We start from the raw sequence: 227,642 nt of genomic DNA, 5'->3' as shown, positions 1-227,642 counted from the left end.
GGCTGTCGCCCACCGGCCGACGACCGGCCGATGGCCACCGGCCGATCAGCCGGCTGCCGTGCCGGCGGCGACCTGCCGGGCCGCGACCGGGTCCGGGGCCGCGGCCTCCGGGCTGCTCAGCCGAGTGACGAGGTCAGTTCGTTGCAGGCGGCCTCGCACCGCCGGCAGGCTTCGGCGCAGACCTGGCAGTGCTCGTGCCGGTCGGCGTGCCGCTCGCACTCGTCGGCGCAGGTGGAGCAGGCGACGGCGCAGGCGTTCAGCACGGCGCGGGTGAGGTTCGCGTCGTAGCCGGTGTGCCGCGACAGCACCGCGCCGGTGGCCGTGCAGACGTCGGCGCAGTCCATGTTGGTGCGTATGCACTTGGCGAGCTGTTCGAGGTCCTGCGTCTCGGACAGGCACGCGTCGGCGCAGGCGCTACAAGCCTGGGCGCAGGCGGCGCACTCCTCGATGCACCGGATCAGCTTCTGGCGGTCGACCTGCCCGATGTCGGCGGGGTAGGTGCGCAGCATGTCTTCGACGACGAGGGAAGCAGCCATGGCGTCTCGCCTCCAGGAGTTCGTTGTGGCGGTTTCATCCCTTCACGACCAGTCTCCGCCGGTTGAGGCCGGTCCGCATGGCCCGGGTGGTGCGGGCGCGGCTTAGGCTGGTGGGCCATGAGAGGCACGGACTGGCCGGTGGTGGGCGCGGTGGCGCTCGGCGGCGGCGCGGGGGCTCTGGCCCGCCACGGCGCCTCCGTCGCGTGGCCCACCGCGCAGGGCGGCTTCCCCTGGGCGACACTGTGGACGAACGTGCTGGGCTGCGCGGTGATCGGCGTGTTCATGGTGCTGCTGGACGCGGCGGGGCGCCCGCACCGGCTGGTGCGCCCGTTCTTCGGGACGGGGGTGCTGGGCGGGTTCACGACGTTCTCGACGTTCGCGGTGGACGTGCGGGTGCTGGTGGGCGAGGGCCAGGCGCTGCGGGCGGCGGTCTATCTGGCGGCCACGCCGGTGGCGGCGCTGCTCGCGGTGGCGCTGGCGGCGTGGGCGGCGGGCCGGCTTCTGGAGCGGAGGGCACCGGGGCGATGACGGAACGGACGGGCAGGGCGCTGCGGCTGACGGTGTTCGTCGGCGAGTCGGACCAGTGGCACCACCGCCCCCTGTACGCGGAGATCGTGCACCGCGCGCACCAGGCGGGCCTGGCGGGCGCGAGCGTCTTCCGGGGCATCGAGGGCTTCGGCGCCTCGTCCATGGTCCACACCTCCCGCCTGCTGTCGCTGAGCGAGGACCTGCCGGTGGCGGTGGTGGTCGTGGACGACGAACCGCGGGTGCGGGCGTTCCTGCCGGAACTGGACGGGCTGATGACCGGGGGCCTGGTCACGCTCGACCCGTGCGAGGCGGTCCGCTACGGCGGCGGGGAGGCCGCGGGGTGATCTGGCTGCTGGTGTTCCTGGGCGGCGCGGTGGGCGCCCCCTTGCGGTACCTGACGGACCGCGCCGTGCAGGCCCGCCACGACACGGTCTTCCCGTGGGGCACGCTCACCGTCAACGTGGCGGGCTCCCTGCTGCTGGGCGTCCTGACGGGCGCGGCCCTGTCCGCGGAGCCGTACGCGCTGCTCGGCACGGGCCTGTGCGGCGCGCTGACGACGTACTCGACGTTCTCGTACGAGACGCTCCGCCTGGCCGGGACGGGCTCCCGCGGCCTCGCCGCGGCGAACGCGGCGGCCACCACAGCCCTGACCCTGGCCGCGGCCTGGGCCGGTGTGGCGTTGGGCACGGCGGCGGGCTGAGCTTCTGGGCGGTGCCCCTCCCGGGCGGCCTGCTCCCGGGGAACGTACGCGGGCCAGTGCCGGGCGCCTAGGGTGGGGGCGCCACGGCTGCGCGGCGAGGGCCCGCGGGCGACACGGGAGGCGTCATGAGCGGTGGGGGCAACTGGGTCAGCACGTCGATGCCGTACCTGACTCGGCGGGACGCCGGGCAGCCCGACGCGTGGGCGGAGGAGGCGGCGGCCCAGGGGCGCACGGGCACGCAGCGCATCCTCTCCGCGGGGGAGGCGCCCGCCAGTGTGGAGGTGGGAGCGCTGCTGGGGGTGGCCGCGGGGCAGCCGGTGGTCTTCCGGCGCCGCGTCATCGAACTCGACGGTGCGCCGAACGAGTTGACCGACACGTACTACCCCGTGGAGATCGCGCGCGGTACGGCCCTGGCCGGGACGGCGAAGATCCGGGGCGGCGCGGTGACCCTGCTCGCCCGCCTCGGGCACGTCGGCGTACGGGTACGCGAAGACGTGACCGCCCGCCTGCCGACAACCGAGGAGCGGACGCTCCTCGCGATGGATGAGGCCGAACCTGTCCTGCGCTTGGCGCGCCTGACGCTCGATGCCGAAGGCCGTCCCATCCAGGCCGACTTGATGACCATGCCGGCTGACCGCCGGCGGCTTCGCTACGAGATCGCGATCGGATGAACGTGTCCACCACCGAAGCCGGGAGTCGCGATTCCCGTCCCCTGCACGAAAGGATCGCTGCCGATCTGCGGGACGGGATCACGGGTGGAAGCGCCCACAGCACCCTCTTGGAGGTGGCGGAAGCGGTGCCACCAGCCGACGTGCGCGGTCTGCTGGAGACGGCGGCCGGTGACACCGCGGTACTGCGCCGACGGCTCCTCTTCATCGGTGACGCGTCGCCCTACGGCGCAGGACAGCGCGCCGTCCGCGTACTCGGCTGAGGGCTCTGGCCCCGCGTCAGCGCACCCACACCGTGCCGCGTGCCTCGTACTCCAGCATCGTCTCCAGCCGCAGTGCCGTGTCGGCGCCGAGCTCGCGGCGGACCAGCCACAGGGCCAGGTCGAGGCCGGAGGTGATGCCGCCGGCCGTCACCAGGTCGCCGTCGTCCACCACCCGGGCCTTCTTGAGGACACCGCCCTGCGCCTCCAGGTCGGCCAGCGACAGGTGGTGGGTCGTGCAGGGCCGGCTGCGGGTGAGGCCGGCGGCCGACAGCAGCATGGCGCCCGTGCAGACCGAGGCCAGGGTGAGGCGCGGGAAGCGGCGGGCCGCGTCGGCCAGGGCGCGGGGAGCGCGCCCCGCTCGATCTCGGCGCGCACGCCCGGCCCGCCGTCCCGGCGCTGGTAGCCGCCGCCCGGCACGACCAGCAGGTCCGCCTCCCCGGGAGCCCAGCGGTCGGTGACCCGCACGTCGGAGCCGTGCGCGCAGCGCAGTACCCCCGGCCCGTCGAGACTGACGAGCCGCACGGCCATGGGGCGTCCGCTGTGCCGGGCGGCCAGCGCGAACACCTCGTACGGCGCGGCGTAGTCGAGCTCCTCGACGCCTTCGAACATTACGATGTCCACGTTCACGGGACGCTTCCCCCTGCTTTCTGCGGTGGTGGTGCTGCTGTCGGTGGGGCGGGCCGCGGTGGCGGCCGCCGGGGCGGTGCCGAGGGCGCCGGCGGCGAGTGCCGCGGCGGTGGCGGCCCGCAGGACGTCACGGCGTGCGGGCCCCATCAGGAGGCCGCCGCCTCGTCGCGGAAGCGCGCCACGAGGTCGGCGGGCGCGGTGTCGGGCGAACCGGCGTCGTACGGCGGCTCGGGGGCGTACTGGAGCATCAGCTGCACCGCCTGCGCGTGCCGGTCGCCGCCGATCCGGCCGGCCAGCGACAGGCCCATGTCGATACCGGCGGAGACGCCCGCCCCCGTCACGTACTTGCCGTCGAAGACGACGCGCTCGTCCACCGGTTCCGCGCCGAAGTCGCGCAGCCGGTCGAGGGCCGTCCAGTGGGAGGTGGCGCGGCGTCCCTTCAGGAGACCCGCGGCCCCCAGGAGGAGCGAGCCGGTGCACACGGAGGCCGTCCACGTGGTGTGGGCGTCGGCGGCCCGGAGCCAGGCGAGCGCCGTCTCGTCGCCGAGGTCGGGCGTACCGCTGCCGACGACCACGAGCACGTCCGGGCGGGGCACCTCGGCGAAGGAGCGGTGCGCGGTGAGCGACAGCGTCCGGTGGTCGTCGAGCACCGGGCCCGCCTCGCGTGCCACGAACACGACGTCGGCGCCCGGCAGGTGGCTGAGCGTCTGGTACGGGCCGATGGCGTCGAGCGCGGTGAACTTGTCGTAGAGGTGGATGGCGATCTGCATGGGGCGGTCCTTCCGTGTGGGCGGGCAAGGGCGAAGGGGGAGGCCATGGCGAAGGGCGTGCGCGGGCTGCCCCGGGGCCCGGGCGGGCGGGCGGGGCGGCTGGTCGGTGGCCGTCCGTGCGGGTCCGGCCGCCGGCGCGTACGGCCCCGGTGCGTTCCGTGTGCGGCCGGGGCGCGGTGGCTTGGTCAGGTCGGGGCCCGGTGGCCTGGTCAGGTCGGGCGCTGCGGGCCGGTGCGGCACTGCGGCGGCGCGCGGGGCGGGATGGGGGGTACAGGGTGTGCGGGCGGGCAGGCGGAGGTACGGGTCGTGGGTGCGTGGGGGTGTGGGTGCGGAGGGACGGGCGCGCGGGTGCCCGGGGCCTTCCGCGGGCGGTGGCACGGCGGGCGCCGGAGCCCCGTACCGGACGGGCCGGAGTGGGCGGCGGCGTGGCCCGGGGGCTCCGGTCCGGTCGTCAGGTCACGGCGCCGCGGCGGAGCCCGCGCCCGCCCGGGTGGGGAAGCGGCGCCGGTACTCCGCAGGTGTCGCGCCGAGGGCCTTGAGGAAGGCGCGGCGCATCGCCTCGGGCGTGCCGTAGCCGCAGGCGCGGGCGACGGCCTCCACGCTGTCGGAGGTGTCGCCCAGCAGCCGCCGCGCGTGCTCCAGGCGCACCCGGTCCACGTAGCGCCCCGGCGGCAGACCGGTCTCCGCGTGGAAGGCACGGGCGAAGTGGCGGGGCGAGAGGCGGGCACGTTCGGCGAGCGCCGGCACGGACAGGTCCTCCGCGGGGTGCTCGCTGATCCACTGCTGCACCTCCCGCAGCGGCTCCCGCCGCGCGGTCTGCGCCGCCAACTGGACGCTGAACTGCGCCTGGTTGCCGGGCCGCCGCAGGAACACCACCAGATGGCGGGCCACCGTGAGCGCGATCTCCCGGCCGAGGTCCTCCTCGACCAGCGCCAGGGCGAGGTCGATGCCCGCCGTCACCCCGGCCGAGGTGGCGATGCGGCCGTCCCGCACGTAGATGGGGTCCGGGTCCACGTCGATGTCCGGGTGGGTCCGCGCGAGCCGGTCGCAGTACGCCCAGTGGGTCGTGGCCCGCCGCCCGCTGAGCAGTCCCGCGTCGGCGAGCAGCAGGGCGCCCGTGCACACCGACACCAGCCGCTCGGCGCGCGGCGCGTGCTCCCGCAGCCACGGCAGGAGCCCCGGTTGCGGGCGCCGCGTGCCGAACCCGCCGGGCACCAGCAGGGTGTGCGGGGCCGGGGTGTCCGCGTCCAGCGCCGCGTCCGGGACGAGGGTGAGCCCGCTGCTCGTCCGCACCGGCTGCCCGCCGACGGACGCCGTGCGCAGCCGGTACGGGGAGACCCCGCCTTCCGCGCAGTGCGCCGCCCCGGCGAACACCTCGACCGGCCCGGTCACGTCGAGGCTCTGCACGCCGTCGAACAGCACGACCAGGACGTCCCTGACCTGTTGGGAAGTCATGCGTCCATCCTTCAAGCGCGGTCGGATGTCCGCAATGACGAATGACCCACCTTTTCTGCCATCGCCCCGGCGTCCGTGCGCGGCGGCGCCCGCGCTGCATGCGGCGGCGGCGGGCATGACGCAGGGCCCAGGACGCCGGGCGCAGGGAGGGCGCCGGGCGGGACGCCGGGTGCCGGGCGGGGTGCCGGGCGCCGGACGCAAGCGACCCCGGGCGCAGGGAGGGCGCCGGGCGGGACGCGTGGGACGCCGGGCGTCGAGAGGGGTGCCGGGGGCCGGCCGGGGTGCCGGGCGGGACGACCGCTCCGCCCGGCACCCCGGCCGCCGCGCTTACAGGTAGGGGCGGGTCAGCAGTTCGATCGCGTGGCCGGCGGGGTCCTTGAAGTAGACGCCCCGGCCGCCGTGCCCGTGGTTGATCTCGCCCGGGCGCCGCATCTGCGGATCGGCCCAGTGCTCGACGCCGCGGTCGCGGAGCCGCTGGTACGCCCGGTCGAACAGCTCGTCGTCGACGAGGAACGCGTAGTGCTGCATCTGGATGTCCACCGGCGGCTCCGCGAACTGCAGCAGGGTGCCGTCGCTGAGCTGGACGTTGGTGAAGAAGCCCCAGGACGGCGCCTCGGGGAGCTCCAGCAGCTCCCGGAAGAAGCGCGCGGACACTTCGCGGTCCCGGGCGGCGATGATGGTGTGGTCGAAGGTGACCGGCATGGGATGACCTCGCTGGGTTTCGGCAGACGGGAAGGGCTCGCGGTGCGCGTGCGCCGGGAGGTCCCCGTGCCGGTGTGAGGGGGTGGGTGTGCCGCCCCCGCCCTGCGGTCAGTCGTCCACCGGACAGCCGATCCGTGCGTGGTGTTGCGCCGTTCCGGTGTTCACGTCGGCCAGCCTAGGCGGGCTCGGACGGACCGCCAAGTGTGTTGTGCAGTCCGGGGGTTGGCGTGCGTCCCGGGTGCCGCCGCCGACCGGGCGGCCCGGATCGGCGGGAGGCGGGCGGTCGCCCCGGCGGCCGTGTCCAGGGCCCTGATGACAACCGTCACAGAGAAAGTCGCCGCACCGAGGGCAACTGTCCCTCCATGTCCCTTTTGCCGGTGGTCGAGTGGTTCGCTGGACAGGCCGCCGTGGTCCCGTCCGCCGAAAGCCGGTTCCCTCGATTGAACCCGTTCAATACGATTGGGATCACTGGTCCTGGTGGTGATGACCCGCATCGCCGGTCGCCGGCGTGCGAACAGCAGGCGCTGTTCCGCTGCGACCGATGCCGACGCTGACGGCCGACGCCGAACCGCGATCAGTCCGCAACCGTTCTCTCGTCCACTCCAGAAACGGGACCTTGTGAAGATTCGCCGCACGCTGGCGACGGCTGTCGCGCTCGCCGTCACCGCGCCCGTCACCGTACTCGCCGCTTCCCCGGCCTTCGCCACCACCGGCGCGGCCGCCGAGACCACCGCCGTCACCGCGTCCGAGACGGCGGGCAAGCCGTCCCTCGCGGACCTGGAGAAGGCCGTCGCCGCCGCGCAGGCCGCCCTGACCGCCGCCGAGGCCGCCGAGGCCGAGGCCGTGAAGGCGGTCGAGGCCGCCGTCGCCGACGACGCGCCGCTGAAGCTGGCCCTGAACCAGGCGGCCGCCGCCGCGGAGAAGGCCGCCGCGCAGAAGGACGCCGCCGACAAGGCGGTCGCCGGCGCCCAGGCCGCGGTCGACGCCCTGCCCGAGGACGCCTCCGACGACGACAGGGTGGCCGCCCTCAGGGCCCTCGCCGACGCCCAGGCCGCCGCGAAGACCGCCGCCGAGGCGAAGACCGCCGCGGACACCGCCCGGGCCGCCGCGCAGAAGGCGCTCGACGACGACCGGGTCGCCGCCGTCCGGAAGCTCGACCAGGCCCAGAAGGCCGTCAAGAAGGCCAAGGAGGACCTGGCCGCGGCCAAGAAGGCCCTGGAGGACGCCAAGAAGGACACCGGCAAGCCCAAGCCGGACCCGAAGCCCGACCCCAAGCCGGGCGACGACGATGACGACGACATGTGCGACACCGTGTCGAAGGTCAAGGTCTCGCTGCACGGCGTGCCGGGGAAGATCGCCGCGGGCTCGACCGTGCAGTTTTCGATGAAGGTCACGAACGCCAGCAAGCGCACGCTGGACGAGGTCGCCCCGTTCGCCGCGGCCATCGCCCAGGACAAGACCGCGTCCGCCAAGGACATCAGCCACCTGCTGAGGCTCCAGTGGTCGAACGGCTCCAGCTGGAAGAACGTCGGCCCGGAGCTCACGGCAGGGACGATCAACGGGCTGAAGGCCGGCGTCTCCAAGGACGTCAAGCTGCGCCTCACCGTCGACGCCAAGGCGCCGGCCGGCATGGGCGTCGCCGTCGCCGCGGGCGGCTACTACAACGAGGACGGCACCTGCGGCGTCACGCCCCAGGGCGTGACGAAGGACTTCGAGATCGTCGCGGCCGGCACCAAGGTCGGCAACGAGCCCGCGAAGACGGGCAAGCCGATGCCGCTGCCGCTGGGCGGGACGTCCACCACGCCGGTGAGCGCCACGACCTCCACCGCCACGGTGACGGGCGAGCTCGCGAGGACCGGCTCGAACGACGCCGTGCCGCAGCTCGCCCTCGCGGGCGGTGCCGCGGTGGCCCTCGGCGCCGGCGCCGTGTTCGTCGTCCGCCGCCGCAAGGCGGGCGCGGGCGCCTGAACCCACTGACGTCCGGCGCCCCGCGGGCGGCGGTACGCACCTGAACGCCCCGGCCGGGCTCACCGGCCGGGGCGTTCCCCGTACGGCCGGGCCTTGCCGTGCGGACGGGGGCCTTCCGCCGTGCCGTGCCCGCCCGCTTCGGCCCCGCCCCTGCCCCTTCCTGGCCGCGCCGCCGCACCCCGGGCCTTCCCCGGCGTACCGGGACGTGACCCCGGCAGGCCGGGCGGGGCCGCCGGGTCACCCCACCGCGTAGGCCAGGGCTGTCGCCGCGCCGAGGCTCGCGCCTGCCAGGGTTTGGGCGGGGGTGTGGTAGGTCAGAGCCACCCGCGACCAGCACACCGCGGCCGTCACGGCGTACGCGCCGAGCCACCACGGGCTGTGGACGCACGCCAGCAGGGTCACCACCGACGACGCCACCGCCGAGTCCACGGAGATCTTCCACACCGTGTTGACGGCCAGCAGGCCCACCGTCATCACCCACAGGGCCAGCATCGCCACGAGAATGCCGCGCGGCGCCCCGCCGAGGAGCATCACGGCCGAGCCCGTGCCGATCGAGCCGAGGATCACGAAGAAGATCGGCGCCCGCTTGGTGCGGTCCACGACGTGCCGGTCGCCCCAGGTGCCGCGGCCCCGCTCCCACTCGATGTAGCCGGCCGGCACCAGGCCCGCGCACAGCGCGCCGAGCAGCCCCCACAGCAGGCCGGACCAGTGGCCGCCCGCGGCGGCGAGGCCGATGCCGGACATGCCGGCCACCAGGACGTTCCGGGGCTGGAGCACGTCCGTGACCCGGCGGGCCGCCACCCGGACGGGCGTGTCGTCGGCGACCGCCGTCACGCCGCCGCCTCCGCCGCCGTCCCCGCCTGCGCCGACGGCTCCCCGGCTCACGCCGGCCCCCTCCGCGCCTCGGTCGGCGGCTCCCGCGCCTCGGTCGGCGGCTCCCGCGCCTCGGTCGGCGGCTCCTGCGCCTCGGCCGCCCCCTCCGCGCCTCGGTCGGCGGCTCCCGCACCTCCGCCGGGAGCCCGCGTGCCGCCCGTCCCCGGACCCGCCGTCACGCCGCCGCCTCCGCCCGTGCCTGTGCCAGCAGCTTCCGCGCCGCCTCCTCCGGGACCGCCCGGTACGCCGCCGCGACGCGGACCAGCCAGGCCACCTCGCCGTCCTGGTCGGATGTCGCGTGCGGGGTCGCGAAGGCGGCCGCCGGTCCCGGGGGCCCCTCGTCCGCCTTCGCCGCGAGGGCGGCGCGGATCCAGTACGCGTCCGCCTGCGGCCCCGCGGAGCCCGCCGCGTCCCGGGCCGCAGCCTCCAGCGCGTCCGGCACGTAGTGGCGCAGCTTCTCCACCGCGTCGGCGATGTCCGCCGCCCACCGGTCCACCCGCAGGTCCGCGGGCGTGTCGAAGCGGGTGAGCTCGCGGGCGAGCGGTGCGGGCGGCGCGAACGGCTGGTCCGGGAACGCCGCCATCAGATCCCGCCACAGCGGGTGCAGCGCCACCTGCGCCCGCCACAGCCGGGCCCGCCGCCAGCCCTTCGCGAACGCGGGGATCGCCGCGCCGATCGCGAAGAACGCGAACAGCACCACCTGCGCGGCCTCCGTCGCCTTGTCGAAGGTCTGCGCGAACGCCGTCGTCGGCTGCTCGGCGACGCTGATCCACAGGAACAGGGTCCGGCTGACGGTGTAGCCGACGCCGATGAACATGGCGAACGTCATCATGCCGAGCCCCACCCGCAGATGGCGCAGCGAGGCGTTCGCCGTGGCCAGCGCCCACTGGTAGGCGCACACCGCGGACGCGGCGCCCAAGTACACGTAGAACACCGTCATGTACAGCGACGCGCCCCACTCGCCGGCGTGGTCCGACACGAAGCGGTCGGAGGGCACGGTGTGGTCCACGACCGTGAAGAACAGCACCGTCAGCAGGACCACCGTCGCGCCCGCCGCCTTCGCCGCGACGCGCTGGATGACGCGCGCGAACCGCACGTGCCGGGGCACGGCCGCCCCCTCCTCCGGGTAGGCGCCGTAGATCGCGACGATGTAGCTGAGGATGGCCAGGATCGCGACGGTGGCGGTGTAGTGCTTGATCAGCACGGCCAGGTCGACGATCGGGCTGTTGTTGAGGGTCGTGCGGACGATCTGCGTCTTCGTCCACAGCGCGGCGGCGAACCCCGCGTAGCAGCCCCACAGGGCCCGGCGGCGCTTGTCCTCCTCGTCACCCCACAGGGCGGCGGGCATCCGCCACAGGGCGACGGCGGTCATCAGGCCGGCGATGAGGTAGCCGGCCAGGTCCAGGGCGGTCACGGCGAAGAGGGCCTCTCGGTGGGTGGGGCGGCGGTCGGGGCGGTACGGGGCCGTACGGGCGGGGGCGTGGCGGGGCGCGGGGCGGCGGGTGTCAGCCGCGGCGGAAGAGGGATCTGCGCTTCTGCGCCCGGTGCGCCACCGGGCGTGACAGCGAGTCGGCCAGCCGCCCCACCACGTCGTCGCCCGACACGTCCCGGGCCATGCGGGGGATCAGGGACGCGCCGAACTCGGCGACCCGCTCGTCGTGGGTGTCGTACTGGGCACGGGCCTGCACCGTCGTGCCCGACGCGAGCACCCGCTCGATGAGGGAGGTGTCGAAGACGGGCAGCAGCCGGCGCAGCTGCTCCGCGTCCAGGCTGGTGCCGTGGTCGAACCACTCGTGGCACAGCTCGTGCAGGATGACGTGCTGCGTCTGGTACGAGGTCGGGCGGCGCCGGTACAGGACGAAGCTGGTGTTGCCGGCCTTCAGCCGCAGCCCGCACGCCGCGTCGGCCCTGGCCAGCCGCTCGGGCATCTCCTGGAGGACGATCCTGCGGCCGCGGGCGGCCTCCATGTTGGCCACCAGCGCCGGGACGGCGAACGGCGCGGGGATGGGGAGGTCGGCCAGCCCGGCCTCGCACTCCCTCCGCAGCGCGCGCATGGACGGCTTGGACATGGAGACCTCTTGATCGGAGTCACGCGGGCGGCGACGTGCGACCGGCGAGTCTAGCCAACCGGGGCCGTACGCGTGTGCGTCATCCGCTCTCCGGTCCGCTTCCGCGGCCGACCGGACGCTGCTCGGCTCTCCTGGGCCGACCGGACGCTGCTCGGCTCCCCGCAGGCCGACCGCGCGCTGCTCGGCTCCCCGCGGGCCGACCGCGGGCGGCGGGCTCCTCCGGGCGATGCCGCGGGCGGGTGGGCTTCCTCGGCCGGCCCGCGCGCCGGTGCGCTGCCTGGGCGAGGTCCGCCGCGCCGGTGCGCTCCCGCTCGGGCGGGCGGTACGCCGGTGCGCTCCCCGCGCGGGGGCCGCACGCCGGTGCGGTGCGTCAGCGGCTCCTCCCGCGCGCTCGGTCAGGAGGGGCCGGTGTCCCGGGCGGTTCCGCAGGAGGGCCCGGGCGGCGCGGCCCCGGGCTGGTCCTGCTGGAGCAGCGACAGGGCGAACTCCAGGAGTTCCGCGGGCAGGCCCTCGTCCCCGGCGCCCCGGGCGGCGACGCCGGTGATCTCGCCCGTGCGCCGCTGCGCGAGGAACCGCAGCCCGGCCACGACGTCGTCGACGACCTCCGACTCCTCCTTGAAGAACCGCCAGTCCACGCCGAAGCCCAGGCCCAGGGCCTTGAGGATGTCCTCGGAGGGCTGCGTGACCTTGCCGGCGAGGATGTTCGAGAAGTAGCTGTGCGACAGCGAGCCGCCGCGCTCCTTCACGAGGTCGGCGAAGGCCCGGCCCGAGACCTTCTGGCCGGGGAAGGTCTTCTCGACCATGTACGCGACCTTCTGCTGCAGGGTGCGCAGCTCCGGTGCCGTCTGCTCTGCGCCGTTGTCCATCACGTTCCCCACGGTAAGCGGGCTTGCGCAAACAATCTACGGCACTGTTAACTCGAAAAAACACGGACAGGGGGCCACGAGGGGAGTCCCTTGTCCGTGGCTGCCGTGTGTCCGTGGCTGCCGTGAACAGGTGTAGCCCTTCGCGACGGGGGATACGCGAAGGGCTACACCCGCAGTATGGCACTTCGGCGGTGCGATGGGGCAGCGGGGGAGGCAAACGGGTCCCGCGAAAGGGCACAATCGACAGCAGAGGCGGGGGGCAGCCCAGGGGGGCAGGCGAGAGGCGAGCCATGTCAGCTTCGCGGTCCCACTCCCACTCCCGGTACGTGGCCGACCGGGGGCTCACCACCCGCATGGTCACGACGATGTTCCTGATCGGCCTGCTGTACGTGGTCCTCGTCGGGGTGCTGCTGGCGTTCGTCCGCGGTGCCTGGCCGGTGGTGCTGCTGGTGGCGGGCGGCCTGTTCGTCGCCCAGTTCTGGTTCAGCGACCGCATCGCGGCGCACAGCATGGGCGCCCGCGAGGTCACCCGCGAGCAGGCGCCCGAACTGCACGGCGCCGTGGACCGGGTGTGCGCCCTCGCCGACATGCCGAAGCCGCGCGTCGCCATCTCCGACATGGACCTGCCGAACGCGTTCGCCACCGGCCGCAGCCGGGACACCGCGCTGGTGTGCGTCACCACGGGCCTGCTGCGCCGGCTGGAGCCGGAGGAACTGGAAGGGGTGCTGGCGCACGAGCTGTCGCACGTCGCACACCGCGACGTCATGGTGATGACCGTCGCCGCCTTCCTCGGGGTGCTCGCCGGGATCATGGCGCGGGTCGGCCTCTGGGGCGGCCTCGGCCGCAGCGGCGGCGGCCGGGACAGCGGCGCCGCCATCGCCGTCCTGCTGATCCCGCTCATCAGCGCCGCCGTGTACGCGGTGAGCTTCCTGCTGACCCGGCTGCTGTCCCGCTACCGCGAGCTGTCCGCCGACCGGGCCGCCGCCCTGCTCACCGGCCGGCCCTCCGCCCTGGCGTCGGCGCTGACCAAGGTGACCGGGCAGATGGGCGCCATCCCGACCCGGGACCTGCGGAAGGCGGAGCCGTACAACGCCTTCTGGTTCGCGCCGGCCTTCTCCTCCAAGGACAGCCTCGGGCGGCTGCTCTCCTCGCACCCGACGCTGGAGCAGCGCCTGGAGCAGCTGGCCCGCATCTCCGCCCGGCTGGGCCGCTAGGCGCCGGGGGGCGGCGATGGGCTTCCTCGACGTGCTGCTGGGCCGCAGCAAGCCGGTGCGGCCCGACCTGGACCGGCTGTTCGCCGTGCCGGGCGCGGCGATCACGCTGGAAGCGGGCGCCGGCTTCGTGCCGACCGGTGCGGGCTCGGTGTGCTTCGCCGGCGTCGAGGGAGGCGCCTTCGGGCGGCTGCGGCAGGAGGTGCGGGACCTCCTGGACGCCGACGTGGCGGCGGACCCCGCCGGCGGCGGCGAGCCCGTCGCGTACTCCCGCGACGCCTACGGCTACACCTGGCTGCTGGCGCGCCACCCGGCGGACGCGGTGGTGTCCCTGGTCAACGACCTGCACGCCGTGAACACGCTGCTCCAGGACGCCGGCTTCGGCCCGCACCTGCTCTGCTCGCTGATCGGCTTCCGCCACCCGGGCGACGAGCGGCCCCTCGCGCTGGTCTACCTCTACAAGCGGGGCACGTTCTACCCCTTCGCGCCCGTCCCCGGCCCCGCGGAGCGCCGCGACAACGCCCTGGAGCTCCAGGTCCGGGCGCTGCTCGCGGACGACCTGCGCATCGAGCCCGACCTCTCGCGCTGGTTCCCGGTGTGGGGTGCGCCGGGCCTCACCCCGGAGCCGTAACGCGGCAGGTCCGTATGGATGGCCTCAGGGATCTGTCAAGAAGGCGTTATGAGGCAGGGCCGGTAGGGTGACGACCCGACCTGGCCTTGACATGCTGCTCCTTCCGTCGTGTGGGCGACCGTCGCCCGGCGCAGGACGCTGGACGGGCGGAGCGCGGCAGAAGCGGAAAGGGCCGGGATCAACAGGTGTCAGTCGTGGGGAAAGCCCTGTTCACCCGGCACCCGGCCCGTACGGTCGTCACGGGGTTCGCGCTGGCCGTGCTGGGCGGCGCCGCCCTGCTCAACCTCCCGCTCGCCGTCCAGGACGGCGCGGACAACCGGTTCGTCACCGCGCTGTTCACCGCCACCTCCGCGGTGTGCGTCACCGGCCTCACCGTGGTGGACACCGGCACCCACTGGAGTGGTTTCGGCCAGGGCGTGATCCTGGCGCTGATCCAGGTGGGCGGCTTCGGGATCATGACCATGGCGTCGCTGCTCGCGCTGCTGGTGTCCGGGAAGCTGCGGCTGCGCATGCAGCTGACGGCGGCGGCGGAGACCAAGAGCCTCGCCATCGGCGACGTGCGGCGGGTGCTGCTCGGGGTCGCCGGGACGACGGCCGCCGTGGAGCTCGCCGTGGCGGCGGTGCTGGCGCTGCGCTTCCGGTACGGGTACGGGCAGCCCTTCCAGGACGCCGCCTACTCGGGGCTGTTCCACGCGGTGTCGGCGTTCAACAACGCCGGCTTCGGGCTGCGCCCCGACAACCTCATCCCCTACGCCACCGACCCGTGGGTGACACTGCCGGTGGCCGCCGCGGTCATCCTGGGCGGTATCGGCTTCCCCGTCCTGCTGGAGGTGCTGCGCCACCACCGCAGGCGGCAGACGACCGGGCGGCGCGGCTGGTCCCTGCACACCAAGCTGACCGTGCTGACGACGGCCGTCCTGCTGGCGACCGGCACGGTGCTGACCTGCCTCCTGGAGTGGGGCAACCCGGGGACGCTGGGGCCGATGCACTGGAGCGGCAAGCTCCTGAACGGCTTCTTCCACTCCGCGATGAGCCGCACCGCCGGGTTCAACGCCGTCGACATCGGCGCCATGGAGGCGTCGACGCTGCTGATGACCTGCACGCTCATGTTCATCGGCGGCGGCAGCGCGGGCACGGCCGGCGGCATCAAGGTCACCACCTTCGCGGTGCTGGCCGCCGCGATGCTCGCCGAGGTGCGCGGCGAGCCCAACTCGATGGTGATGGGCCGCCGCATCGCCCCGCACGCCCTGCGGCAGGCGCTGACCGTCGCCCTGCTGGGCGTGGCCTTCGTGGTGGCCGCCACCCTGGCGCTGGAGACCGTCGTGGACGCCCCGCTCGAAGCGGTGCTGTTCGAGGCGGTGTCCGCGTTCGCCACGGTGGGCCTCTCCACCGGCATCACCGCCGACCTGCCGGTCAGCGGCGAGCTGATCGTGATCCTGCTGATGTTTGTGGGCCGGCTCGGGCCGGTCACACTGGTGTCGGCGCTGGCTCTGCGCGAGCGGACCCGCCGGTACGAGCTTCCCGAGGAGCGACCTGTCATTGGGTAACTATCTGCACTCCCTGCGCCGCCGCCGCCGCAAGCGGCTGGCGGAAGTCGAGCTGGGCGACCAGCGGGTCGCCGTCATAGGGCTGGGCCGCTTCGGCAGCTCGCTGGCCCATGAGCTGACCCGGCGCGGCTGGGACGTCCTCGGCATCGACACGAGCGCCCCGCTCGTCCAGAAGCACAGCGACGTGCTCACCCATACGGCCGTCGCGGACTGCACGGATCCCGAGGTGCTCCGGCAGCTCGGCGTGCACGAGTTCACCAGCGCCGTCGTGGGCATCGGCTCGGACATCGAGGCGAGCATCCTGATCGCCTCGAACCTGCTGGAAGCCGGGCTGCCCAACATCTGGGCGAAGGCCATCAGCCGCCAGCACGGCCAGATCCTGGAGCGCCTCGGGGTGCACCACGTGGTGCTGCCCGAGCACGAGATGGGCGAGCGGGTCGCCCACCTGGTGACGGGGCGGATGCTGGACTTCATCGAGTTCGACGACGACTACGCGCTGGTCAAGACCGTGGCCCCGCAGGTCGCGACCGGTGTCCCGCTCGGCCAGAGCGCGGTGCGCAGCACGTACGGGGTGACCGTGGTCGGCATCAAGCGGCCGGGGCAGGACTTCACGTACGCGACCGCCGAGACGGTCATCGAGAAGGGCGACGTCATCGTCGTCACCGGCAAGACCCGCGCGGTGGAGTCCTTCGCCGAGCTCAGCTGAGCCGGGTCCCCGGCCGGCCGGGGAGCCGCCCCGGGCGGCGGCGCGGCCGCACCGCGCGCCGCCGCCCGGAGCGGACGCCGCCAAGGAATCGATTTTTTGTTCGGTTTCTTTGCGTGTTCCGCGCGCGGCGCGGGTCCGCCGTGACTAACGTGGCGAGCGAGCCCGTGACGGGGCGACGCCAACCACGCACGTGTGAAGGGGATCGTCATGGCCGGAATGCCCGAGGGCACGCCCTGCTGGGTGGACGCGATGTTCACCGACCTGGAGGGGGCCAAGAGCTTCTACGGAGACGTACTCGGCTGGACCTTCGGGGAGGCGTCCTCCGAGTACGGCAACTACACGCAGGCCTACGCCGACGGCAAGGCGGTCGCCGCGGTCGTGCCGCCCATGCCGGGGCAGGAGGGCGAGGCGACCCGGTCCGCGTGGTGCCTGTACTTCGCGTCCCCGGACGTCGAGGACACCGCCCGCCGCGTGCGGGACAACGGCGGCGAGGTCGTGATGGGCCCCATGCAGGTCGGCGACTTCGGGTCGATGCTCCTCGTCAAGGAGCCCAGCGGGGCGATGTTCGGCGTCTGGCAGGCCGGGCAGCACAAGGGCTTCGAGGCGTCCCCGCCCGCGCCCGGCACGTACTGCTGGGCCGAGCTGTACACCCGCGACGCGGAGGCCGCCGACGGCTTCCTGCGGGCCCTCTTCCCGTACACCGTGAAGCAGATGGCCGACGACCACATGGACTTCCGGACCTTCGCGCTGGGCGGCGACGACATCGTCCTCGGCCGCATGAAGATGGACGACAACTTCCCGCCGGAGATCCCCCCGTACATCAACGTGTACTTCACCGTCGAGGACGTCGACGCGGCGGTCGACCGCGCCACCGCGCGCGGCGCCAAGGTGCTCTACGGGCCGGTCGACAGCCCCTTCGGCCGGTTCGCGGCGCTCATGGACCCGCAGGGCGCGGCGTTCTCGCTGATCGACGTGGAGCGGACCGAGGGCGAGATGCCCGCCATGACCGACGTCGCCTGAGCCTCCCCGCCCGACCCGCCGAGCCCCGGTGGCCCCCGGCCGCCGGGGCCGGCCCGCAGCCCAGGACATCCGGCCCGAACAGGCATACGGTGAAGACGTCGGGACGGAGAAACACGGGATGCAGGAGGCGGGTCTTATGGCGTTCGTCCAGCTCATCGACTGCCGCACCCGACAGGTCGACGAGCTCAACCAGGTGCTGGACAACTGGGCCGAAGCGAGCCGCGGCAAGCGGACGGCCACCCACTCCATCGTCGGGAAGGACCGCGCCGACTCCACGCACGTCGTGGAGATCGTCGAGTTCCCCTCGTACGAGGAGGCGATGCGCAACTCCAACCTGCCGGAGACGAACCGCTTCTACCAGGAGATGGTGTCGCTCTGCGAGGAGGAGCCACAGTTCACGGACCTCGACGTCCTGCGTGACGAGCAGCTGAACAAGGCGCTCGTGCGGGACTTCTTCGAGCGGGTGGTGAACAACCAGGACTTCGAGGCGGCCCGGCAGCTGTGCGCGGACGGATACCGCGAGCACGACCCGAACCTGTCCTCCGACGACCTGGGCCTCGACCAGTCCATCGCGGAGAACAGGGAGGTCGTGGAGGCGTTCGGCGGCCGGATCACCCTGGACCGGGTGGTGGCCGAGGGCGACCTGGTGTGCGCGGGCTTCACCTTCCGGGGCAGCCACGTCGGTGAGTTCCAGGGCATCGAGGCCACCGGCCGGGACGTCAGCGGCACGGGGCACGTGACCTTCCGCTGCGAGAACGGCAAGCTCGCCGAGGGCTGGTGGAACTGGGACGCGCTCGGGCTCATGGAGCAGATCGGCGCACTGGAGTCCTGAAAGGAGACCCGGCCGCCGACCGTACGGGACCGGGGCCGGACACCGGGCAGGGGCGCCGCACCACCGGCGCCCCTGCCGCGTGGTCACCCCGACCGCCGTCCGCCGCGCGGAGGCCGGGGCCCGCGCCGGGGCCGCCTGACGCCGGCCCGCCCCCTGCCCCGCACGCTGCTCCCGCACCGCCCCCGCCTCCCCCGCTTCCCTTCCGCGGGACGTGCGCGGCTCGCGGGCCCCGGCTTCCGGCGTCCGCGCCCTCATGGCTCCGCGCCCTCACGGCTCCGAGCCCCGGCGGCGCCCTCCCACTGCCGGTCCGCGGACCGGTAGGGCCGAACGGGTGCCTGCGGCCGGTGCCTGACCCGCACGGCGCCGCGCCGCACTCCGCGCATCGGTACATTCCGGCCGAAAGCCGGAAACCGAGCAGGAGGGACGGGACATGCTGCGTCCGGAACGAGGAGTACGCGGACGAGTGAGGCGGATGCTCGCGGGCGCCGCCGCGGTGTGCGCCCTTGCGGGGGCCGTCGGCGCGGCGGCCCCGGCCGCGCCCGCCGAGGCCGCCGCCGCGTACGGCGTGCGGGTGCAGGGCGCCGTCGCGGGCGAGGCGGGTCGTACGGCCCGGGTGACGTACACCTACGTGTGCCCGGCGGCGCGGGCACGGCGGCCTTCGCCCTCCGGCTGGCCGACCGCACGAGCGGGGTCACCTCCCCGGTCGCGCGGGTGCGTGCGCCCGGGCTGTGCGACGGCGCGCCCCACACCCGTACGGACACCGTCACCACCGACGTGCCGGACGGCTTCCGTCCCGGGGACGGGGTCGTCGCGCGGGTCGTGATGACCGTCTCCCGGGCCTACGGCACCGCGGAGACGGTGAGTTCGGCCCGTGCCATGACCCTCGGCTGACCCCGCGCCACCGCGTCCCGCGGCGGTCGTCGGCCGTCGCCGCGGCGGGCGTCCCGTGCGACGCCCTGACGGCGGAGGACGACGACGCCGGGCCGGGGCTCACCCGCACCCTGGACGGCGTCTCCGACCGGGAGGAGCCGTCCCCGCGGGGGCTCAGCGGGCCACGAACTGCGTGAGGATCGCCTGCACCTCGTAGATGTCGACGCCCTTCGTGAAGGTCTTCTGCACCGGCGTCTGGCTGCCGGAGATCCAGATCTTCAGCTCGGCGTCCAGGTCGAACGTGCCGGCGGTCTCCACCGCGAAGTGCGTGATGCTGCGGTAGGGGATGGAGTGGTACTCCACCTTCTTGCCGGTGATGCCCTGCTTGTCGACCAGGATCAACCGCCGGTCGGTGAACAGGATCGTGTCCCGGATCAGCAGGTACGCGGCCTGTACGCGCTCGCCCTGGCCGAGGAGCCGGGCGTACTCCTGCTGTGCGCTCGCCGGGTCGACGGTGTGCGCGTTGCCGAACAGTGCCATGAGAAGCCCCCCGCCCATCGATACGTACGATCGTCGCACTGTACCTTCGCGTGGGCGTGACGGGACGGACGGCGGCACGCGGCGGATCGGTCGCGGAAGGACGGGGGCGTACGGGTGAACCACCCACCACACGGAGAAGACCCGCAGTTCTGGGACCCGGACGCCACCACGCTGCTGCCGCCCGCGGCGGGGGACCCGGAGGCCACCAGCGTCCTGCCTCCCGTGGCGGCCGCCGGGCCGCCGGACGCGACGCGGACGCTGCCGCCCGTCGTGGACGACCCGTACGGCGGCGGCCCCGCTGACGGCTCCTACGGCGGCGGGCCGTACGGCGGCGCGGTCCACGGCGAGGGCTCCTACGGCAACGGGCCCCGGGGCGGCGGCGCTTACGGCACCAGCCCCCACGGCACCGGACCGCACCCCCTGTCCCGCACGCCCCTGCCCCGTACGGCGGCGACCCGCAGGCCCATGTCCCCCACTCCGGCAGTCCGTACCCCGAAAGCCCGTACCGGGGGACGCGTACGCCGCCGGACCCGCGCCCCACGGCGGCGCACGGCACGGCAGCGGGGACGGGGCGCCCGCGGCGCCGCCGCCGGTGCGTCCGGACGGCCGCCGGGAGCGCGCCGGGCCGCACGGGCGCAGCAGCGGCGCTCGCGCGGCTCCCTGCCGTGGGCGGCGCTCGCGGCCTGCGCCGCGGCCGGCCTGGCCATCGGCGGCATCCTGAGCGTCATGGGCGGCGACACGGAAGAGCCCGCCCGGGGCGCGGCGGTCGCCGCCGCGACGACACCGACCGCCTCCACAGCCCCCGCGGCCGCCTCTCCCAGCCCCTCGGAGAGCCCGGCCGAAAGCCCCGGCCCCAGCCCCACCCCGACCACCGCGCCACCCGTCCCCAGCGGCCGCTTCCTGCTCGTGCACCCCACCGCCGGCCGGGCCCTCGACGTGCAGGAGGCCTCCGTGGCCGACGGGGCGCCCGTCATCCTCTGGGACCGGCACGGCGGACCCAACCAGCAGTGGCTGGTCAGCGACCTGGGGGACGGCCATGTGCAGATCCACGCCGCCCACTCCGGGCTGTGCCTCGCGGGCGCCGACCCGCGCACCCCCGGCAGCGCGGTCGTGCAGCGGCCCTGCGCGCCCGACAACATCGCCCAGCGCTGGCAGCCGACCGCCCCGGCCGGCGGCAGCCTGCACACCCTCGCCCTCCAGGGCACGGGCCTGGTCCTCGGCGCGTCGGGCCCCGACAACGGCGCGCCCCTGCAGCTTCAGCAGCCCGACCCGGCCGCCCCGCAGGCGTGGTCCCTGGAGGCGGTCGCCTGAGGGCCGGCCGCCGAGTGGGCGGGGCCTCGGCCCCGAGGCGGGGCGTGACGGGGCGGCAGCGCCGAGGGGCCCGTACGGACGACTCCCCGGTTTGTCCGGGCTGTTGCTCGGAGTTGAGTGGTTCGCCTATAAACAGATCACCTTCGATCGCGCGACCGCCTCGACCGCCAGGAGCCGCCGTGAGTCATGTCGAGCAGGAGATCGCGGATCAGCCGGCGTGCTGGCGGCGGGCGCGGGAGACGCGCGCGGACGGGCTGCCCGAGCGCGGCGAGCGGGTCGCCGTGGTCGGCTGCGGCACGTCGCTGTACGTCGCACAGTCCTACGCGGCGCTGCGGGAGGCGGCCGGGCTGGGCGAGACCGACGCGTTCGCCGCGTCCGAGTTCCCGGCTGCCCGCCCCTACGACCGGGTCGTCGCCCTCACCCGGTCCGGCACCACGACCGAGGTCCTCGGTGCACTGCGGCGCGTGGCACCCGGCACGCCGACCGCGGCCGTGACGGGCGACCCGGGCGCGCCGGTCGGGGAGGCCGCCGACGCGGTGGTGGACCTGTCCTTCGCCGACGAGCGGTCCGTCGTGCAGACGCGGTTCGCCACGAGCGCCCTCGTCCTGCTGCGGGCCTCCGTCGGCCTGCTCCCCGCGGACCTCGTGGAGCAGGCCGAGCACGCCGTGCGGGCCCCGCTGCCCGAAGGGGCCCTGGAAGCACACCAGTTCACGTTCCTGGGGACCGGCTGGACCGTCGGGCTCGCACACGAGGCGGCCCTCAAGCTGCGGGAGGCGGCGGGCGTCTGGACGGAGTCGTACCCGGCGATGGAGTACCGCCACGGGCCGGTCAGCGTCACCGGCCCGGACAGCGCGGTGTGGTTCTTCGGGCCGCCGCCCGCCGGACTGGCCGAACAGGTGGCCGGGACGGGTGCGTTGCTGGTGGCCGGTTCGGGGGCCGACGGGGGCCGGGGTCCGGGCGCGGGGGCCGTCGGCGAGGCGGGGAGCGCCCCGGCGGACGCGGGGCCGCCACCTGCGGGTTCCGGTGGTGGCGCCGGTGCGGACGGGGGCGTCGAGCCGGGGGCCGTCGCCGGCCGGGGTGCGCGGGGCCGCCGGCGGCCGGGAGGCGGCGCCGGGGAGGGCATGGACCCGCTCGCGGACCTGGTGCGGGCGCAACGCCTCGCCGTCGCGCTCGCCCAGCAGCGGGGACTCGACCCGGACCGCCCGCGGGGCCTGACCCGTTCGGTCGTGCTGGCCGGCGCCGCCGAGCGCGGCCCGTCCCGGCTGCGGTCGGCACCGCCCCGCGGCTGAAGGGACTCACGCCGACGCGGTGCGGTGCCCTGGACGGCCCACGCGGCCCGGCCGGCACGCGGTCCCTGCGGGCGCGGGCCGCGCCGCCGTCGGTGGCGCGCCCCGAGGGCGGTCTTCCCGCCGCCGCGGAGCCGCGCGGCGGGCCGCGCGGGGACGGCCCGCTCAGCCGGACCCGGGCGACGCGGCCGCGCGGACCGTGCGACCGGCGCGGGGTACGGCGACCGCCGGAGGCAGCGGACGGGGCGGCAGGCGGGGGCGGAGGCCGGCGGAGGCACCGGACGCGTCGGGGCGGCCGGGCGGCCGGGGGCGTTGGATGGGCCGGCTGCCGGGCGGCCAGGGGTGGCGGATGCGGCGGGGTTGTAGGGCTGTCGGGTGCGCTGGGCGGCCGGGGCGGCCCCGGCGGCCGGAGGTGCCGGATGGGCCGGGGTGCCGGGCGGCCAGGGGTGGCGGGTGCGGCGGGGTTGTAGGGCTGCCGGGTGCGCTGGGCGGCCGGGGCGGCCCCGGCGGCCGGAGGTGCCGGGTCGGCGGCGGGGCGGCGGCTCCGGAACGGCGGCTCCGGAACGGCGGCGACCGCGGGCTACTGCATGCCGACGGGGCCGGCCAGGCTCGCGAGCCCGCCGGCGTACGTGGTGGCACCCGCGAGGCCCGTGGCGCCGATACCGCTGCCCAGTTCACCGGCGCCGCCGAGCGCCCCGCTCACCTCGGACAGCGGTGCCGCCCCGGCGGGCGCGGCCGCCTGGGCGGCGGGCGCGGCGGCCGCGGCGAGGGCGGCGGCGGAAACGGCGACGAGGGCGGCGGTGCGGTGCATGGGACCTCCAGGCGGCGTGCGGGACAGGCGGTTCGTGTCCCGTCCTTGTCAACCGCGGCGGTGCCCGGCAGGACACGGCCGCCGGAGCACGCGCGGCGTCCCGGCGCACGCGAAAAAGCCCCCGGTGGCGGGGGCGTGAGGCGACCTACGGGGCGGGCTCCCTGCGCCGGCATTGCCCGGATCAGGTGCTGGGGGTCGCCTTCTGGTCTTCCGACCTTCCGGCCTCTCAGCCCGACCGTCGACGTCGGCCCCAGCCGAAGCCGCTGCGCTTCGACGAGAGTCGGCTACGCCGGTCAAGCTCCCTCGCTCGTCCCGTAGGCCTACTCATAGGATAACCCTCCCAACCGGTGGCAAACACCCTGAAAGGAACAAATTTTCTGTCCGGCGCGGCAGGGGGTGCGGTCGGCACCGAGAGGCACTACCGCGGGGGCGCGACGGCGGGGAGACTCCGGCCGCACCGGACCCCCGCGCGGGCGCCGGCGGGGAGGCATGGCGCCGGGTGGCAGGGGTACCCCGGGCGACATGGCCGGTATCGAACTCATGAGCGCCGCGTTCGACGACCACGCGCCGATCGCGCGGCGGTACGCACTGGAGGGGGACGACGTGTCGCCCCCGCTGTCCTGGTCCGGTGTCCCGGACGACGCGTCGGAGCTCGTGCTGCTCTGCGAGGACCCGGACGCCCCGTCGGGCGTCTTCGTGCACTGGGTGGTCGTCGGCATCGACCCGCACAGCAGCGGGGCGGAGACGGGGAGCGTGCCGCCGGGCGGCACGGCACTCGTCAACGGCTTCGGCCAGCGCCGCTGGGACGGCCCGCACCCGCCGCCCGGCGACGAGGCGCACCGCTACTTCTTCCGCCTCTACGCTCTCGGGGAGCCGTGCGTGCTGCCCGACGCCCCGACGGCGGAGCAGGTGCACGAGGCCGTGGAGCCCCGGCAGCTCGCCAGCGGGACGCTGGTCGGCGTCTACCGGCGCTGACATGGCCGCCGAACCGCCCGAGCCCGGCCGGTTCCGGGACGAGGCAGCCGGGCACAGGACGCTTCCGCACCCCGGGGACGTGCGGATCGAGGCGTGGGGCGAGACCAGGGAGCAGTGCCTGGGGGAGGCCGTGCTGGGCTGGGTCGACTGCTTCGCCGACGTGTCCGCGGCGCACGCGCGCGCGGTGCGGCGGGTGCGGGTGCCGGAGGAGAGCGACGAGGACCTCCTGGCGACGCTCCTGGAGGAGGTCGTGTCCCGCTTCGACGCGGACGGCGAGGTGCCGGTGGACGTGGAAGTGGAGGCCACGAACGGCGACGTGGACGTCCGGCTGGCGGTGGCGGACGCCGCCGCGGTCCCGTTGACCGGTACCGCGCCGACCTCGGTGTCGTGGAGCGACCTGCACATGGGGCGCGGCCCGTACGGCTGGACCTGCGGGGTGACGATGGCGACCTGACCGTGCCCGGCGCGGTGCGGCGCGGCGCCCGCCGTCGGGGAGCCGGCCGTGCGGTGGCTCATCGCCGGGCGCGGAGCCGGAGGCCCGGCGCCGCTGCGGGCGCCGGAAGCTCGGTACGGGTGTGGGAGGCCGTGTCGGCGTGGGCACGGGCACGGGGTGCGGATGCCCTGCTGGCGTGGGCACGGGTGCGGGGTGCCGGACTCGGTGTACGGGTGCGGGGTGCCGGACTCGCGTGTGCGGGTGCGGGCGGTACGGGTACGGGTGCGGCGGCGGGCGGTTCGGGGCCTGGTGCGGGAGGCCCAGGTGCGGCCATGCGGGAGGCCCGTGGGGCCAGGCGTGGAAGGCCCTGGGGCGTCGGGCCGGGTGCGGGGGCGCGGGGGCGCTCGGGCCGGTGCCGTGCGCCGGGGACTGTCCGGTCCTTGCTCCCGCACTCTGGGCGGACGACTCGGTTTGGGGCAGGCTGGCCCCCATGAACCTGGCCATGGACGCGAGGGACCGCCTGGCCTGCTGGTCGGCGCTGTCCTGCGGTCCCGCCCCGTGCGGAGCGGCGCACTGCCTGTGCGCAGGGGAGACGGAGATCGTCCACTTCCACGGTGACAACGAAGCGGACGTCCACCTGACCCGCCCGCTCCTTGCCCGCCTCGGCCCCGCCCTGCGCAGGTCCACCGCCCTGCGGCTGTGCCCGGCTACCGGCTGGGTCACCGTCCGGCTGGAGACCGGGTCCGACATCGACCTGCTGGCCACCCTGGTCAGCGCGGCCCTCGCGGCCTGCCGCACGCACGCCCGCGACGACTGCCCGGCGGCGACGCCCCCCTGCTCCCGCCACCGGAGGCCGTGACCCGCGGTCCGGGCGCTGACCGAGTGGGGCACGGCGGTTACGCGCCGTTCTGCCCCCGCCCTTCGGTCTTCGCCCCCGCCCTCCGCCGCCCCCGGCCCTCCGCCTGCCGCCGTACAGCTCCCTCGGCGCGGTGACCGGCGCGGTGACCGGCGTGGTGCCCGGGCGGAGCCGTCCGGCCCCCGTCCGGGCCACCGCGGTTGCGGGGGCGGTGCGGACCGCCGACCGTGGGGAGCCATGGCGGACCACGCGCTGCGGCGCCGCAGGGGGCGCTGCCCCCGGCTGCGCAAGCGGCTGCGGGAGTCGTTCCTGATCGTCCCGCTGCTCGGCATCGCCGTCGGCTGGGTCAGCGCGTCCCTCGCCGTGTGGACCGACGAGCTGATCTACGAGCTGAACGCCCGCTGGGGCTCCGTCGACCTCCAGGACCTGTGGTACTTCCGGGTGGCCGAGGACTTCGGCGCCGCCGCGAAGATCGCCATGGGGACCATGAGCTCGGCCATGCTGACCTTCATCGGCGTGGTCTTCTCCATCACCCTGGTGGCCCTCCAGATGGCGGCCGGGCAGCTCTCGCCGCGCGTGCTGCGCCTGTACGTGGAGAGCTGGGTCGCCAAGGTGACGCTGGCGGTGTTCCTCTGCACGTTCCTCTACACGCTGCGCCTGCAGAAGGAGTACACCGCGACCGACGACCCCGAACTGGCGGTCGTCCCGTACGTCGGCTCGTCGCTCGCCATGACCCTGGTCGTCATCAGCCTGGTGCTGTTCGTCGTGTACGTCCACGCCACCATCCGCATGATGCGGGTGACGCACGTGATGGACCGGGTGGCGAAGGAGGCGCTGTGGATGCTCGCGGCCCCGCCGGGCGGCCCCGCGCCGCGCGAGCCCGCCGCCGCCGTCGGCACACCCGTCTGCCTTGTCAGGCTCGCGGGCCCGCCGGGCGTGCTCCAGGTCGCCGACATCGAGGCGCTCGTGGAGACGGCGAGGGAGGACGGCGTGACGCTGCGCCTGCTCCCGCGCATCGGCGAGTACCTCGCCTCCGGTGCGCCGCTGTTCGAGGTGCACGGCACCGGTACGCCCCGCCCGGACCTGGCCCGGCGGCTGCGCCGGGCGGTGGAGGTGGGCGGTGAGCGGACCATGGAGCAGGACGTCGGCTACGGGCTGCGGCAGCTCGTCGACATCGCGGTCCGCGCCCTGTCGCCCGCGGTGAACGACCCGACCACCGCGGTGCAGGCCCTGGACCGCATCGAGGTACTCCTCGCCCGGTTGGCCCGGCACCCCCTGGGCCGCCACGCCCACACCGACGCGGCCGGTGCCGTACGGCTCGTCGAGGACGGTCCCACCTGGGCGGAGCTGGTGGACCTGGCGCTGACCGAGGTCCTCCTCTACGGCGCGGGGGCCCCGCAGGTGACGCGGCGCGTCGCGGCGCTCCTCGACGCCCTGGAACCCGCCGTGGGACCGGACCCGTCCCGCCGCGAGCCCCTGGACCGGCAGCGGGCCCGCCTGGAGCGCGCCGTGCACGCCGCCACCCCGGCCGCCGCCGCCCGCCACCACTCGCTCACCCCGGACCGCCGCGGGGTCGGCTGACCCGCCCGCCGCACCTCGGGCGCGGGGTTCGCTGACCCGCCCGCCGCGCCTCGGGTGCCCCCTCCGTGTCGGGAGGCGGCGGCTCCCACCCATCCGCCGGGGAGGGGCGGCTGCCACCCGGCGTGGAGAAGCGGCTTCCGCCCGCAGCGAGGGAGTGGCTGCCGCCCGCCCGCAGTGAGGGAGTGGCTGCCGCCCGCCCGCAGTGAGGGAGTGGCTGCCGCCCGCCCGCAGTGAGGGAGTGGCTGCCGACCGGCCCGAAGGAGTCGCTCCGCCCGACCGGAAGGGGTGGCTTCGCCCTCCGGAAGGAGTCGCCCGCCCGCCCGGAAGGGGTGGCTCCGTCATCCTGGGGGAGTGGCTGCCGCCCGCCGGAAAAACGCGCCCCGCTGCCCCGGCCGTGCCGCCGCGCCTGTCCACACCCTGTGGAGGAGATCTACGCTGGACGGCATCAGGCCAGGATCGGGCCCGTGCCGAGGAGGCGGCCATGGAACTGCGCGTACTCGCCGTGCCGGACTGCCCGAACCTGCCGCTGCTCCTGTACCGGCTCGGCCGGGCCCTGCCCGAGGCGCCGGCCCGGGACGTCGTGGTCGACACGGTCAGGAACGAGGCGGAGGCCGCCCGGCTCGGCATGCACGGCTCGCCGACCCTGCTCGTCGACGGCCGCGATCCCTTCGCCCCGCCCGGTGACGCGCCCAGCCCACCGGCCTCGCGAGCCGCACCTACCGCGGCGCCGACGGCCACGCGGAGGGCGCGCCCAGCGTGGCGCAGCTGGTCGCCGCGCTGCACGCCGCGCCGGGCGGCCGGACCACCGCGCCGCCCTCCCCGTAGCCGCGCGGCCGCGGCCTCCGGAGGCGGCGGCCCCGCATGGGCGAGGGGAAGGCGGGGAACCCGAACAGCCTGGAAGCAGGACGGCGGGGTCCGGAGCCTGCTCCACCGTCCCGGAGAGGACGAAGGGCCGGGCCCGCCCGTGTCCTGCGTGCCGGTCGATCACGGGAAGGAGAACCGGCATGTGCGCGCTGCGCAGCAGGGCGAGGGAACAGGAGGACGAAACCCCCGTCGGCGTCCGCCTCCGGACAGAGGTCCGGTCGGTGTACGAGGCCGCGGCCGGGTCCGCCGGCCGAACCGTCGGAGGGCGCCGCGCCCACCTCGCCGCAGGCATGCGGGATGCCTTGGACTGGGCCCTGGCATACGGCGAGAGAGGCCCCGTCACGGGGGCCCGCGGGGGCGCGGTGCCCGACCTGTACACGTTGACCGCCGAGGTGGACGCGGCGACCGTGCGGCTCGACGACCCGGCCAGCCCGGCCGACCTCCGCGACTACGTCCTCGGGGCCCACGACGCGCTGGCGTGGCTCTGCGGCCACACCGACCAGCGCCCCCTGGCCCGCAAGGTGGCCCTGCACCGCGTGTAGGCGGCAGGCGCCCCGCACGTCGGCCGGAGGATGCCTGGTGGGCGAGCCCGGCAGGTGTGGCGCCCGGGGCCGTCAGGACGTGCCGCGTGCCGGGCCCGGTTCGCGGGATTCGTACAGCACCGTGTGGAAGCAGCCGGCCGCCTCCCGGCCCGCGGGGTCCGCTCCGAGGGCCCGCACCGCCGCCACCGCGAACTCCTGCTCGGCGGCGTCCGTGAAGGCGCGCTGCGGGTAGGTGCGCGTGTCGTCGGAGGCGGTGCGCAGCCCGTGGGCGGCGAGGGTCTCGGCGACCGCCGCGTACGGCACGGTGCGCAGCACGAAAGCGCTCACCCACACCGGGTGGCGCAGGGTGCGGGACAGCAGCGCGCCGAACGTCCGCCGGGTGACGTAGCTGCCGCCACCGGTGAGGGTGATCAGCCCGACGCCGGCCAGTGCGGCGCTCAACGCGGTGCCGGGCGGACCCGCTTCCAGGTTGTCGGTGAAGCCCGCGTCGAGCAGGCCGACCGCCCGGGCGTAGCCGACGGCTCTCCCGGCGATGTCAAGCCCGATGACGGGGTGGGCGTCCGGGCGGCGGCGCCGGGCGTAGAACTCCCTGTCGCGGGCGGCCAGTTCCTCGGTGGTGAGCTCGGCGGCAGCGGGCGCGGTGTAGTGGGCGTACAGCTCGGCCAGGGTGACGTCGTGGTTCAGCAGCGCCGCGTTGATGCCGTACGAGCAGCACAGGTCCAGCACGGCGGGGCGCCCGGGGGCGCCGTCGGGCAGGGCGGCCCGCTCCGCGGCGGTGCGGCGGAAGACGGCCTGGGCGTGCTGGGGGATCTCGTAGCCGAGCGGTGCCAGCCGGGCGAAGTAGGCGCGGGGGTCGGGCCGGTCGTAGATGTCGTCGAAGCGGGCCTTGCCCGCGGGGCGATCCCCTGGCCCCCGTACGTCGGATCCGTCCACTCGGAGCCTCCTCGTCGTCTGCGCGGCGGTAAGGGCCGGTGCCCGGTCCGCGGACCGGGGCGGCCCGGCGTCCCCCGGTGCCTCCCGATGGTCCCGGGTCCCGAGGCGGGGGCGGCGTGCGCGGCGGGTGCGGCCCCGCGGCCGGTGGGCGGCGGCGCCCGCCGCTTCCATCGTCCCTCGCGCGGCGGCGCGGGGCGCCGGATGCCCGCGGCGTGGCTGGACGCCGCCTGCCCGGTGGCCGGGGCCGTACGTGCTGCCGCAGCGCCGTGCACGCCCCCTCGGGGCCGTACGCGCCCCCGCCGGGCCGTGCGTGTCACCAGGACTCCGAGGACTCCCGGCCCGGCGGCGGGCGCCGGTCGGGGAGGCGTCGCCCCGCGCGGCGGGGCGGAGTCCGAGCGCGGCCAGGGGGAAGGCGAGCACGGACACCATGGCGGCGCCGACGAGGGCCGCGGCCTCCCCGGTGGTGATGGCCCGGTCGTCCAGTCCGATGGTGGTGAGGGCGACCACGAGGGGCAGGCACGTCGAGCCGTACAGCATGAGCGCCGCGCGGTCGCGGCGGCCGAACCCGGGCGGGGCGAGCACGTACAGCGGCAGCCCCCGCACCACGAGGAACAGGGCGAGGAAGGCGGGCACCAGCAGCAGGGGGCGGCCGTCGTCCAGCAGGGCGTCGAGGTCGAACTCGATGCCGGTGACGACGAAGAAGACCGGTACGAGGAAGCCGAAGCCGATCGCCTCGACGCGGGCCAGCACCTCGCCGCGGCTCGCCGGGTCGGCGCCGCGCAGCACCAGGCGGGTGAGCACGCCCGCGGCGAAGGCGCCGAGCAGGATGTCCAGCCCGAAGACGCGGGAGAGCCCCAGCATGGCGGCGAGCACCAGCATCACGAACCGGACGGCGAACTGCCCGCTGGTGTGCAGGGTCCGCTCGACCATCTCGGGGAACCACGGGCGGCGGGGCCGCGCCGCCCACCACACGGCGGCGGCCGTGACCGCGGCGAACGCCAGCAGGAGCAGCGCCGCCTGCCCCGGGCGGCGTCCGCTGAGCAGCACCGCCATGGCGATCACCGGCCCGAACTCGCCCACCGCGCCGAAGGCCAGCACCGCCGTGCCGAACGGGCCGCGCAGGTCCCCGGAGTCGCGCAGGATGGGCAGGACCGTGCCCAGGGCGGTGCTGGTGAGCGCCGTTCCGATCACGAAGCACGCCGTCGCCCGGCCGCCCGCCAGGGCGTACGCGATGCCGAGCCCGACCGCGAGCGAGACCGCCCAGGCGCCGAGCGAGCGGCGCAGGGTGCCGCCGCGCACGGCGGCGAAGTCGATCTCGTACCCGGCCAGGAAGATCAGCATGGCGAGCCCGAGGTCGGACAGCACGTCGATCGCCTCGCCGTGCGCGGACGCCCAGCCGAGGACGTCGGGTCCGACGAAGACACCGAGCAGGATCTCGAAGATGACCAGGGGGACCGGGAGCCGCCGGTTCGCCGTACGGGCCAGCAGGGGCGCGAGCACCGCGATGGCCATGATCAGCAGAAGCGTCCCCGACTGTGACATACCGGCATCTAAGTGAGCTGCGCCAATGGGGGCAAATCAGACACTCGGAGGGGCTCGGCGCAGGGCGCCGGGGTGGGGCGGGCGCCCTCGGCGGCCCGCGCCCGGCGGCCGACCGCGCTGCTCGTCCTCGGCTGCCGCGGCACGGTGGCGGGCCCGCCCGGCGCCCGGACCGCGCACGGCTGTCCCGGGCCGTCTCCGCGCGGTGGCGGAGTCGGCGGTCCGCCGCCGCGGGTCGTCCGTCCGCGGCCGCGGGGCCCGGCGGGAGGCCCGCCGATCTCCGGCCCGGCGGCCGGCCCGGCGGTGCAGCGGCCGCCGGCCTCGGGGGCGGGCTCCGGCTCGTCGAAGCGCCCTGCGCCTCACCAGGGACCTCCTTGTGCCCTGCCCTGCTGGTTCGACTCATGTCAATATGGGGTCATGTCCCGTACGAAGCTGCTGCCGCTGTCGGAGCCCGCGGCCGGCGCCGCGCCCTGCTGCCCGCCCCTCACGGAGCGGCCGCTGACCGCGGACGAGGCCGAGCGCACGGCCAGGATGTTCAAGGCGCTCGGCGACCCGGTGCGCCTGCGGCTCTTCTCCCTGGTCGCCTCGCACGAGAGCGGCGAGGCGTGCGTCTGCGACATCTCCGACGTGGGCGTCTCCCAGCCGACCGTCTCCCACCACCTGAAGAAGCTCAGGGAGGCCGGGCTGCTGGCCTCCGAGCGGCGTGGGACCTGGGTGTACTACCGGGTCGAGCCCCCTGTGCTCGCCGCCATGGGCCGCCTGCTGACCTCCGCCGCGGCGGGCTCGTGACCGCGCGCATCGTCCCGCTGACCGCCGAGCACGCCGCTCAGGTCCTGACGATCTACCAGGCGGGCATCGACGAGGGCGACGCCACCTTCGAGACCACCGCCCCGACATGGGAGGCGTTCGACCGCGCGAAGCCGCCCGCGTACCGCTTCGCCGCCGTCGACGAGCGCGGCACCGTCCTCGGCTGGATCGCGGCCGGCAGGGTCTCCGACCGCTCCGCCTACGCCGGGGTGCTGGAGCACTCCGTGTACGTCCGGCCCGACGCCCGGGGCCGCGGCGTCGCCTCGGCCCTGCTGGCGGCGCTCCTGGCGGCCGCGGACGCGGCGGGCGCCTGGACCGTGCAGGCCGGCATCTTCCCCGAGAACGCGGCCAGTCTCGCCGTCCACGCACGCGCGGGCTTCCGGGTCGTCGGCACCCGCGAGCGCATCGGCCGCCACCACGGCGTGTGGCGGGACGTGGTACTCCTGGAACGCCGCAGCGCCGCCGTGACCTGACCGCCGCACCGGGGCCCGGCCGGCGGGAGTCCGGCCCGCGCCCGGCGTCCGCCCCGCCTCGCCCCGGCCCGCGGTACGCGGCGGGCACCGCCGCCACCTGGCGGCCGGTCCGCCGCCGCCCGGGCCGCCGGTTCGCCGCCCGGGCCGTGCGGCGGCGGGGCGCAGGCCGCCCCCGACGGGACGTGCCGACGGGGTGGCGGCTCGTTCCGCGGCTGGTCAGGGCGTGATCGGTACGGCTCGGCGGGAACGACCGCCTTCCGGCAGGCCGGGGGCGGTCGTTCCGTGCGCGGTGCGGGTCAGTGGCTGGTGAGCTGTCCCGCGAGCTTGCCGTGCATGTCGGCGCTGGGCTTGTTCAGGCCGATGATGGTGACCTTCTTGCCGCGCTGGGCGTACTTCGTCTCTATCGCGTCGAGGGCGGCGACGGAGGAGGCGTCCCAGATGTGGGCGTCGGACAGGTCGATGACGACGTCGTCCGGGTCGTCCTTGTAGTCGAACTGGTAGACGAGGTCGTTGGAGGAGGCGAAGAACAGCTCCCCGGTGACCGCGTAGACGACCTGGTTGCCGTCGGGGTCGACGACACCGGTGACCTCGGCCATGTGCGCCACGCGCTTGGCGAAGACGATCATGGCGGTGATCGAGCCGACGATGACGCCGATGGCGAGGTTGTGGGTGGCGACGACGACGGCGACGGTGGCGACCATGACGGTCGTCTCGCCCAGCGGCATCCGCTTGAGGGTCTTCGGCTGGATGGAGTGCCAGTCGAAGGTGGCCACCGACACCATGATCATGACGGCGACGAGCGCGGCCATGGGGATGTCGGAGACGACCGGCCCGAAGACCACGCACAGCACCATCAGGAAGGCGCCGGCGAGGAACGTCGACAGGCGGGTGCGGGCGCCCGAGACCTTCACGTTGATCATGGTCTGGCCGATCATCGCGCAGCCGCCCATGCCGCCGAAGAAGCCGGTGACCACGTTGGCGATGCCCTGGCCGAGGGACTCGCGGGTCTTGTTGGAGTGGGTGTCGGTGATGTCGTCGACCAGCTTCGCCGTCATCAGCGACTCCATCAGGCCGACCAGCGCGAACGCGAAGGCGTACGGGGCGATGGTGGTCAGGGTGTCCATCGTGAACGGCACGTCCGGCAGGCCCGGCACCGGCAGGGACGAGGGCAGTTCGCCCTTGTCGCCGACGGTCGGCACGGCGAGGCCGGCGCCGACGGTGATGACGGTGAGGATGACGATGGACACCAGCGGCGCCGGGATGGCGGTGGTGAGCTTCGGGAAGAAGACCATCATCAGCAGGCCGCCGAGGATCAGCGGGTAGACGACCCACGGCACGTCCTGCATCTCCGGCACCTGGGCCATGAAGATCAGGATCGCGAGGGCGTTGACGAAGCCGACCATCACGGAGCGCGGGATGAACCGCATGAGCTTGGCGACGCCGAGCGCGCCGAGGGCGATCTGCATCAGGCCGCCGAGGATGACGGCCGCGATCAGGTAGCCGAGGCCGTACTCGTGGTTCAGCGGGGCGATGACCAGCGCTATCGCGCCGGTGGCGGCGGAGATCATCGCCTTGCGGCCGCCCACGACGGAGATGACCACGGCCATGGTGAAGGAGGCGAAGAGGCCCACGGCCGGGTCGACACCGGCGATGATCGAGAACGAGATCGCCTCGGGGATCAGCGCCAGGGCGACGACGAGGCCGGCGAGGACCTCGGTGCGGAAGACCTTGGGGGAGGCGAGCCAGTCGGGTTTGGACAGCTTGGACGGCTTGGAGGGCGTGGGCGCAGCAGCGAGCGGTGAGGACATGCAACCGTTTCTTGTTCCGGGCGCAGACGTCCGTCGTACCGCTGGACGCAGGCGCGCTTCGTACGCGACTCCTCTGCCGAGGGGAGTCTCCGGCGGCCCGGCCGCGACGGGGGCCATGCCGGTGGGGTGGCGGTCGGAGACCGCCGGTCGGGCATCATTGCCCGGAAGCCTTGGGTCGCCGCCCGGGTACGGACCGATCGGGGCCACACGGGTGGCGGACACGGATGACTCTACCCTGACGTGAGGGCAGAGTGCGACTTGCGGCTTGTGAAGTACAGGTAAACAGCACGTCGGGGCTGTGATCCCAGGCACGTGTCTGGGGTGGCGCCGCCCGTCGCGGCGTGCACGGTGGGACGGAGAAGGCAGGCGATGGCGGACCAGGCGCGGCAGATGCAGATCGGTGAGGTGGCCGAGAGGACCGGTCTGTCGCTCCGCACGATCCGCCACTACGAGGACGTGGGTGTCGTCACACCCTCCGCGCGCAGCAAGGGCGGCTTCCGGCTCTACACGGAGTCCGACGTGGAGCGGCTCATGGTCGTCCGGCGGATGAAGCCGCTGGGCTTCTCGCTGGAGGAGATGCGGGAGCTGCTGGGCATCGTCGACCGGATCTCCGCGACCGACGACCCGCCGGCCGAGGACGAGCGCCGGCGGCTGCGGGAGCGCCTGGACGCATACCAGAAGGTCGCGGAGGCGCGGTGCGAGAAGCTGCGCGCCCAGCTGATGGCCGCGGAGGACTTCGCCGCCACCCTGCACCGCAAGCTCAGCGAAGCCCGCTGACCGGCCGCGCGGCCGGTTGTGCGCGGTGCGGCCTCGCGCCGGTGGCGGAGGCCTTCTGGGCCGGGCCCGCGCTGCGCCTCCTTGGGGCGGCGGGTGCGTCCCTGCGGTGGCGGGTGCCGGCGGCGGGGTGCGTCCGGTGCGGTTTCGGTCCGGGGCGGTGCGATGCGATGCGGTATGGCTCGTACTCGTGCGGTGCCGGGTGTGCTCCGGGACGGCTTCGCCTCCTCGGTGTGGCGGGTGCGTCCCTGCGGTGGGGGGTGCTGTCGGCGGCGGTGCGTCCCGGTGTGTGTGGCGGCTGGTGCTGCCGTACGCAGGCGGGCCGGTGGCGGTGTGCCGGGGTCTGCCGCCCGTGGTGCCGTGGGCGCGGCCTCACGGGTGGAAGACGTGCAGGCGCCCCGGTAGGGCCTCGAACTTCAGCGGGGTGCGCACCTCGTGCGTCGGTGTGCCGTCGATGTCCAGGCGGTGCGGCCCCCACGGGCGGGCGTAGCGCACGCGGCTCACGCGGCGCGCGGCGAAGGCGCCGTCCACGTGCAGGAGGCCGTCCGGTGTCAGGCGGATGCACAGCTCGCGGTGGGCCGGCGAGGTCACCTTCTCGTTGTCCAGGAGGAGGTGCGCAGGACCGGAGTGCGGCCGCAGGCAGGCGACGGCGGCCTGCCGCACGGCCAGGTCGACGCCCCCGCCCGGCAGCCGGATGCCGATCACGGGACGCCGGTGGCCGTACGGCCCTGCGGGCGCGGTGGGCGCGCCGCCGCCGGGGCCGGGGCGCGCGGTGAGGATCGGCAGCCCCCACAGGGCGGCGGTCCGCAGCGCGGGCTCGGCGGGGGAGCCGCCCGCGTGCAGGAGAAGGTGCACGGCGGGCGCGGGCGCGTCCCCGGGACTCCGGTGGCGCCTGCCGGCCGCCGGTACGGGACCGCACTGCAGGGTCCTGATGCCTCGGTTGTCGAGCGCGTCGGCCACGGCCGCGGGGCGGTCCTGTTCGAGGTGCTGCGGCCCGCCCAGCACACCGACGACGGGGCGCCGTGCGGGGAGCTCCGCCACCAGCCGTACGGCGGCCGAGACCAGGGTGTCGAGGTCGGCTTCCGCCCGGGGAGCGGGCGGCCGGGCGGGAGCGGAGGGGTCGGGGGAAGGCATGGGCGTCTCCTTGCGGCGGGCGGCCGCTCCTGTCGAGTCGTCCACCTGTCCGGACCGTGGCGCCGGCGGCGGACCCGCGAGGCCGGGGTGTGTCAGGGCGGACACCGACCCCGCGGGGGCGGCACGCGCGGCCGCCTCGGTGCGTCGGCGGCGGCGGGCCCGCCCGAGTGGCCCGGGGCGGGACGGCCGCGGGACGCGTCCGACGGTCCCAAACTAACCCAGCGCGAGGGTTCCGTGGCGTGAATTGGCGTGTGGCGTAAGCCGATTGGGCCCCGGTGGGTGTTCCGGTGGCGCAGAGTTCCGGAGATGGGGGGATGCTGTTCAGCGGGGCTTCCCCGCAGTGTCGCCGGCAGCCGTGCGCCTGCCTCGGCGGCCGGGCCCCCGCTACGGCCGCCGCGACCCCTGCGGCCGCCGCGGCTCCTGCGGCCGCTCCCCGCGACAGCCCCGAACCCTCCGGCGGCGACCGGAGCCCACGCCCTGCCCCGCGACGGCAAGCGCCTCGCTTCCCCGGTACGGCCCGCGTCTCCGCCCCTCGTGCCTGTCGGTGCCTTCGGTACGGCCCGCGCCCCCGCCCCGGTACGGCTCGCGTCCCCCGCCCTGGTACGTCCGCCGCCCCGGTACGGCTCGCGTCCCCCGCCCTGGTACGTCCGCCGCCCCGGTACGGCTCGCGTCCCCCGCCCTGGTACGTCCCCCGCCCCGGCATGGCCCGCGGTCCCGGCCCCGCGGCGGTCGGCGGGAGGAGGGCCCGGACGCCGGCCGGGGGGTGGTGTCAGGTGGTTGCTGCTGCGGGGAGTTGTGGGGGTGTGGGTGGGTGGCCGGGGGCTTTGGGGAGGGCGAGGACCATGGTGAGGCCGCCGCCGGGGGTGTCTTCGGCGGTGAGGGTGCCGCCCATGGCTTCGGCGAAGCCGCGGGCGACGGCGAGGCCGAGGCCGACGCCGGCGCCGCGCGGGGCGTCGCCGTAGCGCTGGAAGGGGGCGAAGACGTGTTCCTTGGCCTCGTCGGGGATGCCGCGGCCGCGGTCGACGACCCGTAGTTCCACGCGGTCGCCGAGGGTGCTGGCCGCGACGATGACGGGGATGCCGGGCGGGCTGTACTTGACGGCGTTCTCCACGATGTTGGCGACGGCGCGTTCCAGCAGGCCCCGGTCGACTTCGATCATGGGCAGGCTTTCGGGGATGTCCAGTTCGACGCTGCCCTCGGGCACGCCGCCGAGGGCCATCGGGACGACTTCGTCCAGGTCGGTCTCCCGCAGCAGGGGTGTGACGGTGCCGGTCTGGAGGCGGGACATGTCGAGCAGGTTGCCCACGAGGTGGTCGAGCCGGTCGGCGCCTTCCTCGATCGCGGCGAGCAGTTCCGCCTTGTCCTCCTGCGACCATTCGACGTCGTCGGAGCGCAGTGAGGTGACGGCTGCCTTGATGGCGGCGAGGGGGGTGCGCAGGTCGTGGCTCACCGCTGCGAGCAGGGCTGTGCGGATCTTGTTGCCCTCGGCGAGCTTGCGGGCCACTTCCGCCTCGCCGACCAGCCGCTGCCGGTCCAGGACGACGGCCGCCTGCGCGGCGAACGCGCCGAGCACCCGCCGGTCCTCGGCCGGCAGCACGCGGCCGGTGAGGGCCAGGGCCAGGTGGTCGCCGACGGGCATGTCGACGTCGGCGTCCTCCGGCCGCTGCGGGTGGGCGCTGTCGGAGCCCACCCGGCCCGCGCACGTCCACGGCCCGCCGTCGCCCGCCCGCTCCAGCAGCGCCACCGAGTCCATCTGGAACGTCTCGCGGACCCGTTCCAGCAGCGCGTCCAGCGTGGTCTCCCCCCGCAGCACGCTGCCCGCCAGGAGTGACAGCGTCTGCGACTCGGCCCGCAGCCGGGCCGCCTGCTGCGTCCGGCGCGCGGCGAGGCCCACCACGGAGGCGACGGACACGGCGACCGCGAAGAACACCACGATCGTGACGATGTTCTCGGGATGGGCGATGGCCCAGGTGTGGAAGGGCGGCGTGAAGAACCAGTGCAGCAGCAGCGAGCCCGCCGTCGCCGAGACCAGCGCCGGCCACAGCCCGCCGATCAGCGCCGCGGCGACGGTCAAGCCCAGGAACAGCAGCATCTCGTTGGCGATGCCCGGCCCGTCGCCCGCCAGCGTCAGCAGCCAGGTCAGCAGGAACGGGCCGATCCCGGCGACCAGCCATCCGGCGACGACGCGGTGGCGGGTGAGCCGCGCGCCCCGGGCCGCGGGCAGTCCCCGGCCCTTGCCCACCGCGTCATGGGTGACGATGTGGACGTCCAGGTCGGTGTCGGAGTTGCGGGTGACGGTCGCGCTGACGCCGGGCCCGAAGACGTACTGCCAGGGCTTGCGGCGGCTGGCGCCCAGCACGATCTGCGTGGCGTTGACGCCCCGCGCGAACTCCAGCAGCGACGACGGCACGTCGTCGCCGATCACATGGTGGAACGTCCCGCCCAGGTCCTCCACCAGGGTCCGCTGCACGGCCAGCTCCTTCGGGGACGCCGAGCACAGGCCGTCGCTGCGGGCGACATAGACGGCCAGGACCTCCCCGCCCGCCCCCTTCTCCGCCAGCCGCGCGGCCCGCCGGATCAGCGTGCGCCCCTCGGGGCCGCCGGTCAGCCCGACGACGATCCGCTCCCGGGAGCCCCAGATCTTGGAGACCTGATGGTCCTTGCGGTACTGCTGGAGGTACGCGTCGACCCGGTCCGCCACCCACAGCAGCGCCAGCTCCCGCAGCGCGGTGAGGTTGCCGGGGCGGAAGTAGTTCGACAGGGCGGCGTCGATCTTCTCCGGCCGGTAGATGTTGCCGTGCGCCATACGCCGGCGCAGCGCCTGCGGGGACATGTCGACCAGCTCGATCTGGTCGGCGCGCCGGACCAGTTCGTCCGGGACGGTCTCCTGCGGCCGGACGCCGGTGATCGACGCGACCAGGTCCCCCAGCGACTCCAGGTGCTGGATGTTCACCGTGGAGATGACATCGATACCGGCGGCGAGGAGTTCCTCCACGTCCTGCCACCGCTTGGCATTGCGGGAGCCGGGGACGTTCGTGTGCGCGAGCTCGTCCACGAGCGCGACCGCAGGACACCGCGCCAGCACCGCATCCACGTCCATCTCGGAAGCCGTGCCGGCGCCGGCGCCGTCGGCGACCTCCTGGTGCGGCACCTGCTCCAGCCCGTGCAGCAGCGCCTCGGTGCGGGGCCGGCCGTGGTGCTCGACGAAGGCGACGACGCAGTCCGTGCCGCGCTCCACCCGGCGGTGCGCCTCGGACAGCATCGCGTACGTCTTGCCGACGCCCGGAGCCGCGCCCAGGTAGATGCGTAGCGTGCCGCGTCCCATGGTCGTCCGCCCGTCCGTTCCGGTCCTGCTCGTCCTGCTCGTCCGGCTCGTCCGGCCGGGGTGTCGCCCTCCAGTGTGCGCTGAGTCCCCCCGGACCCGCCGCCGAGTGAGCTGCCCCACACGCTGTCACGGCGGGCCGCGCCGGGGGAGCAGGCTGCGGCGGGGTCAGGCGCGGCCCGCCGTGCCGTCCTCCACCGGGTCGAGCATCTCCTCGGGCGGCGGCACGGACACCATCTCCATGGGGGCGTTCCGGCTGCCGCGGGTGAACCGGCCGGTGAGCCGGGTGGCGACCGGCTCGGTGTAGCGGGCGGTGAGCGGGCCGAGGACGACGAGGATGAGGACGTACGCCGTGGCCAGCGGGCCGAGCGCCGGTTCGATGCCGGCGGTGACGGCGAGCCCGGCGATGACGATGGAGAACTCGCCGCGCGCCACGAGGGTGCCGCCCGCGCGCCAGCGGCCCTTGCGGGAGATCCCGGCCCGCTTGGCGGCCCAGTAGCCGGTGGCGATCTTCGTGGCGGCGGTGACCAGGGCCAGGGCGAGAGCGGGCAGGAGGACGGGCGGGATGCTGGCGGGGTCGGTGTGGAGGCCGAAGAAGACGAAGAAGACGGCGGCGAAGAGGTCCCGCAGCGGGCTGAGCAGGTTGTGGGCGCCTTCGGCGACCTCGCCGGACAGGGCGATGCCGACGAGGAACGCGCCGACCGCGGCGGACACCTGGAGCTGCTGCGCGATGCCCGCGACCAGCAGGGTCAGGCCCAGCACGACCAGCAGGAGCTTCTCGGGGTCGTCGCTGGAGACGAAGCGGGAGATGACCCTGCCGTAGCGGACGGCGAGGAACAGCACCAGCCCGGCGACACCGAGCGCGATGGCCAGCGTGACGCTGCCTGCGGCCAGACTCACCCCGGCCACCAGGGCGGTGAGGATCGGCAGGTAGACCGCCATGGCGAGGTCTTCGAGGACCAGGATGCTCAGCACGATGGGCGTCTCGCGGTTGCCGAGGCGGCCGAGGTCGCCGAGGACCTTGGCGATGACGCCGGAGGAGGAGATCCAGGTGACCCCCGCGAGGACGACGGCGGCGACCGGGCCCCACCCGAGCAGCAGGGCCATGGCGGCGCCGGGCAGGGCGTTGAGGGCGGCGTCGACGAGGCCGGCGGGGTACTGCGTCTTGAGGTTGGTGACGAGGTCGGTGGCGGTGTACTCCAGGCCCAGCATCAGCAGCAGGAGGATGACGCCGATCTCCGCGCCGATCGCCACGAACTCCTCGCTCGCGCCGAGCGGCAGCAGGCCGCCCGTGCCGAAGGCGAGGCCGGCCAGGAGGTAGAGGGGTATCGGGGAGAACTTCAGCCGTCCGGCGATCCGGCCCAGCAGGCCGAGGCCGAGGATGATGGCACCGAACTCAATGAGGAAGACGGCGGACGAGTGCACTCATCACTCCCTTCCGAGGATCGCGGCGGCGGCGTCGGCGCCTTCGCGGGTGCCGATGACGATGAGGGTGTCGCCGCCTGCCAGACGGAAGTCCGGCCCCGGCGCGGGGATGGCGTCGGCTCTGCGCAGGACGGCGACGATCGACACGCCGGTCTCGGTGCGCATGCGGGTCTCCCCGAGCAGCCGCCCGTTCCAGTGCGAGGCCGCGGTGAGCTCGATGCGCTCGGCGACCAGCCCCAGGTCGGTGGTGGACAGCAGGGTGGGGCTGTGGTGCGCGGGCATCAGGGCGTCGATCAGCGCCTCCGTCTCCCCCGCCGTCAGCCGCACGGACAGGGCGCAGGCGTCGGGGTCGTCCCGGTGGTAGGCGTTGAGCACCCGCGTACCGTCGCGCTGCGCGACCACCGACAGCCGGCGGTCCTCGCGGGTGGTGAGGTCGTAGCGGACCCCGATCCCGGGCAACGGCGTACTGCTCATACGCGGAACGGGCACAGCGACTCTCCTCGATGGCGCGACACACGAGCGAGGCGTCCCGCGTACGGGTGACGCCTTGGCGATTACTTTACTTGGCGGACAAACCAGGGTATTAGCCGCAGAACCCCGGCCGTGTGCCGGGAACCGCCTCCACCGCCCCCGGCCGTATGTCGGGAACCGCCTCCACCGCCCCCGGCCGTGTGCCGGGAACCGCCTCCACCGCCCCCGCCCGCCGTCCCGCCCGCCCGCCACGCGCGCGCCGCCAGGTGAAGGCTTCGGCGGCGGCGGGAGACGCGGACGGTAGGGTGACGACCCGCCGGACCCCGGGCCGAGGACGTGCTGTCGACACGGCCGGCGGGCGACCACCGGCACGACGAGGAACCGGGCCAGCCCCGGACCAGCGGGGAAGGCCGGGAGCGAGCAGTGGCAGGAAGCGCGGCGAGGCTGTGGCAGACGCTGTTCACCACGCACCCGGCCCGGACGACCGTCGTGTCCTTCGCCGCCGTCATCCTCGGCGGCACGCTCCTGCTGACCCTGCCCGTGTCGTCCGCCGACTCCGGCGCGACCGGCCTGGTGCCGGCGCTGTTCACCGCCACCTCCGCGGTGTGCGTCACCGGCCTCACCGTGGTGGACACGGGCACGTACTGGAGTGGTTTCGGCCAGGGCGTGATCCTGGCGCTGATCCAGGTGGGCGGCTTCGGGATCATGACCATGGCGTCGCTGCTCGCGCTGCTGGTGTCCGGGAAGCTGCGGCTGCGCATGCAGCTGACGGCGGCGGCGGAGACCAAGAGCCTGGCCATCGGCGACGTGCGGCGGGTGCTGCTCGGGGTCGCCGGGACGACGGCCGCCGTCGAGCTGGCCGTCTGGGCGGTGCTGGCGCTGCGCTTCCGGTTCGGCTACGCCATGCCGATCGGTGACGCCGTCTACCACGGCTTCTTCCACTCCGTGTCGGCGTTCAACAACGCCGGCTTCGCCCTCCAGCCGGACAGCCTCACCCGCTACGCCACGGACCCGCTGGTGACGCTGCCCATAGCGGTGGCCGTGGTGCTGGGCGGCATCGGCTTCCCCGTCCTGCTCGAACTGCTGCGGCACCGCACCCGGCGGCGCACGGCCGGACGGCGCGGCTGGTCGCTGCACACCAAGCTCACCGTCGTCACGGCGGCGGGCCTGCTGGCGACCGGTACCGTGCTGACCTGCCTCCTGGAATGGGGGAACCCCGGTACGCTCGGCCGGTTCAGCTGGGAGGACAAGCTGCTCAACGGCTTCGTGCACTCCGTCATGACCCGCAGCGGCGGCTTCAACGCCATCGACATCGGCGCGCTGGAGAACGCGACGCTGCTGATGACCTGCGCGCTGATGTTCATCGGCGGCGGCAGCGCGGGCACGGCGGGCGGCATCAAGGTCACCACCTTCGCGGTGCTGGCCGCCGCGATGCTCGCCGAGGTGCGCGGCGAGCCCAACTCCACGATCATGGGCCGCCGCCTCGCCCCGCACGCCCTGCGCCAGGCCCTCACCGTGGCCCTGCTCGGCGTCGGTTTCGTCATCGCCGCGGCCCTGGCCCTCATGACGGTGGTGAAGGCGCCGTTCGAGGTGGTGCTGTTCGAAGCGGTGTCGGCGTTCGGCGTGAACGGGCTGTCCGCGGGCGTCAGCGCGCAGCTGCCGGTGCCGGGCCAGCTGATCGCCATCCTCCTGATGTTCGTGGGCCGCCTCGGCCCCGTCACGCTGGTCTCCGCCCTCGCCCTGCGCGAGCGCACCCGCCGCTACGAGCTGCCGGAGGAGCGCCCCATCATCGGCTGACGCCCCACCAGGCCCCGGCACGGCGCCGACGCCTTCACCGCCGGGGCCCTGGCCCTTCCGTGTGGACCCGCCGCCGGTCCCCCGGGCGGGCCGACCGCCGCCGGGGCCCGCCGCCGGTTCCCCGGGGTGGGCCGACCGCCGGCGGGGCCCGCCTGCCGCCACGGGCCCACCTGCCGCTACAGCCCCACCTGCCACGCGAACGGCGGCAGTTCGGCGGCGCGGCAGTAGACGTCCACCGCCCAGGGCAGCAGTGCCGCCATCGGGTGCAGCCGAGCCCCCTGGAGGCTGGCCAACTGCCGCGCGCTGTGCCGCACGCAGCCCGTGATCTCCGTACCGTCCGCCGTCACGACCGTCACCGCCGTGAGGGGGCCCTCGCACGCCGTCGGGTCCTTGTCGTCCGCCGCCGCGCACCGGCACCCCGCCCCGTGGCCGCGGTTCACGTTCCGGTCACCCATGTCACTCCCTCGGCCGCAACCGACTCCACACCCGGGGTACCCCCAACGGGGCGGCCGCGGCCCGGGCTTGACCGCATCGGGGGCAGCTGTTTCCCGTCCGCTTACCCTCGCCCGCCCGCGCCGCCCGCCGCCCGCCGCGCGCGTCCCGCGATCCGAGTCACCGGTGCCCGGCGGGCCGGTCGGGCCGCCGCGCCCGCCTGTGGCGGCATGGGCCGACTCGGGGGGAGTGCTTTGGGAAGGTGGGGGCATGAGCGGCTACGGAACCGGCCCGGCAGGCGGGGCGTCGACGTGGTCTCCCGCGGTCCCGGAGCCGACCTCGGGAGACGCCGGAGGCTCGTGTGACTGAGTTCCTGACCGGGCAGTGGCCGCTGGGCTGGAGCCTCGCGGTCTTCGCCGTGGCCACGGCTGTGACGGTCGTGTGCAGTGTGCGCCTCGCCGCGCTCGGAGACGCCCTCGCCGATCGGACGGGCTGGGGCGAGGCGCTGTTCGGAGCCGTGCTGTTCGGCCTGGTCACCTCGCTCTCCGGGATCGTGATGACCGCGGTGAGCGCGGGGCTGGACCAGCCCCGGCTCGCGTACGGGAACGCCGTGGGCGGGATCGCCGCGCAGACCGTCGCCATCGCCGTCGCGGACGCCTTCCTGCGCGGGGTGAACCTGGAGCACGCCGCCGCCTCCGTCAAGAACATGCTGTTCGGCTGCCTGCTCATCGGACTGCTGGGCATCTCCGTCATGGCGTCCCTCGGGCCCGACGCCAGCGTGGCGGGAGTGCATCCCGCGTCGCTGGCGATGGTGGCGTTCTACCTCGGCGGCCTGCGCCTGATCCGGGGGCAGGAGCAGCCGCTGTGGCGGGCGGTCGCCACCCGCGACACGGTGCCCGACGTCCCCGCCGAGGACTCGCCGGAGGCAGACGTACGAACCTCCGGCCTCTGGTGGAGGTTCGCGCTGCTGGCCGGTCTGGTCGTCGTCGGCGGCTGGGCGGTGGCGCGGGCGGCGGACGGCATCCTGGATCACACCGACCTCAGCGCGGGGTTCGTCGGGGCGGTGCTCATGGGCCTGGTGAACGCGCTGCCGGAGACCGTGACCTCGATCGCCGCCGTGCGGCGGGGCGCCGTGACGCTGGCGATCGCCGCCGTCGTCGGAGGCAACTGCCTGGACGCCCTGAACCTCGTGGTCGGCGACGTCTTCTACCGGGGCGGCTCGCTCTACCACGAAGCCGCGCCCCAGGAGCTGTTCCTGACGACCAGTGCGATCGTGATGACGGCGGTCCTGCTGGGCGGGCTGCTGCTGCGGCAGAAGACCGGGTGGCTCCGTGTCGGCTTCGACGGGATCCTGCTGGTCGTGCTGTACCTCGGCACGGTCGCCGTCCTCACGTTCTGAGCCGGCCCGGCCCTGCGGCGGCCCTTGCCGCGACGGCCCCGCCGGCAGCAGCGCCCGGGGCCGTACGGCGTCGGCGGCGCGAACCCGGGGCCGGCCGGTCACCGGCTCCCGCGCGGACCGCCGAACCCGTGCGGACCGGCCCACGCGCCACCGGCTCCCGTGCGGACCGGCCCACGTGCGGACCGGGCGCCAGGACGACCGGCGCCAGGACGACCGGCGCCAGGACGGTCGGGCCCCGGGACGGCCGGGGCCCGGGACGGCCGGGCCCCGCTGTGCGAGGGGGCCGGAGCCGCCCTCAGCCCGTACGGGCGGGCGGCCCGGCCCGGCGGGTTCCCGCGGCGGCGCGGGAACCCGCCGGAATCAGCCCTCGTCGCCCTCGTCGTCGCCTTCGAAGAAGTCGCCGACCTCGTCGACGACCTCGGCCGCGACGAGGCCGCCCGCGACACCGACGGCGAGGCCGGCGGCGCCGGCGGCGATGGCCGTGCCCATGCCGGGCCCGGACCGGTGGCCGTGGTGGTCATCGTGCCCGTGGTGCCCGTGGTGGTCGCTCTTGTGGGCGTACGGGTCGCCGTGGCCGTACGCGCCCTGCGAGCCGTACACCGCGTGGCCGCCGTGGCCGCCGTGACCGCCCCGGTCGACGAGGCTGCGCACCCAGCTCTCGACCGTGCTGTTCCAGTCGGTGTGGGCCACGTCGTCGTGGTGGACGGTGAAGCGGTTGAGGGCGTCGTGGCCGCCGGAGAAGAAGCCGCCGCGCTTGTCGGCTTCCACGACGACCTCCATCCCGGCGGGGTTGGCGAGGAACGTGACCTCGATCTCGTTGACCTGGTGCGCGTACTGCGGCGCGGGGGTCATCTCGATCTCCTGGTAGAACGGCAGCTGCTGGCCGGTGCCGCGGATGTGCCCGTATTCGAGGTCGGCGGACCGGAAGCCGAAGCCGAGCTGCCCGAACGCCTCCAGGACGGCTTCCTGCACCGGCAGGGGACCCACGGCGAGCGGGTCCAGGTCGCCCTTGTCCTTGGCGCCGGCCACGCCCAGCTCGGTGCGCACGCCCAGGACGATGCCGAGGGGCTGCCCGTGCAGTTCGTTGACGGGCGTCTCCCACGGCAGCGTGACGCTGAAGGGGATGCTGCGCTGCTCGCCCTCGGCGAGGCGGAAGCCGCCGGCGACGGTGTAGCGCTCGAAGGCCACGGTGCCTTCGGTCTCGCCTTCGTCGTGTTCGGCTTCCACTCGGGCGACGAGTTCCAGGGTGATGTGCTCGACGTCGAAGTCGGCGCTGCCGCCCTTGAGGTGGACCTCGCCGGTGAGGGCGCCGCCCGGCCGGACCGCTCCGGGCGTGAGGACCGTGTCCACCGAGGGGCCGCCGATGCCGATCGACCCGAGCAGTCGCTTGAACACCATCGTGGCGTCCACTCCTTCATGTTGCGCGTTGCCGTACGGAGAGGGGGCCGCCGCCGGTACCGGCGGCGGCCCCTGAGGGGTGTGCTACTTGGCCGCGTCGAGGGCGGCGAGCGCCTGGGCCCAGCGGACGTACTTGAGCTTGGCGAAGTCGGCCACCGTCTTCACGCCGAAGGCCTGGTCCAGGAGCTCGCCGTCCTTCTCGGAGACGCCCTTCAGCGCGTCCACGGGTGCGGCGAGGATCTCCGGCAGGCTCTTGTCCGCCCACGCCTTGTCCAGCACCTTGTCGAGATCTATCGAAGCCACGAAGCCCCTCCCACAGGTCATGGAGCGGTCCGGAGCGACGCCAACGGGCCTGTGAGAAAAGCCGTCTGACGCTCCGTGCCGCCTTTCGTCTACACGTATGTAGAAGCATAGGCCCGGACGCACTCCCATGGGGGCAGCCCGGGGTGAACGGACGGTGTATGGCACGGATCCGGCCACCGGCCGCAGGGCCACCCCCTTGCGCGGGCGGGGTGCGGCGACGCGCCGAGCGCACGCCGTGCGGCGCCTCCGCGGCCGCGCCCCACGTGCCGGAAGGCGCGTGCGGGACGCCGTGTCGGGGGCGCCGCGCCCGGGGCGCAGGATCCGAGGCGGTACGGCGGGGCCGGGCCGCACGGGAGCCGCACCCCGCCGCGGGCCTCGGATGGGCGGCGGCCCCCGCCGGCACCCGGCAGCGCCCGGCGGACCTCCGGCAGTACCCGGCAGCGCTCAGTGGCCCCCGCCGCCCCCGGCAGCGCGCGCCCGGCAGTACCCAGCGGCGCCCGGCACCGGTCCCCGGCGGGCGCGGGCCCGAGGTCCCGGGCGCGGGGCCCCGTCGCCGTCCCGGCTGCCCCGACGCGGCGGTCGCCGCCGTACGGACGGGCGGCCGCGGGTCCCTGCCCGGAGTACCGGGTGCGCCCGTGCCGGGTGTGTGGGGGAGGGCTGCCGGGGAACACAAGGGAGGGTCGACGCGTTCTCTACACAGGCGTAGATCAACGAGTCGACGGCTCTTCCCGGATGCTTTGCCACCCCTTTACCATGGGTGGGCCGGGACGCCCGTCCCGCCGCCAACCGCACACGAGGACCGCCCGCCGGCGGTCCTCCGCACTGAGAAGGAGCAGCAGACCCGCAATGGGTGAACCTCCCAGTACCGGCCGTGCCGCATCCCGATCGCTCGTGAGGGGACGGGGGGTGGCACGGTGACCGAAGTACTCCTGCTGCTTCTCGCTCTCGCGCTCACCCTGGCCTGCGCCGTCTTCGTCGCGGCTGAGTTCTCGCTGACCACGGTGGAGCGCGGTGATCTCGAACGCGCCGCCGAGGCGGGCGAGCGCGGAGCCGGAAGCGCGCTCAAGGCCGTACGGCGCCTCACCTTCCAGCTGTCCGGCGCCCAGCTCGGCATCACCGTGACGTCGCTGGTCATCGGCATGCTCGCCGAGCCGTCCGTGTCCGTGCTGCTGCGGGGGCCGCTGGAGGCCGCGGGCCTGCCCGGCGCCGCCGTGTCGTCCGTGGCGACCTTCCTGGGCGTCGCCGCCTCCACGGTCGTGCTGATGGTCATCGGCGAGCTGGTGCCGAAGAACTGGGCGATCTCCCGGCCGCTGGCCGTGGCCAAGGTCGTCGCGACGCCGCAGCGCGGCTTCACGGCGGCGTTCGGGCCGCTGATCCACCACCTGAACAACACGGCGAACCGTATCGTCCGCCGCTTCGGCCTGGAACCGGCCGAGGAGCTCGCCTCCGCCCGCACACCGGAGGAGCTGGTCGCGCTCGCGAAGCACTCCGCCCGGGAGGGCGCCATCGAGGCGGACTCCGCGGAGCTGTTCGTGCGGACCCTGCACCTGGGCGAGCTGACCGCCGAGAACGTCATGACGCCCCGCGTCGACGTCAAGGCGCTGGAGGTCCACGCGACGGCGGCCGACGCCGCGAACCTCACCCTGGCCACCGGCCTGTCCCGGTTCCCCGTCTACCGCGACTCCCTCGACGAGGTCGTGGGCACCGTCCACATCCGCGACGTCCTGGCCCTCGACGAGGACAAGCGGCGCCTGACGCCGATCGCCGACCTCGCCACGACACCGCTGCTCGTCCCGCATTCCCTCCCGGTCGACAAGCTGCTGGGCCGGCTGCGCGAGGCGCGCACCATGGCCGTGGTCATCGACGAGTACGGCGGCACCGCCGGCGTCGCCACGGTCGAGGACATCGTGGAGGAGGTCGTCGGCGAGGTCCGCGACGAGCACGACCCGCACGAGACCCCCGACCTCGCCGAGAGCGAGCCCGCCGCCGACGGCCGCCGCGTCTGGCACGCCGACGGCAGCATCCGCCTCGACCAGCTGAGGGAGATCGGCTTCACCGCCCCCGACGGCCCGTACGAGACGCTGGCCGGCCTGGTCGCCACCCGCCTGGAGCGCATCCCCACCGTGACCGACCGCCTGGACATCGACGGCTGGCAGCTCGCCGTGCTGCACGTCGAGCACCACCGCGCCGACCGCGTGCGCGTCACCGGCCCGGCCCCCGAGGCCGCCGAGCCGGTCGCGGCGCTGAGCCAGGAGGCCGTCCGATGACCACCCTCCAGCTGCTGATCGGCGCGCTCACCCTCCTCACGAACGCGTTCTTCGTCGGCGCCGAGTTCGCCCTGATCTCCGTGCGCCGCAGCCAGATCGAGCCGGCCGCCCTCAAGGGCAACCGCCGGGCCCGGACCACCCTGTGGGGTCTGGAGCACCTGTCGGCGATGATGGCGACCGCCCAGCTCGGCATCACCGTCTCCTCCCTGATCCTGGGCGCCGTGGCCGAGCCGGCCATCGCGCACCTGCTGGAACCGCCGTTCCAGGCCGCCGGGGTGCCGGAGGGGCTCATCCACCCCATCGCGTTCGTCATCGCCCTGACCCTGGCGACCTACCTGCACATGCTGGTCGGCGAGATGGTCCCGAAGAACATCGCCCTGGCCGCACCCGCGCCCACGGCCCTGCTCCTCGGCCCGCCGCTCGTCGCCCTGACCCGCGCCCTGCGCCCGGCCATCTTCGGCATCAACGCCTTCGCCAACGCGATCCTGCGCCTGATGAAGGTCGAGCCGAAGGACGAGGTGGCCTCGGTCTACACCGACGACGAGCTGGTCCGCCTGGTGAAGGACTCCAGCGAGGCGGGCCTGCTCGACCCGGAGGACGGCGACCGGCTGCGCGACGCGCTCGAACTGGGCACCCGCCCGGTCGGCGAGGTCATGGTGCCGCTGAACCGCATGGTGACCGTGGGCCACGGGACCACGCCGCAGGAGCTGGAGCGCGCCGCTGCGGTCCACGGCTTCTCCCGCCTGCCGGTCACCGGACCGGGCGGGACGATCCTCGGCTACCTCCACATCAAGGACGCCCTGGGCGCCGCCGACCGCACGAAGCCGTTCCCGCGCAGCACGCTGCACCCGGTCACCAAGGTCGCCCTGGACACCCCGCTGGACGACACCATGACCGCGATGCGCGCGGCCGGCACCCACCTCGCGGCGGTCACCGGCAACAAGGGCACGGTCATCGGTTTCGTCACCATGGAGGACGTCCTGGAGGAGCTGGTGGGGCCCACCCCCGGCACCGTCTCCGCGACCTGACCCGCGTCCCCCGGCGCCCCGTCGCCGGGGGACGCCCCGGTCAGCCCCGCCGCTCCGGGGCCGCTCCGGGGCCGCTCCCGGGCACCCCGAGGCCGCGCCGCCCCGCAGCGGCCCCTCCCGCAAGCCTGCGCCGCACGCTCACTGAGGCCCGCCGCGCAGGCGGCGCCGCATGTTCGCTGGGGCCCGCCGCGCAGGCCCGCGCCGCCCCGCAGCGGCCCCCACCCTCACACTCGTGCCGCACGCCCACTTGGGCCCGCCGCGCTTGACCGGTCCGCAGGACGCGTCAGGCGGCCCCGTCCGCAGGCACGTGCCGACGGCCCGGGTGGGGCCGCCTCCACGCCGTGGTCCCGCAGGCAGTGCCTCCAGACCGCCGGGGCAGCCCCCGGGTACGACCGTGTCGTGCAGACGGGCGAAGGCCGAACGGGTGGTCTGTGTCTGCGGGATGGGCGGGGCACCGGAAGCAGCCGTGACCTCGCGGCACCCGCGACCGCCGTGCCGGCCCGGCGGAGCGGGCGGGCAGGGCGCCCGCCCGCTGCCCGCGCCGGACGGGTGTCAGAGGTCGATGCGGTGCCCCGCGGCGGCGTCGTCGGGCCCGCCGTAGCGCAGCACCACGTGGGCCGGGCGGAACGGGAGCGCGCGCAGTTCCGGCTCCATCACCCGGTACAGCGCGTCCGCGTCGGGCCCGTAGGCGTAGATCGCGACTTCGCCGCCGCCGAACTCGTCGCCGTCGACCTCGCCGACACCGGCGGCCGCGACCGCGTCGCCCATCGACCGCTCGGCCTCGAAGACCGACTGCCACTGGCCGGAGTCACCGAAACCGTCCCCGCCCAGGTGGAACCGGGCTATCACGGCGTGCTCCTGCGGTGCCTCCGGCACGTCGCACAGTACGTCCTGCATGACGGCACCCTCTCACCCGCCACCGACAGCCGGGGCGCCGCAGCTCCCCGACGGCGAGCGTCCCGGTGCGCCGCGCCCGCCGTCAGCCGCAGCAGGAGCAGCCGGTGCGGCAGCCGCAGGCGTCCGTACGGGGACCCGGGTCGGCGACCGGGACGACGGGCGCGACGGGTACGGCCGGGGTGTCGGCCGCGGCGGGTCCGACCGGCGCGGCGGGTACGGCCGGCGCGGCCGGGGCGGCCCGCGGGTGCGGGACGGCGGGTGCGCAGCAGCCCTTGCCCCGCCAGGCGTCGCGGCCCTCCTTGGCGGCGACGGCGGCGATGGCGAGAGCGGCGAGGGGGTCGGCCCAGGACCAGCCGAGGGTGGCGTTGAGGACCAGCCCGACGAGGAGCACGGCGGACAGGTAGGTGCACAGCAGGGTCTGCCGGGAGTCGGCCACGGCGCTGGCGGAGCCCAGTGCGCGCCCGGCCCTGCGCTGGGCGAGGGAGAGGAACGGCATGACCGCCAGCGACAGCGCGGCGAGGACGATGCCCGGGACGGAGCGGTCGGCTTCCGCGGTGCCGGCGAGCGCGCGGACGGCGTCCACGGCGACGTACGCGGCGAGTGCGAAGAAGGAGACCGCGATCACCCGCAGGGCGCGCTGCTCGCGTGCCTGGCGCGCGGCGTGGTCGGGGGCCGAGAACTGCCAGGCGACCGCGGCGGCGGAGGACACCTCGATGACGGAGTCGAGCCCGAAGCCGATCAGGGCGGTGGAGGAGGCGATCGTGCCGGCGGTGAGGGCGACGACGGCCTCGACGGCGTTGTAGGCGATCGTGGCGGCGACCAGCAGGCGTATGCGCCGGGTCAGGGCGTCGCGCCGCGCCGTGGCCGCGTCGAGGGGAGCGGGCGTCTGCGCGGCCATGGTCAGCAGCAGCCCTTCTCGTCCGCGTCCGGGCAGGTCAGGTCGGTGGCGACGGCGACCACGGCGGTGCGCAGATCGTCCAGGGCGTGGCCGAGGCGCGCGTCGGCGAGTTCGTAGCGGGTGCGGCGGCCCTCCGGGACGGCGACGACGAGGCCGCAGTCCCGCAGGCACGCCAGCTGGTTGGACAGCCGGGTACGGGAGATCCCGAGCCGGTCGGCCAGGTCGGAGGGGTAGGCGGGGGCCTCGCGCAGCGCCAGCAGGACGCGGCAGCGGATCGGGTCGGCCAGGGCCCGCCCGAAGCGGGTGAGGGCGTCGAGATCGGTGGCGAGGGTCAGCATGGGCGCCACAGTACACGGAGTGGTGAATTCATGGAACCATGAACCAAGTGGGTCGCCCCGCGGCGGGGCGCGACGACGGCCGCTCCCACCGCGCGCCCGCCCGCGGCGGGCGCGACGGCCCCGCCGCCGGACCGTCCGGGCGGGTCGGCCGCCGCCACGGGGTCGGCAGGGCAGGGCGGCTGCCGCCGCCACCGGGCCTCGGACAGGAGGCGGGGCGGCCTCCTGCGGGACCGAGTGCCCACCTGCGCAAGGGAGTTGCCGGGCCTACACTGCCGGGCATGGCATGCCGCATCAGTGAGCTGGTCATCGACTGCGCCGATCCCGAGCGGCTCGCCGCCTTCTGGGGCGAGGTGCTCGGCTACGTCGAACTCGGCCGGGAGGACGACGGCAGCATCGAGATCGGACCACCCGACACGGGCTTCGGCGGCGCCCTGCCCGTCCTGGTCCTCAGCCCGAGCGACGCCCCGCGGGCCGGGAAACTGCCCCTGCATCTCGACGTCAGCCCCACCGACCGCAGCCAGCAGGCCGAGTTGGAGCGACTGCTCGCGGCCGGCGCCCGGCCCGTCGACGTCGGGCAGACCGGAGAAGAGTCCTGGCACGTCCTGGCCGACCCGGAGGGCAACGAATTCTGCCTCCTCCGCGCCCGGATCCTGCCCCTCTGACCGCTCGCCGCGGTTCGCCGCAGGGGCCGTTCACCGCAGGGGCCGTTCGCCGGCCGGCTGCCCGGTGGCAGCCGGGCGCGGGACGCGGCCGCCGGTGGCCGGCTGCCGGGGCGTACCCGCCGGTGGCCGGCTGCCGGGGCGCGTCCCGGCGGTGACCGGCGGGGCGCTCAGCGCTTGGCGTGCCGGCCGCGCCGCGCCGGGGCCGGCTCGACCGGGGCCGGCCCGTGGAGGACCTCGTCCCCGCCCGCCTTGGCCTTGCGGGAGCCGGACCGCGCCCGGAGGACCTCGACGACCACGGGGACGATGGAGAGCAGGACGATGCCGATGAGGATCGCCTCGATGTGCTCCCGCACGAAGGCGATCTTCCCGAGGGAGGCGCCGAGGCAGGTGACGCCGACGCCCCACAGGACACCGCCGACGATGTTGTACGTGACGAATGTGCGGTAGTTCATACCGCTCACGCCCGCGATGATCGGCGTGAACGTCCGGACGATCGGTACGAACCGGCACAGGACCAGGGATTTCGGCCCGTGCTTCTCGAAGAACTCGTGGGCCTTCTGGACGTTCTCCTGCTTGAAGAAGCGGGAGTCCGGCCGGTTGAAGATGCTCGGCCCCACCTTGCGGCCGAACATGTAGCCGGCCTGGTCGCCGAGGACGGCCGCGATCACGATGAGCGTGCAGGTGAGCCAGAGAGGGGTGTCGAGGACGCCGGTGGTGACCAGCAGCCCCGTGGTGAACAGCAGCGAGTCACCGGGCAGGAAGAAGCCGATGAGCAGGCCCGATTCGGCGAAGACGATCGCCAGGACTCCGTAGAGGCCGAACTCGTTGATCAGGAAGTCAGGGTCCAGCCAGCTCGGGCCGAGCGCGAGCGTCGAGAAAGAGGTGTTCACGGACTGAAGGCTCCTGCGGGGCGGTGGACGCGGTCGGTCCACAGACGGTGTGAACAAGCTACCAACGGGGTGAAAGACCCGCCGGGCCCGCCGGAAGTTCCCCGCACACCTCCTCGTACCCGTCACCGACAGGCGGCGGGTACGATCCGGACTGGTGGGCCGCAGGCTTCCTGCAGGGGCGGCCCCGGTCCGAAGAAGGTGATCTTCATGGGTGCTTTCAGTGTGTCCCACCTCCTGATCGTGCTGGCCGTCGCCGTCCTGCTGTTCGGCAGTGCGAAGCTGCCGGAGATGGCGCGAGCCCTCGGCAAGTCCGCGCGCATCCTCAAGAGCGAGGCCGCGGCCATGAAGAACGACGGTGCCGCCGGCACGGAGCCGGCGCTTCCCCCGTCCCAGAAGACCGCCTGATTCCGCAGCCGGCCGACGCCGCGCCCGGTCACCGAGCCTCCCGCACACCTCCGGCACCGCACGGTCCCGAACCGGCTGACCCTTGGCTCCCGGCCGCGGCGCAGGCGTCCGCGGGGCGGCCCGTCCGGATCCCACCGCAGGACCCGGGCACCGCGCCCTACCCGGGAAGCCTCACTTCCACGGGTCGCTGAACGACCGGCCGGGCACCGGCTTGGCGATCAGCGCCACGGGGATGAAGAAGCCGACCCGGCCGATCGCGAGCATCAGTGCGGCGAGCGCCTTGGCCTCGTCGTGCTCGGCCGCCTGCGCACACGGCTCGTCGGTGACCCTTCCCCCGGCTGCGGACGGCTGCGGCACGGCTTCCACCAGTGCCGGCGCGGCAGCAGCGGAGCCCCCCGACTCGGTCAGGGGGCTCTGTCAGGGCGCTCGGCCAGGGCAGGGCATGCGCCGATGCGCGGACCTGGGGACGGCGTCGGCACGTCCGCGGACCCGGGGACGCCGCCGACGGCGTCGGCACGTACGGCTGTCTCCGCCCCGGCCCCGCGTCGGCCCGGCCGCCGCCGTGGCGACGGCCCCGGCTCACCGCCTCAGGGGCCCGGGCGCCGCGTCATGGACGACGGCCAGGGCGCCCCTGCCGCAAGGCAGGGCACCCGGCCGCCGCGGCAAGCGGCGGCAGCCCCGGCTCGCCGTGCCGAGGCGACCCGCCGCCGCGGCGGCGACGGCCCGGCCGCCCCCGCACGTGCCGTCAGCTGCGGTCGCCGGCCGGGGCGGTGCCGCCCACCGCCGTCTCCTCGGCGGACGGGTCGGCGTCGGCACCCGCGTGCTCCGGGGTCTCCGCGACCGGGAGGCGGTTCGGCAGCTTCGCGGCGATGGCGACCGCCCCCAGGGCGAGGACCGCTGCGACCGCGAAGGCCAGCTTCATCCCGCTCATCTGCGCGGGCACGGCCGCGGTGCCCTCGGCGACCAGCGCACTGGTCCGCAGGGACATCACCGTCACCACGAGCGCGGTGCCGAACGCCGCCGCGACCTGCTGCAGCGTGCCCAGCATGGAGCTGCCGTGCGAGTAGAGGTGCGGCGGAAGGCCGCCCATGCCGAGGGTGAAGCACGGCGTGAACGTCGCCGCGAGGCTGACCATCAGCAGCACGTGCATGCCGAGGACCATCCAGTACGGCATCGTCAGCGAGACCTGCGTCAGCCCGAAGAGGGCGAGCGCCATGCCGATCGAACCGGGCAGCACCAGCAGCCGGCTGCCGAACCGGTCGAACGCCTTCCCGATCGTCGGACCCAGCAGGCCCATGATCAGGCCGCCCGGCATCACCAGCAGCCCGGTCTCCAACGGGCTGAGCCCGCGCAGGTTCTGCAGGTACAGCGGCAGCAGGATCATCGCGCCGAGCATCGAGAGGAACCCGACGGACATGAGGACCAGCGACAGGGTGAAGGTGCGGTGCCTGAGGGCGCGCAGGTCCATCAGCGGCACGCCGCCGCGCTGGAGCCTGAGCTGGCGGACCGCGAACAGCGCGATGGCCGCGAGCCCGGCGGCGGTGAGGGCGGCTCCGGTGCCGACCCCGCCGCCGCCCTCGCCGAACAGGCTCAGGCCGTACACGAGCCCGCCGAAGCCGAGTGCGGCCACCCCGACGCTGAGCCAGTCGATGGAGCTGACCTGCGGGTCGCTGATGTTCTCCATCCTGCGCAGCCCGAGGAGGGTCACCAGCGCGGCGATCGGCAGGACGACCAGGAACAGCAGCCGCCAGGAGCCGAACTGCAGGATGAGCCCGGACACGGCGGGCCCGAGCGCGGGCGCCACCGAGATGGCGAGGGTGACGTTGCCCATCACGCGGCCGCGGTCCTGCTCGGGCACCACGATCATCAGCGTGGTCATCAGCAGCGGCATCATCACGGCGGTGCCCGCGGCCTGCACGGTCCGGCCCAGCAGCAGCACCTCGAAGGACGGTGCGACGGCGCACAGGGCGGTCCCCGCGAGGAACACGCCCATCGCTATCGCGTAGGCCTGACGGGTGGTGACCCGCTGCAGGAACCAGCCGGTCACCGGGATCACCGCGGCCATGGTGAGCATGAAGGCGGTGGACACCCACTGCGCCGACTGCTCGGTGATGTCCAGCGAGTCCATCAGCCGCGGAATGGCGTTGAGCATGATGGTCTCGTTGAGGATGACCACGAACGTGGCCAGCACCAGCAGCCGCACCACGGGCGGTGTGCGGCCCGCCTTCCCGGCCGGTTGTTCGTGGATCGCCGTCGTCATGGGGGTACCTCGCTGGGGTTGCTGGTCGCGGTCGCCTCGCAGCCAAGGGCGGTCGGCGCGGACGGTGGGGTGATGACGCCGTGGCAGACCGGCGCGCTTGGCAGAAGTCATCGGTCGTCAGGAGTCTTCCGTATCCGCGCCCGGATTCGTACGGATTTACGTCCGCTCACCGAGGGCGACCACCGGCCCCGCCCGCAGCGTCGGCCCCGCCCACCCCGGCCCGCCGCCGCGCGTCCGCGGCGGAACGCACCCGACGCCGTGGCACGAAGAGACGCACACGCACCCGCAAGCACCGGCAAGTGACCCGGAACACACCACCGGCGGCGATGACTCCGGCCGCCGCGCCCGGTCATACGACCGGCACCGGACACCCGGCCGCGCGGGCCGCCTTCCCGGCCACCCGCCGACCGCCCACCGCCGCCCAGGCGGCCGCCACCGACGACGGCACCCGACCGCACCAGACGGAAGAGAGACATCATGACCGACGCAGTGAAGGGCCCGGCCCGCTACTTCCCCTCCATCGAGAAGAAGTACGGCCGCCCGGTCTCCGTATGGAAGGACCTCATCCGCTCCTCTCCGCTGACCAGGCACATGGAGCTGGTCTCCTGGCTGAAGTCCGCGCACGGCCTCGGCCACGGCCACGCCAACGCCCTCGTCGCCCACACCCTCGCGGAGCGCGAGGACACCTGAGCGGCCGCGGACCCGGGGGCACCAGGGCCGACGGCCCCCGCACACCGCGAGGACATCCAACGGCCCCGCACGACTGCGGCGCCGCCGGGCGAGGTCACCGGTGCCGGCGCGCGGCGGAGTACCGTGGGAGGTGCAAAGCCCCTGGTCTCAGGGGCGCCGGCACCCGCAGACGGGCGAACCACAACATGGCCGACTCCGACCCGCCCCCGCCCTCCGACCACGGCGGGCTGCCGAACGCCGTCCACCACGAGGTGAAGCCCGGGACCGCGCTGCTCCGGCTGGAGACCACGGAGGCCCGCGACCGCATCCTGGACGGGGCGTGGTGGCCGCGTTCCCGCGACATCGCGCGGGAACTGCCCGCCCTCGTGAGCGCCCTGTCCGCACACCTCGGACCGGTCACCCGCGTCGGGCTGGACGCCGCGGCCTGGGACGAGCTGCCGGTGCGCCTGGTCATCGACGACCGGGTGGTGCACATCGAGTCGTTCCCCGTGGGCGACGACACGGTCCTGATCACACGAGGCGACCGGGACCACTTCTCGCTGCTGGTCGTGCCGCCCCACGCGGAACCGGCAGCGGCACGGGCGGCGATCGCCCAGGCCCTCCGCGCCGACAACGTCACGGGGGCCGGGCAGATCCTCATCGACACCGGTGGCGCACACGGCGCCTGACGCCGTGCCGGGCCGCGGCGTCCTCCGCGCCACTCGACCACGGGGGGAGCGGCGTCATCCGTGGTGCGGCCACCGCCCGCCCGCTTGCGGGGGTGCGACAGGGCCCGTGTGACCGCACGGACGCCCATGCGGGCGCGGTCCGGCCGGCACGGCCGCAGCTCACCGGTCCCGCGGGCCGCCCGCGCCGTCGTCCTCCGGCGGCACGCCCGTATCCCGCTGGTACACGTCGGGGATGCCGTCGGCGTCCGCGTCGACGTGCTCCGCCTCCCACAGCCTGCGGTAGACGACGTTCCGGCGTTTGATCAGCCCTCCCGCGACGGCCGCCGCCAGCAGGGACCCGACCAGGACGGCCGCCTTCACCCTCCCGGTGTCGGCCGGGTCGGTGAAGGACGCCTCCCCGATGAGCAGGGCGACGGTGAACCCGATGCCGGCCAGCACCGCGAGAGCGCCCACGTCGGCCCAGGCCAGGGCCGGGTCCAGTCGGGCCCGGGTGAACCGGGCGGCCAGAAAGGTACCGCCCAGGACGCCCACCGTCTTGCCGGCGACCAGTCCCAGCACCACCCCCAGCGGTTCGGGCCGCGTGAACACCTCGCCGAGTACGTCCGGCGCGACACTGACGCCCGCGGCGAACAGCGCGAACAGCGGCACGGCCACCCCGGCGGAGAACGGCCGCAGCAGGTGCTCGGCGCGCTCGCCGGGCGACCGCACCTCGCCCCTCGCCGGGTCCGGACGGGCCCGCAGCAGCAGCCCCATCGCCACGCCCGCCACCGTCGCGTGCACTCCGCCCACGTACGTCAGTGCCCACACGACCAGCCCCAGCGGCGCGTACCACCACCAGCCCCGCACCCGCAGGCGCTGCAGCAGCCAGAACAGGAGGAGACCCGCGCAGGCGCCGCCGAGAGCGGCCGGCTTCAGGTCGCCGGTGAAGAACACGGCGATCACCAGGATCGCGCCCAGGTCGTCGACCACGGCCAGGGTCAGCAGGAACGCCCGCAGGGCCGTGGGCAGGTGGGTGTTCAGTACGGCGAGGACCGCGAGCGCGAAGGCGATGTCGGTGGCCATCGGCACGGCCCAGCCGTCCAGGCTGCCCCCGCCGACAGCGACCGTGGCGACGTAGACCGCCGCCGGTACGGCCATGCCGCACACGGCGGCCACCACCGGCAGCACCGCGGTGGGCACGGAACTCAGCTGCCCCGCCACGAGCTCCCGCTTCAGCTCGATGCCCGCGACGAGGAAGAACACGGTCAGAAGCCCGTCGGCCGTCCAGTGCGCCACCGACAGCTCCAGCCCCAGCGCGGGGATGCCGAAGCCGGTGTCGCGCACCGCGGCGTAGGCGTCGCGTGCCGGGCTGTTCGCCCAGACCAGCGCGGCCCCCGCCGCCACCAGCAGGATCAGCCCCCCGACGGTCTCCGTCCGCAGTGCCCGCGCGAGGCGCGTCTGCTCCGGCCAGGGCGGCAGACCGGGGAAGACGAACGGTTCGCGGGTGCTGCCGGCCATGGGGCAAGCTTTCCGCACCGGACGCGCCACGGGCGCGCCGCCGCGCCCGGCGGCCGGGGTATCCGTGGCGGTCGGCGTGCCGGCCTCGCCGTACGCGCCGGGCGCCCGGACCGCGGCCTCCGCGGTACCGCCCGCCCCGGCCCCCGCGAGGAGCCGCACGCGGGGACCGCGGGCCCCCGGGACCGGTCGGCGGCCGGCAGTCGGCAGTCGGCGGTCGGCGGTCGGTGGTCGGCTTCGAGAGCGCCGGGGCCGGCACCGGTGCGGGTCAGGCGCCGTCCTCGCCGTCCTCGCCGCCCTCCCCGTCCTCCTCGTCGAAGGGCGCGCGGCTGCTGTCGAGCCAGGACCGGGCCGGTTCCGCCGCGTGCCCGGTGTCGATGGTGAGGTGCAGCCGCGTGCCCCCTTCGGTCCCGGCCGGGAAACTGCGCTGCTCCGTCGCGGCGAAGCAGCGGCGCAGCACCGTCGCCACCCGGCGGGCGACCTCCGGCGTCGCGGCCACGATCCGCACCTCCGCGTGCTCCGCCGGGGGCAGAGGTTCGTGATCGGTCATGTGATACCTCCTGAAGAAGGACGCTGCGGAGGCCGTCAGCCGCCCCCGCCCGCCGCGTTCCGCGGCGCAGCGGATGCCGGACGCCCGCCTGACGCCATATCGCAGGGTAGGACCGGGCGGCGTTCCCTGCCGGTCGGCGCGTGGACCGATCCGGGGACTTCGGCAGGTGGGCCCGCGGCACGTGCGGCCGGCCGGTCCCCCGAAGGAGGCACACCGGTCGGGCGGCGCGAAGCGCCGTGACCGCCCTCGGCTCCGGCAGCGAAGCCGCCCTTGCCCGCCTCCTGCGCGGCCCGGGACCTGCCGACCGCCGCAGACCGACGGGACCGACCCGCCCCTACGGGCACCGCCGAGCCCGGACCCGGCATCACCTGCGCCGAGCCCGGCACCGGCATCTCCCGCGTCGAGCCCGGCACCGCCGAGCCCCGGCCCGGCATCTCCCGCGCCGAGCCGGCACCGGCATCTCCCGCGTCGAGCCCGGCACCGGCCGAGCGCGGGTCCGGCACCCCGCGGGCACGGGGGCCGGGACATGCGGTCGCTCCCGGCTGGCGGGGCGGGCCGGGCTGGGGAACGGTGGTGTACAAGGAGGCGTTTCCCGCGGCTGCCGGTCCGGTGCCGCGGCGACGTGTCAGCGCGCCCCGCCGGCAGGGTGCCGAACGCGGCGCGGGTCGGAGGGCGGTCGACATGGGCGCGGCGCGGGTCCGCCGGGTACTGGCGGCCACGGACCTGTCCCGGTACGGGAACCGGGCCGTGGGGCGGGCCGTGCGGCTCGCCCGCCAGCACGGTGCCCGGGTCACCGTCCTGTGCGTGGCGTACCCGCAGGCGGACGCCGACCTGCTGGAGCAGGTGCGCACGCGGCTCGCCGGCCTCTTACGCCAGTACGCGGACGGACCGGAGGTGGACATCGGCGTGCGGGTCGGCAGGGTGAGTCCGACGATCACGGAGGAGAGGCGGCGCACCGGGGCGGATCTGCTCGCCGTCGGAGCCCACGGTGCGCACCGGCCGGCGGACGCGCTGCTCGGGACGACCCCGGAGAACCTCGTACGGTCCAGCCGGGTCCCCGTCCTCGTGGTGCGGCTCCCGCCCCATGACGACTACCGCACGGTCATGCTCGCGGTCGATGTGACCGAGTCGTCCCGTGCGGCCGCCGCGTACGGCCTCGCGCTGACCCCGGGGGCGGAGCACTACGCGGTCCACGTGTGCGCGGTGCCGGGTGAGCACCTGCTGCGGATCCGCGGGGTGGGCGAGGAGCGGTTGGCGGAGCTGCGGCGCGCGTACCTGGCCGAGGTCAGGCCCGACGCCGAGCGGCTCGTGCGGTCGCTGGCTCCCCTGCCGCCCCGCCTGCTGGTCTCGACAGGCGCCCCCGCGACCGCCGTCCCGGAACTGGCGGGGCTCCACGGCGCCGACCTGGTCGTCCTCGGGACGGGGGCGCGGTCGAAGCTGGAGCACGCGTTCCTCGGCAGTGTGGCGCAGCACGTGATGCGGCGTGCGCCGTGCGACGTCCTCGTGGTGAGGGAGGGGACCGGATGAACGGATCGCGTCCCGCCCTCGCGGGCGGCAGCCGCAGCCGACGCCCGGCCGGCACGGGACGGGGGTGAGCGAAGGTGCACGGCTTCTCCCTGACCGCGGTCATCCTGGCGATCTCGGCGGTCGTCGGGCTGCTGGCCGTACGGCTGCGGCAGCCGCTGATCGTCGCCTTCATCGGCGTGGGCATCGTGGTCGGCCCGGCCGGCTTCGGCTGGGTGGAGGCGGACGGCACGATCGAGCTGCTGGCCAGGCTGGGCATCGCGATCCTGCTGTTCCTCGTCGGCCTCCGGCTGGACCTGCACCTGATCCGCACCACCGGGCCGATCGCCCTGGCGACGGGCCTCGGCCAGGTCCTGTTCACCTCGGTGATCGGCTATCTGATCGCCGTCGGCCTCGGCATGGACACGGTCACCGCGCTGTACGTGGCGGTGGCGCTGACGTTCTCGTCCACGATCATCATCGTGAAGCTGCTCTCGGACAAACGGGAACTGGAGCAGCTCCACGGGCGGATCGCCGTCGGTTTCCTGATCGTCCAGGACATCGTGGTCGTCCTGGTGATGATCGCCCTGACCGCCTTCGGGCAGCGGGCCGGCGGCAACCTGGCCGCCGAAGTCGCCCTGGTCCTCGCCAAGGGCGTCGGGCTGCTGGCCGGGGTGGCCGTCCTCATGCGGTACGTGCTGCCGAAGGTGCTGCACCAGGTGGCCCGCTCGCAGGAGCTGCTGGTCCTCTTCGGCGTCGCGTACGCCGTGTCGGTGGCGACCCTCAGCGACTGGATGGGCTTCAGCAGCGAGGTTGGGGCCTTCCTCGCGGGCGTCTCGCTCGCCACGACGCCGTACCGGGACGCGCTCGGCGCCCGCCTCGTCAGCCTGCGGGACTTCCTGCTGCTGTTCTTCTTCCTGGAGCTCGGCGCGCGGCTGGAGTTCACCGACGCGTCTCGGCAGCTCGTCGAGGCGGCGATCTTCTCCGTGTTCGTGCTCGTCGGCAATCCGCTGATCGTCGTGCTGATCATGACGGCCATGCGCTACCCAGTGCGGGTGGGGTTCCTGGCCGGGCTCACCGTGGCGCAGATCTCCGAGTTCTCCCTCATCCTCGCCGCCCTCGGCCTCAGCCTCGGCCACATCACCGGCGCCACGGTCAGCCTCATCACCGTGGTGGGGCTGATCACCATCGGCGGCTCCACCTACCTCATCCTGTACTCCCACCAGATCTACGACCGGCTGGAGCGCCGGCTGTCGGTGCTCGACCGGACCGACGGCAGGAAGCGGGGGCTCCAGCGGAACGAGCAGGAAGCCGACGTCATCCTCTACGGCCTGGGCCGCTTCGGCGGGGCCATCGCCGACCGGCTCTCCGCAGCCGGCCACCAGGTCCTGGCCGTCGACTTCGACCCGCACCGAGTGGCGCGCGGTGACCGCGAGGGCGTGACCACCATGTTCGGCAGCGCCGACGACATGCACCTGCTGGAGAACCTCCCCCTCTCCCGCGCCCGCTGCGTCATCAGCACCATCCCGCTGCCGGAGACCGGCAAGGCGCTCCTGCAGGGCCTGCGGCACCACGACTACCAGGGCACGGTGGCCCTGACCGCCCACTCGGAGCGCGACGCCGGGCAACTGGACGCCGCGGGAGCCGACCTCGTCCTACAGCCGTACTCGCTCGCCGCCACGGCCGCGGCCGAAGCCCTCGACCGACTGCTGCAACGCGGCGGCCAGGACGGGGGCCACAGTCGGGAGCCGCCTGACCGCGGCGGCCAGGACGGGGGCCACGGTCGGGAGCCGCCTGAACGCGGTGGCGGGAGTGGGGGCCACGGCCCGGAGCCGCCTGAACGCGGTGGCCAGGGCGGGGGCCACGGTCGGCAGCCGCCTGAACGTGGTGGCCAGGGCAAGGGCCACGGCCCGGAGCCGCCTGAACGTGGTGGCGGAAGTGGGGATCACGGTGGGGAGCCGCCTTGAATCCGGCGGCGGGGGCGGGGCCCACGGCCCGGAGCCGCCTCGAACCGCCCTGGAAGCGCCGGATGCCGGCCGCTCCGCGTCGGGCGGGACTGAGCGACGCACGAACCCGGGCCCCGTGGGCGGGCCGCGGAAGACCGACCGAGGACGTACGAGGCCCGGCCCTGCTGCCGGGCGTGGAAGACCGGAGGAAGCCGATGCGGGCGAGTGACCTGGCCGAGCCCTACCCGGTGGTGGGAACGGACGACGACGCGGAGGAGGCGGCCCGCCTGTTCGCCGAGCAGCAGCTCCCGGCGCTGCTGGTGGTGGACCGGGACGGAGGACCGTACGCGATCGTGCCGGGCTCGCAGCTGCTGCGCGTGATCGTGCCCGAGCACGCCCTGCGGGAGCCCGCGTTGGCGCGTGCGCTGCGGGACGACGACGGCGAACGGCTGCAGGACGTGCTGGAGGGGCTGACGGTCGCCGAGTGGCTGAGCGTTCGGGGGCCGCGTGAACTGCCCGCGGTGGTCGGTGTGTCCGCCGGTGCCATCGAGGTCGCCGCGCTGATGGTCCGGACGCACACCCCGCTGGTGGCCGTGGTGGAGTCGGACGGAGACCGCACCCGGACGGTCGGCGCGATCAGGGCGGCCCACCTGATGGCGTACTTCCTGAACCGTCCCTGAACCCGTCCCGGACCCGCACGTCCCCGCGCGCCCGGCCCCCTGCCCGTACGGCGGTGCGCCTCGCGCTGCGGGTCCCGGAGGCCGCGGGCACCGGCGGCTGCCGCCCCGGTACGCGGTGGCTCCCCGCGTACCGGGGCGGCTCCCGCTGTCAGTTGCGGGCCCGCGCTTCGGGGCGTGCGCCGCCGGGAGGGCCTCCCGTGGGCCGCTCGACGCTCACACGGCTGCCGCACCGGGTGTCAGGAGCGGGAACGCAGACGCTCCAGCGCGGTCACGCCGAGGGCGGCGAGGCCGATCTGGATGGCCCATTCGATCCAGTCGATGCCCTTGGTGTCGGCGACGCCCAGTGCCGCGGCGACCGCGGTGCCGACGAGGGCAGCGGCGATGCCGACGCCGATGGTCCACAGCCAGCCGATGTTCTGCCGGCCCGGCAGGACGAGCCGGCCGAGCGCGCCGATGATCGTGCCGAAGATGATGGCGGTGATGATGCCGGAGATCTCCATGTGCGTACTGCCCTTCGTCTCGTCGCTCTGCCCGCCGGTGCTTACAGGTCGAACTCGTGGGGCGGCAGGTCCAGGGAGTGGCAGGCCTCGCGGACGACGGCCTGCTCGGACTTGTCGAAGTCGCCGTCGGCACCGCCGATGACGATGCCGATCTGGATCACGGCGCGGGCCTCGGAGGGCTTCTTCCTCGCCTTGGCGATCTCCTGCATGACGCTGACCTTGCCGAGGGCGAAGTCGGCCGTCAGCTTGTTCAGGTTGTCCTCGAAGCGGCGGTGGAGGTCGTCGGCCGGGAAGTTCCGCAGGACGTCGTTGGTGGCGATGAGCTGGGCCACGCGCTGGCGTTCGCTGGGGTCGACGGTGCCGTCGGCGGCGGCGACGAGTGCGCACATCGCCATGGAAGCGTCGCGGAAGGCGCCGCTGGTGAGTTCGTTCTTCCTCGCCATGAGCTGGGTCTGCATCGTCGACGCGGACTCCTTGAGGCGGTCCCACAGGGCCATGCGAACTCCTTCGTCGGGCGGTCCGGGCCGGGAGCTGCCCGGCCCGGACCATTACTTCTACAGTCATGTCGAAGCTATCAGGCCGGTCCCGGCGCCCGTCGCCCTCGCCGTCGCCCCCGGCTTCGTCGACGGGCTCGGCTGCGGTGGCGTCCCTGCGGGCGAGCGGGCGGGGACGGCGACGCCGATCCCCCGATCTGGTGCCCGCCTGCGCCGCGCTGACACATGGCTCGGGGCGGCGGGCCTCCGAAACGCGACGGGCGCACCGGAGGGCGGGGCGGTCGGCCGCCGTCGTGACGCCGCGGGGCCGGTGCGGCGACTCACCGCCCCCTTGCGAGGCGCCTTCAGGGAGTGCCACGGCCTCCTCCGACGCGCAGCCCTCAGGGGCGCCGCGCCCTCCTCCGGGACGCGGTCTCTCAGAGGCGCCCCTCAACGCGTCCACGGGTGCAGCGAGGCGAGGCCCCTCCCGGTGGCTGCGGGCGCGCCGCGGCCGCCGCCCGCCGGCGGGCGGCGGCCGTGTGCCCGAGCCCCGCGGGGGTACCGCTGCGAGGTGCGCGGGGGCCCGGCGTATCGTCTACGCACCTGTAGAAACATAGGGTGCGGGGCGGGCCCCGCGGTAACCGTCCGCGAGCGGGGCACGGCCGCCCGGGACTCGGGCCGCGGCCTGGCGGTGAACGGGGCGGCTGACGAGGAGCATGTACGGGAAGGGCCCGCCGCACCGCCTCTCCGAAGCCGACCTCTCCGAAGCTGACCTCTCCGAAGCCCGCCCCACCGGAGCGCGCCGCATCCGCGCCGCCGCACCGGAGCCCGCCGCATCCCGCGGCGCCGGCCCGTACCGCCCGACCATGAAGGAGACACGACGTGCCAGCCAGACAGACCGGCCCCGCATGGGCAGGGCCCGGAGCCCGCCGTGCCGCCCCGCGCGGGTCCGCCGCTCCACGTCAGGACGGTGCAGGGTGGTGACCGCCGCACTCGGCCTGCTGGCCGTCCTCGTCCTGACCGTCGGCACCGGGTACTTCGTCGCGCAGGAGTTCGCGTACGTCGCCGCGGACCGGCTCGCGCTCGCCCGCGAGGCCGAAGCGGGCGACAAGCGCGCGGCCCGCGCCGTACGCGTCCTGGAGCGGCTGTCCTTCATGCTGTCGGGCGCCCAGCTCGGCATCACGGTCACCGGCCTGGTGGTCGGCTTCCTCGCCGAGCCGTCCGTGTCGGCGCTGCTGCAGCCCGTCCTGGACGGGATCGGACTGACCGGCGGCGCGGCCACGGCGGTCTCCGTCATCCTGGCCTTCACGGTCGCCACGGTCCTCCAGATGGTGGTCGGCGAGCTCGCGCCGAAGAACCTGGCCCTCGCCGTGCCGGAGCGCCTGGCGAAGTCCCTGGGCGCCTCCACGCTGCTCTACCTGAAGATCGTCGGGCCGGTCGTGCACGTCCTCGACAGCACCGCCAACAAGCTGCTCCGCAAGGTCGGCATCGAGCCCGTGGAGGAACTGCACCACGGCGCCACCCTGGAGGAGCTCAGCCACCTCATCGGGGAGTCCCACGAGCAGGGGCAGCTCCCCGCGGACACCGCCGAGCTCCTCGACCACGCCCTGGAGTTCTCCGAGCGCACCCTCGACGAGGTGATGGTGCCGCGCGTCGACGCGGTGTTCGTCCGCAAGGACGCCACGCTGGCGGAGGCCGCCGAGGTGATCGCCGAGCACGGCCACTCCAGCTACCCGGTCCTCGGTGACCACCCCGACGACGTGGCGGGCGTCATCGGCGTGTGGGAGCTGATGCGGCTTCCCACGGCGGACTTCGCCACCAGGACGGCCGGTGAGGCGGCCCGGCGTCCGCTGCTGCTGCCCGACACGCTGCCGCTGCCGGACGCGGTGGCACGGATGAGGGAGCGCGACGACGAGTTCGCCGTCGTCCTGGACGAGCACGGCGGCGTCGCCGGCGTCGTCACGTACGAGGACATCGCCGAGGAACTGGTCGGCGACATCGCGGACGAGACCGACACCGTCGTGCGGCTCGCCGTGCCCGACGGGGCGGGCTGGGTCGTCGACGCCCGGCGCCGCCTGGACGAGGTCGAGCAGGCCACCGGGATCGCGCTGCCCGAGGAGGACGACTACGACACCGTGGCCGGCCTGGTCATCGACCGGCTCGGACGGTTCCCCGCCATCGGGGACCGGCTCACCGTGGAGGGCGTCTCCATCGAGGTCCTCAGCCTGGACCGGCACGTGCCGGAACGGGTCCGCATCGAGCGCTCCCAGGCCGAGGAGGTCCAGGCATGAGCTTCCCCATGGCACTCTTCGTCACCGTCGTACTCCTGGCCGCCAGCGGGTTCTTCGTCGCCGCCGAGTTCGCCCTCGTCGCCGCCAAGCGCCACCGTATGGAGAAGGCAGCCGCGGAAGGGCAGCGCGGCGCGAAGGCCGCCCTCGCGGGCATGCGCGAACTGTCCCTGATGCTCGCGGGCGCCCAGCTCGGCATCACCATCTGCACACTGGGGCTCGGATCGATCTCCAAGCCCGCCATCTCGCACCAGGTCGACCCCCTGCTGGTGAAGCTCGGCCTGCCCGCCGGGCTCAGCTACGGCATCGCGTTCGCCTTCGCCATGGCCCTCGTCGTCTTCCTGCACATGGTCGTCGGCGAGATGGCTCCGAAGTCGTGGGCCATCGCCCACCCGGAACGCTCCGCGATGCTGCTCAGCCCGCCCTTCCGGGCCACGGTCACCGTGGTACGGCCGCTGATCCGGGTCCTCAACACGGTGAGCAACGCGCTGGTACGGATGTGCCGCGTGCAGCCGCGCGAGGAACTGACCGCGGTCCACAACCGCGAGCAGCTCACCCACCTCGTCGCCGAGTCCGAGCGCCTCGGTCTGATCAACGCCACCGACTCGGAGCTGATCACCCGCTCGCTGACGGAGCCGCAGACCCCCGTGGCCGACCTGATGGTCCACGCGGACCGGATCGTGACCGTGCCCGCCGACGCCGGCATCGACACGGTCCTGGAGACGGCCACCGCGGCGGACCGGGCCCGCCTCCTCGTCACGGACGGGCAGACGGTCCTCGGCTCGGTGCACGCCAGGGACGCCCTCGTGGCGCGCGCCCGCGGACGCGCCACCACAGCCCGGCGCCTGGCCCGGCCCGTACCGGAGCTGACGGGCACGGACAGCCTCTCCCACGCGGTCGAGCAACTCCGCAGGCACCGCGCCTCCCTCGCCGTCATCCGGGACGCCGACGGAAGGCTGACCGGCCTGATCAGCCTCGACGACCTCCTCGCCCGCCTCATGGGCTCACGCGCCATGTAGGCACCCGAGCCGGCAGGTCCCGCTCCCGCGGCGTGCATGCGGAAGGGGCAGGTCCTGCTCCCGCAGGGGGTGTCCGGGGCGGTGGGTCTACTCACCGCCCCGGACGGATCAGCCGGCGGCGGCGCGGTGCACCCGCAGATGCCCGACCCGGAACGACATGTCCGTCACCCCGTCCTCCGGCGGGCAGTGGTGCCGCCCGGCCGACACCGACAGGTTCACGATGAGATGGGCGCCCCACCCGCCGCCCACCCCCGTACCGTCCGCGAAGACCCGCCGCCCGTTCACCCACCACACCACCGACCGCTCGCCGAAGGCGACCCGCAGATCCACCCACGCCCCGGGGGCGACGGACGGATCCCGGTGGTAGTGGCAGCCCCCGTTCACGTGGTTGGACAGCTCCAGCACCTGCGGGTTGTCCGGGTGGTACTCGAACACGTCGATCTCCTGGCCGCCGTCCCGCCACGTCCAGATCGCCGGCCACGCCCCCAGCGCCCTGGCCAGCCGCACCCTCGCCTCCAGGACGTCCCCGGTGCGCACCATGAAGTCCTCGCGGCTGCCCTCGGTGGTCAGCAGCCCGGTGTTCCACAGCCCGTCCGGCCGCAGCGCAGCACGGAACGCCCCGCGCCGGCAGAAGAACGGATCGTCGACGAGGTGGTCCAGCTTCCCGTCCCCGGGATTGACCGGCCCCCCACCGGGATACGCCCACGACCGCCCGGCGACCCACTGCGCTGCCGACGCGAAGTCGGCGGTGAACACGGCTGACACGGCCGACTCCTCACTGGCGGGCACCGGGCACAGGGCACCGTAACCGGCGGGGCGGACGGCGGGCCCGAGCAACGACCCGCGTCGCACCCCGCTCACGGAAACGGGCTACGGCCCCACCGCGCGGGCCCGCACCGCCCGATGCCCGACAGCGTCCGTGCGCCCCTGAGCAAGGAGTCCCGCCTGGCCTCAGAGCTCCCGCCGCATGAGAACGCACATCGTCTCGTGACGACGGACCGACCCGTCAGGGCCTTCCGCGTCCCAGGCGTCCATTGCGCGGCCGTACGCGGTGTATCCCAGGCGCTCGTACAGGGCGCGCGCCCGGATGTTGGCCTCCTCGACGGCGAGTTCGGCCCTGCCCAGGCCACGCTCCGCGATCCTGCGCTCGGCGGCGCGGACCAGCAGCGTCCCCAGGCCGCATGACCGGAGGGCGGGGTGCACGGCCAGCTGCCACAGCGTTCCGGCGCCCGCGGACACCTGGTAGTCGACGCCGCCGATCGCCACCGGAAGGTCCGCGGGGGTGCACACGGCCAGGTAGTCCACCTCACCCGCCGCAGCGCGCGCCAGCTCACGCTCCACCTGGCGCAGGTGGCGTGCCGAACCGGCCCACGCGCAGGCCGGCAGGTCCCCAACCAGAAGCCCGCGCACCCTGACAGGGACGAGGACGGCGGCACCGGTGGATTCGTACGGGACGGTCACAGCCGCGAGCATGCCGCCCCCGGCGACACCATGGCAAAGCATTTCCCCAGCCCCCGCCCCAGCCCCCGCCCCGGCAAAGCCGACCCGCCACCCCACGCGGCCTCCGCACGGCGGCACCAGGAAGGAAGCAAGCACCAGCAGCCACCGCACACAAGCGAAAGGCCCGGGCCAGCGGCCTGGGCCGGCTGGCATGTCGTGGCACGACCGCAGTCGGTGCGGCCGCCGGCATCGCCATCCGGCGCGGACGCCCACGGCGACGGTCCGGACGGATCCCTCTCTCTGCTGAGCGGGTGGGGGCTACTTGGCACTGTTCTGCGTTCATCGAGCTTGTGACAGGGGGGCGGTGGGCTCGGGGATGCGCCAGACGATTCGGACCTGCTCTTCGAGGGGGAGCGAGGGGCCACCGACGTAGATGTGATGGATGAGATAGAGGATGGCCAGCCGGTACGCGTCCGGCTCGATGTCGTCCACCATCTCCACCGTCGCCCGGCTGAGCCTGTTCACCTGGCGGACGACACCTGGGTCGATTTCGAGGGATCCCAGTTCGGCGACGATGTCAGGTTCCAGATCGGTGTCCTCTCGCATAGCGAGGATCGACCGCTGCATGAGGTCCGGCTCGGCTTCGATGCGGTCGAGCATGCAGGCAAGCACGTACGCATGGAGGACGTCTGCATCGATGCTGCCGTGCTCCTTGGGGTCCTCCCCTGTGCAACTGGGACACCCCTCGCACCCGACAGCTTCGACGAGGTCGCCCTCCGGGCCCTCGTCGGCCTGCCGTGCGGAGATGAAGCATGCGGCCACCCACATGATCTCGGACCGGCTCAGCTCCAGGTCCTCGGCGGTACACAGATCGAGATCCGGGAGCCCGCGGCCGTCCTGGTCCTCCGGCATCGGGACCTCGGAGCGCATCAGCGACTCCAGGCTGACCCAGGCTGGATCCCATTTCTGGGCGCTGAGCAGCAGCGTCGCCACTGCGTCGCCCGGGCGCTTCCAGAAGATGAGGTCGTCGTCGTCACCATTGACGAAGTGCAGAACGTGATCTGCTGGGTCGAATTCCGTTCCGGACATTTCCCCGAGGTGGGTGAGGGCGGCCTGCCGGCCCCGGAAGCGCCCGACGTAGCGGCGTGCCTGGCCGACGAACGACTCCATGGCGGTGTCGTCCAGCACTGCGTTGGGGCTGATACCGATGAAGCGTGGTGGATTGAAGGGGCCGAAGCGACGGAGTTGTTGGGTGGCGTTCGCCCAGTACAAGTTCTTGGTGTTCGGGTCGTACACCACGCAGTAGACAGGGATGTTGCCCTCTGCCCAGGTGTCGCCGTGTCGGTCGACAGGCACCGCGTAGCCGTTTCCTCGCCGCCAGCTTTCCCCACCCTTGACCTGGACCTTGATCGTGTCGCTCGTGACCTCCCCGTCATCGGTGAAGGTGACGTAGAAGTCCTCACCGAAGTCGTTCTTCCCGGATATCTCCTGCACGATGTGATCGTGCTCCTCGAGCAGCGCGCGCAGCGCGTTCACCGCAGCCTGACCCACGCGCCGCCCTTTGGGGATCTTCGGCATGCCACTCTCCAGGGGTTCCTCACCTGCCCTGGCGGGCCGTGACAGCGCCGCCGTCCGTCACCTTGCACCACGCCTCTGACATCGCACCGCGGAAACGGGCGGACGACCAAGCCGCTGGGGTGTGGCCACGCCGGGGCGCGAGCAGGCGGGGGCGCAGGCGGTGCGCATGTGGTGTGAGGCGCCTGTCAGGTCTAGACAACGAACAAGCCCCAGGTCGCCGACCTGGGGCTCGCTATGGAGCGGGTGACGGGAATCGAACCCGCGCTCTGAGCTTGGGAAGCTCATGTTCTACCATTAAACTACACCCGCACAGCGGCCGGAGATCCGTGCCGCATCGTCGCTCACTGTACCCCATTGCAGGCCCTCGGTGTGTCGAGCCGGGGGTTTTCGTGTTGGTGGGCGGGGGTGGGGCCCGTCCTGGGCGCGGGAGTTGGGGCGTAGGGTGGCGGCCGGAGTGGTGCCTGGAGCGGTGTCCCGTTCATCCCCTAATGTGGCTGTCTCGTTCACGGCTTTGGGGAAAGGGCTTGATGGACTCCATGGAGCGCACCGTCGTCCGCTGTGCCGAAGGGCACGTCTTCAGCACCGCTTCGTTTCCGATGCAGCAGCTCGGCGCCGGGCGGATCGGGCCCGGGCGGCTGATTCGTTGTCCTCGGTGTGCGCGGCTGCGGCACGCCGTGCCCGTGGGGGCGCAGCAGCGGTAGCGGGAGCGGTATGCGGGTCAGCGCGCGGTGGCCGTCCGATTGGGGCGGGGCCGCGCGCTCTGCGTATCCTCGGGGCGTGCTTCTCTCAGACAAGGACATCCGGGCCGAGATCGACGCCGGGCGCGTGCGCATCGATCCGTACGACGAATCCATGGTGCAGCCTTCGAGCATCGACGTGCGGCTCGACCGCTTTTTCCGGGTGTTCGAGAATCACCGCTACCCGCACATCGACCCCGCCGTGGAGCAGGCCGATCTCACCCGGCTGGTCGAGCCGGAGGGGGACGAGGCGTTCATCCTGCACCCCGGGGAGTTCGTGCTGGCCTCGACGTACGAGGTCATTTCGCTGCCCGACGACATCGCGTCCCGCCTGGAGGGGAAGAGCTCCCTCGGGCGGCTCGGGCTCGTCACCCATTCGACCGCCGGGTTCATCGATCCGGGTTTCTCCGGACACGTCACGCTGGAACTGTCCAATCTGGCGACTCTGCCGATCAAACTGTGGCCGGGAATGAAGATCGGGCAGCTCTGCATGTTCCGGCTCAGCTCGCCGGCCGAGTTCCCGTACGGCAGCGAGCGGTACGGGTCGCGCTACCAGGGGCAGCGCGGGCCCACGGCTTCGCGGTCCTTCCAGAACTTCCATCGGACGCAGGTGTGAGCATGAGTGCTGTACGGGAGAACTTGACGTACGAGGGGTTCGGCCGCGCGGTGCGCGAGCTGGCGCAGACCGTCGCCGACGACGGGTACGAGCCGGATGTCGTGCTGAGCATCGCCCGCGGCGGGGTCTTCGTCGCCGGCGGTCTCGCCTACGCCCTGGACTGCAAGAACATCCACCTGGTGAACGTCGAGTTCTACACCGGCGTGGGCACCACCCTGGAAATGCCCGTCATGCTGGCTCCGGTGCCGAACGCGATCGATTTCAGCAACAAGAAGGTGCTCATCGCCGACGACGTGGCGGACACCGGGAAGACGCTGAAGCTCGTGCACGACTTCTGCCTGGAGCACGTCGCCGAGGTGCGGTCCGCGGTGATCTACGAGAAGTCGCAGTCCCTGGTCAAGTGCGAGTACGTGTGGAAGCGCACCGACGAGTGGATCAACTTCCCGTGGAGCGCCGAGCGGCCCGTGGTGCGGCGCAGCGGGCAGGTCCTGGACGCCTGACGGCGGCCGGCCCGGTGGCCGTGGAGAAGCCCCCCGCGTGCGCGACGCGGGGGGCTCTTTTCCGTGGCCGGGGCTTCTTTTCCGTGGCCGGGGCTTCTTCTCCGTGGCCGGCGGCCCCGCCGGTTACAGCGTGCCGAGCTTGACCAGGGACAGCAGCGCCACGAGCTGGATCGCGGAGGCGCCCAGCGCCTTCGGCCACGGCAGGTCGTGGGACTTGCTGACCATGGAGGTGAAGAGGGCGCCCGCCGCCAGCCACGACAGCCAGCCGACGACCTGGACGAGGATGTTCTCGCCGCCGAGGAAGACCGCGAAGAGCAGGCGCGGGGCGTCCGTCATCGACATGATCAGCATGGACAGGCCCACCGTCGGCTGCCAGGCCCCGGTGCCGCCCAGCTGGCGTGCCAGCGTGTGCGTGACCGCGCCGAGGATGACGCCGCCGACCACCATCATCGCGCCGGTGAGCAGGACGTACGGGATCGCGCTGGAGATCGTCGCGTTGACCGCTTCCTCGCGCGCCTTGTCGAAGCCGAAGATGGCCAGCAGGCCGTACGCGAAGGTCACGGCCAGCGCGGGCCCCCACACCGCGTGGTCCCGCATCTGGAAGAACGTCGGGCCCGGGCGCCGCACGATGCCGCTCAGGAGCTCCTTCCAGGGCAGGCGGGGGCCCGGCGGGGCCGCGGGGGCGCTGTCGCCCGCCGGAGCGCCGTACGGGTCGCCGTAGGGGCCCTGGGGGCCGTACGGGGAGTCGTTGACGCTGAAGACCTGGGTGTGGCCCGGGGTGTTCGCCGCGTACGGGTCGGCCGCGCCGCGCGGCGGCCGGTGGTGCGGCTGCGCGTGCGGCTGGGCCGCGTGCGGGGCGTGCGGGTCGCCGAAGTACTCCGGCTCCTCGTACGCCCGGCCGCCGCCCTGCGACCACTGCTGCGGCGCGTGGGGGCCCGACGGCGGCGGCGCCGCGTGTCCGTACGGCGCCTGCTGCTGCGGGTGTTGTTGCGGGGTGCGGTTGTCCCGGCCGCGTCCGATCCTGAATCCAGCCACGTCAACGAACGTACCTGCTCCGGCTGGTGACGGCGTACCCGGCCGGGTCTCACCGCCCCTTTGCTGCCGACCTGTGACATCCCTTAAGGGGCCCGGCGGGGTCCTCCCGAGGGGGCGCGGGAGCCGGCGCGGCCGGGCCGGGGTGTCCGCCGTACGCCTGGTCTCCGTGGAGAGGTCCCTGCCGCGTGCTGTCCTCGGGAGGACTTGCTGCGGCGCGGCCGCCTCCGCGGGCCGGTGGTCCGGCCGTCTGCCGCTCGCGGCGGTGGCCCGGCCGCCGGCCGTCCGCCGTACGCCGCAGGTCTCGGTGGTGACGTACGTCCCGGCCGTCCCTCCGGCTCCGTGCACGGCGACGGCCGGGCCTCCCTTGCGGGGGGCCCGGCCGTCGCTTCGCGCGCGTAGTGGTGCTTCCGGCTACTTCGCCGGGGTCGGCTCCGGTTCGGCGTCCGTCGCCTCGCCCGCCTCCGGGCCCTCGCCCTCGGGCAGCGGGGTCTTCACGGAGTCGAGCAGCAGCTGGGCGACGTCCACGACCTGGAGGTGCTCCTTGGCCGCGCCCTCGTTCTTCTTGCCGTTGACCGAGTCGGAGAGCATCACGAGGCAGAACGGGCAGGCCGTCGAGACGATGTCCGGGTTGAGGGACAGGGCCTCGTCGACGCGCTCGACGTTGATGCGCTTGCCGATGCGCTCCTCCATCCACATGCGGGCGCCGCCGGCGCCGCAGCAGAAGCCGCGCTCCTTGTGGCGGTGCATCTCCTGCTGGCGCAGGCCGGGCACCTTGTCCATGATCTCGCGCGGGGGCGTGTAGACCTTGTTGTGGCGGCCCAGGTAGCACGGGTCGTGGTAGGTGATCAGACCGTCGACCGGGGTCACCGGGACGAGCTTGCCCTCGTCGATGAGGTGCTGCAGCAGCTGCGTGTGGTGGATGACCTCGAACTCGCCGCCGAGCTGCGGGTACTCGTTCGCGATCGTGTTGAAGCAGTGCGGGCAGGTGGCGACGATCTTCTTCGCCGCCTTGGGCTTCTTCGTCGCCGGGTCCTCGTCGTCCTCGCCGAACGCCATGTTCAGCATCGCGACGTTCTCCTGGCCGAGCTGCTGGAACAGCGGCTCGTTGCCGAGGCGGCGGGCGGAGTCACCGGTGCACTTCTCGTCGCCGCCCATGATCGCGAACTTCACGCCCGCCATGTGCAGCAGCTCCGCGAAGGCCTTGGTGGTCTTCTTGGCGCGGTCCTCCAGGGCGCCGGCGCAGCCGACCCAGTACAGGTAGTCGACCTCGGACAGGTCCTCGACGTCCTTGCCGACGATCGGGACCTCGAAGTCGACCTCCTTGGTCCACTCGACGCGCTGCTTCTTCGCCAGGCCCCAGGGGTTGCCCTTCTTCTCCAGGTTCTTGAGCATCGTGCCCGCCTCGGACGGGAACGAGGACTCGATCATGACCTGGTAGCGGCGCATGTCGACGATGTGGTCGACGTGCTCGATGTCCACCGGGCACTGCTCGACGCAGGCGCCGCAGGTGGTGCAGGACCACAGGACGTCGGGGTCGATGACGCCGTTCTCCTCGGCGGTGCCGATCAGCGGGCGCTCGGCCTCGGCCAGGGCGGAGGCGGGAACGTCCTTGAGGGCCTCCTGCGACGCCTTCTCCTCGCCCTCGGAGGTCTTGCCGCCGCCCGCGAGCAGGTACGGCGCCTTGGCGTGCGCGTGGTCGCGCAGCGACATGATCAGCAGCTTCGGGGAGAGCGGCTTGCCGGTGTTCCAGGCGGGGCACTGCGACTGGCAGCGGCCGCACTCGGTGCAGGTCGCGAAGTCGAGGATGCCCTTCCAGGAGAAGTGCTCGACCTGGGAGACGCCGAAGACGGTCTCCTCCGCGCCCTCCTCGTCGTCGAAGACGGTCTCGAAGTCGATCTCCTTGCCGCCGGACGTCATCGGCTGGAGCGCGCCGAGGGCCGTCTCGCCGGTCGCGTTGCGCTTGAAGAAGATGTTCGGGAAGCCGAGGAAGCGGTGCCAGGCCACACCCATGTTGGTGTTCAGCGAGACCGTGATCATCCAGATCAGGGAGACGCTGATCTTCACCATGGCGGCGAAGTAGATCGCGGTCTGGAGGGTGCCGAGCGACAGCCCCTTGAAGGCCAGGACCAGCGGGTACGAGACGAAGTACGCCGCCTCGTAGGAGTCCACGTGGTGGATGGCGCCCTCAAGGCCGCGCAGGGCCAGGATGGCGAGGCCGATCGTGAGGATGACGTACTCGACGAAGTACGCCTGCCACGCCTTGGAGCCGGCGAAGCGCGACTTGCGGCCGGCGCGGGACGGCAGGCTCAGCAGCCGGATGACCATGAGGACGGCGATGCCGACGACGGTCATGAGGCCGATGAACTCGATGTACATCTCGAACGGCAGGAAGCCGCCGAGCACCGGAAGCGTCCAGTCCGCCTGGAAGAGCTGTCCGTACGCCTGCGCCAGCGTCGGCGGCAGGGTGAGGAAGCCGACCGCGACGAACCAGTGCGCGAAGCCGACGATGCCCCAGCGGTTCATCCGCGTGTGACCCAGGAACTCCCGGATCACGGTGACGGTGCGCGCCTTGGGGTCGTCGGTGCGGCTGCCGGCCGGGACCGGCTGGCCCAGCTTCACGAACCGGTAGATATTCGCGATCGCTCGGGCAAAGAGCGCAACGCCGACCACGGTCAGGGTCAGCGACACAATGATCGCGGCGAGTTGCATGGAGGGCTCCTCGGGCCTGCGAGGGAGGACTGCTGCGGGCGGGGGATCCGGGACTACTAAGCGGTAACTTATGGTTCGACAGCCGAGCGTACCCAGTTATTCCGCCGCACTGTAGTCGCGGTAGCGGTGATCTGCGTCGCTCAGGTGCGCCTCACCAGGAGGGCTCCGGCGGCCGCCGGAGCGGGCTCAGGCGGGTCCCGTCCCGACGCGGGGGCGGCGCCTGCCGTACAGGGCCCGCGGGGTGCGCAGGAGCAGGGCCGCGTCGAGCCCGATCCAATGGTGCTCCACATAGTGCTGGTCGAGCATCAGCGGCTCGTCCCACGGTAGCCCGGAACCGCGCCGCACCTGGGCGAGGCCGGTCAGCCCCGGGCGTACGCGGCGGCGCCAGGGCGCGTCCTCGCCGGGGTCGCCCGGCGCCAGCGGGGCGGGGCCGACCAGTGACATCTGCCCCCGCAGGACGTGGGGCAGCCGCGAGAGCGCGTCGAGCCGGAAGCGGTGGACCCGCAGGGTGTGCAGGGTGAAGGGCCGGCCGTCCAGGCCGGTCCTGGTCTCGTGGGCGAACACACCGCCCGGCGGGCGGCGCAGGGCCGCCGCGGCCGCTGCGGCGGCGAGCGCGGGGGCGGCGAGGGCCAGCAGGGCGGCGCCGGCGGTCAGGTCCATCAAGCGTTTCGGGTGCACGGGGAACACCTGGCCCTGGGGAGGCGTTATGACACGTTCTGTCCTGGAACGATACGGCTCGGGAGTGCGGTCCCGGCGGGTCTGCGGCGCGGCGTGCCGCGGTGCGGTGCGGTGGGGCGGGGACCGGGCGGCGGGGGTGCGGGCGCGGTGCGTTGCGCATAAGGCCCGGATAAAAGTTGAGTGGGGGTGGCTCAGGTCTGTTGACTCTGTCAGACCGGTGGTGCATCCTTGAGTCTGTTGCACTCAAGTCAGCTGGAGGAATCAGACATGGCACGTGCGGTCGGCATCGACCTGGGCACGACTAACTCCGTCGTCAGCGTTCTGGAAGGCGGCGAGCCCACCGTCATCACCAACGCCGAGGGCGCCAGGACCACGCCGTCCGTCGTCGCCTTCGCCAAGAACGGCGAAGTCCTCGTGGGTGAGGTCGCCAAGCGTCAGGCCGTCACCAACGTGGACCGGACGATCCGCTCGGTGAAGCGCCACATGGGCACCGACTGGAAGATCGACCTCGACGGCAAGAAGTTCAACCCGCAGCAGATCAGCGCCTTCGTGCTGCAGAAGCTGAAGCGGGACGCCGAGGCGTACCTGGGCGAGAAGGTCACGGACGCGGTCATCACCGTCCCGGCGTACTTCAACGACGCCGAGCGCCAGGCCACGAAGGAGGCCGGTGAGATCGCCGGCCTGAACGTGCTGCGCATCGTCAACGAGCCCACCGCGGCCGCCCTGGCCTACGGCCTCGACAAGGACGACCAGACGATCCTGGTCTTCGACCTCGGTGGCGGTACGTTCGACGTGTCGCTGCTGGAGATCGGCGACGGCGTCGTCGAGGTGAAGGCCACCAACGGCGACAACCACCTCGGCGGCGACGACTGGGACCAGCGCGTCGTCGACTACCTGGTCAAGCAGTTCCACTCCGGCCACGGCGTGGACCTGTCCAAGGACAAGATGGCCCTCCAGCGCCTCCGCGAGGCGGCGGAGAAGGCGAAGATCGAGCTGTCCTCCTCCACGGAGACGTCGATCAACCTGCCGTACATCACGGCCTCCGCCGAGGGCCCGCTGCACCTGGACGAGAAGCTCACCCGCGCCCAGTTCCAGCAGCTGACCTCCGACCTGCTGGAGCGGTGCAAGATCCCGTTCCACAACGTCATCAAGGACGCGGGCATCCAGCTCTCCGACATCGACCACGTGGTCCTCGTCGGCGGCTCGACCCGCATGCCGGCCGTCGCCGAGCTCGTCAAGGAGCTGACCGGCGGCAAGGAGGCCAACAAGGGCGTGAACCCGGACGAGGTCGTCGCCATCGGCGCCTCGCTCCAGGCCGGTGTCCTCAAGGGCGAGGTCAAGGACGTCCTGCTCCTCGACGTCACCCCGCTGTCCCTCGGCATCGAGACCAAGGGCGGCATCATGACCAAGCTCATCGAGCGCAACACGACCATCCCGACCAAGCGGTCGGAGATCTTCACGACGGCCGAGGACAACCAGCCGTCCGTGCAGATCCAGGTCTACCAGGGCGAGCGCGAGATCGCGGCGTACAACAAGAAGCTCGGCATGTTCGAGCTGACCGGCCTCCCGCCGGCCCCGCGCGGCGTCCCGCAGATCGAGGTCTCCTTCGACATCGACGCCAACGGCATCATGCACGTCACCGCCAAGGACCTCGGCACCGGCAAGGAGCAGAAGATGACCGTCACCGGCGGCTCCTCGCTGCCGCAGGACGAGGTCAACCGGATGCGTGAGGAGGCCGAGAAGTACGCGGAGGAGGACCACAAGCGCCGCGAGGCCGCCGAGATCCGCAACCAGGGCGAGCAGCTCGTCTACCAGACCGAGAAGTTCCTCAAGGACAACGAGGACAAGGTCCCCGGTGACGTGAAGACCGAGGTCGAGGGCGCCCTGGGCGAGCTCAAGGAGAAGCTGAAGGGCGAGGACACGGCCGAGATCCGCAGCGCCACGGAGAAGGTCGCCGCCGTCTCCCAGAAGCTCGGCCAGGCCATGTACGCCGACGCCCAGGCGCAGGGCCAGGCACCCGGCGCCGGCCAGGCGGGTGCCGCGGGCGCCCAGGGCGACGACGACGTGGTGGACGCCGAGATCGTCGACGACGAGAAGCCGAAGGGTGGCGCCGCATGACGGAGGAGACGACTCCGGGCTTCGAGGAGAAGCCCGACGTCCCCTCCGGCGCCGCCGCCGACGACGCCGTCGAGGCCGCTGCGGAAAACTCCGAGGAGACCGCGGCGGCCCCGGCCGGGGACACGAACGACAGCACCAAGGCCGAGGGCTCGACCGCCGAACTGGACCAGGCCCGCACCGCCCTCGCGGAGCGCACCGCCGACCTCCAGCGGCTCCAGGCCGAGTACCAGAACTACCGCCGCCGGGTCGAGCGCGACCGGGTCGCCGTCAAGGAGCTCGCCGTCGCGAGCCTCCTCACTGAGCTCCTGCCGGTGCTCGACGACATCGGCCGGGCCCGCGAGCACGGCGAGCTGGTCGGCGGCTTCAAGTCGGTCGCCGAGTCGCTGGAGACCATCGTCGCGAAGATGGGCCTCCACCAGTTCGGCAAGGAGGGCGAGCCCTTCGACCCGACCGTGCACGAGGCGCTGATGCACTCGTACGCGCCGGATGTCACCGAGACGACCTGCGTGGCGATCCTCCAGCCCGGGTACCGGATCGGCGAGCGGACCATCCGCCCCGCCCGGGTCGCCGTCGCCGAGCCCCAGCCGGGCGCGGCGCCGGCCGCCAAGGAGGAGAAGTCGGCCGACGAGGAGAACGGTGGCCCCGAGGAGGGCTGACAGCGAGCGGCCCCGCGGTCCCCGGCGGACCGCGGGGCCCGGGGCTGACACAGTGACGGTCCGGGAGGAGGGACGTCGATGAGCACGAAGGACTTCGTCGAGAAGGACTACTACAAGGTCCTCGGCGTCCCCAAGGACGCGACCGAAGCAGAGATCAAGAAGGCGTACCGGAAGCTCGCCCGCGAGTTCCACCCGGACGCCAACAAGGGCGATGCCAAGGCCGAGGCCCGCTTCAAGGAGATCTCCGAGGCGAACGACGTCCTCGGCGACCCGAAGAAGCGCAAGGAGTACGACGAGGCGCGTGCCCTCTTCGGCAACGGCGGCTTCCGCGCGGGACCGGGCGCCGGGGGCACCTTCAACTTCGACCTGGGCGACCTCTTCGCCGGCGGCCCGCAGGGCGGCGCCGGCGGGGCCGGCGGCTTCGGCGGCGGCCTCGGCGACGTGTTCGGCGGGCTGTTCGGCCGGGGCGGCACCGGTGCCCGCACGCAGCCGCGGCGCGGCCAGGACGTCGAGTCCGAGGTGACGCTCAGCTTCACGGAGGCGGTCGACGGGGCCACCGTCCCGCTCCGCATGTCGAGCCAGCAGCCGTGCCAGGCCTGCTCCGGCACCGGCGACAAGAACGGCACACCGCGGGTCTGCCCGACGTGCGTGGGCACCGGCCAGGTGTCGCGCGGCTCCGGCGGCGGCTTCTCGCTCACCGACCCGTGCGTGGACTGCAAGGGCCGCGGGCTCATCGCCCAGGACCCCTGCGAGGTGTGCCACGGCAGCGGGCGCGCCAAGTCGTCGCGCACCATGCAGGTCCGCATCCCGGCGGGCGTCTCCGACGGCCAGCGCATCCGGCTGCGCGGCAAGGGCGCCCCCGGCGAGCGGGGCGGCCCCAACGGCGACCTGTACGTGGTCGTCCACGTGGACGACCACCCCGTGTTCGGCCGCAAGGGCGACAACCTCACCGTCACGGTCCCGGTCTCCTTCGCGGAGGCGGCGCTCGGCGGCGAGATCCGGGTGCCGACACTCGGCGGACCCCCGGTCACCCTCAAGATCCCGGCCGGCACGCCCAACGGACGCACCATGCGCGCCCGGGGCAAGGGCGCCACCCGTAAGGACGGTACGCGCGGCGACCTGCTGGTCACCGTCGAGGTCGCCGTACCGAAGGAGCTGGACGACACGGCGCGCGAGGCTCTGGAGGCATACCGTCAGGCGACCGCGGGTGAGGACCCGCGGGCTGAGCTCTTCCAGGCCGCGAAGGGGGCTTGACGCAGTTGGACGGACACCGGCGCAACCCGTATGAGCTGACCGACGACACGCCCGTATACGTCATCTCGGTGGCCGCCCAGCTGAGCGGTCTGCACCCGCAGACCCTGCGGCAGTACGACCGGCTGGGACTGGTGTCCCCGGACCGTACGGCGGGGCGGGGGCGGCGGTACTCGGCCCGCGACATCCAGCTGCTCCGGCAGGTGCAGCAGCTGTCGCAGGACGAGGGCATCAACCTGGCCGGAATCAAGCGCATCATCGAACTGGAGAACCAGGTGACCGCGCTGGAAGCCCGGGTGGCCGAGCTGACGGCCGCGGTCGAGGGCGCGGCGATGGCGATGCGCCAGCGGGAGGCGCAGGTGCACGCCTCGTACCGCCGGGACCTCGTGCGCTACCAGGACGTGCAGCAGACCAGCGCGTTGGTGGTGTGGCGCCCGGGCGGCAAGCAGCGGGGCAACGGCAGCGGCGCCGAGTAACCGGGCGTGGCCCGGGCCCTCGGCGGCCTGCGGCCCGATCCTGGCCTGGGGCGCCTGGGGCGCCTGGGCGCCCGGGGTGCCCGCTCGCTCGGACCTCCCGGGTCGGCCGGGTCGGCCGGGTCGGACGGGGCGGCTTCCCCGGCTTCCCCGGGTTGCTCGGACCTCCCGGGTCGTTTGGGGCGGGTTGCCCCGGTGTCGGTGTGCGGGGGGCGTGGGTGTCCGGTGGTGCCGGGTGTGTCCGGAGGTGTCGGTCCGAGGCGTTTCGGGTGCCCGGTGGTGCCCCGTGCCCCGTGCCCCGTGCCCGGAGGTGCCGGCTGTCTGGGCTGCCGGGTGCCGGGTGCCCGGGGGTGGCGGTGTCCTGGAGCCGGTACCCGGCGGTGCCGGCGTCGACGTCGGTGCCGGCGTCCGGTGGCGCGGTGTCCGGGCGGTTCGGTGCCCGGGGTGGTCGCGGTGGGTGTGCCGGGTCAGTCCCGGGCGGGGCACTGGTCGTGGCCCCGCGCCGCGTCGGCGTCGCCGGCCGGGCAGCCCTGCACGGTCACGGGGGCGGCGCCCTGTACCGGCATCGGCGCCGGTCCCGCGGCCGCCGCGTCCGGTGCCGGCATCGTCACCATGCAGACGCCCTCCTGGCCGTCCAGGATGCCGGAGCGTGCGATGAGATAGCCCAACTGCGCGCGGCTGCCGCTGCCCAGCGCGGACGCCAGCTTCGCGATGTGGGCCCGGCAGGTGCGGACGTTCATGCCCAGGCGGCGCGCTATCGCTTCGTCCACATGGCCCTCGACGAGGAGCCGGGCGATGGACCGCTGGATGCCGCTGATGCCGTTCACGGCCGGGGCGTAGGCGACGACCTCCTCCTGCCAGGGTATGCCGTACAGCCAGAACTGCTCGAAGACGCCCACGAGATACCGCACCAGGCCCTCGTGGCGCAGCTCCAGCGCCACCTGGCGGTCGCTGCGCGCCGGGATGAACGCCACCTTCCGGTCGACCACGATCAGCCGGTCGATGATCTCCTCAAGGGTGCGGACCTCCAGGCCGAACGGCATGATCCGCTCGACGTACCCCATCGTCGCCGAGTGGTGCCGGGCGGTGTGCTGGTACAGGGTGCGCATCCGGACCCCGCGGTCCAGCAGGGGCTCGACCCTCCGCAGCGCGGCCTTCACGGACTCGGGGCCTTTGCGTCCGCTACCGGGCTGGATGGTCAGGAGCTCCACGGAGCACTCCTCGATGACCCGGTCCAGCTCGGCGTTGATGACGGCGAGGCCCTCCAGGACGTTGATCGCCGCGGTGGCCGGGGGAGTCGCCGTGGTGATCGTCATGAAGGGCTCGAATGCATCGGCCAACGACAGGGCCCGCTGTCGGCGTTGCTGTATCTCCCGCTCAATGGGGTGTATGAGCTGGTTGAGGGCGATGGAGGGAGGCACGGGCCGCAGCCAGTCCGTGTCGTCGGGGTCCGGGTGGAGCAGAGCGAGGTCCAGGAGACACGGCGCCGCGTCCACTTCCGAGCGGGCTATCCGGCCAGCGCGCAGGGCGGCCGCGTACAGGTGCCTTCCGGCTTCGCACGGCTCGCCATGGCTGTGCTCGGTTTCCGGATCGTCCACCTTCGACCGCATATGCACCCCCCTCAGGGTCCTGTATTTCAGGAACATGATGCCTGTACTGGCTGGTGGAAGCGTTCAGAGTGAGCCATCGTCATAGACGCGGGGGAGGAGGTAAGGACAAAAAGAGGTGGAGATCGTCCATGACCAGGATGGTTCGTGCACTCAGCGCCATAGCCGTCGCTGCCGCGGCCGTGCTCGGCGTCGCCGCCGCCAGCGGTGATCCGGCGTGGGATGCCGCGCCGACGAGCGGCGTTGCCGCAGGTGATCCCTCATGGGACAGCAGCCCGGCGGGTCAGCGCGACCCCTCGTGGGACTTCGCCGCGTCCCCCCTCCAGGACCCCGCGTGGGACAGCGTCGGCGCCAGGACGACGGGCGTCGCGGCATGAACGTTCCCGACGACCCGCGCTTCCGGCGCGAGATGGCGTCCGCCTACCGCTCCGGGTGGCACTTCATCGACCTCGTCACCGCTGTGCCGCAGGGTGGCGATTCGTTGATGGTCACCCTCTTCGGTGAGCCGATCGTCATCACGCGCGGAGACGACGAGGACATCCGCGCCTACCGCTGCCTCCGTCGCCCCCGTGGTGCGCCGCAGCCCGTCAGGTGCGCCATTCGCTACGGAATGATTTTCGTCAATCTCGATCAGCGGGATCACCAGCTGGTCGAGCCCGAGACCGCAACCGCCACCCCCCGCAGCGCCTGAACGATTCCCCCGTCGTTGTAGATCGTTCAGGTGCTTCCCCCACACAGCGGCGCCATCGTGGACCTGAAACACGATGGCGCCGCTGTGCTGTTTGCACACGACACGTCCGGGGGTGCCGGGCGGCCGGCGGGTACGGCGCCGACGGCCGCCGCTGCGTCTGCTGCCGCGGGGCGGGGAAGCGCTGGGCGAGCGTGGACGCCTCCCCTGCGGCGCCGGTGTGCTGCCGGGCCCCAGGGGGCTGACGGCTGAACCGCCGCGGCCCGCCCGTACGCACGGCCCCCGCCGAGTACGGCGCCGACGGCGGCGCGGCCCGAGGCCCGAGGCCCGCCCGCGCCGCCAGCCGCCGCGCCGGTTGTGGGTGGTCTACGCGCGGCCCATCGCGCGGGTCAGGGTGATCTCGATGACCACTCGGTCCGGGTTGGGCGTCGGGACGCGGCCGTAGCGCTCCGCGTAGCGGGCGACGGCGTCGGCGACCGCGTCGGGCTCCGTGCGGATCACCGCGCGGCCCTCCAGCGTCGCCCAGCGGCCCGCGTCGACCTGGCAGACCGCCACCCGGGCGCCTTCCGGGCCCGCCGCCAGCACGTTGGCGACCTTGCGGCTGTGCTTGTTCGTGATGACCCGCGCCATGCCCTTCCCGCCGCCCTCGGGGTCGTACGTCACGCCCACCGCCACCACGTGCGGCGTGCCGTTCGGGCGGATCGTCGTCAGCGTGCACATGTGCCGCTCGCGCCAGAAGCTGACGTAGGAGGGGTCGGGGTTGCGGAGGTCGATGGCCATGGGCCGGAAACTACCCGGGGGCGCTGGCCCCGACCACATTGAGTGGAATAGACTCAACTTTGTGGACGTTGGCTGAGTCATGGGAACGGAGGGCGCAGCCGAAGTGCCCGGACGAGGAGGAGAGAGCACACGTGGACGCCGAGCTGACCAACAAGAGCCGGGAGGCGCTCAATGCCGCCACCAGCCGTGCCGTGTCCGCAGGGCACGCCGACCTGACGCCGGCGCACCTCCTGCTGGCGCTGCTGTCCGGCCGTGACAACGAGAACCTCGTCGACCTGCTGGCCGCCGTCGAGGCGGACCAGGCCGCCGTACGGTCCGGGGCTGAGCGGCTCCTCGCCGCGCTCCCCAGCGTCACCGGGTCCACCGTCGCCCCGCCGCAGCCCAACCGCGACCTGCTGGCCGTCATCACCGACGCCCAGGCGCGCGCCCGGGAGCTCGGCGACGAGTACCTGTCCACCGAGCACCTGCTGATCGGCATCGCCGCCAAGGGCGGCCAGGCCGGAGAGCTGCTGACCCGGCAGGGCGCGAGCGCGGGGAAGCTGCTGGACGCCTTCACCAAGTCCCGCGGCAGCCGCCGGGTGACCGGCCCGGACCCGGAGGGGCAGTACAAGGCCCTGGAGAAGTTCGGCACCGACCTCACGGCCGCCGCCCGCGAGGGCAGGCTCGACCCCGTCATCGGCCGCGACCAGGAGATCCGGCGCGTGGTGCAGGTCCTGTCCCGGCGCACCAAGAACAACCCGGTGCTCATCGGCGAGCCCGGCGTCGGCAAGACGGCCGTCGTCGAGGGCCTCGCGCAGCGCATCGTGAAGGGCGACGTCCCCGAGTCGCTGAAGGACAAGCAGCTCGTCGCCCTCGACCTGGGCGCCATGGTCGCCGGAGCGAAGTACCGCGGCGAGTTCGAGGAGCGTCTGAAGACCGTCCTGTCCGAGATCAAGGAGAGCGACGGCCGGATCATCACGTTCATCGACGAGCTGCACACCGTCGTCGGCGCGGGCGCCGGAGGCGACTCCGCCATGGACGCGGGCAACATGCTCAAGCCCATGCTGGCCCGCGGCGAGCTGCGCATGGTCGGCGCCACCACCCTCGACGAGTACCGCGAGCGCATCGAGAAGGACCCCGCCCTGGAGCGACGCTTCCAGCAGGTCCTCGTCGCGGAGCCGACCGTCGAGGACACCATCGCCATCCTCCGCGGCCTCAAGGGGCGTTACGAGGCCCACCACAAGGTGCAGATCGCGGACAGCGCGCTGGTCGCCGCCGCGACCCTGTCGGACCGGTACATCACCTCCCGCTTCCTGCCCGACAAGGCCATCGACCTCGTCGACGAGGCCGCGTCCCGGCTCCGTATGGAGATCGACTCGTCTCCCGTGGAGATCGACGAACTGCAGCGCGCCGTCGACCGGCTCCGCATGGAGGAGCTGGCGCTGAAGAACGAGACCGACCCCGCATCCGTGCAGCGCCTGGAGAAGCTGCGCCGCGACCTCGCCGACAAGGAGGAGGAGCTGCGCGGCCTCACCGCCCGCTGGGAGAAGGAGAAGCAGGGCCTCAACCGGGTCGGTGAGCTGAAGGAGCAGCTCGACGACCTGCGCGGCCAGGCGGAGCGGGCCCAGCGCGACGGCGACTTCGACACCGCCTCCAAGCTGCTGTACGGGGAGATCCCCGCCGTGGAGCGGGAGCTGGACGAAGCCACCGCCGCCGAGGCGGAGCAGGAGGCCGCCAAGAACCCCATGGTGAAGGAGGAGGTCGGGCCCGACGACATCGCGGACGTCGTGGGCTCCTGGACGGGCATCCCCGCGGGCCGCCTCCTCGAAGGCGAGACCCGCAAGCTGCTCCGCATGGAGGAGGAGCTGGGCAGGCGCCTCATCGGCCAGAGGGAGGCCGTGCAGGCGGTGTCCGACGCGGTGCGCCGTACCCGCGCGGGCATCTCGGACCCGGACCGGCCGACCGGCTCGTTCCTGTTCCTCGGCCCGACCGGGGTCGGCAAGACCGAACTGGCGAAGGCCCTCGCCGACTTCCTCTTCGACGACGAGCGGGCGATGGTCCGCATCGACATGAGCGAGTACGGGGAGAAGCACAGCGTGGCCCGGCTCGTGGGCGCGCCTCCCGGCTACGTCGGCTACGAGGAGGGCGGCCAGCTGACCGAGGCGGTGCGCCGCCGCCCGTACAGCGTCATCCTGCTCGACGAGGTCGAGAAGGCCCACCCGGAGGTCTTCGACATCCTCCTGCAGGTGCTCGACGACGGCCGGTTGACGGACGGTCAGGGGCGGACGGTCGACTTCCGCAACACCATCCTGGTGCTGACGTCGAACCTGGGCAGCCAGTTCCTGATGGAACCGACGACGACGGAGGCGGAGAAGCGGGAGCAGGTCCTGGAGGTGGTGAGGGCCTCCTTCAAGCCGGAGTTCCTCAACCGCCTGGACGACATCGTCGTCTTCTCGGCCCTCACCCGGGACGAGCTGGCCCGCATCGCCCGCCTCCAGATCGACCGCCTGTCCGCGCGGCTCGCCGAGCGGCAGCTCGGCCTGGAGGTGTCGCCCGAGGCCCTGGAGTGGCTCGCCGACGAGGGCAACGACCCGGCGTACGGGGCGCGCCCGCTGCGCCGCCTGGTGCAGACGGCCATCGGCGACCGGCTGGCCCGCGAGATCCTGGCGGGCGAGGTGAGCGACGGCGACACGGTGCGGGTCGACCGGGTGGACGGCGGCCTCACGGTCACCGCGGCGCGGTAGCCGCGGGCCACCCGCGGCCGGGGCGGGTACCACGGGGGCGGGGCCGGGACGCGTACCGCCGAGGCGGGTACAGCGCCCCGACCTGCGCCCCGACCTGCGCCCCGACGCGCGCCCCGACGCGCGCCCCGACGCGCGCCCCGACCTGCGTCCCGACGCGCGTCCCGACGCGCGCCCCCACCCGTGCCCTCGCCCTCGCCCCTCTCCCCGTACGCGCTCCCGCCCAGGCGCCCGTGCGCTCCCGCGCCGCGCCCCGTACGTGCCCGCGTCCCCGTAGGCCCCGCCGGGAAGCGGCTGGGGGCGGGCGCTTGGCGGGCGGGTGGGGCGGGTCGCTGCCCGGGGTGCGGGTTTCCCGGCCGGGCCGCACGGAGCGGGCGCCAGGGGGCGGCCCGGCCCGTCCGCCGTACGCCGTGTCCGGCGGTCGCACCCGGGTGTCCTCCACCCGGGCGGCGGATCGTGTCCGCCCGCAGCGGATCGCCCTCGGATGGGCTTGCCAGCCCCGGTCCGGGATGGGAGAGGATGGCGGCTATCCGTACGAAGGGAAATCACCCGGTGAGCATCGACCCGTCCTCGATTCCGAACTTCGGGGCCCAGCCGCAGCCCCAGCCCGCGGGGCCGCCCCCCGGCCCCGTCGTCCCCGACCAGGACCTGGTGAAGCAGCTCCTTGAGCAGATGGAGCTGAAGTACGTCGTCGACGACGAGGGGGACCTCGCGGCGCCGTGGGAGGAGTTCCGCACCTACTTCATGTTCCGCGGTGAGGCGGAGCAGCAGGTCTTCTCCGTACGGACCTTCTACGACCGCCCCCACCCGGTCGAGGACCGTATGAAGATCCTCGAGTCGATCGACGACTGGAACCGCCGCACCCTGTGGCCCAAGGTCTACACCCACCTCCACGAGGACGAGCAGGGCGGCGCCACCGTCCGGCTCATCGGCGAGGCCCAGATGCTGATCGGCACGGGCGTCAGCCTGGAGCACTTCGTGTCGTCGACGGTGAGCTGGGTGCGCGCGTCGATCGAGTTCGACAAGTGGCTCGTCGAGCAGCTCGGCCTGGAGACCGGCGAGTCCGGCGAGGACGAGAAGCCGGGCGACGAGGCCTGAGCCCGTACGGGCTCGCGGTGACGCGGCCGGGGCGGTGACCGGAAGACGGTCACCGCCCCGGCCGCGCCCTTTCCCGCCCGCGGCGGCCCCCGCCGGACGGGTGCGGAACCGCGCCGGCCGTTCCCGCCGGCCGTACCCCGCCGGTCGTGCCTGCCGGCCGTGCCGCGCCGTCTGTGCCTGCCGTCCGTGCCCGGTGGCGCGGTTCCGTCCGCCGCGTCCCGGCCCGCCGCAGGTGGCTCGCCGCCCCGGGGCGGTGCGGTCAGGCGGTGAGCTGCCGCAGCCGGTCCGCTGCCTCCCGGAGGACCGCGGCCTTCTTGCAGAAGGCCAGGCGGACGAAGGTGCGGCCGGCGTCGGCGTGGTCGTAGAACACCTGGTTGGGGATGGCGACGACGCCGCAGCGCTCCGGGAGGGAGCGGCAGAACGCCAGGCCGTCCTTCTCGCCGAGGGCCGCGATGTCGGCGGTGATGAAGTACGTGCCGCGCGGCAGGTACACCTCGAAACCGGCGGCCCGCAGCCCGTCGGCGAGGATGTCGCGCTTGGCCCGCAGGTCCGTCCTGAGGTCCTCGAAGTAGGTGTCGGGGAGGCGCAGCGCCTCGGCGATGGCGTACTGGAACGGGCCCGACGCCACGAACGTGAGGAACTGCTTCGCGGTCCGCACGGCCGCGGTGAGTTCGGGCGGCGCGGTGAGCCAGCCCACCTTCCAACCGGTCAGGGAGAACGTCTTCCCGCCGGATGACAGGGTGACCGTGCGCTCCCGCATGCCCGGGAACGCCGCGAGGGGCACGTGCTCCGCGTCGTCGAAGACGAGGTGTTCGTACACCTCGTCGGTGACCACGAGCAGGTCCCGGTCGACGGCGAGCGCGGCGACGGCCGCGAGTTCGTCGCGGGTCAGCACGGTGCCGGTCGGGTTGTGGGGGGTGTTGAGGAGGATGAGGCGGGTGCGGTCGGTGACGGCGGCCCGCAGCTCGTCCAGGTCGAGGACGAAGCGCCCGGCCGCCGGGTCGGGCCGCAGCGTCACCGGGACGCGGCGGCCGCCCGCCATGGCGATGCAGGCGGCGTACGAGTCGTAGTACGGCTCCAGGGCGATCACCTCGTCGCCGGGCTCGACCAGCGCCAGCAGGGCCGCGGCGATGCCCTCCGTGGCGCCCGCGGTGACGAGGACCTCGGTGTCGGGGTCGTAGGCCAGGCCGTAGCGCCGCAGCTGGTGCTCGGCGATCGCGGTGCGCAGTTCGGGAACGCCCGGGCCGGGCGGGTACTGGTTGCCGCGGCCCTCGCGTACGGCCCGCACGGCCGCTTCCCTGATCTCCTCGGGGCCGTCCGTGTCCGGGAAGCCCTGGCCCAGGTTGATCGCGCCCGTGGCGGCGGCCAGCGCCGACATCTCCGCGAAGATCGTGGTCCCGAACCCGGCGAGGCGGCTGCTGAGCGGTTGCCTTGTCATGGGCGCCATCCTGAGGCGAACCGGGCGGCACCTCAAGGGCGGGCCCGCGCGTGTCCGTGCGGTCCGCACGCACCGGCCGCCGAACCTCTGGAGTTGCTCAAGTGCGCTTTGGGCGGTGCGGGCCGCGGGGATCCCCCCGTCACGGGCGTACGGGGGACCCCGCGTCACACGCCTGCGGGAGACAGGAGGAGCATCATGATCGAGTCCGTGGTGGACACCGTCCTTGTCGTGGTGCTGGTCGTGGTGCCGCTGACGGCGGTCGTCGCGGTGGGGACGGTGGTCTGGGCCTTCGCCCGCCAGCGGCGGCAGGACGCGGCCGCGCTGCGCGGTGGACGCGCCGGGGCGGCGACCGGGACCCGGGCCGGGGACTCCTCGACGGCGGGCTGGTGGGCGGCCGGCGGCGGTGCGGCGGCCACCGCGCACGTGCCGGACGGGCGCGACGCGACCGGTGGGTCCGGGGCGCCTGACGGGTCCGACGGGCACCGGCAGGGCGGTACGGACACGTCGTCGCCCTCGTCGTGCGGGGCTTCCTCGTCCTGCTCGTCGCCGAGCCCCTCGTCGTCGTCCGGCTCCTGCGGGGGCGGCGGGTCGTCCTGCGGCGGTGGCGGCGGATGAGCGGCCGCCTGCCGGGCGGCGGCGCGCGGGAGGGGACAGCGGACCTGCGGGGAGGGGGACATGGACGGAGCCGGGGGACCACGCAAGAGCTCACGCGGGGAGCGGAGTCCGAGGATCCCGCCCTCGACACCAGGGGACCGCTACCGGCGGGCGGGGACGCCGAGGGGCCGGACTCCGAGGAGTCCGACTCCTGGGCCACCGGCGGGCCGGATCCGGTCGGCGGGCACGCCCGAGGGCCGGAGTCCGAAGAGTCCCTCTCCTGGGGCACCGGAGGGCCGGAACCAGCCAACGGGCACGCCCGGGAGCCGGAGTTCGCGGAGCCCCTTGCCGAGGGGCCCGGGGGTGGGGGACGGCTGTCCCGGGGTCCGGCAGCGGTGAACCCGGCGGAGCCTGGCCGGAATACGGAGATCCGGTGACCGGGGGCGCTGACGCCGGGGGCACCGTGATCGACGCCCTCACGCTGTCGGGAGCACTGCCCGCCGCGGTGGCGTCGGTCTTCCTGACGCTGGCCGGGCTGCTCGTGTGGCTCGCGGCGACCGGTCGCGGCCGGCCGCCGAGGGCGCGGCGCCGCGGGTGGCGGGCCCGGCACGGCTCTGTACCCGGAACGGCGTTCCCGGGTGCGGGGGACGACGACGGGAGCGGCGGCTCACCCCACGGGGCGGGTGCGTCCTCGTCGTGGTCCGCGTGCTCTTCTCCGTCCGCTTCCTCTTCCTGCACGTATTCTTCCTGGTCCTCTTCCTCGTCGTCGTCCTCGTCATGCGGGGCGAGTTCCGACTGAAAGCGCAGTACTTCCTCACATCGGATTCGGCAGTCGGGGCAGCGGGGGCATCCCGCTGTCCCCTCGCACACGGGGGATGGTGATTTCCCATGGAATGGGCCCTTGTCATAGGCGGGTTGTTCCTGCTGTTCGTGATCCTGGTCGCGCGGGCCGCCGGATCCGGCGGCCGGGGAGGCGGCGGACGCCGCCGCGGGGCCTCCGGCCGCTGGGGGCACGGCGGGTCGTCCTGCGGGGGCGGCGGCTCGTCCTGCGGTGGAGGCAGCAGTTGCGGCGGGGGTGGCGGCTGCGGAGGCGGCAGCTGAGCGCACCGCGCCCCACGACGGCGGCGGGGGTGGGAACGGCGGCACGGGGCGGCTGTCCCCCCCCGCCGCGCACCGGGCGCGCGTCACCGAAACGTTTGTGCGCCCGATTAAGCGGAATATGGTGAACGGTTGAACCGCTCGTCGTCCGGGGGGATGGAAACCGCGCAAAGTTGGGTAAAGACGCTGTGAGCCTCGCGCGGTTCATGATTCCCTCGCTGTCGAAACGTTCGAGAACGCCGAGAACGCCGAGAACGCCGAGAACGCCGAGAACATCGAGAACGACGAGAACACCGAGAAACGACGAGGACGACGACAAGCGCCGAGAACGTCGATCCCCGGACTCGTGTGGACCCCGACCCGGCACCCCCGTACGCACCGGAGCACCGCCCGGAACGACGCCCGGTCCACCTGCCTTCCTCCCACCGTGCCTGCGGAGCTGACTCATGCTCACGACTCTCCAGACCGAGTACACCGACACGCGCGCGGCCGACCTGGCCTGGGCGCTGGGGCGCGAGCCGCTGCCCGCGCTCGCCGTGCTCGACCTAGAACTGTCCGGCGCGCGCCTGCAGTTGAGACTGCTGGGCGCGTCCCACCAGGTCCTGTTGGAGGAGCAGCACGGCACTTGCTCCGAGACCGTGGCCTGCATGCCCGGCAGCAGCACCCCCCTCCCGCTGGGCGTGGCGAAGCGGATCGGGGGCTGGGAGTACGAGTTCGCGGCCCGGGTCGAGCACCTGTCGCGCGGGTCGTTCGCGGGGCGGGCCCAGGAGTTGCTGGCGTTGGTCGCCGACCATCCGCACGGGCTCGCCGGGACCTTCCCGGGGTCGCCGCACGCGTTCACCGCGATGCTGGCGCAGCGCCACGAGGGCAGGGTGCGGTGGCGCACCTGGCACGCCTATCCGCAGGAGCGGCAGTTGGTGGTCACCCGGACCAGCGTGGGCTGCGTCTTCCCCCAGCGGTCGGCGCGGCACATGCCGCAGGCACCCGCCCTGGCCCGGGGGTTGGGGTGAGAGGGAGCCATGAACACTCCTGTGGGTGACTAGCGGCACGGAGGGTGTGACGTAGCGTTAGCGCATGCTCGAAGCGCCCGCCCCAGCCGCCTCCGTGGCGCCGCGCGCCCCGGAGGGGCGCCGGGGGCCCGTCGGGGGTCCGCGGGCGGGCCGCTTCCTGGTGCTCGCCGTCGTCTTCGTCTGCGCCGCCTGCGGGCTGGTCTACGAACTGGTCCTCGTGGCCCTCGCCGCCCATGTGATCGGCGACTCCGTCACCCAGGCGTCCGTCGTGCTGGCCGTGCTCGTCTCCGCGATGGGCGCCGGATCCCTCCTCGCCAAGCGGCTGCGCTGCCGGGCCGCCGTCGGTTTCGCCCTGCTGGAGGCGCTGCTGGCGCTGCTCGGCGGCTGCTCCGCCCTGGCGCTCTACGCCTGCTTCGCGTGGCTCGGCGGCGCGCAGTCCGCCCTGGTGGGGTTCTCGATCGGGGTGGGGGTCCTCATCGGCGCCGAGATACCGCTGCTGATGACGCTGATCCAGCGCGTGTCGCGGCGTGCCGAGCAGGACGCCGGGGGGACCGTCGCCGACCTGTTCGCCGCCGACTACGTGGGCGCGCTGGTCGGCGGTCTGGCCTTCCCCTTCCTGCTGCTGCCGTGGCTGGGGCAGGTGACGAGCGCGCTGGTGACCGGCGCCGTGAACGCGGTGGCGGGCGCGGCGCTCGTGCTGTGGCTGTTCGGCCGTGAACTGACGGGCCGCGAGCGGCTGCTGACGCTCGCGGCCAACGCCGCCGTCGTCGGGGTGCTGGCCACCGCCACGGTGCTCGTCGACGACTTCGAGCGGGCGGCCCGCCAGGCCGTGTACGGGGACGAGGTGCGGGTCGCCGTCCGGTCCGAGGTCCAGGAGATCGTCCTGACCGGCCCCCGCGACGGCCCGCCCGGCCTGTTCCTCGACGGGCGGCTGCGGGTCAGCGGCCGTGCGGAGCACCGGTACCACCCGGCGCTCGTCCACCCGGCGCTGCGGGGCGCGCACGGGCGCGTGCTGATCCTGGGCGGCGGCGACGGGCTGGCGGCCCGCGAGGCGCTGCGGTACGCGGACGTGGAGGCGGTGACCGTGGTCGACGTGGACCCCGAGGTCGTACGGCTGGCCCGCACCGACCCGGCGCTGGCCCGGCTCAACGGGCACGCGTACCGGGACCCGCGCGTCCGCGTGGTCCACGACGACGCCTTCCGCTGGCTGCGGGGCGCGGTGGGCGAGGCCCGCGGCACGTACGACGTGATCGTCGCCGACCTGCCGGACCCGGGCGTCACCACGAGCAGCAGGCTGTACTCGGAGGAGTTCTACGGCCTGGCGGCGCGCGCCCTGGCCGGAGGCGGGCGGCTCGTCGTGCACGCGGGCTCCCTGCGGGACCGCCCGCACACGTACTGGACCGTGGAGGCCACGCTGCGGGCGGCGGGTTTCGCGACCCGCCCGTACGGCACGGACGACGGGCGCAGCGGGTTCGTCCTCGCCGCACCCGCGCGGCACGGTGGCGCCCGCCCGCCGGTGCTGGGCCTGGCGCCCGGCGCACCGAGCCGGGGCGTGCCGGCGCCCGGGGCGCTGGCGGCCGGCGCCGCGCGTGCGGAGCGGTCCCGCGTGCCGGGGCTGCCCCCGTCCACGCTCGTGCACCCCCGGTACGGCGACTGACGCGGGCTTCGTCCGCCGGGCCTGCGCGGATCGGGGACGGAAGGGCCGTGCGTGGGTAGGCTCGATTCCCATGGAGCATGAGGTGTTCGTTCCGGTAGCCGTCCAGACCCTCCGCGATCTGCTCGCCGACCCAGCCCGTGTCGCCTCCTGCGTGCCCGGGTTGCACCAGGATGCGGAGGCGTCGGCCGCGCCGCTGTCGGGCCGCCTCAAGGTGCGCGTCGGCGGGCACAGCATCACGTACCGGGGCGCCCTGCGCGTGGCGGCCCGGGACGACGGGTCCTACGCCGTCGAGGGGGAGGGCGAGGAGGTGCGCGGCACGGGCCGGGCGAGCCTCTCGCTGACCGTGCGGCTCGCGCCCGCGGAGGGCGGGACGCAGCTCGCCTTCAGCGGGGCGGTGGAGTCGCAGGGGCGGCTCGCGGAGGCCCAGGGCGACACGGCGACGGTCGCGGCGCACCGCCTGCTGGACCGTTTCGCCGAAGCCCTGGCCGAGCAGGCGGAGGCCGCGGAGCGCGCCGGGGGCGCGGAGCCCGTGGAGGCGGCGGGCGCGGCCGGAGCGGCCGACGCCGCGCGAGGGACCGCAGGGTCCGCGGCGTCCGGGGAGGCCGAGGGCACGGCGGCCGGCGGGGACGCCGAGGAGCCGGAGCACGCCGGGGACAGGGGGAAGGGGCCGGGGGCGCCGAGGGGATGGAGCACCCCGGCGGCAGGGAGCACCCCGAGGACGCCGCGCAGGAGGAGGCGCTGCGGGACGCGGCCGGTCCGGACGGCGCGGGCCACCCGGAGGAGACCGGGGAGCCGCAGGACGCTCCGGGCCTGGAGGGGCCGGCGGCCGCCGAGGGCGTGGAGGAGCCGGCGGAAGCGGAGGGCCTGGCGGACGCCGACGAGGACGGTGCCGACGGCGGCGACGAGGCCCGTGCCGTCTTCGACGCGCCCGTGCCGCCCAGCTCGCTCGACCCGTTCGCCGCCGACGACTTCCCGTCGGACGACACGGGGTGGGCGAGCCGCCCGCAGAAGCCGCGCACGCCCGGCGCACGATGATCGGCCGCAGCGCCGAGGAGGTCGATCACGCCCCGCCCCGCGGCCGGTACGCACCCGTGCCGGGCCCGGCGACAATGTCCGCGTCCAACCCGCTGCGCTGGCTGGCCCCGGCCGCCCTCGCCGTGGCGTCGGCGGTGGTCGTGCGGCGTGCGCTGCGGCGCCGCAAGTAGGCACGTAGGGTCGGGCGCTGTGACCACGATCATGAGTGAGAGCGAGCGCGCAGAGGACGTCCGGTTGGCCGCCGGAGACGTCGAGGTGACCGTGGCCCCGGCGCTCGGCTGCCGGTTGAGCAGCCTCCGCGTCGGCGGCACCGAGCTGCTGCGGCAGGGCGAGCGCTACGGCTGCTTCCCCATGGTGCCCTGGTGCGGCCGCACCGACCGCGGCACGTTCCTGAACGGCGCCATCCGCCATCAGCTGCCGCTGAACGCCCCGCCCCACGCCATCCACGGCACGGGCCGCGACGCGGTGTGGCGCACGGCGCGCGCGGGCGCGTCCGAGGCGGCGTTCACGTACGAGCTCGGCGAGCCCTGGCCGTACCCCGGCCTGGTCACCCAGACGCTGGAGCTGACGGAGGAGTCGCTCACGCTGCGGCTGGGCGTGGAGACGTACGGGGACTCGTTCCCCGCGCAGGCCGGGTGGCACCCGTGGTTCCGGCGCACCCTCGACGGCAGCGCGGCCGTGCTGGACTTCGCGCCCGCGTGGCAGGAGGAGCGCGGCGACGACCACCTGCCCACCGGCCGGCGCGTCGACCCGCGCCCCGGCCCGTGGGACGACTGCTTCGGCATGCCGGACGGTGTGGACGTCACCGTCACCTGGCCCGGGGTCCTCGCGCTGACGGTCACCAGCCCGGAGCAGTGGGTCGTGGTGTACGACGAGCAGGAGGCCGCGGTCTGCGTGGAGCCCCAGTCCGGGCCGCCGAACGGCCTCAACACCGCTCCGCGCCTGGTCACCCCCATCGAGCCGCTGGAGACCGCGACGACCTGGACCTGGCGCCGCCTCTAAGCTCGTACGCATGACTGACGTACGTGCCGATCTGCTCCAGCAGATCAAGAACAAGGCCGTGGTGCACGGCAAGGTGACCCTCTCCTCGGGTCTGGAGGCCGACTACTACGTCGACCTGCGCCGGATCACGCTGGACGGCGCCGCCGCGCCGCTCGTCGGTCAGGTCATGCTCGATCTGACCGCCGACCTCGACTTCGACGCGGTGGGCGGTCTGACCCTGGGCGCCGACCCGGTCGCCACGTCGATGCTGCACGCCGCCGCCGCACGCGGCCGCACCCTGGACGCCTTCGTCGTCCGCAAGGCGGCCAAGGCCCACGGGATGCAGCGGCGTGTCGAGGGCCCGGACATCAAGGGCCGCCGCGTGCTCGTGGTGGAGGACACCTCCACCACCGGCGGTTCGCCGCTCACCGCCGTGGAGGCCGTCCGCGAGGCGGGCGCCGAGGTCGTGGCGGTCGCCACCATCGTGGACCGGGCGACCGGCGCGGCCGAGAAGATCAGGGGGACGGCCGGGGTGCCGTACCGCTACGCCTACGCGCTGGACGAGCTCGACCTCGCGTAACGGGCCCTCCGCAGCTCGTGCGAGGGCGCGTCCGGCGCGTCTCGCGCCGCGGGCATCCTCCGCACCTGCGGCTTTCGGCAGGGAGGGGCGGGCGGGTCCGTTTCACGTGAAACCGACCCGCCCGCGCCGCATGCCGGGGCCGTCCGGGGGTGGTGCCTGCGGGACCGTCTGGAAAGATGGGGGCGACGATGACGTCGCCCCCCAGGTCAGGGATCAGAGACGCAACGCAACCGCAGATCACAAGGAGCGGACCATGCCCATCGCAACCCCCGAGGTCTACAACGAGATGCTCGACCGGGCGAAGGCAGGCAAGTTCGCCTACCCGGCCATCAACGTGACGTCGACGCAGACCCTGCACGCTGCCCTGCGCGGCTTCGCCGAGGCCGAGAGCGACGGCATCGTGCAGATCTCGACCGGTGGCGCTGAGTTCCTGGGCGGCCAGTACAGCAAGGACATGGTGACCGGCGCCGTCGCCCTCGCCGAGTTCGCGCACATCGTCGCCAAGAAGTACGACGTCAACATCGCGCTCCACACCGACCACTGCCCGAAGGACAAGCTGGACGGCTACGTCCGCCCGCTGCTCGCGGTGTCCGAGGAGCGCGTCGCCCGGGGCGAGAACCCGCTCTTCCAGTCCCACATGTGGGACGGCTCCGCCGAGACCCTGGCCGACAACCTCGCCATCGCGCAGGAGCTGCTGCCCCGCGCCGCCGCCGCGAAGATCATCCTTGAGGTCGAGATCACCCCGACCGGCGGTGAGGAGGACGGCGTCACCCACGAGATCAACGACGAGCTGTACACCACCGTCGAGGACGCGCTGCGCACCGCCGAGGCCCTCGGCCTGGGCGAGCAGGGCCGGTACCTCCTGGCCGCCTCCTTCGGCAACGTCCACGGCGTGTACAAGCCGGGCAACGTCGTGCTCCGCCCCGAGCTGCTGAAGGACCTCCAGGAGGGCGTCGGCGCGAAGTACGGCAAGACCAGCCCGTTCGACTTCGTCTTCCACGGCGGTTCCGGCTCCACGGCGGAGGAGATCGCCACCGCCCTGGAGAACGGCGTCGTGAAGATGAACCTCGACACCGACACCCAGTACGCCTTCAGCCGCCCGATCGCGGACCACATGTTCAAGAACTACGACGGCGTCCTCAAGGTCGACGGCGAGGTCGGCTCGAAGAAGACGTACGACCCGCGCACGTGGGGCAAGCTGGCTGAGGCGAGCATGGCCAAGCGCGTCGTCGAAGCCTGCCAGGCGCTGCGTTCGGCCGGTACGAAGCTCAAGTAGAGCAACCGATCGGTAGGGCGGGCCCGGCATCGCGTGGAGCGGTGCCGGGCCCGCCCCTTTGCGGAGGGGTTCTGGGTGACGACGTACGACTTCGACACGCCGGTGGAGACACGGGGCACCGGCTCCATCCAGTGGGACGTGCTGCCCGCCCACTACGGGCTGCCCGACCTGCTGCCCTTCACCATCGCCGACATGGACTTCCGGTCGCCGCCCGAGGTGCTGGAGGCCCTGCACCGCAGGGTCGACCACGGCGTCTTCGGCTACACGGACTGGGAGCACTCGGGCTTCCCGGAGGCCGTACGGGACTGGTACGGCGAGCGGTACGGAGTGGCGGTCGCGCCGGAGACGCTGGTCTTCGGGCCCTCCGTCGTGAACGAGCTGGCGCAGCTGCTGCGGATGTGGACCGAGCCCGGGGACGGCGTGGTGGTGCACACCCCGACCTACGTCGGGTTCATCAACGCGCTGGCCGGGCTGGGGCGGTCCCTGCGGGGCGTCCCCATCGGCGACGACGAGGCCCTGGAACGGGAGCTCTCCCGCCCCGACGCCCGGGTGCTGCTGCTGTGCTCCCCGCACAACCCGACCGGCCGGGTGTGGACGGAGGACGAGCTGAAGGGCTTCCTCCGCCTGGCCGAGGCCCACGGGGTGGCCGTCATCAGCGACGAGATGTTCGGCGACCTCACCCACCACGGGCAGCGCCACACCCCCTGGGCCGCGATCGCGCCCCCCGGCGGCCGCTGGGCGCTGATCACCTCGGCCGGGAAGGCGTTCAACCTGCCGGGCATCGGCGGCGCGTACGGCATGATCGGCGAGCCGGAGCAGCGCGCCGCGTTCCTGTGGCGCATGGAGCACGGGGAGGGCCTGCCGTCCGCGTCGACGCTGTCCCTCACCGCGCACGTCGCCGCCTACCGGCACGGGGCGCCCTGGCTGGACGCCCTGCGGACGTACGTGGCCGGGAACCTGCGGATGCTCGGCGAGCGCCTCGACGCGGCGTTCCCCGGCCGCGGCCTCTTCACCCCGCCGCAGGCCGGGTACCTGGCGTGGCTGGACCTGCGACCGCTGGGCGTGGACGACGCGGTGCTGAACGACGAGCTGGTCCGGCGGGAGCGGATCGCCGTCAAACCGGGCGCGGAGTACGGCGCGCCCGGCTTCGTACGGGTCAACCTCGGGTGCCCGCGCTCCAAGGCGGAACGGGGCGCCGACGCACTCGTCAGGGCGCTGCGGAGGCTGGCGGCGTAGCGCGGGCCGCCGGACGGGCCGTCCGCGGCGGCGGTGCGGTGGGCGGGCGGCCCCTTCACGTGGTCGTGCACGCGGTGCCGCCGTCACCGTCCGAGTGACGGCGGCACGGACGCCCCGGCCGCGGCGGTCGCTACTGCTGCAGCTCGGCGTACGCCTCCTCGCTGCTGTCCTTCAGGAACTGCCGGCACCGCTCCGCCTCGTCCTTCTCGTCGATCGCGCCGGCGGCGCGGGCGAGGGCCGCGAGGCAGCGCAGGAACCCGCGGTTGGGCCGGTGCTCCCACGGGATGGGGCCGTGCCCCTTCCACCCGGCCCGGCGCAGTGCGTCCAGACCGCGGTGGTAACCGGTGCGCGCGTACGCGTACGACTCGACCACCCGCCCCGCCGCGAAGGCGTCATCGGCGAGCATCGCCCAGGCGAGCGAGAACGTCGGGTCCTTCGCCACCACCTCCGCCGGCGGCACGGACTCCTCGCCGAGCATGCGGTACGCCTCTTCGTTCTCCGGCAGGTACGTCGGGTCCGGGCCGCCGAGCAGGTTCTTGTAGGTCGTCATACAGGCAGTCTGCCACTGGGGGGCGCGCGCCCGGGACGCCCGCGAGGAAGACCGGCCGCGGCCGGGGGCCCGGTTGCCTCGGCGCCCGCTCGCGACGGCACCCTCGCGCTGTCCCGGCACCCGGCGCCTGCCCGGCGAGGCACGGCGGACGGGGCGGCCCCGGCGGCGGACCGCACCCGGGCCCCGACCTCATCTGTCGCCCTGCCCGGGAAGAAGGCCCGCCATCATCTCCCATAGGGACTTGCTGCCGACCGGGCGGAGCACCAAGGGGCTGTCCGGCCCCGCCTCGCCCTCATGGACGGGCTCGGCCGGGGACTCCCGGTGCCAGTAGCCCAGCGGGCCGCAGTCCCAGACGCCGAACCCGCGCACCGCCACCGCCGGTTGCGCCTCGTCCCCGCCGTGCCAGGCCGAGGTGAGACGCCAGTGCGAGCGGAGCTCGACGAGCAGGTGGGTGAAGAGGGAGAGGGCGGGATCCGCGAGGCGTCCCGCCGCGGCCAGAGCACGCCGGGCCCGCTCGGGGGTGTCGGCGTCGGCCGGGCCGTCGAGGGCTGACAGCCCCGCGTCCATCGTCCCGACGGTGGTCTCTATGTACGGCACCGCGACGTCGAGCGCTTCGGCCTGCCGCAGGTTCACCAGGAAGGCCAGCGACCAGAGCAGCAGTCTCGGCTCGACCTGCGCGTACTCGGTCTCACGCTGACCCGGCCACTCCTCGTACGAGAAGACATGGTCGGCTCCGATCACCAGGCCGTGGTTCAGTGCGCCCTGCCGGCCGAGCACCTCGGCGTTCACCGCCACGACGGGCTGCGCCAGGGTTTCCAGGAGCGGGGCGAGCTGGACGGAGACCTCCCCCGCTGCACTCACCAGCCCGGAGCTCTGGAGTTCGGAGGCGGCGCCGCCGTATCCGGCGGGCAGCGACTCGCCGCGCAGCATGTGACCCAGAAGCGTCAGGTGCTCCTGCGCCAGTCGGAAGCGGGAGCGGGCACTGTCGTAGGAAGGCAAGGGTCAGCTCCGTGCTGCGTTGTCGGCCGCGAGGTTGAAGACCGTTGAGAAGCCGGCGCGGAATGCGCCGCCCAGGGTCAGGTGAGAGCGGTTGACACCCGAGAAGAGCACCGCCAGGGAGATGTCGACTGGTTCAGCGGGTCCGTCGATCTGCACCAGGAGGCGGCGCCGCTTCCTGCCGATCCCCGAGTCGGTGACGGTGATGGCGAGTCCGGGCCGGGTGAGGACGTAGCGTTTGCGACTGATCGCGGTGCACCGGTAGGTGGTCCCGTCGTGTGTGATGCGCAGGGCACGGCGTTTCCTGCTGACGGCCCACCGGTTGCGCCTCAGCTGCGCTTCCCGGCCGTCCACCGAGAGCTGGGCGCCGGTCAGCCGCGGCTTGTCCTCGAAGATGGACCAGCTGATCATGAGCGCGGTCGGGATCGTGCTGCCTTCCGCTCTGGCTGCCGTTCCTCTCTTGGGGCGGATGTCGGCCGGGTAGCGCACCCGGATGTCGCCGAAGTCCTCGGAGGTCGTGGACCAGTGGAGCGCGCGCCCCTCGTCCCGTATTTCTCGCATCTCGAACGACATGGTCACTGCGTGCTCCTAATCGAAGGGGTTGAGGAACTTGCCCACCTTGCTCGCGCCGGACGCGATGTCCTTCCCCAGGTCCTCCGCCTTGTCCCCCACCCAGTCCGTGGACGCGTCCCAGGCGTCGGCGATGTTCTCCCGGTTCTCCCAGGCAAGGGCGCCGGCATAGATCACACCCGTGCCGACGGCCAGGCCCACGGTGACCGGGTTCGGCGCGACCATCGCGACGGTCAAGGACGCGTTGAACGCGGTACCCGTCAGATCCGAGGCGAACTTGTCGGGGTTCTGGGCGATTTTCTCCGAGTCGTACGTGGAGAGGTTCGCCACTCCATAGAGCGTCGCTCCTGCGGATCCGACGATGCCGAGCCCGCGGATCGCGCCGGCCGCCTTGGCCGCATTGGCCAGGCCGCCGTTCTCCGCCACCGTGATGAGATTCGCCTGGGCGGCTGTGGGCGTGATGAGGGTGCTGTTCTTCATGTATGAGCCGTACTGCGCGGCAACCGCATGTGACCCTCCGAGAACAGATCGGGCGGCAGCCGAGGCGCTCAGGGGTTTGGACGCACCGGGAACGGCCGGGTTGCTGCTCACCAGCCGCGCAGTGAGTGTGCCCGGGGCATTCATCAGAGTGCCGGCCTCGCGATAGGCCTTGATCAGGCCGAAGGCGCCAGGAATCGAGACACTGGCAGCCCTGGCGAAGGCCGCGATGGAGACCGCGCCCGACACGTACCGGGAGTAGAGCCTGCCCCACTCGGGGTTGCCCGAGAGCTTGGTGACGAGGTCGCCCTGGGCGCGCGCCGACCACATGCTCAGGGTCTCGGTCCTGGGGTCCATCAGCAGTGAGCTGAGGTCGAGGGAGACCTCGTCCTCGGCCTTCGGCGTGGCGGCGGCGACCAGGTCGCCCTTCGCCTGGCCGTTGAATCCGGTGCCGAAGGTCATGTCGTCCGCGGCACCGCCGACGAGGGCGTCCTTGACCACGGCCTCCAGTGACGCCTTGAGGTCCTTGTCCGCCTCGTCGAAGGACTTCACACAGGCGGTGAGGTACTCCGCCCAGGCCGCTTCGTTCTCCTTGACGTCTTGCAGGGCCTTGGGGTCGGCCTGGAGATCGGCACGTTCCCGGCTGGTCAAGCGGTCGAAGTCGTAGGCGACGCGGCCCTGCTCCGAGACCTTCATGCCCGCGTCCACCGCGTCCTTGCGGGCGGACTCCAGGACCCTCCTGAGCTCGGTGAACCGCTCGCGGCCCGCGCGCAGCACCTTGGCGGTGGCCTTCGCCTGGGTCTGCGCCGCCCGGTACTCGTAGGCGGTACCGGCGAACCGGCGGTCGGCGGTACCAGCCGAAACGCCGACCCAGCCGGAGTGCGTCGAGACGGGGCGGACGGCGCTCTGGTAGCGCCCTTCCGCCTTCCCCAGTTCCTCGGCGACCTTGTCCCACGCCGTCGCGGCGGTGTCGAGGGCGCCGAAGTCCGTGGTCATGGCCTCGTGATACGTCAGCACCGCGCATCCCCCCAGAAGCATCACGCCGACAGGGATCCCGCCGAGACCCCGCTTTCGATCTTGCGTTCGCAACCCTAAACCCCTTGGCGCCTTCGCTTCGGAGGTCGGGGCGCGCTGCTGTGGGCGGGTCCCCGGTGGGGCGGTGCGGTGGTGCGGCGCGTCGGTGGGGGAGTGACCGGCCGGTACGATCGCACGTATCAGCGAATAGTGTGCGCCGGGCCGACCCGCCGACCCCACCCGGTGCGCGCACGGGGGAGGGGACACGTGGGCCAGCGTGGTGCCAGGGCGCAGGGGCGTCGAAACCGTCGGCGGAGCCGCGGCCGGGGCAGGCTGCGGCCCCGCATAGTGCTGGGCGGTGTCGCCCTCGGCGTGCTGTCGCTGGGGGGCGGCGCGGCCCTCGCCCACCTGGAGGCCGGGAGCACCGCCCCCGCCGCGGTGGCCGCCTCGCCCCGTCCGAGCGCGCAGTCCTCCGCTCCGGCCTCGCCGAAGGCCCCGGCCGCCCCCTCCGCGAGTGCGGGCCGCAGCGCGCAGCCGAGCCCCAGCACCAGCACCCGGCCCAGCACGTCCCCCGGCCCGTCGAAGAGCACCGTGCCGCACTCCGGCAAGGGCACCTTCACCGCCGCTCGGGCCGCGGGCGACAAGGTCGGCACCGGGCCGCTGCGCCGCTACACCGTCAAGGTGGAGGACGGCATCGACCTGTCCGCCACCCAGGCGGCCCACGAGATCGAGGAGATCCTCGCCCACCCCCGCGGCTGGGCCGCCCACGGCAAGGGAGCGTTCCAGCTGGTCGACGAGGGGGCCGACTTCACCGTCTTCATCGCCACCCCCAGCACCGCGGACCGGCTGTGCCTGGCCGAGGGCCTCAACACCCGCGGCGAGCTGAACTGCGAGACCCGGCAGGGCGTGGTCGTGAACCTCAAACGGTGGATGCTCGGCTCCCCGACCTTCTCCGGCACCCCCGCCGAGTACCGCCACCTGATCATCAACCACGAGGTCGGCCACGAGATCGGCATCCGCACGCACATGGGCTGCCCCGGGCCCGGCAAGCCCGCGCCCGTGATGATGCAGCAGATCAAGGGCCTGAAGGGGTGCGTCTCCAACGCGTGGCCGTATGACGAGGACGGCCGTTACATCACCGGGCCGATCGTGCCATGATGCGACCGGGACCGCGTGCACGGCGCACAAGGAGCGCGCACGCCGGGTTCCGAGGGGACCGGGGCTCCACCACCGTCGCGGAAGGAGCGGACCGCTACCCGGTAGCACACACTGTTGGAGACAGCGATGTCTGCTTCGTCGACCCCCGCACCGAACCTCGACTTCGGGGGCACCACTCCGTACGAGGACTACGTCCAGGCGGATGTCCTCACCCACCTCCAGCACCCTCTCTCGGACGACCCCGGAGAGATGGTCTTCCTGGTCACGACCCAGGTCATGGAGCTGTGGTTCACCGTCATCGTCCACGAATGGGAGACCGCTTCCCGCGCCCTGCGCGAGGACGACCTGCCCGTCGCGATGGACGCGCTCCAGCGCTCGGTGTACGAGCTGGAGTCCCTGAACGCCTCCTGGAAGCCCCTGGCGCGGCTCACCCCCGCCCAGTTCAACGCGTACCGCTCCGCCCTCGGTGAGGGCTCCGGCTTCCAGTCCGCGATGTACCGCCGCATGGAGTTCCTGCTCGGCGAGAAGTCCGCGTCCATGCTCGTCCCGCACCGGGGCGCGCCCCGCGTGCACGCCGAGCTGGAGAAGGCCCTGCACGAGCCGAGCCTCTACGACGAGGTGCTGCGGCTGCTGGCCCGGCGCGGGCTGCCCGTCCCGGCGGAGGCCGTGGAGCGCGACCTGTCGCAGCGCTACGAGCCGTCGCCCGAGGTGGAGGCGGTGTGGGCCGGGATCTACGCCGACCGGGACCAGCACAGCGAGCTCGTCCGGCTCGGTGAGCTGCTCACCGACGTCGCCGAGCTGGTGTGGCGCTGGCGCAACGACCACCTCGTGGCCACCCGCCGCGCGATGGGCGCCAAGACCGGCACGGGCGGCTCCGCCGGAGTGGCCTGGCTGGAGAAGCGCGCCCGCAAGAACGTGTTCCCCGAGCTCTGGACGGCCCGCAGCCATGTCTGACGCCCCCCGCACGGAGACCGCCGCCATGTCCGCGGCCCCGCACACGCAGGCCGGCGAGGCTCCCGCCCAGCCTGCGGAAGCCCCCGGCACGCCCGCCGGGGCCGCTGCCGTGCCCCCGCACGCCGCCGACCTGCGCGGGAAGGCGGCCGAGCTGGACGCCGCCGACCCGCTCGCGAAGCGGCGGGACCTGTTCGCCCTGGACGACGGGGCGGTGTACCTGGACGGCAACTCGCTGGGCGCGCTGCCCCGCCACGTGCCCGCCCGGATGGCGGACGTCCTCACCCGCGAGTGGGGCGAGCTGCGCATCCGCTCCTGGGACGAGAGCGGCTGGTGGACCGCGCCCGAAAGGATCGGCGAGCGGATCGCGCCGCTCGTCGGGGCCGCACCCGGACAGGTCGTCGTCGGCGACTCGACCAGCGTGAACGTCTTCAAGGCGCTGGTCGGAGCCGTCCGGCTGAGGGGCTTCTCGGGCGGCGGCGCGTCCCGCGACGAGATCCTCGTCGACGCGACGACCTTCCCCACCGACGGGTACATCGCCGAGTCCGCCGCCCGCATGACAGGCTGCCGCCTCGTCCCCGTCGCCCCCGCCGACGTGCCGTCCGCCGTGGGGCCGCGGACCTCCGCCGTGCTGGTCAACCACGTCGACTACCGCACCGGCCGCCTCCACGACCTGCCCGGCATCACCGCGGCCGTGCGGGACGCGGGCGCCCTCGCCGTGTGGGACCTCTGCCACAGCGCGGGCGCGCTGCCCGTCGGCCTGGACGAGCACGGCGTGGACCTGGCGGTCGGCTGCACGTACAAGTACCTGAACGGCGGGCCCGGCGCGCCCGCGTACCTGTACGTCGCCGAGCGGCACCAGCGGGACTTCGACTCGCCGCTGCCCGGCTGGAACTCGCACGCCGACCCCTTCGCGATGACCGCCGGGTACGCGGCGGCGGACGGCGCGGCGCGGGGCCGGGTCGGGACGCCCGACATCCTGTCCATGCTGGCGCTGGAATCGGCGCTGGACGTGTGGGACGGCGTGGACCTCGCGGACGTGCGGGCCAAGAGCCTGGCGCTGACGGACCTCTTCCTGGAGTGCGTCGCCGCGTACGTGCCCCGGGGCGCCGTGCGGTCGCTGACCCCGCGGGCCCACGCGGAGCGCGGCAGCCAGGTCGCGCTGGCCTGCGCCGAGGCGCCCGCGGTGATGCGGGAGCTCGTGGCGCGGGGCGTCGTCGGCGACCTCCGCCGCCCTGACGTGCTGCGCTTCGGGTTCACCCCGCTGTACGTCGGGTTCGCGGACACCGAGCGGGCGGCGCGCGTGCTGGCCGAGGTCTGCGCGGAGGTGTGTTCGGGGGCGTAGCGCCCGTGTTCGGCCCGATCTGGCGGGGGCGGCCGTCCGGACTCCGGTCCTGATACCGTCCCCGCAGGTCAGGCCAATTCGGCCCCGTCACCGAAAGGTTGAGCAGCATGCCCGACCCCGCCGCGCGCGACGCCGCCGAGGAAGCATCGGCACTGTCGCATCCGGCCGTCGACCCCGACTCCACTGCCCCGTACGGCGACCACCCCGACCAGATCGTCGACTTCTACGCACCCCGGGGCCGCGAGGACCGCGTCCCCGTGGTGGTGCTGTTCCACGGCGGCGCGTGGCGGGCGCCGTACGACCGGCGGCACGTCTCCCCGCTGGCGGACTTCCTGGCGCGCCGCGGCTTCGCCGTGGCCAGTGTCGAGTACCGGCGGGGTGCGGAGATCCCGGCGCCCCGCGCTCCGGCGGCGGGCCGGAGGACGGCCCGCCGGCCGGGCGCTGGCCCGACACGTTCGACGACGTGGCGGCGGCGATGGACGCGCTGCCCGCGCTGGCGGCCGGGCACCTGCCGCAGGGCGACCTGCGGCGCACCGTCCTGACGGGGCACTCCGCGGGCGGCCACCTGGCGCTGTGGGCCGCTGCCCGGCACGTGCTGCCCGCCGGGTCGCCGTGGCGGCTGCCCGAACCGCCCGGGCTGCGCGGGGTGGTGGCCCTCGCGCCGATCGCCCACTTCGAACGGGCCGCGGAGCTCGGCGTGTGCGGCGGCGCGGTGCAGCAACTGCTCGGCGGGGCAGCGCTGTTCGCGGAGCGCTCGATGGCGGCGGACCCGGCGGTCCTGCTGCCCACGGGCATCGCGACGGCCGTCGTCCAGGGCCGGGAGGACTCCGTCGTGCCGCTCGCCGTCGCCGAGGCGTACGTGGACGCGGCGGCGAAGGCCGGGGAGATGGTGGGGCTGACCGTGCTGGACGGTGTCGGGCACTTCCCGCTGATCGACCCCGCGGCCGACGCGTGCGCGGTGGTGGCGGAGGAGATCGCCCAGCTCGCCTGGTAGCGGCCCACCCCGGCCCCTGCCGCTGTGCGTCCCGTCCGGTGTCTCCCGCGGTGCCGGGGTGCCTGCCCCCTGCCGCTGCGGGCGCCGCGACCCTCCGCGGGTCCGTCTCGCGGCTGGGCGTGTGCGTGCCGTCGCGGCCCGTGTAGTACTCAGGACGGACGCGCCAGGACCCGTCTGCAAGCCGACGCGGGACCCGCGCCCGTCCCCGTACCGTTTCAGGCGTGAACGAGACGACGACGCGGCGCATACCCGCCGGGGGCCGCAGCCCCGAGTTCGACCACGCCATGGGGATACTCCAGAGCCTGCGCGCCGACCTGCTGGACGACGCGCTCGCGTACCGGCCGATGCCGCCGCTGCCCGCGGACGCCCGCCTGGTGCGGCGGCTGCCGCGCCGGATCCGCGGCTACGCGGTGTGGGCGCGGCACGCGGCGGTGGCGGCGGCCGCCCTGGTGACGCTCGCCGCGACGCACGAGATGGGCGTCTTCTTCGGGGCGGGCCTCCTCCCCGCGGCCGCGGTGCTGCTCACCCTGGTGCGGCCCGTGGCCGCGTTCTGGCTGTCGCTGGTGAGCCCGCTGCCGTACGCCTTCTTCGGGTCCAGCGGGGACGGCTGGCCGTGGCCGCCCGTCGTGTTCTTCGCGCACCTGGTGGTGATGACCGTGGTCGCGGCGCGCACCCGGCCGCGCACGGCGGCGTGGATGTGGCTGATGACCGGCGTGTTCGGCGCGTTCGCCGGGACCCTGTTCGGGTACGGGTACGGCAGCAACGCCGCCGCCCTGCTGTTCACGTCGGCCCTGGCCCTGCTGACGGTCACGCTGCTGCACGTGCGGCGCGAGGCGCAGCGCGAGGTCACGGCGGAGCGCTCGGTGACGGCGCAGGAGCGGTCGATGCGGACCCTGCTGGAGGAGCGGACCACGATCGCCCGGGAGCTGCACGACGTGGTGGCCCACCACATGTCGGTGGTCGCCATCCAGGCGGAGGCCGCGCCGTACCGGGTGGAGAACCCGCCGCCGGAGCTGGAGCAGGCGTTCGCGACGATCCGCGAGAACGCGGTGGCGGCGCTGACCGAGCTGCGCCGCGTCCTCGGAGTCGTACGGGCCGAGGACTACCAGGCCCCGGAGGCCCCGCAGCCGACGCTGGCCGACCTGGACGCGCTGCTGGCGAACGTGCGGGACGCCGGGCTCGCGGTCGACAAGACGGTGACCGGTGCGGTGCGGGAGCTGCCCCCGGGCGTGGAGCTGTCGGCGTACCGCATCGTGCAGGAGGCGCTGTCGAACGTGCTGCGGCACGCGCCGGGCGCCTCGGCCCGCGTCGAGCTGGGCTACGTCCTGGGCGGCCTGGGCCTGCGGGTGCTGAACGGACCGCCGAGGGGCCTGGTGAAGCCGTCGCCGGGCGCGGGCCACGGCATCACGGGCATGCGGGAACGGGTGGCGATGCTGAACGGCGAGCTGACCGCCGAGCCGGTGCAGGACGGCGGCTACGAGGTGGCGGCGTTCATCCCGGTCGCGAAGGAGGAGGCCGCGTGACGATCCGCGTCCTGGTCGTGGACGACCAGATGATGGTGCGGGAGGGCTTCTCGGTCCTCCTCAACGCGATGCCGGGCATCGAGGTGGTCGGCGAGGCCGTCAACGGCCGGGAGGCGATGGCGCGGGTCGAGGAGCTCGCCCCGGACGTCGTCCTGATGGACATCCGCATGCCGGAGATGAACGGCATCGAGGCGACCCGCCGGATCACGGCGTCGCAGACGCACGCGAAGGTGCTGGTGCTCACGACCTTCGACCTGGACGAGTACGTGTACGAGGCGCTGCGCGCGGGCGCGTCCGGGTTCCTGCTGAAGGACGCCTCCGCGCGCCAGCTCGCCGACGGTGTGCGGGTGGTCGCGGCGGGCGAGGCGCTGCTGGCGCCCACGGTCACCAAGCGGCTCATCACCGAGTTCGCGCAGCGCGCGGAGGTGCCGAGGGCGGCGGCGCTCAGCCAGGTGGGGGACCTGACGGAGCGCGAGACGGAGGTGCTGGTGCTGATCGCCCAGGGCCTGTCGAACGCCGAGATCGCCGCGCACCTGGTGGTGGCCGAGTCCACGATCAAGACCCATGTGAGCCGCATCCTCGTGAAGCTGGGCCTGCGGGACCGCACCCAGGCGGCGGTCTTCGCGTACGAGGCCCGGCTGGTCCAGCCGGGCAGGTAGCGCGGGCCGCGCCGCCGCTTCCGTACGGGAGCCGCGCGGGCGTGGCCCTGGCGTGTGCGGCCCGGGTGTGCGGGCGCGGCCCGTCGCGTACGGGAATCCCGCGGGCGCGCTGCCCGGATGCGGGGGAGCCGCGCGGGCGCTGCCCGTCGCATACGGGACTCCCGCGGGCGCGCTGCCCGGCGGATGCGGTATGTCGTGCAGGCGGGGTCCGTCCTGGCGGGCGGGGGAGTACCGTCCCGGCATGGACACCGCATTCGACCCCTGGTCGCCCGCCTTCGTCGCGGATCCGTACCCCGCGTACGCGGAGCTCCGAGCCGCGGGGCGCGTGCACTGGTTCGCGGCGAGCGGGCAGTACCTCGTCCCGCACCACGCGGACGTGTCCGCGCTGCTGCGGGACCGGCGGCTGGGGCGGACGTACCTGCACCGCTTCGGCCACGAGGAGTTCGGGCGCACCCCGCCGCCCCCGGAGCACGAGCCGTTCCACGTGCTGAACGGCCACGGGCTGCTGGACCTGGAGGGCCCGGACCACACGCGGATCCGGCGGCTCGTGTCGAAGGCGTTCACGCCCCGGACCGTGGAGCGGCTGAAGCCGACCGTGGAGCGGCTGGCCGCCGAACTCGTCGACGCGTTCGTGGCGGATGGGGGAGGGGACCTGCTGGCGCGGGTCGCGGAGCCGCTGCCGGTGGCGGTCATCGCGGAGATGCTCGGCATCCCGGCGGGCGACCGGCACCTGCTGCGACCCTGGTCGGCGGCCATCTGCGGGATGTTCGAGCTGCGTCCGGACGAGGAGACGGCGCGGCGGGCCGTCACCGCGTCCGCCGAGTTCTCCGGGTACCTGCGGGAGCTGATCGCCGCCCGCCGCAAGGCCCCCGGGGACGACCTGGTCTCCGCCCTCGTCGCCGCCCACGACGGCGGCGACCGGCTCAGCGAGCAGGAGATGGTGTCCACCTGCGTGCTGCTGCTGAACGCCGGGCACGAGGCCACCGTCAACACCACAGCCAACGGCTGGTGGACGCTGCTGCGCCACCCCGAGCAGCTCGCCGCGCTGCGCTCCGGCGAGGTGGCGCTGTCCACGGCCGTGGAGGAGCTGCTGCGCTACGACACGCCGCTGCAGATGTTCGAGCGCTGGGTCCTCGACGACATCGAGATCGGGGAGGTGACGGTGCCGCGCGGCTCCGAGGTCGCCCTGCTCTTCGGCTCAGCCCACCGGGACCCCGCGCGGTTCCCCGACCCGGACCGGCTCGACCTCGGGCGGGCCGACAACCCGCACCTCGCCTTCGGCGCGGGCATCCACTACTGCCTCGGCGCGCCGCTCGCCCGCATGGAGCTCACCGCGTCCTTCGGCGAGCTCCTGCGGCGGGCGCCCGCACTGCGGCTCGCACGGGAGCCGCAGTGGCAGGGCGGCTACGTGATCCGCGGCCTGAAGGAGCTGGTCGTCACCACGTGAGCCGTCCCGCCGCGAGCCGCCGCGATGCGGGCACCCGCCCCGCGAGCCGCCCGCCGCGAGCCGCCGCCCCGTGGGCCGTCACCACGTGAGCCGTCCCGCCGCGAGCCGCCGCGATGCGGGCACCCGCCCCGCGAGCCGCCCGCCGCGAGCCGTCGCCCCGTGGGCCGTGACCGCGCGAGCCGTCCCCGCTCCGGCCGTCACGACGTGACGAGGTCGCGGCGGCGCAGCCCCACCAGGCCCGCGGCCGTCAGCGCCGCCGCCAGGGCCAGCAGGACCACCACCGGCGTCCACGCCATGTCCGCGCCCGGCAGCTTCGGCAGGTGGCCGAACGGCGACAGGTTGAGCACGGCCTGCGGCAGGTTCAGCGCCGGTCCGATCCAGCCGATCGCCAGCGACAGGCCCGCCACCGCCCACGCGCCCACCGCCGCCCCCGGGAGCGCCCCGTGCAGCAGGACGGCGAGGGAGCCCAGCAGCCACACCGCCGGGAGCTGCACCGCCGCCGCGCCCAGGATCGGGCCGAGGTCCCTGCCGTACGTGAGGTACATCCCCGCCCCGGCCACCGCCATGATCAGCATCGGTCCCGCGAACGCGATCAGCAGGTGCCCGGCCGCCCACTCCAGCCGCCCCACGGCGCAGCCGAGCACCGGCTCGGCCCGCTGCGAGGTCTCCTCGCCGTGCAGCCGCAGCACCGCGGCGACCGCGTACAGCGACGCGACCATGCCGAACATGCCGAGCAGCGCCCCCAGGAACCCGTCGGTCAGGGCCTGCGCCCCGCCCACCCGCTCGAAGATCTCACGGGCCTGCGGGTTGTCGCCGACGAGGTCGGCGGCGCCTTCCACCATGCCGCCGAACACCAGCCCCGCCACCAGGAAGCCCAGCGTCCAGCCGAGCAGGCTGCCGCGCTGGAGCCGCCAGGCGAGGCCGCCCGCGGTCGCGAGGCGCCCCTCGGCGGGGCCGGGGCGGGACGCCACGAAGCTCATGCCGAGGTCGCGGCGGCCCGCCAGCGCGTACGCGGCGGCGCCCTGCGCCACGAACGCGGCGGCGGGCAGCAGCAGCACCCACCAGCGGTCCCCGGCGAAGGCCCGCACGTTCTCGGCCCAGCCGATCGGGGACAGCCAGGTCAGCGGTGAGCCGCCCGCGTCCTCGCCCGCGTCGCCCGCGGCGCGCAGCAGGAACGCGAAACCGAGCACCGCCGACGTGACGCCCTTGGCGAGCCGCGCACTCTCCGTCGCCTGCGCGACGATCGCCGCCATCGTGGCGAAGACCATGCCGGTCAGCCCCACGGCCAGGCCCAGCGCGAGGGCCCCTGCGGCGCCGCGCCCGGCCAGGCCCGCGGTGATGATCAGCGCGAGCGCCGTGTTCGCGACCAGCGCCGCCAGCAGGGCCGCCGTCAGCGGGGCCCGCCGGCCCACCATCGCCGACGACAGCAGCTCCTGCCGGCCGGTCTCCTCCTCCTCGCGGGTGTGCCGCACGACGACGACCAGGCTCATCACGGCGGCGAGCGTCGCCGCGAAGACGCCGAACCGCCAGGCGACCAGCGCGCCCACCGAGTCCCCGAAGACCGGGCCGTAGAGCGAGCGCAGCGAGGTGTTCGCCGACATGGACTGCGCGAGCCGGGCGCGGGACTCCGGGGTCTCGTACAGGGCCTCGATGGAGCCGCCGCCGCTCACCACCATCGTGCCGAGCACCAGCACCCACAGCGGCAGCATCACCCGGTCGCGGCGCAGCGCGAGCCGCAGCAGCGCGCCCGTGCCCGCCAGGTGCCGGGCCCGCCCGGGGGCCAGGGCCACGGCGGTCATCGGGTGGCCTCCCCGTCCTCGTAGTGGCGCAGGAACAGCTCTTCCAGCGTCGGTGGCGCGCTGACCAGCGACCGCACGCCGGTGTCGGTGAGCGAGCGCAGCACCGCGTCCAGCCCGTCCGAGTCGACCTGGAGCCGGACCCGCTGCCCGTCGACCTTCAGGTCGTGGACGCCCGGCAGGCGGGCGAGGCCGTCGGGCGGCCCGGCCAGTTCGGCTTCGACGCTGGTGCGGGTCAGGTGGCGCAGCTCGGCCAGTGAGCCGGACTCCACGGTGACGCCCTTGCGGATGATGCTGACCCGGTCGCAGAGGCTCTCCACCTCGCTGAGGATGTGCGAGGAGAGCAGCACGGTGCGGCCCCTGGCCTGCTCCTCGCGGACGCAGTCCTGGAAGACGCCCTCCATGAGCGGGTCGAGGCCGCTCGTCGGCTCGTCCAGGATCAGCAGGTCCACGTCGGACGCGAGGGCCGCGACCAGGGCCACCTTCTGCCGGTTGCCCTTGGAGTACGTGCGGCCCTTCTTCGTCGGGTCCAGCTCGAAGCGCTCGATCAGCCGGGCGCGCCGCGCCGGGTCGAGGCCGCCGCGCAGCCTGCCGTACAGGTCGATGACCTCCCCGCCGGAGAGGTTGCGCCACAGGGTCACGTCCCCGGGGACGTACGCCACCCGCCGGTGCAGCTCGACGGCGTCCCGCCAGGGGTCGCGGCCGAGCAGCCGCGCCGCGCCGGAGTCGGCCCGCAGGAGGCCGAGGAGGATGCGGACGGCGGTGGACTTCCCGGAGCCGTTGGGGCCGAGGAAGCCGTGGACCTCGCCGGTCGAGACGGTCAGGTCGAGACCGGCCAGCGCGTGCGTGCGCCCGAAGGACTTGTGCAGTCCGGCGACGGTGATGGCGTTCGTCATGCTTCGACGCTAGGCGGGTTTCACAAACTTGTGAAGTTAAGGAACTGTATAAAATCGGGGGTCGTGGCGGGACGCTCCGGACGACGGGAGACGATGGGCGCATGAGGAGCACGGGCGAGACGGCGCACGAGACCGCTGAGGGCGGCGAGCGGGACGCGGAGGCGGTCGGCCGCTTCCTGGAGCGCTTCGCCGGCGAGCTCACGCAGGCCGGCATGCCGCGCATGGCGTCCCGGGTCTTCGCCGCGCTGCTGGTCTCCGAGACCGGCGCCCTCACGTCCGCCGAGCTGGCGGAGCGGCTGCGGATCAGCCCGGCCGCCGTGTCGGGCGCCGTCCGCTACCTGACGCAGGTCAGCATGATCGGCCGCGAGCGGGACCCCGGCTCGCGCCGCGAGCGGTACGTCCTCCACGAGGAGATGTGGTACGAGGTCTTCACCCGGCGCGACCAGGTGCTGGCCCGCTGGGAGAACACCCTGCGGGAAGGCGCCGACACGCTGGGCCGGGGCACGCCCGCGGGGGAGCGGATCGCGGAGACGGCCGAGTTCTTCGCGTTCCTGCACCAGGAGATGGCGCAGATCATGGCCCGCTGGCGGGCCCGCAAGGCGAGCTGACGCCCGCCGCAGGGACCGGGCCGGCTTGGGGGGGGTGCCTCTATGTCTTTCGTCAAGGCACCTCTGTCGGGTTTCGGGTGGTTCGGGCTTGCTGAAGCTATGCGGCGAGTTCGACGTCCGTCGGTGTCCGGGGTTCGTAGAAGGTGCCGTCGCGGAGCATGGCGAACAGGACGCTGATGCGTTGGCGGGCGAGGCGGAGGAGTGCCTGGGTGTGGGTTTTGCCGCGGGCTCGTTGCTTGTCGTAGTAGGTGCGGGAGGCCGGGTCGGCGTTCATGCAGGCGAAGGCCGAGAGGAACATCGCCCGTTTGAGCTGCCGGTTTCCGCCTCGGGGTGCGTGTTCGCCGTGGATCGAGGTCCCGGACTGCTTCGTGGTGGGTGCGAGGCCGGCGTAGGAGGCGAGGTGGGCGGCGGTGGGGAAGCTGGTGCCGTCGCCGACGGTAACCAGCAGGACGGCGGCGGTCCTGACGCCGACGCCGGGCATCGACGTCAGGACCGGGGAAAGAGGGTGAGCCTCCAGCAGAGCGTTGATCTGGGCTTCCATCGCCCGGCGCTGGGTGTGAACAGCGGTGAGCGAGGCGGCCAGGGAGGGGATCACGATGTCGAGGGTGCCGGTGCCCGGGACCACGACGGTCTGTTCGTCGAGCGCGTCGAAGACGTCGTCGATCAGCCGGGTGGCCATGCGCGGGGCCTTCGGGCGGATCAGCTCCACGAGTCTGCGGCGGCCTGCCTTGCGCAGGGCGGCCGGGGATCCGTAGCGCTCCAGCAACCAGGTCACGGCCTGGTGGTCCAGGCGCGGGCCCAGGACGCGCTCCAGCGAGGGGTGGAACTGGGTGAGCAGACCGCGTATCCGGTTGGAGGTGCGGGTGGCCTCGGCGGCGAGGTCCTGGTCGAAGCCGACGAGCACGGTGAGCTCGGCAGTGATCTCGTCGGTCAGTTCCAGCGAGCGCAGGGTGTGCGGCATAGTCCGTGCGGCGTCCGCGATGACGGCGGCGTCTTTGGCGTCGGTCTTGGCCTCGCCCGGGTAGAGGTCGGCGATCCGGCGCATCGCGAGTCCGGGCAGGTAGGCGACCTGGCAGCCGGCGTCGCGGGCGACGGTCAGCGGCAGGGCGCCGATGGAGGCGGGCTGGTCCACGATCACCAGGACGGTGCCGAACTTGTCGCGCAGCTTGTCGAAGACGGCCCGCAGCCTGGGCTCGCTGTTGGGCAGCGGTTTGTCGAAGACCTTCTTCCCGCCCGGGGTGAGCCCATGACCGTGGTGGGCACTCTTGCCGACGTCCAGGCCCAGGAACACGCCCACGTCTTCGATCTCGAACATCGTGCCCCTTCCCAGGGGGTGTTGGCGGTGCCGGCCTCGGCTCGGGTGTCGTGCTCGCGCATCCACGTTATGCAGACCTGCCGCCCGCGAACTGTCCGGCATTGCGCCGGACCGGACGGTGGCCGGACCTCTGATCAGCGTCTCCGACGAACACCCCCGGACCCGGTGACACCACCCCCCAGGTCATGCCTTCGACAGGGGGCAACAGTCATGCCGGGCCCGGAGGCCAGCGGCCCCGTTGCGGAGCCGCAGAAAACATAACGGGGGGCGGCGGGCGCGTGAGGTCGGCGTCCCGCGGGGACCCCGGGGGCCCGCCGTGGCCCGGGCGGGCCCGCGGTGGCCTCGGGCGGGGCCCGCGATGGCCTTGGCCGGGGCCCGCAGGGCCGCCTGACGTGGGGCGACCCGGCCGGGGTCCGCGAGGGCGGACGGGGTCCGCGAGGGCGGACTGGGTCCGCGAGATCGGCCGGTTCCCGAGCCCGGCGGGCCCGGAGGGCGGCCTTCGGGGCTTCCGCCGCCGCCGGGAAGGCGGGAACGGTCGCGCAGACGCCCAGACGCCCAGACGCCCAGACGCCCAGACGCCCAGACGCCCAGACGCCCAGACGCCCAGACGCCCAGACGCCCAGACGCCCAGACGCCCAGACGCCCAGACGCCCAGACGCGCAGGCCGGAGCCGCGTCAGCCCCGCCACGTGGGCCGGAGCCGCGTCAGCCCCGACGCGCAGGCCGTAGCCGCGTCAGCCCCGATACGCAGGTCGGAGCCGGGTCAGCCCCGACGCGTGGGCCGGAGCCGCGTCAGCGTCGGCCCCGCAGCCCCGCAGCCCCGCAGCCCCGCAGCCCCGCAGTCCGCACCCCACACCCCGCAAATCGCGGCGGCGTCGGCGCGCGGGATCAGGAGGCTTCCGGGGCGAGGGCCGGGGACGGGACCAGCAGGGACCAGGACGCGGCGTGCAGCGTCCACGTACGGGTCTCCAGCGGGCCCCTGACCTGCCCGTCCGCGTGGTAGCGGAAGTCCGCCCCGGGCGCGGCCGAGACGCGGACCGCCCTCGCCGTGTGCCGGACCGGCGCCCCGGCGCGCGGGTGGACCTCCACCACCGCGACACCGTCCTCCGCCGCCACCGCCACGCCCGCCACCGGATCCTCCACGTCGCAGACCACCCGCCCGTCCGCCTCCACCCGCAGCCGGTGCCCCCGCATCTGCGGCACCCGCGCCGCGGGCGGCTGCGGGCCCACCAGGGTGCGGACCAGGGTCCTCGCCGTGCCCCACACCGTGTGCGTGGGGTCCTCCGGCGCGACCGGCACCGCCGCCGTCCCGTCGGGGATGCGCAGCCCGCCCACCACGACACCGCCGTCCTCGTCCACCAGCAGGTCCAGCCGCCGCTCCACCCCGTCCAGCACCGCCCGCGCCGCCGTCACCGCGCCCAGCGGCGCACCCAGCGCCGCCGCGAGCCGCACGGTGTCGTCAGGACCGACCGGCACCAGCGCCAGGGGCTCCCCGTCCAGCTTCGCCGTCGCGGTGCAGCAGCCGCACGGCGTGCACCAGGGCCCGGTCGTCGCCGACGACCACGGGCCGCCGCCCGCCGCGCCGGGCCAGCGCCCGCGCGAACTCCTCCCGGGTCGCCGGGAGGCACACCTTCGCGGCGGCGCCGCCGCACAACACGTCCTTCGCGATCCGCACGGACTCGCCGTCGCAGCGGCGGGCGACCGGGTCGATGACCACCAGGAGCTGGTCGGGAGCCGACACCTCGGTCCTTCCTCGGGTAGCATCTTTGTGCAAGAGCCCCTTGCGCCGTCGAGCCAGGGGCTTCGTCTATTCCGGGGCACCGGTTCAGCGGTTCCAGGCTGCTGTCGTACACCGCCGTACGACAATTTGCGCCCCTGGCCTTGGACATGCCCCGCCCGGAAGGGGTGTACGCCTGTGCCCGCACTTGTGCTGCTCGGTGCTCAGTGGGGTGACGAGGGCAAAGGAAAGGCCACCGACCTCCTCGGTGGATCCGTCGACTACGTGGTGCGCTACCAGGGCGGTAACAACGCCGGTCACACGGTCGTCGTAGGCGACCAGAAGTACGCGCTCCACCTCCTTCCCTCCGGGATCCTCTCCCCGGGATGCACCCCGGTGATCGGAAACGGTGTCGTCGTCGACCCGGCGGTCCTGCTCTCCGAGCTGAGCGGGCTCAACGATCGCGGCGTGGACACCAGCAAGCTGCTGATCAGCGGCAACGCGCACCTGATCACGCCGTACAACGTCACCCTCGACAAGGTGACGGAACGGTTCCTCGGCAAGCGCAAGATCGGCACGACCGGCCGCGGCATCGGCCCGACGTACGCCGACAAGATCAACCGTGTGGGCATCCGCGTCCAGGACCTCTACGACGAGTCGATCCTCACCCAGAAGGTCGAGGCGGCCCTGGAGGTCAAGAACCAGCTCCTCGCCAAGCTCTACAACCGGCGGGCGATCGAGTCCTCCAAGATCGTGGAGGAGATGCTCCAGTACGCGGAGCAGATCAGGCCGTACGTCGCGGACACCACGCTGATCCTGAACAACGCCATCGACGAGGGCAAGGTCGTCCTCTTCGAGGGCGGTCAGGGCACCCTCCTCGACGTCGACCACGGCACGTACCCCTTCGTGACCTCGTCGAACCCGACCTCCGGCGGTGCCTGCACCGGTGCCGGCGTCGGCCCGACGAAGATCAGCCGCGTCATCGGCATCCTGAAGGCGTACACGACCCGCGTCGGCGCCGGCCCGTTCCCGACGGAGCTCTTCGACGAGGACGGCGAGGCGCTGCGGCGCATCGGCGGCGAGCGCGGTGTCACCACCGGCCGCGACCGCCGCTGCGGCTGGTTCGACGCGGTCATCGCCCGCTACGCCACCCGCGTGAACGGCCTGACCGACTTCTTCCTCACGAAGCTGGACGTGCTGACCGGCTGGGAGCAGATCCCGGTGTGCGTCGCGTACGAGATCGACGGCAGGCGCGTGGAGGAGCTGCCGTACTCGCAGACGGACTTCCACCACGCGAAGCCGGTCTACGAGTACCTGCCGGGCTGGTCCGAGGACATCTCGAAGGCCAAGACCTTCGCCGAGCTGCCGAAGAACGCGCAGGCGTACGTCAAGGCGCTGGAGGAGATGTCCGGCGCGCCGATCTCCGCGATCGGCGTCGGCCCGGGCCGCGACGAGACGATCGAGATCAACTCGTTCCTGTAGGCCGGTGAGACCGGCGGACCGGTGAGGCCAGTGGGCCGGTGAGACCGGTGGCCGTGAGGTCGTGAGGCCGTGAAGTCGTGAGCGGAGGCTCGGGGAGCAGCGCCCCGGGCCTCCGCTCGCTCCGTTCCGCGGGCCGGTCCGTCAGTACTTGCGGGCGAACACGGCGTACGACGTGTCCTCGCCGAACGGGGCGGACAGCAGCCGCTCCTTGCCGTCGACGCGTTCCACCCGCAGCACTCCCGAGCTGCTCGGCGCGGCGTTGAGGGAGTTCTGCCGGCACTCCCTGTCGGACGCGTCCGCGTCCAGTTGCATCGGCCCGACGAGCAGCAGGTCGCCGCTGCCCGCGAGGACGCCCGTGCTCGCGCAGGTGAGGGTGCGGCCGGTCCGCTCGCCGGTCTCCTCGTCCAGTTCGGGGTTGCTCTGCTCCAGCCGCAGCACCGGTGCGCCGATCGGGCCCTGCGTGATCACGAGCCGCTCGTTGTAGAGGTCCGTCGGCGTGTCCGGCACCTCCTCGTCCGCTCTCCGCTCCCAGGTGCCGACGAACCGCTCCGGTACGACCTCCGGGCCGGACTCCACCTTGCGGAGCGTCGCGCCGGCCGCCCCGGACCGCCACTCGACGACCTGCGCGGAGCGCAGGGTCAGGGTGTGGCGCGGGGCGGGCGTGCAGCGCTCGGCGGGCAGGCTGAGGGTCACGTCGCTCCCGATCAGGGTGATGCTCCGGCCGTCGCCGCCGCGGCCCGTCACCGCGGAGCGGCCCATGCACAGCCGCTCCGCGGTGAGATGGCTGGAGGACACGGACGTGCCGCCGGGGCCGATCTCGATGCGCAGCGTCTCCTCCGGGTGGTCGGCGGCGCCGCGGATGGCGCCTTCCCAGGCCCCGGCGAACGCGGCGGGCACCTCCGTCCCGCCTCCCGTCCCGCTGCCCGTGCCGGTCCCGGTGCCGGTCGCGCTTCCGCCCTCCGCCCCGCCCGGGGTGCCCCGCTCCGGCCAGTACGCGACGGCGAGGGCCGTGCCGCCGAGGGCGAGCGCGAGGGCCGCGCAGGCCCCGACCAGCAGGTTCCGGCGCCGGGGCGGGCGCGGCCCGGGGGCCGGGCCCGCGTCGGCGGGGGTGTCCGCGCGGGGGTCGAGTGCGGCCGGGTGGTCCGTGGGCGTCGGGTCGCCGTCCGCGTCGAGCAGCCGGGCGGCGTGGCGGCCGAGCCCGGCGAGCACCTCGGTGGGCAGCCATGTGCCGGTCGGCGCGCCCTCGTGACCGGCCGGGCCGTCGGCACCGTCGGCGGCCTCGTCGGCGGCCCGCGCCAGCTCCCCGGCGGTCGGCCGGTCGGCGGGGTCCTTGGCGAGGCAGGACCGTACGAGCCCGTCCAGTTCCGGCGGCAGTCCCTCCAGGTCGGGTTCGTCGTGCGCGATGCGGAACATCATGGCGTGGACCCCGCTGTCGGCGGTGCCGAAGGGGGCGCGGCCGGTCGCCGCGTACGCCAGGACGGAGCCGAGGCAGAAGAGGTCCGACGCCGGGGTCAGCCGCTCGCCGCGCACCTGCTCGGGCGACATGAACCCGGGGGAGCCGACGACGGCCCCGGTGCTCGTCAGGCCGCCGTCCGTGACCGTGTCCACGGCCCGGGCGATGCCGAAGTCGATGATGCGGGGGCCGTCGACGGCGAGGAGGACGTTCGCGGGCTTCAGGTCCCGGTGGATCAGTCCGGCGGCGTGGACGCGCTCCAGGGCGCGGGCCAGTCCGGCGGCGAGGACGCGGACGGTCCCGGCGGGCAGCGGGCCGTACTCGGAGCCGACGACGGCCTTCAGGGAGGGCCCCGCCACGTACCCGATCGCCACCCAGGGGGCCTCCGCCTCCGTGTCGGCGCCCAGGACGGGGGTGGTGCCGGAGCCGCCGACCTTCCGCAGGGCGGCCACCTCGCGGGCGAACCGTCGCCGGAACTCGTCCTGCGCCGCCAGCTCGGGGTGGACCACCTTGACGGCGACGGTGCGGCCGCCCGCGGAGCGCGCGAGGTAGACGCGGCCCATGCCGCCGGTGCCGAGCCTGCCGAGGAGGCGGAAGGGGCCGATCGTGGCGGGGTCTTCGGGGGTCAGGGCTTCCACGTCCGGATCCTCGCACAGCGGGCGTGCCGCGAAACGGGCGGAGCCGGGTGAGGGCGCGCGGGGCGCGGCCCGCGGGGGTGCGAGGCCGCCTGGCCGTCAGGTGTGCGGGGCCGGGTGCGGCGGGAGGGCTCCTGGTCGTCGGGTGTGCGGGGCCGGGTGCGGCGGGAGGGCTCCTGGCCGTCAGGTGTGGGCCGCCGGGTGCCGAGGGCCGTCGGGCATCCGCGGGCAGCGCGGCCGCGGGCGAACCGCCGGGCGGCACAGCCTCGCGCGGCCCGTCGATTTCCGGTCCAGACCTTGACAGGTCCAGACCAATCCCGGGAGGGTGTGCGGCACCCCCACACGAAGGAGTGATGTCATGTCACGACGCTTCGGAGCGGTGCTGGCCGCCTTCGCCATGGCGCTCGGCTTCGCCGCCCTCCTCCCCGCCGGTCCCGCGCACGCCGCCGAGTGCGCCGCCCCCTGGAGCTCCTCGTCGGTCTACTGGGGCGGGAACTCCGCCTCGTACGGCGGACGCAACTGGCAGGCCAAGTGGTGGACCCAGAACGAGCGTCCCGGCTCCGCCGACGTCTGGGCCGACCAGGGTGCCTGCGGCTCCGGCAGCCCCGACCCCGGTGACCCGGGCGACCCGGACCCGTCGGGCTTCGTCGTCTCCGAGGCGCAGTTCCAGCAGATGTTCCCGAACCGGAACCCGTTCTACACGTACAGCGGCCTGAAGGCGGCTCTCGCCGCGTACCCGGCGTTCGCGAACACCGGCGGCGCCACGGTCAGCAAGCAGGAGGCGGCGGCGTTCCTGGCGAACGTCAGCCACGAGACGGGCGGCCTGGTCCACATCGTGGAGCAGAACACCGCCAACTACCCCCACTACTGCGACAGCGGCCAGCCCTACGGCTGCCCGGCCGGGCAGGCCGCGTACTACGGCCGGGGCCCGATCCAGCTCAGCTGGAACTTCAACTACAAGGCGGCGGGCGACGCCCTCGGCATCGACCTGCTGCGCGACCCGTACCGCGTCGAGCGCGACGCGGCCGTCGCCTGGAAGACGGCGCTCTGGTACTGGAACACCCAGTCCGGTCCCGGCACGATGACCGGCCACCACGCGATGGTCACCGGCGCGGGCTTCGGCCAGACGATCCGCTCCATCAACGGCGCCCTCGAATGCGACGGCCGCAACCCGGCCCAGGTGCAGAGCCGCGTCACGAAGTACCAGCAGTTCACGCAGATCCTCGGCGTCCCGACGGGCGCGAACCTGTACTGCTGACCCGCCCCCTGGCCCGCAGGGCCCCCCGGGGCGCCTCCCCGCCCCTGACACTGCGGCGGCCGCCGACTGACGCGGCCGCCGCAGCGTGCTTGCAGGCCCGTGCGGGCAACGGGCCGCGGGTGGCGTACGGGTCCGGCTGCCGGGCGGGCCCGCCGGTGCCGCCGGGGGTCAGTCCCCGGGCCCGGCGCGCCCGTCGCGGGCGGCCGTGTGCTCCAGGACCGCCGCGCCCGGCGGGGCGACGCGCGACCGGTCAGACGAACACCAGGCGCACGACCGTGACGGTCAGGACGCTGCGGCTGACGTAGTAGCGGATCACCACACCCGACACGGTGGCCTCGCGGCGGTCCTCGTCGCGGTCTATCGGCGCGGAGCCGTGCCCGTACGGGTCGGGGGCCAGCCACGCGAGCATCCCCGCGTCGAAGCGGGCGCGCAGCTGCGCCTCCATCGAGTCCAGGGCCAGGTCCGCGGGAGGTGCGTACTGGAGGCGGTACCCGGTCACGCGCCGACGTCCTCGCCGCGCGCCAGGCGCGCGAACAGCTCCGCGTCCTCCGCGTCCGCGTCCGTCGTCGACAGCGCCCACCGGGCCAGCGTCAACGGCAGCTCGGCGACCGGGACATGCGGGATCTCCGCGTCGAACGCCTTCGCCCGGTCCTCGTCCAGCGCGGCGCGGATGGCGGCGATGGTGCCGGGCAGCTCCACGAGCTGCCCGGCGATGACGGTTCTCAAGAACCCGTGGCGCCCGCGAGGAACGCCACCCAGGCCGACGGGGCGACGGCGAACGTCCCGCCGTCGGGGTTCTTGGAGTCCCGCACGTGCACCGCCTCGGCGCAGGCGGCGACCTCGACGCACTCGCCGCCGCTTGAGCTGCTGCGGATCGACTTGCGCCAGGGGGCGGACACTTCCACGCAGTTGCCGCCGCTGTCACTGCTGTACGACGACGTGCGCCAGTCGAAGGCCACCTCGACGCAGTCGCCACCGCTGCCGCTGCTGTAACTCGACTTGAACCACTGGAGCGTGCTGCTCATGGCTGCTCTCCTGCCAACCGCTCGATGAGACCCAGCGATTCCCTCGGATCCAGGGCCTGTGCCCGGATCCTCGCATACCGCTGCATGTACGTGCTCACCTTCGCCGGGTCGCTGATCAGGAGGCTCTCGTCCTGGGGCTCCAGGTACACCACGTGCTGGTGCTCCGGGGTCTCCAGGACGTTGAGCTGGCCTCGGTCTCCTGCGTACTCGCCGTGCAGCCCGCAGTCCAGGGGCAGTACTTGGATCGTTACGTTTCGCTTCCGGGCATACGCCGCGAGGTGCTGCAACTGCCCCCGCATGGACTCCTGGCTGCCGATGGAGCGGTGGAGGGCCGCCTCATCCAGCACCAGCTCGATGTGGGCGACCGGATCGCGGTCGAAGATCTCCTTCCGGGCCATCCTGGCATCCACCAGCTCTTCCACGCGCTCCTCGGAGACGATGGGGAAGCTGCCCCGGATCAGCGCCCGTGCGTACTCCTCCGTCTGGAACAGCCCGTGGATCACCGGCGTCGCGAAGAGGTGCAGGCTCACCGCCTCGCGCTCCAGCAGGGCGTACTTCTTGAACTGCTGCGGGTACTTCTCCACCCGCATCGGCACCCGCGCCTCCTCGAAGAAGCCCATGCCGCCGCCGATGGACTGCTCCAGCTTGACGAGCATCTGGTCGCTCGCGGGCTGGGCGCAGGTCTCCACGCCGCTGACGGCCGCGCCGGAGTAGCCGATCAGCTCGCCCAGCTCCTCCTGTGTGAGGCCCTTCCGCTTGCGCAATTCGCGCGTCATGTGCGCGACGAGCCTGGCTGTCGGGGTGGCATTTTCCTTGTTCTCGCGACCCGCCATTTCCGCTCCCCACTCGGACTCTACCGGTCTCAACCGGACTCAACCGATCGCCGTCGATTTTGACTGCCTGACAGGGTGTCACCGCAGGTCAAGCGGGCAATGACAACTGTCCGGCAGGTAAGGGAGACGGTAGCGACAAGGGCCCACAATGGTCCTGTGAATGCTTCGATTCGCCGGGGAGAACTCGGCTGGGTCCCCGCCTCCGGTATCCAATTGCGGAAGGCGGGCGTGCAATTCGACGCCGTGCGTGTGGACGGGGACGACGGGCGCCGGGTGGCCGGGTGCCTGGAGCGGATGACCAACGGCGACCCGGGGCCGATCGTGGCCGAGGGGAACGGCCGGCGCGGTACGTACTTCCTGCTGCCGCCCGGCAGCACCGTGCGGAACCGCTGGCCGGCCGCGGCCGTGCGGTTCAACGGGGCGGGCCCGGAGCGCAGTTACGTGCCGGTGCCCGCGCTGTCCGGTGACACGTGGCCGCTGTCGTGGCTGTGCCCGCCCACGGAACCGGGGCGGTTCGTGCACCCGCTGCTGCTGTGCAACGCGATCGTGGCGGTGCTGGTGGTGGCCCCGGCGGCGGAGGAGTACGTGCGGCGGGCGGCCGGTGCCCACTCCCCGGAGGGGTGAGCGGACGGGCCGCGGACCCCGCCGCACCCGTCCCCGTCATTCCCCACGGGCCCGGCGGGCCCGCGCCACGACCACCGTCGCGTCCCGCTCGCCGCAGGTCAGGACGCGCGCCTCCAGGGCCCCGGCGGAAGCGTCCCGGACCGCGCGCACCGCGGCGGCGGCCTGGCGGTCGCTCGTCTCGAAGAGCAGCACGCCCCCGGGTGCCAGCCAGGCGGGGGCGTCGGCCGCCACGCGGCGGGCCACGTCCAGACCGTCCGGACCGCCGTCGAGGGCGACGGCGGACTCGTGCAGCCGGGCCTCCGGCGGCAGCAGCGGGAGGTCGGCGGTCGGGACGTACGGGACGTTCGCGATCAGGACGTCCACGCGGCCCCGCAGCGCCGGGGGCAGCGCCGCGAACAGGTCGCCCTCGTGCGCGGTCCCGCCCACCGGCGCCAGGTTGCGGCGGGCGCAGCGCACCGCGGCCGGATCGATGTCGGCCGCGTGCACGGCGGCCCGCCCGCCGAGCGCGGCGGCCAGCGCGGCGCCCAGGGCGCCCGTGCCGCAGCACAGGTCCACCACCAGGGGGCGGGCGGGGCCAGCTCGGCCGCCCGCTCGACGAGGAACTCCGTGCGGCGGCGCGGCACGAACACGCCGTCGTCGACGGCCACCCGCAGGCCGCCGAACGCGGCCCAGCCGACGACGTGCTCCAGCGGGTGGCCGCGGGCCCGGCGCGCCACCATGGCGTCCAGCTCGTCGGGCGTGCGGGCGGCGGCGAGGAGCAGCGCGGCCTCCTCCTCCGCGAACACGCAGCCCGCCGTGCGGAGGCGGGCGGCGAGGGCGTCGGCCGGGATCAAGCGGTGAGCTCCTCGTACGCCGCCGGGTCCGAGTCGTGGAAGAGGCGGAACCACGCGTCCAGCCTGCCGCCCTCGAAGGCCCCCATCCGGCCGAGGACCTCGCGGGCGAACGCCACGGGCTCGGTCGCGCCCGCCGTGATCAGGTCGCCGTCCGCGACCGCGTCGGCCTCCACGTAGTGCTGCGCGGCCCGGTAGCCGGTCGCGGCGAGGCAGGGGCCGAAGGAGCCGGTGTGCGGACGGTCGTCGAGCAGGCCCTCGCGGGCCAGGCCCGCCGTCGCGCCGCAGATCGCGGCGACCGGCACGCCCGCGTCCGGGAACGCGCGGGCCTTCGCCGCGAAGGGGGCCAGGTCGTCGCCCGCGTCCCACAGGTCGGCGCCGGTCGGCATGAGCAGGGAGCTGTCCTCGGGGCGCAGGTCCGCCAGGGCCAGGCCGGGGATGACGCGCAGCCCGCCGATGCCGGTGACGGGCGCCGCCGAGGGACCGACCGTGCGGACCTCGTGGCCGGTCCTGGCCGGACAGGCTGTGGCGTGGCCGGTCTCCCAGTCGGCGAAGGCGTCGTGAACGGCCAGGTGGACGGGGTTGCGGGCGGTGGCGCCGGTGGTGCCGGGCGCGTCGGCGGACATCGCGACCTCCTGGTTGCCGGTGGCCGGGGGCGACACTGTGCCGACCCATATGGCCTCCGCCATACAAGTTGGACATGTCACCGGGGCGCCAGCGCTTTTAGCTTGGCGCGTATGACTCCTCATCCTCACCCGCAGCCCGACCCGCGGGAGGGCGCCGCCGTCAAGGCCGCCGACCGCGCGCACGTCTTCCACTCCTGGTCCGCCCAGGCGCTGATCGACCCGCTGGCCGTGGCCGGGGCCGAAGGGGCGTACTTCTGGGACTACGAAGGCCGCCGCTACCTCGACTTCGCCAGCGGGCTCGTCTTCACGAACATCGGCTACCAGCACCCGAAGGTGGTCGCCGCGATCCAGGAGCAGGCCGCGAAGCTGGCCACCTTCGCGCCCGCCTTCGCCGTGGACGTGCGCTCGGAGGCGGCCCGGCTGATCGCGGAGCGCACGCCCGGGGACCTGGACCGGATCTTCTTCACCAACGGCGGCGCGGAGGCCGTCGAGAACGCGGTGCGGATGGCCCGGCTGCACACCGGGCGTCCCAAGGTGCTCAGCGCGTACCGGTCGTACCACGGGGCCACGTCGACGGCGATCAACCTGACGGGCGACCCCCGGCGGTGGGCGTCCGACACCGCGTCCGCGGGCGTCGTCCACTTCTGGGGCCCCTTCCCCTACCGGTCGGCGTTCTACGCGCAGGACGAGGCGCAGGAGTGCGCGCGGGCGCTGGCGCACCTGGAGGACGTGATCGCCTTCGAGGGCCCGCAGACCGTCGCCGCGATCGTGCTGGAGACCGTGCCCGGCACGGCCGGGGTCGTGCCGCCGCCGCCCGGCTACCTGGCGGGGGTGCGGGAGCTGTGCGACCGGCACGGAATCCTGCTGGTGCTGGACGAGGTGATGGCGGGCTTCGGGCGGACCGGCGCGTGGTTCGCCGCCGACCACTACGGCGTGGTGCCCGACCTGCTGACCTTCGCCAAGGGAGTGACGTCCGGGTACGTGCCGCTCGGCGGCGTGGCGATCTCCGGCGCGGTCGCCGCCACCTTCGACACCCGGCCGTACCCCGGCGGGCTCACCTACTCCGGGCACCCGCTGGCCTGCGCCGCCGCGGTGGCGACGCTGCGCGTGATGGAGGAGGAGCGGGTCGTGGAGCGCGCCCGCGACCTGGGCGAGAAGGTCCTCGGCCCCGGCCTGCGGACGCTGGCCGAGCGGCACCCGTCGGTGGGCGAGGTGCGCGGCCTCGGCGCGTTCTGGGCGCTGGAGCTGGTACGGGACCGGGACACGCGCGAGCCCCTCGTGCCCTACAACGCGAGCGGTGAGGCGAACGCCCCGATGGCGGCGGTCGGCGCGGCCTGCAAGCAGGCCGGGCTGTGGCCGTTCCTCGCGATGAACCGGATCCACGTCGCCCCGCCCTGCACGCTCACCGAAGCCGAGGCGAAGGAGGGCCTGGCGGTGCTGGACGCGGCGCTCGCCGTGGCGGACGAGCACGCAGTGTGACGCAGACCCCTTCTAGTGGCCCCCTCCGACTGGCTTAAGGTGTCCGAAACCGGACGGAGGGGACCTGCCCATGGTCGCGAGCGGACCTGTGACGCGCAGCACTCTGCGGCAGCAGATCGCGGACGCGCTGCGTGACGAGGTGCTTGCGGGGCGTCTCCACCCGGGGCAGGAGTTCACCGTCAAGCAGATAGCCGACCAGTACGGCGTGTCCGCCACGCCCGTGCGGGAGGCGCTGGTCGACCTGTCCGCGCAGGGGCTGCTCGACTCCGACCAGCACAAAGGTTTCCGCGTCCACCAGTTCACCGTGGCCGACTACCGGGGCATGGTGGAGGCCCGGTCGCTGGTCGTGGACGGCCTCTACCGGCGGCTCACCGAGCGGTACGGGGCCGCGCCCGGCGGGCGGCGCTCCTGCCTGCGGGACGCGACGCTGGTGTCCGTGCGGCGCCGGGCGGACGCCGCCGCGCGCGCGGCCCGCGCCGGGGACCTGGACATCCTCATCACGTACGACCTGCGGTTCTGGCGGGAGCTGAGCGGGCTCGTCGCCAACCACTACGTCGCCGACTTCCTGCACCGGCTGCGCGTCCAGGCGTGGGTCTTCGCCGTGCCGTACCTGCGGGGCGACCGGCGGCTGCACGACTGGCTGTGGGCCGGGCACGTGGAGCTGGTCGACGCGGTGACTGAGGGCGTGCCGGAGCAGGTCATCGCGGTGATGGACGCGTACAACGCGCACGCGTTGACCTGGGCGGACCACCTGGAGGTCCTGGGCCACCGGTAGCCGGTCCCGCGGCTGGCCCCGGCGCGCTGGCGCTGACGCTGGCTGGTGCTGGTGCTGGTGCTGGTGCTGGTGCTGGTGCTGGTGCTCGCGTTGGCGCTGGCCCTGGTCCGTCGGTCGCCGGGGCGCCTGGCCGCCGGGTCGCCTGGCCGACTGGCTGCCCGGCCGCTCGGCCGCTCAGTCCCGCTCGGCCGCTCGGTCCCGCTCGGTCCCACCGGGTTCCGCCGGGTCCCGCCGGGTCCCGCCGGTCCGCGGTCCGCGGCCCGCGGGCGGGCCCGGCGACCGCCCCGCCCGCGGGTCTTACGGATGCGTGACGTGCGGGCGCGGCGGGCGGCGGCGCGGCGGGTGGCGGGCCTAGCGTCGGGCGCATGCGTGTACTGGTCACCGGCGGAGCCGGATTCATCGGGTCGCACATCGTCGACGCCCTCCAGGAGCGGGGGCACGAGCCCGTCGTGCTGGACGCCCTCCTCGCGAGCGCCCACGGCGAGGGCGCCGGGGCGCCGCCGGGCGTCGTGAGAGCCGACGTGCGGGACGCCGACGCGGTGCGGGCCCTGCTGCGCGGCGTGGACGCCGTGTGCCACCAGGCCGCCATGGTCGGCCTCGGCAAGGACTTCGCGGACGCCCCCGACTACGTCGGCTGCAACGACCTCGGCACGGCCGTGCTGCTCGCCGCCATGGCGGAGGCCGGAACGGCGGCTCTGGTGCTCGCCGGGTCGATGGTCGTGTACGGGGAAGGGCGCTACGACTGCCCCCAGGACGGTCCCGTCCGGCCCGGCCCGCGCACGGAACGCGACCTGCGGGAAGGCCGCTTCGAGCCGCCGTGCCCCCGCTGCGGCACCGCCCTGCTCCCCGGGCTCGTCGGCGAGGACGCGCCCGTCGACCCGCGCAACGTGTACGCCGCCACCAAACTGACCCAGGAGCACCTGGCCGCGTCCTGGGCGCGCGCCACCGGCGGGCGGGCCGTGTCCCTGCGCTACCACAACGTGTACGGGCCCCGGATGCCGCGCGACACCCCGTACGCCGGAGTCGCCTCCCTGTTCCGCTCGGCCCTCGCCCGCGGCGAGGCGCCCCGCGTCTTCGAGGACGGCGGCCAGCTCCGCGACTTCGTGCACGTACGGGACGTCGCCGCCGCCAACGTCGCCGTGCTGGAGTCGCTCGGCGACCGGCCCAGCGGAACCCTCACCCCCTACAACACCGGCAGCGGCGACCCCCGCACCGTCGGGCAGATGGCGGCGGCCCTCGCGGCGGCCTGCGGCGGGCCCGCGCCGCAGGTCACGGGCGAGTACCGGCTCGGCGACGTCCGGCACATCACCGCCGACTCCTCCCGGCTGCGGGCCGACCTAGGGTGGCGGCCGGCCGTCGGGTTCGCCGAGGGGATGGCCGAGTTCGCGGCGAGCGGGCTGCGCGGGATGGCGGATGTCCGCGTTTCGTAAGCGCCAAGGCGGCCCCTGACGGTCCGTTGGTCCATACGGTGAGGCGTGTGACCGAACACAACCCGACCGCGGACCTCACCGTGGACGTCGTCCTGCCGTGCCTGGACGAGGCGGAGGCGCTGCCCTGGGTACTGGAGCGGATCCCGCCCGGCTGGCGGGCCGTCGTCGTCGACAACGGCTCGCGCGACGGCTCCCCCGACCTCGCCCGCGCCCTCGGCGCCACCGTCGTCGCCGAGCCCCGGCGCGGCTTCGGCGCCGCCTGCCACGCGGGCCTCACCGCGTCCGACGCCGACATCGTCTGCTTCTGCGACTGCGACGCGTCCCTCGACCCCGGCCAGCTCGTGCCGTTCGCGGCCGAGGTGGCGGCGGGCCGCGCCGATCTGGTGCTGGGCCGCCGCCGCCCCACCGCACGGGGCGCCTGGCCGCCGCACGCCCGGGCCGGGAACCTCGCCCTGTCCCGGATGCTGCGCCGCCGCACCGGACTGCGCCTGCACGACCTGGGGCCGATGCGGGCGGCGCGCCGCACGGCGCTGCTGGACCTGGACCTGACGGACCGCCGCAGCGGCTACCCGCTGCAGATGGTGGTCCGCGCGGCCGACGCCGGATGGCGGGTGCGGGAGCGGGACGTGCCGTACCTGCCGCGGGCGGGCAGGTCGAAGGTGACGGGCACGTGGCGGGGGACCTGGCACGCGGTGCGGGACATGCGGGCGGTGCTGGCGGAGGCGCCCCGCCCGACCAAGGCGAAGGCGAAGGCGAAGGCCGAGGCGAAGGGGATGGTGCAGTGACCGGGTCGGACACGCGGCGGGGGACACCGCAGGGAGCGCAGCAGGAGACGCCCCGGATGGCGCCGCAGAGGGCGCGGCGGGAGACATCGCAGGGGACGCCGGGGGAGACACCGCGGGGGACACCGCGGGGGACGCTGCTGGTGATCGCCAAGGAGCCCGTACCGGGCCGGGTGAAGACCAGACTGACCCCGCCGTTCACCCCGCAGGAGGCCGCCCGGCTGGCCGAGGCGGCCCTGGCGGACACCCTGGCCGCCGCGGCCGCCGCCCCGGTCGCGCGCCGGGTGCTGGTGCTCGACGGCAGGCCGGGCCCATGGGTGCTGCCCGGCTTCGAGGTGGTCCCGCAGGCCGCGGGCGGCCTCGACGAGCGGCTCGCGGCGGCGTTCGCCGGGGCCGCGGACGGCCCGGCGCTCGTCATCGGCATGGACACCCCGCAGGTGACCCCCGGACTGCTCGCCCAGGGGCTGGACTTCACGTCGGCCGACGCGTGGTTCGGCCCCGCCGAGGACGGCGGCTTCTGGGCACTGGGCCTGGCCGCCCCGGATCCCGACCTCCTGCGGGGCGTGCCGATGTCCGTGCCGGAGACCGGGCGCGAGCAGCGGCGGCGGCTCACGGACGCCGGGCTGACGGTCCGGGACCTGCCGGTCCTGCGGGACGTGGACCGCGCGGACGACGCCCGGGCGGTCGCCGCACTCGCGCCGGACGGGCGCTTCGCCGCCCTGCACGCCGAACTGCTCGGCGCGGCCGTGGAGGAGGCCGCCCGGTGACCGCGGTCGGCACCGCGGGCGACGCGGTCGGCGCGGTCGGCGCCGTACGGGCCTGGCGGGACGCCGACCCGTACGCGGCGGCCCTCCGCGCCGGGCGGGGCCCGCTCTTCCTGCGGCGCGGCGACGGCTGGCTGCTGCCGCTGGACGTGGAACGCTGGTGCGCCGCACCCGACCGGGCCGACACCACGGTCCTCGAACGCTGCCGGGGGCCCGTGCTGGACGTGGGCTGCGGCCCCGGCAGGCTCGTCGTCGCCCTCGCCGCGCGGGGACGCCCGGCGCTGGGCGTGGACGTGAGCCCGGAGGCGGTGGACCGGACCATACGGGCCGGGGGCGCGGCGCTGTGCCGGTCGGTGTTCGACCCGCTGCCCAAGGAGGGCGAGTGGGGCACGGTGCTGCTCATGGACGGCAACATCGGCATCGGCGGCGACCCGGCGGCGCTGCTGCGCCGCACCGCCGAACTGGCCGCACCCGGCGGCCTCCTGGTCGTCGAGACCGCGGCATACGAAGTCGACGAGCGGGTGGAGGTCCGCGTCGACGACGGCCGCGGGGGCCGGGGCGCGGCCTTCCCCTGGGCCCGCGTCGGGCCCCGCGCGCTGCAGCGGCACGCGGAGGCGACGGGCTGGACGGCCGTCTCCCAGTGGCCCGCCTCCGGCCGCACCTTCGCCGCGCTGCACCGGCTCTGACGGCCTCGCGGGGCCCGCGGGGGCCTGTCGGGCGGGGCCCGCCGCCCGGCAACCGCGCCCGGAGGCGGGGAAACAGCGGCGGGCCCGTACCGCGCAGGCTGCGGTACGGGCCCGCCGTGGGCCCGGGCGCCGAGGCGTCAGGACACCGTGCGGTTGCTCCAGCCCTCGCCGATCAGGGTGCGGCCGGTGAGCGTGCCCTCGCCGGTGCCGTCGTAGCGGAGCAGACGGCCCTCGGGGTCGCTGCCGACGACGTCGTTGGTGCCGTCGCCGTTCAGGTCGCCGACACCGACCATCGTGTAGCCGGACCAGCCCCAGCCGATCTGGGTGCGGGTGCCGAACGTGCCGTCGCCCTTGCCGTCGTAGCGGTTCAGGCGGCCCTGGGAGTCACGGCCCAGCACGTCGTTGTGGCCGTCGCCGTTCAGGTCGCCGGACCCGATGAGGGTGTAGCCCGACCAGCCCCAGCCGATCTTCACACGCTTGGACAGCCCGCCGGAGGCGGTGCCGGAGTAGCGGTACAGCTCCCCATTCGCGTCACTGCGGGCGAGCAGGTCGGCAATGCCGTCGCTGTCCATGTCGCCGCTGCTGATCAGGGTGTAGCCGGTCCAGCCCGAGCCGACCTGCCTCGTCAGCCCGTGGTCGATGGAGGCGCCGCCGCCGCATTTCGGCTCGTACAGCCACAGCGTGCCGTCGCTCTTGCGGACCAGCACGTCGTTGCAGCCGTCACCCGTCATGTCCCCGAACGGGACGAGGGTCGACGACCTCGGCCAGGACGTCCCGGCGAGGCGCGGCGCGGCGAGGGTCCCGTCGCCCGCACCGGGGAAGACGTACGCCGCGCCCTCGGTGGAGTCCACGGCCAGCAGGTCGCCGATGCCGTCGGCGCCGTCGAAGTCGTGCCACGCCTTCGACGCGCCGATCACCTTCAGGTCCCCGCTCCTGGCGAGCGGGGAGCCCACACCGTCCGCCGCGATCGCGGACAGCCTCCAGGTGTACGTCCCGCTGGGCAGCCGGGCTCCCTGGGCGTCCTTGCCACTCCATTCCATCGCGACCACGCCGCGGGCCTCGCCGCCGCTCGCGCGGTGGACCTGGCGGCCCGTGGCCTTGTCGGTGACGGTGACCTGCCAGGACGCGGCCGGCTTGGACAGCCACCACGTGCCCTGCCAGGAGGCCTCGGTACGGAGGTCCAGTGTCGCGCCAGTCCGCACGTCCGTCGTGGTGAGCGGGCTCATGTCGCCGCCGACGGTGACCAGGTGCACCGTCTGGGCCTCGTCGACGAAGGCGACTGTGCTGCCGAAGCGGTCCACGGTCCAGCCCTGGCCCGCGTTGGTGGAGGCGAGTTCGGTCGTCAGCTCTTCGGTGACGGCCGTGCCGGAGCGGAAGTCGACCAGCTTCAGGCCGGAGCCCATGCCGTATCCGGCGTACGCGAGGAAGCCGTCGCCCAGGCGGGCATGGCGGGAGCCGTTCGCCGGAACGTCGATCCGGTCACCCGTACGCAGGTTGAACACCTGGCCGGGGAGCGAGTAGCCGCAGCTGCGGTGCAGCCAGTCGCCGACCACCTGGAAGTTGTTGTACGGAGCGGTGCAGTCCCCTTCGAGGGAGACCGGGTCCGACACCTTGCCGGTGGCGAGGTCCAGCGCCGAGACCGACGACATGCCGCTGCCCGCGATCCACAGCTTGCCGCCCCACAGCGCCTCCAGCACCGAGCCGGAGACGCGCAGGACCTTGCCCGTCTCGATGTCGGCGACCACCGAGCGGGTCGCGGAGTTCTCCGTCGCCAGGAAGTGGACGTAGCGACCGGAAGCGCCGAGGATCCCGGCCGGCTTGAGCTTCGCCGTGCTCTGGAGCCGCACGGTGCGCGTGGCGCCGTCCGGCGCCGCGTCCGTGACGTTGACCAGGACCACGCAGCTGGAGCAGTTCGTGCCGTCGTCTCCGGAGTCGAGGCCGATCATCCGCCCGTCGCCGGTGGGGTACGACCCCGCCGTGAAGCCCGTCCGGGACCAGCCGGGCTCCTGGGGCACCGTCAGCGGCGGAGTGACCGGCAGGTCGTAGCCTTGGAGCACCGTGGACCGGCCGTCGTCCTGGTGGAAGGACAACTGCCCCTGCGCCAGGCTCGGCCCCGTCCGCTCGGCCGGGTTCGGGGGCGTCTCGATGACGCGCTGCGTCGTGGGAAGACCCGAGGCGTCGAGGGTGATCCGCTGGACGCCCCAGGCGGCGGAGTCCGCGCCGCCCACCGCGTAGAGGGTGCCGTCGGGGGCGGCCACCAGCTGCCGCGTCGCCGCCGGGAGGACCGTCCGCTGCGTACCCGTGCTGAGGGAGGTGCCCCGCAGCGGCGCGGTGCCACTGCTCGACTCGTGGGCGACCACCAGCCAGTCACCGAGCACGCGCACCTCGCCGCCCACGGTCCAGCCGCCGGGCTTGGTGATCGTCACGCTGCGGGTCGTGACCCCGTCCTCGCGGGAGACGAGCAGGATCTTCAGCGGGGTGAGGTCGTCGTAGAGGACGACCCAGTCGGCGCTCAGCGTCGCGTCCAGGTACGACGGGGCGTCGGGGTGCTGCGGCAGCGGGAGCAGCCTGGCCGTGGCGAAGTCCACCAGGCCCGTACGCTTCGCCTCGCCGTCGTAGTACGTGACGACGGCGCCCTTGTCGTCGAACGTGACGACCTTCGGAGCGCCCGCCATCCTGCCCGGCACCGCGACCCGCACGTCCGCGGGCGCGTTGTCGCCGATGCCCAGGAGGTGCAGGGCCGTGTCGGCGCCGCCGGTTGTGCCGGGGACGTAGCTGAGGACCTGCGTGCGCGAGTGGGCCTTGGCCCACTCGTGCCCCTCCGGAGTGGTCCGCTGCGCCGTGGTGCCCGCCGCGTAGTCGTGCAGGGTGTAGGTCGACGGGGCGGAGAAGCCGGCGCAGGCGACGGTGTCACCGCTGAAGATGCCGTTGCTGTTGCTGCAGGCCGGGTCATGGGCCACCCGGCCGTCCGCGAGGCTCTGCCAGCGACGCTGCTTCGTGCCGAAGTCGTACGTCTGCACGCCCGTGCCGGCCGCGTACAGGTACTCCGTCGCGGGGGTCGCGTGCGGCGGCGCCGGAATGGTGACCTCCCCGGCGGAGGCGGGAGCCGCCGCGGCGGGGGTGGCCGTGCCCAGGGTCAGGCCCGAGAGGCCCATCAGGGCGCTGAGCCCGAAGACCGCCGCCGACCGGCCGAGACGGCGCCCATCCCGGCGCCTGTCCCGGTCGAGCGGGGATCTGCTGCGGGCGCGGACGTGGTACGTCAAGTCGGGTCCCTCCCCATGTGCGTGCATGCGGCACAAGGGCGAGGGCTGGATACGTGAGGCCGGCTGCGCTGAGCGTGCGGCGGCGCCGGGGCCCGGGCGTGTCGCCCCTCCCCCTCCCCGTGCGAGTGGGCAGATCCTATCCGGTCGAAAATCCGCTCGATCAAGCCGTTTCAAGCGCCGTCCCGCACGGCTCACCCTGGCCGCGCCGGTGTCAGGGCCGTCGGCGCCTCCCCGGACGCCCCCCGCGCATCCGCCTCTCCGCCCGCCCCCCGCGCCTCCGCCTCCCCGCCCGCCACCCCCGCAGCCGCCTCCCCGCCGCCGGGGCCACCCCGACCAGCAGCGCGCCCACCGCCACCGCCGCCAGCAGCAGGAGCCAGTTGCGGGCGTAGTCCAGCGGCAGCACCGACGGGTTCGACGGGCGCCGCGGGGCCAGGAGGACGGGCAGGGCAACCAGGGTGAGCCCGCCCGCCACGACCAGCGCCCCCGCACCACCCCGCGCGCCGAGCCGGTGCGGGCCACCAGCAGGCCCAGGCCCAGCACCAGCGGCGCCACCACCGCGTCGTGCAGCACGACCGCGCCCGCCAGCCACACCACCACGTCCCACGGGGTGCGCGTGTCCGCCACCAGCCAGGCGCCCACGCCCATCAGGGCCGCGCCCGCCGCGCCCAGCACCCAGCGGCCCGCGCTCACAGCACCTCCAGTCGTCCGACCCACTTCGTCTGCCACACGCCCGGCCGGTTCGGCGCGATGATCCGCGCCGGGAAGCCGTGGTCCGGGGACAGCACCTGCCCGTTCAGCCGCAGCGCCAGCAGCGTCAGCGGGTCCTCGGCGTACTCGGCGCCCATCTCCATCACCCGGTACGCGCCGCTCCGTTCCAGCGACACGACCCGCACCCGGGAGGCGGGCGGCGCACCGGCACGCTCCAGCAGGTCCCTGATCCGCACGCCGCCCCAGTGCGCGCTGACGCTCCAGCCCTCCACGCACGCGATCGGCAGCTCCGCCTCCGCCTGCGGCAGGGCCCGCAGCTCCGCGAGCGTCAGCGCGTACGGCCGGGGGCCGGAGACCGTCAGCCGCCACGCCGACGCGGACACCGACTCGGTGCGTGCGGCGGCGGCCGTCCGGTTGACGGGCAGTCCCTGGGGGCCGTGGTCCGGGTGGCGGGGCGCCAGCAGGTTCAGGTCCTTCAGCGGCGTGAAGGACTGGCCGATGGTCGTCACCGTGACCGCGCCGACCGCCACGGCCGCACCGGTCAGCAGGGACCGCCGGTCGGGGCCCTCCTCCGGGGGCAGCGCCAGCGTGCCCGGGGAGCGGGCGCGCCAGTGGCCGCGGATCTCCGGCCACTTGACGGCCACGTGCAGCAGCAGCGCGCCCGCAAGCAGCCAGGCCACCGCGAAGTGCACCGGCACGAACGAGAACGGCCACGGGTACCACTGGGCCGTGTTCAACAGCCCGGTGAAGAGCTGGAACAGCGACGCCGCCACGAGCACCGCCACCGACAGCCGCTCCAGCGCGTGCCGCACCCCGCGCAGCGCGGGCCGCACGAAGAGCCGCGGGTAGACGGTCCACAGCTTCGCGAAGAGCAGCGGGACCGCGGCGATGCCGCTTGCCACGTGCAGGCCCTGGGTGACGCGGTAGCCCCACACGGGGCGGCTCGGCAGCCGGTCCGCGAGCCAGTCGGGCGGCCGCTGCACGTAGTGGCTGAGCACACCGGTCAGGAAGCACACCAGCACCGCCAGTCCCAGCCACCGTCCGATGGCGGTCGCGGTGCGGGGGTCGTGGAGCCGCCCGGTGAAGCGCGGCCAGGGGACGGCGGCGCGCGGCAGCCGGGACAGCAGGCCCGCTCGGCGCGGGGCGGGGGCTCGGGCTCGGGGTGGGGTGGCCTCATGCCTCCATCAGACCGCCGCGACGGCCCCCGCGGGCCGCAAGGGCCTCTTACGAAACGCGGACATCCGCGCTGATGGCCGCGTCCTGCGCGGTCGCCCCTGGCAGGCTGGCGCGGTGACCAAGCTCCGCACCGCGCTCGCCGCCGCCCTGCTCGCCGCGCTCGTCGCCGTCCTGGTCCTGACGGTCCGCTACGACGGCTACTACACCGACCCCTTGGGCCTGTCGTGGTGGTACGGCACGGCGTGGGTGCTGTTCGGCGCGGCGGTGTGGGCGCTGCGGGCGGTGCCCGCGCGGCACGTCGCGGCCCTGGTGCTCGCCGGGTCCGCCGCGGTCGCGTCGACCGGCCTGGTGGCGCCGCCGCGCACCAGCACCGACGCGTACCGGTACGCCTGGGACGGCCGCGTGCAGGCGTCGGGGACCGCGTTGCCGTACGACCACGCGCCCGCCGACGCGGCCCTCGCCCCGCTGCGGGACCCGTGGCTGTTCCCGGAGGGCGAGGAGGGCTGCGCGGGGCCGGGGCGGGCCCGGATCGCGCCCGCGGAGGACGGCACGGTGCGGTGCACCCGCATCAACCGGCCGTCCGTGCACACCATCTACCCGCCCGTGGCGGAGGCGTACTTCCTGGGCGTGCACGCGCTGTCCCCCGAAGGGTCGCGGCTGAAGCCGTTCCAGGTGGGGGGCGCCGTGGCGGCGGTCGGGGTGACGGGGGCGGTGCTGCTGATCCTGCGCCGCCGGGGCGCCCCGCCCGCCCGGGCGGCCCTGTGGGGCTGGTGCCCGGCCGTGCCGATCGAGGCGGTGAACAACGCCCACGTCGACGTGGTGGGCGTGCTGCTGGCCGTGGCGGGCCTCGGCCTGGTGGCGGCGCGGCGGCGGCTGTCCGGCGGCGCGGTGCTCGGGGCCGCCGTCGCCGCGAAGCTGATGCCCGCGGTGGTGCTGCCGGGCGCGCTGTCGGGGGTGCGGCGATGGCGGGACGCGGCGGCGGTGCTGGTGCCGGCCGCCGCCGTCACGGTGCTCAGCTACGTGCCGTACGCCCTGCTGGCGCGGGACTCCGTCTTCGGCTACCTCGGCGGCTACGTGGAGGAGGAGGGGTACGGCGACGCCGCCGCCCGCGACCGGTACGCCCTGCTGCGGCTGGTGCTGCCCGACGACTGGGCGGTGTTCGGCCTCGTGGCGGGGGCCGCGGCGGTGTGCGGGTACGTACTGCGGCGCGGCGACCCGGAGCGCCCCTGGTCCGGCGCGCTCCTCGTGACGGGCACCGCCTTCCTGCTGCTGACACCCGGGTACTCCTGGTACGCGCTGCTGCTGGTGGCCCTGGTCGCGCTCGACGGACGCTGGGAGTGGCTGGGCGTGGCGGTGGCGGGGGCCGCGCGGTACGTCACGGCGCAGGGCTTCGAGGAGCGGGACGTGGTCGGCACGACGGTGTACGCGGCGGCCCTCCTCGCGGTCCTCACCGGCTGGGCCCTCCGCCGCCGCCACCGCCCCGCCCCCGACTCCGCCACCCCCCGGCCCCTCCCCGCCCCGGACCGGGTGCCCACAGCCTGAGGACGGGTTGTCCTCGGGGGAGTGAGTTCCGGTGTCACACCACGTCCCGTACGCCGCGTGCCTGGCCCCCGTGCGCCTCCGCGCTTGCGTCTGCTGCGTTTGTTGCGAATAATTCGTTGAGGTCCAGCGGAAGGGAGCGGTTGTGATGGCCACTGCTGCACAAGGGCGCAAACTCGAGCCTGGAGTCATCAAGGCGCAGGACGCGGAGCGGGCATTGCGTCGCCTGAACAGCTACCTGGCGCACACGGAGGGGGACAGCGGCGACATCCGGGTCCACCTGGAGGCCGGCACCCAGGAGGAGGCTCTGGTGCTTCCTCGTCCCGTTGCCGAGATGTTCGCCAGCCTGCTCGCAGCCTTGGCCGGCGGCAAAGGTGTACAGGTCATCCCTGTGGACGCCGAGCTCACGACGCAGCAAGCAGCTGACATGCTCAACGTGTCCCGCCCCTACCTCATCGGGCTCCTCGACGACGAGAAGATCCCCTACCGCCGAGTGGGGCGCCACAGGCGCATCCGCTTCGAGGATCTGATGCGCTACAAGCGGGAGGACGACCAGCGGAGACACGACGCCGCCGGCAGGCTGGCACAGCTTGGGCAGGAACTGGGGCTGGACTGATCCATGGCTTTCGTCGTGGTGTACGACGCCTGCGTGCTCTACCCGAATGTCGTGAGGGACCTCTTGATCCGCGTGGCGCTCGCCGGCATGGTGCAGGCCAAGTGGTCCGACCAGATCCTTGACGAGATGGTCCGCGCGCTCCATGAGCAGCGGGGTGTCGCCCCCGACAGGCTGGAGCGCCTGAGAGAGCTCATGAACGATGCGGTCCGCGATGTTCGCGTCATCGGCCATGAGCCGCTCATGGAGGGCCTGAAACTCCCCGACCCCGGTGACAGGCACGTGCTGGCTGCGGCGATCAAGGCGCATGCGCAGGTGATCGTGACCGACAACCGGAGGCATTTCCCCGACGAGGCCCTCACCCCGTGGGGCATCGAGGCGAAGTCGGCGGACTCGTTCCTGCTCGACCTGCTCGGCCTTGATGATCGCGTCGTCTACGCGTGTGTCCGCCAGATCGCCGAGTCGCGCCGCAACCCCCCGGAGTCTGTGGACGACGTACTGGAGCACATGGAGCGCTCCGGCTTGCGGCGTTCGGCTGCCGCCCTGCGGCTCGGCCCCGGTGCTGTCTCGCAGATGGAGCACTGACCTCACGCGGATCTCGTTCGTGTGCCCCTGCCCCTGAGCGGCAAGGGCACGCATGGCCGCTCTCGGCCGATGGGGTCGCCCTACGGGCGGCCGGCCCGGCAGACAAGTGACCCGGTGCAAGCCCGGAGGGTGCCGCGGCAGAGGCATTCCGGGAGGCGGCCGCGCGCGCCGGGAGGCTCCCCCGGTCCGAGGTCCCTGCGGAGGCCGCACCCCGGGCCTGCCGGGGTGCGGCCTGCGGGCGCCCTCCGTCGGTGCGCCGGTCCCGCGGGGTGCGGGGCCGGCGGGGTGGGGGCAGTGGCGCCTACCGGTCGTCGCGGAGCCGGACGAAGACGCCCCGCGACGTGTCGCCCCACCCGGCCAGGACGCCGCCGGGGCCCTCGGCCGGGCCCTCGCGCAGGACCCGTACGAAGTCGAGGGCCGGTTCGCCGTCCTCCCGGGCGAGGGTCTCGTCGAGCCACGGCTCGACGGTCGGGTCGGGGGTGTCCGTCAGGCTCTGCGCCTGCGGCACGGACCGGCCGCGCAGCAGCTCCCGCACCTGTCCGACGAGCAGCGGGTCGTGCACCCCGTCATAGACCCAGCGCCTGCCCAGCACGCCGTGCTCGGCCGTCCCGACGAGCGCCTCCTCGCCCGCACCGTCGAGCGGTGCCCCGCGGTAGGTGAGGGGCACGTGGTAGGACACGGGGGCGTCACCGGACGTGTCGGTGACGACCATGAACTCGATGCCGACCTCGCCCTCCGGGTCGTCGAGCCGGAACCCCCCGGCCTTCTCCAGCTCGGGGGCGCCCGTCCCGGCGTACCACGGCTGCCGGGGCAGCCATGCCCGGATGAGTTCCAGCTTGGTGGGGGTCAGTGTGGTCCTGTGGATGATCGCCATACACGGGACAACACCCGTGACCCGTCCGGCGGTTCCCGCCGCGCGCGGGCGCCGCGTTTCTCCGGAGGGGTTCCCCGCGCGGGCCCTCGCCGCGGGGGAGCCGCGGCCCGGAGCGGCCCCTTGTGCGGGTGCGGGGCGGGGCGGCGGCGGCTTGGGGCGGGAGCGGGGTGGGTATTCGGGTAGCACGTGTGCCGGAGCGGGGCCGGGGGCTGTACGGCCCGGCTAACCTGTGCCGGTGCCGCCACCACCCCGATGCGAGAGGCAGTCAACCGTTGGCCTGTGATCTGTGGCTGGTCCCCCTGGTCGATGTGCTGTGCCACAGCCCCGACAACCCCTTCGCCGAGGAGATCGCCGCCTACGACCGGGCGTTGACGGAAGCGGGGCTCCCGGCCGTGCCGGTCTTCGCCTACATGCCGGGGCTGTCCGGGGACGTGGCGCCCGTGGCCGGGTTCGACTACGACGCCCTGCACTTCCTGCGCCGGGCCTACCTGCTCCAGATGTGCGGGCTCGCCGTCACGCCCGTCGACGAACTGGGCGGTGACTACGAGCAGTTGCTGGAGATGTTCGAGTCGACCGCGCAGCAGTCCCATCTGGTGTGGCACTACGACCACGCCGGGGCGTACGTCCCCGTCGACTTCGCCGCGCCGCTGTCCACCGAGGAACTCCTCTCCGGGGGCGGCCCGCTGGGCTCCGCCCAGGGGCTGCTGCGGGAGTTGGAGTACGTGGCTCCCGCCATCGGCATCGACCCCGCGAACCCGCCCGCGCCGCCGGAGCCGCCCCGGCACCCCACGGCGCTGGAGGAGCCCGCCGCCCCGGTGCCGTACGACGACAGCCCCTTCGCGCGGGAGCGGCACGTCTGGCTCGGGCTGCACGCCGCGGCCACCCGGAGCCTCGGCCAGGGCTCGATGATCATCTTCAGTTGAGGCCGCCGCCCGGACCCCGAGGGGCCCGCAGGCGTGGCGTCGGCCTCCGTCAGCGGGGCTCCGGGGGCCGCTGGCGCGGCATGTTCGGCCGGGTGGGGGGCGGCAGCGGGAAGCGGCCGCTGAGGTGGCCGCGGTCGCCGGGCGCCTCGGGGCGCGCCCCGTGCCCGTTGAAGAACTGCGTCATCAGCGGGGCGGGGCCGGAGCGGAACTCGACCATCCAGTCGGCCGTCTCCGACCGCACCAGCTCCGTCACGTCCTCCGTGAACCGCCGGAGGATGGTCAGGCACCGCTCCGCCGCCTCGCCCGCCGTGCCCTCGGCGGGGCCCAGCACCTCCCGCACGCTCTCCGACGCCCAGTCGAACTGGAGGGCCTGGAGCCGCCGGTGCACGGCCTGCGCGGTGGCCACGTCCCGCATCCAGCCGGACGTCAGGCCGAAGTACCGGTCGCCCGCGATGCACGCCGCCGCGAGCAGCAGCGACAGGTAGCCCCAGCCCGCGGCGCCCGCGACGGCGCCCGTCAGGTCGAGCAGCGGAAGCGCCGCCCCGAGCACCGCGCACAGCGCCGTACCGCCGCGCAGCGCGCGGGCGCCGCGGCGCTTCCACACCCGGTCGGCGAGGTACCAGTCCGCGGTGCGCAGGGCGGTCTCCTCCACCCAGCGGTAGAGCTCGTGCAGCCGCTCGGCCGGCTCGCCCCAGTCGCCTAGGGGGAACGGCCGCCCGGTCAGGTCCTCCCCCCGGGCGGGCCCCCCGGGCTGCATCTCCGGCTGGCTCACCGGGGCACTCCTCTGCGCTCAGCGTCACGCTGCGTGACGTGCGGCGATGTACGGTGACGGACTGCGGGTCCCGGCCGCGGCGCGCGGTGGCGCGCCGGGGGAGTCGGGTCCGCTGCGGTGACGGGCTTGTGGCGTCGGGCTGCGGTGCGGGGTCGGCCTGCGGGATCGGGTGGTGCGGTCGGGCGGGGTGTCGGACGGGCTGCGGGGCGGGCGGCGGGGTGCGGGTGCCGTCCCGCCGCGGGCGGTGGTGCGGCCGCCGCGCGGCGCGCAGGGCCCTTCCTACCTCCGAATGGTGGGTCGCGGGAGCGAAATCACGGGATTTCCGCCCGCAAGAGGGGCGTGATCAGGTAGAGGGCGCGCCCGGGCTTCACCCCAAAGAGTGGACCGGTGTGCGTCGGGCGGGCCGCCCGCGGACCACGTAGGCTCGGCGGTGAGTGATGAAGACGTGTCGTCGATATCGACAGGAGTGACCGTGATCCCCGGTGGTGGCCAGGCCAACATGCAGCAGATCCTCCAGCAGGCGCAGAAGATGCAGCAGGACCTCGCGCGGGCGCAGGAGGAACTGGCCCGCACCGAGGTGGACGGCCAGGCGGGCGGCGGGCTGGTGAAGGCCACGGTCACCGGCGCGGGCGAGCTGCGCTCCCTCGTCATCGACCCGAAGGCGGTGGACCCGGAGGACACCGAGACGCTCGCCGACCTCGTCGTGGCCGCCGTCCACGCGGCGAACGAGAACGCGCAGGCGCTCCAGCAGCAGAAGCTCGGCCCGCTCGCCCAGGGCCTCGGCGGGATGCCCGGCCTGCCCTTCTGAGCCGCACGGGCACCCGGGCCCCACGCGGGCCCGGCGGTACGGCCCCCGGCTCCGGCCGGAGCCGCATCGGAGCGGGACCGGCTCCGAGCCGCACCGGTCCGGGGGCGCGCGCGAACGGCGGCCGCGCCGTCGGGTCTTCTGCCGCCCGTCCCCCACCAACTACCGTAAGCACCAAGACTGCACTCCCGGAGAGGCGTTCCGTTGTACGAAGGCGTGGTCCAGGACCTCATCGACGAGCTCGGCAGGCTGCCGGGCGTCGGTCCCAAGAGCGCGCAGCGGATCGCCTTCCACATCCTGCAGGCGGAGCCCGCCGACGTGCGGCGGCTCGCCCACGCCCTGCTGGAGGTCAAGGAGAAGGTCCGGTTCTGCGTGGTGTGCGGCAACGTCGCCCAGGAGGAGCGCTGCGGCATCTGCCGGGACGCCCGCCGCGACGACGCCGTCATCTGCGTCGTCGAGGAGCCGAAGGACGTCGTCGCCATCGAGCGGACCCGCGAGTTCCGCGGGCGCTACCAAGTGCTCGGCGGCGCGATCAGCCCCATCGAGGGTGTCGGCCCCGACGACCTGCGGATCCGGGAGCTGCTGGCCCGCCTCGCGGACGGCACGGTCACCGAGCTGATCCTGGCGACCGACCCCAACCTGGAGGGGGAGGCCACCGCGACGTACCTGGCGCGGATGGTCAAGCCCATGGGCCTGAAGGTCACGCGTCTCGCCAGCGGGCTCCCCGTTGGCGGCGACCTGGAATACGCCGACGAGGTCACGCTCGGTCGGGCGTTCGAAGGGAGACGACTCCTCGATGTCTGACGCCACACTCCATGCCCACTCCCTCGACCCGGACAGCTTCGCGGTCCAGGTCGCCGACTCCATCGAGTCCTTCATCGTGGCCGTCACGGAAGTGGCCAAGGGGGACGAACCCGACAGTGCCGTACCGTTCCTGCTGCTGGAGGTCTCGCAGCTGCTGCTGGCCGGGGGCAGGCTCGGCGCGCACGAGGACATCGTCCCGGACGAGCGGTACGAGCCGGACACGGGCCCCGACCTGGACGTCGACGAGCTGCGGGAGCGGTTCGCCGTGATGCTGGACCCGGTCGACGTCTTCTCGGAGGTCTTCGACCCCTACGAGCCGCGCAGGGCGCCCGTCCCGTCGCGGATCTCCGACAGCCTCGCCGACATCGTCATGGACCTGCGGCACGGCCTCGCCCACTACCGGGCGGGCCGCACCACCGAGGCCCTGTGGTGGTGGCAGTTCTCGTACTTCTCCAACTGGGGTCCGACCGCCTCCGCCACCCTCCGCGCCCTGCAGTCGCTGGTCGCGCACGTGCGCCTGGACCAGCCGCTCGAAGCGCTGGACGGGCTCGACACGGACGAGGCGGACGAGGACGAGGACCTCGCGGAGGAGGCGGGCCGCGTGATGGTCCAGGAGATCGCCGCCCCCCTGGGCCTGCGCGCCCACCACCCTTCCTGACCCTTCAACGGCGCGCAGCGTCCGCGCCTGTAGGCGGGTGCCTGCCGGTGTGGTCGCGGAGGCGGAGCGGCGGGGGCCGGCCCGTACCCGCCCGTACCCGCCCGGCAGGGCAGCCGCTGGGGCGCTGCCCGGCACGCGGCCCTGAGGCCCGCGGCGCCCCGCCGCGCGGCCATCGGGCCCCGGCGTCCCGGGGTGTGACTCGGGACACGTTCCGCTTAGGCCGCCCCGGCCGGGGCAGGGGCGGCGTGAGCGGCCAGGAAGGGACCGGTCCGGAGGCTCCACGAGCCGCCGGGCCGACGCCGGGTGCTACCGGATGATCACTGGTTGAGCGGGACATCTCACGATGTGACACTTCGGAGTCCTTTCCCGGCCGCTCGTTAGACTGAGCCGACCGCAAACGGACTGAGCGAGGAGCGCACGTGGGCCTTGTCGTGCAGAAGTACGGAGGCTCCTCCGTTGCCGATGCCGAGGGCATCAAGCGCGTCGCCAAGCGAATCGTCGAAGCCAAGAAGAACGGCCACCAGGTGGTCGTCGTGGTTTCCGCGATGGGCGACACGACGGACGAGCTGATCGAACTCGCCGAGCAGGTATCCCCGATGCCTGCCGGACGTGAGTTCGACATGCTGCTGACCGCCGGGGAGCGGATCTCCATGGCCCTGCTGGCGATGGCGATCAAAAACCTGGGCCACGAGGCCCAGTCCTTCACCGGCAGCCAGGCAGGCGTCATCACCGACTCGGTCCACAACAAGGCGCGCATCATCGATGTCACGCCGGGCCGGATCCGCACGGCGCTGGACGAGGGCAACATCGCCATCGTCGCCGGCTTCCAGGGCGTCTCCCAGGACAAGAAGGACATCACCACCCTCGGCCGGGGCGGTTCCGACACCACCGCCGTGGCCCTCGCCGCGGCGCTGGACGCCGAGGTGTGCGAGATCTACACGGACGTCGACGGCGTCTTCACCGCCGACCCCCGGGTCGTGAAGAAGGCCCGGAAGATCGACTGGATCTCCTTCGAGGACATGCTGGAGCTCGCCAGCTCCGGCTCCAAGGTGCTGCTGCACCGCTGCGTCGAGTACGCACGCCGTTACAACATCCCGATCCACGTCCGGTCGTCCTTCTCCGGGCTCCAGGGCACGTGGGTCAGCAACGAACCGCGAGGGGACCGCAAGGTGGAGCAGGCCATCATCTCCGGTGTCGCGCACGACACCTCCGAGGCGAAGATCACCGTCGTCGGCGTGCCCGACAAGCCGGGCGAGGCCGCCGCGATCTTCCGCACCATCGCGGACGCCGAGATCAACCTCGACATGGTGGTGCAGAACGTCTCCGCCGCCTCGACCGGTCTCACGGACATCTCCTTCACACTGCCCAAGACCGAGGGCCGCAAGGCCATCGACGCCCTGGAGAAGCAGAAGGCCGCCATCGGCTTCGAGTCCCTGCGGTACGACGACCAGATCGGCAAGATCTCCCTCGTCGGCGCCGGGATGAAGACCAACCCGGGCGTCACCGCCTCCTTCTTCGAGGCGCTGTCGGACGCGGGCGTGAACATCGAGCTGATCTCGACCTCCGAGATCCGCATCTCGGTCGTGACCCGCGCCGACGACGTCAACGAAGCCGTCCGCGCCGTCCACACCGCCTTCGGTCTGGACAGCGACTCGGCCGAGGCGGTCGTCTACGGCGGCACCGGCCGGTAAACCGGTCGGGCCACCTCGATGAGCCGCCGCAAGCCGGCGCTCGCGGTCGTCGGAGCGACCGGAGCCGCCGGCGCGGTGCTGCTCCAGATCCTGTCGCAGCACGCCGACGTCTGGGGCGACATCCGCCTGCTCGCCTCCCCGCGCTCAGCCGGCCGCAAGCTGGCCGTGCGCGGGGTGGAGACCGAGGTCCTCGCCCTGGGCGAGGACTCCCTCGACGGGGTCGACGTCGCCGTCTTCCTGGTGCCGGAGGAGGTCGCCGCCCACTGGGCGCCGGTCGCCGCCGCCCGGGGCGCGGTCGTCGTCGACGCCTCGCCCGCGTTCCGCGCGCACCCCGACGTCCCGCTCGTCGTCCCCGAGCTGAACCCGGACGCCGCCCGCGAGCGGCCCCGCGGCATCGTCGCGAGCCCCGGCTGCACCACGCTCGCGCTGATCGTCGCGGTCGGCGCGCTGCACGCCCAGTTCGGGCTGACCGAGCTGGTCGTCTCCGCGTACCAGGCGGCGAGCGGCGCGGGACAGGACGGCGTCGCCGCCCTGCGCGGCCAGCTCGCGGCGGTCGCCGGCACGGAGCTGGGCGCGGCCCCCGGAGACGTACGCAGGGCCCTCGGCGACGACCGGAACGGGCCCTTCCCGGCCCCGCTCGCGCTCAACGTGGTCCCCTGGTGCGGCACCCCCCAGGAGGGCGGCTGGTCCTCCGAGGAGCTGCGCGTGCGCGCCGAGGCCCGCAAGGTCCTCGACCTGCCGGAGCTGCGGGTCTCCGCCACCTGCGTGCGGGTCCCCGTGGTCACCGCGCACTCCGTCGCGGTGCACGCCCGCTTCGAACGCCCCGTGACCGTCGCCAAGGCCCACCACGCCCTCGCGGCGGCGCCGGGCGTCGTGCTGTACGACGACCCCGCCGCCGGGGACTTCCCGACCCCGTCCGACGTCGTGGGCACCGACCCGACCTGGGTGGGGCGGGTGCGGCGCTCCCTGGACGACGAGCGGGCCCTGGAGTTCTTCGTGTGCGGCGACAACCTGCGCAAGGGCGCGGCGCTGAACACCGCGCAGATCGCCGAGCTCGTGGCGGCGGAACTCGCCGCCGCGCCCCGCGGCCCCGCACCGGGGCGCTGCGTACCGTCCGCGCGGCTTCCCGCGGACCCCGTACGGGACGACGAATCGCCCACCGCGGGCGGTTACGGGCCCTCGCCCGGATACCCGCTGGATCCGGCGCCGTAGCTTTGTAGGATCAGTGGACGCCCTGCGCGCAAGCCTTCGAAAGATGCCGCTTGAACTGGGGCTATGGCATGTTCGAGGGCGCTGGCCCGCCGGGGTCGGGGCCGGCGGCGAGCGCCCCGGTGGTCGCCCTGCGTGCTGACGCGAACGGGGCCAGGGGAAGAGCGGATACGCGATGAGGGCGAACGACGCACCGTCAAAAAGGGAGACGTGCGCGTACAACCCTGACGGGGGGCGACGTGTCCAACAGGCGTGGCAGAGGTACTCGACATCAGAACAGCGGGCCCGTTCCGCGGCGGCACAGGCGTTCTCCCGCTGCTGCGGCCCCAGCGGAGCCCGCGGGCCGGCGGCATGCCGGTGATCGCTCCCATGCCCGCCGCGAAGCGCGGACGCTCCCGCGTGCCGTCCGCCCGTGACGCCGCCGGCGAGACGATCGGGACGATGACGTCGGGGACCACCGTCGACCACCTCACCGAGACGTACCGCGCCCACTACCGGTCGCTGCTCGGTCTCGCCGCCCTGCTGCTCGACGACACCGCGTCCTGCGAGGACGTCGTCCAGGAGGCGTTCATCCGCGTGCACTCCGCCCGCCGGCGGGTCCGCGACCCCGAGAAGACCCTCGCCTACCTGCGGCAGACCGTCGTCAACCTCTCCCGGTCCACGCTGCGCCGCCGCATCCTCGGCCTGAAGCTGCTCTCCAAGCCGATGCCGGACATGGCCAGCGCGGAGGAGGGCGCCTACGACCAGCTGGAGCGCGACGACCTGATCAAGGCCATGCGCAAGCTCCAGCGCCGCCAGCGCGAGGTGCTGGTGCTGCGCTACTTCGCGGACATGACCGAGGCGCAGGTCGCCGAGACGCTGGGCATATCCCTCGGCTCGGTGAAGGCGTACGGCTCCCGGGGCATCGCGGCCCTGCGCGTCACGATGGGGGCGAAGGCATGAACGGCGGACACGGCACGCACGAGGGGCGCGATGGGCGCGGCCCGCGCGCGGCAGGCGACCTGACAGGCGACGGCATGGCGAACAACGGGCACGGAGGCTCCCGCGACGGCGGCGGCGACGGCGCCGACGACCGCACGAGGCCCCTCCCCGGCCTCGGGGACGGCTCCGCGGACAACGCCGCCGACCTGGGCGACGGCCCCGGCGGCGGCCTCGGCAGCGATCCGGTCGACGGCCGCGGTGGCCCCGGCAGAAACCTGGGCGGCGGCCTCGGCAGTGACCTCGGCGCCGATCTGGACGGTGACGTGGGCGGCGACGTGGGCGGCGACCTCGACGCCGACGAACTCCGACTGCGCCGCATCCTGCAGGGCGCGGTGCGCGACCTCCAGCCCTCCGACGGCGCGCTGGACCATCTGCGTACGGCCGTGCCGAGGCGGCGGGCCCGCAAGCGGCAGGCCCTCGTGGGCGCGGCCGCCGCGGTCGTGCTGCTCGGCACCGGCGTCCCGGCGTTCGTGGTCGCCGGCGACGGCGGCCCCGACGGCACCCCGGTCAACGTCGGCCACGGCCTGCACGACCAGGGCGGCAACGGAGACCAGGGCGGCGGTACGGCCGGCGAGCAGGCGGCCGGCAGCCCCTCCGGCGAACTGGGCGGCGGCAGCGCCGGTCCCGGCGGCGGTGGCGGCACGGGCGCCAGCGCCCGGCCGGAGCAGTCGCAGAAGGCGACCGCGGGTGCCTCCGAGGGCACGGCCGACAGCGGCACGTCCGACCCCTCGGCGCCCGCACCGCAGCGACTGCCCGCGTGTACGGCCGGCCAGCTCGGCGTGGTGTCGGCCACGACGCAGCCGGGCGCGAACGGCGTCGTCTACGGAACGTTCCGCGTCGGCAACGTCTCCGGCAGCGACTGCGCCGTCAAGGGCCCCGGCGGCATCGGCTTCCGCGCGGGCGGCGCCGCCGACCAGGACCGGATCGCCGTCGTCCCGCACACCGCGGGCGGCCCGGCGGCCGAGCTGCCCGCGCACTCGGCGTACGCCGCCGTCGTCGCGCTGGAGCCGTCCGCGGCCTACGAGGTGCGGTTCGCGTGGGTGCCGAAGGACACCTGCCCGGTGGAGGGAGGCGCCAGCGGGGAACCGAGCACCACGCCCTCGGAGCCGGAGACGCCCCCCGCGGGCGGCACCGGCACCACCGGCGAGACGGAGGGCGACGGCGGCACGCCGGACACGGCGACCGGCACCGAGACCCAGCTCGTCACCGAGGAGGAGCCCACCCAGGTGGAGGGCAGCGTGACGGTCACCCACACGGCACAGCCGGGCTCCCCGACCGCCGAGGCCGCCATCCCCCAGGCCTGCGCCGGAACGATCTACCACACCGGCCTCCTCCCCACCCCGTAGCCCATCCCGGCCCGCAGTGCCCCGAGGCGCGCACCGCCGGCCCTGCACCTTCCCGGACGGCCCCGGTGCGGCCCGGAGCGGCTGCGGGCACGGCTGCGGGCACGGCGGCGGGGGCGGGGGCGGACGGCCAGTGGCCCGCGCGGTCCCCGGCCGCGGGCCTGCGTGCGGGCGGGCCTGCGCGGTCCCTGGCCGCGGGCCTGCGTGCGGGCGGGCCTGCGCGGTCCCTGGCCGCGGGCCTGCGTGCGGGCGGGCCTGCGCGGTCCCTGGCCGCGGGCCTGCGTGCGGGCGGGCCTGCGCGGTCCCTGGCCGCGGGCCTGCGTGCGGGCCTGCGGCTGTGGCCGGGCCTGCGCGGCCGGGCCTGCGGCTGTGGCCGGGCCTGCGCGGCCGGGGCTGCGGCTGTGGCCGGGCCTGCGGCTCTGGTCGGGCCTGCGTGGGCGGGCATGGTCCTGCGGCTGTGGCCAGGGCTGCGGCTGTGTGGGCGGCATGGTCCTGCTGGCCGACCGGTGGTTTTCGGGTGCGCGTGGTCGGCCGACGGGCATGGCGTCCTCACGCGCGGCGCTGTGGGCCCGTGTCGTACGGGCCTCCGTGCGGTGCGCGCGAGGGCGTCCTCACGCGCGGCGCCATGCACCCGTGCCGCGGTGCCCCTGCGTGCGCACGTACGGGCGTCACGCGGGCGGCGTCCTCGTCCTGACCCCGCCCGGAGGCACCGCCGACCCGCCCGGAGGCGCGCCCCGATACCGCCCGGCCGGGCCGGGTGCCGCTGCCGTGCCGCCGCTCCCGCCGAGGCCTGTCGCCGGGCTGGCGCGCAGCGGCCCGGTTCCGGGCCCGCCCTCGCGGGGCGCACCCGTCAGGCGCGGGTGGCCGGTTCCGACGGTGGGGCCGGGGCGGGGGCCGGGGCCTCGTCCGGGTCCGGGAGGCCCAGGGCGCGGTCGCGGGCGGCCTCCGCCTCCCTGCGGGCCAGCCGGAACCACATGAACAGGACGAAGCCCGCGAACGCGAACCACTCGCCCGTGTAGCCGAGGTTCTGGAACGCCTTCAGGTCCAGGCCCGTGCCCGCGGGCGCCGTCGCCGGGACCGGGGTGAGCCCGGCGGGGGAGTCCGCGAGGGTCACCCACGCGTTGTACACGTCCACGTCCGCCGGCACCAGGTTCACCAGGGACGCCGCGCTGATGATGCCGACCTGGCCCTCCGGCAGACCGCCGGCCGCCCGTACGCCCCCGGAGCCGGCGTGCTCCGACGCCTGGAGGGCGCCGGTGACCGTCACCTCACCGGTCGGCGGGGCCGGGGGCCTGGCCCCTTCGGGCAGCCAGCCCCGGACCACCGGCAGCGCCTTGCCGCCCGCGGTGTCGAGGAGCGTCAGTACGTACGCACCGGTCTTCCCGTCCAGCTCCCGGCCCGGGACCAGGAACTGGCTGCCGTAGCGGCCGGTGGCCTCCGCCTGGCGGCCGGAGGTCTCCTTGTCGACGGGAAGCAGGTCCTCCAGCGGTACCGCCTTCTCCCGGGCGGCCTCCTCGGGCCGATCCGCGGCCGCCTGGTGCGCGTCGACCCGGTCCTCGAACCTGCCGAGCTGCCAGGTCCCCATGTACAGGCAGAACGGGATCGCCAGCAGCACGAAGACGTTGATCCCCCACCAGCGGGGTGTCGTCAGGAACCGGTACACCCCTCCACGGTACGGAACGCGCTCACCTCCCCTCCGCCCGGGTCCCCAGGTGCCGGGCCGCGAAGTCCAGCTCCAGCCGGACCTGCTTGATCCGCTCGCCCACCACCAGGGAGCCGTGGCCCGCGTCGTACCGGTACACCTCGTGGACCGCGCCGCGCGCCGCGAGCCGCTCGACGTAGTTGTCGATCTGCCGGATCGGGCAGCGCGGGTCGTTGACGCCCGCCGAGATGTAGACCGGCGCGCGGACCCGGTCCACGTACGTGAGCGGCGACGACGCCGCGTACCGCTCGGGCACCTCCTCGGGCGATCCGCCCAGCAGCGTGCGGTCCAGGGCCTTCAGGCTCTCCATCTCGTCGTGGTAAGCGGTGACGTAGTCCGCGACGGGCACGGCGGCGATGCCGACGGTCCATGCGTCCGGCTGGGTGCCCAGGCCGAGCAGGGTGAGGTAGCCGCCCCAGGAGCCGCCGGTCAGGACCAGCCTGTCCGGGTCGGCGAGCCCCGACGACACCGCCCACTCACGGACCGCGGCGATGTCCTCCAGCTCGATCAGCCCGACGCGGTGCTTGAGGGCGTCGGTCCACTCCCGGCCGTAGCCGGTCGAGCCGCGGTAGTTCACCCGCACCACCGCGTACCCGTGGTCCACCCAGGCCGCCGGACCGGCCGCGAAGGCGTCGCTGTCGTGCCACGTGGGGCCGCCGTGGATGTCGAACACCGTCGGCAGCGGCCCGCTCGCGCCCTCGGGCCGCTGCACCAGCGCGTGGATGCGGCCGCCGGGTCCCTCCACCCACGCGTCCTCGACCGGCACCGACGCCGGAGCCTTCGGCCCCGGCGGGTCCAGCACCACCCCGCCCGCCGTGGACCGCACCGACGACGGCAGCGCCGCCGACGACCACAGGTACTCGACGGTCCCGTCCGGGCGGGCCGTGGCCCCCGACACCGAACCGGCCGGGGTGTCCAGCCGCACCAGCGCCCCGGTCGCCAGCTCGTACCGCCACAGCTCGCCGCGCGCCTCGAAGTCGTGGGCGATGAGGAGCGCGGCGCCGTCGGGGTACCACTCGGCGCTCAGGTCGCCCGGCAGGTCAAGCCGCAGCTCCCGCTCCTCGCCGGACGCCACGTCCCACAGCAGCAGCTCCCACCGGCCGCGCCGCTGGTGTCCCACCAGCAGCCGCGGGTCCCCGGCGACCGGTGCGAAGCCCAGCACCGCGAGGCCCAGCTCCTTCGTGCCCCCCTTCGTGTCGTCCAGCTCCGCGACGACCGAGCCGTCGAGCCGCACCACCCGCAGCGCCGAGTGCATGGCGTCCCCGTGCTCGGTGTGCTCGACCGCCAGCAGCGTCCCGTCCCGCGACAGGTCCCCGACACCGGCGGACTCGCGGTGCCGGTAGATCTCCACGGGCGTGTGCCCCGGCCGCACCACGTGGATCGTGGTGCCGTCCTCGTCGGTCGACCTGCCCACCACCGCCGTGCCGTCCCGGCCGATCGCGATCCCCGCCGGGTACGACGGGGCCAGACCGGGCGCCGCCGGTTCGTCCGGCCCGCCCCGGAACGGCTGGCGCATCCACATGCCGAACTCGTCGCCGTCCGTGTCGGCGAACCACCAGATCCACTCGCCGTCCGGCGACAGCGTGCCCTCGGTCGTGCCGTTCGGCCGGTCGGTGGCCTGCCGCTGCTCCCCCGTCGTCCGGTCCCACGCGTACAGCTCGTACGTCCCGGTCGCGTTCGACTCGAACAGCGCACGGTCCGGGGCGTCCTCCGCCCAGTCGGGCAGGGAGACCCGCGGTGCCCGGAACCGCAGCTCCCAGTCCGGCACGGGGGCCGGTGCGCAGGCGGCGGAGCCCGTGCCGCCGCTGCCCGCGCTCGTCGTCTGTACGTCCTTCTGATCAGTCATGCCGTCCATGATGCTCCGGGCGGCCGACATCCCGCCGAGCCTGTGGATAACTCCGGCCGGACCCGGACCCGGACCCGGACCCGGCGGCTCGGCTCCGCTCGGCGGACGACCCCCGTCCGGTCGGGCCCGGCAGCTCAGCGGGACGGCTCCGGCCCCGTCCCGGCCGGACGGCTCCCCTCCGTCCCGGCCGGCAGCTCAGCGGACGGCTCCCGCCCCGTCCCGGCCGGCAGCGCAGCAGATCACTCCCGCCCGCACCGCAGGGCCCGGCCCCGCACCGCAGGGCCCGGCCCCGCCCGGCAGCTCAGCGGGACGCCTGCCGGCCGCGCGGGGCGGCCGGGGCCGCGTGCGGGTCCGCCGCCCGCGTGATCGCCGACTCGATCGCCGCGACGCGGTCGGCGAGCAGCCCGAGCGCCGCCACCGCCCGCACGACCGGGTCCTCCTCCGGGCCGCCCAGCGTCCGCGCCCGGCTGTGCGCGGCCTTCAGCTCGGCCCAGCGGTCCGCCTGCTCCGGCGTCAGCGTGCCCCGCAGCTCCGCCAGCTTCAGCAGGTTCGCCTCGGCGCCGGCCGTCAGCGTCTGGGCCTCGGCCGTGTAGTGGTCGCGGACGACCGCGTCGAGCTCCGCCTCGTTCATCACCGGCGAGATCCGCGCCGCGATCTTGTTCATGTCGCGGTACGAGCCCTGCAGCTGGAACCGCGGCTCGGTGCGGGCCTCGTCCGACCGGGCCGCCGACGCGATGTACGCGGCGTTCACCGCGAGCACCGTGCGCCGTGCGGCCAGCACGTGCCGCAGGACCGCGAGGACCTCGGCCAGCTCGGACGCCGCGTACGGGTGGCTCAGCCGGTCCGGGCCCGGCGCCGCCGGGTCGCCGGCCGCCAGCCGCACGAGGACGTCCAGGTCCGCCGGGTCGCGGCCGGCCAGCGGGGCCAGCACCGGGTTCGCGGTGAGCGCGTTCTCGACGAAGCTCAATGCGAACGCGTCCTCCTTGCCGGTCAGGACGTCGCCCAGGTTCCACACGTCCGCGCGGTTGGCCAGCATGTCGGGGATCCGGAAGCGGCTGCCCGACTCCGTGTACGGGTTCGCCGTCATGCACACCGCGAACCGCTTGCCGCGCAGGTCGTGACCCTCCAGCGTGCGGGTCGCGTCGCACAGCGGGATGAACTTCTGCAGCAGCTCCGGCGAGGTGTGCTGCACGTCGTCGACGTGCAGGAGCACGTTGCCGCCCGCGGCCAGCGCGAAGCGGATCTTCTCCAGTTCGCGGCGGGCCGCCGAGTGCGGTGCCTCCGCGGGGTCGAGCGAGGTGGCCTGGTGGCCGAGCGCCGGGCCGTCCACCTTCACCAGCAGCATGCCGAGGCGCTCCGCGACGTACTCCATCAGCGTCGTCTTGCCGTATCCCGGCGGTGACACGAGCAGCAGCAGGCCGTGGCTGCCGGCGCCCATCTGCCGGTGGAGGCTGTCGCCGACCAGCGGCAGGTACACCTCGTCGACCAGCCGGCCCCGCACGAACGACGCCATGGCGCGCGGCCGGTAGGCGTCCAGGCCGAGCCGGGCCCGCTCGGCCGCCACCAGCGCCGCCCGCTGCCTGCGGTACGCCCGGAACGCGGGCGCGGTGTGCCGCCGGAAGTGCCCCACGCGCGCGAGGAGCTCGTCCAGCCGCACCGTCAGGGACCGCCCGGAGATCCGCGGGTGCGAGCCCAGCAGGCCGTGCACGGTCGCCGTCAGCTCCGCGTCGCGGTCGTAGCGGGCCAGGTGCGGGCACGTCTCCAGGGCGACCGCCTCCGCGAGGTCCCCGGGCGCCGCCGGTCGGCCGGACGCCGCCGCGTACGCCGACAGCCACGACTCGACCAGCAGTCGCCGGGCCGCCGGGTCCGCGATCCCGGCGAGGTCCCGCTCGTACGCCTCCGCGTCCACCGCGCCCCGGAACCCCTCCACCAGGGCGCGCGCCGCACGGCCCGCCACGAAGCCCTCCGGTGCCGTCCCCAGTTCCTCCACCAGGTAGGCGGCGGCCTCCTCGTCACCCGCCGCCGCGGCCAGTTCGTCCCGCAGCGCGTCCAGCCCGGGCGCCGTCCCGAAGGCGGCACGCGCGCGTGCCAGCGACCGCGCCCGCACCGCCCATCCCGTGCGCGCCGCCTCGTCCGCGCCGTACGCCCAGAACTCCTGCGCCGCCGCACGCGCGCGTGCCGGGTGCCGCAGCAGTCCCGCGTCGGCGTGCAGCGGCAGCAGGGCGGCCAGGAGGAGGGCCGCGTCGCGGTCGTGCACGCCGAGCTCGTACCCCTCGTCGTACGCCTCCCTGGCGGCCTCCCGTACGAGCCCGGCCAGGTCGTCCGCGTCCGCGAGGGCCTGCGCGCCGTGCTCCGCCAGCAGCCGCACCGCGAGGAACTCGCCCCGGTACACGTCCGCGTTCTCGGACGGCAGGCTCTGGCCCCAGTAGGGGCGCGTCGCGGCGAACTCCTCGTCCTCCACCGGGGCCCGGTAGTCGGTGCCCGTCACCGCGAACGCCAGTGCGTCCTCGCCGTGCGGCACCAGCGTCAGGTCCATCGGGCGGGTGTTCACCGGGAACAGGTGCCGGCCCAGCCGGATCGCCGTCCCGCCGTCCGCGTACAGGTCCGCGCGGTCCCGCAGCGCCCGCGCGGCCTCCTGCCGGGCGGCCGCGATCCGGCCCTCCAGCTCCGCGGCCCGCGCCGTCTCGCCGAGCGCCCGCAGCTCCTGCGCGGACCTGCGCACCTTCGCCACCAGCGGGTCCGACGCGAAGAACGTGTGCAGCCCGTCCGCGTCGGCGAGCGACACCAGGCGCCGCGCCACCGTCTCCAGGACCCGCCCCGCCGACGACGCGAGCCGCTCCGCGTGCCGCGCCCGCTCGTCCTGCAGGGCCTGCTTCCGCGCCGTGAAAGCCTCGTACACCTCGTCGCGCTTCGCGGCCACCACGGCCAGGGCCTCGTCGGACGCCCCGAAGCGGGCCTCCAGGCCCTCCAGCCGCAGCAGCAGCGCGGCGAGCTGCCCGTCGCACGCCTCCGGGCTGTCCGAGGCCGCCAGCGCCCCCGTCACGGCCTGGCCGAGCAGCGCCGTCTCCGCGGCGAACTCGGCCCGCGACTCGCCCGCCGCCAGCTCCCTGCGCCGCGCGTCCAGCACCGCCCGGGCCCGGTTGACCCCGCCCAGCACGGCGGAGATCCGCTCCAGGATGGCGGTCCGCAGCGTCGCGTCGCCGATGTCGAGCCCGGTCACGACCTCGGTGACCGTGCGCAGCCCGTCGGCCTGCGCGTCGATCCGCCCGGCCAGCGGCCCCGCCTCGGCCGCCGTGGCGATCCCCTCGGCCTGCGCGGTGAGCCGCTCCACCTCCTCGCCGTACGACGTGAAGGCGTCGTCCCGGGACAGGAACTCCACCGCCCGCCCGGCGAAGGCCGCCAGGTCGCCGTCCACGTCGGCGGCGAGGGCGTCGATGCGGTCCGTGTCGGCGTACCGCATCTCCTTCAGGGTCGTCAGCCTCCCCTGGGCGCGGCGCAGTCCGGTGAGCCGCTCCACCCACTCGGGCGCCGTGCGCGGGCCTCGCCGCGGGTCCGCCGCACCAGCGCGGCGACCTCGGCGGCGGCCTCCGCGAGCGCCTCGGCCGCCTGCCGCTGCAGGTCCCGTACGGTCGCGAACTCGGCGAGCACCTGCGCGGCCGTCTCCCGCACGCCCGTGAGCGGCTCCAGCACGCCGCCGCCGACCTCCGGGTCGTCCAGCCAGTGGTAGGCGTCGAGGGCCCGCGTGCAGCCGGCGAGCAGCTCCTCGTACGCCTCGCCCGTCGCCGGTCCCGACGACACGGCGGCGGCCGTCGCGGCGAGCGTCAGGCAGTCGGACACGCCCCGGACCAGGTCCGGGTTGCCGATCTGCTCCAGCCGGCCGCCGCCGACGGGCTGCGCGGCCGCGTGGGTGTCGGAGAAGAAGGGGGTGTCCCACACCTGGAGCGGGTGCACGCGCGCGTGGTCCCCGTCGGCCGCCGCCCGCAGGACGTGGAGGGTGCCGTCGTCGAACAGCGCGTACCCCCGCCCGGTCACCGGCGCGGCGACGGACGCGCGGACGCGGTTGTACGGCAGCAGCAGGGTGCGGCCCCCTTCGCGCGCGTGGAAGGCGTACAGCACGTCCTCGCCGTTGGGGGAGGCGGCGGCCCGCTCGAACTCCAGCCCGTCCGTGTCGAGGTCGAACACCTTGTGGGCGCCGGTGGCCAGGCAGTAGCCGCCGGGGAACACGACGCCCTGGTCGCCGGGCAGGCGGCGGCAGGCGCTCCCGATCCCGTCGAGCCTGACCACCGCGCGGCTCGGGACGTGGCACACCAGGTACCGGTCGGCGTCCTCCTTGTACGGCCGCACCTTGAGGAGGACGAGGGTGCCTACGCGCGCGTGGGCGATGTCGGCGTCCGCGAGCGACTGGAGCGGTTCCGCGACCGGCTCCGTGTACGGCTCGGCGCCGCCCGCCCGCACCGCGAGCGTGCCGCCCGTCGTCCCCACGAGCAGCTCCACGTCGCCGGGGATCCGGACGTACGGGGTGCCGTCGACGGTCCTGTGGTCCTCGCGGGTCGCCGCCGTCCACGCCACGTCCTGCGCGGCCGGCAGGACGTGGTCGCGTTCGCCCCGCGCGTCGAGGAACTCCGCACCCCCGTCGGTGTGCAGCCGCCAGCGCAGTACGCGGATGTCGGCGGGGGTGTCGCCGGTCCGGAACACCGCGAGCAGCCTGCCGTCCACGACGCGCAGCCGCAGCAGCCGCGCGCCCCGGTAGTAGCGGTGCAGGCCCTGGAACTCCCGGACGAACGCGGGGTCGTCGAGCAGCCCCGGCACCGCGTCGGACGGCAGCGGCGCCACCCCGTCGCGGGCGTGCAGCGAGAAGACGTCGCCGACCTCCGCGTCCCCCGCGGCGGGGCGTCCGGTGAAGCCGAACAGCAGGGCGTCACCGACGGCGACGACGTCCCGTGCCACCGCGGGCGCCGCGGTGCGCAGCCGCTCCGTCCCGGCGAGCCGCAGTTCGCCCGCGCCGAAGACCTCCACGCGGCGGGCGTTGAGCTCCTCCGCGCGGCGCGCGAGCGCGGCCCCCTGTGCGGCGAGGCGGCCGCGCAGCACGTCGTAGGCGGTGGCGTCGATCCCGGGGTGCGCGTCGGCCGGTGCGCTCGGATGGCCGCTTGAGCGGGCGCTCGCGTCGGCCGGTGCGCCCGGGTCGGTCGGTGCGATCGGGTCGGCCGGTGCACTCGGGTCGGCCGGGTTACGTGCGTGGGTGGCGGTGCGTGCGCCGGCTGAGGTCCGTGCGCCTGCCGGGGCGTGGGCGTCCGCCGGGGTGTGCGCGGCCGTCGGTGCGTGCGCGTCCGCCGGGGCGCTCGGGCGGCGGCGCTGCGGGCAGCGGTCGGGCCCCTCAGGTCAGCCTGGGTGCGTGCGCCGGCTGCGGTGCGTGCGCCGGCCGGGGCACCGGTGCCGGTCTGCGTGCTCATGCTCGCGGGTTCCCCTCGTCGATGGAACGGCCCGGAGCTGCTGCCCCCCGTGACGGCAGCTCCGGGCCCGTACGCCTGCGTGGTCCGCCGTCAGGCGGCTGCGGGCGTACCGTTCAGGGCGGTCAGCGGCGTCTCGGACAGCCCCAGCCGCTCGGCGGCGTCCAGGAGCTTGCGCAGCTCGGGGCTGCCCTGCCCGCCTCCCGCCGGTCCCATGAGCTTCATCAGCAGCGCCGACACGGTCATGTTCTGCACGTCGGCCGTCGACAGGGAGCCCAGCACCTTCGTCAGGTCCTCGGTGAAGCTCGCCGACCCGTCCAGCCACGGACCGGCCAGCGCCTGCGCGGTCTTGGACTGGTCAATGAAGCCGTCCAGGCTCCTGCCGAGCGACATCGCCCCGACGATCCGGTCGAAGAACGCGGACTCCCCGCCGACGATGCTGATGTCGGCCTTCTCCAGACCGGTCGCGAGCACCGCGGCCTGCGCCTCGGCGATCTGCCGCTGGGCGTCGAGGCCCGCGAGCCGCACGTCCTTCTCCGCCTCCAGGCGCAGGCGGTACTCCTCGTGCCCGCGCGACGCCTCGTCGAGGGCGGCCATGGCGGCGGCCTTCTCCTGGATGCCCCGCGCCTCCGCCTTCAGCCGCTCGGCGACCGCCTCGGCCTCGGCGAGCGCCTGGGCCCGCCGCCCCTCGGCCTGCGCCAGGGCCAGCGTCCGTGCGCCCTCGGCCTCGGCCTTGAGCCGCGCCTCGGTGGCCTCGGCCTCCGCCCGGCCGGCCTTCCCGATGACGTCCGCCTCCGCGTCCCGTACCCGCACGGCGGCCAGGCCCTCGGCGGCCTGCTCCGCCTTGACGCCCTCCGCGAGCCGCAGCTTGGCCTGCGCGTCCAGGTCCGCGGCCTTCAGCCGGGCCTCCGCCAGGGTCAGCTCCTCCGCGGCGCGGTGCACGGCCGCCTGCTCCGCGGCCTCCGCCGCCTTGATGTCCTTGACCAGCCGCTCCTGTGCCTCCGCCTCGGCCGCGATGACGAGGGCCTGCCGCTCCCGCTCCGCCTCCTCGACGGCCCGCAGCCGCTTGATGGACTCCTCCTGCTCGGCGACCGTGCGGTCCACGGCGACTCGCTCCCGGATGACCTCCGCGATGTCGCGGCGCTCCGCCTCCACCTCGCGCTCGGCGGAGATCCGGGTCAGCGAGGTCTCCCGCTCGCGGGCGATGACCTCCAGCTGGCGGTCCTTCTCGATCCGCTCGTTCTCGATCGCGATGACCCGCTCGCGGTTCTTCTCCGCGACCGCCACCTCGCGCGCCTGGTTCTCCCGCTGGACGCCGAGCTGCTCCTCGGTACGGAGGAAGGCGCTCTGCGCCCGCAGCCGCTCCTCCTCCACGACCCGCGCGGTCTCGGCCTCCTCGCGGGCCCGCACCGTCTCGATCTCCCGCCGCTGCTTGATCTCGGCGTCCGCCTCCCGGCGCTCCAGCTCCAGGATGGCCTCGCGGGCGTCGACGTTCTGGCGGGTGATCTCCTTCTGCTCGTGCTGGCGGGTCTCGTTGGTGCGGATGTGCTCGATGGCGGTCAGCTCGGTGATCTTGCGGATGCCCTGCGCGTCCAGGATGTTGTTCGCGTCGAGCTGGCTGAGCGGGGTCTGCTCCAGGTAGTCGATCGCGGCGTCCTCAAGGTGGTAGCCGTTGAGGTCGACGCCGATGACCTCGATGATCCGGTACCGCAGCTCCTCCCGCTTGGTGTAGAGGTCGATGAAGTCCATCTGCTTGCCGACGGTCTTCAGGGCCTCGGAGAACTTCGCGTTGAACAGCTCCTGGAGCGTGGCCTTGTCGCTGGCCCTGGCGGTGCCGATGGCCTGCGCGACCCTGATGACGTCCTCGGCGGTCTTGCTGACCCGGACGAAGAACGAGATGCGGATGTCGGCGCGGATGTTGTCCCGGCAGATCAGTCCGTCGCGGCCGGTGCGCGCGATCTCGATGGTCTTCACCGAGATGTCCATGACCTCGGCGCGGTGCAGCACCGGCAGGACGACCTGCCCGGTGAACGTGACGTCGATCTTGCGCATCTTCGACACGATGAGCGCCTTGCCCTGCTCCACCTTGCGGAAGAGCTTCGTGACGACGAGCAGCACCGTGGCGGTGATCAGCAGGACAGCGGCGATGAGCACGCCGATGCCCCAGGGGAAGGCGTCCATGGGAAATCCTTGCGGGTGAGGCGCGGGCACGCGTCCGCGGCAGGCTTGGCCGCGGGCCGTCTCGTGCGGGCCCGGGGCGCGGTGGGTGGTTTCGTACGGGCGGCTTGCCGGTCAGGCGGCCGCGAGCGGCTGCGGGGTGACCCAGAAGAACCCGCCGCTGTCGTCGTAGGCGTAGAGCAGGGCCCTGCTGCCGCGGGTGAGCGGCGGCTCACCGCCCAGTTGCCGTACGCGGACGACGGCGGGTGAGGCGCCCCGCACGGCGACCTCGGCCCGGCCGAACCCGTCGTCCACCCGGCCGGTGCGGATGGTGCAGGTCCGTCCCACGAGGTCGGGGCGGGGCGGCGCCTGTTCGTGCGGGCGCAGCCGCCGCCGCAGCCGGACGAGCAGCCGGGCCGACCGGTGGCCGACCAGGAGCGCCAGGGCGAGCACCGCGAGGGACAGCAGCGTGCGGGCCGGCCCCGGAGCGGTCAGCCGGTGCAGGGCCAGGGTCCCGGTGAGGCTGGTCAGCCAGCCGGTGAGGACGAGTACGGACACGGCCACCGCGGCGGGTACGCCGCCGAGCCCTGGCGCGCCGCGTCCCAGTGCGCCGGGCGGCAGGTCGCCGTCGAAGCTGCCGGGGTCCGCGGCGCCGACCAGCGCCAGCAGCCAGAAGGCCAGGACGACGATGAGCGCGGCCGTGAAGAGGAGCGTCGGGAACCCGGTGGCGGCAGTGCCGAACTCGCGCATTCCGATGCTCCCTCCGAGCGCCGCGGCCTTGGCACACGGCGGGGCGAGCGCCGTGCGCGGGGACGCCGGCGGCCGGTGCCGCGCCGGTGCCGGGAGCGGGCATGGTCTGCCGCATCCCGGCACCGGTTCGGTGGCCCCCGTTTCCTTGTGATGCATCTTGGCAAGGGATGTATGGCCCATGCATTGCCGGATTCCGGCAATCTTTACGGCACCTTGATGCCGACTCGGACGTCCCTCGCTGATGCGTCGTCAGTCGGCTGCGGCGCACAGCGCCCAGATGACGAGCACGCCGACCGCGATCGAGACGAGGGCCCACAGGGGCTGGTACGGCAGCCACAGGAAGTTGGCGACGACGGCGAGGGCCGCGACCGCCACACCGCCCACCCGCGCCCAGGAGGCACCGGCGAGGATTCCCCACCCGATGGCCGCCAGCAGCACGCCCAGCACCAGGTGGGTCCAGCCCCACGCGGTGGTGCTGAACTCGAAGACGTAGCCCCCGATGACGGCGAGGACATCGTCCTCCGCGATGCCGACGATGCCCTGGAGCATGCCGAGGACGCCCTGCACGAGCAGCAGCACCCCGGCGAACAGCACCCCCGCGGACGCCCAGCCGGTGCCGGCGGGCGGCGACGAGGGCGGAGGCCCGCCCTCGTGGTGGGCGTGGGCGTGCCCGGGCGCCATGTCATGGGCCCCTCCGGGGCCGGGCCCCTGCCGACCGGAACCGCTGTCGTGTCCGCCGCGTTCGCTCATCGCCCGCTCCAGCCCTTCTCGCCGTACGCGTACGAGCCAGCCTGCGGCGGCCGGGCGCGCCCGGCGACCGGTACGGGCCCGTCCGAGCGAACGGCCGCGCCACGGCTGCCTGCGGGGCGGTGGGTGGCTGAGGGGCGGTGGGGGTGCCTGTGGGGCGGCGGGTGGCTGAGGGGCGGTGGGGGAGGGGACAGGGCGGTCCCGGGGGCGACGGGTCGCAGTCAGGCGGGGGCGCTCCAGGGCCCGGGCGCTCCTCCGACCAGCGGGGAGCGAGCCGCAGCGGCCGCGGCCGGCGGGCGGGGCCCGCTTCGTCGGCACGCCAGCGCGCTCCGGGCCCCGGGCGCTCCCCCTGAGGCGGGGCGCGCCCGGGGCACCTCCGCCGTAGGGGACTTCCCGACGCGCGGGGCGTACCGGTGTACGCCCCGCACGGCTTCCCGCAGCACGCCGGCAGCGAGTACGTCCCCGCCGGTACGGCCATGGGTCGCCCGCACCGCCTACACGTACGGAGCGGCGCTGCCGAAGAGCGAGCGCGGGCAGATCGGCGCGGTGCTCCCGGCACCCTGGCGGCCCGCGAGGGTGCCGAGGTCAGCGGCGGCGCGGGCAAGCTCGCGGAGCCGTTCGGCCACCTCGCCGACCCGGACCCGGACTTCGCCGCCGTCGCCCCCCGTGGGCCCGGCGGAAGGGTCCGGAACGGCCGGGCGGCGCACCCGCCCGGTGCCTGCCCGCACAGAGCGCCACCGGGGCCCGGCGGGGGACCCGGCAGCGCCCGCGGACCTACTCCGTGAAGACCTCGCGCAGCTTGGCCTCCTGCTCGCTGTCCAGGTTCGACTGGATCAGCTGGGCGTGCCCGCCGGGGAACGCCTCCTTCACCCGCTCGACGACGGCGTCCTGCGACAGCAGGAACAGCGCGGACGTGCCGGGCGTCACCTGCGACTTGACGGACTCGATGAAGTCGTCGTCGATGCCGACGTCGACCATCTTGCCGCCCAGTGCCCCGGCGGCGGCGCCGATGGCGGCACCGAACAGCGGCATGAGGAAGATGAGCCCGAAGAGCATGCCCCAGAACATGCCCGACAGCGCACCGGCCCCGACGAGGTCGTGCAGCTGCTTGGTCCTGGGCTTCTTGGCGTCCTCGGGCCAGGTCGCGACCGCCGCGTCCAGGACCCGGATCAGCTCCTGCTTCTGCAGATCGAGCAGCACCCGCTCAGCGGCCTCCGCCCCCGCGGGCGTGTCGAACTTCCAGACGGTCAGGGTGGCCATGGGCATCCTCCGATGACGTAGCTGCCAAAAGGCACAGACTGTCCCATTAAACGCATAACGAACATCACCAGCAGATCGGAAAGAACGCCCACCCATCACGGAATCGCCCACCAGGCCCAACACACCGCACCCACCCACACCTGTCGAGCAACCACGCGGCTCCCTGCCCCACGGCAGCCCCCTCAGCGAGCCGCGCCCGCGAGGAGCAGCAGACGGCACCCCGACGCGATCACCGCACCCCCTGAGGCGCCGAAGCCCTTGTTGAGGGACGTGATGATCGGCGTCCGGTCGTTGATCCGGCCCATGGCCTCCAGGACCGCGCCGCGGCCTCGTTCACCGACGGTGGAGATGCCGTGGGCCTCGTCGAAGAACAGGAACAGGCCGTACTTCTCCTGGAGCCGCAGCGGTTCCCCGATCGGCGCTCTCCCGCCGGTGCTGTACACGCCGTCGGCGACGTACGCGACCAGGGGGTGCTTCCTGCAGAGGTCCCCAAGGGCCTCGATGTCGTTGTGCCGGATGGTGGTGAGCGGGGCCTCGTCGGCCACGGTCGGCTTCATCGCGTTGAGGCAGAAGTGCGCGTTCTTGTCGAAGACCATCAGCGGCGGCTCGCCGCCGGTGAGGAGGCCGACGCGAGCAGGGGCAGGCTCGCCCAGGCCGGCCGCGACGATGTCGAACATGCCGGCGTTGGTGGTGGTCTCCCAGAAATCGTGGCTGAAATCGTGGCTGATCCGCGCCGACTTCTTCATGTTCAGCCGCGCGTCCGTCGGCGTCGAGGCCCAGGGTGTCCGCCAGGCCGGACAGGACGCGCGGGTCGAGCCGCGGAATGGTTCCCCGCTCCAGGTCGCGGTACCAGCGCTCGCTCATGCCGATGTCGGCGGCGACCTATCCCACGGAACTCCCCGCCGCGTACCAGCGCACCCTGCGAGCCCTCACTGACATCACCGTTCAGGGAGCTCCGGCACGCTCGTAGCCGGCCCACAGCCTGCCGCCGACCTGCCCGAGTACGTCGTCCACGACGGCCGTGAGGGGCTCAATCCTCCCGGCCAGTACCTCCTGCAGACCGTGGTGGAGGCGTGTGCTGAGCCCTGGCGCGGTCGCCTCAAGGCGCCGTGCCAGCCACTTGCCGCCGCCACCCCACGACCCGCTGGCGGCCAGTGCCAGCTCACCGGTGCGCCGCACCAGTTCGGTCGCGACGAACAGGCACTCGCTCGGGTCGCTGCTTCCCGCGAGGTCGTCGAGCAGGTCGGTGATCGCGTAGCGGCGGTCGTCGATCTCTTCCCCCGACACGGGGTGCGGTCCTGCGGCGGTCAGCTTCCGGGCCTGTGCGGCGAGGCGCGCTCCGACTCCGTCGGTGTCGAAGAGCAGCAGCCCGTCGGCACACATCCACAGCAGCGGTGACCGGCGCTCGCGGATTGGGCCGTGCATAGAGCGGCGGTGTGTCAGGCGGGGCCGGAACCGATGAGAATGACGTTGCGGACCTCGCTCATGCCTTGGCCTCGGGCGCGATCTCCTCGATCAGGCCCTCGACGAGCTTCTTGATCTCGTCGCGGATCGGGCGGACGGCCTCGACGCCCTGGCCCGCCGGGTCCTCCAGTGTCCAGTCGAGGTAGCGCTTGCCCGGGAAGACGGGGCAGGTGTCGCCGCAGCCCATGGTGATGCAGACGTCGGACGCCTTGACCGCGTCGATGGTGAGGATCTTCGGGGTCTCGGCGGTGATGTCGATGCCGACCTCGCGCATCGCCTCGACGGCGGCGGGGTTGACCTGGTCGGCGGGGGCCGAGCCCGCGGAGCGGACCTCGACGCGGTCCCCGGCCAGGTGCGACAGCCACGCGGCGGCCATCTGGGAACGGCCGGCGTTGTGGACACAGACGAACAGGACGGAGGGCTTCTCGGACACAGCAGGTCTCTCTTGTCTCACGAAGAAATCAGGCGCGACTGAAATCAGCACCTGGTGGTGTCATTCACTGCTGATGTGAGAGTATCAGTGCATGATGACGTCAGTCGACACTGAGTTGATGCGGGTGCTGGGCGACCCCCTGCGCCTGCGGATCGTGACCCTGCTCGCCCGCGAGACGCTGTGCACCACCCACCTCGTCGAGGAGACCGGTGCCAGGCAGACCAACCTCTCCAACCACCTGAGAGTGCTGCGCGAGGCCGGGGTCGTCGAGACGGAGCCGTGCGGCCGCTTCACGTACTACAAGCTCCGCCCGGACGTCATCGCCTCCCTCGCCGGCCAGTTCGCCGAACTCGCCGAGTCCGCTCGTACCGCTGCGGAGAACAAGAGGGCCTGTCCGTGACCTCCACCCAAGCGCCCGCCCCGACCGAGGAGACCTCGGTCGTCGCGAAACTCTCGACGCTTGACCGATTTCTCGCCGTCTGGATCCTCCTGGCCATGGGCCTCGGACTGGGTCTGGGCCGAATCGTCCCCGGCTTGAACGACGCGCTCGCCAAGGTCGAGATCGGCGGCATCTCGCTGCCGATCGCCGTCGGCCTGCTGATCATGATGTACCCGGTCCTCGCGAAGGTCCGCTATGACAGGCTGGACGCCGTCACCGGCGACCGCAGGCTGATGGTCTCCTCGCTGGTCGTCAACTGGGTCCTCGGCCCGGCGCTCATGTTCGCGCTCGCCTGGACCTTCCTGCCCGACCTTCCCGAGTACCGCACCGGCCTGATCATCGTCGGTCTCGCGCGCTGCATCGCCATGGTGATCATCTGGAACGACCTGGCTTGCGGCGACCGCGAAGCGGCGGCCGTCCTGGTCGCCCTGAACTCGGTCTTCCAGGTCATCGCCTTCGGCGTCCTGGGCTGGTTCTACCTCGACCTGCTGCCGGGCTGGCTGGGCCTGAGCGAGGGCGAAACGCTCGACATCTCCCTGTGGGAGATCGCGCTCAACGTCGTCATCTTCCTCGGCGTCCCGCTCGCCGCCGGCTTCCTCACCCGCCGCATCGGCGAGAAGAAGCTGGGCCGCGAGTCGTACGAGGCGGTATTCCTGCCGAAGATCGGCCCCTGGGCCCTGTACGGCCTGCTCTTCACGATCGTCATCCTCTTCGCCCTGCAGGGCAAGACCATCACGTCGCAGCCGTTGGACGTGGCTCGGATCGCGATCCCGCTGCTCGTCTACTTCGCCGTGATGTGGTTCGGCACCTTCGCCCTCGGCAAGGCGATCGGCCTGACCTACGACCGCACCGCCACCCTCGCGTTCACCGCGGCCGGCAACAACTTCGAGCTCGCCATCGCCGTCGCCATCGCCACCTTCGGCGTCACCTCCGGCCAGGCGCTCTCCGGCGTCGTCGGCCCGCTCATCGAGGTGCCCGTCCTCGTGGCCCTCGTGTACGTGTCGCTGGCCTGGCGCAAGAGGTTCGCGACCGCTGAGGCGAAGTAAACCGCCGCATGCCGTCATCCGGTTGCCCCGCCGCACACAGGCGGGGCAACCGTGCAGGAAGGGAACGCCGGGACATGGGCAGGCAGCTGGACGCGGTCGTCATCGGCGGCGGCCAGGCCGGACTCGCGGCGGGCTACCACCTGCGCCGCCTCGGCCTGGACTTCGTCGTCCTCGACGCCCAGAGCACGCCCGGCGGCGCCTGGCAGCACACCTGGGACTCCCTGCGCCTGTTCTCCCCGGCCGCGTACTCCTCGCTCCCCGGCCGCCTCATGCCCCCGCAGCCCGGCCAGACGTACCCCGACGCCGACCACGTCGTCTCGTACCTCGCCGACTGCGAGCAGCGCTACGGACTCCCGGCCGTCCGGCCCGTACGCGTCGAAGGGGTCCACCGCGACGGCGAGTACCTGCGCGTGGAGAGCGCCGCCGGGGCCTGGCGTGCCCGCACCGTCATCAGCGCCACCGGCACCTGGTGGCGCCCCTTCATGCCCGCCGTCCCCGGCCGCACCGAGTTCCGGGGCGCCCAGCTCCACACGGTGGAGTACCGCCGCCCCGGCGACTTCGCGGGCCAGAAGGTGATCGTGGTCGGGGGCGGGAACTCGGGCGCCCAGATCGCCGCCGACCTCGCATACGAGACCGAGCTGACCTGGGTCACCCGGCGGCCCGCCCGCTTCCTCGCCGACGACATCGACGGCCGCGCCCTCTTCGACGCGGCGACCGCCCGCCGCCGCGCCCTCGACGAGCGTCGCGACGACACCGGGGGAGTCGCCTCGCTCGGCGACATCGTCGCTGTCCCGCCCGTTCGCGAGGCCCGCGACGCCGGCCTCCTCAAGGCCCAGCCGATGTTCACCCGCCTCACCGCGACCGGTGTGGAATGGGCCGACGGCACGGCCGCGGAAGCGGACGCGATCGTCTGGTGCACCGGCTTCCGCCCGGCCCTCTCCCACCTCGCCCCGCTGGGCCTGCGCGGCCCGCAGGGCCGCATCTCCACGGCGGGCACCCGGGCGCTGCGGGAACCGCGCCTCCACCTCCTCGGCTACGGCGACTGGACCGGCCCCGCCTCCGCCACCCTCATCGGCGTCGGCCGCCCGGCCCGCGAAGCCGCCCGCGCGATCGCCGAACTGCTCGGCCCGCGCTGACCGCGGGAAGCCGCTCCGGAGCGTCAGGAGAGCGTGGCGACGACCTCGCGGACCCGGGCGGCCGCCTTGGCGGGCAGCGGCGCGTAGGGGATCGAGTGCAGCTGTCCCTGCCCTTCCTCGCTCGCCGTGCAGGTGAGGAAGGACCTGAGCGCCGGACGGCTCTCCGGCTTGTTGCCGGTGTCGCAGACGATCTCGTACGTGACGAGGACGAGCGGGTACGCGCCGTCCGCGGAGGTCTCGTAGTCGCGCTGCAGCGTCAGGTCCCTGCCCTCGCCGACCGCCTCTGCCTCCGCGATGCCCGCCAAGGCGCTCTCTCGGTGCCGGGCGCCACCGGGTGGGAGGCACCCGTGTCGACGAGCACCGTGTGGATCATCCGCTCGGCGGCGAAGGACAGCTCGAAGCAGCCGACCGCCCCGTCCTCGGTCGGCACGCGGCCGTCGTCCGACAGCGCCTCGTCGGTGCCGCCGAAGGCGGTGGCCCCGCGCTGGACCTGCGCGACGCCGGCGCCGGACGAGCGGGTTGTAGACGAGCTGCACTCCCGGGCAGGCTTGCCGGTACTGCTCCATCCAGCGCTTCAGCGCGTTCTCCACGGCGCCGGAGCCGACGCCGTCATGGCCTTCCAGGGCTGGTCGCCGCCGGTCGCCAGACCGTTGCGGCCCTGGTGAGCAGTTGCCCCATGGCGGCGAGGACGGCCGGCTCGACGCGGTAGTAGACCCAGGTGCCGCGCCGCTCGGAGGAGAGCAGGCCGGCCTCCTTCAGCTTCTTCAGGTGGTGGGAGACCGTCGGTTGGGAGACGCCGACGTCGGAGATGTCGCACACGCACGCCTCGCCGCCCTCGTGGGAGGCGACGGCCGAGAACAGCCGCAGCCGGACCGGATCCCCCAGCGCCTTGAACATGACGGCGGTGCGTTCGGCCTCCTCGGCCGTCAGCGGGCGCTCGTCCAGCGGCGGGCAGCACGGTTCGACCTCGGGCTGGAGCAGGGGCAGCGCCTTGGTGTTCGACATATGTCTATGTTGACACATGTCGAACAAGCGCTCCAGGGGCTCAGGCCCGCTCCAGACGCCGGGCCGGGCGCCGCGCGACGCGCCGGGCATCTCGCCCCACTCCGCGGAGGGAGGCCGGCGACAGGCTCCGCTGCCACGCAAGACCCACATAGGCGAGACCTGGCCGGACGGTGGACGCGCCGTCCCGGTGCAGGGGCCTTCCCCCGTCGTCCAGCGCTCCGAGCGGTGCGAGGTGTGTGAGGTCGGGCCGGTATTCGGTGGCGAGGGCGATCGCGTCCACGTGCTCGGCCGTCCCGTCCGGCCGGATCGCCTCCGGGCCGTCGAGGCGCGTGAACATCGGGCCCAGGTCGGGCCGCCCGGCCGCGGGGGTGGCCCGGCCGCGAGGGTGGCCCGGCCGTGGGGGTGGCCCGGCCGTGGGGGTGGCCCGGTAGCGGCCGTCGTCGATGACGGCCATGGTCGCCGGGGTGCGCTGGAACCGGCCGAGAGGCGCGATGCCCCACCCGGTGACCTTCCGTCAGAAGTGAAGGTCCCGCCCGCCCAGCGGCCGCTGCGGGAACCAGCGGACCGGGGTGCGGCCGACGAGGCTGACCCTCGCCGGCCCGGACAGCTCGGCGGCGACCTGCACGGCGAAGTTCCCGGCCCCGACGACCACGACGCGCCGACCGGCGAACGCCTCGGGGGAGCGGTACTCCGACACGTGCAGAACGGTGCCGGTGAAGGAGTCCAGTCCCGGCAGTGTGGGCCGGTGCGGCCGGCCGAACCCGCCCGTCGCGGCGACCACGGCGCGCGCCCCGAGTTCCGCGCCGTCGGTGAACGTGATCCGGAACCCGTCGCCGTCGGCCCGCACCTGCTCGTCCCTCCGGCCCGTGCGTACCTCGGCGTCCAGGTGCTCGGCGTACCGCAGCAGGTGGTCGACGACCTCGTCCCGGCGGGGGTAGCGGTCGGGGTCACCTCCGAACGGCAGGCCCGGCAGTGAGCTGTACCGGGTCGGCGAGAACAGCGTGAGGCTGTCGTAGTAGTGCGGCCATGCGCCGGCGGCCTGCGCAGACGCCTCCAGGACGACGGGCGTGAACCCCCGCTCTCGCAGCGCGTGGACCGCGGCGAGCCCGGACTGCCCGCCACCGACCACGGCGACGTCGACCCGCTCTATGAGCACCCCCAGATTCGATCCATGTCTATGTTGACGCGCATCGAATCAGGAGGCATGCTGGCTGCGCAATCCATCGACAGACGTCGAAACAAAGAGGGGAACCGTCGTGAACGCCACCGCCACCGACCATCTGCCCGTCCTCGTGATCGGGGCCGGACCCGCCGGTCTGGCCGCCGCCGCCCACCTCGTCGAGCGCGGTCTCGAACCGCTGGTCCTGGAGGCCGGGCCGGCCGCGGGTGCGGCGGTGCGCGAGTGGTCGCACGTGCGGCTGTTCTCGACCTGGGGCGAGGTCACCGACCAGGCCGCCGAGAAGCTGCTGGCCCCCACCGGCTGGGTCAGGCCGGACGCCAAGACGTACCCGACCGGCGGCGACTGGGCGGAGCTCTACCTCCAGCCGCTCGCCGACATCCTCGGCGACAAGGTCCGCTACGGAGCGACGGTCACCGGCGTCTCGCGCGCGGGCCGCGACCGGATCGTCGACGCCGACCGCGAGACCCAGCCGTTCGTCGTCCATGTCACCCACGCCGACGGACGCGAGGAGCGGATCCCCGCCCGCGCGGTCATCGACGCCTCCGGCACCTGGTCCACCCCGAGCCCGGCCGGCGCCTCCGGCCTCCCTGCGCTCGGCGAGAAGGCAGCGGCCGACCGCGTCTCGTACCGCGTGCCCGACCTCAAGGACCCGGCCGTCCGCGCCCGTTACGCGGGCCGCCGTACTGCCGTCATCGGCTCCGGCGCTTCGGCGTTCACCGCGCTCGCCGCCCTCGCGGACCTGGCCAAGGCCGAGGATGGCGTGGGTACGAAGGCAATGTGGATCCTGCGCCGCGGCATCTCCGGGTCGACATTCGGCGGCGGTACGGCGGACCAGCTCCCGGCACGTGGGGCGCTGGGCCTGGCAGCGAAGGCCGCCGTGGACGAGGGCCACGCGGACGCGGTCACCGGCTTCCGTACGGAGGAGATCGCGCGCGACGACGAAGGCCACCTGGTCCTGGTGGCGGAGGACGGCCGCCGCCTCGACCCGGTCGACGAGATCATCGTCCTCACCGGCTTCCGCCCCGACCTGTCCTTCCACTCCGAACTCCGCCTCGGCCTCGACGAACGCCTCCAGGCCCCCGTCGAACTCGCCCCGCTCATCGACCCCAACCAGCACTCCTGCGGCACCGTCTACCCGCACGGCGTGAACGAGCTCTCCCACCCCGAGCAGGGCGTCTACCTGGTCGGCATGAAGTCCTACGGCCGCGCCCCGACCTTCCTCGCCCTCACCGGCTACGAGCAGGTCCGCTCCGTCGTCGCCGCCCTCGCCGGCGACCACGAGTCGGCGGAACGCGTCGAACTCGTCCTGCCCGAGACCGGAGTCTGCGGCGGCGCCGGCCTCTTCGACCAGCCCGACACCGACCAGCAGACCGACGGCGGCGGCTGCTGCGCCCCCGCCCCGGCGCCGATCCAGCTCGGCACCGCCACCCAGGCGCCGCCCTGCGGATCGTGACCGACCTCACCGCCCGGACGGACGGGGCCGCGAACGGGACGGGGGTCCGGTCGCGGCCCCGCGCCGTGCTGCCGGCGCTCTGCCTGACGCAGATCACCGGCTGGGGGATCGTCTCCTACGCCTTCCCCGTCCTGTACTCCCGCATCACGGCCGACACCAGCTGGTCGTCAGGCGCCACGACGGGCGCGTTCTCCCCGGCCCTTCTCGTCTCCGCGGCGGCAGGTGTGCCGACCGGCCGCGTCCTGGACCGACGCGGCCCGCACCTGGTCATGACAGCAGGCTCCGCCCTCGCCGTCATCGGCGTACTCGCCGTGGCAGCCGCCCCCAACCTCCCCATCCTCCACGCCGCCTGAGCCGTGACCGGCATCGCGATGGCCGCCACCTTCTACCAGCCCGCCTTCGCCGCCGTGACCCGGTGGTGGGGACCGGACCGCGTCCGCGCCCTCACGATCGTCACCCTCGCCGGCGGCCTCGCCTCCACCGTCTTCGCCCCGCTTACCGCCACCCTCGCCGAACACCTCGACTGGCGCACCACCTACCTCGTCCTGGCCTGCGTCCTCGCCACGATCACCCTCCCCGCCCACGGCCTCGCCCTCCGAGCCCCCTGGCCACCCACCCCGCAGCCCCAGCACCCCGAACAGCCGACCGGAGGAGGCGACCGCACCGCACGCAGCCGACCCTTCGCCCTGCTCGCCACCGCCTTCACCCATCCACCTGCTGCGGAACTCCTTCCGCTATGCCGCCCGCCAGGACTGGGACAAGATCGCCAAGCTCCTCAAGCCCGTCGGCACGGCGGCGAGCGAGGACGCGGCCCTGGAGCGGTTCGCCGAGTTCGCCGATGCCTGGGTCGGGAAGTGTCCGGCGATCGTGAGTCGGACACCTCGGTGGTCGGAAGCATGCGCCGCGCGCCTCCAAGGGCAGGCCGGCAGCCCTTGGCTTACTCGCCGGTAGCCGGAGCTCGCCCGACGATGTCCGACAGCGGTCCCTGGTAGGTGGTGCCAAGCTTGCGCACCACGCCCAAGGTGGGGCCGGGACCGTTCTTCATACGGCTCACGTAGTTCTCGGGCAGCAGTACTCGGTCGCCGACCTCGAGTGGCTTGCTCCCACACCAGCGGTAGGCGTACCCGCCAACGTCTACGACCTGATGGCCGTCGACCTCGTACACGCGCTTCGCGTCGTCCAGCTGCTCTTCAAGCTCCTTGACGCGTTGCTCGAGTCGTTTCGATCCGGGACTTGGAGAAGCTTGCGCTGCTCTCGCTTCGGACTTGTAGCCCTCGTTCCACCCGCGCCGATGAGCCTCGGCCACCGCCTTGTCCTGCTCCGTGGCATGCGTGCCGCACGCCACGTCCGACCCCGATATCCGGATCTTGCACGGGCTCCCCGAACGGGTCGGTCGCCCGCAGGTCCGGTTGTACTGGTCGGTCATGTGCGCTGGTCCCCTCTGGCAGAAGGCTGGTCGGGATCTTCTCCCGGATTGCTCCCGGGGGGAACGCAGCAATCGGTCGCGCTCGACGTGGCCGTGGAGCGGGCTCGCCGGAAGACCCTCGAAGCCCAGCGCAGGCCCTCGGCTGCCGACGGCTCCTGACCCGCTCCCGGAGTCGGCTCCCCAACCGACCCCGGAAACCACTCAGGGGCCTGATCCGATGTCTCGGATCAGGCCCCTGAGTGGTTTTACTGGCTGTCGGGGTGGCGGGATTTGAACCCACGACCTCTTCGTCCCGAATGAGGTCCGGGCAAGATCGACACCTGCGACCTTGGTAAAAATCCAGGTCAGAGGCTTGGCCCGGGTTGGTGTGGCGTGGGCTCGCGCGGTCTTTGGGAGAAGATCATCTCCCGGGTTTCTCCCAGCATCTGGGTGCTGTGGCCGCAGCCCGTATCCGTGCCGCACCGGTGAGTCGCATTGCGGAAGCGATTTTGCCCGGAGGGTCAGTCCGGCACAGCGACCGGCAGTCACACGCTGGCTACTGCCCGCTCCTCGGCTCGTGCCGCGTGGGCGTCCTCGGCCTCAACGGTGCAGCGCAAGAAAGCGCCGAAGCCTGCGTCGCCCATCTGCACTGGTCGGTCTCCGGACGATGGACGCCCAGTCGAGGGAGGGCACCCTGCTCGTCCCCGAACGGGGCGCGCATCTCCCGGCTGACCGCTTGTACGGGCGGAGCCTGCTGTGTGCTCCGGGTCTGCGGCCAGAGCCGCCGCCGGATCCCGGGGATGAACCGAATTTCAAATCGGGATCCCGCGACGCTGAACTTCACGCGTGGGTGCTATGTGGGTTAGTTGTTAACCATCTTCCTGGGTGACCTTTTTGGAAATCGCCCTGATGAGCTGCTCTCGGTTCATTCCGGAACGTCCAGGGATCTGAAGCCTGGAGGCGACGTCGTAAAGCTCGGATTTCGCAAGTGCACTCAGGACCGATTCTTTCGCCTGTGGTGGACGGTCCCGCTTAACTCCAGGAGGTTTGTGCCGGGAGGCCGGTGATACTTTGCTGCGTGTACGGCGTTCTTCTCGATCAAAGAGTGATTCCCGGTCTTCGCTCAGGTGTATGGCATTCAGCGTCCGCATAACGTCGCGGCAGAACTGATCAGCTGATCTTAGGGCGGCATCCAGGGCGGCATCCAGGGCGGTGATGTCGGCTGGAAGGTGTCTTCTGAGACGGCAGGCATTGGCCAGATTCGCCGCTGCCAGGGATGCGTCTGCGGTCGCTTCAGATAGGTCGTCAGTGTCATCGCACATGGTCATCTCGACAGCCGTACGGACAAGGCGGAGAGCTATCAGCCGCAGCCAGGTATCCCGGAGCCCGTCGGGTGTCACGACGGCTCGGTACCCGTTGATCAACTCAATGAGACCCTCGGGTGGATCTTGGTTGGGGTCGGCGCGGACTGCGGCGTCGAGCTCGGCCTTGGCGAGCAACACGCCGAGCAGCGTCGGCTCGTCACCCACGTGCGGGCCGTGTGGCCGGGCCTGTGGATCGGTGATCGGTGCAGCCCCCAACGCATCGAGCGCGCGGTGTAGAGATCGCGCGCTCGATGGGCCCGAGCGCGATGATCGCGTCATGTTGTTGGCGGGTGTCTGGTGAGGCTGGCGTTATGACCGACTGGCGGCCACACGGCGCCGGCTCTTTCCCTTACCCTTCACCGGTGTGGGCATAGCTGCGCTCGCCTTACGCATGCGCTCGGAGACACGCAGCATGTGCCCTATGTCCTCCTGATACATGGCAAGGACTTCGTAGTTTCGGACATCCTCGCCGAGCGGATTGATCCATCCGGACAGGAGCCGCCTGAGCTCCGTATCGATCCGCCGCAGTCGCCAGGTGAGGTTTTCGGCAATCTTCGCTGGGTCCACCGTGATCAGGTAGCCCCCTCGATAGGAGAGAAACGCCTTTCCCTTTTCCATCGTGAGGTAATCGCGGACGTAGCCCTTCAGCCTGGTGAACTGGCTTTCTGTCGCGTGTGTCTTCGCCAGGAGCTCGTCGCGCGAAACGAGGACATCCTCACCGGCCTGCTCCATGACCCGCCAGGAGAGTTCGGCGAGGTGCTGCGTGGGTACCGGCGGAGTTCGCGAAGGTGTCGCGGCGGCCTTTGCCGCCGACTTCGCTGGAGCCGAACGCGCGGTCATATCGAGTCATCGCCTTCTTCGAGGATGCGTGCCAGCTCCTCGTCCATCGTCTTGTCGCCAGTCGTGACGACGCTGTCACACCAATCCAGTGCTGCTCGGATGCGACGGTGGTTGTCCAAGACCGCGCGCACTTCGCGGTCAGTGAACTCGGCCACGTGTAGACCTGGGATCAGTCGCTGCATCTCAACCAAGAAGCTCGTGCCGACCCCGATCAGTTCGAGCACTTCGCTCGATGCGCGGGTGTAATCCACCGCTGGCTCGCGGCGGCGCATCTCTCGCTTGGTGGCGGCCTCTTCGACCTCCTCCTCCTGTTCCTCCTCTTCATGGGCCGCGGCGAACCGGGCCTGGGCGGCCTGCATACGCTGCTCATGGTGGGCGCGGTACAGGATGCGCTGGTTAGAGGTGTCGCCCATGACCCGGTGAGCCACGTCAGGTCGCCGGATCAGCTCCCCGACCGCTTCCGCGGCACTCTCGTCCTGGTCCAAGATCACTCGGACTCGGTCGAGCTTCTCTGCCTTGGTCAGCGGACGGTGCGGGAGGCGCCCGGCGTAGCTGAGGGCCTTGTCCTCGGTCCAGCGTTCCATCCCGCGAGGTGGGTTGTGTATCAGCTCAAAGCGGTCGTTCAGTGATTCCAGGGCGCGGTGTATCGACCATGAGACGCCGGGCGCTCGCTTCTCCGGAGGCCAGTGGGACGCCGTGAATCGATATCCGAGCAGTGTGTGGACGTTGATACCGATGGAGTCAGCGAATCGGTCCATGATGGGGAAGACGCCCCGATTGCCGCCGTTCCGCTGGCTCGGCACCATCTTCAGGGTCAAGTCACCGAGCTGGAACTGGATGCTCGTCTCTTCTTGCACCAGGTCGCGGCCCTGCTTGATGTAGCGAGCCCATTGCCGGTCACTGAACTGCTTCGGGAACGGGCTGACGATCTTCTGCCTGACCATGATGCCTCCACCGGCCCGGCGCGCCGGTGAGGCGGTGGCGCCTGTGGCCGTTCGGTGCTTTGCGGATATATGGCATAAAATGGCTGCTTTCAGTGTGCGCCTGCCTGTCCAGGGCTTCAAGCCCAGGTGGGAGGGTCGTCCCGCTCCGAGGTAGCCTCCAGGTAGCGAGGTGGTAACGCGCAGCAACCCTGGTCGGACGGGTGCGATCAAGGTGGCAATCAGTTGCTCCCGCAGCTACCCGGCCGGGTAGCGGAGCCGCCAGCGCGAGGCGGCCGTGAACGCAGAGCTAGCTGACGAGGGGTTGCGCGGGCGGTGGTTAGCGCCTACGCTCTGTCGGCATATCACGCATGCCCGAAAGTAGCGTGCACGTAGCAGGGCGAAGGAGTTCACTCCTCGCCCTTTTTTATGTCCGGTCCGAGGCGCCGCCTCCCGGTCCATCGCCTCACCTTCCTCTTCCCAAGGCCCCGTTCGGCAGCGAACGGGGCCTTTCGCATGCCCACACCAGCGGGCTCTCGAAAGGCAGGTCTCCCATGCATCCCGACTTCAGCCACGATGCCGAAGCAGCCGCGATCTACCGTCTCCTGCGTTCTGAGCCCGCTCCTGCGCCCTTGGCCAAGATCCCCACGCCGGCGGACATGCCTCGACGTCGGACGAGGCCCTCCTCTGCGGCCGACATCGCACGGGCGGAGGGCCTCGACCTCGGGCTGGGTCGGAAGCCACTGCATAAGACCACTGGGCAGCGGAGGTCGCGTCAGGGCTACAGGAGGCCGACAGAACCGAGCGTCGAAGCGCTCGTGTTCCAGCTCGCTCTGGCCACGCTTCCCGGCTGTGACCGTGGCGCCGCCTGGAATCTGGCGCGGGCCTGGGGTAGGACCGGTTGCGCAGGACGGGCGGAGGTACTCGGGTGGGCGGCGCTTGTTGGCGTGCGCAATCCCCACGTCGTCGAGCAACTGCGAGCCCACGGAATTACTGCAGACGTCCTGGAGACTCGAATCGATGGCACTACCGCTCGAAGCCGACTGCGCAACGGTGAGAGCGCTGGCAGTGTCATCGCAGCACTGCTCCAACAGTGCGATGCTGAACGCCACTGACACGCAAGCCGCGGCCATCGGTACTCTCACAGCCTATGGTGAGGGGAACTACAGCTCGCGTAGGCCGGTCAGGACGCGCCCGATGAGAATGGGGGCGGCTCGGTGGCCGCCAGCGTCTGGCCCGCCGAGGCCGGGCTTGGGCCGAGGGGGTACCTCTGCCCACACGGTCTTTCCTGATCGGGGCCGCGGCTGGTAGTAGCCCCAGCGGGTGGCCATGGCCTGGACGAGAAGGAGTCCGCGGCCCCCGGTAGCGCTGGCATCGTCGGCGCGGGGTACTGGCGGCTGGGGGGCGGGGGCGCTGACCGCGAGCACGATGCCGCCTTCGGTGGGCCAGAGCCTGACAACGATCGTGCCGGGGCCGGCGGATTCAGCGGTGGCGGTTTCGGACGTCTCCGTCGGCCGAGCGTGCGGGATGGCGTTGGTGGCCAGCTCGGATATGAGGAGTCGGGCGACCTCGGTGCCATCGGGCGGGAAGCGCCAGCGCTGGAGGATGTCGACGGTGTGGCGGCGGGCCCAGGCGACGGCGTTGGGAGTGGCAGCGAGGGTCAGCTCGCTGATGGACGGGTGGACCTGGTTCATGCGGGTGCCTCCCTCGGCGGCGTGGCCGGGCGAGTGCGTGGCGCCGTGGCGTGGTGGAGGCCCGCGGGTCCGGGGCGGCTAGGCACGGGCATCCCGGACCCGCGGGCTGCTTGAGGGGCTACTTCGTGGCGACGACGTAGACGCTGCCCCAGCGGCGCTTGGGGTTCGCCATGGTGGGGTCGAAGGTCCAGGGCTCGACGCTGGTGAAGCCCGCTTCGGTGAAGAGCTGGATGAGCTTCTCGTGGTCGTAGGCCCACAGGTGCGGGGTGTAGGCCGGGTCGTCGTCTTGGTCGCGGAAGACGAGGTTGACGAGGTCGAGCCGGGTGTTGATGTCGGCACGGCAGTCGCGTTTGGTGTACCAGCGGGCGATCGTCTCGTCGGAGTCGTCGACGGGGTCGGGGTACTGGCTCAGGGCGAAGGCGGCGTCGGGGACGCCAGTGATGATCCGGCCGCCCCGTACGAGGACGCGGTGGGCCTCGCGGGCGTAGTGCTTGGCGGAGCGGGGGTAGTCGATGTGTTCCAGGAAGTGCTCGGAGAAGATCTCGTCGGTGCTGTCGTCCTGGAGGGGGATGCCTTCGCGGATGTCCCAGAGGAGGTCGGCCGGGGGAACGAGGTCGATGTTGAAGAAGCCGTCGATGCGGTGGGCTCCGCCGCCGATCTGGACCTTGGCGGGCTTGTCGTCGATGCGGCCGTTGGGCCAGGCGCGGCGGCTGGCGTGGTGGTGGCGGTGGAGGTCGATCTCCTTGGCAGCGGCTCGCAGCGAGCGGGCGAGGCCGTGTGTGGTGGCGGGGTCGGTGAGGACGGCGTTGATCTGCCGGCTGAGGAGGTCGATGGAGGGCATGCCGGAGGGACTCATCACGGATCTCCTGCGTGTGAGGTTGCTCAGGATGGGTGGGCCGCGCGTGGCGGCGAGGGTGATCAGGCGACGCTGGGCGCGGGGGCGGTCCACTGGTTGTTGCGCATGAGCGTGTACTTGATGTCCACCAGCCGCGGGGCAATGGTCAGCGAGAGCTCTTCGGCCGGGTGGAGGCGGCCGGCCTCGTCCTGCTCGGCGCGCCAGACGCGGTAGTCGAGGTTGGGGTAGGCCGGGTTGATGCCGACCTCGCCCTTGGGCATCGTGCCGTTGAACGGGGCGACGATGTCCATGTGGTTCCAGTAGTTCCAGGCTTGCAACGCCTTGTGCTGGTCGAAGTAGAAGTAGAAGTCGGGGTAGCGGCCGAATGTGCGCAGTTCCCGGTGGATCAAGTGGCCGAGGAGCGGTCCGAGAGGCGTGGCCAGGGAGTCGAACTCCCAGCGCGTGTGGTGCCACGCTTCGGGGGCGTCGCCGGGCGCGAAAAGGCGGGCGGCTACGAGGTAGCTGATCCGTTCCACCAGGTATGTGCTCGCGTGGCTGGTGTCGATGGTCGGGTCGACCTGGTGGATGAGCGCCGCGAGCTGCTTCGGGCGGGGACGGAACCTCGCGAGGTTGAACCTGCCGGCCATGGCAGGGAAGGAGGCGAAAAGCATCTCCTTGTACAGCCAGTTGTTCAGCTCGCCGAGGTCGGCCAGGCGGCGGCTGCGGTGCGAGGCCGAGTGGAGCATCAGGTACTCGGCGACCGCTTCGAAGTACAGGTAGCCGAGGATCGGCAGGCGGGGGATCGTCTCGACGAGCAGCCGGAGGAACGGCTCGGCGTCGACCTGGGCCCCCTGGTACGCGACGGCGGCAGCGGTGGCGAGGAAGGTGGCCGAGTTCTTGATGCGGCCGACGACGGTCTCGCGCAGCTGGTGGCGCTCGCTCTTGCTCAGCAGGTATTCGAGGTGGCTGTAGATCTGCAGGTGGATGAGGCCGAGCCGCAGGTAGTCCACGCCCGCCAGCCCGCGATACGCCTGCGGCGGGGTGTCGATCTCGAAGATCAGCGGGGTGGGGACGCGGTCAGTGACACCGAGCTTGGCCAGGAAGGCCGGCGCCTCCTTCGTCAGCACGTAGGCGCCGAGGTTGTGCATACGGAAGCCCTGCTCGGTCGCGGTGAGCGGCGCGCAGTAGATGCTTCCGACGAGGCACCCGCCCGACGGGTAGAGGACTCCCTGCCGGTTGATCTCCTCCAAGGCGTGGGTGACGTGCAGCAGGTGGAGCTTGCCGCTGGCCCTCAGGGCCTCGAAGAGGGCATTCTGCCGCAGCAGGTGGCCGTTCGGGGTTTCCTCCGCGAGTCGTCGGTCCCAGTCCGCAGCCTGGGTGGCGAGCGGGTCGGAATGGTCGACCGAGGTAGGGATGAGTGTGGAGCCGAAGAAGGCGTGGGCGTCTGCCCAGAGGTGGTAGGCGTCGAGGAAGTCCATGGTCAGACCAGGCCCTTCTCGGCGAGCGCGTAGCGGACGGCCGCGGTGCCGCTGGCCCCTGCGAGGTAGGCCCGTTCGGAGGTGAGGACCAGGTCGAAGGCGAGCGCGCGCAGCTGGTCAAAGGCGGGCTCGCGTACGTACTGGGCGTCCGGCCACCACTTGAGTTTCGGCAGGCGGTAGCGGTCCAGGGCGTCGGCGGCCTTCACCACGTCGGTGATGCGCTCGGCCCGGGCGTGGTCGTGCTGGTCGTCTGCGGTGAACGCCTCGTACGGGACGTCGTGCAGGCGGATGGCGGTAGCCGCCTGAATGATCCGACGCGGTGTGGCGGTCAGGCCGAAGTGGCCCCAGACGGTGTCGGCGTTCGCGGCGAGCCAGATGGCCGCGCGGGCGCCGTGTCCGCGGTCGTCCTTGTCGTGGCGCCGCTGGCAGTCGTGTACGGCGGCGGCGAGGACGGCCGTGGCGGTGTCGATGTCGTCCAGACCGTTAGCCTCGGCGAGGACAGCGGCCAGCGCCGCTGTCCTCATAGCGTGCCGGACGCCGTGGAGCGACGTGTACAGACGGGGGTCGGCCCACCACCGGGTGGGCGGCCCGCCGTGCGTGAAGAGTTCCTTCGACTGTGGGCGTAACGCCAGATGCGGCTTCGGCGGGAGGTCGGGCCTGTTGTCGCTGATCCACTCGATGGTGGCGTGGTCCATGTGCTGGTGAAGCGGGAGCTGCCCATGGGCAGCCAGGTCGATCAGAGTTGCGGTCAACGGGGTCGTGCTCATTCGTGCCCACCCCCTTGGTGGTCTCCGCGGTGATGTTCCCTACCGGATGGGCGCGGCCTGCTGCTCGCGCTCCTTGCGCTCCTTCTCGGCCGCCTCGAAGGCGGCGGTGAAGTCGGCCAGCTCCTGCTCCGTCATCAAGGTCACGCCAAGTGCCGCGGCGACATCCGTGATCTTGGCTTCCGCCTCGGCTCGGGCGGCGTCCGGGGCGCCGTCCTCCAGCAGGACCTCGAACTCGGCGTGGTAACCCCACGCCTCACTCCACTTGACCGCGATCTCGACGCCGTCGAAGCGGAAGTTGTGGCGGAGGTTGAACGCCTCGTGCATCGCCGTCTCGAAGCCGAGGGCGTTGAACACCTTCACTGCGGCCGGGACGTCGTCGCGGGCGATGGGGAACTCGGTCTCGGCGAAGGCGGCACCCTGCCCGATCTTGCTTCCCTTGAGGGTGATCTTGGCCGTGCCGGCCGTGGTGCTGTCGGTGACCTTCAGGAGCTGGTCGGGGAGCACGTAGAAGTAGATGTGCTTGTCATCGGGGCCCAGGTCCTCTCCGTCCGCCTTCAGGCGGGTGACGAGCTGGTCGCGGACCTCCTTGGTGAAGCGGGCACGCATTTCGATCTCGACGGCCACGGGGCTGCTGCCTCCTCGTTTCAGACATGGCGAAGCCACCCGGACCCTGCCATGAGGGGGCCTGTCCGGTCGGGCGATCGCTATGGGGTTGGTGGTTGAGCACGGGTGATGCGGCCGATGCGGGTGCCGGCCGCATCACCCTGGTGTAACTGTGTGGGTCAGCCGAAGGCGCCGAAGCGCTCCTGGATGACACCCGAGTGCAGGTACGTCGGCAGCTGGACGCCCCCGACCGACGTGCGGCCGGTGGCGACCTGCTCTTCCGTCTCGCTGGGGAATCCCTCCAGTAGACGCAGGCACTGCTCGGCCCACTCACGCGACGCGGGCCAGTCGCCCAGGTCGCGGTGGCGCAGTGCCAGGGCGTACGCGGTCTCGGTGGCCGCCCACCGGTCGGTCGCCAGCTCACGCTGGAAGATCGACTCCAGTTCGTCGGTGGAGGCCAGGCGGGTCGGGTTGGTCATGGTGCCCTCTCGAATCAGACGGTCGTGCCCCAGTGGTGATCAACGCCTCGGCGTCCCCGCGGTGGCGCCGTGACCCGCTACTAGTACGTGTAGATCTCAGCCAGCGTCTTGTAGTCCTGCAGCTCGCTCTTGTCGAACCACAGCTCCACCTCCTGCTTCGCCTCCTCCGCGTTGCCGGAGGCATGCACGAGGTTCGCGACCGCCTTGCCCGAGGCGATGCTCGCCGCCGCGCTGTAGTGCGAGAAGTCGCCCCGCACCGTGCCCGCCGGGGCCTCGTTCGGATAGGTGCTACCGACGATCTTGCGGACTGTGGCGATGGCGTCGAAGCCCTCCAGCACGAGGGCGATGACCGGCCCCTGCTGCATGAACGTCGCCGTGAGGTTGTAGACCTCCGAACCCAGCCGTTCCTCCAGGTCGAAGTAGTGCCGGCGGGTGAATTCCTCGTCCATCCACTTCATCTTGGTGCCGACGATCTTCAGTGCGGCATCCTCGAAACGAGCGATGATCCTTCCTGCCAGGCCACGCGCCAGCGCATCGGGCTTGAGTAGGACGAGCGTGCGCTCGACAGTGTGTGCCTGAACCTCGGCCATTGACTCCCTTTCGCCTTGCCGGAAACCGAACGTGACGGGCAATCAGCCGTCACTGGCTGAGGTTACCGGCGCTGGCGGGGCGGTTTGGCCGTGCGGAGAGGCTCCGGATGCTGGACCCAACCCATGTGGTGCCGCCTTCTCGCCAAGCCGGGAGTCCCAATTCGGCCAACTTCCGTGTACCTGCTATCTGTCGGGGATGCGCACCTAAAATCTCCTTGTGGTCATCCGGCGCCTTCGCGCCTCACACACGCCTTCCAGGGACCCAGCCTGTGTCGGGTGATTCCTTCGCCCTGGTGAAAGTGATTCTTCCGGGGTTCTCCCTGCACGACCATGAAGTACCAGTGCAGTGGGAGTGCACTTTCGACACACGAGTTCCTGCACCGACAGCGGCGGCGAGGAGGGAGCGGCTTCGTGGACGTGATTGAGCGCTGGACCGGCCAGTACGCCTGCCTGCTGCAGGCCGCCCTACGTCTGAGCAACGAGCAGTTCGCCGCGAGGTTGGGCATTGGCGTGAGGACCGTTGCCGCCTGGCACGCTGACGAGAACGTCGTGCCCCGCAGGGAGATGCAGCAACTCCTCGACACCGCTCATGAACAGGCTTCCGATGCGGCACGGCAGCGCTTCGCTCTACTGCTGGCGAAGGGCCGGGCCTCGGACCTGACGCCCGTCGGCGCGCAGGTACTCCGCGTGGCCATCGCCGTGGTCCTCCGTGGCAGTGACGTCCTGCTTGTCTGCCGACGGGACGACGACGCCGTTGGAATCACGTGGCAGTTCCCGGCTGGGGTCATCAAGCCGGGCGGCCGGGCGGAAACCACCACCGTGCGGGAGACGCTGAACGAGACGGGTGTCCACTGCGCGGTCCGCCAGCACCTGGGGAACCGCCTCCATCCCGTCACCGGCGTGCTGTGCGAGTACTTCCTCTGCGAGTACCTGGCGGGTGAAGCCACCAACAGCGACGCGGCCGAGAACATCGACGTCATGTGGGTACCCAGAAACGCGGTGCCCCGATTCATCCCCGTCGATACGATCTTCCCACCCATCCTGGCCGTCCTGGAGGAGCCGACGTGACGCAGCAGAACACGGACGAGCGGCCGGGCATCGCGGCCGCCATCGTCGTGCACGAGGGGCGCGTGCTGATGGTGCGCCGACGGGTCAGCGAAGGACAGCTCTCCTGGCAGTTCCCGGCTGGCGAAGTGGAGCCCGGCGAGGCCCGCGAGGACGCCGCTGTGCGCGAGACCCAGGAGGAGACCGGACTGACCGTGGCGGCCGTGAAGCTGCTCGGCGAGCGCGTCCACCCGAAGACGGGCCGACTGATGTCGTACACCGCATGCGAGGTGCTGGCCGGTACCGCCCATGTCGCGGACACCGAGGAGCTGGCCGAACTCGCCTGGGTCGCCCTTGGCGAGATGCCGCAATACGTGCCGTACGGACTGTTCGAGCCGGTCCAGGAGTACCTGGATGGGGCCCTGGGCTGCTGAGGAGCGAAAGAGCGGCGAGCGAAGGACTGGGGCCATGACAGAGAAGACCTCCGCCACTGCGGACGGGTCGGCCGACCACAGCCACCGCCCAGCCGCTGAACCCGGTGTGCCGGTCATCCTGTGCAACGAGCCCGGCTCCTTCGCCTGGGGCGTCCTGGCCAAACGCCACCCGGCGCTGATCCAGCAGGTGCGCGACGCCTTCCCGTACGGCCGCTGGCAGCACGAGGCGCTCGACGCCCTGCTGGAGGAGATCACCAATGGCGTCGTCGAGCCGCTCGCCCCCTCGGAGCACGATCATGGGCAGTGGGCGGTCTGGGGAGGGGAGTACTTCGGGCGGTCGTGGTTCGACACCCCGTTCCTGTGGGCGGAGAGCTACTTCTATCGCAGGCTCCTCGGCGCCATCGAGTACTTCGGTACGGGCCCGTGGCAGGGAGTCGATCCTTTCGCTCCCTTCAAGCAGGCCGAACTCGGCAGTACAGCGGTTGACGAGGAGCTGCGCGCCCTGGACGCGCTGGCCGCCGCGTCGGCCGACGAGCGAGCGACGGCCTTGCTCCGCGCCTCCCTCTGGGGCAACCGCGCGGACCTCGGCTTCCGCGTCACGGAGGGCGAGGCGGTGGTCGGCGACGGTGCGGGTGACCTGGTGGCCGACGACAGCGCCGCGCTCTGGGAGCTCCTGCCCGCCGGAGTCGGCTCCACGGTCGCCGTGGTGGCGGACAACGCGGGGCGAGAACTGATCCCGGACCTGGTCCTCATCGACCACCTCCTCGTGCACCGTCACGCCGAGCGGGTCGTACTGCACGTCAAGCCCCGCCCGTACTACGTCTCCGACGCGATGACGGCGGACGTCGTCGACTGCCTCCGTCGCCTCACCCAGGCACCTGGCGTAGCCAGCGGGATCGGCGGGCGTCTCTGGGAGGCCATGGCGACCGGGCGGCTGGAGGTCCGTGCCCACCCGTTCTTCTGCGCGCCACTGCCGTACGAGGAGATGCCGGAAGACCTGCGGGAGGAGTTCGCAGGAGTCACGCTGACCATCCTGAAGGGCGACCTCAACTACCGTCGGCTTGTGGGGGACCGGATGTGGGACGCGACGACGCCGTTCGCGGACCTCACGGCGTACTTCCCGGGCGCGGTCGCGGCGCTCCGCACACTGAAGTCGGACGTTATCGCGGGGCTGGAGCGGAAGACGCTGGATGGTCTCGAACGGTCGAGGTCGGCTTGGCGTACCAGCGGTACTCACGCTCTGATCCAGGTTCGCCCGTAGCCCGGGGCGTGCGTTGAGCGGCCAGGCGCTGTCTGCCCGGCCGCTCGGTCGTTCATCGGCTGCCCACCAGATGGGTCAGGGGACCTACCTGCTGCGTGTTTTGGGGGCCAGCGCATCTCGGGACGCCCCCGGACCTCGCCGAACATGGGCGCGGTATACGTCGGCTCGGTGAAGCGGAACGGGCGGCCATTCCGGTGGTCATGGCCTGCTGGCCTTTGCTGAGGTGTCGGCGACGCAGGTTGCCGTCGAGGACGACGGCAACGGGGTTGCGGCCGTCGAGGAGGACACCGTCGGCGTCGATGACGATCGGCTTGTTGGCTTCGTTCACGTGAAGTTAGCAGCGTTTGGTCAGTGGTTTGGGCAGCAGTTGGCGATCTTGAATGCTGTAGATGCTCACGAGAAATGGTTCTGGCTCACTTTCCGTGGAGCATGCACGCTGAGTGACGGTTGTCGCGCGAGCGAGCCCTGGGGAAGTTGCCCAGAATTGAGCCGTACCGGGTGCGGTGTGGCTGACAGTTCGGCCCGTGGAAGAAGTGGTGCTCCGGCTGGCGGAGTTGCTGTTCCCGTCGATCGCCGATGTGGCGGTGCTGTCGGTCGACGTGAACGACGAGGCGGTACAGATAGAGGCCCGAAGCACGGTGGCTGGGGCCGTCTGTCCCGACTGTGGGAGCTGGTCACGGCGGATTCACAGCTCCTACCGGCGCTTTCCCGCTGATGTTCCCAGCGGAGGCAGGCGGGTCGCACTCTGTTTACGCGTCCGGAGGTTCCTCTGCCCGGTCATCCCGTGCGGACGGCGGACCTTCGCGGAACAGCTGTCAGGGTTGACCCGTCGTTACGGCAGGCGGACCGAGCGGCTGCGGTCGACGTTGGCCGCGGTCGGCCTCGCGCTCGCTGGCCGGGCCGGTGCCCGACTGGCCAGAGTCTTCGGAGTGCCTGTCAGCCGCAGCACACTGCTACGGCTGGTCGAGGCATTGCCCGACCCTCAGGTTCCGGCCCCACGGGTGGTCGGGGTCGACGAGTATGCGACCCGCAAGGGTCGCAACTACGGGACCATCCTGGTCGACGTTGAAAGCCGGCGGCCGGTGGACCTGCTGCCCGACCGGGAGGCGTCCAGCTTGGCCGCCTGGCTCGCAAAACGGCCAGGGATCGAGGTGGTCTGCCGGGATCGCGCACCATTCTTCGCCGAAGGCGCCACCGTCGGGGCACCCCAAGCGGTCCAGGGGGCGGACAGGTGGCATCTCTGGCACAACCTGAGCGAGGCTGCCGAGCGATGCGTCGCCGACCACCGACGCTGCCTGCGGGTTCTGGCACCCGATCATGCCCAACCAGCCCCCAAGCCCGACAAGGTCCAAGACCCGACCGGCTCGCCCTGGCCCACCGGCCACCGCTTCGCTGACCGCACCCGCGCCAAGCACGCGACCATCCACGAACTGCTGGCCGGCGGGCTCTGAGCTGCCCCGAGTTTCGTAGAGTCTGGTGATCTTGTTCAGGCGGACTGCGGGGTGGCTTCCTGTTGTCGACGCCAGGCGCGTTCGTACTCGGCGGGCGGTACGTAGTCGAGGGCTGAGTGGAGCCGTTCCTCGTTGTACCACGCGACCCACTGGAAGATCGCCCGCTCGACCTGGTCGACGTCCCGCCAAGGGCCCTGCATCTCGATCAGCTCGGCCTTGAAGGTGCCGTTCAACGCCTCGGCCATCGCGTTGTCATAGCTGTCCGCGACCGAGCCGACCGAGGCCGAAGCCCCGATCTCGGACAGCCTCTCGGTATACCGAATGGATACGTACTGCGACCCGCGGTCGCTGTGATGAATGAGGCCGGAGCCCTTCTTGATCCTCCGCCTCCACAACGCCATCTCCAGGGCATCCAACGGCAGTTCAGTCCGCATGTGGTTCGCGACCTGCCAGCCGACGATCATCCGCGAGTACACGTCCAGGACGAACGCCACGTACGCCCAGCCGGACCAGGTGCGCACATACGTCATGTCCGCCACCCACAGCTGGTCCGGCCGCGAGGCGGTGAAATCCCGGTCGACCAGGTCCGGCGGGCGGGGCGCCGACGGCTCCGGCACGGTGGTCCGCCGCCGCTGCCCGTGGATCACGCCCTCCAGGCCCAGCTCGCCCATCAGCCGCTCGACGGTGCAGCGGGCCACCACCACACCCTTGCGCCGCAGCGCACGGGTGATCCGCCGAACCCCATAGGTGCCGCCGGACTCGGAGTGAACCTGCTCGATCAGTGGCATGAGCTGCTCGTCACGGAGCCGGCGCGCGGACTTCGGCCGCTTCTTGCGGGCGTAGTAGGCGGACTCGGACCAGCCGAGCACCCGGCATACGGGCCCGACCCCGAAGCCGTCTTCTTTCAGGCTGTCGATCACCTGGTCGGCCTCGTCCGGGGACGGTCGAGCTCCCGGGCAAAAAGCGCACTCGCCGCTTTGAGGATCTCGTTCGCCCGCCTCAACTCCGCTACTTCCTTGCGAAGTTGCTTCAGCTCCTCGTGCTCTGCGGTGGTCAGCCGGTCGTCGCGTTTGCCGCTGTCCGCCTCGGCCTGGCGGACCCAGCCGCGCAGGGCCTCCTTGTGGATGCCCAGGTCCTTCGCGACATGCGCGATCGGACGGCCGGTGGTGCGGACTTCGCGGACGGCCCGCTCGCGGAGTTCGTCCGGGTACTTACGTGGTGCTGGCACTGCTCGTGGTTCTCCTTCGGGCCAGGATCATAAGCCTGGCTTCAGGGACTCCACGAAACCGGGGTCAGCTCACCCGATCATGCAGCAGTCCCGAACGTTCGACGTGGTCAGTGGCGGGATCCGGCCCTCGGCCAGGAGACCTTCGGCGAGTACGCCAGCCGCTGGTACGAGGCCCAGGACCTGGCTGCCTCCACCATGCAGAACTACAAGCGCCACATCGAGGAGCACCTCCTCCCCGAGTTCGAGGACAAGGCACTCGCCGGCATCCTGCGCACGGACGTCGACCTGTGGGAGAAGAAGGAGAAGGCCCTCTACGCGGCATCCAGCGTCAAGGCCTGGCGCTCGACGCTCCACCTGATCTTCGAGGACGCGATCGACGAGGGCCTGATCACGTCCAACCCGGCCGCTCGGCGGCGCGGACGGGGTAAGCGCACCGGCCGCTCCCGAGACCGTGGTCCGGAGAAGGTGGTCACCGACGCGCTCGGCATCCTGCTGACCGCCGAGCGCGCCGCCCTGCTCTCCGGCCGTGACGACGAGTTCGTCGCCGTGGTCCTCAAGGGGTACACCGGCATGCGCTGGGGCGAGATCGTCGGCCTGGAGACCGCGTTCGTCCGCCCGGGAGCCGTCCGTGTCGAGTGGCAGCTGTACGAGCTGGACACGGGGGAGTTGGTGCGTTGCCCGCCGAAGGACGACAGCTACCGCACCATCGACTCGATGGACTGGCTGCCCGCGCTGGTCGCCAACCACATCGCCCGCACGAAGCCCAAGCCGTGCCCCTGCCACGGCAAGACCTACGTCTTCCGAGGGCAAGGTGCGGCGCGCACGGGCGGTCACCAGGGCGCGAAGCTCGTCGACGTCGCCCGTCGTGCCGCCGTTTTCGACCGGCACGGTGTCCAACGTCCTCAACCAACCCGAACGCGTCACCGAGGCCACGCGAGAGAAGGTCGAGCAGGCCATCGCGGACCTCCGGTTCGTACGGGGCGGCGTCGTGCCGGAGCATGCCGCCCACTGGCGCAGGAACCGTTTCGCAACCTGGCTGTTCACGCCGGCGGTCTCCGGCTGGTACCCGAAAAAGGCGCCGCAGGAGCCACGGCCGGTGCCCTTGCTCGGCGAGCCTTGGCCTGGCGTCCCGGCTCGGGGGCGAGGGGCCAGCGACCGGGCCGACGCCTGCTGGCTCCCGATAGCCAAGGGACTTGCGCCCCACGGCCTTCGCCACACCCACCGGACGATGATGGAGGACCTGGGAACCGAGAAGGTGCTCATGGACGAACGTATGGGCCACATCGACGGCTCGGTCTCGGCATGCTACGCCCACGTCACCCCAGGCATGCGGAAACGCCTCATGCTTGGCTTGACCAAGCAGTAGGAGGCGGCGCTCGACGCCCGACTGGTGATGTATCCGACGTCACCAGTGCGCGTGCTAAACGATCTACTGCGCACGCGCGCGCTCGTCGCCCGATAACCCCATGAGGGCCTGCAGCGGTGCTGCAGGGCCTCGCCGTCATACCAGGATCACGCGGCCCGTTCATTGAATTGAGCGGCAGCTTGTCCACCCAAGTGGTTGCGGGCGCATGGAAGCCGTCCGGTGTTCGGCGTCCGTGTCGAAAGCTGAGCCTCGCGGGCAAGGAAGCCGGCAGCGCAGAAGTCTCTGGACGGGATCGGATCAAAAAGCCTTGAGAGGCAGGCTGACCAGGAAGCGGGCAAGTCGGCCTAGTCAGCGGGGTGCAGACGTCGACAGTGTGCCCCCGCCTGGGAAGTAGCCCCGGAGCGAGTGAGCCTGAGACGATCGAGGCATCGACGCGGGCGGACTGAGCCCAAGTTCCTGCGTAAGCAGCGCAGTTGGACTGTCGAATCTCTGAACTCACTTCTGGAGCGGCAGCATGTCCAGTTCACCTTCGAGCGACAGCGACTTCGCCACAGTCATCTTCTGTTTCACGGGTTACCGCCAAGAGCGGTGGACTGCGCCGCCGGTGCTGGTCGTGATCGTCGTACTCGTGTGGGCGCTGGCTGCTCACGCTGGTCCTGACCGAGTGGTTCCGGGCACCGTCGCAGTACTAGCCGCAGCCCTGGCCGACTTGCTGGTCGGCCGTCGTTCTGCATGTGCCTGGGCGCAACAGAGCAGGTAGTCGTGGGCCGGCGCGCCAAGGGCCCCGACGTGGGCGCGGGGCCCCGACTGCTTGAGCTGGTGAAGTACCTGCGTGAGCTCAAGGCCACAAGCCGCCTCACTTACCGCGAGATGGCGGGGCGTACGGGGCCAAAGCCGTATTACTGCGGTGCTTCGACGCTCAGCCAAGCAGTAACCGGTGCTCGACTTCCCCGGCTCCAGGTTGTGGAAGCCTACGCTCGCGCAGCTGGTAGCCGCGCCGACCAGGAGGCGCGTCAGCGCCGTGTGGGACGAGCGCGTCAACTATGGAAAGCTGCGGCCATTGAGCAGGCGCGTCCCCTTCGGGCAGGCCGTGGGCGCCGGCTCCGGCAGATCCGTACGTCAGAGGCACTCGGCCAGGGCCTAGCGAGGCTCCGCGCGCGTGCAGGCCAGCCGTCACTGCGTGAGATCGAACGGGAGACCGCTGCTAGTGGCCACCGCGTCCCGCGATCGACGTGTCAGTTGATCTTTGCTGGCCGCGTCCTGCCCACCTCGGAGCAGTTGACTGCCCTCCTGAACGCCTTCGCTGTCACCGAAGCTGCTTCCTTGGGCTGGCGTATCGCGCTTAATCGCATTGTGACAGGCATGTACCCAGTGCCGACCTGGCCTGCTGGGTGTGTGTGCCCGGACGGGGACCCCTCCGTAATTGGGTTCCTGGAACGTCGTGATCGCGACGAGAGGATCAAGCGAAAGACTGGGCAACTCCGCCAGGACGAGGACTACGACGAATGGCTGGAGGCGCGTGCGGCCAGGGCGTTCCACCGGCGCCGATGGGACTATCTGGACGAGGACGAGCTGGATCACTTTGAGCGGGCGGGTGGTCCACCTTGCTCGACGGGTCTGGATGGCATTGCGGAAGGCCGCCAGCAAGCAGTGATCGAGTAGGGCAGCCAGGACGCTGGGGAGCCGATGTCGGAAGTCGGCTCCCAAGTGGCTCCCAAAACGGCCCCCGGAACCACTCAGGGGCCGACCCGCTAAGCGGATCAGGCCCCTGACCTGGTACTACGGCGTCGGGGTGGCGGGATTTGAACCCACGACCTCTTCGTCCCGAACGAAGCGCGCTGCCAAGCTGCGCTACACCCCGGTGTCGCCCGTTGTCCCGGCGACGTCGTTTACTTTAGCCCACCGGCGGCCGGAGACGAAATCCGGTTTCGGGTGGGCGTCCGGCCACCGGCCGGGCCCCCGCTCCCCGCCCGGCGGCCCCTGCTCACCGCTCACCGCATCACCGCATCACCGCCCGGCGGCCGCGGCCCGGCCGCCGGGCGGGGAGCGGGTCAGGGGCGGGGCGTCAGGGTGAGCAGGGTGGCCTCCGGGGGGCAGGCGAAGCGGACCGGGGTGTAGCGGTTGGTGCCGCAGCCGGCCGAGACGTGGAGGTAGGAGGTGTGGCCGCCGGCCTTGTGGGTGGACAGGCCCTTGACGCGGTCCGTGTCCAGGTCGCAGTTGGTGACGAGTGCGCCGTAGAAGGGGACGCACAGCTGGCCGCCGTGGGTGTGGCCGGCCAGGATCAGCGGGTAGCCGTCGGCCGCGAAGGCGTCCAGGCAGCGCAGGTACGGGGCGTGGACGACGGCCAGCGAGAGGTCGGCGTCCGCCTCGGGGCCGCCCTCGATCTTGCCGTACCGGTCCCGCTTGATGTGCGGGTCGTCCAGGCCGGCGAAGGCCAGCTCCAGGCCGTCCAGCTTGAGGCGGCCCCGGGTGTTGGTGAGGTTCACCCAGCCGGCGGTGTCGAAGGCGTCCCGGATGAGCTCCCACGGGTTGTGGACGGCGCCCTCCACGGGCGGGTTGCCGTTGAGGCCGTGCCGGCCCTGCACCTTCTCCAGCAGGTAGCGGGCGGGGTTGCGGAGCTTCGGGCCGTAGTAGTCGTTGGAGCCGAAGACGTACACCCCCGGGAACTCCAGGAGCGGGCCCAGCGCGTCGAGGAGCTCGGGGACGCCCTCCGTGTCCGAGAGGTTGTCGCCGGTGTTGACGACGAAGTCGGGGCGGAGGCCCGCGAGGGACTGGAGCCACCGCTGCTTCTTGCGCTGTCCGCTCACCATGTGGATGTCGGAGATCTGCAGGACGCGCAGCGGTCGGGCGCCCTGGGGCAGGACCGGGACGGTCACCCGGCGGAGGCGGAACGAGCGGGCTTCGTAGCCGGCCGCGTAGGCCAGGCCGGCGGCGCCCAGTGCTGTGATGCCGAGGGGTACTCCGTATCGCGCGCGCATGTGTCCATGGTCGCAGACACGGGCGGCCGGCACGACGCCCCCGGGAGGCGGGGGCGGGGCAGCGGGCATGGAAGCGAAGGGTGTTCCGGCGGGGCGGCCCGGAAATGTGTGCGCGGCTCGGCGGCCCCACCTGTCATGCTTGCCGTATGACCACGCTCAAGGCCCGACTGCAGGAAGACCTCACCGAAGCCATCAAGGCGCGCGACGAGCTGCGCTCCTCGACCATTCGGCTCACGCTCACCGCCATCGCCAAGGAGGAGGTCGCGGGCACTCAGGCCCGTGAGCTCTCCGACGACGAGGTGCAGAAGGTGATCGCCCGTGAGGCGAAGAAGCGCCGTGAGGCGGCTGAGGCGTTCGAGCAGGCGGGGCGTGGAGAGCAGGCGGAGCGGGAGCGGGCCGAGGGCGTCATTCTCGACGTGTACCTGCCGAAGCAGCTGACCGACGAGGAGCTGCGGGACATCGTCGGCCAGGCGATCGACGAGGCCAGGGCCGCGGGCGCCGAGGGGCCGCGGGCGATGGGCGCCGTCATGAAGATCGTCAACCCGAAGGTGGCCGGCCGTGCCGAGGGCGGGCGGGTCGCCGGTGCGGTGAAGCAGATGCTGGCCCAGGGGTGATCACCCCGCGCTGCTGACGCCGTGCGCGGTTCGCGCGCGGCGGGTACGCGGGCCCCGCACGAGGGACGCGGAAGGGCGGCCGCCTGTTCGTCAGGTGGCCGCCCTTCCGCGTCTCGCCGTCAGGTGCTGGTCCGGGTCAGCGGTTCCCGTCGCCCGGGCCGCCGTTGCCGTTGCCGTTTCCGCCGTTGGTGTCGCCGCCGGTCGTGTTGGCGCCGCCGGTGATCAGGTCCGGCGGGATGGAGATGCCGGGGAAGGGGTCGGTGCCGCCGTCCCCCGTGGTGCCCTGGATGAACCCGGTGTCGCCGCCGTTGCCGCCGTCGGACTGGCCCGGCTTGTTGTCGCCGCGGCCCCGGTCGCGGTCGCGCTCCCGGTCCTGGGGCGGCTGGGGCTTCTGCGGCTCGGGGATGTGGACGCGGGGGAAGTTCGGCGCCGGCTTGCCCTTCAGAGCGCCCGTGACGGCGTCCTTCCAGATCGGTCCGGGCACCTGGCCGCCGAAGACCAGCGGGTGGTAGCGGCCGCCGATGGTGATCTTCACCATCTCCACCTGCTGGGTGGCGCTGCCCACCCAGACGGCGCCGGACAGGTTCGGGGTGTAGCCGACGAACCAGGCGTTCTTGCGGCCGTCGGTCGTGCCGGTCTTGCCCGCGCTGTCACGGGACTGGAGTCCGGCCGCCTGGCCGGTACCGGAGTCGATCACACCGCGCAGCAGGGTGTTGATCGTGTCGGCGGTCTGCTGGCTCATGGCCTGGGAGCACTTGGTCTGCGGCACCTTGAGGCTGCTGCCGTCCGCCGTCTTGATCGACTCGATGGCGGTGGGGGTGCAGAACCTGCCCCGGTTGGCGAAGGCGGCGTAGGCGTTCGCCATGTTCAGCGGGGACACGCCCTGCGAGCCGAGGGTGAGCGCGGAGGGGCTCTCGGGCAGCTTCTTGTCGTTGCCCATGACCACCCCGAGCTTGTCGGTGATCTCCACGACGGGGCACATGCCGATCTCTTCGAGCATCTGCACGAAGTACGTGTTGACCGACTTGGCCATCGCCTCGTTGAGCGCGTACGGGCCGACCTCGGACTCGTTCTCGTTCTCGGCGGTGTCCCCGCCCACGTTGACCCAGGGCTTGCCGCTGCAGGTCTGCACCCGCTGCGGGTACGGCATCTGGTACGGGGACGAGTAGACCTGCGTCGGCGGCTTGCCCTGCTCCAGGGCGGCGGCGGCCAGGAGGGGCTTGAAGGTGGAGCCCGTCGGGAAGCCGAAGTTCGAGCCGCCCATGCTCTTGTTGACCGAGTAGTTGATCTGGGTCTCGTTCTTGCCGAAGCCGTACGGCTTGGACTGGCCCATGGCGAGGATCTTGCCGGTGCCGGGCTCGACCATGGTGATCGCGGCGGCGACCTTGTCGCTCTGGTAGACGTGTTCCTTCAGGGACTCCTGCGCCGACTTCTGGGCCTGCGGGTCCAGGGTGGTGCGGATGGTGAGGCCGCCGCGGTTCCAGATCTTCGCGCGATCCTCCCGGGTCTTGCCGAAGACCGGCTCGGAGAGGAAGACCTCGCGGACGTAGTCGCAGAAGAAGCCGGCGCCGTCGCGGGCCGTGATGCAGCCGTTCTTGGGCCGGGTGATCTTCAGCTTGATCGGCTTGGCCTTGGCCTCGTCGGCCTCGGCCTGGCTGATGTCGCCGACGGCCACCATGCGCTGCAGGACGACGTTGCGGCGCTGGGTGGCCTCCTCGATGTCGTTGACCGGGTCGTAGCGGCTCGGCGACTGCACGAGGCCGGCGATCATGGCGGCCTCGCCGAGGGTGAGGTCCTTGGCGCTCTTGGAGAAGTACCGCTGGGACGCCGACTCGACGCCGTACGCCTGCTGGCCGAAGAAGGTGATGTTGAGGTAGTTCTCCAGGATCTTCTTCTTGCCGAGTTCCTTCTCGACCTGGATCGCGTACTTCAGCTCCTGGATCTTGCGGCCCAGGGTCTGCTGGGTGGCCTGCCGGAACTTCTCGCGGTCGTCCCCGGCCTCCTCCACGAAGACGTTCTTCACGTACTGCTGGGTCAGCGTGGAGGCGCCCTGGGAGACGCCGCCGGACTGGGCGTTCCGGTTCAGGGCGCGCAGGACGCCCTTGACGTCGACCGCGCCGTGCTCGTAGAAGCGCGCGTCCTCCACCGCGATGATCGCCTTCTGGAGGTACGGGGAGACGTCCTCCAGCGGCACCACCGTGCGGTCCCGGGAGTAGACGGTCGCGATGGTCCCGCCCTTGGCGTCCAGGATCGTGGTGCGCTGGCTGAGCGGCGGGCGCTTCAGGTCGGCGGGGATCTCGTCGAACCCCTCCACTGAGCCCTTGGCCGCCAGCCCCAGCGCGCCTGCCGCCGGCATGGCGATACCGGCGAGGACGACTCCGGAGAGCACGCTGACACCGATGAACTTGGCGGCCTGCTCGGTCCGGGTCAGACCGCCGCCGGGGCGCTTCTTTGGCATGGGGGAAAGCCTACGTTCTCATTCGCCGGACACGTGTATATGCCTTGGCCTAAGCTGGCCATCACAACCACAGCACCCGTTGCTGTGGTTGCGGTAGTCACAGCAGTCACAACTGTGTTGCAACGCCCGGCCCCTTCCTCCGGCGCCGCCGTCGCCTTCCCCCGCGACACGCGCCGGCCGCCTCCGTACGTGGTGTGCACCACCCTCCGGTACTACGCCCGGACCCGCCCCCGAGGTTCCCGTGCCGCGGCGCAAGCTGTCCGATTTCATCGCGTGTGGAGGGGTGTGCCCAGTGTGGCTGAAGTGAATTGCCCCGTTTCGCGCAAGACATCTTGTATGTCTATCGGTCACTCCCCTGGGTGATCTGCCGCGTACGCATAGTCCGTTCGGGCCATTCAAGATTGGGCCCGAAGGAGGTGTTGCGGTGTCCCGGCCTTCCGTAACGTCCTCAACTGGCAGCGGTGAATATGCCGCTGCCGCCGTGGGGGAGCCTCGATTGGGAGAGGACGGCGCCGGCATGGGCTGGGTAGCTGACTGGAGTGCGCAGGCGGCCTGCCGCACTACCGATCCGGATGAACTGTTCGTACAAGGAGCAGCGCAGAACAGGGCCAAGGCGGTGTGCACCGGGTGTCCGGTGCGCACGGAGTGCCTGGCCGACGCGCTGGACAACCGCGTCGAGTTCGGCGTGTGGGGCGGGATGACGGAACGCGAACGGCGCGCACTGCTGCGCCGTCGGCCGACCGTCACCTCGTGGCGCAGGCTCCTGGAGACCGCACGTACCGAGTACGAGCGGAGCGCGGGCGTCCTGCCCGTCGCACTCAACGACGACGAGACCTACGAGACGTACGCGGCGGTCGGCTGACCGCCCTCCGCGTCCCCGCCGAACCGGCCCCTCAGCCGGTGGCCAGGCGGTCGCCGACGGCCCGCAGCCCCGCGAGGTCGTGGACGTCCCCCGGCAGTGCGGACACCTCCGCCACCGCCACGTCGGGGTGGAGGGAGAGAAAGTGGTCGCGCGTTCGCTGCTCACGCGCGATGACCTGCATCCGCTCCGCGTGGAGGCGCAGGAGCCCCGCCGTCAACGCGGCCACGGCGGGCGGCACTTCAGCTGCCGGCGCCGGTACCGCCGAGGACGCGGAAGCGTCCGGCGCGGCCTCGTCGCCCTGCGGCTCGGGCAACGCGCCCGTACGGTCCGCGCCGCCGGTGTGCGTCTCCTCGGCGGGCGCGGCCTCGGCGGGCGCGTCCTTGGCGGATGCCGTACGCGTGACCTCGGCAGGTGCCGCCTCCGTACGCGGGTCCTCGGTGGATGCGGCCGGGGTGCGGGTGTCCTCGACGGATGCCGCCCCCGTACGGGCGTCCCCAGAGGATGCCGTTCCGGTACGTGCGTCCTCAGCGGATGCCGCCCCGGTGCCTGTGGACGCGGCGCGGGCGGAGCCGCCGGGGGCGGAGGCGCCCTGGGCGGAACCGGACCCCGCGGAGGCAGGCCGCGCGGGTCCCGGGTGAGGGTGCGGCGAGGCCGCCGACCCGGTGCCGTCGAGCGGCGAGGAAGCCGACGCGGGACGAGCGGGCGTCGAGGCCGCCGACTCGGGGTGTGCGGAAGCCGAGGCCGCCGACTCGGGGTGAGCGGCTGCCGAGGCCGCCGACTCCGGATGGGCGGAAGCCGCGGGTGCTGGTGAACCGGGCGCCGGGGCGTCGGGGGAGACGGCGTCCGGGCGGCCCCCACGAGTCTGCCCGCCCGCCCGATCCACCATGCCGGCTCCGTCAAGATTTTCCGCGGCGGCGAGGGACTGCTCGGCGGACAGCCAGGCGGCGCCGCTGCCGTGCACGCGGTTGAGGACCAGCCCCGCCAGGGGCATCCTCTCCGCGGCCAGCCGCTCCACGAAGTACGCGGCCTCCCGCAGCGCGTCCTGCTCGGGGGCGGCCACCACGAGGAACGCCGTCCCGGGCGCCTGCAGCAGCCGGTAGGTGGCGTCCGCGCGGGTACGGAAGCCGCCGAACATGGTGTCCATCGCGGACACGAAGGTCTGCACGTCCCGCAGGAACTGACCGCCCAGCAGCTTCCCCAGCGTCCCCGTCATCATCGACATGCCGACGTTCAGGAACTTCATGCCCGCACGGCCGCCCACCTTCGCCGGCGCCATCAGCACCTTGATGAGCCGGCCGTCCAGGAACGACCCCAGCCGCTTCGGGGCGTCGAGGAAGTCCAGGGCCGAGCGGGACGGCGGCGTGTCGACGATGATCAGGTCCCAGGCGTCCCCGGCCCGCAGCTGTCCCAGCTTCTCCATCGCCATGTACTCCTGCGTGCCCGCGAAACCGGCCGACAGGGACTGGTAGAAGGGGTTCGCCAGAATGGCGCGGGCCCGCTCGGGGTCCGCGTGCGCCTCGACGATCTCGTCGAAGGTCCGCTTCATGTCCAGCATCATGGCGTGCAGCTCGCCGCCGCTGCCCGTGTCGACGCCGGGCACCCGGCGCGGGGTGTTGTCCAGCTCGTCGATGCCCATGGACTGGGCCAGCCGCCGCGCCGGGTCGATGGTCAGCACCACCACCCTGCGCCCGCGCTCCGCGGCCCGCACGCCCAGCGCCGCCGCCGTCGTCGTCTTGCCGACGCCGCCCGCGCCGCAGCAGACGACGATGCGCGTCGCCGGGTCGTCCAGCAGCGGATCGACCTCCAGCCGTACGGCCCCGGCGCCCCCGCGGGCAGCCGCACCGGCCTGGGCCGGGCCCTCCGGTCCCGGGACGCCGGGCTGCCGGCGGCCTGCCGTCCCCGTGCCGCCGGGGGTCCCGTCCACCGCGTCGGCCGTCGTCATGCGCCCACCCCGAGCCTCCGTAGTTCCTTCGCCAGCCGGTACAGCCCCGCCAGGTCGACGCCCCCGCCCAGCAGCGGCAGTTCGTACGCCGGGACGTCCAGCTTCGCGAGGGCCTCCCGCTGCTCCCGCTCCAGCCCGACCCGGTGCGCGTGGTCGGCCGCCTCCTCCAGCAGCGGGCCCACCAGCTCCTCGGGACCGGCCACGCCCGCCGCCGCCAGCGCCTGCGCGATGCCGTCCCGCCGGCCGCCCGCGGCGGCCCGTACCGCGTCCTCGTCCAGCAGCTGCGGGCGGACCATGTTCACGATCACGTTCCCCACCGGAAGGTCCGCGGCCCGCAACTCGGCGATGCCGTCGGCGGTCTCCTGGACCGGCATCTCCTCCAGCAGCGTCACCAGGTGCACCGCCGTCTCCGGCGACTTCAGCACCCGCATCACGGCATGCGCCTGGTGGTGTATGGGGCCCATCTTCGCCAGGCCCGCCACCTCGTCGTTGACGTTCAGGAAGCGGGTGATCCGGCCGGTCGGCGGGGCGTCCATCACCACGTGGTCGTAGACGAAGCCGCTGCCGTCCTTCTCCTTGCGGCGCACCGCCTCGCACACCTTGCCGGTCAGCAGGACGTCCCGCACGCCGGGGGCGATCGTCGTCGCGAAGTCGATCGCGCCGAGCTTCTTCAGCGCCCGGCCCGCGGCGCCCAGCTTGTAGAACATCTGGAGGTAGTCGAGGAGTGCCCGCTCCGCGTCGACGGCGAGGGCGTACACCTCCCCGCCGCCCGGTGCGACGGCGATCTTGCGCTCCTCGTAGGGGAGCGCCTCCGTCTCGAAGAGCTGTGCGATGCCCTGTCTGCCTTCGACCTCCACGAGGAGGGTTCGCCTGCCCTCCGCCGCGAGGGCGAGCGCGAGGGCGGCGGCGACCGTCGTCTTACCGGTACCGCCCTTGCCGCTGACGACCTGGAGCCTGCTCACACCAGCGAGCGTAACCAGTCGCCGCGTCACGCACGCAGGAGGCCGCCCTTGGGCGGGCCCGCGGAGCGGATACAGTCGGCCCCATGACCAAGTGGGAATACGCGACCGTGCCCCTTCTCGTGCACGCGACCAAGCAGATCCTGGACACCTGGGGCGAGGACGGCTGGGAGCTCGTCCAGGTCGTCCCCGGCCCGAACAACCCCGAGCAGCTCGTGGCGTACCTCAAGCGGGAGAAGCAGTGACCGGGCGCGTCGAGGCCGCCCTCGCGGAGCGCGGGCTGACGCTGCCGCAGGTCGTCCCGCCGCTCGCCGCGTACCAGCCGGCCGTGCGGTCCGGCGCGTACGTGTACACCGCGGGCCAGCTGCCCATGGTGGACGGGAAGCTTCCGGTCACCGGCAAGGTCGGCGCCGAGGTCACCGCCGAGGAGGCGAAGGACCTCGCGCGCATCTGCGCGCTGAACGCGCTGGCCGCGGTGAAGTCGGTCGCGGGCGACCTGGACCGCATCGCGCGCGTGGTGAAGGTGGTCGGCTTCGTCGCGTCGGCCGCGGACTTCACCGGGCAGCCCGGCGTGCTGAACGGCGCGAGCGAGCTGCTGGGCGAGATCCTCGGCGACCGGGGCGTGCACGCCCGCAGCGCCGTGGGCGTGGCCGTACTGCCGCTGGACGCGCCGGTCGAGGTGGAGCTCCAGGTGGAGCTGCTGCCGGACGAGGACTGACGGGCAGGCAGCCGGCGCCGTCGGCGAGCCCTGCGGGGTTCCCGAGCAGCAGGGCCACCGGCGAGAACCGGCCGGCGCACCCTCCGGCAGGACGCGCCGCCGACTCGGTCCGCGACCGGGTCTGCGGCCGGGTCTGCGGGCCTCGGCGGGCCCGGTCGGCCGCCAGGTGCGCCGGGCCTCGGCGGGCCGGGTCGGTCGGCTGAGTGCGCGCGCTGGGCCTCGGCGGGTTGCGGGCGGCGCACGCCCCCACCGATGGCAACCGGCGGGCAGTTCCGGTCGGCGGGCCCCGCGGCGGGAAGCCCGCCGGTCGCCTCCCCTGCTGTTCCGTTCCGCCTCGTCGGGCCCTCGCGGGCGCGGCGGGGCGGTTCTCTGTACGGGCCACTCTTTCCCGCGCCGGTTGATCCGCATAGGCTCCGGCCATGCCTCACGGTCAGCCCAATGGTCAGTGGTACCCGCCGGAATGGCCCGGCCTCATCCGCGCCCTCGCGGCCGGCGAGCTGACGCCGGCGGCGCCCCGGCGGGCCGCCACCGTCATGCTGCTGCGGGACGGCGCGGCCGGTTTCGGGCCCGAGGTGCACATGCTGCGCCGCCGTACGTCCATGGCGTTCGCGGGGGCGCCTACGCCTACCCGGGCGGCGGGGTCGACCCGCGGGACGAGCAGCCGGTCCGGTGGGCCGGCCCGGCGCCCGCGGAGTGGGCGGCCCGCCTCGGGGTGGCGGAGCCCGCAGAGGCGCAGGCGATCGTGTGCGCCGCGGTCCGCGAGACGTACGAGGAGGCCGGAGTCCTGCTGGCCGGACCGGACCCGCGGACGGTCGTCGCGGACACGACGGGCGACGACTGGGAGGCCGACCGGGCCGCCCTCGTGGCCAGGGAGCTGCCCTTCGCGGAGTTCCTCGACCGGCGCGCCCTCGTCCTGCGGTCCGACCTGCTGGGGGCGTGGGCCCGGTGGATCACCCCCGAGTTCGAGCCGCGCCGCTACGACACCTGGTTCTTCGTGGCGGCCCTGCCGAGCGGCCAGCGCACCCGCAACGCCTCCTCCGAGGCCGACCGGACGGTGTGGATCCGCCCGGAGGACGCGGCGGCCGGCTACGACAAGGGCGAGCTGCTGATGATGCCGCCGACCATCGCCACGCTCCGCACCCTCGCCGCGTACGACTCCCCGGCCGCGGCGCTCGCCGGGGCGCGCGGCCGCGACCTGGCGCCGGTGCTGGCGCAGGCCCGGCTGGAGGGGGAACAGGTGGTGCTGAGCTGGCCGGGGCATGATGAGTTTACGAAGCACGTGCCCAGTGGCGTACGCCCCGACGCGGCCGGAGGTGGTGACATATGACCGACGCCGCCGCCCTCCCGGGGCAGCCGCGCGGTGCCGTGGTGTCCGGGCCCGCCACCGAACGGGCCGTGAACGTCCTGGCGCCCAACCCCTCCGCCATGACCCTGGACGGCACCAACACCTGGATCCTCTCCGAGCCCGACTCGGAGCTCGCCGTCGTCGTCGACCCGGGCCCCCTGGACGAGGGCCACCTGCGCCACGTACGGGACACCGCGGAGCGCCTCGGCAAGCGGGTCGCCCTGACGCTGCTCACCCACGGCCACCCGGACCACGCCGAAGGCGCGGGCCTCTTCGCGGAGCTGACCGGGACGCGCGTGCGCGCGCTCGACCCGGCGCTGCGCCTCGGGGACGAGGGCCTGTCGGCGGGGCAGACCGTGGCCGTCGGCGGGCTGGAGCTGCGCGTCGTCCCGACGCCCGGGCACACCCACGACTCGCTGAGCTTCCACCTGCCGGCGGACCGGGCGGTGCTCACCGGCGACACGGTCCTGGGACGCGGGACGACGGTGGTGGCCCATCCGGACGGGCGGCTCGGCGACTACCTGGACTCCCTCCGCCGACTGCGCTCCCTGGCCGTCGACGACGGGGTGCGCACGGTGCTGCCGGGGCACGGGCCGGTCCTAGACGACGCGCAGGGCGCCGTCGAGTACTACCTCGCCCACCGGGCTCACCGGCTGGCCCAGGTCGAGACGGCCGTGGAGGACGGCTTCACGACCCCGGAGGAGGTCGTGGCCCGGGTGTACGCCGACGTGGACCGGTCGCTGTGGCCGGCGGCCGAGCTGTCGGTGCGGGCGCAACTGGAGTACCTCGCGGACCACGGCCTGATCTGACCCGCCGGCCTGGCGGCGGGAGGCGCGGATCCGGAAGCGGGAACGCGGCCTTACCTGCACGGAATCGGCATGTCCCCGGCGACACAGGATGCTTTACGCTCCCTTTACCAGCGTTGTCGCTCGAATGGGGGGTCCCTGTGTTCGTCCTGGGCATTCTGCTGCTCATCGCCGCAGTGGTGTTGTACGTGGTGTCCCGGTCCACCGACCGGTCCGGGTTCCGGCTCGGCGCCGTCGGCGCGCTGCTCGCGGGGATCCTCGCCGGCCTGCTGAGCTGCCTGCACGTCGTCAGTGCGTACGAGGTCGGAGTGCCGGTGACCTTCGGCAAGGTCGGCTCGCCGATGAGGCCCGGTATGAACGTCATCTCGCCGTTCACGGACGTCACCAGCTTCTCGACGCGCCCCGTCGACCTGAACCTCTCCGACAAGGACGTGGTCGAGGTCCGCTCCGCGCAGGGCGGTGTGATGTACGCCGAGGTGACCGTGAAGTGGGCGGTCGCACCGGCGAAGGCCGTCGAGCTGTACCGGCTCGCCGGCAACGAGGCGGCCATCCAGCAGCGGCTGGTGTACCCGGACAGCCGGGAGATCGTCCGCAACGTCTTCGCCCGCTACACCAGCGAGGAGGGCTACACGTCCGCCCGCGAGAAGATCAACGCCGAGATCGGCAAGCTGGTCAAGGAGCGGCTGGCCCCGCGCGGCATCGACGTCACGACGGTGAACCTGCGGAACGTACGGCCGTCGGAGAAGCTCCAGGAGCAGATCGACGGCAAGATCCAGCAGGAGCAGGCCACCGAGCGGGCCGAGGAGGCCGCCCGCACGGCCACGGCGGAGGCGGAGCGCCGCCGTATCGAGGCCGAGGGCATCGCGAAGGCCAACAAGATCCTCAACGAGTCGCTGACGGACAAGGTCCTGTTCAACCAGTGCATCGAGGCGTACAAGGAGGCCGCGGCGAGCAACCCGGTGTACGCGGTGCCGTGCGGCGACGGCGGGGGCACCCCGGTGATCGTGGACGGCAAGAAGGAGTGACCTCCGGGCCTGCCGGCCCGCCGACCGCCGCTACGCGCGCGTAGGGCTTCCCGGCGCGCCTGCCGCCGCTACGCGCGCGTAGGAGGCGTCGGTGCAGGAAGAGGGCCGCCCCGCACACCCACCGGACGACGGTGTCGATCCGGTCGGCGGCGGGGCGGCCCTCTGACGTGTGCAGGGCGCCGGCGGGCGTACGGCGCCGGTGCGGCGCGGTCAGCGGGAGCGCTTGGCGAGGCGCTCGACGTCCAGCAGGATCACGGCGCGCGCCTCCAGGCGCAGCCAGCCGCGGCCCGCGAAGTCGGCCAGCGCCTTGTTGACGGTCTCGCGGGAGGCGCCGACGAGCTGGGCCAGCTCCTCCTGGGTCAGGTCGTGCACCACGTGGATGCCTTCCTCCGACTGCACGCCGAAGCGGCGCGACAGGTCGAGGAGGGCGCGCGCCACCCGGCCGGGGACGTCGGAGAAGACCAGGTCGGACATCTGGTCGTTGGTCTTGCGGAGGCGGCGCGCGACGGCGCGCAGCAGGGCGGCCGCGACCTCGGGGCGGGCGTTCAGCCAGGGCTGGAGGTCGCCGTGGCCGAGCCCGAGCAGCTTGACCTCAGTCAGCGCGGTGGCCGTGGCGGTGCGGGGGCCCGGGTCGAACAGGGACAGTTCGCCGATGAGCTCACCGGGGCCGAGGACGGCCAGCATGTTCTCGCGGCCGTCGGGGGAGGTGCGGTGGAGCTTGACCTTGCCCTCCATGACCACGTAGAGGCGGTCACCCGGGTCGCCTTCGTGGAAGAGCGAGCCGCCGCGGGCGAGGGTCACCTCACTCATCGAGGCGCGGAGCTCCGCGGCCTGCTCGTCATCGAGCGCCGCGAAGAGCGGGGCGCGCCGCAGAACGTCGTCCACGAGTTCTCTCCTATGTCGACCTGCTCAGGGACGTTGGTCCCCATGATGCCGGACGCCGCGGCCCTCGTCCGGGGGGCGCTGCGCGCGGCGGTGGTGTGCGACCCGGCGTCCGCAGGGTAATCATCGTGCGATCAATCACAACAAGTTTGACGCACCGGTACGCGTGTCCGTACAGCAGGGGCCCGATTGGGTCCTCATCGCCCGTGCCCAGGGCGGATCCCGGCGGGGGCGCTTAGGCTGGCCGGGTGTCCAAGTCGCCGGTGAGAGCGCAGGCCGAGGGGGCCGGAAGAGTGTCCGGGGAACAGAATTCCGCCGTGGGCGAACATATGTCGCCCGCGGCCGCGAAGGATGCCGGAAATCCGGCAAATGGGGCGAAACGGTCAGCTGGGGCGGAAGGTCGAGGGAAGCGCGGAACCGGCCGAGGATCCGGCAAGCCCACCAAGCCCCCGACCGACGCGACGAAGACCGCCGGCACCGCCAAGCCGGCCAAGACCGCCGGCACCGCCAGGGCCGCCAAGACCGCCGGCACCGCCAAGGCCGCCAAGAGCGCCGGCACCGCCAAGCCTCAGGCCGGCGCGAACGAGACGGCCCGCACCGCCAAGCAGGCCGCCAAGCCGCCGACCCGTACCGCCAAGCAGGCCGGCGAGCCGGGGAAGCCGGCCAAGGCGGAGTCGCGGTTGGCCATGGTGCGGCGGGCGCGGCGCATCAACCGGGAACTCGCCGAGGTCTACCCGTACGCCCACCCCGAGCTCGACTTCCGCAACCCCTTCGAACTGCTCGTGGCCACCGTCCTCTCGGCCCAGACCACCGACCTGCGCGTCAACCAGACCACGCCCGGGCTCTTCGCGAAGTACCCGACGCCGGAGGACATGGCGGCCGCGGTGCCGGAGGAGTTGGAGGAGATCATCCGGCCGACCGGGTTCTTCCGTGCCAAGGCGAGGTCGCTGATCGGGCTCTCCACGGCCCTGCGTGACCGCTTCGACGGCGAGGTGCCGGGGCGACTGGAGGACCTCGTCACCCTCCCCGGCGTCGGCCGCAAGACGGCGAACGTCGTCCTCGGCAACGCGTTCGGTGTCCCCGGCATCACCGTGGACACCCACTTCGGGCGGCTGGTCCGGCGCTGGAAGTGGACCGAGCAGGAGGATCCGGAGAAGGTCGAGGAGGAGATCTGCGCCCTCTTCCCCGCGTCCGACTGGACGATGCTGTCCCACCGCGTGATCTTCCACGGCCGCCGCATCTGCCACTCCCGCAAGCCCGCCTGCGGCGCCTGCCCGATCGCCCACCTCTGCCCCGCGTACGGGGAGGGCGAGACGGATCCGGAGAAGGCGAAGAAGCTGCTGAAGTACGAGATGGGCGGATATCCGGGCCAGCGCCTCGCCCCGCCCCCGGACTTCCCCGGTCGGCCCGCGGCGCCCCTCGGCGCCGGCCAGGGGGTCGCGGTCGGAGCGGACGACGTGCAGGACAGCGGCCTCGGTGCCTGACCGGCCCGGCCCGACCTGGGGCGGCACCGGGCGCAGGACCGGGCGTCAGGGACCAGAACGCCGGGGCGCACGTCGGAACGAACCTGTGGCCGTCACACGTTGTGAGATGCGGGGGTGCCTATGACGCGAGCGAGAGAAGACAGCCACGGTGCCGCCGGCGCCGGTCGCGGCCCGGAGGGCCGCTCCGGCCGTGAGGCCCGACCGAGGGCGGCGGGCGAGCCCGTACGGGCGGCGGGGCCGCCGCGGACACGGCGGGGGACCCGCGCAGGATCCGCGCCGTGCCCGGCACGCCCAGGCCGCGGGCGTCGACCCGGGCGCCGCGAGCGCGCATGGTCGCGGGGCCGCCCGGGGCGGCGAGCCCGGGCCCGTCGCGGTGCGGCGGCACGAGGCGGTGCCGGAGCGGACGGCCGCGGTGCCGGTGGACGTCACTGCCGACGGCCTGCCCGACTGGCTGGAGCCGGTCGCCAGCTCGGCGCGCACCATCGCTCCCGAGCAGCTCAGCCGGTACCTGCCGCCCGCGTCCGGAGGGCGGCAGGCGGCCGTCCTGGTGCTGTTCGGTGAGGGGGCGCGCGGTCCGGAGCTGCTGCTGATGGAGCGGGCCGGCACCCTCCGCTCGCACGCCGGCCAGCCCTCCTTCCCCGGCGGTGCGCTCGACCCCGAGGACGGCGACCCGGCGACCCTGGGGCCGCTGCGGGCGGCACTGCGGGAGGCCGAGGAGGAGACCGGCCTCGACCCCGGCGGGGTCCAGGTCTTCGGTGTGCTGCCGCGCCTCTACATCCCGGTGAGCGGTTTCGTCGTGACGCCCGTACTGGGATGGTGGCGGACACCCAGCCCTGTGGGCGCCGTCGATCCGGGCGAGACCGCGCGGGTGTTCACCGTACCCGTGGCGGATCTCACGGCTCCGGCCAACCGCGCCACCGTGGTCCACCCCAGCGGCTACCAGGGGCCCGCGTTCCTCGTGGAGTCGGCCCTCGTCTGGGGGTTCACGGCCGGGGTGATCGACCGGATCCTGCACTTCGCGGGGTGGGAGCAGCCGTGGGACCGGAAGAAGCAGGTCCCACTCGACGCGCGTGCATGACAGGGTGGCATGACAGGTGACGGCCGCACCCCGCGGCCGTACGGGTACGGGGTGACCGGCCCCAGGGCGGCCGGCGACGATCTGTGAGGCTAATGACGGTGAACGTGCTGGACATCCTGCTGCTGGTCGCCGCCGTGTGGTTCGCGATCGTCGGATACCGCCAGGGGTTCGTGGTGGGCATCCTGTCGGTGATCGGCTTCCTCGGCGGCGGCCTCGTGGCCGTCTACCTGCTGCCGCTGGCCTGGGGCCCCCTTACGGGCGACGCGGAGGTGTCGACGACCGCCGCGATCATCGCCGTCGCGATCGTGCTGATCGCCGCGTCCGTCGGGCAGACCCTCACCACGCACCTGGGCAACAAGCTGCGCGGCCACATCACCTGGTCGCCCGCCCGCGCCCTGGACGCCACCGGAGGCGCTCTCGTCAACGTGCTGGCGATGCTCCTGGTGGCCTGGCTGATCGGTTCGGCCCTGGCCGGGACGTCCGTGCCGACGCTCGGCAGGGAGGTCCGCAGCTCCAAGGTGCTGCTGGGGGTGGAGCAGGTGATGCCCGCCCAGGCGTCCACGCTCTTCACGGACTTCACCACGGTGCTGGCCCAGAACGGCTTCCCGCAGGTGTTCAGCCCGTTCGCCAACGAGCCGATCGCCGAAGTGCAGCCGCCCGACCCGGCGCTCGTCGACAGCCCCGTCGCGGCACGCGCCCAGCGGTCCATCGTGAAGGTCGTCGGCACGGCGCGCAGTTGCGGCAAGGTCCTGGAGGGCACGGGCTTCGTGTTCGGGGAGCGCCGGGTCATGACGAACGCCCACGTGGTGGGCGGCGTCGACGAGCCGACCGTCCAGATAGGCGGCGAGGGGCGGCTGTACGACGCGACGGTGGTCCTCTACGACTGGCAGCGCGACATCGCCGTACTGGACGTGCCGGACCTCAAGGCGCCGGTAATGGAGTTCACCGAGGGCGACGCGCGCAGCGGTGACGGGGCGATCGTCGCGGGCTTCCCGGAGAACGGCTCGTACGACGTGCGGTCGGCCCGCGTCCGGGGCCGGATCAACGCCGACGGCCCGGACATCTACCACCGCGGCGAGGTCCGGCGGGACGTCTACTCGCTGTACACGACGGTCCGGCAGGGGAACTCCGGAGGGCCGCTGCTGACCGAGGACGGCAAGGTGTCCGGCGTCATCTTCGCCCGGTCCCTGGACGACCCGAACACGGGCTACGCCCTGACCGTCGACGAGATCCGTGAGGACATCGCGCTGGGCCTGAGCGCCGGTCAGCAGGTCGACAGCCAGGGCTGCGCCCTCTGACGCCGCATGTCCGGCGCGGCGGCGGCACGTGCACGTCCCGCCGCCGCGCCGGACCGGGGCAGCCCGCGCCGGCGGGTCCGGTCAGCCGCGTGGATGGTGCCGCAGCCGCGCGGAGACCCAACGGGCCCGGCGGCGCAGGAAGTGCGGGATCCCGAGGCGGCCGTCCGACACGGCCTCCCGCGGCCCGCTCCTCTCGGGAGTCGGCGCGGCGGAAGCCGAGCGGCGGTTGTGTGCGGCGTCAACTTGGTCGTGCGTCCAGCCCATACCCCGACGTGTGCCCGTGGCCCAAGGTCGGTAACCGCCTGAGGGACAGCCAATCGGCCTATGCGGGCGGCATTTGGCTGTTCGTAGGACAACCGTTCCTGCGGCTTCATGTGGCTTCCGCCGGGGCCCGGACGGGAGGCGGTGCGGTGGCGCTCAGCGGTCGGGCTCGGGGTCCTTGAGCCAGTTGACGAGCTCGGTGGAGAAGGCCAGCGGGTCCTCCTCGTGCGGGAAGTGGCCGAGGCCGTCGAACAGCCGCCAGCGGTAGGGGGCTTCGACGTACTCGCCCGACCCCGCGGCGCTGCGCGTGCGCATCACCGGGTCCTGCGAGCCGTGCAGATGGAGCGTGGGGACGCGCACGGGACGCTTCATGCGCCGGTTGAACTGGTACCCGTCCGGGCGGGCCATGGAGCGCACCATCCAGCGGTACGGCTCGATCGAGCAGTGGGCCGTCGACGGGATCGTCATCGCCCGGCGGTAGACACCGAGGGTCTCGTCGTCCGGTGCCCGCGCCCCGGACCACTCCCGGATGAGCTCGCCGACCAGCGCCGCGTCGTCCGCGACCAGCCGCCGCTCCGGCAGCCACGGGCGCTGGAAGCCCCACACGTGGGACCCGGCGCGGGACTGCGCCACATCCGACAGCATCGCGGAGCGCCAGCGGCGCGGGTGCGGCATCGAGGACACCACCAGGCGGCGCACCAGCTTCGGCCGCATCACCGCCGCCGTCCACGCCAGGTAACCGCCCAGGTCATGGCCCACCAGGGCGGCGTCGGGCTCACCCAGGGACCGTACGACCCCGGTGATGTCGAGCGCCAGGTTCGCGGGGTCGTAGCCGCGCGGGGTGCGGTCGCTGCCGCCCACGCCCCGCAGGTCCATGGCCACGGCCCGGAAGCCGGCGTCGGCCAGCGCGGTGAGCTGGTGCCGCCACGTCCACCAGAACTGCGGGAAGCCGTGCAGCAGCAGGACCAGCGGACCCTCACCCAGCTCCGCGATGTGGAAGCGCGCCCCGTTCGCGGCCACGTCGCGGTGGGCCCAGGGGCCCTCGATCCGTACGGGGTGGCCGGACGGGCCGGGTGGGTTGCCGGTGCTGCTCTCAGGGACGGTCATGCAGACGAGCGTGCCACAGGCTCGGCCTTCTCCAGCGCCGGACGGCTGTCGGGGCGCGGGTGCGGCTTGGCGTTCTGGAGCACCGCGGCGGTCTCCTTGACGGAGGCGGCCGTCCTCTGCGGGCCCTTGCCCTGCTTGGCCTTCTTCATCAGGGCCGCCCCGATCAGCCCGAAGACCACGGCGACGAGGACGTTCACCGCGAAGGACAGCAGGAAGCAGACGGACAGGTGCCAGCCGGTCCACGCCTGGAAGCCGTACGCCAGCGCGAAGCTGAGCATCGGCAGCGAGAAGAGCAGCACCGTGGCGGCGGCCAGCAGCCCGGCGCTGCCCGCGGCGCCGCGCTTGACGTCCTGCCGCAGCTGCGCCTTGGCCAGCGCGATCTCGTCGTGCACCAGCGCGGACATCTCGCTGGTCGCGGACGCGACCAGCTGTCCGAGCGTCGGCTGGCCGCCGTTCAGGTCCGGCGCACCGCTCGTGCCCGGCGCGGCGCCGGTCTCGCGGGTGGCGAACGCGGCGCTGCCGCCCTCGCGGTCTTGTCGGCGGGGTCGCTCATCGTCTAGCTCCTCTCTCCTGGTACGGCCTGTGGGTCGGCCCCTCGGGGCGGGTGCGCGGCGGCTCGCGTACGGCAGCCGCGGTGCGGTCGGGGCCTGCGGCCCACCGCGTGCGGCGTCCTGCGTGCGGTGCCCCGCCTCGGGGTCCGACCTCAGATCATGCCGGACCGTCGGCGTCGCCGCGCGATGCCCCCGTGTCGTCGGCCCGCCGTCCGTGTCCTGCGGCGTGGTGCGCGGCCTCGTCGGCCTGCTGCGCCGCCTCCTCGGCCTTCAGCCGGTGCTGCTCCGCCTTCTGCCGGTGCTCGGCGGCCTTGCGCTCGTAGATCTCGGCGAGCCTGCGGTGGTGCTCCGGGTCCTCCGCCTCGTAGACGTCGGGGATGCCGCTCATGTCCTCGTCGCGCTCCTCCACCTCGACCAGAGCCTGGTACTTGCGGACCCGCAGCTTCAGCAGGACTGTGGCGAGCAGGGCGGCGATGAGCGAGCCGATGAGGACGGCGGCCTTGACCTCGTCGGTGAGTGCGGCGTCGCCCTCGAAGGCGAGTTCGCCGATGAGCAGCGACACCGTGAAGCCGATGCCGGCCAGCGTGGCGACGGCGAAGAGGTCGGCCCAGGCCAGGTCCGGGTTGAGCTCGGCGCGGGTGAAGCGGGCCGTCAGCCAGGTGCCGCCGAAGATGCCGAACGCCTTGCCGATGACCAGGCCGAGGACCACGCCGAGCGTCTCCGGCTTGGTGAAGACGTCGCCGAGGGCCCCGCCCGAGACGGACACACCCGCGGAGAACAGCGCGAACATCGGCACGGCGAAGCCCGCCGACAGAGGGCGCACCTGGTGCTCGATGTGCTCACCGGGGGACGCTTCCTCGCCCTCGCGGCGGTGGCAGCGCAGCATCAGGCCCATGGCGACGCCGGCGATGGTGGCGTGGACGCCGCTGTTGTACATCAGGCCCCAGATGACCAGGGCGAGCGGCACGTAGAGGTACCAGCCGCGCACCTCCAGGCGCAGGAGCAGCCAGAAGAGGGCCAGGCCGGCGACGGCTCCGCCCAGGGCGGCGAAGTTCAGGTCGCTGGTGAAGAAGACCGCGATGATGAGGATCGCGAAGAGGTCGTCGACGACGGCCAGCGTCAGCAGGAAGGCGCGGAGCGCGGAGGGCAGCGACGTGCCGATGACGGCGAGCACGGCCAGGGCGAACGCGATGTCGGTGGCGGTGGGGACGGCCCAGCCGTTCATGGAGCCGCCGCCGGCGGTGTTGACCACGACGTACACCAGGGCGGGGGCGGCCATGCCGCAGAGCGCGGCGACGACCGGCAGGGCGGCCGCCCTGGGGTCGCGGAGTTGGCCTGCCACGAGTTCTCGCTTGAGCTCGATGCCGGCGACGAAGAAGAAGATCGCGAGCAGTCCGTCGGCGGCCCAGTGCTGGAGCGAGAGGTCCAGGTGGAGTGCCTCGAAGCCTATGTGGAAGGCGCGGACCGACTCGTAGGTGTCGCCGAGCGGGGAGTTCGCCCAGATGAGTGCCGCGACGGCGGCGAGGAGCAGCAGGACGCCGCCCACGGTCTCCGCGCGCAGGGCGTCCGCGACGAACGTCCGCTCGGGGAGGGAGAGGCGGCCGAGGAACTTGCGCTCGGAGTTGTTGTTGGTCGTCTTGGGCGCGGCCACGGTCCAGGGACCTCCGGTCGTGTCAGTAAGCGGGCATGGCAAAGCACATGCCGACCAGACTTCCCGGCACCCCTTGGACTTTTTATCGATTGGTTGACGCGACCCATACCCTACCGGGCGAGCGCAAGGAAAAATCGGACAATAGGCACTCTAAGCGCAAAGAGACCACCCGGCGCGTTGATGCCGGGTGGTCTCTGGGGTGCTTTGGGGTGGTTGGGCCGGGGTGCGGGCTTCGGGTTGTGGGGTGCGCGGCTGCGGGGCTGCCGCCGCCGGTACGTCGTTGCCGGTGCGCTGTCGCGGGTGCGCCGTGTCGGTGTGCCGCCGTCGTTGCCGGTGCGGCCCGCCGTCGACGCCGGGTGGCAGGGGGGTGCGTCCCGTCGTCGGCGGCGGGGGCCGCCTCCGTGTGTCCTCAGCCCTCGCTGGGCGCTGCGGGCAGCTTGGCCTGAATGAGGTCCATGACGGACGAATCGGTCAGGGTGGTCACGTCCCCGAGGGTCCGGTTCTCCGCGACGTCCCGCAGCAGCCGACGCATGATCTTGCCGGAGCGGGTCTTCGGCAGCTCCGCCACCGGCAGGATCCGCTTCGGCTTGGCGATCGGGCCGAGGGTCGCGCCGACGTGGTTGCGCAGCTCCGTGACGAGGCCCTCGGCGTCCGACTCCGCCTGGGTCGCAGCCGCACCGCGCAGGATCACGAACGCCACGATCGCCTGGCCCGTCGTCTCGTCCGCCGCCCCCACGACCGCGGCCTCGGCGACCTTCGGGTGGGACACCAGGGCCGACTCCACCTCGGTGGTGGAGATGTTGTGGCCGGACACCAGCATCACGTCGTCGACCCGGCCGAGCAGCCAGATGTCGCCGTCGTCGTCCTTCTTGGCGCCGTCGCCCGCGAAGTACCGGCCTTCGAAGCGGGACCAGTAGGTGTCGATGAACCGCTGGTCGTCGCCCCAGATGGTGCGCAGCATCGACGGCCACGGCTCGGTGAGGACGAGGTACCCGCCTCCGCCGTTCGGCACCTCCCGCGCCTCGTCGTCGACGACGGTGGCCGCGATGCCCGGGAGCGGGCGCTGGGCCGATCCGGGCTTCGTCTCGGTCACACCGGGGAGCGGGGAGATCATCATCGCCCCGGTCTCCGTCTGCCACCACGTGTCGACGACCGGGCACCGCCCGCCGCCGATGTGCTCCCGGTACCAGACCCACGCCTCCGGGTTGATCGGCTCGCCCACCGACCCCAGGATGCGCAGGCTGGACAGGTCGAACTTGGCGGGGATGTCGTCGCCCCACTTCATGAACGTGCGGATCGCGGTCGGCGCCGTGTAGAGGATCGTGACGCCGTACTTCTCCACGATCTCCCAGAACCTGCCCTGGTGCGGCGTGTCCGGGGTGCCCTCGTACATGACCTGCGTGGCGCCGTTGGCGAGAGGCCCGTAGACGATGTACGAGTGGCCGGTGACCCAGCCGATGTCCGCGGTGCACCAGTAGACGTCGCTCTCCGGCTTCAGGTCGAACACCGCGTGGTGGGTGAACGCCGCCTGCGTGAGGTAGCCGCCCGAGGTGTGCAGGATGCCCTTCGGCTTCCCTGTGGTGCCGGAGGTGTAGAGGATGAACAGCGGGTGCTCCGCGTCGAACGCCTCGGGCGTGTGCTCGGCGCTCTGCCGCCCGACGATGTCGTGCCACCACACGTCGCGGCCCTCCGTCCAGGCCACGTCCTGGCCGGTGCGGCGCACCACGAGCACCTTCTCGACCTGGGCGAGCCGGCTGAGGGCCTCGTCGACCGCGGGCTTCAGCGCGGACGGCTTGCCGCGCCGGTAGCCACCGTCCGCGGTGATGACCAGCTTCGCGTCGGCGTCCACGATCCGGGCGGCGATGGCGTCCGCCGAGAAGCCGCCGAAGACCACGGAGTGCAGTGCGCCGATGCGGGCGCACGCCAGCATCGCCACGGCCGCCTCGGGGATCATCGGCATGTAGACGGCGACCCGGTCGCCCTTGCGCACACCGAGCTCGGTCAGCGCGTTGGCCGCGCGGCTGACCTCGTCCTTGAGCTCCGCGTAGGTGATCGCCCGGCCGTCACCCGGTTCGCCCTCGAAGTGGATGGCCACGCGGTCGCCCAGACCTGCTTCGACATGGCGGTCCACGCAGTTGTACGCCACGTTGAGCGTGCCGTCGGCGAACCACTTCGCGAAAGGCGGGTTCGACCAGTCGAGGGTTTCGGTCGGCTCACTGGCCCAGCTCAGCCGACGCGCCTGCTCGGCCCAGAAGGCGAGCCGGTCCGCCGTGGCCTGCTCGTACGCCTCCGCCGTCACGTTGGCGTGCGCGGCCAGCTCGGCAGGCGGTGCGAACCGTCGCTCCTCCTTGAGGAGGTTGGCCAGGCTCTCGTTGCTCACGACATCTCCCATTCCCAGGGCGTCCGTTGTGTCCCGGCCCATAGCTCACCAGCCGGATGCCCGGGTGACAAGGGGTTCCCGACTATTGGTTTAGACCTCTGCATCGGCGGGCGGGACCCGGCGACGGGGCGGGACCCCGCGCGGGCCCGACCGGGACGCGGTGGACGGACTGTACGGTCAGGCGTCCCGTCCGCCGACCCGCGGCGAACCGGACCACCACCCACCACCACGTCGCCGCACCCGAAGAGGTTCACCCGTGCCGGGCCCGCTCCGCTCCCGGGACCTCACCGGTTGCGGACGGGGGCCGCCTGCCCGGGACGCGGGTCCGGGCAGGTGCGGCTCACGCAGGGGCCTCCTCCCTGCGGGGCAGGTCCGCCGCCGGTACGTGTTCGAAGACGTCGTGCCCGTCCCCGGTGCGCGTCAGCAGGTACGCCTGGGCCTCGCCGACGTGGAAGTACATCCCCTGGAGTTCCAGAGAGCCCGCGGCCACCCTCCGCGCCACGCACTCGTGAGCCATCAGGTGGTCCAACTGCTGCACCACGTTGTTCAGGCACAGCTGCTCCACCGCGTCCGCCGGCCCGCGCCCCGACAGCCGCACCCGGCCCGGGGTCCCGCTGTCCATGCGTTCGAGGCTCGGCAGCCCGTACTTCAGCCAGCGGACCAGGGAGGTGGAGGCGCGCGGCGGACCGGCCGGCGTCCCCGGGCCCGGACCTGTCGCGGGTCCGGTGGGCGGCGGGTTCTTCAGCAGCGCCTGCATCGCCCCGCACCCGGAGTGCCCGCATACGGTGATGGACCGGACGCCGAGCACCTCCACGGCGTACTCGATTGCCGCGGCCACCGAGTCGTCGCCGCCCTCCTCGTCGGGAGGGGGCACCAGGTTCCCCACGTTGCGCACGGTGAACAGGTCGCCCGGGCCGCTCGACGTGATCATGCTCGTCACGAGCCGCGAGTCGGCACAGGTCAGGAAGAGCTGCGACGGCCGCTGCCCGTCGCGGGCGAGCCGCGCCAGCTCGTCCCGTACGAGAGGCGCCGTGTTCCGCTGGAAGGAGCTCAGGCCGCTGGCGAGCTGGTGCCCCGTCGTGCGGGACGGCTCCGCGGGATGGTCGCCGCAGTGGTGGTTGCGCCAAGCAGTCCACGGGCGGCAGCAGCTGTTCCTGCCGGTCGACGGTTCGGCGATGCGGCTCCCCGACCGACCGGTCAGCCGCACCCGGCCGCCGTGCGCCACATGCGACATCTGCCAGTCCTGGAGCGTGTCGTACGCGGCGTGGTCCATGAAGGAGCCGTCCAGCTCGATGACCACGTCGGCGTCGCCCGGGATCTGGTGGAGTGCCCGGCTCAGCCTGGGGACGGCGAGGAACGTCAACTGCCCGCGCACCCGCACGTGCTCGGTGTCGCCGTGCCGTTCGCGGGTGATGCGCGTCCTCGCGAGCCGGTGCAGGGACACGGCCGTGGCGACGACGATGCCGAGGGCCACACCCTGGAGGATCCCGATCAGGACCACGCCGAGGACCGTCGTCGCGTACACGAGGGCCTCGCGGTGCCGGGTGACGCTGCGGATGTGCGTGATGCTGACCATCTGCACGCCGATGACCATGACGAGGGCGGCCAGCGCCGGAAGCGGGATCAGGTCGATCACGGGCACGAGGACCAGGGCGGCGAGCACCACCCACACCCCGTGCAGGATCGTGGAGTTCCGGCTCACCGCGCCCGCCGTCACATTGGCCACGCTGCGCACCGCCACGCCGGCCACGGGAAGCCCGCCCAGTGCGCCGGACGCGATGTTGGCCGCTCCGAGTCCGGCCAGCTCGCGGTCGAGGTTCGCGCGGGGCACGCGTGTCGTGGGGTCCTTGCGTGCCGCGATCAGCTTGTCGATGGCCAGCGCGGAGAGCAGCGACTGCACGCTGGTCACCAGCATGATGGTGAGCACCCCCGCAGCGAGCCCGAGTACGGGCCCCTCGGGCAGCCCGGGCAGGGCGTGACTGCTCCAGGACGGCAGGTCCACGCGGGGCACGTCCAGGCCGGCCGCGAGGGCGAAGACGCTGGCCACCGCCACCGCCGTGAGCGCGGCGGGCACCTTGCGCGCCATCCTCCCGCCGCGTCCGGGAAGCCTCGGCCAGAGCAGCAGCACGATGATGGTGAGCGCGCTGACCGAGAGGGCGGCCGGATGGACGGCGGCCAACTGCTGCGGCAGCTCGATGAGGTTGTCGACGACGGAGCTCTGCGGCGTGCCGCCCAGCACGATGTGCAACTGCGCCAGCGCGATGGTCACGCCGATGCCGGCCAGCATGCCGTGCACGATGGCCGGCGACACGGCGAGCGCGGAGCGGGCCACCCGCAGGGAGGCCAGGCCGAGTTGGGCGAGGCCGGCGAGCACCGTGATGGCGCAGGTCGTGCGCCAGCCGTAGCGCTGGATGAGCTCGGCCGTCACCACGGTCAGCCCGGCCGCCGGGCCGCTCACCTGCAGCGGCGCGCCGCCGAGCCGGCCGACGACGATGCCGCCGACGGCGGCCGCCACGAGTCCGGCCTGAAGGGGGGCTCCGGTGGCCAGGGCGATGCCCAGGGACAGCGGCAGCGCGATCAGGAAGACCGCGATCGAGGCCGAGACGTCGGCACCGGCGATGCGGAACCTGCGGCCCGAGGGCGGGGGACTGTGCTCCCGCGGTCGATGCGACGCGTCCGGCGCGCGGCTGCCCGCCGCCTCGGACGACGAGGACGGGGCGGGTGGGTCAGCTGCGTTGGCGTGCGGGGGCATACAGGACGTCATGGCTGCCGTCTCCTCCAGAATGCGGTTGCCGGACGGGCGAGGCGGTCGGCTTGCAGGGGCGTTGCTCACGGCGTACGGCACGGCGCCACCCGGGCATAGGCCCGGACGAAACCGGGCAAGGGCAGAACGCCGGATGCCGCCAGGCGTCAACTACTCGGTCTGCCAACTCTCAGTAAACGAATCGTAATGCAGAGTAAAGAGTTCGGCATGACATTCGGCGCAAATGGTGCATGTGTTCACCCGCAAAGGTGATTAGTCCTCTTATCGCGGCCCCGCATACCTCCCGCCCACCGCCCTCGATGCGACGTTGACGGCCCCGATACAGGCACCTGAAGCACAGGAGGGCGGGTCGATGACGGCCGTCAGGAACAGGATCACGGCCGGTGCTGTCGCAGCAGCGCTGGTCGGAGGGCTCGCCGGATGCGCGGACGCGGGCGGCGCACGGCAGGCCGAGGGCGCTGCGGGGGCCAAGCGGGTCGCCGAGCCGCCGAAGAGCGCCGTGCGCCTCATCGGGGACGGCTCGACGTCGTTCACCGGCCCGCAGCCCGGGCTGAAAGCGCCGGAGCGGATGAAGCCCGGTGAGCGGCCGCCCCAGTTCGTCGTCTTCTCGTGGGACGGCGCCGGCGAGGACAGCCAGAAGCTCTTCTCCCACTTCCGGGGCGTCGCCAAGAAGTACGGCGCGACCATGACGTACTTCCTCAGCGGCGTCTACCTGCTGCCCGAGGACAAGGCGGCCCTGTACCGTCCGCCGGGTCACGCGCCCGGCCGCTCCGACATCGGTTTCAACGACGTCGAGGGCATCCGCGACACCGTCAGGGAGCTCCGTGGCGCCTGGCTTGAGGGCAACGAGATCGGCACCCACTTCAACGGGCACTTCTGCGGCCCCGGACGGGGTGTGGGCACATGGTCGGTGGAGGACTGGAAGAGCGAGATCGCCCAGGCCAAGTCCTTCGTGAAGAACTGGAAGACCAACTCCGGACTGTCAGCGGAAAAGCCCCTTCCGTTCGACTACGACAAGGAGCTGATCGGCGCACGCACCCCCTGCCTCGAGGGCCGCAAGAACTTCGTGCGGGCCGCCGCGGAGCTGGGGTGGCGCTACGACACGAGCGGGGTCAACGACCAGGTGTGGCCCAAGCGGAAGGAGGGCCTGTGGGATCTGTCGATGCAGCTCGTCCCCGTCCCGGGACGTGACTTCCAGACGCTGTCCATGGACTACAACTTCATGGTCAACCAGTCGGGGACCACGAAGGGCGACCCGGCCATGCACCGCTTCTGGGGGAACCAGATGCGTGACGGCCTGATCCAGGCCTTCAACCGCTCGTACCAGGGCAACCGGGCTCCGCTCATCATCGGGAACCACTTCCAGTCCTGGAACGGCGGCACCTACATGCGCGCCATTGAAGAAACGATTGCTCACGTCTGTGTGCAGTCGGAGGTGCGCTGCGTGTCCTTCCGGCAGCTCGCCGACTGGCTCGATGCCCAGGACCCCGCCGTGCTGGCGAAGCTCCAGAGCCTGAAGGTGGGTCAGGCGCCGCCCGACGGGTGGGCACGCTTCCTCGCCGCGCGGCCCGACGCCTCGGCCTCCGCCTCCCATGCGGGCGCCGCCGCCCGGAGGCCGACCACCGGTGACGGGCAGGCCGGCTGAACCGGACGCTCCCGTGGACGAGGGCCCGGTGTCCCGAGCCCGGCCCGCCCGCCCGGTCCACGGCGGTGCGGGCCGGGCCGTGCTGCCCGGTCCTGTGTTCCTCACCGCTTCCCGGACACGGGTCGTGCCGTTGCGTGCGTCACGGACCGGACCGGGTTCCACGGGCGGGGCAGCTCCCGCGGGTAGTGCCGGATTTCCGGGCCATGCCCGGTCCGCGGGAGCGGGCCGGTCCCGGGGCGGGCCGGGGCGGCCGTTGCCCTGCGCCGGCCGGTGTGGGGTGCGGGTCGGGGCGAGAGCGGTCCGCGCCCGGGCAGGGGTGCGTGGGCCGGGGCGTCGCGACGGCGGCAGCCGGTGCGGACACGTGCGGTCGGGGGTGCGCGCGTCGGGAGGGCGCCGCGGCGGCTGCCGGTGCGGGCGTGCGCGGTCGGGGTGGCGGGACGGTGGCCGGTGCCGCGGCGGGGCGGGCGGGCGTGGGCCGGTGTGGCAGGACGGTGGCCGGTGCCGCGGCGGGCGGGCGTGGGCCGGGGCGGCGGGACCCCGGCGGCTGCCGGTGCGGGGCGCGGGGGTGCGGGGTCGGGTCGGGGCGGCGCGAAGGCGGCCCGGTGCCCGGGCGGGCCTGCTTGGGCCGGGGCGTCGCTACGGCGGCCGGCGCCCGGGCCGGCGGGGCCGGGCGGTCGGCGTCAGGTGTACTGGGGCGCCGGCTCGCGTAGCACGAAGCCGGGGTCTACCTGCTCCGCAAGGTCCGCTCCCGCCTTCGCGTTCCCCCAACTCCTCGCGTTCCTGAGGTGGAAGTGCACCATCTGCCGCGTGTAGCGCTCCCAGTCGCGCTGCCCGTACGCCGCGTCCACCGCGGCCTTCAGCTCGCCGAGCGTCGCGCGGTTCTTCTCCTCCAGCGCGGCGAACGGCGCCGGGCGGCCCTTCTCCGCGGAGCGGACCCAACCCGAGTGCGCCACCGTCGCCAGCAGGTCGTCGCCCACCTCGGCGCGCAGGTAGTCCACGTCGTCCTGCCCTTGGACCTTGTTGCCCACCACTTTCAGGGAGACCCCGAAGTCCCGCGCGTACTCCTTGTACTGGCGGTAGACGGACACCCCCTTGCGGGTCGGCTCGGCGACCAGGAACGTCATGTCGAAACGGGTGAAGAGTCCCGACGCGAACGAGTCGGACCCCGCGGTCATGTCGACGACCACGTACTCTCCGGCGCCGTCCACCAGGTGGTTCAGGTACAGCTCCACCGCACCGACCTTCGAGTGGTAGCACGCCACACCCAGATCCGCCTCGGTGAAGGCTCCCGTCACCATGAGCGTCACCTCGCCCGGGTCGAGCGGCACCGGCCGGCCGCAGGCCGCGTGGACGGCGTTGTCCTCGCGGATCCGCAGCAGTCGGGAGCCCGTCCCCGGCGGAGTCGTCTTGATCATCGTGTCGGCCGAGGAGATCCGGGGGTTCGCGCCCCGCAGGTAGTCCTTGATCAGCGGCAGGTTGCCGCCCATCGACGGCAGGGCCGCAGCCTCGTCCTCGTCCAGGCCGAGGGCCGTGCCGAGATGCTGGTTGATGTCCGCGTCGATCGCGACCACGGGGTCTCCGGTGGCCGCGAGATGGCGGATGAAGAGGGAGGACAGCGTCGTCTTGCCACTCCCGCCCTTCCCCACGAAAGCGATCTTCATATTCACCTAGGGTAGTGGCTCGGATGCACGGTGTCGGCGAACCGTATGAGGAAGGCCACTCAGGGGTGAGGGCGGGCGGCGCGGGCGCGTAGCCTCGCTACCTATGAGTACGCATGCCGCTGACCCGCTGGCCGCCCTGGGCGCGCTTCCGGGGGTGCCCGACACCGTGGAGTCCGTCCGCAAGGCCGTCGATCGGGTGTACGGGCACCGCGTGATGCGCCGCCGCAGCAACGAGGTCTCCTCGGAGGCTGCCCTGCGCGCGGCGCGTGCGTCCGCGGCGCTCTCCGGCGCCGACTGGGCACTTGAGGAAGTGCGCCGGAGGAGCGACTTCGGCGCTGACCCGGAGGCCCGTACGGTCGGTGCCGCGCTGAGGCTGACCGCCGAGGCAGGCCAGTTGCTGTCCGTCTGGCGGCAGTCGCCGCTGCGCGTGCTGGCCCGGCTGCACCTGGTCGCGATCGGTGACGCCGGCGAGTCCGTGGGGCGTCCGCGGCGGGACGGTGAGACTGTCGACGAGCCGCTGATCGAGGCGCCGCTGCCCGGTGCCGACGAGGTCAACGGCAGGCTCGACGGCCTGTCCGGTCTCGTGGTCGCGGGCAGCTCCGCCCCGGCGCTGGTGACGGCCGCCGTGGTGCACGGCGAGCTGCTGGCGCTGCGGCCCTTCACCTCGGGCAACGGCCTGGTCGCGCGGACGGCCGAGCGCATCGTGCTGATCGGCAGCGGGCTGGACCCCAAGGCGGTCTGCCCCGCTGAAGTCGGGCACGCCGAGCTCGGGCGGGCGGCCTACGTGGCGGCCTTCGAGGACTACTGCTCGGGAACGCCCGAGGGGATGGCACGCTGGATCGCGCACTGCGGACGCGCCGTCGAACTGGGCGTGCGGGAGTCGACGGCCGTCTGCGAGGCTCTGCAGCGCGGCGCCGCCTGACCGAACTGCGCGGCGACCCGGCCTTCTGGGGCCAGTGCTCCGTGGAGAGCCCCGCGGACGTCCACGGGGAACCGGCCGTCGGGGCCGACGGCCGCCCGGCCGGCCACTCGGATGTCCCCGTACAGGGTTGCGGCGGTACCGGTTTGGCGGTACCGCCGCTGGCACGTCCGCCGAGTTACCATGCGTCCTCGATATGTGCCCATCAGGCGGGGAACTTTGCCCTACGCCTGGTGCGGCTGGCCCGTAATCGACGGGTCGACGTCGCGTGGGTGCTCGACTTCCGTGCTGTTCGGTCCGTGGGGCCTTACTGCTCAACAGGGGATCCTCTCGGATGCCCTAGGTCTCGCGGGCCGTAACTCCTTTGTACCTCCGTGCGCGGGGTGGGGAAAGTCCTGGCCCGACTTCTTTACTTTTCGCCCTCATATCGGGACAACCCCGTCAGCTGTCGTGGCCGCTGCCGTCACCCTGCAGCGGCGTGCCGGCGTCGGCTGGCGTACCAGACGATGCCTGCTGCCGCCGCCGCTCCCACGGCTGCCGCCGCGATCAGCGCCGGTCGCGGCGGCAGCGAGAAGGAAGGCAGGCGCTGCTTCAGCCGTACCGGGCGGGTGAAGACGAGAATCGGCCACTCCCGGGCGGTCGCCTCGCGCCGCAGCGCGCGGTCCGGGTTGACCGCGTGCGGGTGCCCCACGGCCTCCAGCATCGGGACATCCGTGATGGAGTCGCTGTACGCGTAGCAGCGCGCCAGGTCGTACCCCTCGGACTCCGCGAGCTCCCGCACCGCTTCCGCCTTGGTGGGGCCGTACGCGTAATACTCCACCTCGCCGGTGTAGCAGCCGTCGTCGCCGACGACCATCCGTGTGGCCACGACCCGGTCGGCTCCCAGAAGCTCGCCGATCGGTTCCACCACCTCGGCTCCCGAGGTGGAGACGATGACCACGTCCCGGCCGGCGGCATGGTGCTGCTCGATGAGCGACGCCGCCTCGTCGTAGATGATCGGGTCGATCAGCTCGTGCAGGGTCTCCGCGACCAGCTCCTTGACCTGCTGGACGTTCCAGCCCTTGCAGAGCGCTGAGAGGTAGGTGCGCATCCGCTCCATCTGGTCGTGGTCGGCCGCGCCGGCGAGGAAGACGAACTGCGTGTAGGCGGTGCGCAGCGCGGCGCGGCGGCTGATCAGCCCGCCTTGGTAGAAGGACTTGCTGAAGGTCAGTGCCGAAGACTTGGCAATGACCGTCTTGTCCAGGTCGAAGAAGGCCGCTGTGCGAGGCGAGGAGTGGTTTTCCACGAACCCGAGCATAGGTGCCGCCATTCGGTGTACGCCGAGGCGCGTGGGTTTGCTTGAGAAGGCTCTCGGGTACACCATGGAAGTCACGGATCGTTCGCGACCGTGCTAACCCGGACCGGCTCCTCCCCCCCCGAGTCGGCCGGAGAGACGACCCCCGCTCTCCCCCCCGGCGGGGGTCGTCGCATGTCCGGACGCGTTTTCGCTGGTCCGGACGGTATGGAACTGTCATCGCCGCCCCCTTCGACTCCGGTCGGCTCCCATGGCCACCCATGCGCGATTCATTACTCAGCGTAGCCGAAAGGCTGCGTAGTGGAAGTCGCTGGTATGGGTGAGCGGGATATTCACAAGCGGGCGGCTGTCCACAGTTTTTGACCAAGATCCACTTAATTTCCGGAACCCCGCCACCGTGATTCCGAACGGCTGGGCTGCGCCACGGGAAACGTACATCTCCCCGCGCGGCCCGGACGGGTGGAGGCGGCGCGAACGCGCGCCGAATGACTCATGGACATGCCGTGGCCGTCCGCTTACGACGCGTATGCGAACGGTGCGGCAGCCGGACGAAAGGGGGCGGACCCGTGGGTGCACCCATCACCACCGGGCGGACACCGGCTGCGGAAGGGCAGCGGACCGCACCACTGATCGTGAGCGAGGACCCGGAACTCCTCGACGACCTGCTGAGACTGTGTGCCGCCGCCGGTGCGCACCCCGACGTCCACCCCGCTCCGCCGGACGGGAGAGCGGTATGGGACGCTGCGCCGCTGGTGCTGGTCGGCGACGACGCCGCGGCCCGCTGCCGCGGCGCGGCCCGCAGGCGGGGGATCCTGCTCATCGGCAGGGACCAGGACGATCCGGACGTCTGGCGGCGCGCCGTCGAGATCGGCGCCGAGGACGTGCTGTGCCTGCCCGACGCGGAACCTCGGCTCGTCGACCGCATCGCGGACGTGGCCGAAGGAGTCGGGCGGCAGGCTCTGACAGTGGGAGTGCTCGGCGGGCGCGGCGGGGCAGGCGCCTCGACACTCGCCTGCGCCTTGGCCGTCGGAGCGGCCAGGACCGGTCGGCGGACCGTGCTCGTGGACGGCGATCCGCTCGGCGGGGGGCTCGACGTCCTCCTTGGCGGTGAGAAGGCGGACGGGCTGAGATGGCCGGATCTTGCCGCCTCCACGGGCCGTGTCGCCGGTACGGCTCTGGAGGAGTCGCTGCCCCTCCTGCACGGTGTGCGCCTGCTGAGCTGGGACCGCGGACAGACGGTGGGCCTGCCACCGGAAGCAGTCCGCTCCGTGCTCGCGGCGGCCCGCCGACGCGGCGGCATCGTCGTCGTCGACCTGCCCCGGCGAACCGACGACGGCACCGTCGAAGCCCTGGCCCAGCTGGACATGGGGCTGCTCGTCGTGCCCGGCGAGCTCAGGGCGGTCGCGGCAGCCAGACGCGTGGCCGAGACGGCGGCCATGGTGCTGGGGGACCTGCGCGTCCTCACCCGGGGCCCCTACGCGTCAGGCGTCGATCCGGCGTGGGTCGCCCGCGTGCTGGGGCTTCCGCTGGCCGGTGAACTGCCCGAGGAGCCTCGGCTGCCGGCCGCACTGGATGAGGGCCTGCCTCCCGGAGGCGCTTCCTCCGGCCCGCTAGCGCGGTTCTGTGCCGCATTCTGGCAGCGTGCCCTCCCCGGGACCGGTGCCTCATGACCGCCGCGCTCCTCGACGCCGTACGGCAGAGGCTGGCGGAGAGCGGCACGGAACCCACGCCCGCGGGGGTCGCCGCGGCCCTGCGGGCGCAGGGCAGACTGCTCGGCGACGCCCAGGTCCTCGGGGTCGCCCGGCAACTCCGGGGCGAGCTCGTGGGCACCGGCCCGCTGGAGCCCCTGCTGGGCGACCCCGCGGTGACGGACGTCCTCGTGTCGGCGCCCGACCGGGTCTGGGTCGACCGAGGCGAAGGTCTGGAGCTGTCGGCCGTCACGTTCCCGGACGCGGCCGCCGTCCGCCGACTCGCTCAGCGGCTCGCCGCGGTGGCGGGGCGGCGACTGGACGACGCCCGGCCCTGGGTCGACGCCCGGCTCCCGGACGGCACGCGCATGCACGCGGTGCTGCCCCCGGTGGCCTTCGGCTGCACCTGCTTGTCGCTGCGCGTCGTACGGCCCCGGGCCTTCACCCTCGACGAACTCTCCGCGGCGGGCACCGTGCCGCCCGGTGGCGACCGCGTCCTGCGCGCACTCGTCGAAGCCCGGGTGTCGTACCTGGTGAGCGGCGGGACCGGCTCAGGAAAGACGGACCCCTATTAATGACACCTCTACTAGAGGATCACGTGCGGTAGCGGTTTCCGGTGCCCGCCCCGACTCATGGAGGCGCTCTGACCTGCACTTTTGTGGCGCAGTGAAGGCGGGCTAGTCGGGTGCGTGGCCGCGCCTTCGAATCCAAGGGTCGGCACGCGGAGGGGCCAGGCGGCGACGGGCCCCCGCGCGCGCACCGGCTCAGGTGCCGGAAACCCGACACCTTGCAGGGCCAGATCCCTCCGCGCGCCGGGGTCCGAGCTGGTCCGGACTCCGGCGGCAATGGGTCCTCCCGCGCGCGGGCACGCACGCTCAGGTGCGACCTTTGTCGCAGCAAGGTCCCCGGGTCGGCGCGCGGGCACGCCAGGGGGTCCGGGCTGCTCCTGACCTCTGTGGCGAGCCCCTGCGGAGCGCTCAGGGCGGGGGTCTCTCCACGGCTACCGACGCGAAAGGGCCCCGGCCGGGCCTCGGGGGCGGGCACCGGCCGGGGGGGCTCAGCCCTGGGCTTGGGCCCAGGGAGCAGGTTCGATCACGCGAGGCGGGTCTTTCAGCAGCACTCGCTGTCCGGCCGGTCCCACCGACAGGCTGAAGCAGGTGTGCTCAGGCGTGCCGAGCCCCACGTACTCGGCATGGACCTGCTCGATCTCCCGCCACAGCGTGCGCGGGCCGTACTGGTGGACGGTGCGGCCTGTCACCGAAGCGGCGGAGCCGGTGGTGTCCTGCACCCACAGCTGCGTGTCGGTGCCGCGGCCGGAGTGCCACATCCGCACCCCCGGCAGGCGGGTGCCGGCGTAGAGGGCGAACCCGAGGGTGAGCAGTTCGTGAGCGACGAGCGCGGTGTGGCTGACGCGGGTGATGTCGCCGTGGACGTCCGGCAGGTCGGGGGCGCGGTGGGAGCGCATCGGCATGTACGAGGCGCCGCTGTCGAAGGTGCCCTCACCCCGCGTGCCGCCCTCGCCGACCATCCGGATGAGTGCCCCCGACCAGAAGTCCCGGGCCAGCGGCGCGACGAGGATCCCGCCGGGCCGCAGCTGCTCCAGCAGGGGCGCCGGGGCGTGGCGGACCGCGCAGGTGAGGACGATCCGGTCGTAGGGAGCGCCGCTGGGCAGGCCCCACTCGCCGTCGGTGTGCACCACCTTCGGTTGGTAGCCGGCTGTGGCCAGCCGCTTCGCCGCCTGGTCGGCGAGGCCGGCGTCGACCTCGACGGTGTGGACGTTGTGGTCGCCGACGCGGTCGCACAGGAGCGCGGCGAGGTGGCCGGTGCCGGTGCCGACTTCGAGGACGCGGTGTCCGTCTTGGACGTCGAGCAGCCGCAGCATCCTCGCCACCATGCTGGGCTTCGAGTTGGAGCAGGTGGCCACGCCGGGGCCGTCGGGGAGGCCGTCGTCGAGCTGGGTGACGACGGGCTCGTCGGACTGGATGAGGGCCAGGCGCTCGGGGCCGGAGGCCGGCACGCACTGGTAGGGCTCCTGCCGCCAGACGCGTTCGGGGATGAACAGCTCGCGGGGGACGTTGTGCCAGATGCGGCGCCATGTGTCGTCGAGCAGACCGCGCTCGTGAAGGTGTTCCACGAGCGCGGCGTGCCCGCCCCTGGGGGCGGTCGTCAAGGTCGGCTCCCTACTTGCTCGGGCCGGAGCCGTCGGGGTTCGGCGGCGTGGGCGGCGGATTCCACGGCTTGTCGGACGGGGGTCCGGCGTGCTTGCCGTCGTCGGTCACGGATTCCTCCTCGTGAGTCGGATGGGTGTGGCGGTGGTGCACCCGCACGCTGCGGCGGTTGCGCCGTCGCTGCCCGCAGCGGGCGAGAGTCAGCGCAGCCCTGCCGGGCCGGTCGGGTAGGTGTGCGGCCGCACGGTGGGGGCCCGGCAGGTGGGGTGCCGGTAGGCGTCCGGGCGGGCGCCCGACGCGGAGAACCCCGGGATCACCACCGCCTCGCCCTCGATCGGCCGCCCGCAGTGCACACACCAGCGGCGCACCGCGTAGGTCACGGCGCCTCCCCGATCCCGCGGGCCGTGCAACAGGGTGCGCAGCCCCACACGGTGGTCGACAGGTCGTGGGCGCCGTCGCGGTGCTCGATGCGGGCCACCGGCCGGGCACCGGGCTCCATCAGCAGCTCGCGGCACCAGACGCAGGCGCGCCCGTGGTAGACGTCCCACGACAGGCCGGTCACGGTCCGGGGGACAGCGGGCAGGGGCTCGGCATCCGCGGTCACCGGCTGCTCCCGGCGGTGTGGCAGTCGCGGCAGGCGCGGGGCGCCCATACGACTCGCGTGCCGGGCGCGGCCTGGTGGCGGTGCCAGCCGAGCGACACCGCGGCCCCGGGGCGGAGTCCCGTCCCGCAGAAGGCGCAGTCCAGGCCGTACCGCTGGAGGCTGGTGAGCGTCTCGTAGGCGGGGAGCGGCACGGCGGCCGCGGGGACGGTCATCCGCCGTACCTCACGCTGTGGCAGCGGACGCACACCCGCAGCGGGAAGCGGCGTAACAACGGCCGGGCGGTGACGGCGGTCAGCTCAACAGCGCAGTCCGCGCACTGCCGGCCGCGGCGCTGCCGCTCCGACAGCGGCGGGGGCTCCGGAGGCCCGGCCAGGGCGCGGGCGGCCAGCCACGTCACGGGCGGGCCCATGGACGGCGGCACGGTCATCGGACACGGCCCGCATCACCGAGGGGCTACAGGTGCCGAGAGAACTCGTCGACGCAGGCCAGAGCGACCTGTACGGGCAGTGGGAGCCATCCGGAGAACTCCGCGCCAGGATCGCGCACGCGCACCAGGCAGGACGGACCGACCTCCGAACGGCCCGCTGGATCAGCGAGGTCCTCGCCACCCAACGCAGGGCCGACGACCATGAGGAGGGCGCCGTGCTGTGGCCGGTCGTCCGCTCCCAGCTCGACGCCGTCACCCGCCTCCTCCCCGGCGCCTCCGGACCTGCCGCGGACCGGCTGCTCCTCCTCGCCGCCGAGCACGCCCACTGGCTGTCCTGGGTCGCCTGGCGCGAGCAGCAGCACGCCGCGGCGCTCGCCTGGGTCGACATGGCGCACGGCTGGGCCGTCGACGGCGGGCACACCGACATGGCGTCCTGGGTGTACCGGATCCGCGCCCACTACAGCCTCCAGCGCACCGACCCCGTGCGGGCGCTGCGCACCGCGGAGG

201 protein-coding genes, 2 tRNA genes and 15 pseudogenes are annotated in these 227,642 nt (G+C 73.4%); 113 read left to right on the top strand and 105 right to left on the bottom strand.

Annotated elements, in window-relative coordinates; translation table 11 throughout:
• Positions 1-116: 116 nt before the first annotated feature.
• On the bottom strand, positions 117-536 hold the full coding sequence (locus tag L6E17_RS18845) for a four-helix bundle copper-binding protein (protein ID WP_236241921.1): 420 nt from the start codon (positions 534-536) through the stop codon (positions 117-119).
• A gap of 117 nt (positions 537-653) precedes the next feature.
• Between L6E17_RS18845 and L6E17_RS18840 the strand changes: the two genes are divergently transcribed.
• The 5 genes from L6E17_RS18840 to L6E17_RS18820 all read left to right on the top strand — a co-directional run bounded on the left by L6E17_RS18840 (position 654) and on the right by L6E17_RS18820 (position 2,695).
• Positions 654-1,064 (top strand): CrcB family protein, encoded by a 411-nt coding sequence (locus tag L6E17_RS18840; RefSeq protein WP_236241920.1) that lies wholly within the window; start codon positions 654-656, stop codon positions 1,062-1,064.
• On the top strand, positions 1,061-1,408 hold the full coding sequence (locus L6E17_RS18835) for a DUF190 domain-containing protein (protein ID WP_236241919.1): 348 nt from the start codon (positions 1,061-1,063) through the stop codon (positions 1,406-1,408). The genes L6E17_RS18840 and L6E17_RS18835 overlap by 4 nt, the downstream gene beginning before the upstream one ends.
• Positions 1,405-1,764, top strand: coding sequence for a CrcB family protein (locus L6E17_RS18830; RefSeq protein ID WP_236241918.1), 360 nt, complete (start codon positions 1,405-1,407; stop codon positions 1,762-1,764). Before L6E17_RS18835 ends, L6E17_RS18830 begins: the two co-directional genes overlap by 4 nt.
• Positions 1,765-1,889: 125 nt before the next feature.
• On the top strand, positions 1,890-2,435 hold the full coding sequence (locus L6E17_RS18825) for a GntR family transcriptional regulator (RefSeq protein WP_236241917.1): 546 nt from the start codon (positions 1,890-1,892) through the stop codon (positions 2,433-2,435).
• Positions 2,436-2,548: 113 nt separating this feature from the next.
• Positions 2,549-2,695, top strand: a complete 147-nt coding sequence (locus tag L6E17_RS18820; RefSeq protein ID WP_236241916.1) for a hypothetical protein — start codon at positions 2,549-2,551, stop codon at positions 2,693-2,695.
• 16 nt (positions 2,696-2,711) lie between these two features.
• Here L6E17_RS18820 and L6E17_RS31060 read toward each other — a convergent pair whose 3' ends face one another.
• The 4 genes from L6E17_RS31060 to L6E17_RS18800 all read right to left on the bottom strand — a co-directional run bounded on the left by L6E17_RS31060 (position 2,712) and on the right by L6E17_RS18800 (position 6,249).
• Complete coding sequence (locus tag L6E17_RS31060; RefSeq protein ID WP_308315901.1) at positions 2,712-2,972, bottom strand: DJ-1/PfpI family protein; 261 nt, start codon at positions 2,970-2,972, stop codon at positions 2,712-2,714.
• A gap of 496 nt (positions 2,973-3,468) precedes the next feature.
• Positions 3,469-4,092: a DJ-1/PfpI family protein gene (locus L6E17_RS18810; RefSeq protein WP_236241915.1), complete on the bottom strand. Its 624-nt coding sequence runs from the start codon at positions 4,090-4,092 to the stop codon at positions 3,469-3,471.
• 456 nt (positions 4,093-4,548) lie between these two features.
• Positions 4,549-5,547, bottom strand: a complete 999-nt coding sequence (locus L6E17_RS18805) for a GlxA family transcriptional regulator (RefSeq protein ID WP_236241914.1) — start codon at positions 5,545-5,547, stop codon at positions 4,549-4,551.
• Positions 5,548-5,874: 327 nt separating this feature from the next.
• Positions 5,875-6,249: a VOC family protein gene (locus L6E17_RS18800; protein WP_236241913.1), complete on the bottom strand. Its 375-nt coding sequence runs from the start codon at positions 6,247-6,249 to the stop codon at positions 5,875-5,877.
• Between the two features lie 618 nt (positions 6,250-6,867).
• On the opposite strand from L6E17_RS18800, the gene L6E17_RS18795 reads away from it, so the two are divergent.
• On the top strand, positions 6,868-8,217 hold the full coding sequence (locus L6E17_RS18795; RefSeq protein WP_236241912.1) for a peptidase: 1,350 nt from the start codon (positions 6,868-6,870) through the stop codon (positions 8,215-8,217).
• A gap of 237 nt (positions 8,218-8,454) precedes the next feature.
• Here L6E17_RS18795 and L6E17_RS18790 read toward each other — a convergent pair whose 3' ends face one another.
• The 4 genes from L6E17_RS18790 to L6E17_RS18775 form a co-directional block, all read right to left on the bottom strand.
• Positions 8,455-8,961 (bottom strand): hypothetical protein, encoded by a 507-nt coding sequence (locus L6E17_RS18790; protein ID WP_236242125.1) that lies wholly within the window; start codon positions 8,959-8,961, stop codon positions 8,455-8,457.
• Positions 8,962-9,265: 304 nt separating this feature from the next.
• Positions 9,266-10,504 (bottom strand): MAB_1171c family putative transporter, encoded by a 1,239-nt coding sequence (locus tag L6E17_RS18785; protein ID WP_236241911.1) that lies wholly within the window; start codon positions 10,502-10,504, stop codon positions 9,266-9,268.
• Positions 10,505-10,595: 91 nt separating this feature from the next.
• Positions 10,596-11,159 carry a toxin gene (locus L6E17_RS18780; RefSeq protein ID WP_236241910.1) on the bottom strand — a complete coding sequence of 188 codons (564 nt, stop codon included), beginning with the start codon at positions 11,157-11,159 and terminating at the stop codon, positions 10,596-10,598.
• 395 nt (positions 11,160-11,554) lie between these two features.
• Complete coding sequence (locus tag L6E17_RS18775) at positions 11,555-12,025, bottom strand: hypothetical protein (protein WP_236242124.1); 471 nt, start codon at positions 12,023-12,025, stop codon at positions 11,555-11,557.
• A 290-nt stretch (positions 12,026-12,315) separates the two neighbouring features.
• Between L6E17_RS18775 and htpX the strand changes: the two genes are divergently transcribed.
• From htpX to L6E17_RS18740, 7 genes are all read left to right on the top strand, one after another.
• On the top strand, positions 12,316-13,239 hold the full coding sequence (gene htpX / locus L6E17_RS18770) for a zinc metalloprotease HtpX (RefSeq protein WP_236241909.1): 924 nt from the start codon (positions 12,316-12,318) through the stop codon (positions 13,237-13,239).
• 16 nt (positions 13,240-13,255) lie between these two features.
• Positions 13,256-13,867 (top strand): hypothetical protein, encoded by a 612-nt coding sequence (locus L6E17_RS18765; RefSeq protein ID WP_236241908.1) that lies wholly within the window; start codon positions 13,256-13,258, stop codon positions 13,865-13,867.
• Between the two features lie 194 nt (positions 13,868-14,061).
• Positions 14,062-15,414 carry a TrkH family potassium uptake protein gene (locus L6E17_RS18760; RefSeq protein WP_236241907.1) on the top strand — a complete coding sequence of 451 codons (1,353 nt, stop codon included), beginning with the start codon at positions 14,062-14,064 and terminating at the stop codon, positions 15,412-15,414.
• Positions 15,407-16,120, top strand: coding sequence for a TrkA family potassium uptake protein (locus L6E17_RS18755; RefSeq protein WP_236241906.1), 714 nt, complete (start codon positions 15,407-15,409; stop codon positions 16,118-16,120). The genes L6E17_RS18760 and L6E17_RS18755 overlap by 8 nt, the downstream gene beginning before the upstream one ends.
• Before the next feature lie 207 nt (positions 16,121-16,327).
• A complete protein-coding gene (locus L6E17_RS18750) occupies positions 16,328-17,140 on the top strand; it encodes a VOC family protein (RefSeq protein WP_236241905.1) in 813 nt (270 codons plus the stop codon).
• 136 nt (positions 17,141-17,276) lie between these two features.
• Positions 17,277-17,972 (top strand): ester cyclase, encoded by a 696-nt coding sequence (locus tag L6E17_RS18745; RefSeq protein WP_236241904.1) that lies wholly within the window; start codon positions 17,277-17,279, stop codon positions 17,970-17,972.
• 630 nt (positions 17,973-18,602) lie between these two features.
• Positions 18,603-18,863: a hypothetical protein gene (locus L6E17_RS18740; protein ID WP_236241903.1), complete on the top strand. Its 261-nt coding sequence runs from the start codon at positions 18,603-18,605 to the stop codon at positions 18,861-18,863.
• A gap of 153 nt (positions 18,864-19,016) precedes the next feature.
• Here L6E17_RS18740 and L6E17_RS18735 read toward each other — a convergent pair whose 3' ends face one another.
• The gene (locus tag L6E17_RS18735; protein WP_236241902.1) at positions 19,017-19,382 is read right to left on the bottom strand and encodes a PH domain-containing protein; all 366 of its coding nucleotides are present in this window, start codon (positions 19,380-19,382) and stop codon (positions 19,017-19,019) included.
• A 114-nt stretch (positions 19,383-19,496) separates the two neighbouring features.
• Here L6E17_RS18735 and L6E17_RS31055 point away from each other — a divergent pair, with 114 nt between their 5' ends.
• Positions 19,497-20,693, top strand: a complete 1,197-nt coding sequence (locus tag L6E17_RS31055; protein WP_308315900.1) for an RICIN domain-containing protein — start codon at positions 19,497-19,499, stop codon at positions 20,691-20,693.
• 179 nt (positions 20,694-20,872) lie between these two features.
• Positions 20,873-21,982, top strand: coding sequence for an SIS domain-containing protein (locus tag L6E17_RS18720; protein WP_236241900.1), 1,110 nt, complete (start codon positions 20,873-20,875; stop codon positions 21,980-21,982).
• A 577-nt stretch (positions 21,983-22,559) separates the two neighbouring features.
• Here the strand turns inward: L6E17_RS18720 and L6E17_RS18715 are convergent.
• Entirely contained in the window at positions 22,560-22,790 is a 231-nt protein-coding gene (locus L6E17_RS18715) for a hypothetical protein (RefSeq protein ID WP_236241899.1), read from the bottom strand.
• A 522-nt stretch (positions 22,791-23,312) separates the two neighbouring features.
• Between L6E17_RS18715 and L6E17_RS18710 the strand changes: the two genes are divergently transcribed.
• The 5 genes from L6E17_RS18710 (at position 23,313) to L6E17_RS18690 (ending at position 28,041) form a co-directional block, all read left to right on the top strand.
• The gene (locus L6E17_RS18710; protein WP_236241898.1) at positions 23,313-23,765 is read left to right on the top strand and encodes a YbhB/YbcL family Raf kinase inhibitor-like protein; all 453 of its coding nucleotides are present in this window, start codon (positions 23,313-23,315) and stop codon (positions 23,763-23,765) included.
• 1 nt (position 23,766) lies between these two features.
• The gene (locus L6E17_RS18705; protein WP_236241897.1) at positions 23,767-24,219 is read left to right on the top strand and encodes an archease; all 453 of its coding nucleotides are present in this window, start codon (positions 23,767-23,769) and stop codon (positions 24,217-24,219) included.
• 469 nt (positions 24,220-24,688) lie between these two features.
• A complete protein-coding gene (locus tag L6E17_RS18700; RefSeq protein ID WP_236241896.1) occupies positions 24,689-25,057 on the top strand; it encodes a luciferase family protein in 369 nt (122 codons plus the stop codon).
• Between the two features lie 234 nt (positions 25,058-25,291).
• Positions 25,292-26,635 (top strand): DUF2254 domain-containing protein, encoded by a 1,344-nt coding sequence (locus L6E17_RS18695; protein WP_236241895.1) that lies wholly within the window; start codon positions 25,292-25,294, stop codon positions 26,633-26,635.
• Between the two features lie 1,004 nt (positions 26,636-27,639).
• Positions 27,640-28,041, top strand: a complete 402-nt coding sequence (locus L6E17_RS18690) for a hypothetical protein (protein WP_236241894.1) — start codon at positions 27,640-27,642, stop codon at positions 28,039-28,041.
• A 1,281-nt stretch (positions 28,042-29,322) separates the two neighbouring features.
• Here L6E17_RS18690 and L6E17_RS18680 read toward each other — a convergent pair.
• Positions 29,323-30,516 (bottom strand): annotated as a pseudogene (locus L6E17_RS18680) (cation:proton antiporter); the annotation flags it as partial.
• A 414-nt stretch (positions 30,517-30,930) separates the two neighbouring features.
• On the opposite strand from L6E17_RS18680, the gene L6E17_RS18675 reads away from it, so the two are divergent.
• Both L6E17_RS18675 and L6E17_RS18670 read left to right on the top strand, forming a co-directional pair.
• A complete protein-coding gene (locus tag L6E17_RS18675; RefSeq protein ID WP_236241893.1) occupies positions 30,931-31,302 on the top strand; it encodes a helix-turn-helix transcriptional regulator in 372 nt (123 codons plus the stop codon).
• A complete protein-coding gene (locus L6E17_RS18670; protein ID WP_236241892.1) occupies positions 31,299-31,793 on the top strand; it encodes a GNAT family N-acetyltransferase in 495 nt (164 codons plus the stop codon). The genes L6E17_RS18675 and L6E17_RS18670 overlap by 4 nt, the downstream gene beginning before the upstream one ends.
• Positions 31,794-32,089: 296 nt before the next feature.
• On the opposite strand, the gene L6E17_RS18665 is transcribed toward L6E17_RS18670, so the two are convergent.
• Positions 32,090-33,601, bottom strand: coding sequence for a SulP family inorganic anion transporter (locus L6E17_RS18665; protein WP_236241891.1), 1,512 nt, complete (start codon positions 33,599-33,601; stop codon positions 32,090-32,092).
• A gap of 369 nt (positions 33,602-33,970) precedes the next feature.
• Here L6E17_RS18665 and L6E17_RS18660 point away from each other — a divergent pair, with 369 nt between their 5' ends.
• Positions 33,971-34,378: a MerR family transcriptional regulator gene (locus L6E17_RS18660; protein WP_236241890.1), complete on the top strand. Its 408-nt coding sequence runs from the start codon at positions 33,971-33,973 to the stop codon at positions 34,376-34,378.
• Between the two features lie 369 nt (positions 34,379-34,747).
• On the opposite strand, the gene L6E17_RS18655 is transcribed toward L6E17_RS18660, so the two are convergent.
• The 4 genes from L6E17_RS18655 to L6E17_RS18640 all read right to left on the bottom strand — a co-directional run bounded on the left by L6E17_RS18655 (position 34,748) and on the right by L6E17_RS18640 (position 40,730).
• A complete protein-coding gene (locus L6E17_RS18655) occupies positions 34,748-35,509 on the bottom strand; it encodes a hypothetical protein (protein ID WP_236241889.1) in 762 nt (253 codons plus the stop codon).
• A 769-nt stretch (positions 35,510-36,278) separates the two neighbouring features.
• A complete protein-coding gene (locus L6E17_RS18650) occupies positions 36,279-38,834 on the bottom strand; it encodes a sensor histidine kinase KdpD (RefSeq protein ID WP_236241888.1) in 2,556 nt (851 codons plus the stop codon).
• A gap of 165 nt (positions 38,835-38,999) precedes the next feature.
• The gene (locus tag L6E17_RS18645) at positions 39,000-40,256 is read right to left on the bottom strand and encodes a cation:proton antiporter (protein ID WP_236241887.1); all 1,257 of its coding nucleotides are present in this window, start codon (positions 40,254-40,256) and stop codon (positions 39,000-39,002) included.
• Positions 40,257-40,259: 3 nt separating this feature from the next.
• Complete coding sequence (locus L6E17_RS18640; RefSeq protein WP_236241886.1) at positions 40,260-40,730, bottom strand: cation:proton antiporter regulatory subunit; 471 nt, start codon at positions 40,728-40,730, stop codon at positions 40,260-40,262.
• Between the two features lie 420 nt (positions 40,731-41,150).
• On the opposite strand from L6E17_RS18640, the gene L6E17_RS18635 reads away from it, so the two are divergent.
• Positions 41,151-42,524, top strand: coding sequence for a TrkH family potassium uptake protein (locus tag L6E17_RS18635; protein WP_236241885.1), 1,374 nt, complete (start codon positions 41,151-41,153; stop codon positions 42,522-42,524).
• Positions 42,525-42,700: 176 nt separating this feature from the next.
• On the opposite strand, the gene L6E17_RS18630 is transcribed toward L6E17_RS18635, so the two are convergent.
• A complete protein-coding gene (locus tag L6E17_RS18630; protein ID WP_236241884.1) occupies positions 42,701-42,979 on the bottom strand; it encodes a hypothetical protein in 279 nt (92 codons plus the stop codon).
• 338 nt (positions 42,980-43,317) lie between these two features.
• On the opposite strand from L6E17_RS18630, the gene L6E17_RS18625 reads away from it, so the two are divergent.
• The gene (locus L6E17_RS18625) at positions 43,318-44,355 is read left to right on the top strand and encodes a sodium:calcium antiporter (RefSeq protein WP_236241883.1); all 1,038 of its coding nucleotides are present in this window, start codon (positions 43,318-43,320) and stop codon (positions 44,353-44,355) included.
• Positions 44,356-44,715: 360 nt separating this feature from the next.
• On the opposite strand, the gene L6E17_RS18620 is transcribed toward L6E17_RS18625, so the two are convergent.
• Positions 44,716-45,753, bottom strand: a complete 1,038-nt coding sequence (locus L6E17_RS18620; RefSeq protein ID WP_236241882.1) for a sporulation protein — start codon at positions 45,751-45,753, stop codon at positions 44,716-44,718.
• An 84-nt stretch (positions 45,754-45,837) separates the two neighbouring features.
• On the bottom strand, positions 45,838-46,056 hold the full coding sequence (locus tag L6E17_RS18615; protein ID WP_236241881.1) for a hypothetical protein: 219 nt from the start codon (positions 46,054-46,056) through the stop codon (positions 45,838-45,840).
• A 914-nt stretch (positions 46,057-46,970) separates the two neighbouring features.
• Between L6E17_RS18615 and L6E17_RS18610 the strand changes: the two genes are divergently transcribed.
• Together L6E17_RS18610 and L6E17_RS18605 are read left to right on the top strand one after the other, a co-directional pair.
• On the top strand, positions 46,971-48,323 hold the full coding sequence (locus L6E17_RS18610; protein WP_236241880.1) for a hemolysin family protein: 1,353 nt from the start codon (positions 46,971-46,973) through the stop codon (positions 48,321-48,323).
• The gene (locus L6E17_RS18605; protein WP_236241879.1) at positions 48,320-49,351 is read left to right on the top strand and encodes a hemolysin family protein; all 1,032 of its coding nucleotides are present in this window, start codon (positions 48,320-48,322) and stop codon (positions 49,349-49,351) included. Before L6E17_RS18610 ends, L6E17_RS18605 begins: the two co-directional genes overlap by 4 nt.
• Positions 49,352-49,903: 552 nt before the next feature.
• Here the strand turns inward: L6E17_RS18605 and L6E17_RS18600 are convergent.
• The 3 genes from L6E17_RS18600 to L6E17_RS18590 all read right to left on the bottom strand — a co-directional run bounded on the left by L6E17_RS18600 (position 49,904) and on the right by L6E17_RS18590 (position 51,484).
• On the bottom strand, positions 49,904-50,248 hold the full coding sequence (locus tag L6E17_RS18600) for a hypothetical protein (RefSeq protein WP_236241878.1): 345 nt from the start codon (positions 50,246-50,248) through the stop codon (positions 49,904-49,906).
• Between the two features lie 82 nt (positions 50,249-50,330).
• Entirely contained in the window at positions 50,331-51,146 is an 816-nt protein-coding gene (locus tag L6E17_RS18595; RefSeq protein WP_236241877.1) for a cation transporter, read from the bottom strand.
• Positions 51,147-51,148: 2 nt separating this feature from the next.
• Positions 51,149-51,484, bottom strand: a complete 336-nt coding sequence (locus L6E17_RS18590) for a helix-turn-helix transcriptional regulator (RefSeq protein WP_236241876.1) — start codon at positions 51,482-51,484, stop codon at positions 51,149-51,151.
• A 278-nt stretch (positions 51,485-51,762) separates the two neighbouring features.
• On the opposite strand from L6E17_RS18590, the gene L6E17_RS18585 reads away from it, so the two are divergent.
• On the top strand, positions 51,763-52,146 hold the full coding sequence (locus L6E17_RS18585; protein WP_236241875.1) for a VOC family protein: 384 nt from the start codon (positions 51,763-51,765) through the stop codon (positions 52,144-52,146).
• A 167-nt stretch (positions 52,147-52,313) separates the two neighbouring features.
• Here L6E17_RS18585 and L6E17_RS18580 read toward each other — a convergent pair whose 3' ends face one another.
• Complete coding sequence (locus L6E17_RS18580; protein WP_236241874.1) at positions 52,314-53,036, bottom strand: DedA family protein; 723 nt, start codon at positions 53,034-53,036, stop codon at positions 52,314-52,316.
• 207 nt (positions 53,037-53,243) lie between these two features.
• On the opposite strand from L6E17_RS18580, the gene tatA reads away from it, so the two are divergent.
• Positions 53,244-53,441, top strand: coding sequence for a Sec-independent protein translocase subunit TatA (gene tatA, locus L6E17_RS18575; RefSeq protein WP_374109086.1), 198 nt, complete (start codon positions 53,244-53,246; stop codon positions 53,439-53,441).
• A 171-nt stretch (positions 53,442-53,612) separates the two neighbouring features.
• Here the strand turns inward: tatA and L6E17_RS18570 are convergent, their stop codons facing one another.
• Entirely contained in the window at positions 53,613-53,798 is a 186-nt protein-coding gene (locus tag L6E17_RS18570; RefSeq protein WP_236241873.1) for a hypothetical protein, read from the bottom strand.
• A gap of 388 nt (positions 53,799-54,186) precedes the next feature.
• The gene (locus L6E17_RS18565) at positions 54,187-55,701 is read right to left on the bottom strand and encodes an MDR family MFS transporter (protein WP_236241872.1); all 1,515 of its coding nucleotides are present in this window, start codon (positions 55,699-55,701) and stop codon (positions 54,187-54,189) included.
• Positions 55,702-56,178: 477 nt separating this feature from the next.
• Here L6E17_RS18565 and L6E17_RS18560 point away from each other — a divergent pair, with 477 nt between their 5' ends.
• Both L6E17_RS18560 and L6E17_RS18555 read left to right on the top strand, forming a co-directional pair.
• Complete coding sequence (locus tag L6E17_RS18560) at positions 56,179-56,391, top strand: DUF4287 domain-containing protein (RefSeq protein ID WP_236241871.1); 213 nt, start codon at positions 56,179-56,181, stop codon at positions 56,389-56,391.
• A 185-nt stretch (positions 56,392-56,576) separates the two neighbouring features.
• Positions 56,577-57,059, top strand: a complete 483-nt coding sequence (locus L6E17_RS18555) for a DUF5994 family protein (RefSeq protein WP_236241870.1) — start codon at positions 56,577-56,579, stop codon at positions 57,057-57,059.
• Between the two features lie 159 nt (positions 57,060-57,218).
• Here L6E17_RS18555 and nhaA (L6E17_RS18550) read toward each other — a convergent pair whose 3' ends face one another.
• Positions 57,219-58,556: a Na+/H+ antiporter NhaA gene (gene nhaA, locus L6E17_RS18550; protein WP_236241869.1), complete on the bottom strand. Its 1,338-nt coding sequence runs from the start codon at positions 58,554-58,556 to the stop codon at positions 57,219-57,221.
• 265 nt (positions 58,557-58,821) lie between these two features.
• On the bottom strand, positions 58,822-59,103 hold the full coding sequence (locus L6E17_RS18545; protein ID WP_236241868.1) for a hypothetical protein: 282 nt from the start codon (positions 59,101-59,103) through the stop codon (positions 58,822-58,824).
• A 681-nt stretch (positions 59,104-59,784) separates the two neighbouring features.
• Here L6E17_RS18545 and L6E17_RS18540 point away from each other — a divergent pair.
• The 3 genes from L6E17_RS18540 (at position 59,785) to L6E17_RS18530 (ending at position 63,232) form a co-directional block, all read left to right on the top strand.
• Complete coding sequence (locus tag L6E17_RS18540; RefSeq protein WP_236241867.1) at positions 59,785-60,630, top strand: universal stress protein; 846 nt, start codon at positions 59,785-59,787, stop codon at positions 60,628-60,630.
• A 74-nt stretch (positions 60,631-60,704) separates the two neighbouring features.
• Entirely contained in the window at positions 60,705-62,573 is a 1,869-nt protein-coding gene (locus L6E17_RS18535) for a cation:proton antiporter (RefSeq protein ID WP_236241866.1), read from the top strand.
• A gap of 194 nt (positions 62,574-62,767) precedes the next feature.
• A complete protein-coding gene (locus L6E17_RS18530; protein WP_236241865.1) occupies positions 62,768-63,232 on the top strand; it encodes a CBS domain-containing protein in 465 nt (154 codons plus the stop codon).
• Positions 63,233-63,468: 236 nt separating this feature from the next.
• Here L6E17_RS18530 and L6E17_RS18525 read toward each other — a convergent pair whose 3' ends face one another.
• A complete protein-coding gene (locus L6E17_RS18525; RefSeq protein ID WP_236241864.1) occupies positions 63,469-63,732 on the bottom strand; it encodes a GlsB/YeaQ/YmgE family stress response membrane protein in 264 nt (87 codons plus the stop codon).
• A 41-nt stretch (positions 63,733-63,773) separates the two neighbouring features.
• Positions 63,774-64,229 (bottom strand): tellurite resistance TerB family protein, encoded by a 456-nt coding sequence (locus tag L6E17_RS18520; RefSeq protein ID WP_236241863.1) that lies wholly within the window; start codon positions 64,227-64,229, stop codon positions 63,774-63,776.
• 956 nt (positions 64,230-65,185) lie between these two features.
• Between L6E17_RS18520 and L6E17_RS18515 the strand changes: the two genes are divergently transcribed.
• Positions 65,186-66,496, top strand: coding sequence for a hemolysin family protein (locus tag L6E17_RS18515; RefSeq protein WP_236241862.1), 1,311 nt, complete (start codon positions 65,186-65,188; stop codon positions 66,494-66,496).
• Positions 66,493-67,512 (top strand): hemolysin family protein, encoded by a 1,020-nt coding sequence (locus tag L6E17_RS18510; protein ID WP_236241861.1) that lies wholly within the window; start codon positions 66,493-66,495, stop codon positions 67,510-67,512. The genes L6E17_RS18515 and L6E17_RS18510 overlap by 4 nt, the downstream gene beginning before the upstream one ends.
• 108 nt (positions 67,513-67,620) lie before the next feature.
• On the opposite strand, the gene L6E17_RS18505 is transcribed toward L6E17_RS18510, so the two are convergent.
• From L6E17_RS18505 to L6E17_RS18490, 4 genes are all read right to left on the bottom strand, one after another.
• Positions 67,621-68,277: a family 16 glycosylhydrolase gene (locus tag L6E17_RS18505; RefSeq protein ID WP_236241860.1), complete on the bottom strand. Its 657-nt coding sequence runs from the start codon at positions 68,275-68,277 to the stop codon at positions 67,621-67,623.
• Positions 68,278-68,463: 186 nt separating this feature from the next.
• Positions 68,464-68,985: an N-acetyltransferase gene (locus tag L6E17_RS18500; RefSeq protein ID WP_236241859.1), complete on the bottom strand. Its 522-nt coding sequence runs from the start codon at positions 68,983-68,985 to the stop codon at positions 68,464-68,466.
• A 306-nt stretch (positions 68,986-69,291) separates the two neighbouring features.
• Entirely contained in the window at positions 69,292-70,530 is a 1,239-nt protein-coding gene (locus tag L6E17_RS18495) for a DUF4365 domain-containing protein (protein WP_236241858.1), read from the bottom strand.
• Positions 70,531-70,765: 235 nt separating this feature from the next.
• Positions 70,766-70,839, bottom strand: a tRNA-Gly gene (locus L6E17_RS18490).
• 468 nt (positions 70,840-71,307) lie between these two features.
• On the opposite strand from L6E17_RS18490, the gene dcd reads away from it, so the two are divergent.
• On the top strand, positions 71,308-71,883 hold the full coding sequence (gene dcd, locus L6E17_RS18485; protein WP_236241857.1) for a dCTP deaminase: 576 nt from the start codon (positions 71,308-71,310) through the stop codon (positions 71,881-71,883).
• A 2-nt stretch (positions 71,884-71,885) separates the two neighbouring features.
• Positions 71,886-72,383, top strand: a complete 498-nt coding sequence (locus L6E17_RS18480; RefSeq protein WP_236241856.1) for a phosphoribosyltransferase — start codon at positions 71,886-71,888, stop codon at positions 72,381-72,383.
• Between the two features lie 123 nt (positions 72,384-72,506).
• Here the strand turns inward: L6E17_RS18480 and L6E17_RS18475 are convergent, their stop codons facing one another.
• The 3 genes from L6E17_RS18475 to L6E17_RS18465 form a co-directional block, all read right to left on the bottom strand.
• The gene (locus tag L6E17_RS18475) at positions 72,507-73,418 is read right to left on the bottom strand and encodes a Yip1 family protein (RefSeq protein ID WP_236241855.1); all 912 of its coding nucleotides are present in this window, start codon (positions 73,416-73,418) and stop codon (positions 72,507-72,509) included.
• Between the two features lie 411 nt (positions 73,419-73,829).
• Positions 73,830-76,127: a (Fe-S)-binding protein gene (locus tag L6E17_RS18470; RefSeq protein WP_236241854.1), complete on the bottom strand. Its 2,298-nt coding sequence runs from the start codon at positions 76,125-76,127 to the stop codon at positions 73,830-73,832.
• A gap of 186 nt (positions 76,128-76,313) precedes the next feature.
• On the bottom strand, positions 76,314-76,805 hold the full coding sequence (locus L6E17_RS18465; RefSeq protein ID WP_236241853.1) for a sugar transferase: 492 nt from the start codon (positions 76,803-76,805) through the stop codon (positions 76,314-76,316).
• Positions 76,806-77,072: 267 nt separating this feature from the next.
• Between L6E17_RS18465 and dnaK the strand changes: the two genes are divergently transcribed.
• The 4 genes from dnaK to L6E17_RS18445 all read left to right on the top strand — a co-directional run bounded on the left by dnaK (position 77,073) and on the right by L6E17_RS18445 (position 81,306).
• Positions 77,073-78,923, top strand: coding sequence for a molecular chaperone DnaK (dnaK, locus tag L6E17_RS18460; protein WP_236241852.1), 1,851 nt, complete (start codon positions 77,073-77,075; stop codon positions 78,921-78,923).
• A complete protein-coding gene (grpE, locus tag L6E17_RS18455; RefSeq protein WP_236241851.1) occupies positions 78,920-79,579 on the top strand; it encodes a nucleotide exchange factor GrpE in 660 nt (219 codons plus the stop codon). The genes dnaK and grpE overlap by 4 nt, the downstream gene beginning before the upstream one ends.
• A gap of 78 nt (positions 79,580-79,657) precedes the next feature.
• On the top strand, positions 79,658-80,833 hold the full coding sequence (gene dnaJ / locus L6E17_RS18450) for a molecular chaperone DnaJ (protein WP_236241850.1): 1,176 nt from the start codon (positions 79,658-79,660) through the stop codon (positions 80,831-80,833).
• Positions 80,834-80,838: 5 nt separating this feature from the next.
• Positions 80,839-81,306 (top strand): heat shock protein transcriptional repressor HspR, encoded by a 468-nt coding sequence (locus L6E17_RS18445; protein ID WP_236242122.1) that lies wholly within the window; start codon positions 80,839-80,841, stop codon positions 81,304-81,306.
• A gap of 629 nt (positions 81,307-81,935) precedes the next feature.
• Here the strand turns inward: L6E17_RS18445 and L6E17_RS18440 are convergent.
• A pseudogene (locus L6E17_RS18440) lies at positions 81,936-82,913 on the bottom strand (helix-turn-helix transcriptional regulator); the annotation flags it as partial.
• Positions 82,914-83,041: 128 nt separating this feature from the next.
• Here L6E17_RS18440 and L6E17_RS18435 point away from each other — a divergent pair.
• Positions 83,042-83,287, top strand: a complete 246-nt coding sequence (locus L6E17_RS18435; RefSeq protein WP_236241848.1) for a hypothetical protein — start codon at positions 83,042-83,044, stop codon at positions 83,285-83,287.
• The gene (locus L6E17_RS18430) at positions 83,284-83,601 is read left to right on the top strand and encodes a (2Fe-2S)-binding protein (RefSeq protein WP_071266575.1); all 318 of its coding nucleotides are present in this window, start codon (positions 83,284-83,286) and stop codon (positions 83,599-83,601) included. The genes L6E17_RS18435 and L6E17_RS18430 overlap by 4 nt, the downstream gene beginning before the upstream one ends.
• Positions 83,602-83,964: 363 nt before the next feature.
• On the opposite strand, the gene L6E17_RS18425 is transcribed toward L6E17_RS18430, so the two are convergent.
• Positions 83,965-84,378 carry a pyridoxamine 5'-phosphate oxidase family protein gene (locus L6E17_RS18425; RefSeq protein WP_236241847.1) on the bottom strand — a complete coding sequence of 138 codons (414 nt, stop codon included), beginning with the start codon at positions 84,376-84,378 and terminating at the stop codon, positions 83,965-83,967.
• 131 nt (positions 84,379-84,509) lie between these two features.
• Here L6E17_RS18425 and clpB point away from each other — a divergent pair, with 131 nt between their 5' ends.
• Positions 84,510-87,101: an ATP-dependent chaperone ClpB gene (clpB, locus tag L6E17_RS18420; RefSeq protein ID WP_236241846.1), complete on the top strand. Its 2,592-nt coding sequence runs from the start codon at positions 84,510-84,512 to the stop codon at positions 87,099-87,101.
• A 549-nt stretch (positions 87,102-87,650) separates the two neighbouring features.
• Entirely contained in the window at positions 87,651-88,196 is a 546-nt protein-coding gene (locus L6E17_RS18415) for a YbjN domain-containing protein (RefSeq protein WP_236241845.1), read from the top strand.
• Positions 88,197-88,455: 259 nt separating this feature from the next.
• Here L6E17_RS18415 and L6E17_RS18410 read toward each other — a convergent pair whose 3' ends face one another.
• A complete protein-coding gene (locus L6E17_RS18410; RefSeq protein ID WP_236241844.1) occupies positions 88,456-89,643 on the bottom strand; it encodes a pyridoxal phosphate-dependent aminotransferase in 1,188 nt (395 codons plus the stop codon).
• Positions 89,644-89,829: 186 nt separating this feature from the next.
• Here L6E17_RS18410 and L6E17_RS18405 point away from each other — a divergent pair, with 186 nt between their 5' ends.
• The 11 genes and pseudogenes from L6E17_RS18405 to L6E17_RS18365 all read left to right on the top strand — a co-directional run bounded on the left by L6E17_RS18405 (position 89,830) and on the right by L6E17_RS18365 (position 99,101).
• Complete coding sequence (locus L6E17_RS18405; protein WP_236241843.1) at positions 89,830-90,249, top strand: hypothetical protein; 420 nt, start codon at positions 89,830-89,832, stop codon at positions 90,247-90,249.
• A 684-nt stretch (positions 90,250-90,933) separates the two neighbouring features.
• A complete protein-coding gene (locus tag L6E17_RS18400) occupies positions 90,934-91,110 on the top strand; it encodes a hypothetical protein (RefSeq protein WP_236241842.1) in 177 nt (58 codons plus the stop codon).
• 662 nt (positions 91,111-91,772) lie between these two features.
• Positions 91,773-92,336, top strand: a complete 564-nt coding sequence (locus tag L6E17_RS18395) for a DUF2617 family protein (RefSeq protein ID WP_236241841.1) — start codon at positions 91,773-91,775, stop codon at positions 92,334-92,336.
• A gap of 64 nt (positions 92,337-92,400) precedes the next feature.
• Positions 92,401-93,993 (top strand): polyamine aminopropyltransferase, encoded by a 1,593-nt coding sequence (locus L6E17_RS18390; RefSeq protein WP_236241840.1) that lies wholly within the window; start codon positions 92,401-92,403, stop codon positions 93,991-93,993.
• A gap of 70 nt (positions 93,994-94,063) precedes the next feature.
• A pseudogene (locus tag L6E17_RS31050) lies at positions 94,064-94,429 on the top strand (SRPBCC domain-containing protein); the annotation flags it as partial.
• A gap of 248 nt (positions 94,430-94,677) precedes the next feature.
• A complete protein-coding gene (locus tag L6E17_RS31045) occupies positions 94,678-95,028 on the top strand; it encodes a hypothetical protein (protein WP_308315899.1) in 351 nt (116 codons plus the stop codon).
• Positions 95,025-95,198: a hypothetical protein gene (locus L6E17_RS31040; protein ID WP_374109100.1), complete on the top strand. Its 174-nt coding sequence runs from the start codon at positions 95,025-95,027 to the stop codon at positions 95,196-95,198. The genes L6E17_RS31045 and L6E17_RS31040 overlap by 4 nt, the downstream gene beginning before the upstream one ends.
• 31 nt (positions 95,199-95,229) lie before the next feature.
• Positions 95,230-96,030 (top strand): aldose 1-epimerase, encoded by an 801-nt coding sequence (locus L6E17_RS18380; protein WP_236242121.1) that lies wholly within the window; start codon positions 95,230-95,232, stop codon positions 96,028-96,030.
• 10 nt (positions 96,031-96,040) lie between these two features.
• Positions 96,041-96,589: an orotate phosphoribosyltransferase gene (pyrE, locus tag L6E17_RS18375; RefSeq protein ID WP_236241839.1), complete on the top strand. Its 549-nt coding sequence runs from the start codon at positions 96,041-96,043 to the stop codon at positions 96,587-96,589.
• A 253-nt stretch (positions 96,590-96,842) separates the two neighbouring features.
• The gene (fbaA, locus tag L6E17_RS18370) at positions 96,843-97,865 is read left to right on the top strand and encodes a class II fructose-bisphosphate aldolase (protein WP_236241838.1); all 1,023 of its coding nucleotides are present in this window, start codon (positions 96,843-96,845) and stop codon (positions 97,863-97,865) included.
• Positions 97,866-97,940: 75 nt separating this feature from the next.
• Positions 97,941-99,101 (top strand): MalY/PatB family protein, encoded by a 1,161-nt coding sequence (locus L6E17_RS18365; protein WP_236241837.1) that lies wholly within the window; start codon positions 97,941-97,943, stop codon positions 99,099-99,101.
• Positions 99,102-99,231: 130 nt separating this feature from the next.
• Here L6E17_RS18365 and L6E17_RS18360 read toward each other — a convergent pair whose 3' ends face one another.
• The 4 genes from L6E17_RS18360 to L6E17_RS18345 form a co-directional block, all read right to left on the bottom strand.
• On the bottom strand, positions 99,232-99,651 hold the full coding sequence (locus L6E17_RS18360; RefSeq protein WP_236241836.1) for a DUF3151 domain-containing protein: 420 nt from the start codon (positions 99,649-99,651) through the stop codon (positions 99,232-99,234).
• A gap of 189 nt (positions 99,652-99,840) precedes the next feature.
• Positions 99,841-100,650, bottom strand: coding sequence for a hypothetical protein (locus L6E17_RS18355; protein ID WP_236241835.1), 810 nt, complete (start codon positions 100,648-100,650; stop codon positions 99,841-99,843).
• A 3-nt stretch (positions 100,651-100,653) separates the two neighbouring features.
• Positions 100,654-101,226, bottom strand: a complete 573-nt coding sequence (locus L6E17_RS18350) for a hypothetical protein (RefSeq protein ID WP_236241834.1) — start codon at positions 101,224-101,226, stop codon at positions 100,654-100,656.
• Between the two features lie 9 nt (positions 101,227-101,235).
• Complete coding sequence (locus tag L6E17_RS18345) at positions 101,236-102,690, bottom strand: hypothetical protein (RefSeq protein ID WP_236241833.1); 1,455 nt, start codon at positions 102,688-102,690, stop codon at positions 101,236-101,238.
• Positions 102,691-102,975: 285 nt separating this feature from the next.
• On the opposite strand from L6E17_RS18345, the gene L6E17_RS18340 reads away from it, so the two are divergent.
• From L6E17_RS18340 to L6E17_RS18310, 7 genes and pseudogenes are all read left to right on the top strand, one after another.
• Positions 102,976-103,866, top strand: coding sequence for a DUF3152 domain-containing protein (locus tag L6E17_RS18340; RefSeq protein WP_374109084.1), 891 nt, complete (start codon positions 102,976-102,978; stop codon positions 103,864-103,866).
• A 126-nt stretch (positions 103,867-103,992) separates the two neighbouring features.
• Complete coding sequence (locus L6E17_RS18335; protein ID WP_236241831.1) at positions 103,993-104,820, top strand: tryptophan 2,3-dioxygenase family protein; 828 nt, start codon at positions 103,993-103,995, stop codon at positions 104,818-104,820.
• A 25-nt stretch (positions 104,821-104,845) separates the two neighbouring features.
• Positions 104,846-106,162 carry a kynureninase gene (kynU, locus tag L6E17_RS18330; RefSeq protein ID WP_374109098.1) on the top strand — a complete coding sequence of 439 codons (1,317 nt, stop codon included), beginning with the start codon at positions 104,846-104,848 and terminating at the stop codon, positions 106,160-106,162.
• A 107-nt stretch (positions 106,163-106,269) separates the two neighbouring features.
• Positions 106,270-107,156 (top strand): annotated as a pseudogene (locus tag L6E17_RS18325) (alpha/beta hydrolase).
• A gap of 221 nt (positions 107,157-107,377) precedes the next feature.
• Entirely contained in the window at positions 107,378-108,679 is a 1,302-nt protein-coding gene (locus tag L6E17_RS18320; RefSeq protein WP_236241829.1) for a sensor histidine kinase, read from the top strand.
• A complete protein-coding gene (locus L6E17_RS18315) occupies positions 108,676-109,338 on the top strand; it encodes a response regulator transcription factor (protein ID WP_308315898.1) in 663 nt (220 codons plus the stop codon). Before L6E17_RS18320 ends, L6E17_RS18315 begins: the two co-directional genes overlap by 4 nt.
• A 241-nt stretch (positions 109,339-109,579) precedes the next feature.
• Complete coding sequence (locus L6E17_RS18310; protein WP_236241828.1) at positions 109,580-110,785, top strand: cytochrome P450; 1,206 nt, start codon at positions 109,580-109,582, stop codon at positions 110,783-110,785.
• Between the two features lie 197 nt (positions 110,786-110,982).
• On the opposite strand, the gene L6E17_RS18305 is transcribed toward L6E17_RS18310, so the two are convergent.
• Positions 110,983-112,584 (bottom strand): ABC transporter permease, encoded by a 1,602-nt coding sequence (locus L6E17_RS18305; RefSeq protein ID WP_236241827.1) that lies wholly within the window; start codon positions 112,582-112,584, stop codon positions 110,983-110,985.
• Positions 112,581-113,477, bottom strand: coding sequence for an ABC transporter ATP-binding protein (locus tag L6E17_RS18300; protein WP_236241826.1), 897 nt, complete (start codon positions 113,475-113,477; stop codon positions 112,581-112,583). The genes L6E17_RS18305 and L6E17_RS18300 overlap by 4 nt, the downstream gene beginning before the upstream one ends.
• 101 nt (positions 113,478-113,578) lie before the next feature.
• On the opposite strand from L6E17_RS18300, the gene L6E17_RS18295 reads away from it, so the two are divergent.
• Entirely contained in the window at positions 113,579-114,085 is a 507-nt protein-coding gene (locus L6E17_RS18295; RefSeq protein WP_236241825.1) for a GbsR/MarR family transcriptional regulator, read from the top strand.
• Positions 114,086-114,182: 97 nt separating this feature from the next.
• Here the strand turns inward: L6E17_RS18295 and L6E17_RS18290 are convergent, their stop codons facing one another.
• Positions 114,183-115,400: an IS110 family transposase gene (locus tag L6E17_RS18290; protein WP_236238829.1), complete on the bottom strand. Its 1,218-nt coding sequence runs from the start codon at positions 115,398-115,400 to the stop codon at positions 114,183-114,185.
• A gap of 887 nt (positions 115,401-116,287) precedes the next feature.
• Positions 116,288-117,140, bottom strand: a pseudogene (locus L6E17_RS18285) (diacylglycerol kinase).
• 174 nt (positions 117,141-117,314) lie between these two features.
• Here L6E17_RS18285 and L6E17_RS18280 point away from each other — a divergent pair.
• Positions 117,315-118,598 carry an adenylosuccinate synthase gene (locus L6E17_RS18280; protein WP_236241824.1) on the top strand — a complete coding sequence of 428 codons (1,284 nt, stop codon included), beginning with the start codon at positions 117,315-117,317 and terminating at the stop codon, positions 118,596-118,598.
• 141 nt (positions 118,599-118,739) lie between these two features.
• Here L6E17_RS18280 and L6E17_RS18275 read toward each other — a convergent pair whose 3' ends face one another.
• Positions 118,740-120,689, bottom strand: a complete 1,950-nt coding sequence (locus L6E17_RS18275; RefSeq protein WP_236241823.1) for a serine/threonine-protein kinase — start codon at positions 120,687-120,689, stop codon at positions 118,740-118,742.
• A gap of 355 nt (positions 120,690-121,044) precedes the next feature.
• Between L6E17_RS18275 and L6E17_RS18270 the strand changes: the two genes are divergently transcribed.
• Positions 121,045-121,944, top strand: a complete 900-nt coding sequence (locus L6E17_RS18270; protein WP_236241822.1) for a glycoside hydrolase family 19 protein — start codon at positions 121,045-121,047, stop codon at positions 121,942-121,944.
• 250 nt (positions 121,945-122,194) lie between these two features.
• Here the strand turns inward: L6E17_RS18270 and L6E17_RS18265 are convergent, their stop codons facing one another.
• The 4 genes from L6E17_RS18265 to L6E17_RS18250 are packed head-to-tail and all read right to left on the bottom strand — an operon-like array spanning position 122,195 to position 123,802.
• On the bottom strand, positions 122,195-122,389 hold the full coding sequence (locus tag L6E17_RS18265) for a hypothetical protein (protein WP_236242119.1): 195 nt from the start codon (positions 122,387-122,389) through the stop codon (positions 122,195-122,197).
• 50 nt (positions 122,390-122,439) lie between these two features.
• Positions 122,440-122,670, bottom strand: a complete 231-nt coding sequence (locus L6E17_RS18260) for a hypothetical protein (protein WP_071263700.1) — start codon at positions 122,668-122,670, stop codon at positions 122,440-122,442.
• On the bottom strand, positions 122,667-122,969 hold the full coding sequence (locus tag L6E17_RS18255) for a DUF397 domain-containing protein (protein ID WP_236241821.1): 303 nt from the start codon (positions 122,967-122,969) through the stop codon (positions 122,667-122,669). Before L6E17_RS18255 ends, L6E17_RS18260 begins: the two co-directional genes overlap by 4 nt.
• A complete protein-coding gene (locus L6E17_RS18250; protein WP_236241820.1) occupies positions 122,966-123,802 on the bottom strand; it encodes a helix-turn-helix transcriptional regulator in 837 nt (278 codons plus the stop codon). The genes L6E17_RS18255 and L6E17_RS18250 overlap by 4 nt, the downstream gene beginning before the upstream one ends.
• A 228-nt stretch (positions 123,803-124,030) precedes the next feature.
• On the opposite strand from L6E17_RS18250, the gene L6E17_RS18245 reads away from it, so the two are divergent.
• Positions 124,031-124,426, top strand: a complete 396-nt coding sequence (locus tag L6E17_RS18245) for a hypothetical protein (RefSeq protein ID WP_374109083.1) — start codon at positions 124,031-124,033, stop codon at positions 124,424-124,426.
• A 36-nt stretch (positions 124,427-124,462) separates the two neighbouring features.
• Here the strand turns inward: L6E17_RS18245 and L6E17_RS18240 are convergent.
• Both L6E17_RS18240 and L6E17_RS18235 read right to left on the bottom strand, forming a co-directional pair.
• Positions 124,463-125,259: pseudogene (locus tag L6E17_RS18240) on the bottom strand (putative protein N(5)-glutamine methyltransferase).
• The gene (locus L6E17_RS18235) at positions 125,256-125,882 is read right to left on the bottom strand and encodes a DJ-1/PfpI family protein (protein ID WP_236242117.1); all 627 of its coding nucleotides are present in this window, start codon (positions 125,880-125,882) and stop codon (positions 125,256-125,258) included. The pseudogene L6E17_RS18240 and the gene L6E17_RS18235 overlap by 4 nt, the downstream one beginning before the upstream one ends.
• Before the next feature lie 111 nt (positions 125,883-125,993).
• Here L6E17_RS18235 and L6E17_RS18230 point away from each other — a divergent pair, with 111 nt between their 5' ends.
• The 6 genes from L6E17_RS18230 (at position 125,994) to L6E17_RS18205 (ending at position 131,798) form a co-directional block, all read left to right on the top strand.
• Positions 125,994-127,361, top strand: coding sequence for an aspartate aminotransferase family protein (locus tag L6E17_RS18230; RefSeq protein WP_236241819.1), 1,368 nt, complete (start codon positions 125,994-125,996; stop codon positions 127,359-127,361).
• A 70-nt stretch (positions 127,362-127,431) separates the two neighbouring features.
• Positions 127,432-128,136 carry a GntR family transcriptional regulator gene (locus L6E17_RS18225; RefSeq protein WP_236241818.1) on the top strand — a complete coding sequence of 235 codons (705 nt, stop codon included), beginning with the start codon at positions 127,432-127,434 and terminating at the stop codon, positions 128,134-128,136.
• Positions 128,137-128,501: 365 nt separating this feature from the next.
• Positions 128,502-129,566 (top strand): NAD(P)-dependent oxidoreductase, encoded by a 1,065-nt coding sequence (locus tag L6E17_RS18220; protein WP_236241817.1) that lies wholly within the window; start codon positions 128,502-128,504, stop codon positions 129,564-129,566.
• A gap of 47 nt (positions 129,567-129,613) precedes the next feature.
• Positions 129,614-130,351, top strand: a complete 738-nt coding sequence (locus tag L6E17_RS18215; protein WP_236241816.1) for a glycosyltransferase family 2 protein — start codon at positions 129,614-129,616, stop codon at positions 130,349-130,351.
• A gap of 56 nt (positions 130,352-130,407) precedes the next feature.
• Entirely contained in the window at positions 130,408-131,115 is a 708-nt protein-coding gene (locus L6E17_RS18210; protein ID WP_236241815.1) for a DUF2064 domain-containing protein, read from the top strand.
• Positions 131,112-131,798, top strand: coding sequence for a methyltransferase domain-containing protein (locus L6E17_RS18205; RefSeq protein WP_236241814.1), 687 nt, complete (start codon positions 131,112-131,114; stop codon positions 131,796-131,798). The genes L6E17_RS18210 and L6E17_RS18205 overlap by 4 nt, the downstream gene beginning before the upstream one ends.
• A 137-nt stretch (positions 131,799-131,935) precedes the next feature.
• Here L6E17_RS18205 and L6E17_RS18200 read toward each other — a convergent pair whose 3' ends face one another.
• The 3 genes from L6E17_RS18200 to L6E17_RS18190 form a co-directional block, all read right to left on the bottom strand.
• Positions 131,936-135,061, bottom strand: a complete 3,126-nt coding sequence (locus L6E17_RS18200; RefSeq protein WP_236241813.1) for an FG-GAP-like repeat-containing protein — start codon at positions 135,059-135,061, stop codon at positions 131,936-131,938.
• 211 nt (positions 135,062-135,272) lie between these two features.
• Complete coding sequence (locus L6E17_RS31035; RefSeq protein ID WP_308315897.1) at positions 135,273-135,533, bottom strand: hypothetical protein; 261 nt, start codon at positions 135,531-135,533, stop codon at positions 135,273-135,275.
• A 214-nt stretch (positions 135,534-135,747) separates the two neighbouring features.
• Positions 135,748-136,893, bottom strand: a complete 1,146-nt coding sequence (locus tag L6E17_RS18190; RefSeq protein ID WP_236242116.1) for a molybdopterin-dependent oxidoreductase — start codon at positions 136,891-136,893, stop codon at positions 135,748-135,750.
• A gap of 166 nt (positions 136,894-137,059) precedes the next feature.
• Here L6E17_RS18190 and L6E17_RS18185 point away from each other — a divergent pair, with 166 nt between their 5' ends.
• From L6E17_RS18185 to L6E17_RS18175, 3 genes are all read left to right on the top strand, one after another.
• The gene (locus L6E17_RS18185; protein ID WP_236241812.1) at positions 137,060-138,487 is read left to right on the top strand and encodes a glycosyltransferase 87 family protein; all 1,428 of its coding nucleotides are present in this window, start codon (positions 137,060-137,062) and stop codon (positions 138,485-138,487) included.
• 145 nt (positions 138,488-138,632) lie between these two features.
• Positions 138,633-139,100 (top strand): excisionase family DNA-binding protein, encoded by a 468-nt coding sequence (locus L6E17_RS18180; protein ID WP_236241811.1) that lies wholly within the window; start codon positions 138,633-138,635, stop codon positions 139,098-139,100.
• A 3-nt stretch (positions 139,101-139,103) separates the two neighbouring features.
• Positions 139,104-139,682 (top strand): PIN domain-containing protein, encoded by a 579-nt coding sequence (locus L6E17_RS18175; RefSeq protein WP_236241810.1) that lies wholly within the window; start codon positions 139,104-139,106, stop codon positions 139,680-139,682.
• A gap of 301 nt (positions 139,683-139,983) precedes the next feature.
• Here the strand turns inward: L6E17_RS18175 and L6E17_RS18170 are convergent, their stop codons facing one another.
• The gene (locus tag L6E17_RS18170; protein WP_236241809.1) at positions 139,984-140,556 is read right to left on the bottom strand and encodes a 1,4-alpha-glucan branching protein; all 573 of its coding nucleotides are present in this window, start codon (positions 140,554-140,556) and stop codon (positions 139,984-139,986) included.
• 272 nt (positions 140,557-140,828) lie between these two features.
• On the opposite strand from L6E17_RS18170, the gene L6E17_RS18165 reads away from it, so the two are divergent.
• A complete protein-coding gene (locus tag L6E17_RS18165) occupies positions 140,829-141,479 on the top strand; it encodes a hypothetical protein (protein ID WP_236241808.1) in 651 nt (216 codons plus the stop codon).
• 49 nt (positions 141,480-141,528) lie between these two features.
• On the opposite strand, the gene L6E17_RS18160 is transcribed toward L6E17_RS18165, so the two are convergent.
• Positions 141,529-142,251, bottom strand: coding sequence for an SLATT domain-containing protein (locus tag L6E17_RS18160; RefSeq protein WP_374109082.1), 723 nt, complete (start codon positions 142,249-142,251; stop codon positions 141,529-141,531).
• 472 nt (positions 142,252-142,723) lie between these two features.
• Between L6E17_RS18160 and L6E17_RS18155 the strand changes: the two genes are divergently transcribed.
• The 7 genes from L6E17_RS18155 to L6E17_RS18125 all read left to right on the top strand — a co-directional run bounded on the left by L6E17_RS18155 (position 142,724) and on the right by L6E17_RS18125 (position 149,745).
• Entirely contained in the window at positions 142,724-143,059 is a 336-nt protein-coding gene (locus L6E17_RS18155; RefSeq protein WP_236242114.1) for a YbaB/EbfC family nucleoid-associated protein, read from the top strand.
• A 201-nt stretch (positions 143,060-143,260) separates the two neighbouring features.
• Positions 143,261-143,860 (top strand): recombination mediator RecR, encoded by a 600-nt coding sequence (gene recR, locus L6E17_RS18150; protein WP_236241807.1) that lies wholly within the window; start codon positions 143,261-143,263, stop codon positions 143,858-143,860.
• Positions 143,853-144,518: a DUF5063 domain-containing protein gene (locus tag L6E17_RS18145; protein WP_236241806.1), complete on the top strand. Its 666-nt coding sequence runs from the start codon at positions 143,853-143,855 to the stop codon at positions 144,516-144,518. Before recR ends, L6E17_RS18145 begins: the two co-directional genes overlap by 8 nt.
• Positions 144,519-144,937: 419 nt before the next feature.
• The gene (locus L6E17_RS18140; protein WP_236241805.1) at positions 144,938-146,209 is read left to right on the top strand and encodes an aspartate kinase; all 1,272 of its coding nucleotides are present in this window, start codon (positions 144,938-144,940) and stop codon (positions 146,207-146,209) included.
• Positions 146,210-146,227: 18 nt separating this feature from the next.
• Positions 146,228-147,421 carry an aspartate-semialdehyde dehydrogenase gene (locus L6E17_RS18135; protein ID WP_236241804.1) on the top strand — a complete coding sequence of 398 codons (1,194 nt, stop codon included), beginning with the start codon at positions 146,228-146,230 and terminating at the stop codon, positions 147,419-147,421.
• A 249-nt stretch (positions 147,422-147,670) separates the two neighbouring features.
• The gene (locus L6E17_RS18130) at positions 147,671-148,360 is read left to right on the top strand and encodes a SigE family RNA polymerase sigma factor (protein ID WP_374109081.1); all 690 of its coding nucleotides are present in this window, start codon (positions 147,671-147,673) and stop codon (positions 148,358-148,360) included.
• A 74-nt stretch (positions 148,361-148,434) separates the two neighbouring features.
• Positions 148,435-149,745, top strand: coding sequence for a hypothetical protein (locus tag L6E17_RS18125; RefSeq protein ID WP_236241802.1), 1,311 nt, complete (start codon positions 148,435-148,437; stop codon positions 149,743-149,745).
• Between the two features lie 847 nt (positions 149,746-150,592).
• Here L6E17_RS18125 and L6E17_RS18120 read toward each other — a convergent pair.
• The 10 genes and pseudogenes from L6E17_RS18120 to L6E17_RS18070 form a co-directional block, all read right to left on the bottom strand.
• The gene (locus tag L6E17_RS18120) at positions 150,593-151,405 is read right to left on the bottom strand and encodes an SURF1 family protein (RefSeq protein ID WP_236241801.1); all 813 of its coding nucleotides are present in this window, start codon (positions 151,403-151,405) and stop codon (positions 150,593-150,595) included.
• Between the two features lie 22 nt (positions 151,406-151,427).
• Complete coding sequence (locus L6E17_RS18115) at positions 151,428-153,299, bottom strand: prolyl oligopeptidase family serine peptidase (protein ID WP_236242113.1); 1,872 nt, start codon at positions 153,297-153,299, stop codon at positions 151,428-151,430.
• A gap of 292 nt (positions 153,300-153,591) precedes the next feature.
• Positions 153,592-158,399: pseudogene (locus L6E17_RS18110) on the bottom strand (DNA repair ATPase).
• Between the two features lie 431 nt (positions 158,400-158,830).
• Positions 158,831-160,918, bottom strand: a complete 2,088-nt coding sequence (locus L6E17_RS18105; RefSeq protein ID WP_236241800.1) for a flotillin family protein — start codon at positions 160,916-160,918, stop codon at positions 158,831-158,833.
• Positions 160,919-161,029: 111 nt separating this feature from the next.
• Positions 161,030-161,644: a hypothetical protein gene (locus L6E17_RS18100; protein ID WP_236241799.1), complete on the bottom strand. Its 615-nt coding sequence runs from the start codon at positions 161,642-161,644 to the stop codon at positions 161,030-161,032.
• A gap of 249 nt (positions 161,645-161,893) precedes the next feature.
• Positions 161,894-162,325 (bottom strand): hypothetical protein, encoded by a 432-nt coding sequence (locus L6E17_RS18095; protein WP_236241798.1) that lies wholly within the window; start codon positions 162,323-162,325, stop codon positions 161,894-161,896.
• Between the two features lie 840 nt (positions 162,326-163,165).
• Entirely contained in the window at positions 163,166-163,651 is a 486-nt protein-coding gene (locus L6E17_RS18090; protein WP_236241797.1) for a DUF1269 domain-containing protein, read from the bottom strand.
• Between the two features lie 182 nt (positions 163,652-163,833).
• Entirely contained in the window at positions 163,834-164,397 is a 564-nt protein-coding gene (locus L6E17_RS18085) for an aminotransferase class I/II-fold pyridoxal phosphate-dependent enzyme (protein WP_236241796.1), read from the bottom strand.
• A gap of 199 nt (positions 164,398-164,596) precedes the next feature.
• Positions 164,597-165,064: pseudogene (locus L6E17_RS18075) on the bottom strand (nucleotidyltransferase domain-containing protein); the annotation flags it as partial.
• A 70-nt stretch (positions 165,065-165,134) separates the two neighbouring features.
• Positions 165,135-165,548 (bottom strand): arsenate reductase ArsC, encoded by a 414-nt coding sequence (locus L6E17_RS18070; protein WP_236241795.1) that lies wholly within the window; start codon positions 165,546-165,548, stop codon positions 165,135-165,137.
• 91 nt (positions 165,549-165,639) lie between these two features.
• Between L6E17_RS18070 and L6E17_RS18065 the strand changes: the two genes are divergently transcribed.
• The 3 genes from L6E17_RS18065 (at position 165,640) to L6E17_RS18055 (ending at position 168,169) form a co-directional block, all read left to right on the top strand.
• Positions 165,640-165,948 carry a helix-turn-helix transcriptional regulator gene (locus L6E17_RS18065; RefSeq protein ID WP_031131156.1) on the top strand — a complete coding sequence of 103 codons (309 nt, stop codon included), beginning with the start codon at positions 165,640-165,642 and terminating at the stop codon, positions 165,946-165,948.
• Positions 165,945-167,033 (top strand): ACR3 family arsenite efflux transporter, encoded by a 1,089-nt coding sequence (gene arsB / locus L6E17_RS18060; protein ID WP_308315896.1) that lies wholly within the window; start codon positions 165,945-165,947, stop codon positions 167,031-167,033. Before L6E17_RS18065 ends, arsB begins: the two co-directional genes overlap by 4 nt.
• Positions 167,034-167,107: 74 nt before the next feature.
• Complete coding sequence (locus L6E17_RS18055; protein ID WP_236241794.1) at positions 167,108-168,169, top strand: ArsO family NAD(P)H-dependent flavin-containing monooxygenase; 1,062 nt, start codon at positions 167,108-167,110, stop codon at positions 168,167-168,169.
• Positions 168,170-168,192: 23 nt separating this feature from the next.
• On the opposite strand, the gene L6E17_RS18050 is transcribed toward L6E17_RS18055, so the two are convergent.
• From L6E17_RS18050 to L6E17_RS31025, 4 genes are all read right to left on the bottom strand, one after another.
• On the bottom strand, positions 168,193-168,474 hold the full coding sequence (locus L6E17_RS18050) for a hypothetical protein (RefSeq protein WP_236241793.1): 282 nt from the start codon (positions 168,472-168,474) through the stop codon (positions 168,193-168,195).
• A gap of 304 nt (positions 168,475-168,778) precedes the next feature.
• A complete protein-coding gene (locus L6E17_RS18045; RefSeq protein ID WP_236241792.1) occupies positions 168,779-169,174 on the bottom strand; it encodes a helix-turn-helix transcriptional regulator in 396 nt (131 codons plus the stop codon).
• A gap of 40 nt (positions 169,175-169,214) precedes the next feature.
• Positions 169,215-169,628, bottom strand: coding sequence for a hypothetical protein (locus L6E17_RS31030; protein ID WP_308315895.1), 414 nt, complete (start codon positions 169,626-169,628; stop codon positions 169,215-169,217).
• A gap of 60 nt (positions 169,629-169,688) precedes the next feature.
• Positions 169,689-170,330: an NAD(P)-binding domain-containing protein gene (locus tag L6E17_RS31025; protein ID WP_308315894.1), complete on the bottom strand. Its 642-nt coding sequence runs from the start codon at positions 170,328-170,330 to the stop codon at positions 169,689-169,691.
• 100 nt (positions 170,331-170,430) lie between these two features.
• Here L6E17_RS31025 and L6E17_RS18035 point away from each other — a divergent pair, with 100 nt between their 5' ends.
• From L6E17_RS18035 to L6E17_RS18025, 3 genes and pseudogenes are all read left to right on the top strand, one after another.
• Positions 170,431-171,807 carry an FAD-dependent oxidoreductase gene (locus L6E17_RS18035; protein ID WP_236241791.1) on the top strand — a complete coding sequence of 459 codons (1,377 nt, stop codon included), beginning with the start codon at positions 170,431-170,433 and terminating at the stop codon, positions 171,805-171,807.
• Positions 171,804-172,514 (top strand): annotated as a pseudogene (locus tag L6E17_RS18030) (MFS transporter); the annotation flags it as partial. The gene L6E17_RS18035 and the pseudogene L6E17_RS18030, both read left to right, overlap by 4 nt.
• 1 nt (position 172,515) lies before the next feature.
• Positions 172,516-172,677 (top strand): annotated as a pseudogene (locus L6E17_RS18025) (transposase); the annotation flags it as partial.
• A 67-nt stretch (positions 172,678-172,744) separates the two neighbouring features.
• Here L6E17_RS18025 and L6E17_RS18020 read toward each other — a convergent pair.
• From L6E17_RS18020 to L6E17_RS17970, 11 genes are all read right to left on the bottom strand, one after another.
• Positions 172,745-173,233, bottom strand: a complete 489-nt coding sequence (locus L6E17_RS18020) for a hypothetical protein (RefSeq protein WP_236241790.1) — start codon at positions 173,231-173,233, stop codon at positions 172,745-172,747.
• A gap of 848 nt (positions 173,234-174,081) precedes the next feature.
• A complete protein-coding gene (locus L6E17_RS31020) occupies positions 174,082-174,741 on the bottom strand; it encodes a Rho termination factor N-terminal domain-containing protein (protein ID WP_236241789.1) in 660 nt (219 codons plus the stop codon).
• Positions 174,742-174,885: 144 nt separating this feature from the next.
• Positions 174,886-175,416: a hypothetical protein gene (locus L6E17_RS18010; RefSeq protein ID WP_236241788.1), complete on the bottom strand. Its 531-nt coding sequence runs from the start codon at positions 175,414-175,416 to the stop codon at positions 174,886-174,888.
• The gene (locus tag L6E17_RS18005; RefSeq protein ID WP_236241787.1) at positions 175,413-176,360 is read right to left on the bottom strand and encodes a DUF6192 family protein; all 948 of its coding nucleotides are present in this window, start codon (positions 176,358-176,360) and stop codon (positions 175,413-175,415) included. The genes L6E17_RS18010 and L6E17_RS18005 overlap by 4 nt, the downstream gene beginning before the upstream one ends.
• Positions 176,361-177,499: 1,139 nt before the next feature.
• Positions 177,500-178,030, bottom strand: a complete 531-nt coding sequence (locus L6E17_RS18000) for an ATP-binding protein (RefSeq protein WP_236241786.1) — start codon at positions 178,028-178,030, stop codon at positions 177,500-177,502.
• A gap of 118 nt (positions 178,031-178,148) precedes the next feature.
• Entirely contained in the window at positions 178,149-178,886 is a 738-nt protein-coding gene (locus tag L6E17_RS17995) for a methyltransferase domain-containing protein (RefSeq protein WP_236241785.1), read from the bottom strand.
• Positions 178,887-178,948: 62 nt separating this feature from the next.
• Positions 178,949-180,343: a hypothetical protein gene (locus L6E17_RS17990; protein WP_236241784.1), complete on the bottom strand. Its 1,395-nt coding sequence runs from the start codon at positions 180,341-180,343 to the stop codon at positions 178,949-178,951.
• 2 nt (positions 180,344-180,345) lie between these two features.
• Positions 180,346-181,110, bottom strand: a complete 765-nt coding sequence (locus L6E17_RS17985; protein ID WP_236241783.1) for a hypothetical protein — start codon at positions 181,108-181,110, stop codon at positions 180,346-180,348.
• Positions 181,111-181,149: 39 nt separating this feature from the next.
• Positions 181,150-181,734 carry a hypothetical protein gene (locus L6E17_RS17980; protein ID WP_236241782.1) on the bottom strand — a complete coding sequence of 195 codons (585 nt, stop codon included), beginning with the start codon at positions 181,732-181,734 and terminating at the stop codon, positions 181,150-181,152.
• Positions 181,735-181,892: 158 nt separating this feature from the next.
• Positions 181,893-182,192: a hypothetical protein gene (locus L6E17_RS17975; RefSeq protein ID WP_236241781.1), complete on the bottom strand. Its 300-nt coding sequence runs from the start codon at positions 182,190-182,192 to the stop codon at positions 181,893-181,895.
• 80 nt (positions 182,193-182,272) lie between these two features.
• Positions 182,273-182,782 (bottom strand): nucleoside-diphosphate kinase, encoded by a 510-nt coding sequence (locus L6E17_RS17970; protein WP_236241780.1) that lies wholly within the window; start codon positions 182,780-182,782, stop codon positions 182,273-182,275.
• Between the two features lie 411 nt (positions 182,783-183,193).
• Between L6E17_RS17970 and L6E17_RS17965 the strand changes: the two genes are divergently transcribed.
• The 4 genes from L6E17_RS17965 to L6E17_RS17950 all read left to right on the top strand — a co-directional run bounded on the left by L6E17_RS17965 (position 183,194) and on the right by L6E17_RS17950 (position 186,972).
• Positions 183,194-183,850: an NUDIX hydrolase gene (locus tag L6E17_RS17965; RefSeq protein ID WP_236241779.1), complete on the top strand. Its 657-nt coding sequence runs from the start codon at positions 183,194-183,196 to the stop codon at positions 183,848-183,850.
• A complete protein-coding gene (locus tag L6E17_RS17960) occupies positions 183,847-184,260 on the top strand; it encodes an NUDIX hydrolase (RefSeq protein WP_236241778.1) in 414 nt (137 codons plus the stop codon). Before L6E17_RS17965 ends, L6E17_RS17960 begins: the two co-directional genes overlap by 4 nt.
• A 34-nt stretch (positions 184,261-184,294) precedes the next feature.
• Positions 184,295-185,521 carry a damage-control phosphatase ARMT1 family protein gene (locus L6E17_RS17955; protein WP_236241777.1) on the top strand — a complete coding sequence of 409 codons (1,227 nt, stop codon included), beginning with the start codon at positions 184,295-184,297 and terminating at the stop codon, positions 185,519-185,521.
• A gap of 524 nt (positions 185,522-186,045) precedes the next feature.
• Positions 186,046-186,972 carry an ISL3 family transposase gene (locus tag L6E17_RS17950; protein WP_236241776.1) on the top strand — a complete coding sequence of 309 codons (927 nt, stop codon included), beginning with the start codon at positions 186,046-186,048 and terminating at the stop codon, positions 186,970-186,972.
• Between the two features lie 35 nt (positions 186,973-187,007).
• Here L6E17_RS17950 and L6E17_RS17945 read toward each other — a convergent pair.
• Positions 187,008-188,200, bottom strand: a protein-coding gene (locus tag L6E17_RS17945) for an IS3 family transposase (protein WP_374109080.1) whose coding sequence is annotated in 2 segments (ribosomal slippage) — positions 187,008-187,936 and positions 187,936-188,200 — 1,194 coding nt in all. Because the reading frame shifts where the segments join, the coding sequence is not laid out codon by codon here.
• A gap of 99 nt (positions 188,201-188,299) precedes the next feature.
• Between L6E17_RS17945 and L6E17_RS17940 the strand changes: the two are divergent.
• The 3 genes and pseudogenes from L6E17_RS17940 to L6E17_RS17930 form a co-directional block, all read left to right on the top strand.
• Positions 188,300-189,662 (top strand): annotated as a pseudogene (locus tag L6E17_RS17940) (LacI family DNA-binding transcriptional regulator); the annotation flags it as partial.
• Positions 189,663-190,298: 636 nt separating this feature from the next.
• A pseudogene (locus L6E17_RS30600) lies at positions 190,299-190,547 on the top strand (helix-turn-helix domain-containing protein); the annotation flags it as partial.
• A gap of 258 nt (positions 190,548-190,805) precedes the next feature.
• Entirely contained in the window at positions 190,806-191,228 is a 423-nt protein-coding gene (locus L6E17_RS17930; RefSeq protein WP_236242148.1) for a hypothetical protein, read from the top strand.
• Between the two features lie 125 nt (positions 191,229-191,353).
• Here L6E17_RS17930 and L6E17_RS17925 read toward each other — a convergent pair.
• Together L6E17_RS17925 and L6E17_RS17920 are read right to left on the bottom strand one after the other, a co-directional pair.
• A tRNA-Pro gene (locus L6E17_RS17925) sits at positions 191,354-191,427 on the bottom strand.
• A gap of 190 nt (positions 191,428-191,617) precedes the next feature.
• Positions 191,618-192,544 carry a metallophosphoesterase gene (locus L6E17_RS17920; protein ID WP_236241775.1) on the bottom strand — a complete coding sequence of 309 codons (927 nt, stop codon included), beginning with the start codon at positions 192,542-192,544 and terminating at the stop codon, positions 191,618-191,620.
• Positions 192,545-192,690: 146 nt separating this feature from the next.
• Between L6E17_RS17920 and L6E17_RS17915 the strand changes: the two genes are divergently transcribed.
• Complete coding sequence (locus tag L6E17_RS17915) at positions 192,691-193,158, top strand: GatB/YqeY domain-containing protein (RefSeq protein ID WP_236241774.1); 468 nt, start codon at positions 192,691-192,693, stop codon at positions 193,156-193,158.
• A 136-nt stretch (positions 193,159-193,294) separates the two neighbouring features.
• On the opposite strand, the gene L6E17_RS17910 is transcribed toward L6E17_RS17915, so the two are convergent.
• Entirely contained in the window at positions 193,295-195,616 is a 2,322-nt protein-coding gene (locus L6E17_RS17910; protein ID WP_236241773.1) for a transglycosylase domain-containing protein, read from the bottom strand.
• Between the two features lie 517 nt (positions 195,617-196,133).
• Here L6E17_RS17910 and L6E17_RS17905 point away from each other — a divergent pair.
• Positions 196,134-196,478 carry a WhiB family transcriptional regulator gene (locus L6E17_RS17905; protein WP_071274097.1) on the top strand — a complete coding sequence of 115 codons (345 nt, stop codon included), beginning with the start codon at positions 196,134-196,136 and terminating at the stop codon, positions 196,476-196,478.
• A gap of 31 nt (positions 196,479-196,509) precedes the next feature.
• Here the strand turns inward: L6E17_RS17905 and L6E17_RS17900 are convergent, their stop codons facing one another.
• Together L6E17_RS17900 and L6E17_RS17895 are read right to left on the bottom strand one after the other, a co-directional pair.
• Positions 196,510-198,420 (bottom strand): ArsA-related P-loop ATPase, encoded by a 1,911-nt coding sequence (locus L6E17_RS17900; RefSeq protein WP_374109079.1) that lies wholly within the window; start codon positions 198,418-198,420, stop codon positions 196,510-196,512.
• Complete coding sequence (locus tag L6E17_RS17895) at positions 198,417-199,382, bottom strand: ArsA-related P-loop ATPase (protein WP_236241772.1); 966 nt, start codon at positions 199,380-199,382, stop codon at positions 198,417-198,419. Before L6E17_RS17895 ends, L6E17_RS17900 begins: the two co-directional genes overlap by 4 nt.
• An 83-nt stretch (positions 199,383-199,465) precedes the next feature.
• Here L6E17_RS17895 and L6E17_RS17890 point away from each other — a divergent pair, with 83 nt between their 5' ends.
• The 5 genes and pseudogenes from L6E17_RS17890 (at position 199,466) to L6E17_RS17870 (ending at position 203,273) form a co-directional block, all read left to right on the top strand.
• A complete protein-coding gene (locus L6E17_RS17890; protein WP_003991873.1) occupies positions 199,466-199,624 on the top strand; it encodes a DUF4177 domain-containing protein in 159 nt (52 codons plus the stop codon).
• Positions 199,621-200,097 (top strand): RidA family protein, encoded by a 477-nt coding sequence (locus L6E17_RS17885; RefSeq protein WP_236241771.1) that lies wholly within the window; start codon positions 199,621-199,623, stop codon positions 200,095-200,097. Before L6E17_RS17890 ends, L6E17_RS17885 begins: the two co-directional genes overlap by 4 nt.
• 419 nt (positions 200,098-200,516) lie before the next feature.
• Positions 200,517-201,424 (top strand): annotated as a pseudogene (locus L6E17_RS17880) (NUDIX hydrolase).
• A complete protein-coding gene (locus tag L6E17_RS17875) occupies positions 201,421-202,251 on the top strand; it encodes an MBL fold metallo-hydrolase (protein ID WP_236241770.1) in 831 nt (276 codons plus the stop codon). The pseudogene L6E17_RS17880 and the gene L6E17_RS17875 overlap by 4 nt, the downstream one beginning before the upstream one ends.
• A gap of 137 nt (positions 202,252-202,388) precedes the next feature.
• Positions 202,389-203,273 carry a prohibitin family protein gene (locus L6E17_RS17870; RefSeq protein ID WP_236241769.1) on the top strand — a complete coding sequence of 295 codons (885 nt, stop codon included), beginning with the start codon at positions 202,389-202,391 and terminating at the stop codon, positions 203,271-203,273.
• 210 nt (positions 203,274-203,483) lie between these two features.
• On the opposite strand, the gene L6E17_RS17865 is transcribed toward L6E17_RS17870, so the two are convergent.
• Positions 203,484-204,158, bottom strand: a complete 675-nt coding sequence (locus L6E17_RS17865) for a Crp/Fnr family transcriptional regulator (protein ID WP_236241768.1) — start codon at positions 204,156-204,158, stop codon at positions 203,484-203,486.
• 314 nt (positions 204,159-204,472) lie between these two features.
• Between L6E17_RS17865 and nth the strand changes: the two genes are divergently transcribed.
• The 3 genes from nth to L6E17_RS17850 all read left to right on the top strand — a co-directional run bounded on the left by nth (position 204,473) and on the right by L6E17_RS17850 (position 208,015).
• On the top strand, positions 204,473-205,639 hold the full coding sequence (gene nth, locus L6E17_RS17860) for an endonuclease III (protein WP_236241767.1): 1,167 nt from the start codon (positions 204,473-204,475) through the stop codon (positions 205,637-205,639).
• Positions 205,640-206,012: 373 nt separating this feature from the next.
• On the top strand, positions 206,013-206,717 hold the full coding sequence (locus L6E17_RS17855) for a CoA pyrophosphatase (RefSeq protein WP_374109078.1): 705 nt from the start codon (positions 206,013-206,015) through the stop codon (positions 206,715-206,717).
• Between the two features lie 98 nt (positions 206,718-206,815).
• Positions 206,816-208,015 carry a MarP family serine protease gene (locus L6E17_RS17850; RefSeq protein WP_236241766.1) on the top strand — a complete coding sequence of 400 codons (1,200 nt, stop codon included), beginning with the start codon at positions 206,816-206,818 and terminating at the stop codon, positions 208,013-208,015.
• Between the two features lie 81 nt (positions 208,016-208,096).
• Here L6E17_RS17850 and L6E17_RS17845 read toward each other — a convergent pair whose 3' ends face one another.
• From L6E17_RS17845 to L6E17_RS17820, 6 genes are all read right to left on the bottom strand, one after another.
• The gene (locus tag L6E17_RS17845) at positions 208,097-208,279 is read right to left on the bottom strand and encodes a hypothetical protein (protein WP_236241765.1); all 183 of its coding nucleotides are present in this window, start codon (positions 208,277-208,279) and stop codon (positions 208,097-208,099) included.
• A gap of 153 nt (positions 208,280-208,432) precedes the next feature.
• A complete protein-coding gene (locus L6E17_RS17840; RefSeq protein WP_236241764.1) occupies positions 208,433-209,383 on the bottom strand; it encodes an alpha/beta fold hydrolase in 951 nt (316 codons plus the stop codon).
• Positions 209,380-209,841: a phage holin family protein gene (locus L6E17_RS17835; protein WP_308315911.1), complete on the bottom strand. Its 462-nt coding sequence runs from the start codon at positions 209,839-209,841 to the stop codon at positions 209,380-209,382. Before L6E17_RS17835 ends, L6E17_RS17840 begins: the two co-directional genes overlap by 4 nt.
• 250 nt (positions 209,842-210,091) lie before the next feature.
• The gene (nhaA, locus tag L6E17_RS17830; protein WP_236241762.1) at positions 210,092-211,585 is read right to left on the bottom strand and encodes a Na+/H+ antiporter NhaA; all 1,494 of its coding nucleotides are present in this window, start codon (positions 211,583-211,585) and stop codon (positions 210,092-210,094) included.
• Positions 211,586-211,994: 409 nt separating this feature from the next.
• Positions 211,995-214,007, bottom strand: coding sequence for an acetate--CoA ligase (acs, locus tag L6E17_RS17825; RefSeq protein ID WP_236241761.1), 2,013 nt, complete (start codon positions 214,005-214,007; stop codon positions 211,995-211,997).
• Positions 214,008-214,305: 298 nt separating this feature from the next.
• A complete protein-coding gene (locus L6E17_RS17820; RefSeq protein ID WP_236241760.1) occupies positions 214,306-216,729 on the bottom strand; it encodes a bifunctional SulP family inorganic anion transporter/carbonic anhydrase in 2,424 nt (807 codons plus the stop codon).
• A 352-nt stretch (positions 216,730-217,081) separates the two neighbouring features.
• Here L6E17_RS17820 and L6E17_RS17815 point away from each other — a divergent pair, with 352 nt between their 5' ends.
• Entirely contained in the window at positions 217,082-218,374 is a 1,293-nt protein-coding gene (locus L6E17_RS17815; protein ID WP_236241759.1) for a hypothetical protein, read from the top strand.
• A gap of 680 nt (positions 218,375-219,054) precedes the next feature.
• Here the strand turns inward: L6E17_RS17815 and L6E17_RS17810 are convergent.
• Complete coding sequence (locus L6E17_RS17810; RefSeq protein ID WP_236241758.1) at positions 219,055-220,035, bottom strand: ATP-binding protein; 981 nt, start codon at positions 220,033-220,035, stop codon at positions 219,055-219,057.
• 103 nt (positions 220,036-220,138) lie between these two features.
• Between L6E17_RS17810 and L6E17_RS17805 the strand changes: the two genes are divergently transcribed.
• A complete protein-coding gene (locus L6E17_RS17805; RefSeq protein ID WP_236241757.1) occupies positions 220,139-220,957 on the top strand; it encodes a Fic family protein in 819 nt (272 codons plus the stop codon).
• A 460-nt stretch (positions 220,958-221,417) separates the two neighbouring features.
• On the opposite strand, the gene L6E17_RS17800 is transcribed toward L6E17_RS17805, so the two are convergent.
• Positions 221,418-222,251 (bottom strand): HAD family phosphatase, encoded by an 834-nt coding sequence (locus tag L6E17_RS17800; RefSeq protein ID WP_236241756.1) that lies wholly within the window; start codon positions 222,249-222,251, stop codon positions 221,418-221,420.
• Between the two features lie 563 nt (positions 222,252-222,814).
• Here L6E17_RS17800 and ssd point away from each other — a divergent pair.
• On the top strand, positions 222,815-223,918 hold the full coding sequence (ssd, locus tag L6E17_RS17795) for a septum site-determining protein Ssd (RefSeq protein WP_236241755.1): 1,104 nt from the start codon (positions 222,815-222,817) through the stop codon (positions 223,916-223,918).
• Positions 223,915-224,499 (top strand): annotated as a pseudogene (locus tag L6E17_RS17790) (ATPase, T2SS/T4P/T4SS family); the annotation flags it as partial. The gene ssd and the pseudogene L6E17_RS17790, both read left to right, overlap by 4 nt.
• A gap of 494 nt (positions 224,500-224,993) precedes the next feature.
• On the opposite strand, the gene L6E17_RS17785 reads toward L6E17_RS17790, so the two are convergent.
• From L6E17_RS17785 to L6E17_RS17765, 5 genes are all read right to left on the bottom strand, one after another.
• Complete coding sequence (locus L6E17_RS17785) at positions 224,994-226,106, bottom strand: methyltransferase domain-containing protein (RefSeq protein ID WP_236241754.1); 1,113 nt, start codon at positions 226,104-226,106, stop codon at positions 224,994-224,996.
• Positions 226,107-226,304: 198 nt separating this feature from the next.
• Positions 226,305-226,484: a hypothetical protein gene (locus L6E17_RS17780; protein ID WP_236241753.1), complete on the bottom strand. Its 180-nt coding sequence runs from the start codon at positions 226,482-226,484 to the stop codon at positions 226,305-226,307.
• Positions 226,481-226,708: a hypothetical protein gene (locus L6E17_RS17775; RefSeq protein ID WP_236241752.1), complete on the bottom strand. Its 228-nt coding sequence runs from the start codon at positions 226,706-226,708 to the stop codon at positions 226,481-226,483. Before L6E17_RS17775 ends, L6E17_RS17780 begins: the two co-directional genes overlap by 4 nt.
• Positions 226,705-226,920, bottom strand: coding sequence for a hypothetical protein (locus L6E17_RS17770; protein ID WP_236241751.1), 216 nt, complete (start codon positions 226,918-226,920; stop codon positions 226,705-226,707). The genes L6E17_RS17775 and L6E17_RS17770 overlap by 4 nt, the downstream gene beginning before the upstream one ends.
• The gene (locus L6E17_RS17765) at positions 226,917-227,135 is read right to left on the bottom strand and encodes a hypothetical protein (RefSeq protein WP_236241750.1); all 219 of its coding nucleotides are present in this window, start codon (positions 227,133-227,135) and stop codon (positions 226,917-226,919) included. The genes L6E17_RS17770 and L6E17_RS17765 overlap by 4 nt, the downstream gene beginning before the upstream one ends.
• Before the next feature lie 32 nt (positions 227,136-227,167).
• On the opposite strand from L6E17_RS17765, the pseudogene L6E17_RS17760 reads away from it, so the two are divergent.
• Positions 227,168-227,642: pseudogene (locus L6E17_RS17760) on the top strand (XRE family transcriptional regulator); the annotation flags it as partial.

Source organism: Streptomyces sp. CC228A (genome assembly GCF_021390935.1).
In the GTDB taxonomy this organism is placed as follows: Bacteria; Actinomycetota; Actinomycetes; order Streptomycetales; family Streptomycetaceae; genus Streptomyces.
The sequence above is the reverse complement of the archived record's forward strand: the minus strand, read 5'-3'. Positions and strand labels throughout refer to the sequence as shown.

Bases quoted from the DNA above. Each gene is read 5' to 3' on its own strand.
- L6E17_RS18845 (WP_236241921.1), bottom strand. From the start codon at position 536: ATGGCTGCTTCCCTCGTCGTCGAAGACATGCTGCGCACCTACCCCGCC.
- L6E17_RS18840 (WP_236241920.1), top strand. From the start codon at position 654: ATGAGAGGCACGGACTGGCCGGTGGTGGGCGCGGTGGCGCTCGGCGGC.
- L6E17_RS18835 (WP_236241919.1), top strand. From the start codon at position 1,061: ATGACGGAACGGACGGGCAGGGCGCTGCGGCTGACGGTGTTCGTCGGC.
- L6E17_RS18825 (WP_236241917.1), top strand. From the start codon at position 1,890: ATGAGCGGTGGGGGCAACTGGGTCAGCACGTCGATGCCGTACCTGACT.
- L6E17_RS31060 (WP_308315901.1), bottom strand. From the start codon at position 2,972: ATGCTGCTGTCGGCCGCCGGCCTCACCCGCAGCCGGCCCTGCACGACC.
- L6E17_RS18810 (WP_236241915.1), bottom strand. From the start codon at position 4,092: ATGCAGATCGCCATCCACCTCTACGACAAGTTCACCGCGCTCGACGCC.
- L6E17_RS18805 (WP_236241914.1), bottom strand. From the start codon at position 5,547: ATGACTTCCCAACAGGTCAGGGACGTCCTGGTCGTGCTGTTCGACGGC.
- L6E17_RS18800 (WP_236241913.1), bottom strand. From the start codon at position 6,249: ATGCCGGTCACCTTCGACCACACCATCATCGCCGCCCGGGACCGCGAA.
- L6E17_RS18790 (WP_236242125.1), bottom strand. From the start codon at position 8,961: ATGTCCGGCATCGGCCTCGCCGCCGCGGGCGGCCACTGGTCCGGCCTG.
- L6E17_RS18780 (WP_236241910.1), bottom strand. From the start codon at position 11,159: ATGTCCAAGCCGTCCATGCGCGCGCTGCGGAGGGAGTGCGAGGCCGGG.
- L6E17_RS18775 (WP_236242124.1), bottom strand. From the start codon at position 12,025: ATGGACAACGGCGCAGAGCAGACGGCACCGGAGCTGCGCACCCTGCAG.
- htpX (WP_236241909.1), top strand. From the start codon at position 12,316: ATGTCAGCTTCGCGGTCCCACTCCCACTCCCGGTACGTGGCCGACCGG.
- L6E17_RS18765 (WP_236241908.1), top strand. From the start codon at position 13,256: ATGGGCTTCCTCGACGTGCTGCTGGGCCGCAGCAAGCCGGTGCGGCCC.
- L6E17_RS18750 (WP_236241905.1), top strand. From the start codon at position 16,328: ATGGCCGGAATGCCCGAGGGCACGCCCTGCTGGGTGGACGCGATGTTC.
- L6E17_RS18745 (WP_236241904.1), top strand. From the start codon at position 17,277: ATGGCGTTCGTCCAGCTCATCGACTGCCGCACCCGACAGGTCGACGAG.
- L6E17_RS18735 (WP_236241902.1), bottom strand. From the start codon at position 19,382: ATGGCACTGTTCGGCAACGCGCACACCGTCGACCCGGCGAGCGCACAG.
- L6E17_RS18715 (WP_236241899.1), bottom strand. From the start codon at position 22,790: ATGCACCGCACCGCCGCCCTCGTCGCCGTTTCCGCCGCCGCCCTCGCC.
- L6E17_RS18710 (WP_236241898.1), top strand. From the start codon at position 23,313: ATGGCCGGTATCGAACTCATGAGCGCCGCGTTCGACGACCACGCGCCG.
- L6E17_RS18705 (WP_236241897.1), top strand. From the start codon at position 23,767: ATGGCCGCCGAACCGCCCGAGCCCGGCCGGTTCCGGGACGAGGCAGCC.
- L6E17_RS18700 (WP_236241896.1), top strand. From the start codon at position 24,689: ATGAACCTGGCCATGGACGCGAGGGACCGCCTGGCCTGCTGGTCGGCG.
- L6E17_RS18695 (WP_236241895.1), top strand. From the start codon at position 25,292: ATGGCGGACCACGCGCTGCGGCGCCGCAGGGGGCGCTGCCCCCGGCTG.
- L6E17_RS18690 (WP_236241894.1), top strand. From the start codon at position 27,640: ATGTGCGCGCTGCGCAGCAGGGCGAGGGAACAGGAGGACGAAACCCCC.
- L6E17_RS18675 (WP_236241893.1), top strand. From the start codon at position 30,931: ATGTCCCGTACGAAGCTGCTGCCGCTGTCGGAGCCCGCGGCCGGCGCC.
- L6E17_RS18665 (WP_236241891.1), bottom strand. From the start codon at position 33,601: ATGTCCTCACCGCTCGCTGCTGCGCCCACGCCCTCCAAGCCGTCCAAG.
- L6E17_RS18660 (WP_236241890.1), top strand. From the start codon at position 33,971: ATGGCGGACCAGGCGCGGCAGATGCAGATCGGTGAGGTGGCCGAGAGG.
- L6E17_RS18655 (WP_236241889.1), bottom strand. From the start codon at position 35,509: ATGCCTTCCCCCGACCCCTCCGCTCCCGCCCGGCCGCCCGCTCCCCGG.
- L6E17_RS18650 (WP_236241888.1), bottom strand. From the start codon at position 38,834: ATGGGACGCGGCACGCTACGCATCTACCTGGGCGCGGCTCCGGGCGTC.
- L6E17_RS18640 (WP_236241886.1), bottom strand. From the start codon at position 40,730: ATGAGCAGTACGCCGTTGCCCGGGATCGGGGTCCGCTACGACCTCACC.
- L6E17_RS18630 (WP_236241884.1), bottom strand. From the start codon at position 42,979: ATGGGTGACCGGAACGTGAACCGCGGCCACGGGGCGGGGTGCCGGTGC.
- L6E17_RS18620 (WP_236241882.1), bottom strand. From the start codon at position 45,753: ATGGTGTTCAAGCGACTGCTCGGGTCGATCGGCATCGGCGGCCCCTCG.
- L6E17_RS18605 (WP_236241879.1), top strand. From the start codon at position 48,320: ATGACCACCCTCCAGCTGCTGATCGGCGCGCTCACCCTCCTCACGAAC.
- L6E17_RS18600 (WP_236241878.1), bottom strand. From the start codon at position 50,248: ATGCAGGACGTACTGTGCGACGTGCCGGAGGCACCGCAGGAGCACGCC.
- L6E17_RS18595 (WP_236241877.1), bottom strand. From the start codon at position 51,146: ATGGCCGCGCAGACGCCCGCTCCCCTCGACGCGGCCACGGCGCGGCGC.
- L6E17_RS18590 (WP_236241876.1), bottom strand. From the start codon at position 51,484: ATGCTGACCCTCGCCACCGATCTCGACGCCCTCACCCGCTTCGGGCGG.
- L6E17_RS18585 (WP_236241875.1), top strand. From the start codon at position 51,763: ATGGCATGCCGCATCAGTGAGCTGGTCATCGACTGCGCCGATCCCGAG.
- tatA (WP_374109086.1), top strand. From the start codon at position 53,244: ATGGGTGCTTTCAGTGTGTCCCACCTCCTGATCGTGCTGGCCGTCGCC.
- L6E17_RS18565 (WP_236241872.1), bottom strand. From the start codon at position 55,701: ATGACGACGGCGATCCACGAACAACCGGCCGGGAAGGCGGGCCGCACA.
- L6E17_RS18560 (WP_236241871.1), top strand. From the start codon at position 56,179: ATGACCGACGCAGTGAAGGGCCCGGCCCGCTACTTCCCCTCCATCGAG.
- L6E17_RS18555 (WP_236241870.1), top strand. From the start codon at position 56,577: ATGGCCGACTCCGACCCGCCCCCGCCCTCCGACCACGGCGGGCTGCCG.
- nhaA (WP_236241869.1), bottom strand. From the start codon at position 58,556: ATGGCCGGCAGCACCCGCGAACCGTTCGTCTTCCCCGGTCTGCCGCCC.
- L6E17_RS18545 (WP_236241868.1), bottom strand. From the start codon at position 59,103: ATGACCGATCACGAACCTCTGCCCCCGGCGGAGCACGCGGAGGTGCGG.
- L6E17_RS18540 (WP_236241867.1), top strand. From the start codon at position 59,785: ATGGGCGCGGCGCGGGTCCGCCGGGTACTGGCGGCCACGGACCTGTCC.
- L6E17_RS18530 (WP_236241865.1), top strand. From the start codon at position 62,768: ATGCGGGCGAGTGACCTGGCCGAGCCCTACCCGGTGGTGGGAACGGAC.
- L6E17_RS18525 (WP_236241864.1), bottom strand. From the start codon at position 63,732: ATGGAGATCTCCGGCATCATCACCGCCATCATCTTCGGCACGATCATC.
- L6E17_RS18520 (WP_236241863.1), bottom strand. From the start codon at position 64,229: ATGGCCCTGTGGGACCGCCTCAAGGAGTCCGCGTCGACGATGCAGACC.
- L6E17_RS18510 (WP_236241861.1), top strand. From the start codon at position 66,493: ATGAGCTTCCCCATGGCACTCTTCGTCACCGTCGTACTCCTGGCCGCC.
- L6E17_RS18500 (WP_236241859.1), bottom strand. From the start codon at position 68,985: ATGCTCGCGGCTGTGACCGTCCCGTACGAATCCACCGGTGCCGCCGTC.
- L6E17_RS18495 (WP_236241858.1), bottom strand. From the start codon at position 70,530: ATGCCGAAGATCCCCAAAGGGCGGCGCGTGGGTCAGGCTGCGGTGAAC.
- L6E17_RS18480 (WP_236241856.1), top strand. From the start codon at position 71,886: ATGAGTGCTGTACGGGAGAACTTGACGTACGAGGGGTTCGGCCGCGCG.
- L6E17_RS18470 (WP_236241854.1), bottom strand. From the start codon at position 76,127: ATGCAACTCGCCGCGATCATTGTGTCGCTGACCCTGACCGTGGTCGGC.
- dnaK (WP_236241852.1), top strand. From the start codon at position 77,073: ATGGCACGTGCGGTCGGCATCGACCTGGGCACGACTAACTCCGTCGTC.
- grpE (WP_236241851.1), top strand. From the start codon at position 78,920: ATGACGGAGGAGACGACTCCGGGCTTCGAGGAGAAGCCCGACGTCCCC.
- dnaJ (WP_236241850.1), top strand. From the start codon at position 79,658: ATGAGCACGAAGGACTTCGTCGAGAAGGACTACTACAAGGTCCTCGGC.
- L6E17_RS18435 (WP_236241848.1), top strand. From the start codon at position 83,042: ATGACCAGGATGGTTCGTGCACTCAGCGCCATAGCCGTCGCTGCCGCG.
- L6E17_RS18430 (WP_071266575.1), top strand. From the start codon at position 83,284: ATGAACGTTCCCGACGACCCGCGCTTCCGGCGCGAGATGGCGTCCGCC.
- L6E17_RS18425 (WP_236241847.1), bottom strand. From the start codon at position 84,378: ATGGCCATCGACCTCCGCAACCCCGACCCCTCCTACGTCAGCTTCTGG.
- L6E17_RS18410 (WP_236241844.1), bottom strand. From the start codon at position 89,643: ATGGCGCCCATGACAAGGCAACCGCTCAGCAGCCGCCTCGCCGGGTTC.
- L6E17_RS18405 (WP_236241843.1), top strand. From the start codon at position 89,830: ATGATCGAGTCCGTGGTGGACACCGTCCTTGTCGTGGTGCTGGTCGTG.
- L6E17_RS18395 (WP_236241841.1), top strand. From the start codon at position 91,773: ATGCTCACGACTCTCCAGACCGAGTACACCGACACGCGCGCGGCCGAC.
- L6E17_RS18390 (WP_236241840.1), top strand. From the start codon at position 92,401: ATGCTCGAAGCGCCCGCCCCAGCCGCCTCCGTGGCGCCGCGCGCCCCG.
- L6E17_RS31045 (WP_308315899.1), top strand. From the start codon at position 94,678: ATGGAGCACCCCGGCGGCAGGGAGCACCCCGAGGACGCCGCGCAGGAG.
- L6E17_RS31040 (WP_374109100.1), top strand. From the start codon at position 95,025: ATGATCGGCCGCAGCGCCGAGGAGGTCGATCACGCCCCGCCCCGCGGC.
- L6E17_RS18380 (WP_236242121.1), top strand. From the start codon at position 95,230: ATGAGTGAGAGCGAGCGCGCAGAGGACGTCCGGTTGGCCGCCGGAGAC.
- pyrE (WP_236241839.1), top strand. From the start codon at position 96,041: ATGACTGACGTACGTGCCGATCTGCTCCAGCAGATCAAGAACAAGGCC.
- fbaA (WP_236241838.1), top strand. From the start codon at position 96,843: ATGCCCATCGCAACCCCCGAGGTCTACAACGAGATGCTCGACCGGGCG.
- L6E17_RS18360 (WP_236241836.1), bottom strand. From the start codon at position 99,651: ATGACGACCTACAAGAACCTGCTCGGCGGCCCGGACCCGACGTACCTG.
- L6E17_RS18345 (WP_236241833.1), bottom strand. From the start codon at position 102,690: ATGACCACGGACTTCGGCGCCCTCGACACCGCCGCGACGGCGTGGGAC.
- L6E17_RS18335 (WP_236241831.1), top strand. From the start codon at position 103,993: ATGTCTGCTTCGTCGACCCCCGCACCGAACCTCGACTTCGGGGGCACC.
- kynU (WP_374109098.1), top strand. From the start codon at position 104,846: ATGTCCGCGGCCCCGCACACGCAGGCCGGCGAGGCTCCCGCCCAGCCT.
- L6E17_RS18310 (WP_236241828.1), top strand. From the start codon at position 109,580: ATGGACACCGCATTCGACCCCTGGTCGCCCGCCTTCGTCGCGGATCCG.
- L6E17_RS18305 (WP_236241827.1), bottom strand. From the start codon at position 112,584: ATGACCGCCGTGGCCCTGGCCCCCGGGCGGGCCCGGCACCTGGCGGGC.
- L6E17_RS18300 (WP_236241826.1), bottom strand. From the start codon at position 113,477: ATGACGAACGCCATCACCGTCGCCGGACTGCACAAGTCCTTCGGGCGC.
- L6E17_RS18295 (WP_236241825.1), top strand. From the start codon at position 113,579: ATGAGGAGCACGGGCGAGACGGCGCACGAGACCGCTGAGGGCGGCGAG.
- L6E17_RS18290 (WP_236238829.1), bottom strand. From the start codon at position 115,400: ATGTTCGAGATCGAAGACGTGGGCGTGTTCCTGGGCCTGGACGTCGGC.
- L6E17_RS18270 (WP_236241822.1), top strand. From the start codon at position 121,045: ATGTCACGACGCTTCGGAGCGGTGCTGGCCGCCTTCGCCATGGCGCTC.
- L6E17_RS18265 (WP_236242119.1), bottom strand. From the start codon at position 122,389: ATGGAGGCGCAGCTGCGCGCCCGCTTCGACGCGGGGATGCTCGCGTGG.
- L6E17_RS18255 (WP_236241821.1), bottom strand. From the start codon at position 122,969: ATGAGCAGCACGCTCCAGTGGTTCAAGTCGAGTTACAGCAGCGGCAGC.
- L6E17_RS18250 (WP_236241820.1), bottom strand. From the start codon at position 123,802: ATGGCGGGTCGCGAGAACAAGGAAAATGCCACCCCGACAGCCAGGCTC.
- L6E17_RS18235 (WP_236242117.1), bottom strand. From the start codon at position 125,882: ATGTCCGCCGACGCGCCCGGCACCACCGGCGCCACCGCCCGCAACCCC.
- L6E17_RS18230 (WP_236241819.1), top strand. From the start codon at position 125,994: ATGACTCCTCATCCTCACCCGCAGCCCGACCCGCGGGAGGGCGCCGCC.
- L6E17_RS18225 (WP_236241818.1), top strand. From the start codon at position 127,432: ATGGTCGCGAGCGGACCTGTGACGCGCAGCACTCTGCGGCAGCAGATC.
- L6E17_RS18220 (WP_236241817.1), top strand. From the start codon at position 128,502: ATGCGTGTACTGGTCACCGGCGGAGCCGGATTCATCGGGTCGCACATC.
- L6E17_RS18210 (WP_236241815.1), top strand. From the start codon at position 130,408: ATGGCGCCGCAGAGGGCGCGGCGGGAGACATCGCAGGGGACGCCGGGG.
- L6E17_RS18180 (WP_236241811.1), top strand. From the start codon at position 138,633: ATGGCCACTGCTGCACAAGGGCGCAAACTCGAGCCTGGAGTCATCAAG.
- L6E17_RS18175 (WP_236241810.1), top strand. From the start codon at position 139,104: ATGGCTTTCGTCGTGGTGTACGACGCCTGCGTGCTCTACCCGAATGTC.
- L6E17_RS18170 (WP_236241809.1), bottom strand. From the start codon at position 140,556: ATGGCGATCATCCACAGGACCACACTGACCCCCACCAAGCTGGAACTC.
- L6E17_RS18145 (WP_236241806.1), top strand. From the start codon at position 143,853: ATGTCTGACGCCACACTCCATGCCCACTCCCTCGACCCGGACAGCTTC.
- L6E17_RS18135 (WP_236241804.1), top strand. From the start codon at position 146,228: ATGAGCCGCCGCAAGCCGGCGCTCGCGGTCGTCGGAGCGACCGGAGCC.
- L6E17_RS18125 (WP_236241802.1), top strand. From the start codon at position 148,435: ATGGCGAACAACGGGCACGGAGGCTCCCGCGACGGCGGCGGCGACGGC.
- L6E17_RS18115 (WP_236242113.1), bottom strand. From the start codon at position 153,299: ATGGACGGCATGACTGATCAGAAGGACGTACAGACGACGAGCGCGGGC.
- L6E17_RS18105 (WP_236241800.1), bottom strand. From the start codon at position 160,918: ATGGACGCCTTCCCCTGGGGCATCGGCGTGCTCATCGCCGCTGTCCTG.
- L6E17_RS18100 (WP_236241799.1), bottom strand. From the start codon at position 161,644: ATGCGCGAGTTCGGCACTGCCGCCACCGGGTTCCCGACGCTCCTCTTC.
- L6E17_RS18095 (WP_236241798.1), bottom strand. From the start codon at position 162,325: ATGGCGCCCGGGCACGCCCACGCCCACCACGAGGGCGGGCCTCCGCCC.
- L6E17_RS18090 (WP_236241797.1), bottom strand. From the start codon at position 163,651: ATGGCCACCCTGACCGTCTGGAAGTTCGACACGCCCGCGGGGGCGGAG.
- L6E17_RS18085 (WP_236241796.1), bottom strand. From the start codon at position 164,397: ATGAAGAAGTCGGCGCGGATCAGCCACGATTTCAGCCACGATTTCTGG.
- L6E17_RS18065 (WP_031131156.1), top strand. From the start codon at position 165,640: ATGATGACGTCAGTCGACACTGAGTTGATGCGGGTGCTGGGCGACCCC.
- L6E17_RS18055 (WP_236241794.1), top strand. From the start codon at position 167,108: ATGGGCAGGCAGCTGGACGCGGTCGTCATCGGCGGCGGCCAGGCCGGA.
- L6E17_RS18045 (WP_236241792.1), bottom strand. From the start codon at position 169,174: ATGTCGAACACCAAGGCGCTGCCCCTGCTCCAGCCCGAGGTCGAACCG.
- L6E17_RS31030 (WP_308315895.1), bottom strand. From the start codon at position 169,628: ATGGCCGTCATCGACGACGGCCGCTACCGGGCCACCCCCACGGCCGGG.
- L6E17_RS18020 (WP_236241790.1), bottom strand. From the start codon at position 173,233: ATGACCGACCAGTACAACCGGACCTGCGGGCGACCGACCCGTTCGGGG.
- L6E17_RS18010 (WP_236241788.1), bottom strand. From the start codon at position 175,416: ATGACCGCGCGTTCGGCTCCAGCGAAGTCGGCGGCAAAGGCCGCCGCG.
- L6E17_RS18005 (WP_236241787.1), bottom strand. From the start codon at position 176,360: ATGGTCAGGCAGAAGATCGTCAGCCCGTTCCCGAAGCAGTTCAGTGAC.
- L6E17_RS18000 (WP_236241786.1), bottom strand. From the start codon at position 178,030: ATGAACCAGGTCCACCCGTCCATCAGCGAGCTGACCCTCGCTGCCACT.
- L6E17_RS17995 (WP_236241785.1), bottom strand. From the start codon at position 178,886: ATGAGTCCCTCCGGCATGCCCTCCATCGACCTCCTCAGCCGGCAGATC.
- L6E17_RS17990 (WP_236241784.1), bottom strand. From the start codon at position 180,343: ATGGACTTCCTCGACGCCTACCACCTCTGGGCAGACGCCCACGCCTTC.
- L6E17_RS17985 (WP_236241783.1), bottom strand. From the start codon at position 181,110: ATGAGCACGACCCCGTTGACCGCAACTCTGATCGACCTGGCTGCCCAT.
- L6E17_RS17975 (WP_236241781.1), bottom strand. From the start codon at position 182,192: ATGACCAACCCGACCCGCCTGGCCTCCACCGACGAACTGGAGTCGATC.
- L6E17_RS17970 (WP_236241780.1), bottom strand. From the start codon at position 182,782: ATGGCCGAGGTTCAGGCACACACTGTCGAGCGCACGCTCGTCCTACTC.
- L6E17_RS17955 (WP_236241777.1), top strand. From the start codon at position 184,295: ATGACAGAGAAGACCTCCGCCACTGCGGACGGGTCGGCCGACCACAGC.
- L6E17_RS17920 (WP_236241775.1), bottom strand. From the start codon at position 192,544: ATGCGCGCGCGATACGGAGTACCCCTCGGCATCACAGCACTGGGCGCC.
- L6E17_RS17915 (WP_236241774.1), top strand. From the start codon at position 192,691: ATGACCACGCTCAAGGCCCGACTGCAGGAAGACCTCACCGAAGCCATC.
- L6E17_RS17910 (WP_236241773.1), bottom strand. From the start codon at position 195,616: ATGCCAAAGAAGCGCCCCGGCGGCGGTCTGACCCGGACCGAGCAGGCC.
- L6E17_RS17905 (WP_071274097.1), top strand. From the start codon at position 196,134: ATGGGCTGGGTAGCTGACTGGAGTGCGCAGGCGGCCTGCCGCACTACC.
- L6E17_RS17900 (WP_374109079.1), bottom strand. From the start codon at position 198,420: ATGACGACGGCCGACGCGGTGGACGGGACCCCCGGCGGCACGGGGACG.
- L6E17_RS17890 (WP_003991873.1), top strand. From the start codon at position 199,466: ATGACCAAGTGGGAATACGCGACCGTGCCCCTTCTCGTGCACGCGACC.
- L6E17_RS17875 (WP_236241770.1), top strand. From the start codon at position 201,421: ATGACCGACGCCGCCGCCCTCCCGGGGCAGCCGCGCGGTGCCGTGGTG.
- L6E17_RS17845 (WP_236241765.1), bottom strand. From the start codon at position 208,279: ATGGGCTGGACGCACGACCAAGTTGACGCCGCACACAACCGCCGCTCG.
- L6E17_RS17840 (WP_236241764.1), bottom strand. From the start codon at position 209,383: ATGACCGTCCCTGAGAGCAGCACCGGCAACCCACCCGGCCCGTCCGGC.
- acs (WP_236241761.1), bottom strand. From the start codon at position 214,007: ATGGGCCGGGACACAACGGACGCCCTGGGAATGGGAGATGTCGTGAGC.
- L6E17_RS17820 (WP_236241760.1), bottom strand. From the start codon at position 216,729: ATGACGTCCTGTATGCCCCCGCACGCCAACGCAGCTGACCCACCCGCC.
- L6E17_RS17815 (WP_236241759.1), top strand. From the start codon at position 217,082: ATGACGGCCGTCAGGAACAGGATCACGGCCGGTGCTGTCGCAGCAGCG.
- L6E17_RS17810 (WP_236241758.1), bottom strand. From the start codon at position 220,035: ATGAAGATCGCTTTCGTGGGGAAGGGCGGGAGTGGCAAGACGACGCTG.
- L6E17_RS17805 (WP_236241757.1), top strand. From the start codon at position 220,139: ATGAGTACGCATGCCGCTGACCCGCTGGCCGCCCTGGGCGCGCTTCCG.
- L6E17_RS17800 (WP_236241756.1), bottom strand. From the start codon at position 222,251: ATGCTCGGGTTCGTGGAAAACCACTCCTCGCCTCGCACAGCGGCCTTC.
- L6E17_RS17770 (WP_236241751.1), bottom strand. From the start codon at position 226,920: ATGACCGTCCCCGCGGCCGCCGTGCCGCTCCCCGCCTACGAGACGCTC.
- L6E17_RS17765 (WP_236241750.1), bottom strand. From the start codon at position 227,135: ATGACCGTGCCGCCGTCCATGGGCCCGCCCGTGACGTGGCTGGCCGCC.